This window comes from Paenibacillus sp. RU5M (assembly GCF_900221055.1).
GTDB classification, from domain to species: domain Bacteria; phylum Bacillota; class Bacilli; order Paenibacillales; family Paenibacillaceae; genus Paenibacillus; species Paenibacillus marchantiae.
Genome location: NZ_OBQM01000007.1, coordinates 173014 through 365563, shown reverse-complemented (window position 1 = coordinate 365563; position 192550 = coordinate 173014). Strand labels below are relative to the sequence as shown.

Here is a 192550-nt window from a genome sequence, read left to right as displayed (position 1 = left end):
CGCGTCAATGAATACATCACCTACTACAACACCGAACGGTACCAATGGACATTAAAAAAGATGACTCCTGATGAATACAGAAGCCATCTGATTGCTGCTTGAGAACGAAGGTTCCTTTTTAAAAGTGGCTACAAACAGGGTCACAGTTCACCTTAAGGAGAAGGAGGCTGGTTTAATTTTTCTAGCTTGCATAGAGAACAAAGAAATCATTTCTGGAAAAGGGGCACAATAAATATGAATCATCAACCTATTGCTATGCGATCCATCCTTAATCCTAATTATCTTAAAGATGTATTGGAAAGCCAATACAACTTGGGACCATGGCTTTCCTGTGTGTATTGGTTAAGGGGACTAAACGATACTTATCGTATACAAACGGATACAGATACATATATTTTGAGAATTTATCGTACAGAAATTACAGAAGACGATGTTATATATGAATTGTCGGTACTGGCTCAGTTAAAAGATATTCTACATCATTCAACACACGCTGACATCGCTGAAGCCATTTGCAAAATAAATAATATGGCATACAGTGTTCTGAGAGCACCTGAGGGCGCGAGAATGGCTGTTATTTTTCGATATATAGAAGGGGCAGAGAATATATTAAATGATGAAGAATCCTGTTATATATTTGGTAGATCTGCTGCAGTCATTCATAACGCATTAGATCAAATCGTTGTCCCAAAAGAACGTTCAAGCCTTGATATGGGGGCTTTAATATGGAAGCCACTTGAAAATATCATTCAGTATATTGGAGAGGACCATCCAGAGGTCGCGTTTCTCAAAGCTTATGCTGATGCATTAAGTCAGCGTGTGAAGTCAATCACTTCACAAGGGTTAGATTGGGGATTGTGCCATGGGGACATGCACGGCAATAACAATGCTTTTCAACGTGGCGAATCATTCGTACATTATGACTTCGAATGGGTAGCGACTGGATGGCGTGCATATGATCTTGCACAAGTACGTATTCGAAAGAGACAGGCAGAGGATAGGAAAGACGTGCTTTGGCAAAAATTATTGGAAGGCTATCGTTCAAAACGTCCGTTATCTGTTCGAGATGAAGAAGCGGTTGAGGTGTTCGTTTTGGTAAGACGTTTTTGGGTTATGTCTCTCGATGTCATGTTTATTCCAAGCGATACGGGAGCATTGGATTATGGGGAAGATTGGTTGAATGAGTTTATAGAAGAATTTAGAAATAATTTTATAGGTTCATCAATTTGTACTGACAATTTTTGATTTATAATAAATTGTAATTCATTAGTTATTATTAAAATAAATTGTTTTTGGTGCATGTTTGTTCAAACACCTGCAGTTTTGTACCGCTGGCGTTTCGTGAAGCTTACTGTTTTCGTTTCCGAGCACCCTTAGGTAAACCTGACGCTTCGCCTGACCGGTATGAGCAAAGCTGAACGGACATCATCTGGGGCGTCACTGGCAGATTGTTCCGCAAGAGGATTACAAGATTCCAGTAGCCTAGCTACAGGAAGAGAATGAACTACTTTTGTTCGACGAAGAAGGCAGAATACCAGAACGGGTACAATTCCTGCTTGATGCGTTATCCTGGGTTGTCGTGAAGTAGATCATGCATTGGACGTAGCCGTCGCACCGATTCAGCCATGCTTGGGAAAGATAATTGAATCGAGATTGATTTGGAGCAGCCTTTTGTAGAAATGAGTCCTAATACAACCAATTCACATTAGCATGCCAGAGATAAATCAACAAGAGATGGATTAGGACTCGAAAATAGCATCATACAACGCAAAGATGTACCTTTTACCGCAGGCATATTACCTCATTTTCTTAGTCAAAATAATTCGGGTCATGAACCTTCGAATTCAGTTTTGTGCGTGATTTGGACTAAGAAAATGGGAAAACTGTGGTGAATAGATCAGTACAATGAGCAGAAATAACGTTTTTCACTTCATTTATTGTGTTCACTTACATATAGAACAATTGTTCATCCATGATCTATGAAGGGAGTAATGCCTCATGTAATTGGAATTCGAACAGGTAGTCGTGAGGTTTGCTTATAGAGGGGCAACTCCAAGATAAAGTTTATTCGCCATGTGGTAGATTCTAATTAATCATTCTAATCACTCTTGGATAAGGAGATGACCCATGTTCACAAGGAAAAGATGGAGTACAAGATTATTCAAAACTTGTAAGTCTGGCATGATCATGCTGCTTGGAGCATTGCTTTTACTCATCACGTTATTCCCGAATACAGCCAGAGCAGCAACAAGTGTTTACACGATTTCGGCTTTTACCAATACGAGCGAATCCAATCTGTATATCTATGAATCCTACAATGCGACTAATTACGGTTTGCTTAAAGGGCCTGCCTATACACCCCCGGCCAATCTGATCCGTGATCCCAGCATCAAGAAGCATACGGATGGGCTGTATTATGTCGTTTATACCACGAACTGGTCAGGCAATACGATCGGCATCGCATCCAGCACAGATAAGGTGAATTGGACGTTTGTCCGCAATATTACGCTATCTCCACCCACCACGATTGCACATACCTGGGCACCGGAATGGTTCAAAGACAGCAACGGCAGTCTGAACATCATCGTGTCCATCTCCCCAGGCAACTATGAGAACTTCAAACCTTATGTCATCACAGCGACCAATGCAACGCTGTCTTCCACAACATGGTCTGCTGCCACAGAGCTTGCAGGCATTGCACCCAACTACATCGATACCTTCATCGTCAAGACAGGATCAACCTACCATGCATTCACCAAGAATGAGACCACCAAGTATATCGAATATGCTACAGCTACTTCCCTCACCGGACCTTACACATTCAAAGGGACAGGGGATTGGGCAGGCTGGGGCTCCTGGGTAGAGGGACCTGCGCTTGTCCAGCTGGATAACGGTTCTTGGCGAATCTATTTTGACGGATACTCTACACAAAAATATTATTACAGCGACTCTGCTGACGGGTTTCAGACCTGGAGTGCAAAGCAGGAGCTTGCCGGTCTGACCGGATTGGTTCGGCACATGACTGTGTTGAAAGAAACCGGGCAGCCTGGCGATATCCGCAAGCTGGAGTCCTATAATGTGCCAGGCAGCTTCATTCGCCATTATAACTATCAGGCCCGAATCGATGCCAGTGTCAGTCCCGCAGAGGACGCACAGTTTCGTATCGTTCCCGGGCTGGCGAATGCAACAGGCATTTCATTTGAGTCTATGAATTATCCAGGCTATTTCCTGCGCAATAATAATGGCAACATCACACTGGTGAAAAATGACGGCAGTGCTACGTTTCGAAATGATGCCACGTTCAAACGTGTAAATGGACTTGCTAACGCCGCTTGGACATCGTACGCCTTGTTTAGTAACCCGAACCAGTATCTGAGGCATTACAATAATGTGCTGAAATTGGAAGCTGTCGTTACCGCACTCGATAAGTCAGACGCGACCTTCCGAGAGGTTGCACAGTAATCTTCTGGATTCTTCCATTGAAACTGAACTCATTTTACTTTAGAAGGAGTGAATCGAATGAAATGGTTGAAACGGTTGGGAACCCTGCTAATGGCAGGAAGTCTTATAACAGGGAGCTTGGGTACGGAAGCATCCGCCGCGGGTTCTTATACAGCCACGGCTGATCCCTCGAAGCAATATCAGACCATCGAAGGTTGGGGAACATCCCTTGCCTGGTGGGGCAAAGTGGTCGGAGATTACTCTAACCGGGATGAGTATGTGGAAAAGATGTTTAGCCCAACAACAGGACTAGGTCTGAACGTCCTGCGTTACAACATTGGAGGCGGCGATAATCCTTCATCAAATGTGTTGGAATATCGCAAAGCCGTGCCGGGATATCAGCCTTCCCCGGGCGTGTATGACTGGAATGCAGATGCCAATCAGAGGTATATGCTCCAAGCCGCCAAATCATATGGAGTCAACGTCTTTGAAGCCTTTGCGAACTCGGCACCCTATTGGATGACCATTAGCGGAAGTGTGTCCGGGGCCGCGAATGGTGGCAATAATCTCAAGCCGGATTATTATGATGATTTTGCTGATTATCTCACAGAGGTCGTGAAGCATTTCAGAGATAACTGGGGCATCACGTTTGACACAGTTACCCCGCTTAATGAACCGATCTCCACTTGGTGGAAGCTGGGCAATAATCAGGAGGGTATGCACTTTGATCGGGCAGATCAGAACACGATTCTGAGCCAGGTGCAATCTTCACTTACAGCAAAGGGATTGTCCACGAAGCTGAGCGCACCAGAAGAATACAGTCTGGATGACACAACCACTTCCTTCAACAGTTACAGCAGTGCAGTGAAGTCTGCGATCAGTCAAATTAACACACATACCTATGGCGGAAGCAATCGTGCATCATTGCGGAATACAGCGACTTCAGCGGGAAAACATCTCTGGACCTCAGAATATGGAGACGGGGATGCCAGCGGACTAACGATGTCACGCACGATCCTTAAGGATATACGCAACATGGGGGCGAGTGCGTGGGTCTACTGGCAGGTCGTAGATAGTGCGGATGGCTGGGGATTTTTCAAAAACGTACTGAATAACACGCAAACGACCAGTTACACTGTGAATCAGAAATATTATGTCATGGGCAACTACAGCAAGTTTATTCGTCCTGGTTACAAGATCATCGGCATGAGTGATGCCAATACGCTTGCTGCCTATGATGCTACTTCAGGTAAAGTGGTGCTGGTGACTACCAATTCGGATTCGAGTGATACAGCGGTGACGTATGATTTGAGTCAGTTTACAAGTGTTGGATCGTCTGCTCAAGTACACCGGACCTCCTCTACGGAGAAGTTGCAGCAGTTGACCAACATCAACATTCAGAATAAAAAGTTTACAGCGACCGCCAAAGCGGGCTCGGTTACGACCTATGTCATATCTGGCGCGACGTATAATGGCAGCACAGGATATGAATCCGGGGCGATCTATAAGCTGATCAATCGGAACAGTGGTCTCGCTTTGGATGTGAATGGGGCTTCTACTGCCGGGGGTGCAACGATCATCCAGTGGAACGACAATGGCGCAGCAAACCAACAATGGAAGTTGGAGTCTGCGGGCAACAGTTATTATAAGATCCGTAACGTAGGCAGTGGTCTGCTGCTGGATGTGAATCAGAGCTCTACTCAAGGAGGAGCAGCCTTGATTCAGTGGCAGGATAACGGGGGCAACAATCAACAATGGTTACCGGTGGATGTCGGAGGATATCTTGTGCTCGTGAACCGCAATAGCGGCTTAACCGTTGATATCAACCAGAGCTCCACAACCGCTGGTGCCTCGACCATTCAATGGGCAGACAATGGTGGAGCCAATCAGCAATGGAGTTTGGTTAAAGTGAATTAAAAAGGAGAGTATTCATTGCGCGGACTGCTCTCGCTTTAGAATGATTCAACGTTGCTAAGGTAAGGATACTCCTTTTTTGAAGTAGGGCGCGCTATGCCACACGGCACGGCTCAAGAAAGGAGTTCATCCTGATACACCAAATCGAGTTAGCTTACGTTCAGTACTAGTTCAGCCTTCTCCGGGGCTAGTGCTCTATTGAAAACGGGAAAGGGCAAATCGTCCAATATCCTGATCCGTATGCCCTGTTTGCACCAAGTCAGACAATATTTTGCCCACTGCACTTGCAAATTTGAAGCCATGACCGGAAAATCCGCCTGCCAGCCATACATGGTTATGGGCAGGGTGACGGTCGATAATAAAATCTTCATCCGGTGTGAACTCGTATTTGCATACCGCACCACGCTTCAGCTTTCCCGCTGCCAGAGGCATCCGAAGTTCAAGCAATCTCCGCAGATCACCCTCATCCGTCTTATCAGAGCCAAATGAAGCCAGTGTACCGCCTGGTGTCCACTCCTGCCCCGTATCGTGACGTCCAATCTTCAGACCCGACCCGCCAATGCTCGGAAATCCATAATATCCGCCTTCTTTTCCAGCCAGCGTAAAACCGGGAAAGTGATCCTCGGCGAACAATGCCTCCGGTGCATCGAACCATCCCACGGTTTTGCGTACAGCTCGAATGGGAAGGTTCACGAACGGTTTCAGCGTCTGAAACCATGCTCCGGCACTGAGAATGACCTGGTTCGCATAATACGTTTCGCCAACAGATGTGATGACTCCAACAGAATCTGCACTGCACTCGATATGTTCAACACGTGTATGCGTTAAGAGAGAGGCACCCGATGCTTCGGCTGCCTGACGGAAGGCGAGCACGCAGCGTTCACTGAATAAATAACCTGCATCAGGCTCATACATTCCCTCGTAATGTTCGGGGACTTCAATGCCTGGCCAGCGTTTCATGATTTCGGCTGCGCGCAAGGTCTCATACCGAATCCCCGCATCGTCAGCATGGGTTAAACGATTATGAAAAGAATGGATGTCCGGGTCAACTATATTCAAGACGCCCGAAGGTACAACTAATTTGGTACCGGTAATATCCTCCAGTTCTTCCCACAGTTCCTGCGCCAGAAGTGCCATCGCTATATAATCAGGTCCCCCGCTATATACGTGGCGGATAAGCCGTGGTTCTCCGTGATGGCTGCCCTCCGTATGCGGAGGATCAAAGGCATCAATCAGTAATGTTTTTAATCCACTGCGCGCAAGATAATAACCTGCACTCATGCCCATCGATCCGGCTCCAACGATAATGACATCATAGGAATGTGATATAACCATCCCTCCTTCCGCTTATTTTTCAGAGACCAATCTTATACAGGATAATCTAGTCTTCAAATCTACGGCAGTCAATAGAACAGGTTATAGAGAAAGCCGATACAACAATAGAAAATTTTGATTAAGGATAAAGTTGTATGTATACCAAAATAGTGGTAGAGTTTTGAACTAAACATTCCGACCTGATTAGTCGGTATTTCAGATCTCTGTATATTCAGATGAAGAACAAGGAAGGTGAAGTCAACGTCAACGAACCCAACACAAACGTCTGGTTTTCCCAGTCAAACCTATGCCGAAATTGTACTTGAGCCCGCCTATAACCAGGCCACACAGCATCTGCTGAACCCCATGATGGCCGTAAACAAAGCACATCTAATTATGCTCCGTGAACAACACATCATTCCGGAGCAAGAAGCGTGCCACATCGCTTCGGCTGTACAGAGTCTGGATGTGGATGGGCTCCGAACGAGCGAGTATTCCTCCCACGTTGAAGATTTGTTCTACCAAGTCGAAGTTGAACTAGAGAAGCTTGGCGGACCCTCTGTCGGGAATCTGCACTTAGCCAGAAGCAGAAACGATATGGGAATCGCCATTTATCGTATGGTGCTAAGGGATAAGCTGAACTCAGCGATTTCCTCAGGGCTGTCATTACACCGAAGCCTAAGAGAATTTGCATTACGTCATATCGATACCCTCATGATTGCTCACACGCACACCCAACAAGCCCAGCCGACCACACTTGCCCATTACATCTGTGCCGTTAGCGATTCCCTTGAACGGGATCTCGATCGGTTGAAATCCGCCTATACAGGCTGCAATCGCAGCAGTCTTGGTGCGGCTGCTCTCACCACTTCTGGATTTCCGGTCTGTCGAGACCGAACCGCAGAATTGCTCGGCTTTGATGGCATTATTGAGAATGCCTATGATGCCGTCAGCGGTGCAGATTATGCAGGTGAAGCCGCCTCTGTAGCCCAACTGGCAGCTATAAATCTGGGGCGTTTCGTTCAGGATCTGCTGTTATGGTGCACACAGGAATATGGTGCATTAATTGTAGCTGCCCCTTACGTTCAGATTAGTTCCATCATGCCGCAAAAACGGAATCCGGTATCCATTGAACACGCCCGTTCACTCCTTTCAAGTGCCAAAGGGGATGCAGCAACTGCTCTTAACATGATGCATAACACACCCTTTGGTGACATTGTAGATACCGAAGATGATATGCAGCCCTATGTATGGAGAAGTCTGAATACACTTGAATCCGTATATCGCTTGCTGTCCGAAGTGATGGATACCCTTAAGGTCAATGTGTCATTGCTGCGTGAACGGGCAGAGCGTAGTTTTGCCATGGTTACCGAACTTGCAGATACGCTGGTCCGCACAGAAGGATTATCGTTTCGACAAGCTCATTCCATCGTGAGCCGGATTGTAACACAGCTGACGGAATCTGGTATTTCTATTTCGGGATTGAACTGGGAGGTTGTGAACACAGCGGTACAGGAAATTGCCGCCAAGCCGCTTGCCCTAACCTATGAGCAATTAGAGGAAGCAATATCTCCCGAGCATTTTGTACACATTCGGCATGTGCGTGGTGGACCCAATCCGGAAGAAGTGGCAAGAGCATTGAAGGCCCAAGCGCTCCGTCTCGGCAAACAGGAACAATGGAGTCTTGATACCACTAATAAACTCCGTTCTGTAGATGCAAAACTGGATTTAATTCTAAACGGCTGGCTTAACAGAATTTAAATGGAAGGAGCAAAATCAATGTTCTCCAATCCCGACTTTCGAGTTTTTGACATCCATGCCCATCTGCCTTATAAACTTTTGCTTTCCTCATATAAAAACCATGAGTTGGTGACGCGATATGGCAAGGAACGCAGTGAGCGAATGAGACTAACCTGGGACTTCCCGGCGGTGGAGGAGCAGGGAGAGGAAGCTGCGCGGCCGTTAATCGAACGGTGGGTAGAGGAATTAGACAAATACAATATTGCTGGACTTAACTTTCTGACGGCTCTGGATAATGACAACTTGGCTGAACAAATATCCATATACCCGGATCGGTTTACCGGATTCGCCTATCATCCCATTGAAAATGAAGATGCATCCATCGAGCTGCGTAGGGCGGTTGATGAGCTCGGATTGCGAGGATATAAGTTGTTTGGTCCCCTCACCCAGATTCCCTTTGACTCTCCTTCGCTCGACCCGGTGTGGGCATTTCTTGCAGAGCGCCGCCTGCCTGTCCTGATTCATTTTGGCATGCTTGGTCATGCCGGAGGCATCGTTCATCATCCCAACATCAATCCGCTTGCCATCTTTAATACGGCCCGTGCCTATCCGGATATTCCGTTCATCATCCCTCATTTTGGCGCAGGCTATTTCCAGGAGCTTCTGCATCTAAGTTGGAGCTGCCCTAATGTGTACATCGACACATCCGGTTCCAATCAGTGGGTACGCTGGATGCCATACGAGCTGAACCTGGAGACGTTATTCCGCAAAACCTACGAACTGTTGGGTCCGGAGCGAATTATCTTTGGAACGGATGCAAGCGGATTTCCGCGTGGTTATCCCTATCGTTATTTACAGGATCAGGTCCGGGTATGCCGTGAACTTCGCTTCTCTGAAGCGGACATTGAACTCATCTTTGGAAATAACGCAAGACGTCTGTTGAAGCTGCCTGTTGGCAAAGCCGTCGGTTCCAACAACGCGTAAGCCAAGGAAATAGAGAACGTTATAACACTTTTGTTGCAAAAGAGGGGAGAGTGGCTTCACTTGACGAAATCCGGTTATTTTTCATTCAGGCCAAGCAAGACTCTGCAATTTTTGATTGCAGGTTTACTCTTATTGAGCATTACAGCTTGCTCAACCAAGCCATCCGAAGAGTCTGGTTCGGCAGGTGTAACAGCTTCGGGTGATCAGACGGAGCCCATCACGATTGAGTACTGGCAGTACGAATTTCCAGCCAAGGTTGAACTGATCAATACCTTAATCCAGGAATTCGAGACGGAACATCCCAACATCAAAGTCAAACAAACCAATTTTCCGTACGACCAGTACAATCAAAAGGTTGCTACACTGGTTCCCGCTGGAAAAGGACCGGATGTCATCAATCTGTATTACGGCTGGTTGCCCAAATATGTGCAATCCGGTTATTTACAGCCGTTGCCGGAAAGCAGCTTTCCGGGCATCGCCGAGGCATTTTTCCCTTTTGTAGATACAGCCAAATTAAACGGAAGCTATTATGCTCTGCCTACAGGCGTGAGAACGCTGGGGTTGTTTTATAACAAGGACTTGTTCACCAAGGCTGGACTTGATCCCGACAAACCGCCTACGACTTGGGAAGAACTTGTCTCGGATGCCAAGGCATTAACGGAAACGGACAAAAATGGGCAGTTGGTAACAGAGGGTTTCGCGTGGGAACCGGGTTCCCAGCTTCATCACTGGTTCCGAGACGGATTGTTATATCAAGCGGGAGGCAAAGATACAAGCGAGGATCGTCGAAAAATCCTCTGGAATGATACCCCTGCAGGGCTTGAAGCATTCAAGTATTTAGTTGATTTTGCAACCGTGCATAAGGTGGGCATTAACGGCTTTTACACCGATGATGCCAATGCATTCAAAACTGGTCATGCCGCAATTAACGTCGATGGTTCATATCGATTGGGATCTATCAAAAAAGACGCTCCCGATTTGAATTTTGCTGTCGCACCGCTGCCGGGTTATAAAGGAAAATCCACACAGGCTTCATTCTGGGCGAATGCGATTCCAGCCAATGTTACCGGAGAGAAGTTGGAAGCAGCTACGGCCTTTTTACAGTTTTTGATCAGCAAGGGCGTTCAGGAACAATGGGTGGAGAAGGTCGGTGAACTTCCCGCACAGAAAGAAGTTGCTCTTCAGGATAAGTATGTGAATGACCCGCTGCTTGGCCCTTTTATCTCCCAACTGAACGATGCCAACGCCCACTTCTTCATTGATGAGACGCAGGAGCGTACGTTGTTTGTGAACGCTGTGGATGAGGTGCTGCTTAATCATGTGCCGGAAGAACAGGCCTTCAATGATCTGGTGGCCAAAACCCAGAAGCTCTATGATGACTACTGGACGAAACAGGATAAGAAAAAATAAGTTCTCATTCAAGGAGGCTGCGCAGCTATGAGGACTACCGGGGTGATCCCTTCGCGGCCGAAACGGCGTTTATGGTTCGGATCGGGAATTGGAAGACTTAATTACAGACATAAACAGCGGTTATTCATTTATGGCGGTTTGTTGATTCCGCTGATCTATTTTGTGGTCATCCGCATCTTGCCCATTCTGTATTCCTTTAACGTGAGCTTTCGCGAATGGGGCATGCTGTCACCGGACAAACCCTTTGTGGGTTTTGATAATTATGCGACATTGCTAAGTGACCCTCTATTTCTCAAGTCGCTGGTGAACACAGGAATCTACGTCGTTGTTGGAGTACCTGCACAGTTAATTGCCGGATTAATCGTGGCTCTTCTTCTCCAGCAAGTGGTGAAGCTGCGCGGATTGTTCAGGACGGCCTACTTTATCCCGTATGTTACCAGTGTAGTGGCGGTAAGTTGGGTATTCCGGTGGCTGCTGATGAAGAACGGGATTGTAAATGCTCTATTTATAGAGTTGGGTCTTGGACCGCAGTCATTCCTGTATTCGCCCTCACAGGCCATCTTTTGGATTATTGCGGTGATGGTATGGCAAAATATCGGATTTCAGATGCTCATTTTCCTGGCGGGTCTGCAAAACATCCCTAAATTGTATTATGAAGCGGCTGCGATAGACGGAGCCACGGGTTGGCAGCGTTTTGTGCATATTACGATCCCTCTGTTGAACCCGGTCATGCTTCTATCTGTCGTCATGGCAAGCATCGGGTTTCTGCAATCCTTCACTCAGGTGCTGAATATGACTGGCGGCGGACCGTTGGACTCCACCATATCTGTCGTGCTTCATATATACAATTTGGCTTTCAAGAGTTTTGATATGGGCTTGGCCTCGGCAGCGACTGTTATTCTGTTTGCCATCATATTCATGCTGACACTGATTCAGCTTAAAGTGCTTGGCAGTCGTTTTCAACAGGAGTAAAAGGAAGGAGGGTGCTTTACAAGCATGAGCAGATCTGCCGCATGGGCCGATACCCGAACAACACTCCGCTGGAAACGTTCCGGGTCACTGATCAGTTATGGTTTACTTACGCTCGGACTTGGGTTGATGGTGTTTCCGTTTCTATGGATGATATCGACGTCGTTCAAGACGTTGGATGAAATCTACTCTCTAAGCCTCATCCCTTCCAGAGTCACATGGGATAATTATGCGGCTATTTTTCAGGGAACTCCATTTCCACGCTGGATGTTGAACAGTTTATATGTAGCCGTCATTGCCACCGTGAGCGTCTGCGTATTTGATTCCATTACGGGATACATTCTGGCCAAATTTACGTTCTGGGGGAAACAGGTTATCTTTGTACTCATTCTGAGTACATTAATGGTGCCGACTGAAATGCTGATTATTCCATGGTATCTTGTATCCAGCAGTTTTAACGGCATGGATACGTACTGGGGAATTCTGTTTCCAGGTTTAATATCCGGGTTTGGCATTTTTCTAATGAAGCAATTCATGGAATCTCTTCCTTCGGAATTACTGGACGCGGCACGAATTGATGGCATGGGAGAATGGGGCATTTTCCTTCGGATCGCTGTTCCGCTGGTAAGGCCAGCGTTCGCCACCCTCTGCATTCTGACATTCCTGGGCAGTTGGAATTCATTCATCTGGCCGCTCATTATTACACAGAGTGAGGAGATGTTTACGATTCCGGTCGGGATGGCTTTCTTCTCCAGCGAGGCTAAGGACAGCAGCAACTGGGTGCAGATTATGACTGGAGCAACACTTTCGGTTCTGCCATTGATCTTTCTCTTTTTGTGCTTCCAGAAGCAGATCATTCGTGGCATTGCTACAACAGGTCTCAAATAGCATTAAAGCGACGGACATGTTTTATAGAAAAACAGAACCCTACAATACAATACAAAGCAAAACAAAACAGAGCCGGTTACCCCGTCAAGGGGGCCGGCTTTGTTCTTTCATGGAAATGGAAAAGCCATGCGTGCAATGAAGCGGTGCATTTTCCATATGGAAATGGGTGATTCGTCCATGGAAGGCCGGACCGACCTTGGATATAATCGGAGACTAAAGCCGTAGCAACCAGGAGGTATACTTCATTGAAACCAATGATGAGACAAGATGGAACAGAACCGGAGGTAACGTTGCCGGGAACTGCCTATTACCACATGCGTGCAGAACAGACCAAAAGAGAGTACGAGATCAAAGTTTGGGTGCCGGAGAGCGCCCCGCCAGCTTCCGGATATCCCGTGATCTATCTGCTGGATGCCAATGCGGTGTTAGGTACGACGGTTGAGGCCATGCGTATACAATCTTTACGCCCGGAGAAGACCGGGGTTGTGCCAGCAGTTATTGTTGGTGTGGGGTATACTGCCAGAGAACCCTTTCCACCGGACAGACACTATGATTTTATGATGCCGGTTCCCGAAGGGGAATTACCCCGGAGACCGGATGGAGCAACTTGGCCGGAGCATGGCGGCGCTGAAGCATTCACCCTGTTTATCGAGGAACAATTGAAGCTAGATATTGAACGACGCTATGCCATTGACCGGAGCAGACAATCCGTTGTGGGGCACTCGCTGGGCGGATTATTTGTTTTGCAGTTGTTACTGGAACGTCCGGGAACATACCGAAATTACATTGCAGGTAGTCCGTCTCTTCATTGGAACTCAGCCTGGATCGCCCGGCAGCAAGAGACGTTTGCTTCTCGCATGCAAGATAACAGTAAGGAAATTCACGTTTTACTTGCAGCAGGAGAACTGGAGGGGAGTCATCCCAGCGGGGTGATTGAACGTTCCCGAGCGTTTACCGAATGGTTGAACCATACCGATGCTAGGGGAGTTCGCGCTGATTTTATCTGTTTTGAAGATGAAGGTCATATCTCGGTATTGCCTGTGTTGATCAGCAGAGTACTGCGATTTGCATCCAGAGATTGATCGGGTTGAGCACCATCATGAAAGAACTAGTAGATGCGGGGGTCTCTGAAAATTTGATATACTGATGATAGTTATTGAGAATGGTTATCAAATGGAGGCCTATAAATAGATGATTTCCCCTAACTTATACCCTAATCAAGAGGTGGATTCCACGTATGCACTCGACAGATTGACTATAAAATTGCGTGACATGGAGAAAATGAAATCCACTTCAGACTGGAACATTCCCCAGCAGCATACCTCGTCTTATGTGCTTGTCATGGTCACGGGTGGTGAAGCCTTACTGACACTGGATCGGGGGTCTATCCATATCCATGCACAAGGCGTATATTCCTGTGTACCCGAATCCACTTTTGGCCTGACCTCTTTCGGAGATGAAGGAGCCGAAGTAACGATCATGCGGTTTGACCTTTATCAAGAGCTGCATGATGATCCTGACACCTTGCATGTGGTTAAAGATACCCCGATGTTCAGATCTGGCAAGGAGCTGGCAGTGTCACCCACTGTTCAGCTCTCATTTATGTGCGAAGAAATACACAACCTGTGGCATAGTGGCAGGGCCATGGGACATTTTCAGGCACATGTGCAGTTTCTCCAATTACTCGCAAGCCTTACAGAAGCATCACCTCCGCTTAAGGAAGATTCCCAGATGATGATCCAGCGTACCAAAGATTATATCGATGAGCATTCCAATGAGAATCTAACCGTGGAATATCTGGCAGGCATGGCCGGGCTGAGTCCGAAATATTATGTGGACCTGTTCAAGCGAAGATATGGAATGAGTACAACTGATTATATTTCTTCACTCCGCATTAACCGGGCAAAGCAACTGATGGCCGGTACTGAAATGCGTCTGCGGGATATTGCACATCAGGTTGGATATCAGGACGAATTTTACTTCAGTCGCAAATTTAAAAAAGCCATGGGAATATCCCCTTCGGTATATATGAACAGCCGCCGCCGTAAAATTGCGGCCTATCACATTGCGATTACAGGACATTTGCTGGCCCTGAACATGATTCCCTATGCGGCACCGCTGCACCCGAAATGGACATCGTATTATTATCGAATGTATGGCAAGGACATCCCTGTACATCTGAGTGCCTATCGGATTGACATGGAATGGCAATCCAAAATTCAGGCTCTGCAGGAGCATCAGCCCGACCTGATTATCAGTTACGACCATTTGCGACCTGAGGAGAAAGCACAGCTTGAAGGTATTGCACCGGTTCATTACCTCACGGTCTCAGATCACAACTGGCGATCACAGCTCCAGATTCTGGCTGAACATCTGGGGACACAGCAGGATGCCAAGAGTTGGCTGGAAACTTATGATCATAAGGTTGATCAGGTCAAAACGATGATGCAACAAAAGCTTGGCAACGAGAAGGTAGTTGTTGTCCGTTTGTTAAAACATCAGTTCACACGTTATTGTTCACCTTCCATGTTGGAAGTGTTATATGGAGATTTGGCGGTTAAACCAGCCCATGTCAGTGAAGAAGGGGAAATATATAACGAGCCGATTACGCTGGAACAGCTGGATGAAATGCAGACCGATTGGATATTTCTGATGGTATGTCAGGAGAGTGAGACGTTATCCTTCTGGGAGGATGTGCAGAAAACCTCCTTGTGGCAAAATATAAAATCTGTTCAGAATAACCGGTTGTTCATCATCCCGGCTGATCCCTGGCTTGAGAACTCGCCCCTCGCCAACGAACGCATCCTGGACGATCTGATGGATCGCTATCGGTGAAAAATCCATAGAGATTCAGGACAGAGTCCATGGTTCTGTCGGTCAATCTTGTTTATCATTCAATAATGATTATTATTCTCAATTAGAATAATCGAAATTGAAGGGGGATCACCAGAGATGAAAAAGAAATTGGGGTTATGTTTGGTAATGATATGTATGCTCGCTGTATTGGGAGCGTGCGCCAATAAAGAGGACGCGTCAGGGAATGCGGAGAATTCAGCTTCGACCGGAACCGAGGCGTCGACCAATGAAACGGATACAGCTGAGGCAGCTGAAGGCACACGAACCATTAAATACTTAGATCAGGAGTACACAGTCCCAACAGAAGTTAACCGTATTGTTATTACTGGTTCCATGGAAGCGATGGAGGATGCGCTGGTTCTTGATGTACATCCGGTAGGGGCTATTACTTTTGGCGGCGAATTCCCGGAGATGTATGCTTCTATCACGGATCGAGCTGAGTCCATTGGGCAGAAGATTGAGCCTAACTTTGAGACCATTCTGTCCCTGAAACCGGATATTATCCTGGGTTCCACTAAGTTTAAACCTGAAGTGGCCGAGCAGTTAAGCAAAATTGCGCCATTTATTCAGGTGTCTCATATTGCTACGGATTGGGAGTCGAACCTGAATCTACTGGCTGAGCTGACAGGCAAGCAGGAACAGGCCAAACAGGAGATTGAACAGTATAAGGCTGCTTTGACTACTGCCCAGGCTGAACTGGGGGACAAACTGGAAAACAAAAAGGTGTTGGCAGTACGTATCCGTAACGGACAAATGTATGTGTATCCTGAGTCTGTCTTTGTGAATCCGATTCTGTATGGAGACCTTGGATTCCAGGTTCCGACCGAGATTCAGGCAGCCAAAGCGCAGGAAGCACTTTCGGTGGAGAAATTTGCAGAGATGAACCCGGATTATGTTTTTGTACAATTTGAGACATCTGAGAACTCCGACACCCCGAATGCCCTGACAGATCTACAGAACAACCCGATTATCCAGAAGACAACTGCGCTGAAGGAAAATCATGCTTTTGTTAATGTCATTGATTCATTGGCTGAAGGTGGTCCGGCCTGGAGTCGTATTGAATTCCTGAAAGCAGCAGTTGAGCAGTTATCCAAATAATTAGAGCAAGGCGTGTATACTCCTATGCAAAAAAGAAGATTGAATCCGGTGGTGCTGTTCGCAGCAGCACCTCTGTTCATTGCAGTTACCATTCTTGCGTCCGTCATGTACGGAGCCAAGAGCATTGACGTTTCAACCATAACGGCAGCCATTTTCCATTTTGATACAGACAGCATCGATCACCAGATCGTCGTCTCATCCCGGCTCCCACGTGTCATTGGTGCTCTATTAATCGGGGCTTTTCTGGCGGTGTCAGGTGCACTTATGCAGGGGATGACAAGAAACTATCTTGCATCCCCTTCCATTATGGGAGTATCCGATGGATCGGTAGTGGTCATCACCTTATGTATGGTATTTATGCCGAATACGTCATCTCTTGGTCTGATATTTTACTCTTTGGCGGGATCGGCACTTGGAGCAGGACTGGTATTTTTCATAGCCTGGTTACTGCCGGGCGGTATGTCGCCTGTTCGGCTTGCCATTCTGGGAACGATTATTGGGACATTCCTCGGTGGTGTATCTCAGGCAGTAGCTACCTATTATCAGGTGTCTCAAACGATCAGTTTCTGGTATAACGCCAGATTGCATCAGATGGACCCGGGCATGATCAAGCTGATTATTCCATTTGCTGTGGTGGGACTGGCGTTAGCCATCATTCTTTCCAAGTCTATTACCATTCTGTCGATGGGCGATGATGTGGCAACAAGCCTGGGGCAGCGTACCGGGTGGGTTAAGGCTTTATCGATACTGAGTGTGGTTATCCTGACTGGAATATCTGTGGCTTTGGCGGGCAAAATCGCTTTTGTCGGTTTGTTGGTTCCGCATATTACCCGATTTCTCTTCGGGGTAGATTACCGCTGGATTATTCCGTGTTCTGCTCTGCTGGGCGGATTCTTTTTGGCCTGGTGTGACATCTTGAGTCGTTTCATTAACTCTCCGTTTGAAACACCAATTGGAGTAGTCACCGCATTATTTGGCGTTCCCTTCTTCCTTTATCTGATCAAAACCAAAGGAGGGGGAAAACATGCCTGAACCGCAGCGGGGAAGATTATGGGCCGTCATTTTCATAAGTTCAATAATCATTGCAGCAGCCGTTTATATCAGTTTGACTAATGGTGCGTTTGACATATCGGTGATGGATGTGGTCAAAACGTTATTACGGCTGGACCCTGTCCATGAGCATGATCTGGTCATTTTTGATTTCAGGCTGCCGCGTATTGTCATTGCATTACTGCTTGGCCTGGGACTCGGGATTGCCGGAGCTGTTATTCAGGGCATCGCCCGCAATCCGCTGGCTGACCCCGGCATGCTTGGGATTAACGCAGGTGCCGGAACAGCAATGGTGCTCTTTATGCTTCTGTTTCATGGGTCCATAACAGGTACAGGATGGTTGTCCATTATGGCGATGCCACTGTTTGGCCTGGTGGGTGGATTAACGGCAGTTATTCTCATCTTGTGGTTTGCACAGGAGCGTGGTCAGTTGGATCCCCAAAGGCTTATTCTGGTCGGGATTGCCATCGGTTCAGGTTTTAGTGCAATTACGCTTTATCTTTCCCTAAAGATGAACCCGTCCGATTTTGAGATGGCTACCGTCTGGCTGACAGGCAGCATTTATAATGCCAATTGGCGATACATATCGGCGATGATTCCATGGCTGGTTCTGCTGATTCCTTTGCTTTGGGCTAAATCCCGTGTGCTGGATGTCATGCAGCTGCAGGAGGCCAGCAGCATGGGACTCGGCGTGGATGTTCATCGGGAGAGAAAAATATTGTTGCTGGGCAGTGTTGGGCTCGTCAGTGCCTGTGTTGCCGTATCCGGGAGTATCGGATTTGTTGGGTTAATCGCTCCTCATATTGCACGGCGGCTGGTGGGGCTTCACCATAAACGGGTCATTCCGATATCCGGGTTGGTCGGCATGGCGATGGTTGTTGTAGGGGATTTGATTGGTAAAACGGTGTTTGCCCCGGCAGAACTGCCTGTGGGCATCGTTATCTCCATTATTGGCGTTCCTTATTTCATCTTTTTACTGCTCAAGAACCGGATGTAACAAGCCAGATTCGAAACAGGAGGGAAGGGTTCCATATCATGAGTAAATGGGTACAGGAGTCGGTTAATGGCTGGACGCTCCATCTGCTGCTTCCGCCATCTTACACAGAGGGAGATCGTCATTACCCGGTCGTTTATATTCAGGATGGAGGTGCGGTAGCCAAAGCCTGCAGCAATCTGCTGGATCATTCTTTTCGCTCCGGAAAACTGCCTGAATTGATTTTGGTCGGTATTGAACCTCACAATCGCAACGATGACTACACGCCATGGCCTGTACCAGCGCTACATGCATCCTTTTCGGCCTTTGGCGGTCAGGGAATCATATATCTGAAGGCGATCACTGAGCAGCTGAAACCTTATGTGGACTCGTCTTACCGTACTCTTGCAGATTCAGAGAATACAGGTATACTTGGCTGTTCGCTCGGTGGGCTGATCTCTCTGTTTGCGGCGATGGAATTCCCTCATATCTTTGGAAAGGTTGGGGCGTTATCAGCCTCAATGTGGTATGAAGGTTTCCTCGATTATATGAGTGACTATTCCTGGGCTGAACGCCGCGGGTTGAAGTTGTATATGTACGTTGGGAGTCTGGAAGGTGTGTACAAGGTTAATGCCCAAGCACAAATGCTGGAAAATACACGTTCTGCGTGTCGCATGATTTTGGCCCAGGGTTATCCTGCCGAGCGGCTGAATTACGTGGAGGAAGAGGGCGGGACGCATGATCTTTTATTTTTTGCCAAGCATCTGCCTGAAGCATTATCCTGGTTGTATCAGTGAGCATAGGGCTTAGGAAGCCCTCACTCTGTTTCGATATCGTTACCCCTCAGCTTGTCCTTTCGAATTCGCCCATGCTATATTGGGGAGATGTGAGGAGATGAGGATATGAAGCTGGTGTCCTGGAATGTGAATGGATTGCGGGCATGTGTTACCAAAGGATTCATGGATTATTATAACGAGAGTCAGGCCGATATTTTCTGTGTGCAGGAGACCAAGCTGCAGGCAGGACAGATCGAGATGGATCTGGGAGAAGACGTATATCAATACTGGAATTATGCTGTCAAAAAGGGATACTCCGGCACAGCCGTATTTACCCGGATCAAGCCGCTATCTGTCTGGTATGGGATCGAGGAAGATAGTGAACCGGAAGGCCGAATGATTACGCTGGAGTTTGATCATTTTTATCTCATCAACGTATATACCCCCAATGCGAAGCGGGATCTGACCAGACTTCCTTACCGTTTGGAATGGGAGGATCGGTTCAGAGGGTACGTGCTGCAATTGGAGCAGACCAAGCCGGTTATCGTATGTGGTGACCTGAATGTAGCCCATCAGGAGATCGACCTGAAGAATCCGAAGCCGAATCTGGGCAACTCGGGATTCACGCTGGAAGAGCGAGGCAAGATGACCGATCTGCTGACTGCCGGATATGTGGATAGCTTCCGCCATTTGTACCCGGATCGCACGGATGTGTACAGTTGGTGGTCGTACATGCCCAAGGTAAGAGAGCGTAATGTTGGATGGCGGATCGATTATTTTCTTGTGTCCAATCAGCTGGCTCCGAAGGTGTCAGAGGCGCATATTGATTGCCATGTCATGGGCAGTGATCATTGCCCGGTGGGTCTCACGTTGCAATTGTAGATTGCAGAGGGTTTATTTGGCTTTTTACAAAATGAATATCATCAAAACCGCAGGTTTCCGTTATCGGGAATTTGCGGTTATTTTACGTTGTCTATATGATTATCTTCCCTTTGGTACAGGTCTCAATGGTATTTTTCATCCTGCGGGTAGGGGGTGGAACTAGACTTAGGTTGGGGAAAGAACTGGACCCGGGATCGTTCCGTTTCCACCCGTACTTGGGTAAGATTGAAGAATACATATAGAAGATGATTCGGGTAAGGGGTAGAGAACGATGAAGAAGGGGTTACGGAGAGGTTTGAAGGGGCTGGGTGGCCTGATGCTGGCAACAGGACTTCTGCTGCTGGTAGGTACCGCGTACGAGGCGTATCAGTCGACACAGGACATGAAATCTTATACTGCACCAGGCAAGATGTATGAGGTGAGCGGACGTAACATGCATCTCTATACAACGGGAAGAGGAAATGCGACAGTTGTTCTCGCTTCAGGCTGGGGTACGCCCAATCCGTATGTTGATTTCAGCCCGCTATATAACAAGTTGAAATCCCAGGTGAAAATTGCGGTGTATGATCGGTTCGGTTACGGGTATAGCGATTATACGGATCGGCCACGTGATATCGATACCATTACAGAGGAAATCCATCAATTGCTGCGAGTATCCGGCCAACGTCCGCCATATATCATGGTAGGTCATTCTCTAGGATCGCTGGAGACCTTGCGATTCGCACAAATGTATCCCGATGAGGTAGCTGGCATGGTCATGATTGATGGAGGAAGTCCCGAATATTACAGCACTGTGGCTATGAAGCAATCGGATTGGTATTTCGATTCAGCCCGTCTTCTGGTGAAAACAGGAATTGTGCGGACATTGCTGCATTCGGATCGGTTAACCGAATCTTTGGTCGTTAACCCGGATCTCGTTACGGAGTCAATGAGAAAGGCAGCCACCATATCCACACTCAAGCATGCTTACAATGACAACGTGATTGGAGAGATGCGCAATTCCAAGACGAACGCAGCCCATATCTTGGAGCATAAAAAGGAATTCTCCTTCCCGCTAACCATTCTGACGGCCGGTTCAGAGAAACCGAGCGAAGGCAGCCGGGCATGGCAGGCAGATCAAGCCGATTTTGCTTCATGGTCCAGTCAAGGAACACAGGTCACTGTGGCACACGCCAAACACGATATTCATAACAGTCAGCCGGATATTGTCGCCAATGAAATTTTGGAGTTGGTGAGGCGGTCCGGTGAACTATGAAGAACATAATCCAGCCAAAATATAGCAAACAGGATGAGGAGGTAGGATGGATGAAAAAGATCAGAACCGCTTCAAGATTCCTTTCCTTACTCCTGGCAAGTTGTCTGTTGTCTCTAACGGTATTGTCCGTTTCCGTCTTGTTTGCTACTTCTTCCGTGGATGTCATACCTTTTATCCATTCGGTTGGACGTGATTAGAATAAAAGGAATATATCAGGCCTTGCTGCTCTGCATGCAAGGTATTTTTATTTCAAACTGGAAACCTGACAATTTACATGTTATGTTATATCATTATACTAGATAAAGTAGGCAACTATAGATGAAGACAGGAGAGGATTGAACATGGTCAAAGTTGGTATCGTAGGTTACGGAAATCTGGGCAAAGGTGTAGAGAAAGCTATTACTCAAAACCCGGATATGGAGCTTGTTGCTGTATTTACACGTCGTAACCCGGAGCAGATGGTTGCAGAAGGTACAGAGGTTCGTTTCGAACATATCTCTGCTGCTGAGCAATACATAGGCAAAATTGATGTGATGATTCTGTGTGGAGGTTCGGCAACCGATCTTCCGGAGCAGACACCTGCAATTGCAAAATTGTTCAATACGGTGGATAGCTTCGATACACATGCCAAAATCCCTGAATTCTATAAAGAAGTTAACGCTGCGGCAGAGCAAGGTGGCCACGTGAGCGTCATTTCCACAGGTTGGGACCCAGGCTTGTTCTCCATGAACCGACTGCTTGCTCAATCGATCCTGCCAGAAGGTAAAGAGTACACGTTCTGGGGTAAAGGAGTAAGCCAAGGTCACTCCGATGCCATCCGTCGTGTTCCTGGCGTTAAGGCTGGTGTGCAATACACTGTACCTGTTGAAGAAGTAATCAACAGCATTCGTGCTGGGGAGACCCCAGAATTGACCACACGTGAGAAGCATCTGCGTCAATGCTACGTAGTTGCAGAAGCTGGTGCAAATCAGGACGAGATTCGTGAAACGATTGTATCTATGCCTAACTATTTCTCGGATTACGATACAACGGTGACGTTTATTACTGAAGAGCAATTGAAGGCTGAGCATGAAGGCATGCCGCACGGTGGATTTGTCATTCGTAGTGGAGTTACAGGTGCAGGCCAGAAACAAATTATTGAGTTTGGTCTGAAGCTCGACAGCAATCCTGAATTTACCGCAAGTGTACTGGTGGCTTATGCAAGAGCCACACAACGTTTGAGTCTGGAAGGACACAAAGGGGCTAAGACAGTATTTGATATCCCACTCGGTCACCTGTCTCCTAAATCGGCTGAGGACCTTCGCCGCGACTTGCTGTAGTCCGTTAATTCATTACCGCAGTTGCAAGTCCTGACTTTTATATCTAAAATGTAATACAACACAAATAGCTCGTCCTTCTAAAAAGAGGGACGAGCTATTTGTTGTACAAACGAATCAGTGCATATTCATGGTTTATTCATATTCATTCATAATTCATACTTCATCTTGGGGTAGTCTTCCCTACAGCCAGTGTGAGGGAATGTTTAAATGATCCGGCAACTTGGTATCTGCACTGCCTTTTGCCGAGTTGAGCTGGGATTGCGTCAGAAAGATGCTGCCTCTCAGATCCGCTCCACCCAGATTCGCATCCCGCAAGTCAGCCCCAATTAGATCGGTCTTTCTCATATCTGCGTTTCGTAGGTCAGCCGCTATCATTAATGCACCTCTGAAGCTCGCTCCCCGAAGGTCAGCTCCTTTTAGATTGGCACCCAGAAAGTCTCTTCCGATACGCTTTTTGGTCTTCGATTTGGAAGGATCCTTACCCGAAGCTGGGACCTTTGCCCGCACCATCTCGCTTGCCTGTACAAGCAGTTCGTTCACCACCGCCCGATGTGCGGGAATATCGAGACGTAATATGGCAGATGGCTCCAGATCGGTCAGTCGTTCCGTTTCCCGATATACGTCCTTCAACGCGGCATGGATGGATGATGTTTCCGGCAGCTGTAGCATTTCATTGATATAGCTCATCATCTCATGAAGCTGCTTCATGACAGGCAAACAATCGAACATTTCAGCAGCTGATTCGGGATGATTACGCCAATCCTTGCCCGCATATGTAATTTGTGATAGTTTCTGCCCAGCCCCGAAACAATCGTAGACTGTGCAGCCCTTGAACCCTTTCTGTCGCAGCTGTGTATGGATGCCGCAGCGGTTATCGGTACGGAGATTGGAACAGGGGGTGCCGCTGGATTTATCAAAAGCAAAGTCTGAGGATTTGCCATACGGCAAGGCGACACAGCATAGACCAAAACATTGCTCACAGTCTGCGCTTAAATGCAGAGTAGCCTGATTGCTACTGAATGCTTGGTTAGTCATTTATACACTTCCTTTAATTAAAAAAAATGCTATTTTAAGGTCAGTACAACTTTACCATTACACTGGATTTCGATCAATTCCGATATGGATCACATGGCGATCCTGATACCGGATTAAACTCCATAAATGACAGGTAGGAATGTAAAATAACCGCCTCCCGTGATGGAAGGCGGTTTATTTAGTTAGTTAACAACTGTAACACAATTAGAATTAGACGATACCTTGCGCAAGCATGGCGTCTGCAACCTTCAGGAAGCCAGCGATGTTCGCTCCCGCAAGCAGGTTACCTGCACAGCCGTACTCATCCGCTGCCTGAACACAGCTAGTGTAGATGTCAGACATAATGTCATGCAGCTTGGCGTCCACTTCTTCAAATGACCAGGACAACCGCATGCTGTTCTGCGACATTTCAAGTGCGGACACGGCAACTCCGCCAGCATTAGCCGCTTTGGCTGGTCCAAACAGAACGCCTTCTTTATGGAAAACGTCAATCGCAGCCAGAGTGGAAGGCATGTTCGCTCCTTCACCAATCGCTTTAACTCCGCCTTGCACGAGCAATGCAGCAGCCTGTTCGTCGATTTCATTTTGCGTTGCACAAGGCAGCGCGATATCACAAGGGATAGACCAGATGCCTTCACAGCCTTCGGTATACACGGCATGTGGATGCTCTTTGACATATTCGCTGATCCGCAGACGATCAACCTCTTTTAATCTTTTTACGGTATCCAGATTGATTCCTTGAGCGTCATAGATATAACCACCAGAGTCACTACACGCGACAACATTAGCTCCAAGCTCTTGAGCCTTCTGAATGGCATAGATGGATACATTACCCGAACCGGAGACAACCACGGTGCTGTCCTTGAAGCTCAGTCCTTTAGATGCCAACATTTCCTTCACAAAGTACACGCATCCGAATCCGGTAGCTTCCTTACGTGCAAGACTTCCTCCGTATAGGAGCCCTTTACCTGTAAGAACGCCAGCTTCGTGTCCACCGCTGATGCGTTTGTACTGTCCGAACATATAACCGATTTCCCGTGCACCTACACCGATGTCCCCGGCAGGTACGTCCGCATCGGAACCGATATATTTGTACAGCTCAGTCATGAAGCTTTGAGTGAAACGCATGACTTCCAGATCTGATTTTCCTTTTGGATCGAAGTCGGAACCACCTTTACCACCGCCGATTGGCAGGCCAGTCAGGGCATTCTTGAAAATTTGTTCAAATCCAAGGAATTTAACGATTCCCGAGTAAACGGAAGGATGGAAACGAAGTCCACCTTTATAAGGACCAATTGCGCTGTTGAACTGAACACGGAATCCACGGTTTACTTGTACCTTGCCTTGATCATCTACCCAAGGCACGCGGAACGTAATGACACGTTCTGGCTCAACAAGCTGTTCAAGCAAGCCATTTTCCCGATATTTCGGGTGAGCTGCAATGACAGGAATAAGCGAGTCCAGGATCTCTTTGACAGCCTGATGGAATTCACTTTCCTGTGGATTTCTGGCGATAACCGATTCGTAAACGGAATGAACATACTCTGCGGCAGTTACTTGAGTTGAATCCTTAGTTATAGTCGACACTTTTTCAATGCACTCCTTTATTGTGTTAAAGTCTTGGGATGGCTATTTGTATAAATTGCATAAAAGTTTGTAGTTAAATATACAGGAAACAAAATAAAAATACGAGATGAAAACCCATAAAATGTTTTTTATGACGTTATTAAAATCTTCTATGGATCTGTCATATGATGTAAAGGTTAAGTTTGGAAGCTGAATGGACGCCCCTTTTATCGTTATACAAGGCAAAGTTAACGGAATAGCTGGATTAAAAAATTAGTTTTGGTAAGATGGTAGTAAGACCGCGGTATCCGTGGTTTTTTTATCTATATGAAGGAGGAGAACAACATGATGAAGAAAAACATGCGAATCAACATGGAGAACAGGGCTTGTATAGGAGGTGAGATTTATTATGAACCATAGGACCTCCTTTCAAAATTGCAGAGAAATGCTGGTGAACCAGCTCATTATATTCGGTGAAGAGAAAAGAACATTTCTCGACGCCTATTTTGACGTGCGTGATCCGGAACGTTCGCAGATGGAACGGCTGCTCGCAAACTATACGACGTGTGTGGAGAAGCTGCTCCTTGGTTCGGATGAAGCTCTGGAATCGGTGGTACTTATCGGTAGTTTGATCCGTTTTGAGTACGTTGACTTCCATACATCTGATTCATTCACCGTTGTTATGCCGGATGACGCGGATCCGGATGCGGGGCATATTTCATTCCTCTCCCCTGTGGGGCGGCAATTATTGCTTGGGCTCAAGGGAGAAGTGAGGTCGATTAATATACCGGCTGGCTCCATGCGAGTACGCATTACGGATATTACGTTAAACAATGAGTCCTTGAATCGGATGTCCACTGGGGGTGCAGATCATGCACTTTAAAGAGACGGATTTGCCGGGAATTGGACGCAAGTATTGGCTGCACACACGAAGCGGTGAGCATCTGGTCATTGTCATCCATAATGACGAGCGACGTGACCTGTTTCACATGGAATCAGGCGATTCACCTGAAGAACTGGGAGATATGGTGTCACTGGTCACACTGGAAGATGATGAGGCACGTGCGGTTGCGGCTATTGTCGGTGGCATGACGTACAAACCAACCTTTCAGGATGAGCGTGAAGTTATGCTGGAGGGACTGTTAATTGAGTGGCTCCGTATTGAGCCGCATTCAGAGAGCATAGGAAGATCGATCGGAGAACTGAATATTCGCCAGGCAACAGGAGCAGTTATTCTTGCTGTGGTGGAGAAGAACAGGATGAAGCAGTTTAATCCAGGTCCGGACTATACCTTTACCGCGGGAGCAACGGTTGTTGTCGCTGGTGAACGGGATCAGATCAAACTGTTAAAACAGTTGTTATCCAATGGACGGCTCTAGCCTATGGATATGCTCATATTCGAAGTGGGAATTGCCGTTGCGCTGATTACACTTACGGGGCTAATATCTGCAAGATTACGATTTTCGGTCATTCCTTTCTATATTCTGATTGGTATGGCTGTTGGACCGCATGCACCACAGATCGGCATTGTGGATTTGCGTTTTATCGAAAGCTCGGAATTTATTGAATTTATGGGCAGGCTGGGTATTCTGTTTTTGCTCTTTTATCTGGGATTGGAATTTTCAGTCTCCCGCCTGATGAAGTCAGGCAAAGCCATTCTGACCGGTGGCATGTTCTATGTTGGCCTTAACTTTGCTTCCGGTCTGCTGCTGGGATGGTTTATGGAGTTGCCACTCAAGGAAACGTTGGTTGTCTGTGGTATTATGACGAGTTCTTCCACAGCTATTGTGGCTAAAGTGCTCGTCGATCTGAAGCGCACGGCGAACCCGGAGACGGAGATTATTATGGGCATGATCATGTTTGATGATCTGTTTATCGCCATCCATATCTCGATTCTGACGGGGCTTGTACTTAGTGGGGCTACCTCATTCCTCAGCGTCTTGCTCGTATCCCTGTCTGCGCTGCTCTTTATTGTGCTATTTCTGATCATAGGCAGGAAATGCATCAAGTATATTGATAAGGCACTCAACATCAAGTCATCGGAGTTGTTTCTGCTTACGGTTATGACGCTGCTCTTTCTGGTGGCGGGTTTCTCAGAAACGCTGCATGTAGCCGAGGCGATTGGAGCTCTGATGATGGGGCTGGTTCTGGGGGAATCCAGACATGCCAGCCGAATTGAGCATCAGATTATGCCGTTCAAAGATTTCTTTGGGGCCATCTTCTTTTTCAGCTTTGGCCTGACCATTGAACCCTCGACCCTTGGCGGAGCCGTTGGCATGACCGTGATTGCCGTTATTCTGACCATTGCCAGCAACTATGGTGCGGGCATGATCGCTGGCAGACTCTCCGGGATGTCTCCACGCGCTTCTCTTAATGTGGGATTCACGCTGGTGTCCCGTGGAGAGTTCTCTATCATTATGGCGAACATCGGCAAGGCAGGAGGCCTGATGGCATCCATTCAGTCTTTTGCCGTGTTATATGTGTTGATTCTGGCAGTGCTTGGCCCAATCCTGACGAAAGAATCACCTTGGATCTACAGTCAATACGCTCGCTTGAGGAAAAGAATGAGGGGGAAAGAGACGGGATGAATTGTGCATCTGTTTGCCACGTCTTTACAGCGTAGGTTAATACACAGATGCAAACACGCTTTGAATCTATCCACTGCTAAACCGTACACGCCACACTACTTGGAGTATATTCTCTCCTTGGTGTGGCGTTTATTGTATCGGGGAATGTACCATCCCTTTATTGACAGATGTATGAAGGCTGTTATACAAAGAAGTATACTTATGGAAGTAGGCTTAATGTAAGGTCGTGCAATGCACGGCCTTTTTTGGCTATATAGGATCAGTCTCATTCAATCTGAATGAGACTGATCTATGACAAGAGGAGAATGAACAGCATGGATAATCTGCCTTCATATCATTCATCACATCATTATTGGAAACAGTATCAAGCCTTTTTCCCGGAAGAATTCAGGCTAGGGGACCATGCGAATCCTGAAGAGGAGTGGTGGGAATCGAACGGGGTTCATCTGCACATCGATCGTCTGCCCGCGCCCGATTCGCCGATCAAAATTCTGTTCATTCACGGAGCTGGAGGCAATGGCAGGTTGCTCGCGCCTTATGCTCGAATGTTGCAGCTCCGAGGCTATGAGGTAGTATCGCCAGATCTTCCACCGTATGGACTGAGCTATCCGTTGCCTGGGACACGTCTCAATTATGAACTATGGATCAAGCTGCTTGTTTCACTCGCTGATTGCGAATTTAGGAAAGACGGCAAGCCGATCGTGGCATTGGGAAGCAGCATCGGAGGTATGCTGGCTTATCACATGAGTGCACGCAGTGAGCACGTACAAGGCTTGATTGTAACGACATTTGTGGACACGAGTGATGCGGATATGCGTGACCAGCTTGCACCAAACCGTTTGGTGAGCCGATGGGGCAAACGTATGATGGATCGGTTTCCGGCTTTACTGGATCATATACGGATCTCTGTGAAGCAAGTATCGCGTATGCAGCTGATTACCAATAATTCGGAGTTAACCCGACTTATTATGAATGATCCACAGGCGGCATCGACACGTGTCCCGTTGGAACTATTAAGAACATTCCTGAATAAGAAGCCGGAGGTAGACTCGGAACAGTTTGACCAATGTCCTGTACTGCTGGTTCACCCCGAACTGGACCCGATGACACCATTACGGTTCAGCCAATCTTTTTTTGATCGATTGAAGGTGGAAAAGGAATGCGTAGTGTTGGAAGGAGCGGGCCACTTCCCTATAGAACAGCCAGGGCTAAATCAATTGGAAGAAGCCGTGTTACGATTTTTACATAAAATTGAAGCACAACATTCATGAAAGTTGGATTCGAATGTTCTCTATATGAACCGCGACCCCGCCCACTTGAATCTTTGTGATTTCATTGGAAATACCCAGCGTTAATCTGGCTTGAATCTCCGAGGGACGGTTCATAGTATACCCTTGTCTAATCGTATAGATTGTATCGTGGGGATCTGAAAGTTGGTTGTATTTATGTAAATAACAGAGTAAAGCACCGTTAGAAGTACCAGTTGCGCTCTCTTCCGGGATATCGTAAAGGGGAGCAAAGTTCCGGCATTCTGCCAGAGTACTCTCTTTATCTGGTTCGACTGCAAACACGTGATAACCTACGACATGGTTAGCTTTGCTAATTTCAGCGATAAGCTGAAAATCAGGAATGATTTTTGACAGAACATCAACATGGTTAACCGCAATCAAGATATCGCGCAATCCGGTAGATACGATCTGTACAGGTAATTCAGCGTGTAAATCATGTGTAGAAATACCCAGAGAATCTGCAATGTCTTGTCGGTCAACGATATCTCCAAACTCCGGAAGCGCCTGAGACAGATAGACTTCACCATTGTTGTGGACAACTACTTCAAGTATTCCTGCTAACGTCTCCAGCGTGTATACACCTACATCAACGATATGCTGTGCTTTCATTAAATAAAATAAGGCAATCGTTGCATGTCCGCATAGATCAACTTCATCACTAGGGGTGAAGTAACGAACTTTGAAATCAGCCTGATCCGATGGCATAACAAACGCGGTCTCTGAGAATCCAACTTGTCTGGCAATCTCCTGCATCTGGGAGTCGGACAAGTGTCCTGCTTGTAAAACAACGCCTGCGGGGTTTCCGCCTAGAGGCTTATCCGAAAATGCATGTAACGTACTTACTTCAATTTCCACATCTCTACCTCGCTTGTTCAGTTATTTAAGTTCAACAGTTCTTCATTATATCACGGTTCCTAATCGGGATTGTGAACCCAAACCTGCTGCGAATTCATGAATATAGGTCAAGTGAACGTTCGGGAAGGGTAATGAAGAAGGAGAGCATAACGATAATGCTATGGAAAGGCTGGGATCTCTAATGAAAGCAATTGTGATTGAAAAGTTCGGTGGAGCGGAACAATTGAAGGAAAAGGAAATGCCGAAGCCGGCATGTGGAGTGAACCAGGTGCTAATCCGCATTCATGCTACTTCTGTAAACCCGGTGGATTTTAAAGTCAGACAAGGCCATATGAAAGAGGCAGCAGATTCTTTCCCACTAATATTGGGCGGGGATGTGGCCGGGACAGTGACTGAAGCGGGTTCCAATGTCACTAGGTTCAGAGCGGGCGATCGCGTATTTGCCCGTCCTCGTCATTTCGGGACCTATGCAGAATATGTGGCTGTGGATGCGGACATCATTGCCCGTATTCCGGAAAATCTGAGCTTCGAGGAAGCAGCTGCCATACCGCTAGCAGCCATGACGGCCTGGCAGGCACTTGTTGACCATGGACGGCTTGCCAAAGGGCAGAAGGTCCTCATTCACGCGGGAGCAGGTGGTGTAGGAACCTTTGCTATTCAGATTGCCAAATATCTTGGCGCTGGAGTGGCTTCCACGGCGAGTGAATCGAATGAAGAGTTGCTTCGTTCGCTGGGAGTGGACCATTTTATCAATTATAAAAAAGAAGATTTCTCGGAGATTCTCTCCGGGTATGATGTCGTGCTGGACACGATGGGTGGCGATATTCAACGTGATAGCTTCAAGGTATTAAAGCCAGGTGGGCATCTGGTATCACTTGTGGAACAACCGGATGAAACGCTGGCTAAGGAAGCCGGTGTAACCGCCAACGTGTTCATGATGGAACCCAAAGGGGACCAACTCGATCAGTTGGCTGAGGTCGCTGCTGAGGGCAAGCTGAGACCCATAATTGATGAGACATACCCCTTGAGTGAACAAGGACTGCGTGAAGCGCACGAAAAAAGCGAAACCCATCATACACGCGGAAAACTGGTCATTCGAGTAGAGTAGTTGAGAATTACCATTAGTTGTTTAAGTTAGATTTTTGTTTGGCGTACACCTCCTAAAATTGACATTGGACATAACCTTATGGGAAGCCGGTGATATTTTAGGAGGTGTATTTTTTATGCGGAAAAGACCGAATAATATAATTTGAAATAATGGAATATTACGGTATATACTTGATGTAAGTGTTGAAAGGAATGAGAACGATGTAGTCTATGAAGACTTAGATCCCAAGGCCAGATCTCCGCCTTAATTCAGATATGAGTGAGGTAGGAGTAAATAAACCTTAGGAGGATCTATAATGGAAAATAATATTTGGACAGGTCATAAAGTTAGAATACGTGCAATTCTCCCAACTGATTGGGATAAGTTCCACAATAATGATTCTGATTCTGACTGTGCTAGACTTTGCGATGTAATAAATTTCCCGAGATCGGAAGATGGTACAAAAGCTTGGGCTGAACACCAGGCATCCCGTGGTCCTGATGGGGATAAAATTATGCTCGCGGTCGAGACTTTAGATGAAGTATTAGTGGGAAGTATAAGTTCGAATAACTGTGATACCCGCAATGGAACTTTTACGTACGGTGTTGCTATCTTTAGAGAATTCTGGCGAAATGGTTATGCTTCAGAAGCTATAAAGATATTGTTGCGATATTACTTTGAGGAATTACGCTATCAGAAAGTTACCGCACATGTTTATGCTTTTAATGAAGGTTCATTAGAACTTCATGAGCGTCTTGGATTTGTCCAAGAAGGGAAACTCAGAGATATGGTATTCACTAATGGACAGCATTACGATGAGTATCTCTATGGTATGACTAAAAGTGAATACTCGAAAATGAAGATATGAGAGTAGGCTACCCTAGTGGTAGCCTTTTTTCGAATAACGGTAAACGAAAAATTTAACTCTGAGGCGAGATGTAGGCGGAATGATTTCTTTAGTTGGGGCTCCGATTTGTTGATGTTCATTTTCAAATACCAATCTCAGAACATGATCCTCTAAAAGCGGTCTCTTATATAGCATAAGAGACTTCGATGAAAGTGATATTTCTGCTAAAAGAAGCAATTTATTCTTATGTAGCCTATTTACCTTTTACCATACGGAAAATCTGTTCCAGTCATTAAACCACGATATGAGCTATTTGATTATTATCAAATTCAAAAAACTTTACTGACGGAAGATGTCAGTGAAGTTTTTTTATAATAGGCTTATCGACTAGAAGGGGAGTGCATTATGCATACAAAAAAAGCATATCTTTATGTATTTGATACGATGTCAGACTGGGAGGTAGGTTATTTAATTGCTGAATTAAACTCGGGAAGGTATTTTAAGAAAGGGCTGGCGGCGATAGAGGTGGTTGCTGTTGGCGTTGATAAAAGTCCGGTGACTACCATGGGGGGATTGGAAATATTACCTCGCATTTCAGTTGATGAGTGTATGTTGGAAAGTACGGATGTATTGATTCTTCCAGGCGGAAATACTTGGATGGAATCCATTCACGAGCCAATATTAAAAAAAGCTTCGACATCTTTGGAAAAAGGTCATGTTGTTGCGGCAATATGTGGTGCAACCGTTGGACTTGCGAGGGTGGGATTGCTAGACTCCAGAAGGCATACAAGCAACGATCTGGAATATTTGAAAATGATTTGTCCTCATTACATTGGAGAAAAATACTATGAAATGGTACCGGCCGTAACGGATGGCAATTTAGTTACTGCATCGGGCATAGCTCCGTTGGAATTTGCGATGCATGTATTGAAGGTACTAGATGTATTTACACCGGAGACTTTAGATTCGTGGTTCAATCTATATCAGACTCATGAACCAAAATACTTCTTCGAGTTAATGAATTCTATCAAATAGCTGACATTTCGATATTTTCGCATGGACTGGAATAAGATATAATAGTAACAATTTATTCCATTCTATGTATGAGGTGATTCGGATGTCCAATGAGCTCATTCAAGCGATTCAATTATTAAAAGAAAAGAAGTGGGTGGATCTGACCCATACGTTTGGACCGGAATCTCCACATTTCTCAGCTTTTGATGCGGCACAATTCGATACGTTGTTTAATCACGACCAAGGTTTCTTTGCCCAAAGTTTCAGGTTTCCCGGTCAATATGGTACTCATCTCGATGCACCGATCCATTTTGTGCGTGATACCCGTTATCTCGATGAATTGGGGTTGAAGGAACTTGTGCTACCGCTGGTGGTCATTGATCAATCTGTGGCTGTAGAGAGCAATCCGGATTTCACGCTGGATGTCGATCATATTCTTGAGTTTGAAAAAGAGCATGGCGTTATTGAAGCTGGCAGCTTTGTAGCACTACGTACTGATTGGAGCAAACGCTGGCCCAGTCACGAAGCATTCGACAACAAAGATGCAGAGGGAAACAGTCATGCACCCGGATGGTCAGTCAGTGCGCTAATGTTTTTATTCGAGGAAAGAAAAATACAGGCGATTGGCCATGAGACCTTCGACACCGATTCAGCTGTAGACTATCAAAAGAACGGAGCACTTCTGGCAGAGTATTATGTACTTGCTCAGGATACATATCAGGTAGAGCTGTTAACGAATCTGGATCAGGTACCAGCCAAAGGTGCGGTGATCTTCAATATCGTACCTAAGGCCGAAAAGGCATCCGGCTTTCCAGTACGCTCGTTTGCCATTTTACCTTAAAACAAAGTTGAACATAGGTATAATGCAAAGGACTCACACACAGTTCTTTCCGAATGATTCACCAACGGCATTTGTGCAAACTGCTCATATAAATAATAAAGGAGGCGTATTCCGCCTCCTTTTTATGTGGTTACTTTTGATCCGAAGAGGGATCCTGATTGAATCGTTGTGAAATTTTCTTCTCTGTCTTCTTACGCCGAACCCAGCGCTTGAATATACTTTCTTCTTTTCTTCCCTGCAGTGTTTCCTTCATGCCTTGGATCATAAATTCGGATCTTCGTCTGTCATCCCGACTAATCTCGCGTAGTTCCTTAATAAATTTGTCGTCCATATCTGCCTCTCGCTCATTAAGTATATCTCTATTATACCGAACGTACGTTCTTTTATCAAGTTTTACCATAATCGAATTTTTTGGGACGATTTTAGTGAGAAAGAGCACAGGATTCAGCCCTTTCCATATGTGAAAATGGAATAGAACGTTCAGTATATCTGTATAACAATGTCTGGAGGGTGAGGGATGAGGACTAGTGATAATGGAATAAAGCGTGAATGTGTACCTGAAAGATCGTGGGCGCTCATTATGATGCAGAGGTTACTGGGCATTGGTGCGATGGTTGGAGGGGGAGCACTCATTATCGATCCTTCGGGAAATCTCGTCCATATGCCGGATTCATTATTGGAGGATTCCCATTTTGGCAGTTTTCTGATCCCTGGAATTATACTATTGTTGGTTCTTGGTGTTATGCCGATGATCATTGCCATTTCACTCCTTCGTCGCACTCACTGGGAAATAGGTGAGAAACTGAATCTCTCCTCGAATCAATACTGGGGATGGACGTTCTCGTTATATACAGGATTTGCTCTGATCATCTGGATTATGGTGCAGGTATACTGGATCCAGCATATATCTGTTATCCATCTGGTCTATTTTTCCTGGGGAGTGGGAATCCAGATCGTCACTCTGCTTCCTGACGTACAGCGAAGGTATCAGGCAGACTGCTCATCATAATATATTCTTTCTATAAAATAATACGGCTGTCATCCGGATCTTGGAGTGATCCGGGTGACAGCCGTTTATCTTAATTGTTACTTGGAAGCCTGGTAGGCGCTCAAGAATTCTTTTACTTTTGCCGGATCGGACTTCAATTCATTCCCGGTCTGCACGAGTGGACTTACTGTAGAGTATGCCTTAAGTTTATTGTTTTTGTAGAACTGCAAAATGTCATCCTGATTGATGGAGTAGAGCACGGATTTTCTCAGATCACTGCTCTTGGCAACTTCCCGATTGGCTGTGTTGAACAGCAGATAGGAAACCGCATTGCTCGGAATGCTCTGCAATTGCAACTTGCTGTCATTTTTGATGATGTCATACTTTGTTTCGGATACTCCGTAGTACAGGTGGATTTCACTGCTGCGAAGAGCAGACAACGCACTGTCGGCATCAGAGATGAATCGAACATTCACCTGAGAGATTTTGGGTGCATACTCAGAGCCTTTGCGGTATCCGGGATTCTGATAGAATACACCTTCGTAATCATTTTTATATGCCAAGATATATGGGCCGCTGGCATACAGGGTGTTGTTGTACGCAGCACCTTCAGTCACGGTATTCTGATCGCCATAAGGAATGTCTTTATTCACGTCAAACGAAGCTACATCATACGTATTGATGCTTTCGACCTGTTTTTTGGACACAATGCCAGCAGATTGGTGAGCCAGATAGTTCAATACTTGCGGGAAAGGTTCCGTTGTTGTGAGTTTCACAACCTGATACTTTCCGGCAGCGTTATCGGCTTTGTTTTTGTCCGTAACCAGTTCCGTAATTTTCGTGCTAAGCCCTTGTTCCAATGCGTCTTTAACCGTACCACTGCCACTAGATTGCTGAACGGATTCCAATGCGCCCAGATCGGTTACTAACTCGGCTTCCTTGATATGTTCGTGAAGGCTGTATGTCCGGTGATCTGGTACGGAATCTTTGTTTTTGGCGCGATCGAGAGAGAAGATGACGTCATCTGCACCGACACGTTCTCCCGTATCTACCGCTTTTTTATTATCAATCTTGGCAAAGTTGATATCGTCTCTGAGAATGAAGTAATACTCCGAGTTACCCTCAGCAATACTGAAATTGTGGGAGAGGGAACCCTCTGGTGTAAGTTGATCGTCATCTGTCAGGTTAACGAGACGTACATACATGTTGGTGTTCAGTTGGTTGATGGAACCGTCATTTCCTTTGATCGGGTCAAGGGAAGTCAGGACGGAAGCGGTTTGTGTCAGAATTAATGGTTCTTTTGTATTTTTGGAGCTGTCTTTGAATTCAATCGGTTCCCATGCCATGGCGCGGGATTTAGACAAGCGAACGGTGTCTACATTGAGAATGTCTTTGTTCACAGCCTGACTTTTCAGGGAAATGTACAGCGGAGCGATATAGGCTTGATCGGTTACCAAGCGGTCCTCCAATTGTTTATACGTATCCTTGTATTCGTCCGGAGTCTGGGTAGCAGCCTGGTCAATAAGTTTATCGATTTCTTCATCAGCCAGAATGCTGTAATCTCCGCCTGTTTTGAAGAGTGAACGAACTGCGTAATCCGGATTCCCGGTTACCGTTGTCCAACTGGACAGCGCAATGTCATAATTGCCAGCATCCTGCTGGGATTTGTAGCTGCCGTAATCTGGCTGCAGGTTCAGCTTAACATTGAAGCCATTCTTGGTGAGTTGGTCCCGGATAATGTTCACGTCATTTTCGGAAGAGCTCTGAGCTAGTAATTCGATGTCCACCGGTTTTTGGTTTTGCGTGTTTTCTGTTGTATCCGATGGTGAGGATTCTGACTGGGATTCGGTCTTGGTCTTCACACTGCAACCGGAGACCACAAGGACAAAAGTTAATAGTAGTGCTATCAGCATACGTTTTTTCATGAAAATACCTCCAGATAAGTTCATAATCAATGGAATTCAATTTGAGTTGAATATTGTAGCAGCGGTTAAGCCTTTTCCAGCTTCGGATCAAGCGCATCACGTAGTCCGTCACCCAGAAAGTTGAACGAGAGCACGAGCAGAATGATCGCAAGACCTGGATAGATGGCCAGATACGAATGGGTTTCCAGATACGTGCTGCCCAGCTTGAGAATGTTGCCCCACTCGGGAATATGCGGCTCCACGCCGAGCCCCAAATAACTCAGACTGCTGGTGGCAATGACCGCTCCGCCGATCGTGAGTGTAGACTTGATAATCATGGGTGCGAGCGAGTTCGGAATAATATGTTTGAAAATAATCGAGCGATTGTTGTAACCCAGTGCACGTGCAGCTTCAACAAATTCAAACGTAGATACATAGAGCACACTAGCCCTCATGGTTCGTGCATAAGTTGGGATTGAACCCAAGCTGAGTGCGAGAATAAGATTGACCGTATTGGCCCCGAACGCCGCAATGATGGCGATAGCGAGCAGAATACCCGGAATGGCATAGAGAATATCCAGCAGTCGCATGATGATATTGTCCGTGTGTCTTCCATAGAATCCCGAGAAGGCTCCGAGAATACCGCCTATCAGTACCGGAATCAGGGTTGACATGAATCCTACGATCAACGATATACGGGCACCGAATACAATCCGGGAAAATAAACATCGTCCAAAGTCATCTGTTCCTAAGGGATAGGCGAGCGATGGGGACTGAAGCAAGGCTGAGTAGTTATTTTCTACAGCCATGCTGTAATCAAAAGTAAAGAAGCTGCAAATCGATATTGAGAACAGGAAAATGATAAAAAACAAACCGGACATTGCCGTGACATTCGGAGCAAGACGCTCCCACAGATCATTCCAGAAGTTGGATTTCTGTTTACCCTGCCTGCGGATTCGTCCAATGATGGAAATACCCAGCAGCAGTGCGAACACATTCCCTGTGACCGAAGTCAGAATTAGGATCACGCTCACGCTTAGCATCCAGCGTGGGATGATCGAGGCTGAGGTATACCGGGATACGATAAACAGCACCACCAAATCAATGACAAGGACAAGTACGAGCACAGCCATGGCTGGCAAAAACGTATCCGCGACATACGGTTTAAACATATTGAGTGCCGAGACCCCAATAACGAACAGTTGGGTCAGCAGCATATACACCGCAAATGTATACTCAATGCTCTTTGTTTTCTTGATCAGATGAAAAGCAGCCGTCACGATAAAGATATTGCCTGAAATGATACCTAACAGTTGGACCCAGGCGAGTCTGCGAGTCAGCACAGAGATTGTCCCCTGCCGAATCAGGTCTCTCCGAATCCGGAGCGTCAGCACACTCTGGACCAGCGTGAAAAATAGGTAGATTCCAAGCACAGTCAGCAGAAATGGTCTGAACTCCTGAAGGCTCCAGTCATAACTGTTGAACAACAGTAACACTGACAAGAGAAGGGAAGTGACCCAGGCGAAGCTCGCCTGACTGTACTCCTGTGAAGACTTAAGCCGAAAACGCATTTCTTGTGTAAGTGAACCCGATTTTGTCATAGTGCACCTGCTTTAATATTGTTTCATCTTGGAACGAACTCTGGGATCGACAAAAGCGTACAACAAATCTACCACGACATTGATGATGGAGATCGTAATCGCTGTGTATATGACCCCGCCCATAATGCTCGGAATATCAGGGATAAACTGTTTATCCACAATGTAGCTTCCAAGTCCGCTGATATTAAATACTTTCTCCGTTACAGCCGCCCCACCAAGCATGCCTCCGAATTGAAGACCTACAACGGTTACGATTGGAATTAGCGCATTGCGCACCGCATGTTTCAGCAGAACCTGTCGTTCGCTTAATCCTTTGGCACGAGCAGTCATCACGTAATCCTCATGAATAACTTCCAGTGTGGAAGACCGAGTCATACGGGCCACCGCAGCGGTTAATCCCGTTCCCAGAACAATCGTTGGCATAATAATAGATAGCCAGTTCTGTGGATTGAAGGTAGCCGGAAGCCACTGCAGTTTGATCGAAAAATTCAGGATGAAGATGAGTCCTTGCCAGAAATTCGGAATCGATAATCCAATTAATGCAATAAACATGAATGTGTAATCAAACAGTGAATTGGGCTTGATCGCCGAGATGATGCCGATTGGCAATGCGATGACAAGGGCAAGCAGCAAGGAGATAACGGCCAGTGTTAACGTGATTGGAAACTTTCTGGCGATCGTAGCCGTGACATCTTCATTCCCTGAAAAAGACTTGCCGAGATCAAATAGCGCTATGCCCTTGATATTGTTCCAGAGCTGGACAAGATAGGGCTGATCCAGGCCATAGACATGGTTAAAAGCTGCGATCTGTTCCTGTGTCGCTGTCTCTCCGAGAATGTTGGCCGCCGGATTGAATGGGGACAGGTACAAGATGGTGAATACAAGTGTAGCTACGCCCAGAATGACGAATACCGTCATCAGAATTCTTTCGAATATGTACTTTAGATAAGGATTGCCATACAAAAACATCATGGCGTACATCAGACAGCCCGGAATAACTGATATCGCAAGGAACCAAGGTTTATCAATCATCGATTGGAATGTATCAGCCATCGTCAGTCGCTGTTTTCCCTGTTCCTGAAGCTTGCTGAACGTTCGTTCCTTTAACTCCTTCTGAACGGATTCCTCCAGCCACTCCTCGGTCTGACGCTTAAACTCTGCCTCACTAACTTGCTGCCGAAAGAAACGGTGTTTACGCCTCAACTGTTCTTCAACGTCCGTCCTAAGTTTATCCCGATAAGAAGTGGAGAGCATATCGCGTTCAACAGCTTGTTGAACCACGGCCCAGCCATCCCTTTTTCGTCTAGATTGCCAGATCAGAAGCACAACCAAATTAACGGGCAGTCCGAGAATAAATAGAACATATCGATAGGAGGGATGAAGCAGCATTTTGCCATAATTAAATCCCAGGGTGTAAACAAGCTGTGACATTTTGCTGCCTTTTGCAAGATTCAAACCATGCGAGCCTCCTTTCATCTCATTTTAAATTGCATTATTCCGATTGATATAGTATATATTATTTAGAGTCTATTTAATTGTCAAGGTATGGAAGAGTATACATATGAGCACATGTGAAAATATGGATGAGGGCTGGTGATCACATGCAACCTTTGTTGAAAGTAAATGAGTTGTCCGTTTCTTTTCATTCCGGAGAGAATGAATTTCAGGCGGTGAAAGAAGTCAGTTTTGAAGTGCGGAAAGGCGAAACGCTTGGCATTGTAGGGGAATCCGGCAGTGGGAAGAGTGTGACGGCACGTTCCATTATGCGGCTGCTTGCCTCTCCTCCTTCGCAGATGAAAAAGGGTGAGATCCTGTTTAAAGGGGTAGATCTGGTCCATAAAACGCAAAAAGAGATGGAGAGTATCCGTGGCCGTGACATCGGCATGATCTTTCAGGATCCTATGAGCTCTCTTAATCCGACCGTGAAAATCGGAAAACAGATCACCGAAAGTCTGATTAAACATCAGAAGCTTTCCAGAGGGGAAGCGAAGAAGCAGGCGATTGCCATGCTGGAGCTCGTTGGTATTACCCGGAGTGAAATACGTTTCAATCAGTACCCACATGAATTCTCTGGAGGTATGCGTCAGCGGGTGATGATCGCTATTGCTCTTGCTTGCCGTCCTGAATTGCTGATTGCGGATGAACCTACAACTGCGCTTGATGTTACTATTCAGGCCCAAATCCTTAATTTGATGAAAGATATGCAGGCACAGTTGGGCACTTCCATTATTCTGATTACCCATGATCTCGGAGTAGTGGCAGGCATGTGTGATCGGGTTGTAGTCATGAAAGACGGGCAGATTGTGGAATCCGGCACAACCACAGAGATTTTTGCGAATCCGAAACATCCATACACAGCAAGACTGTTGAATGCATTACCTCGACTGGATGAGAAGAAAAAGCCGAAACTCGTCTCGTTGGTGCCACGCGATCTGGAAGATGATCAGCCTTTACTGGAAGTGAAGTCCCTCAAACAACATTTTAATTTGGGTAAAGGCAACACTTTAAAAGCTGTGAACGATATCAGTTTCGAGATTCGCCAAGGGGAGACGCTTGGGGTCGTAGGCGAATCGGGCAGCGGGAAATCGACTACAGGCAGAGCCATTCTACGACTGCATGAACCTACAGGTGGGGATGTGCTGTTTAAGGGAGTGCCGCTCAACCGCCTCTCTGCCTCAGAGATGAAAACGATGAGGAGACATATGCAAATTATTTTCCAGGATCCGTATGCCTCGCTTAATCCGAAATTTAGAATTATGGACATTATTGGGGAAGCCTTGGATATTCACCATCTTGCCGGCAGCCCCGCTGAGCGGGAAAAACGTGTGGAGGAATTGCTGGAGATGGTGGGTCTCGATCCGGCTCATGCCCAGCGATACCCTCATGAATTTTCGGGTGGTCAACGGCAGCGGATCGGAATCGCTCGTGCGCTGGCCGTGGAACCTGAATTTATTGTATGTGACGAGCCTTTGTCTGCGTTGGATGTGTCCATTCAGGCTCAGATCGTACAGCTGCTTGAAGAATTGCAGCAGCGACTCGGTCTGACATACCTGTTCATTGCACATGATTTGTCCATGGTTAAACATATCAGTGATCGTGTAGCTGTCATGTATAATGGGAAGATTGTGGAGTTAGCAGAAAGTGAAGAACTATATTCGAACCCTCAGCATGCGTACACAAAGGCCTTGTTATCGGCTATTCCGGTTCCGGACCCGGCTGTGGAAGCGAAGAAAAAACGTCATGCTGTAAACGAAGCCCCAAGAGAGACGGTAGAAGTGGAAGATCGCTATAATCTGGAACAGTCCCGATGGGTGGAAGTAAAAGAGGGGCATTGGGTGGCCATTTCCGGATAAGGTGAAACATTCATTTTTACTCGAAAAAGAACCCCGGCAATGATCTGTAGAAGGTCATTGCCGGGGTTCTATTCATGCACAGCAGACACTGTGACAGTGAGTGTATTATTTGAACTGAACGGATTTCTTGATGTTGTCGATCTCTGCCTTTGTAGTATCATCCAAATAGGTGAAGATGAAGTTGAATGCATAACCTTCAATAATGTTGCTGTAGTAATCTTGCGTAATGGTTGATCCATTGCCCGCATCCATCGTAATTTGCATCAGATCCATCTCTTTGCCACCGATGGTTTCGGTTGTGAATTCCTTGTATTCATAAGGAAACTGGCTGTCCTCCATGAATTTCTTCGTTGCTTTCAGATAATCTTTACCGGTACGAATTCCTTGCAGCAGGCTTACTTTTTCAGCAATCGCCATGGCGGAAGGGCCAACTTGACTTCCGTCCAATGGATATTGTGAAGCCATCAACAGGTTCAGTGTTTTGGCCTGAGATAGTTCAATTTGTTTTTTCTTCGTTTCATCATCTCCAGCAATAACTTCGGAGGAAGCGTTAGTCAGCTCGTTCATGCCTGCGGCATCCTGGAACTCCCAAGCTTGGGGGAATTTCAGCGAAACACCGAAATAGTCATTGTTGTAAGAGCCTTTTTCCGTAGTTCCCAATTCAACGTCTTTGGAGTTATCTGTTTCCTTGGACTCGGAAGTGGATGCTTCGGAGCTCTCCGTGTTCTCCGTATCTTCTGTCTTGGCTGTGTCTGTATCTGTGCCGGCAGTGGTTTCTGTTGCAGTGGATTCCTTCGATTTGGCGTTGTTATCCGCTTTGTCGCCGCAGGCTGCAGCAACCAACAGAATCATAATTAACATGGCAAACAATGAAGCTTTTTTTGGATTAGACATATTACCCTCCTGAAAATGTGTGTGTGTTCTTGTTCTCTCTCTAATTCATGTGTACCTAAAATCTTAGCACAGATGTTCGTGTTGACCACCTATAGGAATCTATAGGTGTACCTTTATAGATAAGACAGACGGCTGGCAATTGAAACAGCTTCCGTGCTGGATTGTACACCTAATTTGTTAAAAATCACTTTTTTATGGTGATTTACGGTGCATTCCTTTATTTTCAATTTCAAAGCAATGGCTTTAACCGTCAGTCCGTTAGAGATCATTTTCAGAATGGTTAACTGTCGCTTGGTGAATTCAATCGATGGCTGCTCTGTTACCGACGAGGCAAGGTTAGATTGATACCGATTTTGCATATGGGCCGGGATCAGCTTGGCGATTGCAATCAGCTCACTCTGGATGTCTGCATTAATGGTGGAGACGTCCAGGTAGCCAACATGTTGAAGACCGACCGACAAAGGTGCAGCGTAGCAATGCCAGTTCTGAAAAAGTGGATTCTCATGCTGCTCAGGGGACAGCTGAACAGGCCCATGTTTATCCATTGATTCGGATATGGCATTGACGCCACAGCTTCTAGCTGTAAAGATCATACCCGGGCGGATGGGTGACTGTTTCACCACCTGTTCCAAATCAGGGCTATAATCCATGGCAAGCAGAACTCCATGCCCGTCGGTGAGCAGAAAGAGATACGTGCTGGATAGGTTTTCTTTGATATCCGAGAGACTCTGCTGGAAGGCGTTAATCAGAAAATGATTGATTTTGCGAATCCTGACCAGATTGGTTTTAGTTAAATATTGAATATGTGCCATACCGGGAGTATAATTTTCGCTCTCGGACCAGCTCTTCCGTAAGGAAGATGTTCTTGACATATGGTTACCTCCTTGTGATCAACCGATGGTTTCGATCACATGACCATCCTGATCGGTAATTTCAGTGCGGGCAATTCGAAAGAGAACGCCGGGCAGTGAAGCAATTTCAAATGTTTGCTCGACTGGGCGAAGGTTTGCAACTAACTCCGATACGGTTTGTTCATGCACAATTACCTTAATCTGGTTGCCATCCTCAGAAAATGAAGGTGTCCCCCCGGCTTCGAACGTAATGTTCACTCCTGATCCGATTAGGGACAGTGGAGCGCCTTTTGAAAAGCGGCTACGTAGTATTTTTCCGATAATCTGGGCTTGTTTTGCTCCGATCTGGAGTTCAGCGGGTACACTTTTTTGCAGTATTCTCTTGCGTGGAGATGTCCAGGCCAGTTGTTGTATGAATAAAAATGCTGTACTGGAACCTTCCTCTTCAATCCCGCGCTCAACAGCCTGTATCACTGAGGGGATATCCAAATATGAATTTCTCATGAGATCCGTAACGTATTTTGGTATGAATTCAACAAAGGCTGCTAACAATCCGCGGGTGTTCCATGTTTGCATCGTTTCGAGTTCCAGACCGGTGATTCCCACCATCTGAATGAATTTCACCGTTCCATTGGGTGTGGAGATCTCTGTCAGATCAGGATCTTCAATAAAAGAAAGTGCGGTTAGTAATGTATCTGAGCTGAGACAAATGGGGCCATTTGCATCCATGTAATCTCCCGCATGAAATACGTTTCCGCTAGTAAAAACATATCGTCCAACGTTCTGTAATAGATTCAGAGCCCAAGACGGGGGTGTGGACTCACCCTCACTCCGGGTAAGCCGAAACGTCATTTCAAATCCATAACCGCTATGCTCGATATCTTCCGATTCCTTCTCATACAGTTCTGAAAAACCATAGGTAATGAAATGCCAGTGAGGTATGGGGGCATCCACTTTGTATACGCTAATTCCATTTAGCGGATCAGGTCCACCGAGCATATAAGGAATGGCTGTACCATAGTGAAGTGGTTCCTGATCTCCATATAACTTGCTAACTGCTATATCAATGGCATCCCAACCGGATGTGTTTGCTTCTTCAGTCATTGTTGTGTTCCTCCTTGGCTATCCATTTTCCCGAAAAACATTTAAAATTAAGTCTACCTTTTTCAAAATCGGTTTCAAGCGGCTTAAGGATGAATTGCTTATCGTAGGACTTGGGGGTTACGATGTCTATTTCAGGGAGGGAATTTACATGAGTATGAAAGAGTTATATCTGGCGGAATTTAATCAAGGCAGTTGGGACTCATTTGTGCAACTCTTTGAAAAATCATATTTACATGTGGACCCCAAATGGGCTGAATGTGCAGAGCAGCGAGGGATTCCGGCAGATATTAGCAAGGTTATATTATGTGAAATGGGTGAATATGCGCTAAGATGGATAGACATGAAAGTTCCTGCATTGGGCGACGAAAGTCCTGCCAGCTACCTCGAATACGGGGATACAAATGCCCTAAGAGCAGCGATTATGCGAATGCCTCGATAACGTCCAAAGGTGGTCAGCGAGTGCATTGAGCGGAAAGTTGATTTTGCAAAACAGATATGTTACGCTTACATTACAAGAGAACAACAACCGAATACACAATAACATCTTTTGATGGATTGTAACTGTGCAGACAGGCAAAACCTAAACTGATGGTGAAATGAAGGCTCTTTTTTTGCGAGCTATTTTACCTTGAGTTTAGGTTTTTCTTGTTTTTTGGCGTGAAATACAGCCGCTGTATTCGGGAAAAACCCAAATAAAATTCGAAAAGAGGTTGTTCGTTATGACCACGGCAAAAAAAGGATTCCCCGAAAACTTCCTGTGGGGAGGCGCTACAGCTGCCAACCAATTAGAAGGTGCATTCGATAAGGACGGCAAAGGTCTCTCTACTGCGGATATGATTGCGCATGTTCCCAAAGAGAAGCGTACAGGCGGACATGCCATGGAAATCTCCTCTACACGAATTGAAGAGATTCTTTCCGGCAAAATTGAAGAACGTTTCCCTAAACGTTTTGGTATTGATTTCTATCATCACTATAAAGAAGATATCGCGTTGTTTGCTGAAATGGGCTTCAAAGTGTTCCGTTTGTCCATTCACTGGGCACGTATTTTCCCGAATGGTTACGATCAAGAGCCGAACGAAGCTGGCTTGAAATTCTATGACGATGTCTTCGACGAACTGTTGAAATACGGCATTGAACCGTTGGTAACCTTGTCTCACTATGAAACTCCGCTGGGTCTGACACAGAAATACAATGGTTGGGCAGGTCGTGAAGTGATTGGACACTATGTGAGATATGCAGAGACTGTGTTCAACCGTTATAAAAATAAAGTGAAATACTGGTTGACGTTTAACGAAATCAACGTGATGCTGTTTAGCCCGTACACAGGCGGCGGTATCCTGATTGATAAAGTGGACAACCAACTGCAAACGACATATCAAGCGCTGCATCACCAATTTGTAGCAAGTGCACTGGTAACCAAGCTTGCACATGAGATTATTCCTGGTTCCCAAGTGGGCTGTATGCTTGCTCGTATGGAAACGTACCCTGCGACCTGTAACCCGGTTGATGTTCGACTGGCGCAACATGAGAATCAGATTAACCTCTTCTTCACGGATATGCATGCTCGTGGTCAATACCCGAACTACATGGCTCGTTATTTTGAAGAAAACAACATTGTGATTCAGAAAGAAGCAGGCGATGACGAGATCTTGCTCAACAATACCGTTGATTTCATTTCCTTCAGTTACTACATGTCCGTAACCAAATCTGCATCCGCAGACAAAGAAGAAACAACAGGTAACCTGACTGGCGGCGTGAAAAACCCTTATCTGGAAGCTTCCGACTGGGGCTGGGAGATCGATCCGATCGGTCTGCGCGTAACGTTGAATAACTTCTGGGATCGCTACCAGAAACCATTGTTCATCGTAGAAAATGGCCTGGGTGCATATGACCGTGTTGAAGAAGACGGTTCAATTCATGACTCCTATCGTGTGGATTACCTGAAGAAACACATCGAACAAATGAAAGAAGCGATCAAAGATGGTGTGGATCTGATTGGATTTACCGCATGGGGCCCGATTGACCTCGTGAGCATGTCCACGTCTGAGATGTCCAAACGTTATGGTTTCATTTATGTGGATTTGGACGACGAAGGTAATGGAACACTCAAACGTTCGAAGAAAGATTCGTTTGACTGGTACAAAAACGTAATTGCCAGCAATGGTGAGCAACTATAATTTGGTCTGATTCCTTATCTTGAACCCGGATCGCTTTAAGTATTATGCTATTCGCGGATTGTTACCGCATAAAGCGGGCAAAACCCAACATAAAGCAGGCCATCGGTGATCATCTGATCTGAAGCCCTTTAGTTGGCGTGTTGTCCGCTTATTGATGTGGAACTGATCGAAACAAGTGCTTACGGGCATAGGGTCAACCGTTTTAACAAAGAATGAAGATAACGTAACCAGAGAGGAATGACAGATATGACAACACCATTTCCGAAGGATTTTCTATGGGGCGGCGCAGTCGCAGCCAATCAGCTCGAAGGAGCCTACAATACAGATGGCAAAGGCCTGTCTGTTCAGGATGTAATGCCGCATGGGATTACGACGCCAAGAACGGAAGGACCGACAGAGGATAACCTGAAATTGATCGGTATTGATTTCTACAACCGTTACAAAGAGGACGTTAAATTGTTTGCTGAAATGGGCTTCAAAGTATTCCGCACATCCATTGCCTGGTCCCGTATTTTCCCTAAAGGCGATGAATTGGAGCCAAACGAAAAAGGTCTGCAGTTCTATGATGACCTGTTTGACGAGTGCCACAAATACGGGATTGAACCCCTCGTAACGATCTCTCATTATGAGACACCGCTGCATTTGTCCAAAACGTATGATGGCTGGGTTAACCGTAAAATGATTGATTTCTACGAGCGTTATGTAACCGTGCTGTTTAACCGTTTCAAAGGCAAAGTAAAATACTGGCTGACGTTTAATGAAATTAACTCCATTCTGGAAGAACCATTCATGAGTGGCGGCATTTTCACACCAAAAGCGGAACTGTCCAAACAGGATCTGTACCAAGCAATCCACCATGAGCTGGTGGCAAGTGCGCTGGCAGTTAAACTGGGTCATGAGATTATGCCTGAAGCGAAAATTGGCTGTATGGTACTCAGTATGCCAACCTATCCATTGACACCAAATCCGGATGATGTTGTAGCTGCAATGCATGCAGAACAGCGGAATGACATCTTTGCCGATATTCATGCACGTGGCTATTATCCGAAATACATCAATCGTTACTTCAAAGCGAATAATATCAACATCAAGTTTGAAGATGGCGATGCTGAAATTCTGAAACATACGGTGGACTTCATCTCATTCAGTTACTATGTAAGTATTTGTGAGACAGGTGACCCACAGAAACGTGTTGAAGGTAAAGGAAATCTGTTTGCAGGTGTACAGAACCCTTACCTCAAAGCAAGTGAATGGGGATGGCAGATTGACCCGCAAGGCCTGCGCGTAACGCTGAATAAATACTGGGATCGTTATCAAAAACCGCTGTTTATTGTCGAAAATGGTTTGGGTGCAGTCGATGAGCTGATCACAGACGAAAATGGCAATAAAACAGTGAATGATGATTACCGGATTCAATACCTGAATGATCACTTGGTGCAAGTGGGTGAAGCGATTGAAGACGGCGTTGAAGTCATGGGTTATACCTCATGGGGCTGCATCGATCTGGTGAGTGCATCCACAGCAGAAATGAAGAAACGCTATGGCTTCATCTATGTGGACCGTAACAATGATGGATCAGGTACCCTGGATCGTTACAAGAAAAAATCATTCCATTGGTACAAAGAAGTTATTGATACAAACGGCGCAAGTCTAAAATCCGAAAACCATTAATTTCTAGTTCCAAAGACATATGTGGGCAGCATCTTCTTGTGTCATATTCAAGCACATTAACCGCTTTCACAAAAACATTGTCAGATGGATAATTATATGGTAAGATGGGCCTAAGGCTAATGAATACTGGATTGTTACTGTTCAATCAGGCAAAACCAGAAGCGGGGCATGTGTATCATGACCAGCTTTGGTTTTGCCTTTTACTACTTTGACGGTGCAAGGTGATGTGAAGAAATGAAAATTGAGAAGGTGCTGAACAACAATGTAGTTACTGTGATTGATCCAGGAGGAAACGAACTGGTCGTCATGGGACGGGGCATAGCCTTCAAAAAGCATACTGGTGAAACGATAGACGACAGTCTGGTCGAAAAAATATTCTCATTGGAAAGCAAGGAAGTATCGCAGAAACTGAAAACGCTTCTGTCTGATATTCCAGTTGAATATGTTGAATGCTCGGATGAGATTATTCGTTACGCCGAGACCGTGTTGGGTGAGAAGCTTCATGAAAGCATCTACATTTCACTTACGGATCATATTCATTTTGCCATTGACCGGCATCGTCAAGGCTTGCAGATTCGTAATGCATTATTCTGGGAGATCAAGCGCATGTACCGCAAGGAATATGCCATTGGGCTCAAGGCACTTCAGATTATTGAAGAAACATTGGGTGTCCTGCTTCCTGAAGACGAATGCGCATTCATCGCAATGCATCTAGTCAATGCCCAGATGAACGGTGAGATGAGAGAAACCATCAGCATTACGAATATCGTAAAAGATATACTCAACATTGTACGACGCAGCTTTGTCATTGAGCTGGATGAGGATTCGCTGAGTTATTATCGATTCCTGACACATTTGAAGTTCTTTGCTCAGCGCGTACTACACGGTACAGCGATTGAAGATAAGGAAGCAGATAATCCGCTTCATGACCTTGTGAGCAAACAATATCCTGAGGCACATGCTTGTGCCTGTAAGATTAACGACTATACTCGCAAGATCTATAGCCGGGTCTTATCCAAGGAAGAAATCCTATATCTGACCATTCATATTGAACGAGTTGTCAGAACTGAACAAACAATTGAATAATTGGGATTGTTACTGCAAAAAAGGCAAAACCTAAACGTTGAATAATGATAAGCTGAAACTGCTTTGTCATTATTCAGTGTTTAGGTTTTTTTTTAACCTTCATTACACATAAAAGGAGCAAAACACAATGGATAAACAACAATTGTCCAAGGATATTCTGAAGCTTGTTGGTGGCGAAGAGAACATCGATCAAGTCACACACTGTATGACAAGACTCCGGTTTAACCTGAATGACAACAAAAAAGCGGACAAAGCGACGCTGAAAAATACACCTGGCGTGATGGGCGTTATGGAGAATGGCGGACAGTTCCAGGTCATTATCGGGAACGATGTGCCCGTTGTGTATAATGCACTTGTAGGCAACATGTCCAAATCCCCGAATGCAGACGCTGGATCAACCGGTACTTCGACTGGGGTTAAGAAAAAGAGAAATCCAGTAAGTGCATTGTTCGACTTTATTTCCGGAATATTCACGCCGATTCTGCCAGCGATTACAGGTGCCGGTATGATCAAAGGGATCGTGGCAATCCTGGTAGCTGTAGGTTGGTTGTCTGATACCAGTTCAACTTATATCATTTTATCTGCTATCGGTGATGGTGCATTCTACTTCCTGCCGATCATTCTGGCGATCAGTGCTGCACGTAAGCTCGGTAGCAATATGTATATTGCTGCAGCGTTGGCAGCGGGGATTATGCATCCGACGATTACAGCCTTGCTTGCCAATGGTGACACCACATTTGTGGGCATTAAGGTTATAGCAGCAACCTATTCTTCTACGGTTATTCCAATTATTCTCGCAATCTGGATTGCTTCCTATGTAGAGAAAGCGGTTGATCGTGTTACACATGCTTCACTTAAGCTTCTGATTGTTCCAACGGTTACCCTGTTAATTATGGTTCCTCTGACCTTGATGACAGTTGGACCATTGGGTACAGTGCTCGGTAATGGTTTGTCAGGTGGTATTTCCTGGTTGTTCGACAATATGTCTATATTCGCAAGTATCTTGATTGGTGGTACGATGTCACTTCTGATCATTACGGGTATGCACTATGCACTGCTGCCGATCATTGTTGGTTCGATGACATCACTCGGTTACGATTTTATTATTCCACTGATGTTTGCAGCTAACTTGGCACAAGGTGGTGCAGCATTTGGTGTTGGTCTTAGATCGAAAAATGGTAAAACTAAATCGCTTGCTTATTCCACAGGTCTTACGGCTATTATGGGGATTACGGAACCGGCAATGTACGGGATCAATATGAAGTTCAAAAAACCATTTATTGCTGCCCTGATCGGTGGAGCTGTTGCAGGTGGATTCATGGGGATCGTCAATGTTAAAGCTTATGTACTTACAGGTCTAGTGGGTCTGCCAAGTATTGCAGCATTTATCAGTCCGGCAATTAGCACGTTACTCTACGCTCTGGCTGGTGGTTTGATTGCCATCGTAGCAGCAGCAGTACTGACGTACATCCTTGGTTTCCAAGAAGACAATGCTCCACAATCGGCTGAAGCTACGCCAGCTGCTGAGCCTACAACACCAGCAGCAACGACTTCTGCTTCCGCATTAACTGCTGTTGAAGAAACTAAAGTGCTGGATCAAGATGTATTTAGCCCAATTACTGGTGAAGTTAAATCACTAAGTGAAGTTCCAGACCCTGCATTCTCCGAAGAGATTATGGGTAAAGGTTTTGCGATTCAGCCGTCGGAAGGCCGTGTGGTTTCCCCAATTAACGGTACAGTATTCTCGTTGTCGAAGAGTGGACACGCTATCGGTTTGGTAAGTGACAATGGCGCTGAGATGCTCATTCACATCGGGATTGATACCGTGAAACTGAAAGGTCAATTCTTCTCGCCTAAAGTTCAAGCAGGAGCGAAGGTTGCCGTTGGTGATGTACTGATGGAATTCGACCGGGAAGAAATCGAAAAAGCCGGTTATACAACGATTACGCCGGTCATCATTACGAACATGCATCAATATAATTCAATTGAGTCTGCCGGACGTACAACGATTAAGGAAAAAGAATTGTTGTTCACGGCAAAAGCTTAACGAACATCGAAAAGCAGCAGTCTTTCCGGATGGAATTATTCCGGCAAGGCTGCTGCTTTTTAGTATATGGGCGATATTCTTCATGGCTGATATTTGCTGGACACTACACCGAGCGAGAAGGCAGCAGCTCCTGAACCAATTGTACAAAGTGCTGCGCGGGCTTGGAAAGATGACGATTGCGATGCCACACAAGCGCAGAATCTACGTTAGATTGCGCATCTTGAATACGATAGATATGGAACGGATGCTCATGATAAAGCTGAAGAACCGTATGGGGCACGATGGAGCTTGCAAAACCGAGTCGCACAAGTTCCAACAACATGTTAATATCCGAGCATTCGCCCGCAATCGAAGGGTTCACGTGATGCTCACGGAATTTCTGTAATATCAGTTCGAACATCCCGAGTCCTTCAGTGCTAGGAAGCAAGAGAGGGATATCGGCCAGCTTTTGAAAATAAATCCCGCGCTCATCCGCTGACTTCAGTGGTGTGGAGGAAATATAGAAGAGAGCTTCCTGCGGTAGATGCAGCACTTCATATTGCTCTGTTTTGACAGGCATCCGTACACAGGCAAGCTCAATTTTGCCTTCACCCAAGAGCTGGCAGAGCTGTGCAGATTCATTTTGCTGAATTTTATAAGTCACCTGAGGGTGTGTTGTCCGAAACTGCTGGAGCGCCTGTGGGATCAAACGATCTGAAATGGTATTAATGCCAAGCGACAGCTTGCCCCGAATGCCATACCTGAAGCTTTGCATCTCCATGACGGCTTCTTCCATATATTTGGTCATTGTGACCGCATAATCATAGAAGCTTCGACCCGCCTGTGTCAGCTCCATGCTGCGTCCTTTGCGTTCAAACAAAGCCACGCCGAGCTCGTCTTCCATCAGCTTGAGCTGCTGGCTTAAAGGAGGCTGAGCCATGTGTAATCTGCGCGCTGCCGCCGTGATCTGTCTCTCCTCGGCAATCGCGATGAAATAGCGACATTGTTTGATATCCACGTGTGTTCTCCTTATTTGCAGCGATATGATTTTCATATGGGAAACCAACAAAACATGTATTTTTATTATACTTACATCCTATGTTACCATACATAAGATTTAAACACTGCAAATCACACATGTCGATTATGATCTATCGAATATATGCCGTGAGGATGACGACGAATTGGAGGGTGAAGGTGCGATGCTGAAAACAATACATGCAGCTGCTGAAGCTGGACATACAGATGATGTGCTGCGGTTTATCGCACAAGGAACCGGAGTGAATGCCCGGGATGCGCGAGGACGGACGCCTCTGATGGCCGCGGTACATGGCAACAAGCCAGAGACGGCAAGTATGCTTATTGAAGCGGGAGCGGATGTGAACATCCAGGATCAACGACTGGAGAACATGCTGCTGTATGCCAGTGCGGAAGGTTTGCGTAAAATGGTCGAACTGGCTATAAAAGCAGGTGCTGATACCCGGATTACGAATCGGTTTGGTGGCATAGCTCTTATTCCTGCTTCAGATCGAGGTCATGTCGATATTGTGGAGATCCTTCTAAAATGCACGGATGTGGATGTGAACCATATCAACAATCTGGGCTGGACAGCTTTGCTGGAAGCGGTCATTCTGGGGGATGGCGGCACTCGCCATCAGCAGATCGTAGCATTGCTTTTGCAATATGGTGCCGATCCTTCCATTGCTGACCGGGACGGCGTTACAGCATTTGCGCATGCCCGGAGGCATCATTATAAAGAAATGGAGCGAATGTTAACCCAATCATGAACAGACATCAAGAGCAATCTTTGCAAAATAATTTAAAGGGTGCGTCATCGCTTGCATTGGCAGGTATTCAGTGGTTTTTCTTCCTGTTTACCAACACAGTGGTGGTGCCGTTATCCATCGGACACAATTTCCAGCTTTCACCGGAGGCCATTGCTGCGTCGATGCAGCATGCTTTTTTGCTTACCGGGGCTGTGTGTATATTACAGGCGTTCTTTGGCCATCGTTATGCCGTGATGGATGGTCCCTCGGGGTTATGGTGGGGGCTGACGCTAAGCTTAACGGCCTCGGCTTCATCGGCAGGAATGAGTTTGGAACGTATTGGGGGAGGACTGGCTGCGGGTTTCCTGTTAGCTGGGCTGACGATGATGATCCTTGGCGGGCTTGGAGCGGCGCATGTGCTTCAGAAGCTGTTCACACCAATGGTCAAGAGTGCGATGTTATTTCTGATGACGATTCAATTGACCATGAATTTCTTCAAAGGCATGGTTGGATACACCGAGTTTCGCACATTCAACCTGCCTGTAGCGGCGTTGTCCGTTGCTATTGCGTTTCTTGTGGCCTTAATCCAGCTTAAGGGAAAAGGCAAGCTTGGCAACTATTCCATCCTGATTGGCATCGTGACGGGGGGGATTGCCTACAGTTTTGTGTTCCCTGGACAGCATGCAGGAGCATCAGGTCAACAGGATTTAAACCTGTTTTCCTGGTTTCCATGGGGGACGCCGAAGTGGGAACCGGGAATCGTCATCACAGCTTTTTTTGTTGGGCTGGTGAATATGACGAACTCCATCACCACATTAAGCTCCGTCGAAAAAATATATGGAGTGCAAACGACCAGCCAACAATATAAACGATCGTACATGCTCACGGGATTGTTCACCATGTTATCTGCGTTTGTAGGTGTGCTGCCGTTCGGATTATTTGCTTCTTCGATTGGTTTTCTGGAGAGCACCCGCATTCTGAAACGGGCTGCGTTTGTTGTTGGAGCAGGCATGTTATGTATATTGGGACTTACACCTTCTGTGACAGCCTTTTTCGCACAAATTCCTCCCAGTGTAGGGAGTGCTGTGCTGTTTGTAGCCTATTTGCAAATGTTTGGTACAGCCCTAAGAACACTTGAAGGCACCACCTTTAATTCCAAAACCATCTATCGTGTGGCACTGCCTGTTCTTACAGGTGTTGCTGTAATGAACATCCCTGCTGAAGCGTTTCATGCTCTGCCCATGTATCTCATTCCGATCATTAGCAATGGGCTTGTCATTGGGGTTGTGGTGTCACTTTTGCTCGAAACCACAGTGGATTGGTCCAAGATGGACAATACTACGACTGCTACCAAAGCAGCCTGAAAATTTAAAATATTGAAACAGTCCGGTTCACCGGGCTGTTTTTTTTGTTAGATTCGTGCTTCCCGGGTTACTTCACCATAATTTTGCCTTGCCCCGCAAGCATTCTCATTTCTCTGGATAAACGCTCATGATTGCCTTGCTGGATCTCCAGCTGTACGCCGTAGTGCCATTGGTTATTTTCTTCTTTGCCCCAGCGCAGCGTTCCTTCCAAATACAAGGGGTCTTCAAAAAGCAGCAAGTTCATGCCGATTCGGATGTTATTGGACTCCACATGCAGATTTAACGGAAATGAAAGCTGACAACCGGATCGGCTGATATCGCATAATTCCGCTTGAATGGGTTTGGGTGGTGCTGAGGCGCCGTTAATGCTGAGTATAAAAATTTCGAACATTATCGGTTCCTTTAAAGTATAGCGAAAAGGTTCTCTTCTAAGGTTGATAGCCATGATTTCCTCCACAAAATCAAAAAAAGTCAGTTATGATTATATCGTCAATTTTGCTAAAAAAATGAAGAGATTAAGCTTGTTTGCTAACATCTTCAATTTTCTACAAGTGCAACAGGATCACGGATAGCCCCGAGGTTCCTTTAACCCATGTGTACGGCTTGATATAATGGTTGGATATGGTTCGGATTTCTCACCTGGATCAGTTGGGAAAGGAACGGGTGTTTATTTTGAATAAGGAAGGGAGAGATGAAACATGAACGGGAAATTTCAGATCTTCACGGATACGGCAGCACTGTGCCTGTATGATTTGGCGGCGCTAAAACATCGTGTTGAAGATACACCGGACTGGTGGTCTATTGCAGAGGATGAACTGACAGAGGTAAATGCAGGCAACTGTTTGTTTTTGAACCTAGGTGAAGATGGACAGTATGAGGTGACATGGAGTCTGGATGATGCGGGGAAGGAACTGAAGACTGCACCGGTATACCATCTACGTGTCCCTTCTGGTAACGTGTATCTGGGGGCTGCCGATGATGTAAGTGGGGGTGAATTGGAGCCCGATGAATCGTGCGGCGGCGTGTTGCTCCAGATAGAGCCCGGAAATTATGCGTGCATGATATTGAGGGAAAGCAATCAAATATGGATTACCATCAAACCAAGTCTGCAAAGCGAAAATAGTTTGAATGACTTGATCCGCATCTGACGTTATAAGTCCGTGATGGAAGGAGGCATATGGATATGGAAATGTATAAGGTACAGTTGGAACGCATACAGGGAAAGTTGAACAAACTCCAGACTCTGGACCCGAAGCGGAATCTGTTTGGGGCAGAGAATCATCAATATGAGATAGCTCCGGTATGGACATTGGACGAAATTAAAGCTTTTGAACAGAAATGGAAGATAGCGCTGCCTGAAGAGTATCAAGCTTTTTTGCTTGGGATTGGAAGTGGTGGTACAGGTCCTTATTATGGGCTGGAAAAGCCGGAGAACGGCATATATTTGGTGATGAATTATGATGATGAGTTGAATGCAATTTCTGAGCCGTTTCCACATGTGGAATCCTGGAATTGGGATGTGGACTGGTACGACGACAGCAAAGAAGAGGACGAGTGGGCAGCGCTTGAACATGAGTATTATGATCCGAAATGGTCGGCAGGGATGCTGCGAATCAGTGATTTTGGATGTGGCGTCTCGCTCAATCTGATCGTGAAGGGATTGTCCTACGGAGAGATCTGGACCGATGATCGAGCGAACAGTAATGGGATTTATCCGGATCATTATATGGGCAACGCGGAGCGGCTGGGTTTTCTCGACTGGTATGAATTGTGGCTGGACCGCTCGATCAATGAATTGAATGAGCAAGAGTAGTAGCCTTTAGCTAACTTTTAGATTAAAGGAGGTACCATGTGGGCTGGGAATATGGCATCAGAACAACAAATCCTGTCATTTTGCCTCGGATTGTGAAGCGACTGGCGGAGTCCTTAACCTTCTCAGACTTGTATAAGTTGGAGCATTATGAAGATGGGTTTGCGTTGCTTCAGGAGGGTTCGCCCTGGCCTGAAGCTCTACAAGTCTCGATTGAAGTGGCATCGGGAATGAATGAGATTGTAGAGGGAGAGTTATACATATATTGTCTGTTTCATGTAGGAGGTGAATTCGCAGCAAACTGGCTAAGGCAGATGGGAGCAGCTACGAATCAGGATGACGCTGAGCTGGAATGGTTTGAACTTTAAATAATGATGCGGAAATCAATACAAGAGCTTCCTCCTCAGGATTAGGTGGGGCTTTTTTGTGATGGAAAATAAATAAAAAACGGTTTGGCTTGTTCATCCGTCTTAAACCACAGAAAGAGAGAGAAGGAGGGGATTGCAGGGTGGAAACCAAAGCCGAGATGAAAAAGATGCTGTTTGTACAGAGCGAAGACGAGACGGCATTTGTCCAATCCATCATGGAGCATCAGGACACGCTGATCTCCATTGCCTACAGTTACCTGCGTAATCGTCACGATGCGCTCGAAGCGGTGCAGGAGATGACATGCCGGGCCTGGATCAAGCGTCGCTCTCTGAAAAATGAGAAGGCGTTCAAATCATGGATTATTCGTATTCTGATCTATGTGTGCATTGATGAACAAAGGCGTCGCAAACGGGCTACACCACTGCCAAGCGATGGGTTGGAGGAGGCGATATCCGAGTCTGCCATTGGAGGACGCAGCGATAACAGACTTGCAATGTGGTCCATGCTTGAGAAAATAAAACCAAAATACCGCCATGTATTACTGTTGAAATACTATAACGACATGACGTCAATTGAGATTGCCTCCATTCTTGGCAAACCGGAGGGCACCATCAAGACCTGGCAGCATAAAGGGTTGGAACTGTTACGGAAACAGATGAAGAACAGGGGGGATTGGCATGACAACTAGTCCGGAGGAACATGCACTTTTTGCAGATGCTTCCCAGGCTAAGCTGGAGAGACAACAATTGAATCCAGCGGATGCGGCCTTTGCCATTCAGCGAGGTCTGGCAAAGGCCAGAACCCGGCGAATGACAGGTCATGTGCAATTAAAGTGGATTACGGCGGTGCTCGTAACCGCTCTGGCAGCCGGTTGGCTGCTGCTGGGTCCGCTTGGCGGTTCTACACCACAACAGGCAATGTACAGCCAGCCTGCACAGAATTGGGGAGTTCTTGAACCTTTTCGGGAGTTGGCTGGAAAAGATGTAGACGGAAACACGATTACATCTGCAATTAACAATGGTTATGTACAGCTCGTGAATCGTTCTGTGAAATCAGGAATATATCAATTAACCGTCAATGCTGTGATGGCGGATGAAAACAAGATGATTGTATTGTATACAGCCCAGACGGATGCTTCCCAGGAGATATATTCGGTTCCCAAAACGAGTATGGTCAATGGCATGACGAACCAATCATTTGGCAATGGCGGTATAAGCAGTCTGTATAGCTCCAATGGAAAGTATACACTTTATGGACGTAGCACCGTTGAAATGGATGGGAATACACCGCTTCCTGGACAAGTGAAGTTCAATTTTCGCATTTCATCTGTAGTTCCTGATCTGCTGACTGACACGAATAAGGTTAAAAAAGATACCAAATACCAATTTTCGAAACCGATGGAAGTGAGCTTCGATCTGGACCCTAAATTTTCGGTGCCCAAGACCGAGAAGATCAAACTTAATCAGTTATTTACGATTGGCGGTCATGAGGTAATGTTATCTGAAGCAGAGGTATCTCCACTTGTGACACGGGTAAGATTTATCTATGAACCTAATCAAAAGATTGATTATAAAACCAAACTCTCTGTCAGTGATGTGGTCAACCCTACCGAGATTGTATCCACCACCAAGGACAGGCAGAAGACCTTGTTGTCCCGTGTGTCAGGTAACGGGACGGAAGATGGGATGATCTATTCCTTCAGTAGTAATCTGCTGGATGCCCCCCAATCTCTGGTATTAAAACTTCACGGTGAACCCGGCAAAGTTTACGATGATTTGCAGGAAGCCGAGAAACACAAGCTGGAACTGAAAATCAAATAGGATTCAGAAGAAGGGCGATACAAATTCATGGTTTTTGCAGATGACTTTGTGTCGTCTTTTCATTTTTCTTATACGGGGACTGCTGTTGCAAAAAAATAAAAATATTGGTTAAATTGCAATTTTTGTATTGTCACATCTGATGTTACACGATATAATCAACTTGTCTTGCAGGATAAAATTATAAAGGATGGTGAAATTTTGAAGAAATTTTCGATTCTTTTACTCGCTGTAACACTGTTATTATTGACAGTCTCCACGGTCTCTACGGCACCCGCTACATATGGTGCGGCCAGTTATCCCAACACAGGCACCAATGGTTTAACGGGTTTTGCCGGTAACGCCAAAAATGAGAGTGGTGTATCCAAATCAGCCACGACAGGTGGTAAGAACGGTCAGGTCATCTACATCAGCAATCTGAACGATCTGCGAACACATATGGCAGGCACAACAGCTGAAATACTGGTTATTGAACAAAATATTTCTTCCTCTACCTTGCAGAAAGTCGAATTTGGATCGAACAAAACGTTGGTAGGCTCTTTTGATAAACACACACTGACGAACATTCATTTCAGATCGACGTCCAGCTCAAGTAATGTCATTTTTCAGAATCTGACTTTTGAACACGCTTCCAATATTAATGCTAACGACGATATCCAGATGTATATTACTTCTGGCTCCAACTACTGGATTGATCACGTGACGTTCTCCGGCCACAGCTACAGCTCGAGCGGCAGTGATCTGGACAAGCTCCTGTACATTGGGGATCGCGCAGATTATATAACGATCAGCAATTCCAAATTTGCAAACCACAAATACGGAATTATTCTCGGATACCCGAATGATGGCAACAGCAGCTATAATGGTGTACCTCATGTAACGATGGCTAATAACTATTTTGAAAACCTGTATGTACGTGGTCCTGGTCTCATGAGATACGGTTATTTCCATATCAAAAACAATTACGCGAACAACTTTAACCAGGCGATTACCATTAGCGAGAAAGCACGCATTTATTCTGAAAACAATTATTTCGGTGCAGGCGCTGAAAAAGGCGGCATTCTGGATGATAAAGGAAACGGGGAATTTACGGATACAGGCAGCACACCTGCGTTAAGCAGTCCATCCTCTCCTCAAACGAGTTGGAGACCGAGCTCCAACTACAGCTATGAAGTACAGACAGCCAGTTATGCCCGTGAGTTTGTCACCAAGTATGCAGGTTCGTCTAACAACACACTTGTGTTCGGGAAATAAAAGGTAGCTGATCTTCTTAACATGTGAAAGCCCGTATCCCTGATGCGGGTTTTTACTATTTTTTTACTATGGAGAAAACCAAATGAAATTCCTGAAATATAAGTACATATTATATTCCTTCATATATTAAAAATTTATAATAAAATTCCGATATACATTAAGTGTGTTTTCATGTTTATGAAGACCTAATGTACTATAACAAAGCCCTAGGACTTTGCGATTTATTCATAAGCAAGGACCAAAGACTGATAAAAGATAGTACAGAAATGTTTCACCATCGTATTTAATTGATAAAAAGGACGGGAAATTCATGAATCGTTATGACGAAATCATCTGGAAAAGGAACAAGCTGATCTGTATCATCCTGTGGGTTATTGTTGCCATCGGTTTTGGTATGGCCTTTCTGGAACCCAAGCTGCTTGTTTCGAGTGGGGTAGCTATTTTATTCACCGGTTGGGTAACGTACGCCAATATCAAAAAGAAGTATATTCATGTGATCCCGTGGCTTTGTACACTCCTGATTACGGTTTGTGGAGTCTATGCAGGCTGGGGAAGTGTTAACATCACTTTAAGTCTGGTCATCACTTCAGTATTGTTGCTCTATCCCGACAAGAAACTGTTCACTACCGGATTTTTCGTGTTGTTTATCATCAGTATTATTCAGGTCGTTCTGGTGGAGACAAAGAGCTCCGAGGAATTTATTGGCCATATTGTTGATGTAGGATTATTTGCGCTTACGGGAGCTATTCTGATGATGGTTTCCCAGTTGAATCAAAGACTCTTTTGGGATAGCGAGGCCCGTTGGAAAGAGGTGGAACATTCCAAAATGAGAGTGGAAACAATGCTTGTAAGGGTCAAAGAATCTGTAGAGGGCCTATCTCGTTATACGGACCAACTGAAGCAAAAAGTAACCGACACCGGCTCCATTACCCATGAAGTAACGCTTGGATTCAGTGAAGTGGCCAAAGGCGTTGAATTTCAGGCTACTAGTGTAGCAGAAATTTCAGAGTCCTTGTCCTTGTCGGATCAGCATATCCGCGATGTTGCTTCCTACTCACTTCAGATGAAAGAACTGTCAGCCAGCATGGCAACGAGCACGGAAACAGGCAGTGCGCAGATGGATCAACTGAATGTTCAGATGCAGGAGCTGTATGAAACGATTAATACCACAGCCGATGATATGAGTAAGTTTAACGAGGAAAGTGAGTCCATGTCGCTAATGCTGAACAGCATCTTGGATATTGCGAACCAGACGAATCTGCTTGCGCTCAATGCAGCGATTGAAGCAGCCCGTGCAGGTGAACATGGACGTGGGTTTGCAGTCGTTTCGGAGGAAGTTCGCAAGCTGGCAGAACACTCCGGCCATTCGGCCAGTGATATTGCTGCTATTTTGTCCCGTTTGAGAGGACAGACACAGGCGTTGACGGATCGGTTTGGGCGTATTCGACTCGCTTTGGAAGCAGGAAAAGACAGTGTGCAAACGGCAGAAGAAGTTTTCCGTACGATCAACAGCAATTCTCAGCAAGTATTGAATCAGGCCGCAGATATCGAGAGTAGTTCAGTCACCATGAGGGAATCCTCTACGAAAGTGGTTAATGAGGTTTCAGAAATTTCAAGTGTGACTCAGGAATCGAGTGCTGCTACGGAAGAAATTCTTGCCAGTATGGAGGAACAGCGCAACCTGACCCAGAAGATGGTGGATAGCTTCGGAGAATTGGAGCAACTGATTGTGGACCTGAACGAGTTGGTATCGGATAAGGACGAAGTAGGTTCTGCAACGGGTACGCTGTAAAATACTTAGGCTGAAGCTAGCCTACTGCATCGGAGTCACCTGATTACACCAATTTTATATTCGAAGTTCAGTTACTGAGCCTGTCTCCAACCATGATGTGGGGGCAGGCTTTTTTTGTTTTTAGATGGCTTATCCCTCCGCCCGTTTTTAACGAAACAATTGTGGATGCTCATCCAGGCCCACTATAATGGGAGGAATAGGAATTTGTAAAAAACAATTGATGGCAGGAAGTTTGGGTAATTGGGGGAGCAGAACGTGAAGAATGCAGTAAAGGAAAAAAGGTCGGATAGCCACGACCGTACAGATCCAGAGAAGAATGAAAGACGCGATAGGTGCGTTCGTTTCTATGATCGGAATTCGCTCCAAGATATGGACTGGCCTAACACCGAGGATGGTAGAGATGCAAGAGCGTATTTGGAACCCATCATGTTACAAGGGACACGGGACTTCATTATAAATGTAAACACAACCTTACTCATTGCTCGAATTGACGATCTAGTGCTTCCGTTGACGGTAAATGATGCAGAGTATGAAAATTCTTACGTTTGTTCGCCTTATACGCATTATGTGCGGTACGCCAAGCAGGAGTTGACGATGCTTCGGAAACCGTTGCTGGAAAAAGGGCTTTCCGCGCTGCTCAGTGTGGTGGGGTGGGGAATGCGGCAATCACAAATAAACAAAGTTGTACATATCAACAACTGGCTGTTATCAACAAACCTGTATCCAGCCATGTCCGGAGAGCAGGCGGTTTGTCTGCTTGCAGCAGTAAGGGAACGTTATCCTGAGCATGCCGTCATATTTCGCTCCTTGTGCCCAGGGCTTCACTCCGATCTGACGGGAGAGCTGAAGCAAGCAGGCTGTCAACTAATTCCGAGCCGTCAAATCTATCTGTACCAGGCGAATGATCCGAATTTCGGCAATGCGAAGTCGCGCTGGCTGCTGAAGCGGGATTACGAATTGTTGACCAAGCACGGATATGAATTTGTTTCTGAAGCGAATCTGACGGCGGAAGATATTTCGCGAATCGCGGAACTGTACAAGCTGCTATACCTTGAAAAATACTCTTATGATAATCCGCAATTCAGTGAACATTTCATTGCCACAGCAAAAGCTTCGGGAGCGCTGACCTTGTATGGTCTACGGAAGGAAGGGCGTATAGATGCGATTATGGGATACTTCTGTCGGAATGGGGTGATGACAACGCCGTTGTTCGGTTACGATACGGCGCTACCCCAGTCTATCGGACTGTACCGTATGCTATCAGCTTGCCTGATTGGACAGGCCCGTGAGAACGGTCATCTGTTGCATGAGAGTGCTGGTGCTGCACAGTTCAAACGCAACCGTGGCGCTGTGTCGGATTTCGAGTACTCTGCCGTGTATGAGCGCCATCTGCCAATGAGCAGACGCTGGTGCTGGCTGCTGCTCGAACGGCTTTTGAATCGCGTAGGTGTGCCGCTAATGCGTCGGATGAAGCTGTAAACTTGCACAACAGCGCGCTGACGCCGTCCTATGTGGGGTGCGCGTGCAGGTTTGGCTCCACACACAACAGGTCAGTCATCGTGAAACGTACACTTATTTAGATTCGCCTCAAAAATAATTGTGCTTTAATCATGCATGTTCGGCCAACTGCACTTCGAAGCCATCTGGGTCGGCAATGTAAATAAACCGCAGATGCGGATTGGGCTGGACGGGGCCTCGTACAATCGGGATGCCTAATGCGGCGAGTTGCTCCATGGCTTCGTCCAGTGAACTTACCTCATAACCGATCGAAACACCGGCCTCTGGCTTGAGTGTGGTTTCGCTGCCCTCAATCAGTTCCAGCTTCGTTTCATTTTCTGGTCCGAGCATGGCGATCTGCCGTCCACGGCTTTCGAATCTGCGCTGAATCGGCAGCCCGAGCAAATCGTGGTAGAAGCGGAGCGATGCTTCCAGATCGTGTACCCGCAGTGTGATCCAATTTAGTCTAATCAACATAATGAGTTTCTCCTTTTTTTGCGCCATATTCATCAACGTTATGCTTATTATACGATAAGCTTGTGCGTGGGCCTACCATACCACGTTACCTTTGCCTATAGAAGTTGCACTTAAAAGTGAAATCGAAAAACTGCCCAAGAATATTCTTGGGCAGTTCGGCTAAGAGTGCCGTTCAATGAGCGGGCACTTTTTTTATTGAATCAGATCAATCGCATCCTGTGACACGAAGGGTCCCTCAGTATGGGCGTGAAGCATGTGTGTAGAAGAATCGCGAAACAGGATTAGCGACCCATAATATAGAATTCGTAGTGTAAAGGTGTATGCATAATGATGAAATAGAGAGCTTGATGAGAGAGGTGAGTGACCATGATTGATATTATTGCGCTTCGACGAGACCTTCACGAACATCCCGAGCTGGGATTCACCGAATTTCGTACGGCTACCAAAGTCGTGCAGATGTTAACGGAACTGGGTTACCGTGTGACTTATGGAAAAGATGCGATTGATGACACATCGCGGCGAGGTCTGCCAAACCCTGAAGTGTTGGAAGATGCATATCAGCGTGCCATTGATGAAGGGGCAGATCCAGCGATTGTGCAGCAGATGCGAGGGGGATTTACGGCGGTTGTCGCTGAGTTGCATGGAGAACAGGAAGGACCAACAACGGCGTTCCGCTTTGATATGGATGCACTTCCGATCCGTGAGAGCAAGTCGGACAAACATATACCACAAGCGGGGCAATTTCGCTCCAGTCATGAAGGCATTATGCACGCTTGCGCGCACGATGGACATACAGCCATTGGGCTTGCACTTGCAGAACGTTTGAGTAACCGAAAGTTCGCCGGGAAGATCCGTCTGCTGTTCCAGCCTGCTGAAGAAGGTGTGCGTGGTGCGTATGCCATGGTCGAAAAAGGCATGCTGGAACAGGTGGACCGTCTGTTCTGCATACATCTGGGTACAGGTGTGCCATCCGGTCATGTCAGAGGGGCGTCTGCTGGATTCCTGGCAACGACCAAGCTGGAAGCCCATTTTACAGGTGTGTCTTCTCATGCAGGAGCTACACCGGAGGAAGGACGGAATGCTTTGCTGGGAGCCTCTACAGCACTCCTTAATATTCATGCGTTGCCTCGGTTTAGCACGGCAGATACACGCATTAATGTGGGTATTCTTGAAGGCGGAACAGGGTCCAATATTATTCCCGAGCACGCACGGATGGTGATTGAAACCCGTTCAACGACAGAAGAAACGAATCGTGAGCTGGAGCGACGGGTGCGTCAGATCATCGAGTACAGCGCGGCGATGCATGAGTTAAGCTCCACGGTTGAAGTCATCGGCGGTGCAGTCCCTATTCGCTGTGATATGGAGCTTGCAGAGCTTGCTGTGCAGCAAACTGAGGGCATCGCAGGATTTACCCATGCGGAGGCTATTTCGGATGGTGCTTCACTCGGAAGTGAGGATGCCAGCTACATGATTCGGCGCGTACAGGAACAAGGTGGGAAAGCAACGTATATGATTATTGGCAGCGAGCTGCCTGCTCCGCATCACCATCCGGAATTCGATATTGATGAAGCAGTGTTGGCTCCTGCGGTAGAACTGCTGGAGAGATTGGCAAAGACGCACTAGAAAGATATAACTACAACCAAGGAGAGGCTTTCACTTACATATCAGTTAAGGAGGTGAATGCGCTTCAAGGCAAGAGCACATGCGAACGTACCGATCGCCAGTTGGCTGAGGCAACTGCATAAACTTTGCAGGCTCAGCTAAATGGCGGTGGAACCTTGGAGCAGAGTTGGATGAAACATAAACAAGATCAGGGGTTCAAACCTCAAACATTGCAGCAGACGAAATATGGAGCCATTGATGGCAAAACCTATGAACAATACGGTACGCTCGGCTGGCTAGGTGTTCCTTATGCTGCACCTCCGGTAGGTGAATTACGCTGGAAAGCACCGCGTGATCCGGATGCATGGACAGGGACTCGAACCGCCAAGGAATTTGCTGCGTGCAGCTTACAGTTATCCGGTGAAACGATAGCCGGAAGTGAAGACTCACTGTATCTCAATATTTGGCGTCCAAATACAACCAGTTCGAAGCTTCCGGTTATGGTGTTTCTGCACGGCGGCGGGAATATGACCGGATCAGGCAAGGATTTTCAGGGTGAACAACTTGCGCGTAACACGAACAGCATTATCATATCGGTGAACTATCGTTTGGGAGCTCTTGGGTTCTTTCAAAATGCTGCATTGAAAACCGGAAATCCCCTTGATGATTCGGGCAACTATGGCTTGCTTGATGCATTCCGTGCACTGCAGTGGGTACAGGATAATATCGAGGGCTTTGGCGGAGATACAGGCAATGTTACGTTGGCCGGGCAGTCGGCAGGAGCACGTAATGTTCTGGCAGCGTTAATCTCACCGCTAAGCAAAGGGCTATTTCAGAAATTAGCTGCTTTCAGTGGTGGTCTGACCACGGCTACACCGGAGGAAGGCGAGCAAAAATCCGAGGATGCATTTGTGAAATTGCTCGTGCAAGAGGGTAAAGTGACCTCTATTGAACATGCGGGAACATGGATCGGCAAGCAGTCTCAGGCACATCTGGCCAGCTATTTGCGTGAGTTGCCTGCTGACAAGCTGGTCACTGTATATGGTTCAACGGCGATTCGTATGCAGCCATTCCCACATTTGTTCCGTGAAGGTACAGTCATTCCGAAAGAGGGATTCGATGCCATCAACAGCGGTAATTATGCACAAGTTCCTGTTCTGCTGGGCAGTTTGGAAACCGAGTTTTCCAGCTTTGCTTTCGGTGATCCATACTTTGTACCCTCATTTCATGATGAAACTCTGTTTACAGATGAAACCAAGGCCGAACAGTATGCCGCAGCTCTGAAATATGGCAGTGAGGCTTATGCAGGCTTCAATGCGGAGCGGGTAGCCGAGCGCCTGACAAGTGAAGCGGGACAGCCACCTGTATACGCCTATCGTTTTGCATGGGGCACAAAGCCTGGGGTCATTTCCGAAAGGCTGCAAACATTGCTGGGCGCACCGCATGGCGCGGATATGGACTTTTACACAGGACACGCAGACGGCGTTGCCGCTCTTTTCGCTGAAGGTTATTTTAGTGAACAGAACAAACCAGGCCGTGAGGCATTGTCTTCCGCGATGGCAGCATATTTGAAGCAGTTCCTCTATACAGGCAACCCGGATCGTGGTGGATCATCGGAATTGGCCGAATGGACACCTTGGACAAAAGATGCCAAAGCACCAATTATGCGCCTCGACGCAACCGATACCACAGCCGAGATCGGCATGTCTAAGCAATATAATGAAGGCAAGGATGCCGTGATGGAGAAGATGAAAAAAGAATTGCCAGAGGAGACATACAAGTTGCTGACGGAGAAGGTATTTGCCGGACGTTTTTTCTGGGAATAGATTGGACAGAACAGATTAGAATGAAAGTACAACAAAGCGGACAGGAGAATCATTCTCCTGTCCGCCTAAGTTATAAATTTAAAAGCTTTTACATTAATAAGTTTGGCTTTAAATACCTCTGTAGATATAGCCGTTTCCAGAAACGCTATAGCCACTATGATTGTATACAAGTATTCTATATGTACCTTTAGGTACAGAAACCTTAGTTTTAGTATTGGTATCAGTGTAATTTCCGAAAACATAACCTTCTTTAATTATTTTACCATTATTCGGATCGGCAAAAATGTAAGATACAGTTGGGCTACGAACAAGTTGTAAACTATCTGCCCACTGAACTACTGTGATGTCGTAATTCCCATCTTCAGAAACTGTAATATTTTGACCAGTATTATAAAGCCCGTTCTTGTCTAAAGATTCAAATTGCCATACTGCAAGTGGTCCAGCTAATGCCGAAATTCCATCAGAAGAATGATTTGAATTAGTAGTTTGGTTGCCTTCAAGCACAACTAAGTTACTAAATAGCTCATCAGCTTCTTTATCCGTAAGGATAACTTTGTAAGGCTCTTCAGAATCAGTTACAGTAGATTCCAAAGCGAATACATTTGTACTAAAACAGAAAACTAAAACGGCAATAAGTGCAAATTTAAATGTGAATCTTGTCTTTTTCAAAAAATTCCCTCCTAAAATATATTATTGTAAAACTATTGTTCTAATATATATAAATTGGTTTAATAAGTCAAATGAGTAATATAAATAGATATTATGGTAGATTAATCAATGATGACTGATTTAAGTAATATTAAAATGAAGTGTAATAGTAAGTGCCCCTCAGATCTTAAAAAGTAGAGAGGCATTTACATATTTATTTTAGCTAAAAAACAATGACCCCTTCACTCTTCCGCGATTAGGGATTAAAAAAGGTTGAAAATTAAGTGGGGATTAGTGGGTCAGAACCAGCCCATGCACCGTCAACAATGAAGTCCGAACCAATTACAGCCTGCATTCTCACTTGAGAGGAAGGAAGCAGTTCCGCAGTTAACGGATATCAATCAGGACGGGAATGGGATTCACAGGAATACCGATATGAACCATTTCAAGTGCTCCGTTTATGGTGATTAATTCGGCACGGATTTTGGCAGAGATATACATAGACACATGAAAGTTGGGGGGTGTCCAGAAGGGAGATTTAAGGTGTGCAGAGTGTCATTTCGATTGTTTGGGTGATTCGGAATAGAAAGGCATCAGATCTCAAGACTAAGCGTTTTCTGGATTTTTTTCGTATGAAGTGTAGTGATCTCGTCATGGGGCTGGTCTAAAAGAAGAAATTGAGGTAGAATTATTGAGAATTATTCTCAATTAAACAAATCTCTTTCTGGAGTTAAGATCAAGTTATAGACGAGGTGAGAACACATGGGTTTCGATTCGTTAGCCGTTGTATACCAACATTATTTAACGCAGGAACCATTCAGTCAGCAAGATGAAAATACGTACCTGCTCTCTGCTAAAGCGGGCAGTGGCAATATAAAAAGAGTAACCACGTATAGTGGTATCGAAATTGTGTATTCTCAGATTAATTATAGTGAACCGTGCTCTACGTTCTTTGCATCGAATATTCCCATCATAGAGCTGCAATTTGCCTTGTCAGGTGCGCGTTATGTAGACATATCCGGTCAGCAATATACGCTGCCCACTGGACAGGGAGCACTCATTATGATGCGTGATTTTGAAGCCTGGTTCCATCCGCCTGCGCAGGAGAACTATACTTCTTTTGCCATCGGAATTCCGATCTCGTTGTTCAATTATGCTGGCGCACAATTGGCAACGAGCCAGTCCATTCGTTTTCAGGACATTTTGGGACATTGTGTGTTCAAACCCATCATATTTCAGCTGGATCACAGAATTCGAACGATGATTGAAAGTCTGATTGGGGAATTGAACAACCCCTATAGATCTTCCTTAATGATGGAAGCGACCGCATTGGAGATATTGAATCGGTTTATGATTCAGCTGTTTGATCTGGCTCCTATTCCTTCGGGATTTTCCAGAGAGGATATAAGGAAGCTGCATACCGCCCGGGAGATTATGGAGGCAAGCATGGTGGACCCTCCATCCCTGCTGGCGTTGTCCAAACAGGTGGGTCTGAATGATTTTAAATTGAAAAAAGGCTTTAAGGCGCTGTTCGGCACTACCGTATTTGAATATTTGCGCCAGATTCGTCTGGATAACGCCATGAAATTGCTGCGCAGCCAAGAGAACAACGTCACTGAGGCAGCGATAGCGGTTGGTTACAGTAACATCAGTGCCTTTTCCCAGCAATTCTATCGCAAATTTGGTGTCAAGCCATCGGAAATGAAAAAAATGTATTAATAATCCGTCTAACCGTTAATTGTTCCGTATGGAGGCAGTCGAGATTCTCTCAGCCTTGTATACTCCAGGTACAGTGGATACTGTACTGAAAAATAAAGGAGTGTATGAGCGTGAACAGAATCAGAGGAAGTATCTTTTTTAGCGTATTTGCAGCCATGTTGGGTCTTATGCTTATTGCTCCCATTATGCCGCCACTTATTCGTGAGCTGGGGATGAAAGAAAGTCATTCCGGGCTAATTATTTCACTTGGGTCCATCGCCATGGCTGTGATGGGTCCGGTATGGGGCAGATTCAGTGATCTGAAAGGCAGAAAACCAATCATATTGATTGGATTCATAGGCATGTCCATAAGCTGTGCGTTGTTTGCATTGGCGATGTATAGTGGATTAAATGCGTGGATCGGAGGGGGACTTTTGTTAACCCTTCTGATTGTAACGCGGAGCTTGATTGGTATGTTCATTCCGGCAGTGCTCTCCTCTTCACAGGCATATATGGGAGATGTGACGGAAGGAGAAGAGCGGGGAAGCGGGATGGCGATTATTAGTGCCGCCAATGGGCTGGGACTTGTATTTGGCCCTGCGATTGCAGGCGCTTTTACCATTATCGGCCTCCTGTGGCCGCTTTACTTTGGTATTTTTATTGCGATAGCGGCTTTTATCATTGCTTTGTTGCTCATTCCTGCTGCCAAGCCGGTCATTCAGGAGAAAGCGCCCAAGGTCAACCCGCTCCAACGCGGGTTGCGTATGTATCTTGCTGCCGGGTTGGTTACGATGATTGGCATTATGACGGTACAGGTTATTGGTGGATTTTATTTCCAGGACCAACTCGCATTATCTCCAGGGGCTACAGCCCGAATGGTCTCGTTTGGACTGATGTTCTCCGGGGCTGCGATGCTGATCATGCAGGTGATCCAGATGAAGTGGTTGAAATGGCAGCCACGGCCGATGATTTTGCTCGGGTCCCTTTTTCTGCTCGCAAGCATGGTATTGTTTCTGATCTCTAGTCAATTGGTTGTCTATTATCTCTCCTTCTTCCTGTTCGGCATGGGCTCGGGTCTGATGATGCCTGGTTTTATGGCCGGGGCTTCTCTTTCGGTCAGCAAAGAACAACAGGGCGGCGCAGCCGGATTGGTTGCAGCGATTCAAGGCATATCTGCCGTGATCACCCCTTTACTCACAACAACGCTGTATCAGTTAGATAAACATATTCCGTTCATGCTGGTAGCCCTGTTGGTTCTAGTCATGGGTGCAGTCATGTTGGGATCGAGAAAAACTCAAACCCATTCCGTTGCCGGGTAAGGTTAAAGACCTAACTGAACCACAACTTTGCGGCATAGAAATGTCGCTGCGAATCCGGCTATCGCGTCCAGTTGCACGCCAATCTGTTCACCCTCGTAAGCGAAGCTGAGCTGCAAGCAGACATTGCTTTCCTCGGCGGGAGAGATGTTCTTAAACTGGACGTCTTCAAAATTAAAGTCGAGGGGCTGTTCCAACCCGTCTGTGGAAGTATGCGTAATCGTCAGGGACAGATTTTCAAACTTATCGCCTTGATCCGCGTTTTGCAGCTTCACATTGGTTAGTTCATCGTAGTGAAAAGGTGGGAAGAACCCCAACGTATCGATCACGTTCTGGGCACCTTCTATGGAATTGAGTGGTGAGAAGATCATTTCAAACTGCCAGGCTTCCATCAATCGTGAATCATACTGGGGGCTTGTGTACAGCAGGATCGAATCAGGTCCGCATTCTATTGCCGTTCCAATAAATGCGGCCCAGCCTGCTGTTCCAATCTCACCAACCGTTATCAAAATCTGATCTTGAGCATGCAGCCTTAATTCGCAATCTGAATTGAAGTGTACTCGGAAAGCTGGTACCTTCACCTGCCATCCCGTATTCGGAGCAAAATAAAATTCCTCCCGCTCCACAGATTTTATGCTAACGTTCCATGTCCGCTCCTGATTCATGCAATCCCCTCCGTTATACATAAGCTTTGAAAACTGGCAAGACACTTCACTTGGCCTTGATCATCTCTCAGCCGCAGCCTGCATCAGCTTGTAAATCTGGCGGGTCGTGTTCACGTTCCGGACCGTCATATATTTGTAGACCTTGGAGCCTATGAGCTTGTTCATACCACTTTTGGTGACAAGTTCTTTACTGACGGAATATAAAATGGCTCCGGGAACATATAGCAATGTGCCGATTTCCGGTTTGATGGGCAGTTTGTCCAGAACTGAAACATCATTCACTTCATCCCAGAGGAACATGACATCACTTTTGGCCGCGGCATCATTCGTCCAGTCCTCCGGTAGTCCTTGAATAACAGTTCGAACTTCATCCAGATTACGTACCATCACCTTGATCTGTAAGCCAAAATCGACAGCTATGGCTTGTTCAAGAATCTGGGATAATTCCGTATTCGCATCCACGCGTTCCTGATGATCGGCAAAGATAATATTGCCTGAGTTGATATACGTCACCACGCCCAGTAATCCCGCTTGTTCAAACGTTTCTTTTAACTGCTTCATATTGATTTTGTTATTCCCGCCCACATTAATGCCCCGAAGCAAAGCAACATAGATCATGACTCAACCCTCCGTATCCTTTGATCCTTTACTTTTAACGAAATGACAAATACTCGAATAAATGTGCAGTATGCTCTTCTCCCAGTAAATCATTCAACATAGGTTCGACATGCTCCAGATATTCGGGTTTGGTTTCATAAGTTTCCTCGTCCTTCAATTCCCCATCATAGGCCCGTGCAGCTTCAATCAGGATGGCCAGTGCATTAAAAAACACTGTTAATGAATCGGCAATAAGCTGAGGTTCTTCTCCTGCAAAGGCTGCATATACAGGAGAGTTCGGTGCTGCTGTATCCACAATTATCGGATCATCGTTAAAATTCGCAATGACGACATGATTTTTTTGCCAAGAGGCTGACTCCTCATAAGGTTCGTTCATTCCGATCCAGCGGTGACCTAGTTGCTGACGATGGAGATGTTCAGGTGCAACAAAGGAGATTAGAGCTGCATCACCGATCTCGACGGCTGCATTTTTCATTTTGAGTGTGCCCTTGGCCTGTTCATCCATCATCTCGTAGTGGCTGTACAGATATTGGAGCTCTGGAGAGAGCGGGATTCGTTCGTCCACTTGCAGCTGGTGTTGTTGTTCACGAGGACGCAGATCATGATTTTTGAAAAGTCCATAAGCTTCATTATATAAATCTTGCTGCTCCACAAAACGAATTAGGACGGCATTCAGCTGTTCCAAGGTGTCTGATCCCTCCTGGTGTTAGAATTATTTTCAAACAGTTACATTCAATCATAAGCATAAGCATATATCAAAATGGGAAAAGCTTACACCCTCTGGTTATATAAATTGAACTAAAGAATATTTACACTTGCCACTCCGATGACAGAACAACCTTACGATCGCTGTTATCCCCAGATTTTTTTTGATTTCCTTTTTCAAAGGTGAAAATCCGGGGACAAAGGCGAAGCGTATGCTTTCGATGCAGCTTTCTTTCAGAAAGCTTTTAGCTCCGCTTCTTCAGGTTATTTCTGTCCTCTCCGTTCTCGTGTAAATGTTTAGTTCAATTTATATAGTTAATATTGAATGCGTTTACATTAAACTAGAAAAGTGTTATACTTTTTCTCAAATGAGGATTGTTACTGCTTTGGCAGGCAAAACCTGAATGTCGATATGCGTGGACTCTGTCCAGCTCATATTGATGTTTGGGTTTTTTTGCATTTTACGGACCATATTAAGTAGTAGACCAACATCGCAGACATTCCCAAAAACACATCGCGTGGAACACAAGAAAGGGGAGCATCACGAACATGAATACAAGAAAATGGTTAAACGTTTTGGTGGCTGGTTGCCTCAGTATGATTCTGATTGTCAGTGGGTGCGCATCCAAAACACCGCAAACGGTTACTGAAACGCCGAATAAGACGGCAGAACAGGAACAAAATGAATCTACAGAAACGGTAGATCATTCAGCAACCAAAGCTAGAACGGTCATTACAACCGATGGTGAAGTGGATGATATGAATTCGGTGATTCGTTTTCTGTTATATTCCAATGAAATGGATCTGGCAGGCATTGTGCTGACCAGTTCAGTCTATCATTATGCGGGCGACGAGGAAGCAGGAATCAAACCTTTCCGCTGGACAGGTACACAGTGGGTTTACGACATGATTGATGCCTATGGCGAAATTTATCCCAACTTGTCCAAACATGCAGAGGGATATCCGGAGCCGGAACAGCTTCGCAAGATGACCAAAATCGGTAATATCTCCGACAAAGGGGAGATGGAGAAAGAAACGGAAGGTTCCGAATTTCTCCAAACGCTTTTCCTCGACGATGATTCCAGAGATCTGATTGTGCAGACCTGGGGCGGTACAAATACAACAGCCAGAGCACTGAAATCGATTGAAGAACAGTACAAGGGTACATCTGAGTGGGAAACGATTCGCAAAAAAAGTCAGTGATAAACTGGTGCTATACATCATCCTCGATCAGGATGACAGCTATAACGACTATATTGCAAAAAATTGGCCTGACATTCGTATTCTGAACGACCAATCGAACTTCTGGCATTTTGCCTATGCGTGGAAATTCCATACAGAGGAAGTCAACAGCAAGCTGCATGGGGATTGGATGATCAAAAACATTCTGGATGGTCATGGCAAGTTGTTGGATATGTATGCATCTATGGGTGACGGCAAAATGATTGAAGGCGAGCTGGAAGAAGAGCAGCGCGGTAGTGCTGAGTATCTAAAGAAGAATCCGCAATATGACAAATACGATTTTATATCAGAGGGTGATTCTCCATCCTTTTTCTATCTAATTGACAATGGACTGCGCAGTATGGAAGACCCTTCCTACGGTGGATGGGGTGGACGCTTCGGTGTGGTAAATGAGAAGCTGTTCAGGAACAACGTTCTTGATTACGATCCGTATACCAAACGATATGAGGCTGAATACTCTTTGATGAGATGGTTTGACGATATTCAGAATGATTTTGCGGCTCGTGCCGATTGGGCCGTAGCAGATACCTTTGAAGCAGCCAACCATAATCCGTCATTAACGATTAAGGAAGGACTGGATCTGTCCGTCAGTCCGGGTGAGAAAATAACCCTTCATGCCGAAGGAAAAGACCCGGATGGAGATCAGCTCACCTACAAATGGTGGAGATATTTTGAAGCAGATACGTACAAAGATTCCAACGTCCAGGAGGAGAAAGTTCAGCCTGAGATGGCGGGTGATCTGCAACTTGGATTACATCGTGAACTGGCGAAGGGCGAGAAGTTGGATACGATGCAATTGGAGGGCAATGACACCGATGCTGTATCGTTCAACGTACCTGACGATGCCAAATCGGGCGATACCATTCATATCGTAGCCGAAGTACAGGATGATGGGGAGCATCAGTTGAAGCATTATCAACGTGTGATTCTCACTGTAAAATAGCCAAAAATAAAAAATGAGTACAAAGAGCCCTTTCGTGATGAGAGGGCCTTTTGGCATACAAAGTGGATTGTTCTTTATGTATCCAAAGTAATGAAAATTAATATTTCTTATCCATAACCCAACAATTTCCGATATAATAACCAGATAGGTCAAAGCAAAAGGATACTACCTCAGAGAGGTGATTTGGATGACGATTGACGTCCTCGTGCGTAACAATGTGAAAGTGTTGGGAAAAGGCAGCCAAACGATTATTTTTGCACATGGATTTGGGTGCGATCAGGATATGTGGCGCTATATTGTTCCGAGTTTTACGGAGCACTACCGAGTTGTTTTATTCGATTATGTAGGCTCAGGTGAATCTCAAATTAACTATTATGATTCAAACAAATACAGTGATCTTCAAGGATATGCCCAGGATGTGCTGGAGATTATGGAAGCGCTCGACTTGAGAGATGTCATATTTGTTGGACACTCGGTCAGCAGTATGATTGGCATGCTTGCTTCCATTCATGAACCTAAATATTTCAAGCAAATCGTCATGCTGGGGCCTTCCCCGCGTTATGTAAACGATCTTCCGGGTTATTATGGTGGATTTGATCGGCGTGACATTGATGAGCTGCTGGAAATGATGCAGATGAACTTTATTGGTTGGGCCAGCTATCTCGCTCCGATTGTTATGCAGAATCCGGAACGGAAAGAGCTGACGGAAGAGTTGGAAAAAAGCTTCTGTTCGAGAGATCCGCATATTGCCAGACAATTTGCGGAGGTGACGTTTTTCTCGGATTGTCGGAATGAATTGGAGCGTGCCTCGGTACCTACGCTCATTCTTCAATGCTCGGATGACAGCATCGCTCCCGTTGAAGTGGGGGATTACTTGCATGCGCATCTGAAGAACAGTAGACTTCAACAGATGACGGCGAAGGGGCATTATCCACATTTAAGTCAGCCTGAAGAGACAAGCCGCTTCATTAAAGAGTATTTGCAGAGCGTGTAAAGTAAAATGAGAGGAAAGGCAGTTAATCCATGGATATACAATTAGATATGGCACCCTGTGGATACTTCTCCATTTCTGACTCGGGCATCATAAAAACGATTAATCAAACCCTGCTGACCATGCTAGGGTATGAACGCAATGAGCTATTGGGACGGCATATTGAGTCGACTATGTCGGTGACCAACAAGCTGTTTTTTCATACGTATTTCTATCCCTATATTCAGTTATATGGACATGTGGACGAGATGTACTTTACGTTTCGCACCAGTGATCAGCAGGATGTCCCAGTTTTGCTTAACGGGATTCGCCAAACTCGCGATGGGGAAAGCGTAGTAGATTGTGTGGTTGTGGTGATGCGTAAGCGAATTGAACATGAGAAGGATATAATGAACACCAAGACGAAACTTCAGGAACTGTATCAAGCCACAAATGATGCGAACAAGGAACTTGAACGACTGCACGAAGAATATAAGGTGAAGCAGCAGGCGTTAATCAAAGTGAATGATCAGTTGGAGACGATGGCTTCGACGGATCTGCTCACCGGACTCAAGAACCGCAGGTTTTTTCAGGATAAAATGCTGGAAAGCCTGGCACTCTTCCGGGAAACTCAATGTGTTTTCTCCCTTCTAGTCGTTGATATTGATCATTTCAAGAACATCAACGATACGTATGGACATCCGATTGGAGATCTGGTGCTGGGCAATCTGGCAGGCCTGCTGCAATCGGTGTCACGGAGCACGGATGTGGTGGCGCGTTATGGCGGAGAGGAATTTGTCATTATTCTTGCGAATTGTGATCGAGAGCAAGCTGTGGCTACAGCGGAGAGATATCGTTCACAGGTAGATTCCGCCGATTGGGGCGAGTATAACATTACAGTGAGTATTGGCGCAGCTACGGTTTCGCAGGAAGATACAGATCAGTCTTTGTTTCAAAAAGCGGACAAAGCGCTCTATGCCTCCAAAACGGGTGGGCGAAATCGGGTGACCCATGCAGCCGAGCTTGTAAGAAATTAAGGGCTGGGTTAAACAGTTAAACAGGAAAACATTAAGGAGCCTGCATCATAAGGGAAGTGCCCTATGCGCAAGCTCTTTTATTTTGTTTGAAACGGGACAGCTGACTTGAATTGGTTGTTCTTCTTCCGTAATCATTATCGCGGTGCAAGGTAGCCGTATCCTTCGGCGAAAGAACCAGCTTGGAGAGTGAAGTCTTCGTTGGCCTCATCCATAAATTCGGGATTTACATACAAAGAATGTGCGTCATTTCCTGATCCCTCCATGTAGGGGGTGAAGCCGGAATACTCCGTGTTTTTCCATACCCACAGCGTATCTTCTTGTGGTGCAGAGGAGTAGTACACATTGTGATCAAACACATTCCCCGAATTACTGGTGTATTCATTGTAAATGAGCACGTCAGAGCTGCCCGATACGAGAATGTTACGTTTGAACGTATTGTTCTTCGTTCGGGCTTGCAAGAATAACTGCCCATTGCCTGCATCCAGCAGGTCGTTATCCACTAACGTATTGTACATAATCGTACTGTCCTCAGTAGAACCGCGTTCCTCATCATAGCCGCCCATGGCGATGCCGGTAAGCCTGTTATGAAAAATCAGATTATCCTGCAACGTAATGTGGCTGGTGGAACGCCCAGCATGCTCCGAAGCAATCTCGATTCCGATATCGTTACGATATACCCGATTGTGGTCGATGATATGATTTTTGCCTCCATCTACATAGATTCCCCCGGCAGAATTGCTATCATTGGGGAGGTTCGTTCCATAAGACGGATTAAGATTGGAAGAAATATTATAGACTTCGTTTCCCCGTACAATCCCGTTTCGCGCCTGATCGTAAGTGTCGTCCTCGGAAGTTCCTTCATACCCAATCAGATCAATGCCGATGTTGTCGGTATCATGGATCGTATTGTCGAGTAGGGCAAACGTATCCACATTCCCGTTGACTGCGAGTGACTCACTTGAACCTAGCACGAGATCATACAGTTCATTATCCTTGATGATAATATCCCGTAATGCTTGGGGATGCTCTGTACCATAAATCGCGATTCCATGGGCGTCCCTGCCCTGTAAATTGGGTCCTGAAGGTTTAGCATCATTGGCAATGGAATGAACGGTGTTGCCCAGGAGTTGAATGTGCTCTCCTGACCCGTGAACATATATTCCAGTAGGCACTTGTCCCCGAAGTGAGGTTGTAAAGTTGCGAATTTCGAGATTTTGAATCGTAATATAGCTGGCATTTTCGACTTCAATCAAACCCTCTATGCCGCGTACCGACAGACCTTCACCATCAATGATGGCCTTTTCCTGTGGATAGCTGGAGAATAGGGTTGGATTACCCGAGGAATTACCGCTTTGAGTAATTTTGACCTTTTGGTGATAGACACCTTCTCGCAAATAAACGGTGCTTCCCGGTGTAGCATGGTCGGCAGCGTGCTGCAACGTTTTCCAGGGAGATTGAATGGTTCCTTTGTTCGAATCGTTTCCTTGTGGTGATATGTAAAACATCTTCTGGGTATCCGGTACCTGCACAGCCTCGGGAGAAGGGACGGATGAAGCCTCATCCTTCTGACAACCGGTTGTGAACAGGATCAGGGCCAGGAGTGCAATTGTAGCTATACGATACAAGATGATTCCTCCTCATGAATTAGCTATGAAGTTTTATTATAGCAGATTTGAATGGTGAATTAGGGCGTGATATGCTCATACAAAACAAGCATGTGTGGAGGAATAGCAGCAGCTGGAAGGGAGAAATGATCATGCATAAACTATCTGCAAACGAATTAGTGGATCGGGAACATCACGCTTGGGAGGAACTCAAGGAGCTATTGGACCATGGACAAAATAAGTACACCTATGTTCCTGCACAGCGGGAGGCCGGAGAGGATGCGCTCTATCGCCTCCAAGTAAGCACCAAATCCTATTTGGGAGCCGTTGCCTATGAGACAGCGGGCATCCTGCTGGATGATGGCTGGATTACGTTACTTGGATCGGGCAGTGACCACATCTTTGGGAGTCTGACCAGTTGGAATGGTGAGGGAGACAAGCCGTGTGTACCCACATTGGAAGGCATGATGATCGTCGCCTACGATGCCGCCGGTGGGTTTTTCGGAATGGATATGGGCAAGTATGGCCGTACGGGACATGTATACTATTTTGCCCCTGACACGCTGGAATGGGAATCGACAGAACTGGCTTACTCAGGCTTCATCAACTGGTTGGCCAACGGTGATCTGGAGCAGTACTATCAGACCTTTCGTTGGAAGGGTTGGCAGAACGACATGGGACAGCTTCAGACAGGACAAGTATTTGCGTATTATCCACCGCTTTGGGCGGAGGAGGGCGGCGGCGAGAGCAGCAGCAAAGCTCCGGTAGCAGTGGAGGAAGCCTGGAAAGCAGCATTGGTTGGGAAATGATGTGCTATGACAGGGCTGTAGGGGAGGGAGGGTATGAATAACTTGAATATCAATAACATTCAGAAGCATTACAGCATTGTGTTTCCGCACGAATATCTGGAGTTCCAACGGAAGATCGACGGTCAAGCATTTGATATGATTGAAAATGGAGAGTTCATCGATTGGGAAATTCGTTTCTCTGCTCTCGATGATCAGTTCATTGCAAATAACATCAATCTGGTAGACGATGTGAATCCGGATCCGAGCCGGATTATTCCGTTTGCTTGGAGTGTCAGCAGCGGCAACAACTATTTATTGGATTACCGAAAGAATTCAGAATCTCCTGTCGTACTGGTTATGGATCATGAAGAGGCGATGGTGCGCGAAGATGCTGAGAGTGAATCAGAGACGCCAGAGGAAGCCCAGCGATTGCTGGAGGAAAATGTACGAGAGATCGCTGCCAATTTCAATGCATTCATAGCTTGTTTAAAATCCAGACCGAGTGATTCAGTAGAGTGATTCGTCGTTTGAACAACGGGATGAACAACAAAAGGCTCGCGCTATGCGCGGGCCTTTTACTCAATCGAATACATGAATGTTTTGATTGAATGATATAGAATACATCCTAGTTTGCAACCTATCCAGTCTCAGTCATCGTAACCGTAGAAGTTGATCGTGCAGCTCTGTTGTGCCAGACCACGATGACAAGCGAGGCCAGACAGACCAAGAGCAGACATCCATATACATAATGATAGGCTTCCTCTACCGGAACACCCGGAATGCCGTGCAGCATAAGCCCGCAGACAGCTACGGATACCGAACCGCCAAAAAACTGGATCAACTGCAGCAAGCCCATACCGGAACCGATTTGCGCTTTGGGCAGCACCCGAGACGCTTCGTTATTCAGTGAAGCTATGGAGGCGGAGAGTGCCGGGGAGAAGAAGAGATATCCTCCGGTGATGATCAGGGCAGACTGATTCAGTCCCAGCATAAACAGAGCAAGCACTGCGGCAAGCAAAATGTGTCCGATCATCAGAAAACGTATATTGCCATAACGATCGATCCAGCGACCTACAAAACGGGTACAGAATGCCGAGACGATGGCTCCAGGAGCAATCAGCAGACCAATAGCCAGTGACGAGCGTCCAAACAGATCAGCGAGCACTAGCGGCATCAGGAATAGATTCCCCAGATTTACGACCAGAACACAGAAGCCGATGATCAGTAGCCGAGTAAACCCGGGTGTTCGGAATACATGTGGATTCACAAAAGGAAGGCTCGCCCTGCGAATATACACGATGTGCACAACAAGTGAAATGACACCGATGGCCAGCCATAACCATGACTGCTGAGTAATGGCAACCAGAAGGGTGGTTGCATTAATCACGGTTAATGCAGCACCGATCATATCAAAAGGATTCTCCGGTTTGGCCGTTTCACGCGGGAGAAAATAGAGCAGTACGGGCAGTGCAAGCAGGACAAGCACCGTAATGGCGAAAAGTCCATTCCAGCCCCAGTACTCACTAATGAGTCCGCCGACAATGGGACCAAGCCCAAACGCCATGGCACTTCCTGATGAGATCAGTGCGATGGCAGCTCCGCGTCGTTCCACTGGGATATAACGGCTCGCGATGACAAGTCCAAGCCCGGCCATGACTCCTGCACCCGCAGATTGCAAAATACGTGTCAGCAAAAGGATGGCAAAGCTGTGCGCAAATAATCCCAGCAATGAAGATAAGCCCAGAATAAGCAATCCCACCGTCAACAATTTGCGTACCGGAATACGGTCAGACAATCGACTGTAAATCACCGTCGACAAGGCATAACCAATGGAGTAGCTTGAAATGACCCAGGACCCCAGGTCTGATGTAATCTGAAGATCATGAATAATAACGGGTAAAGAGACGTTAAACATGGTGGTATTCATCACAACGATGAATAGGCAGCAAGTCCAGAGAGGCATTACAATTTTATCTTTCACGTAACCATTCCTGTCTATGAATTCAATAAACCATTTTACGCTCAATCTATGTATATGGCAATAATGTCATACGAATTCATTGGGTGGTTAAACAAAAACGGCGTCCTGACCCAGGACGTCGTTTTTGCACATGAGCATTTTCATCTGTTTATTTTTAGGACGTAGTAGCTGGTGTGCCACGATTGCGAATCCACTTGATGACATCCATCAGAATGACCGCTGCGAGAGCAAGTCCCCCTGCGATGAAAAACTCATTCCAGCCAAAGGCTGCCGGGATGGCGAAGATGCTACGAACCCCTGGAATCAGCGTGATTCCATACAGGCAGAGACAAACCAGGATGGAGCCGAGGACATATTTGTTAGTGGTGAAGCCGACCTGGAAAATCGTCTGTGTGTTGGAGCGCGCTGCAAAAGTTTGCAGACTCCGTGCCAGAATCAGGGTCGTGAAGGCCATTGCCACACTCATTTCCTCTGAGATCCCAAGTCCAATATATTGGGACACGATAACAGCCACCCCGATCAGAACACCACGTGTAATGACAGCCTGCAATGTTCCGCCGGCAAAGATACCTTCGTTGATATCCCGCGGTTTCCGCCGCATGACATCCGGTTCAGCTTTTTCCGTACCCAGTGCAATAGCAGGCAGGGAATCATTTACCAGATTGATGAAGAGCAGCTGGAGGGCTGTGAAGGGGTTCACCCAACCGACCACTAATGCAAACAAAATGGCGATAATAGCCCCCAGGTTTCCTGCAAACAGGTACGCAATGGCTTTTTTGATATTATCGAATACCATACGCCCTACACTGACTGCATTCACGATGGAGACAAAGTTATCATCCGTCAAAATCATGGCTGCCGCATCTTTCGCGACATCCGTCCCGCTGCCCATCGCTACGCCGATGTCTGCCTGTTTCAGTGCAGGTGCGTCGTTGACACCATCTCCGGTCATGGCTGCAATCTTGCCTTTGCGCTGCCACGCACGCACGATGCGGATTTTATTTTCAGGAGATACACGTGCATACACCGAGATATGTTCGAGCTGCTGATCGAGTTCTTGATCCGACAGTTTGTCCAGCTCTGCTCCGGTAAGGGCCAGATCATCCGGGCCTGCAAGTCCGATATCAATACCGATCGCTTGGGCTGTTGTTTTGTGGTCGCCAGTGATCATGATCGTGCGAATGCCCGCCTTCTTGCATTCTTCGATGGAACCATATACCGCTTCACGCGGTGGATCAATCATGGCTGTCAGACCAACAAGTGTTAGATCATATTCGTCCTCTACCGTGACCTGATTTTTGTCATCAAACTTTTTGTAGGCGTAGGCTAGCACACGGAAGGCCCGTTTGGAGAAAGCTTCATTCTTTTCTTCAAACTGCGTGCGAATCTCAGATGTCAATGGCTGAACTTCACCGTTCATAAATACATGACTACAGCGACTGAACAGCACATCCGGTCCACCTTTGGTCAGCAAAGCCGTCTGTCCTTCAAATGTGTGCACAGTGCTCATCAATTTCCGATCCGAGTCAAAAGGAAGCTCGGCTTCACGCGGAAACTGGTCACGAATTTCATTGTAATCCTTGTTCACCCGGTTACTGAAGGCGATGAGCGCTACCTCGGTGGGATCACCAAGTTCCTTGCCTTCTTGGTTAATATTCGAATCATTGCAGAGTACTGCAATATGTAACAAACGCCGTTCCTCTGCAGACCACTGTTTGGGATCATCGGGGAATTGATCTTTTGTGCCATGGGGAATGTAATAGTCCACCACGGTCATTTTGTTTTGAGTGAGCGTTCCTGTTTTGTCAGTACAGATAATACTGGCAGAACCCAAAGCTTCCACGGCAGGAAGACGTCTGATGATGGCGTGCTGCTTGGCCATTTTGTTCGTTCCCAGAGACAATACAATCGTCACTATGGAGGAAAGGGCTTCAGGGATGGCGGCGACAGCGACGGCAACTGCGAACATTAGGGCATTCACTATGGATGGCCCGATATTTTCGGTTCCTTCAGTTAACCAGACACGTCCTGCTTCTATGGCGAAAATAAGAATCGATAAGCCCAGGATAAAGAAGCCAAGCTTCTTACTAAACGATTCCAATTTACGTTGTAGCGGGGTTTCCTTCGCTTCTGCATTTTCAATCAATTCGGCAATCTTGCCGATTTCCGTTTTCAGCGCTGTACCCGTAATGACAAGCGTACCCCGACCATACACCACCAGTGATCCACTGAATGCCATATTGCGACGGTCACCGATCGGAGCTTCTTCCGGGATGGCATCTGCATGTTTCTCCGCTGCTTCGGATTCACCTGTAAGCATTCCCTCGTTGATTCGTAAGCTGCCTGACTCCAAAATGCGGCCGTCTGCAGGGACATAATCCCCTGCATCCAGCAAGACAATATCACCGGGAACAAGTTCCCGCGCGGGAATCGTTTTTTTCTGCCCGTCACGAATGATTTTGGCTTCGGGAGCAGACATCTGCCGGAGTGCATCCAGGGAACTTTCGGCCTTTTTGGTCTGCACAACGCTGATTACCGCATTTAACAGAATGACGAGAAAAATGATTAGCGATTCGATCAGGTGTCCAAGGACAATCTGAACAGTGGCTGCGATAAGCAGCACGATAACCATAGGATCTTTAAAATTTTCAATAAACAGCTTCCAAATTGGTGTTGCAGCTTTTCCTTTTATCTCGTTATAGCCTTCCGTCTCCAGTCTCTTCGCAGCCTCAGAGGTTGTGAGCCCATTAGTGGAACTCTGAACGTCCTGAAGTGTCTCCTCTGCACTATGTCTGTAATATTGCAAATGACCAGCTCCTTGGATCATAGATTTCAGATATTAGGTTTCCTTGTGTATATAACCTTGCAGGCGTCTAAGAACCAGTGAAACTTTATCAAATTTATGAACTCCATAGGTAGAATCTCCGCGTCTGGTAAATCTCATTCGTTTGCTATGCGGTGTGTTGGATATACTTTTGCTGTTTATTTTGATTAGGTCATTGTACCTTGCGCAAAAACTATGAAATAAAAGGGGAATTAGTTTTTTTTATCCTATTGAAGTTTTTTCATGGAAATGCGTATATAGATAAGGGCATATCATAAAACTCGGGTTTACCGCAGCATAAGGAGAAGGTACATATGAATGACAAGCAAATCGAAGCACTATTGAAACTCGCAGGGGGAAAGGAAAATATTCGTCATGTGCAGCATGACATGGATACCACTACGCTGACATTGCGTGACCGTACTCGAATGGATCTATCAGTATCTGATGAATTGGATCTTGGCGCCGATATTCGTATAACAGGCGATTATTGCTCCATAGCATATGAGGACGAGTCCTCCCAACTATATAATACGCTACAGGGCATGGGAGTGGGGAAAGCAGAAGGGGACGCACTGCCTGAAACAAGGCGTACCCGTAAAAAATCATTGTTATATTTTATTTCCGATGTGTTCAGGCCTCTGATGCCCGCCATCCTGGGAGCTGCAGTGCTCAAGATTGTTCTAGCCGTCATTACGTTATTTAACGAATCCTCACTGATGGATAGTCAGACATTCCTGATATTTAAATCCATTGGAGATAGTGTGTATTATCTGTTGCCAATCCTGGTAGCCCTCAGTACAGCCTATCGGTTAAAAAGCAATATTTATGTTGCCGCAGCGATTGGCGGACTAATGTTCTACCCGCAAATGACCGCTTTATTGTCAGGTGAAGAGGATGTTCATTTTATGGGTGTACCCATTGTGTCACAAGCGGTCTTTTTTTCAGCTACAATTTGGGTGATTTTGACGATATGTGCGGCGTCCTATCTGGAAAGAGTCGTTGAGCGAATAAGCCCAAGAGTCTTTAAAGGAATTCTTGCTCCATTGTTGACGTTTCTGATTCTCGTTCCATTGGTTCTGATGGTACTTGGTCCAATTGGTACTTGGATTGATCAGTATTTACCGGATGTGGTAGATTCACTACTGAATGATGCCCCGATTGTAGCAATTATGCTGCTGGGAGCGGTTTATTCCCTAATGATGATCGCTGGATTACATTACTGGCTTTTACCTATCATAATCAATGAATTGATGGTTAATGGTTTCTCCCTCATTCTCCCTGTCATGTTAGTTGCCTTCGTTGCACAAGCAGGAGCTTCACTCGCTACTGGGCTAAGAAGCAAACAGCGGGAATTCAGGAAGCTGGCTTTCTGGGCAACAGGAACTGCTTTATTAGGTACCCCAGAGCCTGCGATGTATGCGGTCAATATGAGAAAGAGGGCCTCTTTTTATTCGGCATTGCTGGGCGGTGCTGCAGGAGGACTGTATTTCGGGCTGATGTCCGTCATAGCAGTTGCATTGGGTGGGTCCGGAAGTCTGCTGGAAATTCCGCTATTTATGGAGGAAGGGAGCCTGAATCTGTTACATGCCTGCGTTGGTTTGATTATTTCCTTCTGTGTGTCAGGTGTGCTCACCTATTGGATGATAGGAAAGGAACGGAAACACGTATAAATTAAGAAAAGCCCGTACCTGATGGTGCGGGCTTTCGTGTATTGTAGAGTTAATAATAGGACAGCCACAGAAAGGATAACAAAAATGCCCAACAACATAGAGTGGATGGCTCAATGGAAGTCAACTAAGCCACTTACAGACCAATGGATGAGTGCGGGCAAAAGGCATCACTTTTCAAGTCATGCCTTACTACTTATCCTCGACGGGAAAGCGATCTGGAATATTAATGGTCATAGGGTTCAGGTATCTTATGGGGAGTTAGTTGCAGTGCAAGAAAACACCGTGATTGAAGTGATAGAGGGTGGCAATCTGGATCTGGCCGGATGGCATGTTCAGTTCGATACATACGCGATGTTCCCAGACCGAGGTGAAGTAGTGAAATATGAATGGCATGTACCGTCAGGGGACACGTATCAAAAAGTAAAATTAACCGGTGGCACACTGGCGAGTCTTAGCCAACATTGGAGTGAAGAAGGTTCTCCTAATCCCAATGTAGTACATGTAGGAAATCAGCTTTTGGTGTATGAACTGTTACAACATGTATACCGGGAGCTGTTAGAAGAGGAGCCTACCGTGGAACAAAGCATTCTCCGCACTGTGGATTACATGCAGCAGCATTATGAACAGGTCATCACACGCAAGCAATTAGCTGAGATAGCAGGCATAAGTCCCTGGCATTATTCCCGCAAATTCAGTGAGCGGTATGGAAAGCCGCCTCTGGATTATCTGGCTCATTACCGGATCTATCGTGCTCAAGAGGAACTGTTGTTATCAACGGCAACATCTCAGGACATTGCGAAGAAGACCGGATTCGAGGATGCTCATTATTTCAGTCGTCGTTTCAAACAGTTAACGGGTGTGTCCCCGAGAAATTATGCACAAACGTTACCCCAGCGTAAAATCGTATGTCTTTCCCCGCTTTGTGCGGAAGTGCTGATTCACTTGGGGATTATTCCACATGCCGTTGTGGTAACTCCCTTGCTTTTGCCTGAACATCAACATGAACTATTTGAAACGCATCAGGTGAAGATGTTGGAAGTCTCACAATATGAGCTGGATGTGGAACTGATTCGGCAAGTTCAGCCTGAATGCATTATGGGAAATTGTTGGACAGAAGAGATCAAACAAAAGCTGCGCACAATTGCACCCATCATAACCGGTTTAAATAACGATGTGGAGGCTCTGCTCCGTCAACTGGCAGGCTTTTTTCACCGAGAAGATACAGCCCATAAACTCCATATGCAGATGAAATTGAAAGTAAACGCAGCACAGCAGCAACTGCAGCATCTTGTCCAATCTTCCTCTACCGTGATGGTACTGAGGGTAGAACCGTTTGGTTATCGATATTTGGGTGGTCATTCTAATGGGGTATCCCATTTACTGTACGAACAGCTCCGTTTAACTCTGCCACAGCCGCTGCAAGCAGGGGAGGCGTGGTTTAATCCTTGCTCACTCGACTTGTTGGCCAAAGCCAATCCCGATTACCTGTTTGTGGAGAAACGAGTTATGCAGCACTTTAGTGCTCAAGAAAATATGAAGAAGTTAGTGGAGAGCTCTCAATGGAATGACTTGAAGGCTGTAAAAAACAACAGGGTATTTCTCGTGGATACTCGCCTGTGGGTGGATGGCCGTGGAATTATTGGACAGCAAATGATTTTGAATGAAATTGTGAATAGTCTGGTCACCAATGTATGGTAGAGCACAATAATCCAACTAAATACGCACCATCTCCTATGGAAGGATCTCTTCCTATTTGCTAGTATTTGATAATAATTATCATTATCAATATTACATAAGGGGCGAGTAGATCATGTCACGAAGGTTTAAGGGTTTGGGAATGGTGCTGTTGGCACTAAGTTTGGTGCTTTCGGCCTGTTCCGGTTCTTCTGATAAAGAAGTGGAAGCTTCAGCAAAAACGGCAGAGAAAAATGAGACGAAAGTTGTTCGGGATCAGTTTGGAGAGGTGACGATTCCTATGAATCCTCAAAATATGCTTGTACTAGATTCCATCTATGCCGAGTACTTGATCGAGATGGGCGTTACACCGCAGATGGTTATATTTGTTCCGGAGATTGAGCCGGAATATCGTGCGTCTTATTTTGAGGAACACGGGGTCCAAATGATTGAAGCGGAACAATATCAATATAATTATGAACAATTGCTGACGTTGTCACCAGATATAATTGTTACCGCAGGCGTAGGTATGGAGCAAGGCGTATATGATGAACTATCCAAGATTGCTCCAACGGTGGCTCTGGATTCCAACAGTGAAATGCAGATTGCCATGCCGAAGCTGGCTGCCGTCTTTGACAAGACAGAGGAATCTGCCAAAGTGCTGGCTGAATTTGATGAGAAGGCGAAGCAGGCACAGGAGAAAATTTCTCAAGCCATCGGCGGCAAAACCGTGCTGGTTCTTCGAGTAGAGCACAATCGTTACCGTTTCATGGGTCCCAAAGGAGGAAGCAGCAGTGTCTTTTTCTATGATACTTTGGGTCTGAACAGCCCTGAAGTCATCAAAGACTCTACCGATTGGTTTAGCCAGTTTTCCCTGGAATTTTTGCCGGAAATGAACCCGGATTATATATTTCTAGAAGACAGGACGCTGAAAGGCTATGATACGAAGGAATCCATGGATAACCTGAAAGAAAGCAAAGTGTGGGCGAGCTTGAACGCCGTGAAAGACAATCATGTCTTTCCGCTGAAAACGAGTGATTTTGTAACAGGTGTGGGCCCTATTGGGTCGGCCAAGTTGTTGGATTATGTCGTTGAAAAGTTGGTGCTCTAGATGAATACTGAAGCAGAGCAGCAATTGGACATTTACGATATAACGATTGTTGGTGGCGGACCGGCAGGAATGTATGCTGCATTTTACAGCGGGATGAGAGCCATGCGTACCAAAATCATTGAAGCCAAAGAGGAATTGGGCGGATTTATGCGCACGTACCCGGAGAAACTGGTCTGGGATGTAGGTGGAGTTGATCCGATTCGTTGTGAGAAATTGATTGATTCCCTGGAAAGACAGGCAAGAACCTTCGATCCAACCATTGTATTCGGCCAGGAAATTGCTCAGATGGAACGACGCGATGATCAAGTATTTGTACTCACCTCAAAGACAGGAGAGCGTCATTACACGCGTACGATTTTGTTATGTGCAGGCAGAGGCATGACGCAGGTTCAGAAGCTGGATATTGAAGGCGCAAATCGGTATGAGCTGACGAATCTACACTATACCATTACGGATCTGTCCAGATTCAAGGATAAACGTGTGCTGATCTCGGGAGGCGGGGATTCCGCAATAGATTGGGCGAATGAAATGGAGGGATTGGCGCGGGAGGTCATTGTGGTGCACAGACGCCAGGAGTTTACGGCACATGAGCTGCCTGTTGCCCAGATGAAAGCTTTTGCCCAAGTCTTGACTCCTTACAGCATCTCGCGCTTATACGGTACAGGAGACAAAATAGGCCGCGTCGAACTTGCCCATGTAGACAATGGGGAGATCATGCCAATTGAAGTGGATGAAGTGGTTGTAAGTCATGGATACGATCGTGATTTCGGTAACCTGGTCCATTGGGGACTGGAACGTGAAGATTACGGTATCTCGGTTGATCCGCGAATGTGCACAAGTCAGCCGGGAATCTTCGGAGCAGGTGATTTTATTACCTATGGAAGTAAAGTTCGTCTGATTGCTGGTGCATTTAATGATGCCGTACTCGCAGTGAATAGTGCCAAGCTCTATCTGGAGCCGACCGCTTCCGATATGGCAGGAGTATCGTCCCATAATGCAAGGTTCTTTGAGAAAAACAAAGCCATTTCTACCCTGTAAATCAGCATGTTAGAACGTGAAGTAACAGTAAGAAGCCCGACCGGTATTGAATTTCTCGAACATGTGTCGGGCTTTTTTTATTAAAACTTCCAATCTCAACTAACCAATAAGTTACCCCTGTGGTTCCTGAAATAATTCAATATATGTCATAAGTTCCTTCACGCCTGCAAATTGTAGGGACAGTTGGCTGTTAAGCTTTTGCAGAGCCAGTTGGAAGGCATTATTAATCTGTGTATAATCCTGCGTGCCGACAGTGTTCAGAAGCTCTTTCATATGTTCAATGTAGTAGACGGATTTTCTTAAACTGCTAATGACCAATATCTTTCTTAACTCGGCTCGGGTATACATTCGATAACCGTTGTTAGGGTCTCTTTCCGAGCAAATCAAGCCTTCGGTTTCCCAATGCCTGATAGCAGAAGTGTTGACCCGGGCTGCTTCGGCAGCTTTTCCAATCGTCATCGCCTCCGTCGTTCCAACCTTTCGATCGTTAGCAAAATCCACCTGTTGCACCATCTTCCATATGTCTTCCATTCGTTGCTTCTCCAGTTGGCTGTTGTACAGCTGTTGGTTTATAAGCCAGAGGGCATCGATTGTATCACCCTGTTTTACTTTTCTCATAACCTCATATGCAACGGGAATCTCATACCCTTTCAATAATAAACGAATGGCGACAAACGCCTGAAGATGAACAGGGGTATAGTACCTGTGATTGCTGGCGGTCCGTGGAACGTCAGGAATCAGGTTCTCCTTTTCATACCGTCGCAGTGTAGTTGAACTTACATTCAGCATTGTGGCAATCTGCCCAGGTGTATATGTTCGGTTCATGTTTCTTCTCCTCATGCTTCAAGTAGAACCTTCAAGTGCTACACTAACATACAACTCGCCAAAGTCCATATTTTATCCACATTTTATAATGAAAACCGAAAGGTTGCATCCATGTTATACACTGAGGATATCAACAGTAAAGGAATGATTCAATTGCAGAAAATGATTACATTGTTAAATGGCTCGCAGCTTGAAGTGGGTCTGACGGGAGCGCAAGATCGTAGTGTCATCATGCTGCCCATAGCCAAAAAGTCCGTAACTGGACAAGAAGCTGAAACCCTAAAGTTATGGGGTGTTGATCCTGAATTGGGTGCAAAGTTTATCGACGGACTTTCCGATGAATTTCAGATCCTGCATTTTGATTATGAAGGCCACTATATGGCACATCCCCATCCGGAACATTTTACGCCCGAATATATCGCTCAGGATTTGTTACGAATTGCGGATCAGATGAATGTGAATCGATTTAGTTATTATGGATACTCCTGGCTGGCTCTCGTTGGACTGCAGTTAGCCCTGCGGACTGACCGAATGGAAAGTCTCATTATGGGAGGATTCCCGCCATACGAGGGGCCGTATGAGGAAATGAGAGTAGTGACCACAAAGACATATGAGGGAGCATTGAAGCAGTATGAAGAAACGGGAGAAATACACTCAGCAGAAACTCTAATGAAAGCTGAAGAATTGAGTCCGGATCAATTGGATTGGGACAACTTGGAGTTAAAGATCGATCCGGCTCAAACGAAACAATTTGCGACCTTGTATCAAGGTTTAATTGATTTCGATGATCAACGTATTCAAACTCAGTTGAATATCCCCAGATTGGCTTTTGCAGGAGAGAGAGATACGATTGTGTATGGTGAGAAATTTGGCAGTGTGACGGTGGATATCGCTGGACGATTGCAAAAGCATAAATCCGTTCTTGAAAACCTCGGCTGGACCGTCGAAATCATCAAGGGAGCGGATATGGATCACACCAAAGCCATGCAGCCCAGCACCGTTCTCCCTATTATCCATCCCTGGTTAAAAACTCATTTAAGCTCAGGATCGGCAAAAACAAGTTGATATTACTGTGTGATATCGTCTAAAGCTCTTTGTTTGCGCTGCTGATAATCCAGAATGGATTCGTATAACAATTGCTCATTGAAATCCGGCCACATCACATCCGTGAACCAGAGCTCGGAATAAGCGGCTTGCCATAATAGAAAATTGCTTAACCGTTTCTCCCCACTGGTTCGGATCAGCAGATCGGGGGCAGGATTGAGTCCGGTATACAAAAACTTTTCGAATTCCGCCTCGGAGATTTCCGAGGTTTCTTTGTTTTCTTCATTGTTTTCTACGATGTACGTTTTGATCGCTTGTACAATATCGTTTTTACCCCCATAATTCATCGCAAAATACACAGCCATCCCGCTGTTCGTTTGGGTTAGTTCCACCACTTTGCGCATCGCTTCCTGTGTTTCTTCTGGGAATTTTGAGATATCACCGATAAAATTAACTTTGATATTATTCCGATTCAGTTCCTGAACAGTTGTATCCTGTACAAATTCGACCACCAAACTAATGATGTAATCAACCTCTTCCTTGGGTCTTTTCCAGTTTTCCGTAGAGAAGGCGTACAGAGTGAGCGAAGCAATCCCGTTTTTGTGGCACATGCTTATCGTTTCCCGCATCGTCTGCATTCCTGCATAGTGCCCGGCACTTCGGGGCAGCCCTCTTCTTGTCGCCCATCTTCCATTTCCGTCCATCATAATAGCGATATGCTTCGGGATTAATCCGTTCCAGTCGATAGAATGGGGTGTATTCGGTTTTTCTTTATGTACACGGTACCACTTCATTGGAAATTCCTCCTGATCCTCAAGCTAGAATAAGTTAGACACGTATAATGGATTCAAATGTTCGAAATGATTTCCATAATTTATGGTTATTATATAGGATTGCACAGGGACAAGCCATGATAGGTTACTACATTAGTATCGTGCAGAACATGAGTCGACCATCGTATTCCAGGATTTTTTATATCAAAACCTTTACATTCCAGCCGTATGCGTTTATTCACTTAAATGTTGGTGTATTTTCCCTTATAATGAAATAAGAAGGATAAGGAGATGAGGACTTAATGAAAAAAGCCATTTGGATTATTGTCAGTTTTGTTGCTGTGATTGTACTGGGAACGTTCCTGATTGCAAACAATGTGGGGACAGAAGAGGCAGGTAACGCGGAAGCACCCAATATTAAGAAATTAGTAGAAGATATCAGTACAGGCAAGGAGAAACCGGAATCGGCTTCCATTAATGCCACCCAGTTAATCGTCACGGATAAAGGTAACCAAACGACAACCTACGACTTGCCTGAAAAGGAGTTTTTCCTTTCCATTGCACCCTATGTGGATCAGACTCATCCTTGTGCAATTCATAGCCTGACCGGATGTCAGGGCGAAATGAAGAATAAGAAGTTCATTGTGACGATTCATGACTCTGAAGGGAATACGCTTATGAAGGATGCTGAGATGAAGGCCGGCTCCAACGGTTTTATGGATTTTTGGTTAGCCAGAGATAAGTCATACCTCATTCGTGTGGTGCATGACGGAAAGGTTGCAGAGACACAGTTATCTACATATGAAGAAGATAATACGTGCATCACAACGATGCAGTTGAGTTAAATCGTCGTACGGTGCATTCTAACATCATTTCAAAAGACTCGATGTGATCCAGGCCCGCCTTGAATGCGGGTTCTTTCATTTTTTTTCTGTTTATGCTGTGACAGGGAAGATATTGCAAAGAAAATAATAACTCTTTTGAATTGACAAAATCGCAATCCTACGGGATAATCCATTAGTGATAATGATAATTATTATCATATTAATACATATAAATAGGGGAGAAAAGAGATATGAAAAAAGGATTAAAAGGACTTTTGATCATGCTGGCGTTTGTGCTTGTCCTGGCAGGATGCGGTAAAGCCAATACTACTACAGATGCAAGTAAGGATGCTGATTCCGGAAGTGCTCCTGCAGAAGAGACAGCAGGCCCTGTGACGGTGAAGCATAAACGCGGAGAGCTGACGCTCGACAAGCCAGCAGAGCGTGTGGTTACGTTGGAATGGACATACACCGAAGATGTGGTTGCACTGGGCGTTCAACCAGTAGGTAATGCAGATAACGCCAATTACAAAGTCTATGTATCATCCGAAGCAGGTCTGGATGACAGTGTGACGGATATTGGAACCCGGAGTGAGCCGAATCTGGAAGCTATCGCTGCATTGAAACCGGATCTCATCATTGCCAATGCAGACAATAATACTGCGGTGTACGATCAGCTTAATGCAATTGCACCAACGATTGAATACGACCCGTATGATGGCGATGGCTATAATTATGACAAAATGACAGAGATCTTTAATAACATCGCAACTGCTCTGGGCAAAGAGGACAAAGCAAAGCAAGTACTGGATGAACTGGATCAGCATTATGCAGAAGCCAAAGAAAAATTGGCTGCTGCAGGTAAAGATAATTTCCACTTTGCTCTGACACAGGCATTCACGTATCAAAATGCGGCCAGTCTGCGCATGTTTACCGATAACTCGGTCGTGATTGGCACGTTGAACAAAATTGGTTTGGTTAACGATTGGCAACCAGAAAAATTAGAAGGTTATGGTTTCTCTACAGTGGGGATTGAATCCTTATCTGATGTAAAGGATAGTAACTTCATTTATATTACACAGCCAGACGATGATGTTTTTGGCACAGCAATGAAAGATAACTCGGTGTGGAACGGACTCAACTTTGTTAAGGAAAAACGCACATATCAACTGGATAGCACGACATGGACATTTGGTGGACCCGTTTCCTCCAAAGCATTGGTTGATGGCGTTGTTGAGGCGATTACCAAATGAGTTCGGTTCAGGCAACTAGGCCAGCAATGAACTGGCGCACAATAAGCATATATGGGGGCGGTCTATCCGCTCTCATCGTGCTTTTTTTTGTAAGCCTTTGTTATGGTGAGGCAGCCATTTCATTACATACCGTTTGGGACGCACTTACTGGCAGGCAGAATACTTTAGAGCACAATATGATTTGGGATTTGCGTATGCCACGTACGGTTATTGGTATTATTGCAGGAGGGGCTCTGGCTGTAGCGGGAGCGCTGTTACAGACGATTACTCGAAATCCGCTCGCGGCGTCAGACACGTTGGGCATTAATGCAGGAGCGTACTTTATCGTGGTGCTGGGAACCATTCTTTTTCCGGGCTTACTCAGTCAGTCACCTTTTCTATTTGCAGCTCTTGGTGGTCTGGTGGCAGCATTCGCAGCTTATTTTATGGGTGGCGGACGAAGATCCAGCCCGGTACGACTTGCATTGTCCGGTATGATTGTGTCCATGGTGCTTGGTTCATTTACAAGCGCACTGCATATTTTTTTCTCCATGGAAACGCAGGGGCTGTTTCTTTGGGGTTCAGGAACACTCGTCCAGAATGACTGGAGTGGCGTAGCTTATGCTTGGCCTTGGGTGATTGGTATTACCGTTATCGCGCTAATCCTGTCTAGACAGTGGGATATGCTGGAGCTGGATGAATCAACGGCGTCCTCATTGGGACAAAAGGTTGGACTCGCTCGTGCTGGCGGTTTGATTATTGCGGTATTGCTGGCTGCGGTGATTGTCAGTGTAATCGGGCCGATTGGCTTCGTGGGACTCGTGGCACCACATTTGGTTCGATTGAGTGGAGTACGCTCCAATCGATTGCTGCTGCCTGGTGTTTTTATATGGGGAGCGGCTCTCTTGGTTGGTGCGGATGTACTCGCCAAGATGGTGCATAACTCCAGTATGGAGCTGCCGACAGGGGCTGTAATGGCAATTATTGGTGCACCGTGGCTGATCTGGCTTGTAATCACACGCATGAAGGCAGCGAACGGGTCGGGCATGTCCACTTCGATGAGTACAGGAGCACCTTCACGTCGCTTTGCATTCGGCCCGATGGCTGTATTATTTTCGGTCATCACTGTAGTGCTGATCTTGCTCAGTACCATGTTTGGCGGTATGCGAATTCCGCTGGCTGATCTATTACCAAGTCTATTCCAATCAGATGGACTATTCTCCGCGTTGATTCAACTTCGAATTCCGCGTACGCTAGTTGCTGCAGGTGCGGGTGCTGCACTGGCGATCAGTGGTGTGCTCATTCAGATGGCGGTACGTAATCCGCTGGCGGATGCCTCAATTGTTGGTGTATCCTCTGGTGCTGGGCTTGGAGCAATGATGGTCATCATTTTGTTCCCAGGTCTACCAATTTATTTGCTGCCCATAGCGGCAATCATCGGTGCAGCCATCGCCGCAGTAGTTGTTTTCTCCCTCTCTTGGAAGAAAGGGCTGAACCCGTCTGCGGTTGTGTTGCTGGGAATTGCGATGTCTGCCATTGCAGGAGCAGGAATTCAGATTCTGATTGTACGTGGTGCGGTATACGGTAGTAGTGGATACATCTGGCTAACAGGAAGTACCTATGCTCGGACCTGGGATCAGGTTAAAATTATCGGCCTGTTTTTAATTATTCTGGTTCCGGTGGCTTGGTGGTTGGCTCGCAGATTTGAATTGTTGGTATTCGACGACAATAGCGCATCAGGACTTGGACTGAGCGTGCGTCGCACACGATTACTAGCGATGACGACAGGGGTGTTACTGGCAGCAGGGGCTGTTGCCTGTGTAGGGACTGTCGGCTTTATCGGTCTTATTGCACCCCATATGGTTCGCCTGCTCACGGGACACAAATTAAGACGATCGATGTTTTTATCCGCGTTGGCGGGGGCTGTCATGCTGGTGCTGGCCGATACGATCGGGAGAACGGTCATGGCGCCAACAGAGATTCCATCAGGAATACTCATTGCGATCATTGGTACACCGTATTTCCTGTATTTGATGTATCGTTCCAACTGGCGCAAGTCAATATAATATAATGATTTTAAATTCAGGAAGCCTGCCATCGAGCAGGCTTTTTATTACCCGTTTGTCCCGTATTTCTGATTTAGAAAGATACCCCTTTTATATACCCTGGCTGAAAATAATAAAAATCCCCCTGGTCCACAGTGTAGGACTTGGGGGATAACTCTAACAAGTAACGCTGAACTCTTATCGTGGTATAACGGAGTTGTTTTTTAAAATTCCACAGTTATCTACCGATTGGATCGCTTGCTGCAACGTCTCTTTATCCTGAACCAAAGCGAATCTCACATATCCTTCACCCGAAGGTCCGAAGGCACTCCCAGGCGTTACGATTACACCCGCTTGTGTAACCAGATCCATGGCAAATTGTTCTGAGGTATCGTAGTGGTCCGGAATCCGACTCCAGATGAACATGCTGGCTTCGGGTTTGGCAATATGCCAACCGAGGTTGCTGAATCCTTCGCAAAGAATATCTCTGCGCTCCTCGTAGATATCTCTGACCCGCTCAACTTCACTCTGATCCCCTGTGATTGCAGCAATGGCTGCCTTCTGAATCGGAAGAAACATGCCGTAATCCATGTTGGATTTCAGCTTTTTAAGCACAGATACCACATCCGGGTTCCCCACACAAAAGCCGATTCGTGCCCCAGCCAATCCATAGGTTTTGGATAACGAGTTGAATTCAATGCCGACATCCATCGCCCCGGGATAAGCAAGGAAACTACCGCACGTTTTCCCATCGAACACTAGCTCGCTGTATGCATTGTCATGAAGAACGATAATGTCATATTTCTTGGCAAAATCAATTAGATCCAGATAGAACTGATCGGGTGCCATTGCTGTCGTCGGATTGTTGGGATAGGATACAAGCATGAATTTTGCTTTGCGCGCAACAGCTTCAGGAATGTCCTGAAGTTGAATAACATATCCATGTTCTTCTTTTTGGGGCATATAATACAGTTCGGCTCCTGCAAGTAGAGGTCCATCAGCAAAGACTGGATAACAAGGATCGGGTACAAGGACTAAATCTCCTTCATCAACGATCGCCAAAGAAATATGGGCGAGTCCTTCCTGTGATCCAAGCAAGGAGCAAATTTGGGTTTTCGGGTTCAGTTCAACATGGTAACGGCGCTTGTACCATTCACTGACTGCTTGCAGCAATTCGCTCTGATCATTTACAGCATATGTATAGTTTGAAGCATCTGCTGCTGCCTCGCATAAAGCCGTCATGATATGTTGGGCAGGGGGAATATTGGGTGTGCCTACACTTAAATCGAATACAGGTTCTCCATTCTCCAGTCGTTGCCTCTTGATTTCCAGCAAACGTGTGAATATCCCCTCACTGAAATGTTCCATACGTTTAGCAAACTTCATGATGATTATCCTCCATCCTGATCTCCCCTTGGGGAATAACACTTGGGGGTATTATAGCAGAGTTTTCAGGTGATAAGTAACCACGGAATGTGTATTCGACTTCTCAATGTACTCTTCTTGATTTACAATTAAAGGAAAGCTAGACATGGATAAGTATCAGAGAATTGGAGGGTGACCAGTAATGAACGAACCGTGGGCCGCTTCGATGAGTGGAGTTCCCTGGAACGAGGATAAAATGGACAAGGCTATCGTACAACTGCGGAACAGGGCTACGATTAGCTTTGTTGTCGGGCTGGACGAGATGCATGATCTGCGAACACTGGATGAACATGTGTTTGCCAAACGACCCGATTTGATTTTAAATGTGTCCAATACAGATGTGAAGGGGCGGTATTCAGAAGAGTTTCTGGAGGCACTTGCTGGTTTAAAACATGTCACCGCTTTGCAGCTGGATCTCAAGCAAACACAAGATTTGAGTATATTGAGTGCGCTGCAAAAGATGGAGTTTCTGAACATTCGCTCACCCAAAAAGCAAAACCTGGACTTCATCCGGAATTACAAATACTTGAGTTACCTCGCACTTAGCGGGAAATTTCCCGATATCTCGCCGATTGAGGACTGCATTCGGTTGAGCACCCTCGTCCTAAACTGTGACATTGATCAGCTTGATTTTGTTGTAGACTTACCATTTATCGAGTATTTGGCTCTCGATCACTGTACATTGGCTGGTTCACTCGAAGTTCTGGCTGAATCGAATATCCGTATGCTGAGATTATCGTCCGTAAAGAATCTAACCGAGATCGATGCAGTAGGAGCATTACATCATCTGGTCTTTCTGCACCTTTCGCTACCCAAAATCGAGCGGTTGTGCGACTTCTCTCATTTGAAGAATCTGCGTCAGCTTGAACTGGATTTCATGAAGTCTCTGCAAGAGATTGAGAACCTGTGGACTGCGGATCAATTGGAGGTGCTGGAACTGAAAGAGATACATAAAGGGATCAAGGCTGAGGCATTCGAACGTTTGACTGAAATGCAAAGTTTACGACAGGTGGATTTTCGTTTTATTGATCATAGTAAAGGTCGGATTGCTAGTATGAGCAAACAAATGATTGAAGCGGGAAAAGGGCATCTGCTCTATGAACATATTCCTGAAGAACAGCGAATTCCTTCGATGGCTCTTGTACACCTGTCCAAAATTCTAATGTAAACTGACAGTACACCAGCGCCTGCTTCCGAGCGGACGCTGGTGTATTTACAATCTACGGTTCTTGCCCGCTCACATCTGGTTAGCCATGGCTGGAGGAGATGAATGGCTCATCACCCGCATGACGCTTGCGGTATTCTCCGGGGGTCAGCCCGTATCGACGCTTGAACATGCGGATGAACGAATTCACATTTTGATAGCCGACCTGTGTCGCAATGTCCTGAATTCGCAGATCTACATTCACAAGCAGTTCCTTGGCCCGCTCAACCCGCAGATTGTTCAGATATTCGCTGAAGTTGATGTTAGTCTTTTCCTTGAAAATACTGGAGAGGTACCCTGATGTTAAATTCAACTTGTCGGCGACGATATTCAAATTAATATCTTCCCCATAATGATGATCCAGGTAGTCCAGCACAAAGGTGATAACCGGATCACGCGTTTCCAGCTGGCTTCGTACTGCCGCAAGTACCGGTTGAGCCAACGCCTGAAGCCATTCCCTGTATTGCTGCATGGAATGGAAACCAGCAAATGCCTCTCCCGGAGGAGAAGAGCGAAGCTCGGATTCGATATTCGTCAAATTCAGCTTCATCACCGTCTTGCTGATCTGTTCGACTGCGCCGATTGCAAATGTGCGGAAGTCTTCTGCGGCTGCATCCTTGTGTTGCAGTTGCTCCAGCTGCCGATCCAACCAAGCGAATACGGCGTCTTCATTGCCGGACTGCAGCAGGTTGTGCAGTTCCTCCCCATAAGTGACCTTCACATGGAAGGCATTTGACGAAGAAGCACGCGGCTCCACAATAACTTGTGTCTCCCCATTCAGCCTGCGCTCTTTTAACAGCATGGACAGATTGCTGTACGCATCGGTAAACGGAATTTCTCCGGAATACACCGGACTTACCGCGATGGTCAGGTAAAGGGTTTCCTCGACAGCCAGCAACTCCTTCAGTGTATCGAGCGCTTGAAGAATACCACTCTGTGGACCTGGATCGAACAGCAGCAAGAGCAGTTGGTCCTGCTCGGGCTGAATGGCCACGCTATTGGTTTTGCTGCTGGTGAACAGGCTCTGAATTAGCTTCCATAATAACAGGGTATGCTGCCCGAATTCATCCGGCTGGGATTTGAAGCCCACCTTGAACAGAATGGAGACATAAGGCTGCTCGGCATGCTGGGCATCCTCAAGCTCCGCCAGATAGGAGCTGAGCGGTATATTCTTTACTTTATGGATATAAGCGTACTGGCGTACAAGAGAGTTCTTCTGCGCAAGGTCGCTTTGAATGTAACGGTTATTCTCCAGAATAGAGCTCAGGCGGTCGCCGATCATGGCGAATTCTTTTACACTGCTCCATTTGTCTGGTCCGCTGTCCGAATTTCGGTCCAGAGCGGCAATAAGGCGCTGGAGCGGCTGGTTTAATCTTATGCTGAAAAACAGGGAGGAGATCACGCTAATCAGCACAGCAGCGCCAAGCAGGAAAGCCAGCAGCAGCTGCATGCCCCGCATTTCCGCGGCGATTACTGCGGCCTGGGTGACCCGGACATAGGTAAATCCGGTTTGCTTACCTTTTTCATAGAAGTAATACTGATCCCCAATACGTTCATGTTTGCTTCCGTCTGCAGGTAGCTGCGAATTCTGCAGTTCCCCCTCCATCGTGGTAAAAAGCAGGCGTCCCTCGTTGTCCAGAATGTAGAACGGATTATTAGCGGCATCGCCATATGTGTCCTGCATGCGTTGTGGATCCAGCATAATAATGCCGTACACATCTTCGTAGGGAATAGCTTTCATCATGACCGGCATCAGTTGACCGAGAGAGCGGGATGAGTGAACGGTATTTTCCGTAAAAGCTGCGGCAGGCATTACTTTCAGGAACTGGTTGTTCATCGTTTGAGTTTTCCAGTAATCCGGGGGATATTCTTTACTATAATAATATTTACCGAACATATCGCTGGCACTGCTAAGACCTTCCTTCTCCAGTACATAGTCTTCTTGCTTGAAATAGAGAATGAAGTTGTCGATATGCAGAAAAGGATTGGCGTACAGCGTGGAGAGGTCCGACTTCACCTCTGCGGGAATATCGTAACGGCGGTTCTCCTTAATGTGGCTCAAAATGCCCAGATTGGCTGTCCAGGTATCCGATTGGGTGAGGGCCAGAATCATGTTCTGGGTCAGTCGGAAATGATTCTCATACCCTTCAACGGTCTGCGCAAGGCCGAGTTCATTTTGTCTGACCATCTCCTGATAGACCTTGTTGCTTAAGTACAGATGGGAGAACAGATTAAATGAAGCCAAAATCAGGATGACACTGAGGAAGCTCAGCATTAGCTTGACAAACAGTCCATTCAGCGCAAATTTGCTTGTAAGCAGTCCCTTCATTATGACATTCCCCCTTGAGTACAGCCTCGGACCGAGTGGCTAATCCTATCATAGCGGCATAAAGCTGACACAAACAATATACACTTTTACTGAATTATACGCGGATATCTGGAAAAAAGGAGTAAAGGCGAAAAGTTATATAACATGTAGATAGCGCTTTCCTTTTAGTAAATGGTATAATGTGGAGATGTACATTGGATTTACAAGGGAAGTTACCTCACATTCAAGTCAATTTACAATCTTCTAAGCAAGAGAGGGTGCGCCTCACTCCAAAGTGCTATGCTTCAAAAAGGACTTCCCCTGCTTAATGACAGGCGTTGAACAATATTTTCAGTGGAGGAATTGTAATGAAACGTGCTTACTTGTTATTAATGATTGTGCTTACCCTTAGCGCATGCGAACAGATTAATACTAGTACTAATGAAGATAACACTGCCGTAGTTGTAGGTGATACGAATGGGAAGGATTCTAAAAACACAGAAATTTCGCTGAGCACAAAAGGGGATTTATCAAAAGTTCCCACAGAATTTTTAGCTCAGAACGAAAGTGATCTATCTGCTGGGGATTCTGAAATGGCTTATAAAATGTGTGCAGAAGCTCTGTCTGGATATTATAAAGCGATTTGGAACGGCTCGGACATTGATTTGGATACTTATATCGATAACGAAAACCTTAAACAATATACGCAAAAAAAAGTTTCATCTCAATATGATTTATTTCTTAAGAACAAGCTTACATATAATCAGGTGACAGGCGTTGATATTGATGCTAGACAAGTAGAGTATGTTGGAGGGGATAAGAGTTTTTATTATTTGAAATTAGATGCACGTGTTCATAAGGATATAGGTAACTTTGCTGAAACTACTGAATTTCTTGTGCAAAATTTGAATGGAAAGTTAGTTATTGTTGATTGGTATACTAGTAGTAAGGATAGTTATGATTCCACTGTACGTGGAGAAATTCAGATTATTGACAATCCCGATATCTGGAATAACAGTGAATGGGTGAGCACAATGAACTGATTGAATTTTCCCGTAGCAATTAGATTGTTGTCTTCAATGGTTTAAACGGGCACATATTTTAAATATGTCTTCAAAGGGTACTCCTCGCATTTACAAGTACTAACCGCTGTCCCATATCACGTTTTTCAGTTGCGAAATCCGCTCTACATCTCTTCATCCGGTGAAGGGCGAAGATGCGGCCTTCTTACATCTGTTTTTCAGCGACAATCCGTGCAGTCTGCGCATTTGAGTAATGAAGTTTCGTTCATAATCGCTTTCGGTGGTTGGTTTGCTTTCATATGAGTAAACGTAAGCAACCTGATCGCCGGGCATTTCCACGTATCGCCACTTCCTTCTAGATTAAGTTGCTGATCTTGCTCTTTCCCAGGTGTGTGTAATTTCTTCACTTCTATAGTTGCCGTTTCCCGGTAGTTCACCCATCGAAGCCTTCCCTTTTTTCAAAGTGGGCAAAAGAGTGCAGCCCCCGGACATTGGAGTACATAATGTCAGGGTTGGCTGTCCAGTATCCGATGGAGTGAGGCTAAAATTGTGTTTTAGGACAGTCCCTTCATTATGACATTCCCCCTTGAGTACAGCCCTGGATCGAGTGGCTAATCCTATCATAGCGGCATAAATCTGACACAAACAATATACACTTTTACTGAATTATACGCGGATATCTGGAAAAAAGGAGTAAAGGCGAAAAGTTATATAACATGTAGATAGCGCTTTCTAAAGGTTTATAGCTATAATTCGAATACGAACCCCGGAATTCCAGGGTAAGTTAGCTGACATACAAGTCGAATTAACTCATCTGAGCAAGAGGGGGCATGCCGATGGCTGATGCTAGCGTAATGCAAAGCAAACCGCAAAAAGAAGCGCACCGGCCGCCTCGGCGGAAGTCGCGTTTGATCAGAACCTGGAACAGGAACAAGGCGCTATGGCTGCTATTCCTGCCATGCCTCCTGTATTATTTGATCTTCCGCTATGCGCCGATGTTTGGTCTGGTCATCACGTTCAAGGATTACAATCTGTTTAAAGGAATTTGGGCCAGTGATTGGGTGGGATTCAAATATTACCGGATGTTTCTGGAGAATCCTGATTTTTGGCCGCTGATGAAGAATACGTTTCTGCTGGGACTGTATAAGCTGGTGTTCGGCTTTCCAGCCCCAATCTTGCTGGCCATTCTGCTGAATGAGGTGCGAAGGGCAGCATTCAAGCGTTTTGTACAGACGGTCAGCTATCTGCCGCATTTCATCTCGAATGTAATCGTGGCGAGTATGGTGATTATGTTCCTGTCCCCAACCGGAGGGCTCATTAACAATTTGCTGGCAGGTATCGGCATTGGACCGATCAATTTCATGAATGAGCCCGGGCTGTTCCGGGGCATCTACGTCCTGTCGGAAATCTGGCAACATATCGGCTGGGAGACCATTATTTATCTGGCCGCGCTAACGGCCATCGATCCGCAGTTGTATGAAGCCGCAGATATGGACGGGGCAAGCCGATTGCGCAAAATCTGGCATGTCACACTACCCGGTATATCTCCCGCGATCGTCATTACACTGATTCTAAATATCGGCAAAGTGCTAGAAATCGGATTCGAGAAAGTCTTCCTGATGCAGAATCCGGCGATCTACGATACAGCGGATATTATCAGCACGTATGTTTACAGGGTGGGCATGGTACAGGGGAATTTCAGCTATGGTGCGTCCATTGATTTGTTCATGGGTGTCATCAGTCTGATTTTCATCTATACGGCCAACTGGCTCAGCCGCCGATTAAGTGAGACCAGTCTATGGTAGAAAGAGGTGTGGCGTGAACTCACTCCGATTTTCCTGGTTTAACGTTGTGGCATCGCTGATTCTCCTGTTCGTTGTGGTAGTCACACTCTATCCGTTCCTTCATATGCTGGCGGTTTCCCTCAGCAGCAACGTAAACGTCATCCAAAACAATATTTCCTTCTGGCCCAAGGGCTTTAATCTGAGCATGTACAAATTGGTGCTGGGCGATCCGCAAATCTGGACGGCTTACAGAAATACGATCATTTATACCGTGCTAGGCACACTGATCTCGCTAGTGGTTACCTCCACTGGAGCCTACGCATTGTCCAGAAAAGACATGGCACTGCGTAATAGCTTCACGGTCTTGATTGTCATTACGATGTTCTTCAGCGGCGGGATGATTCCGACCTTTCTGGTGGTCCGTTCCCTGAATCTGGTGGACACCGTATGGGGCATGGTTCTCCCGGGGGCAGTCAGCACCTGGAACCTCATTCTGATGCGCACGTTCTTCTCAGGCATCCCCAAAGAGCTGGAGGAATCGGGTCGAATGGATGGCCTAAACGATATTGGAATCTTCATACGTATTATTGTACCGTTGTCCAAGGCATCCTTTGCCACGATTGCCCTGTTCTATGCCGTGGGTATGTGGAACAACTTTATCTTTCCGCTGCTCTATCTACGGTCTCCCGATTTGTTTCCGCTCCAGGTGCTGCTGCGTAATCTCGTGTTGGCCGGCAGCGCAAGCTCAGGCGACGTAACATCCATTGGGGGTGATAACTTGGTGGTTGAGGAATCGCTTAAGTATGCGACCATTATGGTCTCAACGCTGCCAATTCTGGTCATCTATCCGTTCGTACAGAAGTATTTCGTCAAGGGAGCCATGGTTGGTGCTGTCAAAGGTTAAAGTGAGGCAAGAAATGCACTGCCAATTCAGATTAAGGGAGAGAAGCTTATGGGCAAATGGAAATCGGTAATACTTCCCCTGCTGATTGCAGTAACGATGGTGGCAGGGTGCAGCGGCGGCAAGGGTGCCGACCCCCAAACAGATACCAAGGGGAACAATACCGGAATAACCGATAACTCCACCGGGGCGGGAAAGACGTTTACGGCCCTGCTGGACAACAATGCCACTTTTCCTTATTCCAAGAGCTGGCCCATTTGGAGCTGGTTGAAGGAAAAGACGGGCGTCACGCTGGAAGTGCAGACACCTTCCGGCAAGCTGGATGAAAGCCTGAACCTGGCGATTGCCTCCAAAACGCTACCTGATCTGATGTATATGCCCAATCGCAAGGATTCGAATAAATTTGGTCAACAGGGCGCACTAGTGGATCTGATGCAGTATATGGACAGTATGCCGAATCTGAAGGCATGGATGAAGCAATATCCCGAGGAAGCGAAGGCTGCCCTGTCCGCCGACGGTCAAATGTATATGTTCCCCAATCAGGGCTTCGGCGAGACGAATCGTATGATCTGGATGTACCGCAAGGATGTTTTTGACAAGGAAGGCATTCAGGTTCCAACAACTTATGAAGAGTTGCATGCGGCGCTGAAGACGCTGAAGGAGAAATACCCGGACAGTTACCCGCTCTCGATTCGCTACGGTCAGATCCCGGATGAGATGAATGCCAATATGACGGTGAACTACGGAACGGGTGAGGGTGCCTACTATGATTTTGACCAGAAGCAATGGCGTTATGGACCGACTGAAGACAACTACAAGGCTATGGTAGGGATGTGGAAAAGTTTTTATGATGAAGGGTTGGTCCCGCCCGATTTCTTATCATTGCAAACCAAACAGTGGCAGGATATGGTCTCGACTGGAAAATCATTTGTAACCATTGATTATATCAGCCGGATTGACTTTTTCAATAATGCCATGCAGCCGGAGAATCCGGAGTTCAATATGCAGTTTCTGGCCCCTCCGGCAGGCATTTCAGGCGGCAAACAGCTGAATCCGTATTTTCATTATATGGAAGGCGGATTGACGGTGGCCTCGACCTCCAAGAACATTGATGATGTGATGAAGTACATGGACTTTTTCTATTCCGAGGAAGGACGTACGCTCAGCAGCTGGGGTGTAGAAGGAGAGACCTTTATAAAGGAAGGCGATACGATCAAGTTCAAGCCGGAGTATAACGATGTCATTGAAATGCGCAAGCAGACAGGGCTTCAGACCAGCGGGACCTATACCTGGATTGATTTCAACGCCCACTTGTCGCTGTTCTCGGACGATCTGAAGCATGCCTATGAAGAAGCGGTCAAATATGATCCTCCCGCAATGCAGCCAAGACCCGCTTTTACAGAAGTGGAAAATGAGGTCATATCCATTACCGGTCAAGCGATCAAGAAGCACCGTGACGAGAGCTTTGCCAAATTTGTTACGGGTTCCCGGAGTCTGGCGGATTGGGAGAAGTATGTAGAGGAAATCAACAATCTTGGGGTAGATAAGTTGCTGAACACCTATAAGGAAGCGTATGACCGTGTTCAGAATGTTCAGCTGAGCGCGAAATGAGCGAATGTACGTAAGGTACGGCACGGGAATCCTAGACCATTACAGAATGGCAAAAGGAGGCTTCGCTTATGAAAAAGCAGCATCTGCGTGTGTACTCCGGATTCAAACTGGGATTGTTTCTGTTGATTTGTATGATGACCATTGGAATAGCTGTCCCTGGCAAGGCAGAAGCGGCGGGTTCAATTTCACTGGACGCGCCTGCGGGCGGATATGTATCGGATGGAGGGCTGGTGGAAATTGGGGGCAGTTATACCGACCTGTATGACATTCGACTGTTTGTGGACGGAACGGCTCAATTCGAAGTGGTATTAAATGATCCGGATGGGGATGACAGCGGCACATGGTCTTATATGCTGGATACCTCAGCCTATAACGGGACTGTGGAACTGGTGGTTCGTGGACTGGATACGTCCACCCGTTACGGGGTGTGGGGAGCGCCTGCCACCCTTACCGTTAATAACCCGGCAGGTGCTGTTCCTGTAGTAACCATCACTGGACCATCTGAGGGCGTATCTCTTAGCGGCCAGGTGGAGATCTCTGTCGAGACCAGCTCTCCACTTCCGATCATGCTGGTAGAGGTTCGGGTGAACCGCGGGCCATGGGAGGAAGCTGTTCAGCAAGGTCCTGCATATGTATACACCTGGGACACGGCGGGACTTGGCGATCGCACGGTCAGTCTGGAGGCCAGAGCGGCCAGTGCACCGGAGCGTTATGGTTATAGCCCGACGGTGTATGCTCAGGTTGGAACCGGGACGCATGAGACTGCCGTACCTCTTCCTGTACAGGAGCGCGCTATGTGGATCTGGGAACCGGAAAGCTATAAGCTGCTGCTCAACCCTGGATCGCGCCAGGTGCTGGAGTCATTCATCACCGATACGCAGACATTCGGCCAAACACCGGTCCAGACGCTTTATCTTGCAGTAGGCGGTTATGCCGGATACGATGCACTGGAAGCGCAGGAAGTCGAGTTGCGTTCTTTCGTGAGTTGGGCGCACGGCAAAAATTTGCAGGTGCATGCGTTAATTGCAGGCGGCACTACGCCGGCCTATATGGGCGCTTACGAGAAATATCACCATCATGCTGTGCAGGAAATGGAGCAGGTGATCAATTACAATCTTGCAGCTGGGGATACGGAGAAGTTTGACGGCATCAATGTGGATATTGAGCCTTATATCTCTCCCGACTTTAAAGACCCAAGTCATTTCCTGCAGAAGGAATACCTGGTTGGCCTGCAAAAGATGATTGATCGCCGGGATACCGCAGGTATTTGGCTTCCGTTCGGTCCTGCTGTGCCCAAGTGGTATGACACTTCGGATCAAGCAGCGAATATTTCATGGAATGGCTCCAGCAAATGGATTTCTGAGCATGTTCAGGATATATCAGACTATATCTCCATTATGGATTACCGGGATACGGCGGATGGCTCCGCTGGCATTATTGCCGGGGCTGCTGGAGAGCTGGCTTACGCGGATCAGATCGGCAAGCCGAATTCCGTGGTGATTGGTGTGGAAACGCTGGATATCGCCAATAGCGGAGACCCGGAGACCATTACCTTCTGGGAGGAGGGGCGTATCCACATGGAAGCCGAGCTGGATAAGGTATATGCAGCTTACGGGCAGAGCAGCGCCTTTGGCGGTATTGCCGTCCATCACTATGATTCCTACCGGGCACTTCCTTCTTATTGGGGGCCGGGCGGTGTAGTTTGGACAGCGCCGGATGATCAGGAAGCTCCTTCCGCCCTTTCAGGGGTTCCTTCCATTGAGGCGACTGATTATCAGACTGTACATCTGAATTATGGAATGGCTTCGGATAACATGGAAGTGGAACGCTATGTGATATACCGAAGTACCGTGCAGGGGTTCACGCCTGTCGCTGCGGATATCGTTGGACTCGCCCGCGCCCTGAATTACCAGGACAAGGGACTGCTGCCGGATACGACATACTACTATCGTATTGCGGCCCGTGATTTGCGTGGTAATATCGGGCCTCTCACCGATGAAGTGTCGGCGACCACTGGTAGCACCCCATTGAAGCCACTGATTGTAACGGACATGAATCTGGTTTATGGCGGATCAGGGGTATCTGTCACTCTGAAGGTCAGAGATTATGATACAGGCGCGGTACTTGCGGGGGCGAAAGTCGAGGGGAGATTTACTTATTCGGCGGGGCGTTACACCAGCGGGACAACCGGAGTGGATGGGAGCGTGACGCTTGTCTCGGAAGCGGTGGGACCGGGCAGACAGGTTGGTTTTGAACCTCGCAGAATCCGTTACAACGGCTATCACTACGCAGTAGGTCATGATTCGCCGCATACAACGCTGCTGATGTTGAATGTCAGCAACTGAACAAGTAGACGAGAAATGGCTTGAAGGAGGAGGAAGCACATGAATGTGAATGACTTGGTGGAACCGCTCAAGACTCATATCGTTGAGCATATGTCTGTGCAGGTTTATGCTGATCGGAATCAGATGGGGGCAGCGGCTGCAGCTGCGGTTGGGGCCAGATTAAGACAGCTGCTTCAGGATTCGGAGCGTCAGGTACGCATGGTGTTCGCTGCTGCTCCTTCGCAAAACGAATTGTATGAAGGTCTGGTACGGGAGCAAGGTATCGATTGGTCAAGGGTCTGTGCCTTTCATATGGATGAATATATGGGGCTGGCGGACACAGCTCCCCAGCGCTTCGGACGATATTTAACGGATCGGCTGTTCAATCGGGTGCAGCCTGGGCGGGTGGAGCTGTTGGATGGGCTACACGATGTGGAGCAGGAGTGTCAGAGATATGGGGAACTGCTGCGTGCGGCTCCTATTGAAATCGTCTGCCTCGGGATCGGAGAAAATGGGCATATCGCCTTCAATGATCCGCCTGTTGCCGATTTTAAAGACTCGAGGATCGTCAAAGCGGTAAAACTGGACGAAGCTTGTCGCCGTCAGCAGGTGAACGATGGCTGCTTTGCCCATCTGGATGATGTGCCTGCGGAGGCGTTGACCCTGACTGTGCCAACGTTGATGGCTGGAAGGGAGCTGTTCGTAATTGTACCGGGAGCATCCAAGCGGCGTGCACTTGCGGCAGCTTTACATGATCCGATCAGCACGGCATGTCCTGCCACTATCCTGCGTACACATCCCGGAATCACGATGTTCACAGACCGGGAAGCCTCCGGCCTGTGAGCGTGTCAATGATCGGGAAGCACTACAGAACAGGGCTACCCATTGAGGTGGGGATCAGAGATGGACGTATCACTGCTATTACTGAACTTGAAGTGTCGCCTCCCGTAGATTGCCTGCCCTGGCTTGCGCCCGGACTGGTGGATTTACAGGTGAACGGCGGATGGGGGCTGGATCTGAACACAGCTCCGCTATGTCCAGATACGGTAGTGCAGCTGACCCGGAAGCTACAAAGCCAAGGTGTTACAAGCTATTGCCCGACGTTGATTACGAACAGTTCCGTACGGCTGGCTGAGGCGGCTTCCGTCATTGCAAAAGCCGTTCGGCTGAACCCGGATGCAGCCGAGGGGATTGTGGGCATTCATCTGGAAGGCCCATTCCTCTCGCCGGAGGATGGCCCACGCGGCGCCCACCCAAGGCAGCATATTGTTCCGCCTGACTGGGAGGCCCTTACCCGTTGGCAGGAAGCCGCCGAAGGATTGATTCGCATCATTACCCTTTCCCCGGAGTGGCCTGGTGCAGCTTCTTTTATCGCCCGGTGCTGCGAATCCGGCATTCTTGTCTCGATTGGACATACGGCAGCAACGTCAGAGCAGATCAGGGAAGCAGTCTCCGCAGGAGCAGTGATGTCTACACATCTTGGCAACGGTGCACACCTGATGCTTCCTCGTCATCCGAACTACCTGTGGGAACAGCTGGCAGCCGATGAGCTGTATGGGTGCATGATAGCGGATGGTCACCATCTTCCACTGTCTGTGCTGGCCGTAATTCTCCGGATGAAACGAAATCGCGCCATTCTGGTCAGCGATGCCGTCTCGCTGAGTGGTATGCCGCCAGGTTCCTACCACCTGCATATCGGTGGAGATGTGGTATTGACGGCGGAAGGTCGGCTGCACCTTGCCGGCCAGCCTGAGCTGTTGGCTGGTTCGGCGATGATGCTGCCGGATCAGGTAGGATATCTTGTGGAAGCGGGGTTGTGCGGGCTTCCCGATGCCTGGGACTGTGCATCGGTGCATCCGGCCCGGCTGCTTGGGCTTGAACAAGCTGTAGGACTTGAGGTCGGCGCGCCTGCGGATATCGTTAGCTTCAACATGGAAGGTGGAAAGTTGAGTGTTTTGCAGTGCTGGAAGAATGGCCAGATCAGTCCACAGAGCCGAGAATAGGGGGAGAGCGATGCAGAGCTTGATACCGCAACCGAAGCAGATTGCAGCGACCGAGGGAGAAGCCTTGCGACTAAATGGCGAGGAAAGATTGAGTCTTTTCATGGAACAGGATGATCCCAGATTGGATATTCATTGCCGCCGGGCATTTCCGGGGATGGAATATACATGCTCCAGGATAGAAAAGGGTTATTTTTTAGTAATCGAACGTCTCTCAGGGCAGGAAACGCAGCAGGTAGTTGATGGGGACCACGGACCCCATGCAGTTCATGAAGTCACGGGAGCACAACAGAAGAGCCCGGTCATCCCTGGTCTTAGTTCGTTCACTCAACAAGACAGAACGGATCTGACTGGGCTGGACGGACGTCCACAAGGGTATAAGCTGGAGGTGTCCGCCGGAAGGGCTGAAGTCTACGCACTGGATGCGGCGGGTCTATTTTATGGATTGCAGACATTGGTACAACTGCATGGACCGGATGAGGTCTTCCCGGCGGTGTCCATCACCGACTGGCCGGATACACCTATGCGGGCAATGAACTTTGACCTGCGTCAGACGTTCTCGAAGCCGGAACTGTTGACGAAGTATTTGGCTGAATTCGCCCGTTATAAGACGAACGCAATTTTGATTGAATACGAGGATAAGTTCCCATTTCAGTCGCATCCCGAGTTCGCACATCCACAGCATGCGTTAAGTCGTTCACAGCTGGAAGAACTAAAGCGGAACGCCCACGAGCACTTTATAGAGATTATTCCGCTCCAGCAGAGCTTTGGACATCTGGAATATGTATTACGCCACGAAGGTTGGCGGCATCTTCGCGAGACAGAGCAGTCCACCGGGGAGATCTGCCCATCGCATCCGGAAACCTTTGGATTGATAACCACCTTACTTGAGGAGATGATCGAGGCTCATCCAGATTCGCGTTATATCCATCTCGGCTGTGACGAGGTCTATAGCCTATGCGAATGCGAACGCTGCAAAATTGAGTTTGGAGGCGTGCGTGAACGAGCTTTTATCGCCTTTGTGAACCGTCTGATTGCATTTACGGCAGAACGGGGGAAACAGCCGATTTTCTGGCATGACATGCTGGATAAATGCCCGCCAGAGGAACTGGCTAAGCTGGATCAGCGAAGTATCGCCATGATCTGGATCTACAACGGGCGCAATATCGAAGCGGAGGTTACTTCGCATGCCAATAAATTCAGGGCGCTCGGCATTGAAGTTATGGGAGCGCCAGCAGTCCGCAGCTTTGATTGGGCTGAGCACCAGAATTACCCGGTACTGCTGAACCGGACAGACAACTTGCTTCAGTGGGCAGAGACGGCCGACAAGCTGGATCTTGGCTGCGTGGTTGCTACCAACTGGACGGGGCCTTTCAGCCTCGGTGTTCCATATGGTATTTTCGAAACCACCTGGTACCCCATGCTGCTGCATGCAGATTTGGCCTGGAACCGCAAGGCAGATGCCGCAACCTTTATCGACCGATTTCTGGAACGGTTTCATGGCATTGATCCTGTTATCGGACATAACCTTCTCGGCAATTACAGGGTGGAGGATTATTATGATGTGATCTGGAAGCTGATGGACGAAGTGCGCGAGCACAAGGAAGAAGCGGAACTGATTGCGATCATGCATAATTTTGAGGTGGCGACAGATCGTTCGCGGGCGATCCATAAGTATGCCTACCGCTGGGAGCTGTATCCCGGAGACGATGCGGAGTGGCGCTCACTCCATAACAATTATACGAGAAACCGCCGTGGACGTGAGGGTGTCCTGCCTCGGATGAAGGCTGCGCTGGAGCGTTACCAGCCCTCTGATATGGCGGAGCATTTTGTGAAATCGAGGTTCTATCTGCATGATTATCTGGAGCGCACGCTCTATCAAGAACTGGGTCTGAACGCAATCCATCCGCAAACTGATCTGACGGCATTGAGTCTGGAAGACAAAATAGCCCTGATGTGCGTAGTAGGCACACCATCGACTGGGGCCGAGCCGGAGTTTCGCGGCAGAATGGCACAGCACCGATTTGGGGGTATCGGCATCTTCCCCCATAATATTGAGAGCGAGCAGCAGACTCATGCGCTACTTGCAGAAGTAAAGAACATAGCTAGAGAGAGTGGTAGTCCTCTGCCTTATTACGTTTCAGTAGATGAAGAGGGTGGAACCCTATCCAAGTTTAAGTCCTTTTTTCCCTACGTCCCTGGCAACAGGGCAGCCGGGTTAAGTGAAGATCCGGAAGCCGCCCGTTTGCTCGGTAAAATCATCGGCAGTGAGCTGCACTCCCTTGGTATTCCCATGAACTGGGCACCAGTGCTAGATGTGAACACGAATATAGATAATCCGGTTGTGGGTGTTCGCTCCTTCGGAGAGGACCCGCAGCTGGTGGCCCAATTCGGCCGCACCTATATTCAAGGGATGCATGAAGCAGGTGTAGCCGTGACGGCAAAGCATTTTCCCGGCCACGGGCAAGTGAGCGGAGACTCGCATATTGTCCTGCCCGAGTGTGAGCTGACGATTGAACAGTTGATGGAGGGTCCGTTGCTTCCCTTTGTTGAAGCAATTCAAGCCGGTGTGGATTCAATCATGATGGGTCATCTGGTGTTTCCTAACATTCCGGAATCGGGCGGACTTCCGGCCTCACTCAGTCCTTTTTTTGCCACGGAACTGCTGCGGAAGCAGTTGGGCTTTACGGGGGTGATCTGCACGGATGATATCGAAATGGGGGCAATTCGCAAAAATTTCAGCCCGGAAGAGGTAGGGGTTCTGGCCGTTCAGGCGGGGAACGATATGATTCTGATGTGCCATACGCCGGAGTTTCAGAGCCAGGTCATCGCGGGTATTCTGTCAGCTGTACGGGATGGGAGAATCAATGAGGAGCAAATCGACGAGTCGGTTCTTCGTATTCGGCAGCTGTATGACCAATTCCGGCAGTACCAGGCGGCTGCACAGCCGATTCCTAGAGAGCAGTGGGAAGAGGCGGCACTGAAGCTGGCTCGTATGACCGTGAAAGTTAGCCGGGACCCACAGGGCCTGGTGCCACTCAAGGATTCGCTGAAATATTTGCTTATATTGCCGCTGCAGGAGCAGCTGACCCAGGCCGATAATAGTGGTTCTGCGGAGATCAGGTTAGCCTCCCTATTGAGGGATGAAGGCTTGGCTGTGCAAACGCGCTACTGCGCAATGAAGCCGGATGCCGAGCAGATAAAGTCCCTGGTACTGCAAGCTTCTAATGCGGATGTCGTTATCCAGGGCACCCTTAATGCCCATCTATTCACAGGCCAGCTGGATCTGGCTGAGGCTTTGGCTGCGGTTAAGCCACTGCTAAATCTGGTACTGCGCAATCCCTATGATGACACCGCACTGCCACAGACAGCCGCATGCATTCTGCTGTGTTCCACCTCCGATTACTCCCTGCGGGCACTGGTGGAGTGCATGACAGCATCAAAGTGACTTTTCAATGATGAGCTGTTCAATAGGGTAATGAAACATATCCAAAAGCACAAAAACTCAAAATGTTAAAAGCACAAAAGCTTGCATGTATTTGCCAGCCTTTATTCTTACAAGCGACTTAGTCTGAAAGCCAGGATCCATGACGGAAAATTGAAAAGCCCGCTACTTTGCGGGCTTTTGTCAATTTTAAGACTTTGATGTTCTTCCCTAGACAACACGTTCACTTAGCTCCGAATTCCGTCACTCGCTTCTTGTGCAAAGACGTTATTAGGATAATGGGCCATAACCCGTTGGCTAACTAGACTACAACAACGTCGTCTTCTCAAAAAGTTTTATATATCCTCACCTATAGCAATAGTTTATAGCTGCCTTATGACAAGAGGCTTTCTCGACATCAACCATGCTGCAATCAGCAAGGCGAGAGCCACTAATATTCCGGATTCTCCAGTCCATAGCAGAACGTTCTTGCCACTGGAAGATATATCAAAGGCATCCTGAATCACGGCATTCCAACATGCATGGAGGAGAATCGCAGGCCATATGCTGCCCGTTGTTAAGCGCAAGCGGCTGATCAGATAACTGAAAGAGGTCACTGAAATCATAAACAGGATAACCGATAAGGCAGGATATGGACCGGAATAATAATTTGCAAAAAGCATTACGGGAAGGTGCCATACCCCCCAAATAATTCCGCTCGTCAGCACGGGTCTAGGTACACGGGCGTTAATAAGTCGAGTGAGCATATAGCCCCTCCAGCCGAGCTCCTCTCCTGAACTGCTGATTATACCGATTGCTGTACCCGCAAACATTTGAAAAAGTATCGTTCCTGCAAGGACAACACCAGATGGGCCTTCAATGAATGAGTCTGGTGTAACATACTGAACCAGACCCGTAATCCATGCGATTCCATAAGCCAATAAACCAATGACGACTGGAAAGAGCAAGATGAAGGGCAACGATTTCAGTGTTTGCTTCCCACCAATCCGCAAGGAAATATCCGAGATGCCTTCACGCAGCACTATACGGGCGAAAATGGAGGACAATCCGGGTGTCCACATGAGGAGCAGACCGAAAATCGGTGCTTTCATGATCAGTACATAACTAAGGATGGAGAGAGGAATGAGCATGGCAAAGAAAACGAGCAGTCCTCGCCTGGCTTTTTGGACCTTTTCCTCCTCTGAACTCGTGCTGGGCATGGTTCTGAAATTTGTTCTCATTGTGATAGCTCCTTTTATCAAAATATGTATATCGCTTTGCAGTATAGCAGTGGATATATCCTAATCAGAACAAACTCAAGCCCAGTCTTTATCCAAGACCCTAGCCCAGTAAGGGCAGGACTAAAGTTTAGCTAACGAGGTTGAAAAATAAAGTGAATGGAAGCCATCCTTAGTCCGTTTATAAAATGTACACCTCCATAGGGGCAGCACAAAAAGCACGTTTCAAACGCGCTCTTTATGTTTGATTTTCTCTGGTTGTCTTGGAGGTTCTTTAGGAATTGCGGTGGAATTTCGATTAAGCGTTCAAATCCGTAATTGCCGGAATGTTAATTTCTTTTACACAGGCTGCATTGGACAGGCTGACGATGCATTTTACGATAGAAACCATATCCTGAAGAGGGATGCGTGTACCATTATATTCGGAAAGAGCGCGGTCAATGCCTTCTTTATATGGAACTTCGGCTGCGAGTTCTCCCGGGTTGATACACGTAACCGCGATTCTGTCTTTTCTTGTATGTTCTCTCAAGGCTTCTGTAACCCCGCGAATGGCAAATTTGGAGGCCACAAAAGATACCTGAGTACTGTTCGCATTGCTCAGACCCGCAGTCGAGCCAATAAGAATGATTTTGCCTGCTGTTGATTTCCTGAGGTGGGGTAATAAGGCGTGAATACACACAATAGTGGATGTTACATTCACATGAATCAGATTACTGATGTCGGCGGGGGTGTCCTTATCGAACGTATAGTGGTCTTCGAAACCCTCTTTTTCCCAAATGCCCACATTGTAAATGAGAACATCCAAAGTCTCGTTCTGAAGCGCATCGCAGATCTGTTTGGATGCATCGAGCGCAGACAGATCTGCCTGTATCCATATGCGTTCTACCCCATCGTCTAGTTTCAAGTTATCAGGTTTTGTGCGAGACACGACCCAGACTTTATCGCCTTGCTCGGGCACCCCCCTGACAAATGCATCTCCTAATCCTTTGCTAGCACCAAATACAAGATAGTTTTTCAATTCTAGTCTCCTTCTTTTCAAAGTGTCGTTCTATGGGTACCAGCTCAAAGAGCAGGCTCTTTATTTTCCAATAATATAATGTCTTCTCCTTGTTGTTGCCTTAATGCTATATTTTCCCGCCCCCATGTGCACATCACATCCACAATCTTGTTGGCGGTAACTCCATACTCTGTGAGGCTGTATTCGACTTTGGGCGGCATCTGTTGGTAAACATGTCTTCTGACAAGGCCGTCCCTCTCAAGCTCGCGTAATTGCTGGATCAGGACCTTTTGCGAGATACCGTCTATACTGCGCTGTAATTCGCCTGTCCTTTTCACGCCAGACATTAATAAACATATGATTAGCGCTTTCCATTTGCCGCCCATAATTTCGAGGGTCGCTTCGATTCCCAAATTATATTGCTTCATGACATATCACCTCGTTCATGTTACATCGTGTTGATGTGGTATAACTATCCATTTTCTCATAATAGGGCTGATGAAGTCCATACACACTTTGAAGTAACCATCTTACTTTCGGGTGTGTATTTTCTTTTTTTTAGGCTTATATGATAATGGCCATATTCGAAAAAGAAGTCTGAAACTGAACCGAGAAAGGAATGTAAATATGAGAACACTCGTCATTCTGGCGCATCCCAATATAGAGGTTTCAAGAGTAAATCAACGCTGGAAAGAGGAGCTGCTGCAACACTCGAGCGAGATTACAATCCATGAGATTTATAAAGCATATCCTGATTGGAACATCGATGTGTCCAGAGAACAGAAGTTACTGGAAGCATATGATCATATTATTTTGCAGTTTCCGTTATATTGGTACAGCTATCCGCCTTTGCTAAAAAAGTGGCTAGATGATGTTTTTACTTATGGATGGGCGTATGGATCAACAGGTAACAAACTGCATGTGAAAAAGATGGGCTTGGCCATATCCATTGGCGATAAGAAGGAAAATTACACGAGGGATGGTTCAGTATCTTTTACCGTAGATGAGGTGGTTACGCCTTTCAAAGCCAGCATAAATCATGTTGGCGCCGTAGCTTTACCGTATTTTGCAGTCTTCGGTGCCTCATTCCAAGCAACCGATGAAGAAATTAACCAAAGTGCACAAGATTATATCCGATATGTCTATGAGTATCAGAATGAGGTTGGGAATCTATCAATTTAAACAGCAAATGACCTGGATTTTCTTTGCTGATATTTGGGGAAAAGTAGATTTTTAGCCCCTTCTAGATGCTGAGCATATTTACGGCTTTTATATCTACTTGGATTACCACTGCCATATTATAAATAGGTATGTCCAAAAGCCCGCTTGGTACGCGGGCTTTGGTCAAAGCTATTCTTCTCCAGTAGCCATGAGATTGTGATCCATCGCTCTAGTTTCCGGTATACAGCCTTGCAGAGTTTATATCCAGTTTGAAGTGATTGAATAATATCTGAAAATATCTGGACTGATATTTTAACTTGCTAAAATTACGTTGATGTCCTTAATAGTTTGATTTGTTGCTTCATTCGTACTTAATCCGTATTTCGTATAAAATTTTATTCCTTCTATGATTGACGAATTTAAGAATGAATACGACCCGTTATAAAGAAGTTCTAAAGATGCTTGATAAGGTGTAGCGTCGAGAATGACATGTGAATTAAACGTTATGTTAAGATGTGCTCCTTCATTTATTAAATAGGTTCTAACTGCTCCCTTGGTAAAGGCGCCGTTAGCCGTATTTAATAGAGAAAAGGGTGGCATCAAAGGGACTGATTGGTTAGATTCAAAAGTTTGTAACAAATCCATCTCTATCTGACTCTCTATACTTGAAGCATCTGCACCAATAAATTTGTAAAACTTGCTACCATAATTTTTAGTGATCTTTAACATATTTGAATCACTTTTAGATTCTTTTAAAAGGTATGCATAAGTCTCGAGAATAGGGAAATCTCCAAACGATTTTTTAAAAGTTGGATTAAAACTATAGGCTACGTTATATAGGTAATCCTCAAAGGATAAATTTCCAGTAAGATCAAACCTAATCTTATTATAAGCAGTGATTTCATCAAGCCCGAGAGAAGTATAGAGTTGCTTACCAGTCGTAACTACATTCTGTTCGAACTGTCTGTCCAATTCAGCTTCTTTAAGATTCAATGTATAAGTTTTTAACATGTTAAGCTGTTTTTCATTTAGATTGTAGTCAGAAAGACTATAAAGCAAGTAGTTTTCTTTCAGAGAGATATTTACATCACTGTTAAAGGTGAATCTTGGATACTTCGTATGTGGAATCAGTGAAGAAATCCCAAGATAACTGAAGTTATCATTGATATAATGGTTAGGATGCGTTCTGTAGTGAGGTCTGACATAAGTACCGTCTTTTCGATAATATCCGTTTACGTAAACTAAATTTTCTGTATCCGTAGTTCCTGCATAATTCTGTCCTTTGTACAAATTGATTGTGTTTGATAAGCCATAATAATTCTTAGTTTCAGTTTTTTCAGTGTATGTAGGTGTGTAAGAATTGTAACTTGAATTGCTATCTACTGTTCCGCATCCCCTGTAGTATCCACTCACCCTTGTTCCATTCTTCTTTGTATAACCACTTACATATGTGCATTTGGCTTCTGCATAATCTGGGAATAACGAAATAATCGGTATTGAGAGCAGTACTACAGAAAACATAACTAGTAGAATTTTTCTTAACCATTTGTTTATAGACAAATATTATCTCCCCTTAGGACTTTAGTCTGTTTCCAACTTCCTTATAGTACCATTTTATTGGGGGATATGAACTATTTTTTGTGTATTCTGTAGATTACTAAAGAATCATCAAAGGATTCTGGTGAAGTTAGTTTTAAATAGGAAACCTGATTATGAGAACTGAAAAGAAAGGCAGTAGCTATAAGAAGATACACCAGATTCTCCTCATAACTAATTTATTCACTCCAGTTGCCCTCACATGTTATATCGCCTGAGTATCATAAGGCCTATGTTACAATAGGGTGAAAAAGGAGGAGTCATTATTGAATAAACAAAAAATCGTGATTATTGGCGCAGGGATTGTCGGGGCATCCATGGCCTATCATCTGGCCAAACGAAATCAAGATGTAACCGTTATTGAACGACATCCTGCAGCGGCGCGTGAAGTCACGGAAAAATCGTTTGCCTGGATACATACTACTCATAGGGTGGCTCCCGATTACTGGCATTTGTACGATGCATCTTTGGAAGAATATCATACGCTTCAGCAAGAGTTACCCGAACTGAAAATTCATTGGCATGGAGCGCTAACTTGGGACACTCCACCCCTAAGGGAGCAACCCCACTTTCAAAAATTAAACCGGGAGCAGCTTGAGGCATTGGAGCCGAATCTGCTGGAATATCCGGACGAAGCGATGTATGTCAGCGAAGAAGGTGCGGTAGACCCCATAGAGATAACGGAGCTGTTGTTGAACAAAGCGAGGGAGTACGGAGCAAAGGTTCAGTTCGATACCAACGTTACACAGCTTCAGCAAGAAGGTTCCCGCTTGGTCGGCGTGCATACGTCCAACGGTTTTCTGGAGTCGGATGTCGTAGTATTGGCCGCAGGTGCAGGCGTTCCCGAACTTTGCAACCCGTTAGGTTGTCCTGTGCCGGTTACGTCGTCGCCTTCCATTCTGATTCGGATGAAATCGAGGAATAAATTGATACATACATTAATCTCAAATGCTCAATTTGAAGCGCGTCAACTGACAGAATATACGCTGCTGGCTGCGGAAGATTATATCGACGAGTCGGAGGAAAACGGACCAGAGGCGGTTGGTAAGCGAGCGTTCGACACGTTGCGTCGCAGTCTGAAAGATGGGAATCAACTGGAACTGGAAAGCATAAAGGTCGGGTTGAGACCAATGCCTGAAGACGGCTATCCGATTGTGGGTTTCCAAGATCACGTAAAGGGACTTTATCTAACCGTGATGCATTCTGCAATTACGCTGGCGCCACTGATTGCACGTCTGGCTGCAAGTGAAATCATCGATCGGGAATCAAGAAGTGAATTAGACCCTTGTCGACTCTCCCGATTTTAGGACTATACGAAAAATAAAAGAGTACATCGCCACATGACAGATGTACTCTATATTACATACTATATATTTGCTTAATTCTGCTATTCCTCCTCCGTCGCCACAGGATCCCCCTCATAACTAATCCGTTCGCTCCAGCTCTCGGAATACAACTCCATGTTCGTAAACCCTGCCATTTAACCTCTTTGTAGTTGATTGAAAAGCACTTCATTCGGAAAGGAGATATCATTCTATGAACTATTATTTTCTGGAATCTCAATATCCACGTAGAGGTTTTATTAGTGGCGGAACGACCTTCACTCCCGAATTAGATATGAATTATTTGGCCATAGAGAATCCGCTGCCAGAGGGGACAACGGCAGATGTTGAGTTACTGTCTACGGTGCGCAACCTGAATGTAGATTATTTTGAGACGATCACAGGAACGAGACACGTATCAGATCGTTTTAAAACGCTGTTGGAGGAAACTAAAACAAATACACAGTTTATTCCGACAACGGTGTGTTACCACGACGGTCGTTCGGTTGAAAAAACCTATTGGCTTGCACATCAGCTTGATCGTTTGGATGTTTTCGATTATGAACGTTCGGAATTTGGACGCAAAGCGGTCATTGCTGCATCTGTACAACAGCCTCCACGTAAGATCGTCAAAGTTGTATCTCGAATCTGCCTTCATGAAGAGCGAATTGGCGAGCATGAATTTTTTATGCTGGATTATATAAATATCTTCAAACCCATTGTTTCAAAAGATTTTTACGAAGTATGCCGAAAACATAAACTGAATCTGAACGGTACAGAAGTCGGAAATGTAAGCATCTAAAATTCTACATGGATATAATGACAGCACAAAGAAGCCCACGTTGTCCTGCTTTGGCATCAATCGGTTCTTCCAGACCCGCGTAGCGGCGGGCATCGCGGGAGTCAAAATTGACACTTCAATATATCTATAAATTTTGTCCCATATAATCAGCTTGAAAATATACCCTAGTTAATGAGTGTGATATTATGATGAGATTTCTATATCCACGGATGAATCTTTTTGTACCTGATTATGATCGAGATAATCACTCATCACGAATGATGCAAAGATTTTGCAATCCATAATGGATACTTCATGATAGAATAAGACGAAATATAGAATCATGGAATGATTCAGTAGTTTTAAAAATCAGATGGGGGAATTGAAGACTTGGTGCAGGCAGACAGAATGACCCTAAAGGAATGGCTCGATGAGACCCCAGTACTCGTTCAGACGTTTTTACATATGGCTATATCTATTACGGAACAGGTTCATGCGGCACATAAGCGAGGCTCTGACCTGGGGAATTTGAATCCCGCTCATATACGGATTGATATGGAAACCCGCTCAGCTGTGGTTCAAGAAAATCATGAGACGGATTATGTCTATATCTCACCAGAGCAAACGGGGAGACTGCACCGTTTGCCGGATGAGCGAAGTGATTTATATGTGTTGGGCATGATCTATTATGAAATGCTTACAGGGAAAGTACCGTTTCAGGCCGAGAGTGCTGAAGATTACATATATGCCCATCTAGCTATTGTTCCCACAGCGCTGAGAGAGCTGCGTCCGGAGCTTTCAGAATCGCTGGAAGCGATCATTATGAAGCTGTTGTCAAAGTCGACAGAGGCGAGGTATCAGAGCACGTATGGTCTGTTGGTGGATCTGAAAACATGTCTTTCTTTACTAATGAAAGATGGTCATATCTCATCTTTTGACATTTCGCGTGCAGATGAAGCAAGCCGTTTTCGGCTGCCCAGAACACTTTTTGGTCGTGAGAGGGAAGAAGAGAAGCTTCGCGAGGCACATGATCAGGTTCGTTCTGGAGAATCGGTGTTGATGTTGGTTAGCGGTCAAGCGGGAAATGGGAAAACGGCACTTATTCGACAATTTCAAATGCAACATATACAAGAATGTGGTCTGTTCATGGAGGCGAAATGTGAACCGAAGAATCACGATGTTCCCTTCTCACCCATGCTTCAGGTTCTTCAAAAGTTGATTAAGCACACGTTGGGTGAAACACCTGAGCGACTGAATATGGTGAAGACCAGATTAGCAAAAGTACTAGGGCAGGGCGCAGGTGTTCTTGCAGCACTGCTTCCGGAAGTACAAACCCTACTTGGCGAGACTCCTGCTGTGGAATCCCTCCCACCTGCTGAGGCAACGATTCGACTCCACCGTCTGCTTCCTATATTTATAAAAGCATTTATAGACAGAGAACATTCACTTGTTCTATTTCTGGATGATCTCCAATGGGCCGATTCAGCTACTTTGGAAGTCCTTCGTACCATTGTACATGATAAGGTATTGCAGGGTTTATTCATCATAGGGACTTTCCGTGAGGAAGCCATGCCAGAAGGAATAAGTAGCGTAGATCCCGAAGCTGCAGCAACCGTATGGATTGAAAACGTTCTTGCCTTGAAAGGAAGTTATACTCCGATTTCGTTCCAGCATATTGCATTATCCCCCCTGTCTTATAATGAAGTTAGACGATTTGTATCACAGATCTTGAATGAAAACACGGTTAGGATTCGCTTGCTTGCGGAGTCGTTATATCATCGAACGGGTGGGAACACTTTATTTTTACACCGTCTACTAGATAGCCTGTATAGGGAAAGAAAGATCTATTTCGATGAGGAATCATCCATGTGGACTTGGGAAGAAGCTATAGTATCACAGATACCTTCAGACCCGGGTGTTCTTCATTTAATTGGTGAACGTATACGGAAGCTACCGACAGACCAGATGGAGTTGCTTGTTATTGCAGCGGCTATTGGTCATCGCTTTCCTCCTTCAACGCTCGCTCTGGTAAGTGGCCGTTCCGTTACCTATACACGACAGTGTTTACAATTTTTCGAGGAAGAGGGTTTATTGTACCGAGAGTATGATGCCCATGAAACGGAAGAGAGTTATTATAGGTTTCTACATGACAGGGTACAGCAGGCTGCTTATATGTCTGTTCCAAAATCAGCGAAAGCAGCCCTGCATCTGAAGATTGGACGCGTGCTGCGTACTAATTCATCGGCCCAACAGGAAGATGCTATTTTCGATATGGTGTACCATTTAAATCTAGGTATGGACGATATGGTGGAGGAGTTAGAGAGAAACGAATTGGCTGAATACAATCTTCAGGCAGGTCTGAAATCGAAAGCTGCGACTGCATATGCAGCCGCCCTGCACTATTTCGAAGTGGGATTACGACTTGTGAAGGATGACGAGAAGAGAACAGATTCACTGGTCTATCGTTTGCTGCTGGAGATGCCAGAATGTGAATATATGTGCGGTCGCCAGGCTGCTGCGGAAGAATTGCTCAACCGGTTAATGCACTGTACAACAGACTTGGTTGAACGCTCGCAGATCTATCTGATACGGATTGGTATGTATAGTTATCTTAAGAAAAATGATATGGCCGTACAGATCGGGCGGCAAGCGCTGGATGAATTCGGTTGGAAACTACCGCTCAAACCTCATAAAGCAGTAATAGTCAAAGAAGTGATGCTGACGCAAATAGCGTTGCATAACAACCGTAAAAATCTCGCTCACTTACCCATAAATCGTAACCCACATTATAAAGCGTTATCTGATCTTATCATGGCGATATCAACGTCCGTCTTTACTATAAGTCTGGAGTTAACTGCCATGTTATTCTCAAGATTTATTCGGTATGGTCTGAGGCATGGGAACAACGAAGCTTTTGCGTTTATACTGGCTGGATATGGCTTGGTCATTCTTAGAAATAAAATCTCTCTGTCTCGTACCGGACTTCATTATATTGACACAGCTATCCTTTTATCTGCCTCATTCGATAGTATGGACTTGCAGTGTCGGCTGAACTACATCGGAGGGCTTGCGAGGCTTCAACAGAATCCGAATGAAGGCTTTAAGCATTTAGAGAAATCGATGCACTATGGGATGGAATCTGCCAATCTGACTTATGTAAGTATTTCGATGTTGACGAGTGTGACAACGCATATCGGTGATTTGTATGCATTGACTGCACGTATTTCGATGTATGAAGAAATTTCTCAGATGCTTGTAGATGAGGAAACTCACAGCATATTCCGGATCGCAAGGTGGTATATCGCGAAATTACAGGGGGAGGTTGAAGAAAGCGATAAAGTCGTTTTGCCTTTAAAGAATAGCCGTTCAGAGGAGACACTGAATAATGACGTGTATTATCTCTGTACCTGCCAGATTGAAATTGCTTATCTGGAAGGACGGTATCATGACGCGATTGACTGGGTAGAGGAAGGGCGGTTCAACACGTTTAGGCAGACACGGATGCAAGTTCGCAAGCAGCACATCTATCACTCGTTAACTCTTGCTGCTATGTATGATGATTCGCTGGAAGAGGAGCGTGAACATATCCGTTCCAAGCTTACTAAACTGTTGCATTCAATGAAGAATTGGACAGGGTATTATGGGAATCAATCTTCAGCTTATCTACTCGTCACTGCCGAACTCAAGCGGATTAATGGGCATCGGGCAGCTGCGACGAAAGGCTATGATGAAGCGATTCGTACTGCGCGATTAGAGAGTCATTCTTTAATGGAGGGTATCTCGTTAGAACGGGCTGCGATTTTCTATAGAGAAGCGGGCAGTTCAATTGGAGCAAATACCCTCATGGCAGATGCTTGTGCTGCTTATTCAAGCTGGGGGGCTATTGCCAAGGTCAGAGAACTGAAAGAGACGTACCGCGAGTTGGGTTCAGTATCAAGTGTACCGGTAACACCGTACAGGATGATGGTGAAAGAGGTTGGCGTTACATTGAAGATGGAAAGGACACCCATTATCGCAAGCGAGAGGACGCTATTGCAGCAAATCTCCGAATGATCCAGTACAGAGATCAACGAAACGGTACTCTGTCGTTTCCTCGAAACCGTAATTAGACATTCAGGCGCGGTGAAAGGGTATATACTGAACAGCAATGAAGGACGCTTTTCCATTACGGATCAGGCAGGTGGATCGCTGCATGCTCAAGAAGCAATTGTCTACGCGGAGTCTATTGCTCGATATGTGATCAAAACGGGCGAAGCGGTTATGCTTGCAGATGCTTCGCGCAGCTTCTATGCAGCGGATTCTTATATTCGTCGGGTTGAGTCAAAATCGGCTCTATGTATGCCCATTCTTGTTCCAGGTAAACCATTGCTATCGGTTCTTTATTTGGAAAATAACTTCATTTCCGGTGTGTTTACCAAGGAGGTAATGGACATGCTGGATCTGATGATCACTCGGATGGTATACCTCAAATCACTGGAGGAATCCCATATACTTACAATCGCTTCCAGTGATGTAGATCCTCCTCTTGCAGCCATATTGACGGAGGATCGGACGGAGTTGCTTGAGCAACTTACGAAACGAGAAAAAGAGATTTTGCACGTTCTGATGGATGGTTTTTCTAACAAGGAAATTGCTAATCATCTGGGATTAACTGAAGGAACCGTTAAAAGTTATGTTTATCGTATATATGGAAAATTAGGAGTGAACCGTCGTGCTCATGCGATTGCACGAGCAAGAGAACTTATTTAAGAAGATGTACCGTATGGAATAGATCGATGTAGAAGCCAATACTAACGTCATAAGGGGCGTTAATATTGGCTTTTTCGACTTTTTTTTTGCATCATACTAACTTTAGTGAGTATTCCTTTTCAAACCCTAATATTATGATAGGCCTTTACAAAGTGCTATGACAAATATCATGAAATGGGAGTGAAAGAAATTCTATGGTACAGAGGGCAGGAACAGGTAGAGCAAGGAGCAAGACTGGTTTAATTGGAATGCTGTGTTTGGTCATGATGATTTCATTATTTGGACCTATGGTGAATCCTTCGCAGGTATTTGCGGCGACAGGCTTTAGTGGCGGAACGGGAACGGCAGGTGATTCCTATATCATTACAACACCTGAGCAGTTAAATAGCATTCGCAGTTATGGTAGGAGCTACTTTAAGCTCGGGGATAATATTGATTTAACGGACTACCTTTCTCCAACGGGTGCAGGATATAATGGTGGTCAATATTGGACACCTATTTCTTATTTTTCAGGCACTTTGGATGGTGATGGTTACACGATCAAGGGACTGAAAATAAAAAATAACAATAATTTTATCGGTCTCTTTGGAGACTTGGCTTCGGGTTCTTCTATAAAAAATATTGGATTAGAAAATGTGGAGATCATTGGTAGCGGGATGTTTGTAGGCGGTATAGCAGGTGCCCAAAGGAGTCAGTCAACAATATCAAACAGTTATGTGACTGGTGAAGTTAAAGGAGCTAACTATGTAGGGGGCCTGATCGGGTATCAAGATACAGGTGTGGTTGTAAACAGCTATTCTACAGCTAAAGTTCATGCTTCATCTCAACAAGCAGGTGGTTTAATAGGGCTTGAATATCAAAGTTCGACCAAAAATAGTTATGCTGCAGGTAGCATTACTGGCAGCAACACTACCGGTGGGTTGGTGGGCGGTACTTATCCAGCTCCTAACGCTAGCGTACACGTGGATACCTATTATGATCGAGAAGTTTCAGGGCAATGGGATAATTCAGGGAAGGGTGTACCTAAGACAACTGCGGAGATGAAAACGATTTCCACATTTTCGACTTGGGATTTTGACAATGAGTGGTTTATCAAAGAGGGGCATTATCCTCAACTGCAAGCGTTCCTGGCTGACACGCCTAGAGCAGATATTGAAGGTGGGCTTGTTGCGTGGAAATCACAGATCGCGCTTAGCAGCGGGACGACGAATGCATCTATCTATTATACAACGAACGGCGATGAACCGACGCTGAACAGTACACTATACGTCTCTCCGATCGTGGTGCCGGAAGATATGACCATTAAGGCGATTGCCGTTAAAGGAACGACATATAATGAAGTGATGACCGAGAGCTATACAGTTATAGGGAAAGCAGCAGCACCCACAACGGGAAGTTTGTTGCCAGGGACAGACGTCGACACTACGCAATTGAATGGTGTTACGGATGTAATGGAGTACAAAGTGAATAACGGGAATTACAATGCAGTTACAGCGGATGATAGTTCAGTTGATAACATTAGTGTACATGCAGGAGATACAATCTCTGTCCGTATAGCGGCAGAACCAAGTGTTCCAGCATCCGAAGCTCAAGTATTGACGGTAGTTATCGCAGATATTCATACCAGAAGCACAGAGTCCGCGTTAACCTCAACCATTGGAACGGTGAGCACAGGTGGCACATTGAATGAAACGATTACGAACATTCCATACGGAACAACTTTAGCCACGTTTAAGGCAGCAATCACACCGACAGCTGATGCAACGTTTGAAGTCTATGAGGCGAATGGAATAGACTTAGCTACCACATTAGAGACGGGGAACAAAGTCATTGTTACAGCACAGGATACAACTACGAAGACTACGTACACCGTAACGATGCAAGCAGGTGCTCCAGCGGTACATTTGTCACCTGGGACAAACGGTGGCACAACGCTTTTGGATGGTGTTACTGATGCGATGGAATACAAAGTGAATAGCGAGAATTACGTTACCATTGCAACAGGCGATACCTCAGTGGATAACATTAGCGTACAAGCAGGAGATACAATCACTGTACGTACAGCAGCTACACTGGATACACTGCCATCCGTGGAACAAGTGTTGACTGTTGATTTAACAGACATCAAGCCCAAAAGCACAGAGTCCACGTTAACTTCGACCATTGGATTGGTGAGCACAGGTGGCACACCGAATGAAACGATCACGAATATTGCTTACGGAACAACTTTAGCCACGTTTAAGGCAGCAATCACACTCGCAGCTGGTGCAACATTTGAAGTCTATGAGGCGGACGGAATCAATCCAGCGGTCACCTTAGCGACAGGAGATAAGGTCATTGTTACAGCACAGGATACAACCACGAAGACCACGTACACTGTAACGATGCAAGAAGATCCACCAGCTTCAGTATATTTATCACCAGGAACCAACGTGGATACAACGCGTTTGAATGGTGTTACGGATGCGATGGAGTACAACGTAAATTACGAGAGTTATGTTGCCATTGCAACGGATGATACTTCAGTAGATAACATTAGTGTACAAGCAGGGGATGAGATCATTGTACGTACAGCGGCCACACTGAATACACCGGCATCTGCTGAGCAAGTATTGACGGTTGATCCAGCGGACATAAAGGTCAAGAGCAGAGTTTCCACGTTAACCTCAACCATTGGAACGGTGAGCACAGGTGGCACATTGAATGAAACGATTACGAACATTCCATACGGAACAACGTTAGCTGCGTTGAAGGTAGCGATTACACCAGCAGCCGATGCGACATTTGAAGTATATGAGGCGGACGGAATAACTCCAGCGGTTACATTAGCAACGGGGAACAAGGTTATTGTTACGGCACAGGATACAACCACGAAGACTATTTATGTCGTGAGAGTGGAATCAGCAACAACACCAACAACACCAACGACACCAACGACACCAACAACACCAACAACACCAACAACACCAACAACACCAACAACACCAACAACACCAACAACACCAACAACACCAGCACCAACGGTACCAACGCCGACACCTACTGAACCAACGCCAGTAACAACAGAACCAGCGCCAACACTTGTCGTAAGTAAACTTATTTACAGTGACAAAGTGGATAAAAAAGTAGTAGCTGAAATTAAACTAAAGGCTGAATTAGCAAGTCCAACATCCTTTAGCGATGTGAAAATGACTTCTTGGAGTTATGCTGACATTGATTACGCTACACGAGCTGGAATCATAAAAGGGTATAAAGACGGTTCATTCCGAGGTGAGAGCAAAGTAACACGTGGGGAATTTGCTCAAATGCTCGTAAAAGTACTGGGACTCACAGCTACAGGCGATGAAGTGGTTACAGATGCAACGGGTCATTTTGCTGAAAATGCGATTCGAGCCCTGCTAGAAAAAGGAATCATGACTGGATATGCAGATGGAAGTTTCGGACCTAATCGTAACATTACACGAGCAGAAATCGCAGCACTACTAGCTAGAGTACTTGAAGTAACCCTGCTAGATACCAACTCAAAATTTGAAGATATCGAGGGTAACTGGGCAAAAGATCAAATTAACGCATTAGGTAATGCCGGAATTATTAATGGCAAGAAGGCACAGGAATTCACGCCGAATGCCAATGCTACCCGAGCAGAATCAGTCGCGATGATCGTGCGACTTCTTAAGCTGGTAACTACGGAATAAACAGTAAAGAAATATGATCGTCTTTTAGCAAAAACAATTTAAAAGAATTTAATAAGAACGCAGCCCGTTTAATAAGGCTGCGTTCTTTTAATGTACGGCTGGCAGGGTCACCATTTCTACAGTGATAGCTTGACCCAGCTCTGGTCGCTATCGATGGCTTCCTTTTGAATAATCGGTGATGCTTTTAAACCAAACTTGCCATAAATAATGTCTCTACCCCTACCCAAGCTGCCGTAGGCATAAAATTCTTTGGCACTTCCCGAATCAAAGATCGAAACAGTGCGATCAACCACCGCTTGTCCTTTTTGTCACTTTCCTATACGTTATACCTCTCCAGTCGCCACCGGATTCCCTTCATAACTAATCCAGTCACTCCAGCTTCCGGAATACAACTTCACATTCGAATATCCCGCTTCTTCGAGCGCAATCACATTCGGGCATGCGGAGACACCGGAACCGCAATACACGATAATTGCACCATCCTTGTCCAGCTTGCTGAAACGCTCCTCTAACACCCCAGTATCTGTCCAACGTCCATCCCAATCCAACACATCTTTCCAGAAATAATTCACCGCACCCGGAATATGTCCGGCCTTGGCATCAATGGGTTCCTCTAGACCCGCATAGCGGCGAGCATCACGGGAGTCGATTAGTACAGCTGAGCCATCAGCAGAGGCTTGTTGTACATCATCTACACTTGCCAACAGTCCTGGCTGCACATTCACCTTAAACGAAGCCGGGATCTGAACCGGCACATCCGTAGTCACTGGAAACTTGGCATTCTGCCAGGCAGAGAAGCCTTCGTCCATGATATACACCTGTTCATGTCCCAGATAACGAAGTAACCACCACAGCCGCGATGCGTTCATGCCGCCTTGGTCATCGTAGGCAATAATGCGTGCATTCGAGCCGATGCCAGCTTTGGAGAGACGACTTGCCAGTTCAGTCGGATCTGGAAGCGGGTGACGCCCTCCGTGCGTAGATACAGGAGCGGACAGATCCTTTTCCAAATCGAGATAAACGGCACCTGGAATATGTCCAGCCTCGTAAGCTTGTCTTCCGGCATCCGGTTGACCGAGCAGGAATCGGCAATCAGCAATGACGACATCTGGTTCATACATTCTGGCGAGCAGCCAGCGCATGGATACAATATTTTTCATGAAAACACACCGCCTTATATGTAGTGGGATGGATTCAACCGGAATCTGCGTGATGCAGGTCCCAGTTGTTTATTTAAAAATATCTGAATACAAATGCAAGTTACACCGCTGTAGGTTCGATTGGTCCTTTTCCAGATACAGGAGCATCTGAGGGGATGGGCTGTGGTTTGGTTTTGCCATATCGAATGAAGATCCATACCCCGAAAATAATGACAACCCCGGCAGACAACTGAAGCCCGTTGAGGGATTCACCGAGTAGCATCCAGGCCAGTAGAGAGGAAAATACAGGTTCCCCCAGTACCCCCATCGATACCGTCGTAGCATTCATATATTGAAGCAGCCAGTTGAAGAGATAATGTCCAAAGATCGTTGGCACGATTGCGAGCAACAGGAAAATTCCCCACTCAGAAGCTGCATAACCACCAAACGGGTGACCATTAACCAGATTATATACCGCAAGCGTACAGGCAGCTACGAAAAATACCCAGAAGTTATAGGAGAATGCACTCAGTCCGGCACGTAAAAACTGTCCTAGCAGCATGTGTACCGCCACAGCGATCGTTCCGAGTAAAGAAAGAATATCCCCTCGCAGCGCTGTGCCTGCCAACTGGAAATCTCCAGCTCCAATAGCGATCGATCCAAGCAGGGCAACGCCCATACCGATGATCATCATACGGTTGATTTTGGCTTTGAACAGCCAGACGGAACCCGCAAGAATTAATATAGGCTCCAAAGCGAGAATGACCGTTGAACTAGCTACACTCGTGAGCCTAAGCGATCCCATCCAGAGCAGGAAGTGCAGCGCCAGCATCACGCCGGATGCGAGAAGTAAAGCCCACTGTCTGAAGTTTAAACGCATCATCTCATGCCGGTATTTCCAGACAAAAGGCAGCATTAGCAGATTGGTGAGGAACAATCGGTACATCGCAATGACGGCGACGTCCGCTGTGGACCAACGTACAAAGATGGAAGAAAACGAAATGGCAATAATGCCGACAAAGAATAGCAGATAGATCGACCTGCCGGCACGGTTCAAGCTAGTCATGGATGTAGCTCCTTCTTGAAGTCAAATGGCGTAAATCAATTTATTATACAGGAGAATGCATCCGCAGGAAAAGTATAAGAGAAGAAATAGATAAGTAGATTGTAACCGGCCTTGTAACTATTCTGTCATTCTCCAGGACCATTTTTCTATTAATCTTCTATATAGAGACATGAAACGATATAATGTACCAATAATCGGGAAAAAATGAAAGTAAGGAAGTGGCCTGGAAGTGAGAGTTCAACAACAGAGAGCGGGAGAGAGTGGCGGCATTCCGCATAGAACAAGCCGAACCAAGACGCATGGAAGAAGAAAAATCCGGTATGGGAGACTGAGTGCTGCGCTGGCGCTTCTGGCACTGCTCATTATCGGTTTAACATATGCATTCATTGGCATGACGCACTGGATCAAGGATTATGTAGCACCTCCGCCAGTAGCTGCGATTGAACAGCCAACCAAGCTTGGCATGATTGACATGACACCGGAGTCCAAAGAGGAGCCTGCGCGGTTCCAGGGTCAGGTGCGCAAGCTGGCATACATAACGTTTGATGATGGACCAAGTGTATATACCGATCAACTGCTGGATATTTTGAAACAGCATGAGGCAAAGGCAACCTTTTTCATGATTGGACGTCAGTTGAATCAACACAAGGAAGCAGTGGAGCGGCTTGTCAAAGAGGGCAGTTATCCTGGGCTTCACAGCATGACACATAACTATAACAAATTGTATAAGAGCGGAAGCTCCTCTAACTTTGTGAAGGAGTTCAAAAAGGAGCAGAAGATGGTCCAGGATCTGATCGGTTTTACGCCGCATCTGATTCGTGCTCCGTATGGCAGTAGCCCACAGATCGGAGAAGACTTCAGGGGCGACATTGCTGCGGCCGGATTCAAACTGTGGGATTGGACCACCGACTCCCTCGACTGGAATCTTCCAGGTCAGCCGGACAAAATCGTGGAGCGGGTTAGCAGCAGTGTGCATCGGGATAAGGAAGTGATTCTGATGCATGAGCGCGAGCAAACGGTACAGGCACTGCCACGCATTTTGAAGCTGCTTGAAGATCGGGGTTATGAGTTTGAGGTCTACGATCCGAATGCTCATTGGGTATCCAATTTTAGCGCAGACACCCGCCTGTAAGAATAACAACATAGCAGTTGCAAGAGAGGAGGCACCCCGAGGTGCTTAGAAGAAAAAAGATAGCTCTGGCCGGGGTCAGCATATTGCTGGCTCTGCTTGTCAGTGCTTGCGGAAAGCCGCAGGAACCTGCGGCAAATCAAGTTAATCAACTGATTCTTACCGATCAGGAGATGAACCAGAGCCTGAAGGAACTTGTTCATCATGAACGGGAAGACATGGAATTATACGGATCGATACTGAGTAAAGGAAAGAACAAAAACAGTAATCTGGAGGCCTTGCTCGATCAGGCAGACGGACATATTGCCGAGCGAAGAACCCTGCTGGAACAAGCTGAAGCGGTGATGAGCCGGACTAAAGAACAGATGGAAGAGCTGCGAACTTCGTTGGATCAGTTATCCTTTGAAAAGGAAGAGAACCTGGCTCAAGCCCACACGGTATTGGATCAGTATGAGCAAAGAGCTGCGTCATTTGAAGCGTTTGTTGCCTCCTACAGGCAGAGCCTTGATGCGGACGAGCAGTTATATGGATTGATGAGAGGCAGTGTGGAGCCAAATCTGGTCAAAATCAAACGTGCGATTCGGGAACGGAACAGCCAATATGCCAAAGTTGCCGAGTTAAGACAGCAGTTTAACAAGCAGACAAAAGCTTTTAACGGAGCCAACGCGAGACTTGTGCAAATGGAGCAAGCTGGCTGACTATTCATGGTGTCAAAGGAGCATTGAACACTTTCGATGATTGAGCGACGGGTCAGCCGTGTAAGTAATACTAAGCTGTCAAGTTAACATGTCAGGCAACATGGACAAACATCATTGCGTATAAGCTAACGGAGGTGTTCATATGCGAAATACTATGAATATTAGTGCATCATTACTTGTTTTGGTTATGGGATTCTCGCTTGTGGCTTGCGGCAATAGTAGCCCTACTGCTCAGCCACCCGCGAATAATACAGAAGAACAGACACCGGCACCAGGGAAGCAGCCTGAGGAAAGTGCTGTGATTGAAGCGGAAGGCATCTTGACCGGATGGGCAGATCCGCACACGGTTGAAATTCGTGTGAAAGAGGAACCGATGTCTTTCCAGGTGGGTGAAGATCTGCAGAAATCTTTGGATGATATTGACGATGAAGATTCCGTTCAATTCAAATATGTAGAGAAAGCCATCGAAGGCGATACAACGATCAAACAGTTGGTGCTTACGGAAATCGCCAAGGTCGAGTCCGATGACGATAACGGTACGAATGCAGGTGGTAATGTTAGATCTGATCGTGCCAAAACATCTGAGCTGGAAGTGGCTGTGGAAGGCATGACCGAAAAGCGCCCGGTTACACTGGCTCAAGGCAAAGGATACTCATTATATGTGTTTGAACCGATGGTTTACGATGCGGATGATCATGAATTGACCATGAAGATTGATCCGGATTACGAGGTCGAGATTGAAAAACTGCCTTCGGATTATAACCTGAAGGAACTGAAAGTGGATGCGAAGAAAGAGCTGTCAGAAACCGGAGCGGTCAAGCAATTAAGTGAGGAAAAGCTTAGCAACGGCCCGATGAAAGAGGCAAAATTGTTCATGATGTCTCAAAACAATAAGAAAACAGAGTATTTCATCGTAAAAGAGCTGGATGGCAATGGCTTCGCTTTCCATATCCATGCACCGGTTGGCGAACCTTCAGAGGGCTTCCTGCCTATGGTTTATGCCTCCATCAATTCCATCATGAACGAGTAAGCGTGCTTCGATATTAAATAGGTATGTCGTGAATTTGAAAAAGCCGGAAGGAACGATGCGATAAGCATAGGTTCCTCCCGGCTTTTTGTTCGTATGTCTATTCAGTTTGCGGGATCAAACTCTTTGACCTATTGTTAATCAGGTTAAAATGGTTGATTCCTGTCGCCCTTTGAGCTCTTCATAACGGGCAACGGCATGCTGATGGACGGGATGTTCGTCGGGAATTCCCATGCGCTCACGAATGAAGGCAGAGGCGCCATCTTCGCGAATCAGGTGTTGGAGCTTTATGGCTTCCTCGTCATGTTCATGATTGAACAGCATCGCGGCTGCCATAGCGGAAGTTAAATGAGGAATTTCAATTCCGAATTCGCTGGCCTGCATCGCTGGGCGAACAAGCCGGTCGTAAGGCGATAACTTGCGAAGGGGTGAACGTCCGACCCGTGTTACCTGATCCGTTAGGTTCGGATTGGCAAAACGTTCAAGAATGGTATCGATATATTTGCTGTGTTTCTGTGGATTAAAACCGTGCTTGGCGATGAGCATGGCTCCGGTTTCTTCCATCACTTTGCGTACCTTGGCACGAAGAGGTGCATGACTCATAGCTTGCCGGATCGTCTTGAATCCTTCAAGATATCCAAAGTATGCGGCAACGCAGTGACCGGTATTTACCGTAAACATTTTGCGCTCAATATAAGGTTCAAGAGAGTCCACGTAGTGCACACCTTCAATTTCCTTAAATCCTTCCAGCAGTGCAGGGCGATGAACGACCCATTCATAGAAAGGCTCAACGGTAACTTGTAGCGGGTCTTTATGATCCTGAGCGGGGACGATGCGGTCAACCGCTGCATTGGGGAATGAGACATAACGTTCTGCTTTTTCACGGGTTGCTTCATCCAGAAACGGATAAACCCGTTTTTTCAGCCGAGTGCTGCCTCCGATGGCATTTTCACAAGCGATAATATGAAGTGGTGCAGAATTATTATTTTTCATACGCAGATAGATGCCTTTGGCGATGGGTTCAGCGATATCTTCCAGCGCCGATACACCGACGGCTGTTGTGATCAGATCTGCTGAAGCAATCACTTCAGCAACGCGATCCTGTTCACCGACATTAATGGCGGTTACGTTATTTACAATCGTTGTATCCTGATCCGCATTTGCGAGGGTAATGGGATACTCCTGCCTCTTTTGAAGCATGGCGATTTTCTTCGGGTTACGTGCGACAAAGCAGACTTCATAATCGGAAGCGGACAACATATGACCGATAAATCCGCGGCCAATATTGCCCGCACCAAAATGTACAGCTTTCATGTGTGAACTCCCCCTTTAAAGTTTGAAATGCGAAATTCGTTCAGTCTTTAGACCGTAGTGACGAGTGGTTTCGAAATCAAATCGTTAAATTCGAGGTCGGTCAGGCATGACAGCCGTTGGTGAGGCATATCGAAATCAAGTGTCCCGGTAATGGTATTCGAGATGACTACGCAGTGAATACCAGCCGCAGCAGCTGCACGCGCGCCGTTAGGTGAATCCTCAATCGCTACGGCTTCGTCTGCAGTTACTCCAAGGGCTTCAAGTGCTTGATTGTACAATGCAGGATCAGGCTTCACATGGGCAACATCATCTGCGGTGCGAATGACTTCAAAGTAATCTTTCAGCTTGAGATGTTCCAGATGCTGTTCAACCCACTCTCGTTTGGAGCTTGAAGCGACAGCCAGTTTCAATCCAGCTTTGCGTGCAGCTTCAAGGTAGTTTTGGATACCGGGTCTTACCTGTTCCTTGTTCATTAAGGCTGCATGATGCAGCTGAACGGATTCCCTGAACGCTTCCCGATCGATCGGAAGATTCAAATCTGTGATGAGGTACTCATAAGGATTAAATGTTTTCAGACTGGTACCGATGCATTGCGAGTACATCTCCAGGGTTAAGTCTACGCCGTGTTCCTTGTAGGCATCACGAAAAGCAACATACCATGCTGTCTCCGTATCAATAATCGTTCCATCGAAATCAAAAACCAGTGCCTTAATCATAAATTTGTTCCTCCTGTTTCAGAATTAGTTTTGGGATAAAGCTAAATGAATTTCTGCCAATACACACCGTAATCTTTTTAACTTGCGGTACATTAGTTGACGCGAAAGCTGAGTTATAAATCTTAATTTGGGAAAAAACAGGTGTATAAGCTAATAAAACCGTAACATAGGACAAACAAAAGGGTCAAGCGAGTTATGATTGTTCACATGGAAGATTTGCACATGGATGATGTGTTTTCAGAAAATGATAAAAGTGGAAAAGCGTTATACTCTTTGCGTGTAAGCGGTGTAATGGAAAACCTGTATTTTCAGTGTGAACATATTAAAATTCTTTACGCCATATCAAGCCATGTGGGAGAATGGAAGAAGTTATTTGAGAGTTGAATCGCGGAGGGGGGAGCGACGATGCTGCTTAAGGATCGTTTCCAAGGTTGTTTGATTGGGCTTGCCGCGGGAGATGCACTGGGAACCACAGTGGAATTCAGCAGTCCCGGCACATTTGAGCCTGTTACCGATATTGTGGGCGGTGGGGTATTCGATCTGGCGCCTGGACAGTGGACGGATGATACGTCGATGGCCCTGTGTCTGGCAGAAAGCTTGGTGAGAAAAGAGAACTTTGATCCCGGGGACCAGATGCGCAGATATACGAATTGGTATCAGGTGGGTTATATGAGCAGTACGGGAACCTGCTTTGATATTGGCAGGGCTACTCGCAGTGCCCTTGAAAGGTTTGCAGCAACCGGTGAAGCGTATAGTGGTTCAACCAACCCGATGACTGCTGGGAATGGATCAATTATGCGGCTCGCACCTGTAGCCATGGCATATGCCAACCAGCCGGATCAAGCAGTGAGGTATGCTGGGTTGAGTTCCAGAACGACACATGCCGCCCTTGAAAGTGTGGAAGCATGTGAAGTACTGGCGGCAATATTGGTTGCAGGACTGCGCGGAGCGGACAAGGATGTCATGTTACGGCCTGATACCTGCCGTCAGTGGAGGGAAGAGAAATCTTTTTCGCCAGCGATTGAAGAAATTGTCCAAGGATCATACCGGGATAAAGTACCGCCTGATATTCAGGGAAGCGGCTATGTTGTTCGTTCACTTGAAGCAGCGTTATGGGCATTCCATCGATCATCGACCTTCGAAGAGGGTGCGCTGCTCGCAGTGAATTTGGGTGATGATGCGGACACCACGGGAGCGGTATATGGGCAAATCGCCGGAGCGTATTATGGATTAAGCGGCATTCCGGCACACTGGCGAGAGAAGCTGGCCATGCAGGATACGCTGGGCGAATTGTCAGAGGCATTGTGGTCAAAGGCGGAAGCTAGATAGAAGAGACAGGAGAAGAGAACATCATATGCGTAAGACAGATTCATCTCAAACGGAATCGCAAGTTACGAAATCTGCTAAACGAGGGGCGTTTCCTTTATCCCTTTTATGTCTGACGGTAGGGGCTTTTGCCATTGGCATGACAGAGTTTATTATTATGGGCCTTCTGCCCAATGTAGCGACGGATTTAAATGTGAGTATCCCCCAAGCAGGACAGTTAATTACGGGCTACGCGCTTGGTGTGGCGGTGGGTGCGCCTATACTAACCGTGTTCACGCACAAGATTCCCCAGAAAAAACTGCTCGTACTGCTGATGTGTATTTTTATCATCGGTAATGCATTGTCTGTTATTGCACCAACTTACGGGTTGCTCATCTCAGCACGTATTCTAACGGCATTTGCCCACGGTACGTTTCTGGGTGTAGGCTCGCTGATGGCAACACGATTGGTTGCACCGGAGAGAAGGGCAGGGGCAGTATCCGTAGTCCTGGCTGGATTAACGATTGCCAACATTATCGGTGTGCCGTTTGGTACCTTCATTGGGCAGCAGCTAGGATGGCGGTCATCGTTTGGAGCTATTACCATTCTGGGCATCATCTCATTGATCGGTATCATTCGTTTCATTCCGGTGATTCAGCAGGGACCGCCAGCAAACCTTGGCCAGCAATTCCGGAATCTGGTTCGCCCCCAAGTGTTATTAATATTGCTGATTGGTGCGCTGGGCTGTGGAAGTCTGTTCGCTGTGTTCACCTATATAACACCAATGCTTGTTGATATTAGTGGTTTTGCTGAGCAGAGCGTGACCTGGATTCTGGTACTGTTCGGTGTCGGCGTTACTTTGGGTAATATACTTGGTGGACGTCTGGCAGACTGGAAGCTGATGCCTTCCCTGATGGTTAACTTTGGTATACTGGCAGTTCTGTTGGCGGCCTTAACCTTGACGCTGGACAATCCGTATCTCGCGGTAATCACCATCTTCTGCTGGGGCATTGCGGCTTTTGGTATTATGCCAGGCCTACAAATTCGAATTATGAATATGACTCGCGAAGCACCGCTGCTGGCGACAACGTCGAGTCACTCAGCCTTTAATCTGGGCAACGCAGGTGGTGCCTATTTGGGCGGGTTTGCAATTACGCATACGGGGCTCATCTCGGTACCGTTGTATGCAGCAGTTATTGCAGCACTTGGACTTGTGGGATTATTCGTTAGCGTGACAATGGAACGCAAAACGAGGTTACCGGAAATCGCCGATGCTGTAGAGCCGGCACCAGTGAATTAAATATAGACAGGTAGATGCAGCCTTCACTCCGCATTAACGTGTGGGATGGAGGCTTTTCTATGGAAGGATTACAGTTCCAACTAGAAAAAGACAAACCAGCCAAGTTACAGTATTATTGGTATATCATAATAATTAGAAGGAAGGATTTCAATTTGAACAAAACATTTGCTATGTTAATAAGCTTCTTATTAGTGTTTCTATTTATAATCCCAATAAGTGATGCGAATGCAGCCGGGTCGAGCACAGTAACGACAAAAATTTACTCGTATAAAGGGCAAAAGTATGTTCAAATTATTGGCGGCGAACAAAAGGTAATTGATAAAATAAATAAAACACTCAAAATCCATGCCGTAAATGCCGCTATACAGAATACATATCTAAAAAAACAGCAAGATTACTTTTACTGGAATACCACTGCACAGACTAAATACAATCAAAACAACCTACTATCTATTGTATATACAGATTATAATTTCAGAGGCGGCGCGCACGGGTATGAAGAAGTAACGACTTATAATTATGATCTAACAACAGGAAAGCGCCTCTACTTGAACCAGGTGGTTCAAACCAATAAACAAGCTGTTAATCTAGCTGAGGGTATTGAATCAGACCTAAAGAGTAATGAGAATGTTTTCCCGGAAAGTTTTTATAACTTTCCCTTGTCGAATACATCTAGCTTTTACTACCAAAACACAGGAATTGTCATGGTATTTAACCCATACGAAGTTGGGCCTTATGCAGCCGGATTTATAGAAGTAAAAGTTCCTTTCTCTAAAATTCAGTCTGAACTGAGCAGACCATTTTTTGATTTAAATAAAAACTCCATTCAAGAGTTGAAGAGTGGGAGAATACCGGGGTTTGAAAATATAAGTTTTGGACAAACGAAAACAGAAGTATCAAAAGCGCTGAAAAGTTCAGATCGTGAACCCTATTATGAACCGGAAATGGGAGGACTTTTCTGGATATTTGAAGGGGTAGAGTATGCTTCCTTTAATTTTGGGGAGGGAGACACAGACCGTCTTAACCATATTTATTTGAGTTGGAAAACTCTCCCTATGAAAACCTTCAGTGACATTGAGAAGATATTGGGAAAAGGTCAAAAGGGTGTGAACCCTGATATTCAAGAAGAATATTTACTCTCCTATCGTTTTGGGGATACCCGGGTCCATTTCGTATCCAATTCAACCGAGGGAATCATTCATGGCATAACAATCTCACATTACTAGAAAAAGATGCTGATTTTGTACTCTCCAAGTGTCGGGGCGGAAACATTGTACCATAGAAAGTCGCTAATCTAGCGGCTTTTTTACTTTCGTTGTAGGAGTTGCTATATATTATTTCCTGTTTCCACTCGGACTTGAAAGGATCGTTAATTGTGAGAAAAATAATTAATTATATTCTGATCTTGCTGATCATTTGGGTAGCGCTACTGTATCCTATTCGTTTTGCATGGTTTGAAGGTGTAAATCAGATTCCTGAAGATCTTCATGGTATTTATTTACTGTTCTTGTTCTTTGGATATCTTATTTGTTCATCTGGTATGGGGCTTATGCTTTACAAGATGTGTTTTAAACGAAAAGAATAGTAATTACAGTAGGTTAAATCATTCATTTTTCCAAGGAGAAGGTGACAACTTGTACTACTACAAAGGTGCGTTCAGAGAAACGGACAATTTTATTTATTTCAAAAGCGATGTTCAATTAGCCGAGAATGATGTCGTGATATTTGGTGAGAAGAAGTATTTTATCGATAGTGTCGAGAAAGAATTCCTCATCCTTCAAAAGGTGGGCTCCATCGTTTTAGTGAGTGTATGAAATCTTCGCGGAAACATTTCCTTTTTCAAGTGTACGTGCACTTCTGGGCACACGCCTACATACAATAAATCGACCCTGTTCCCACATGTGCTCAGGCCAGATCGTTGTAAAACTGCAGGAGGTGTCATCTGTGCCCGGATTGTTTACCGCAATTGCCCTGTTCATTAAAGAGTTAACGTTACTCGTCTCGTATGTCAAAAATAATGCATTTCCCCAGCCACTGGCTGAGGATGATGAAGCCAAACATTTACGCCTTATGGCTGAAGGCAACGCACATTCACGTAATTTGCTTATCGAACACAATCTGCGCCTCGTCGCGCATATAGTCAAGAAATTTGACAATACTGGCGAAGACCAGGAAGACCTGATTTCGATTGGAACGATTGGTTTGATTAAGGCGATCGAAAGTTTTCAACAAGGCAAAGGGACCAAACTCGCTACGTTTGCTGCCCGTTGTATCGAAAACGAAATACTCATGCATTTGCGTTCCTTGAAGAAAACACGCAAAGACGTTTCCCTTCATGATCCAATCGGAACGGACAAAGAGGGCAATGAGATCACCCTTATAGATATCCTCGGAACAGAAGCCGACGACGTTGTAGATAAGGTGCAACTCAAGATTGAAAAAAGCAAGATTTACCGCAATCTCGACATCTTGGATGATCGGGAGAAGGAAGTTGTTATTGGCCGATTCGGCCTGGAGGCAGGCGGGGAAGAACGCACCCAACGCGAGATTGCCAAGGAACTTGGCATTTCACGTTCCTATGTATCACGGATTGAGAAGAGGGCGCTTATGAAGCTGTATCACGAGTTTTATAAACACAAATAATCGTTGACCAGATCAGAGGGCGCCTTTTACAAAAGGTGGCCTCTTTACTGCGCGAAAAATATCTAAAAGAAGGATATTTTAAAAAGTCTCTCTATGGGGTGTTTTTGTTGTATACCAAGAAAAGAGAATGGAACTGAGATATTTCAATGAGTAAAAATTCAGATCGAGAAGTGAGACAAACTTACCGCCAACCCATATGTGAACTCCGTATCTACGAAAGGAATCACATATAAAGACGAGTTCAAACAACTCTTTATTGCATCGAATCAGCAAGGAAAGTTACCCAGAGATATTTTTGAGACTTGTGGATTCGACTTTTAGATTATAGGGAATGACTTGCATCAAAGCCGCTAAAACACAGTGGAGAGCCAGTTACAGAGAACAATGCGCACAGTACACATTGCAAGAGGCAAGCCGGCCCATAGTACAAGCCAATGATGAAGAAGACCCACGAACATCGGACCCTGCCTAACTTTTACAACGTCACTTCAAACAGGGCGTGCCCCAGCAAAGTGCTGCTAAGCACTATTACCTACTTACTCTCTGGCAAAGGGAATCGAGCTATTCTGTCTACGATCAAGGAAGCTCCATTAATGAATTTCTGGCTTAACATGTGTCGGAACGAATCACCATGGATCTCGTGAAAAATACCTTGCTTCACTTACAGAAGAATCGAGGATTGAAGAAGACTAAGAATGTCTTCATTCTGATCAAGGTTCCGGCTACAATAATCCGCATTTTAATAATAAAGTTAAATTTATGTTATTGATTTAATGAATTACAAATAAAGAGTGGTTTATGGGATTATTCTCCTCAGGAATCGTTCTTTGGTCATTTCAAGAATGAATTTTCACTAAAGAACTACACGACATTAATTGAGGTGAAACGAGGAATCAAAGTATATACAACTATAACCACTACAGATACCAATGGAACTTCCCCTGTAAAGTACAGAGATGACCTTCTTCAAGCTAGGTAGGTCTTTTTTTAGAAATGTCTTTTACATAGGGAACAACTTATGAATAAGACAGTCGATCTACACCTTAAAAAGGGTTGGAATATAATTTTGTAGAAAAACGAGGCAAAATTTATGGATCAGGAAAGGACAGAGCTCGAACGTCCCGAAGATCCAGAAGTGAAGCTCAAATGCCTTGAAGCGGAAAATGAAATGCTAAAAAAGCTCTTACAGATGTAAAGGAAAGAATCTACGCTGTATCTAGTAGCCATCATAATCAGCATTGAAGCCTAAGATAATCGTATGAATGCTAACATTATCATATGGATCTCATATAACTCAGGTGTTAGAATATGGAATATATTGATTATTATTATTATTATGAAATGTGAATCTTAATCAAATAAATGGAAATACCCATAAAAGGAGTGATATTTGTGAATAAGAAAGTGCTTCCTATACAATATCCAATTGTTTCGAATTACCCGCAACATGCCTATTACTTTTCAATCATATCAGCTAATGAGAATTGCCTTCCATGGATTTATAGCAATTATTTAAATATGTGTTTAATGCAATCTGGGAAAGATTGCTTTTTAGATTATTATGCACAATCCCCTGAACATCATTTTCATCCGTGTTTTACAGATACTCAAAGAATATTGAGGTCAACAATATTGAAATTTATTCCAGATATAGTTGAGTTCTTAAAAGAACAAGTTCAACAAGATAATTACATATGGCTTCATGTAAATGAATATTACATTCCAGGCTCGCCAGCTTATCAAAGGTTCACATTTCCACATGCAATATTTATATATGGATTTGATGATAACGAGAGACGTTTTAATATTTCTGGTTTTTTAGAAAATAGAAAATATAAATCTACCTATGTTTCATATTCAGATATAGAGAAGTCATTTTATGATTTTGGGAAAACTCATATAGATAGTGACGTTACTCAACATGTTAACTATATGCACTTGCTGAAATTACATCCAAAACATCATCAAGGATTACCATATCAATTTGATATGAAATTTGTTGCGGAACAAATCAAAGAATATTATGAATCAAAAAATCTATCCTTAAATTATCAATCCTTTTATAGTCATAAATCATATTCAGAGTGGACTTACGGAATAGACATTTTACCAAAATTAATAGAATATTATTCTTTACATTTGGAGGACAGTACTCAATTAGATGTTAGACCACTTTATACGCTTTACGATTATAAAAAACTCATGGTATCAAGAATAAAATATATAGAGGAAAACAAACTTTATGATCTTAACCCTGTGTTCTCAGAAGGTTTTAAGAATATTGAGAATAAAAGTCAAAATATACTTAATTTATATATGAAATATGCATTAACGCAAGATAAGAAATGTTCTCAAAAATTGATGATTCTCTTTAATGAATTGTATCTTAATGAGCAAGTACTTCTAGAACAATTGCTTAACGATTTCTCTAAGAACTCTCTATTGTAAAAATATTTCACCTTAATCAAGTTAATAAAATTATCAAAAGCGTCTTTTTATAAATGGCGGATTGACAAACCGTGGGGCAGTTCCTCTGTAAATGATTCGTATGTTATCCTCATAGCAGTCATGTATATGTTCAAAAAGAAAAATATGTAGGAAGGAAAACTCTATCAGCTTTGCTTTGAAACATGAGGGGATTTGTCGGTGAATGTTGTTCTATCTTCAGGAAGATACACGGATTTGAAGACTGTGGCTGATCGAATTGTTAAATATTAATTTTATCATCAAGCATACATTGCCCAGGTGGATATGTTTACAGCGTACGGATGTTTTTATAACACATGCGGAATGAACAATACTAGTAAGGCACTTTATTACTTTTCCGTTGGTGATGATTCCATTAACGTTGGATCATCCTCTTGTAGCCAATCGGGTACAGTAGTTGGGAGCGGGTTATCACTTTAAATAAGTATAGCCTCGATGCAGCTGATTGGAGGAGGCATTAGGAGAAGTATTAAGCAATCCCAGCTTTATAAAAAACAACAGGCTTGCCTCATCGGTGAATCTTTATGGCAGGCTGGTAGTTATAAGCGGGCCGCCGAAATGATAATGAATCATTTTGCTAAGGTTTAATCTCCATATTCCATTAATTGAATACACTTCTTTTGGAATCCAGTGGTGGCCACTCGGTCATAAGTGACTCATCGTACGCACAGCGTAAAAGCAAATGAGCAGTGAGAATGTCTTCTCCTACTCATTTGCTTTTATTTCATTACATTACAATATCACAAGCCAAAGCCCTGCAAATTACTTGATCGGATTTGCCTTTATTTCCTGTTCCATCTTCTCAATGCCGTCCAGAATTTGATATCCATAACCCAAAAACTGACTGAAATCTGTTACGTAAATTTGTTTTTTTTTGATGGCATTCATGCTTTGCAGTGCAGGGTTGGCATACAGATTCTGAATCAGCTTGTCGATATCCGGAGAACCGGCATAGGCGGATAAGAGCAGGTAGTCCGGGTTTGCAGTGATTAGCTGTTCCACACTGACTTCACCTTGCACGACATCAAACGTATTTTTCAGTTTCAACAGGCTCAGTGCATCCAACTGATACGTATCATTTTGCATGCTGCTCACAGTAATCGTGTCTTCCGTAGAAGGGACGATATAGGCAAAACTATGCTCAGATTGATCCGCTACACTTGACTTGATGGCTTCAACACGAGCTTTCAGGCTTTCTGTGAATTTTGCGGCGTTGTCCTGTACATCGAAGATTTGGCCCAACTGTGCAATATCCTTATAGAGGCTGTCCAATGTCCCTTGATGATTCGTCGTTTGCAGGAAGGTGCGGATGTTCATGTCATTCAAGCCATCCACTGTACCTACACCCCAGTCTGCGTCTGCGAAGAGATCTCCACGTCCCAGTACCAGATCCGGACTTGCGCCTGCAATGAGCTCTTTGCCCACATAATCTTTGGACAAGACAGGAATTTTCGCAAAATCATCCGCGACATCAGGAGTAACCATGCCATACAATGCGGCGACTCCAACTATTTTATCGGTCAGCCCAAGCTTGATCAGCATCTCTGCTGCAGATTGGGTATTGGCCACGACACGCTCGGGGGCTTTCTCGAATGTTTGTGATTTCGGTTTCCACTCGCCACCTTCACCTGAGATGCTAAAATTCTCAATCGTGAGAGGATAGGATGTTTTGCTTGTATTTTCTACTTGTGTTGCTGTTTCGATGAATTTCTTCCCTCCGCAGCGGGGGTGGTAGTGGTGGAAGAGGATGAATTGGAACATGCTGCAAGCAAGAGCAACAGGAGACTTAAAGAAGCAAACCAAATGGTTCTGAATTTGAATTTCACTAGCGACGAGCCCTTTTTCTTTATGTTTTTAAATTGACAAAGATAATCATTCTCAATTATAATCCGAGAAAATGCTTTGTAAACAGTTAAATTTTTATTATTCAAATTCAAGTGGAATTGATGGGGGAAGAGATGGCACAGACGGCTCAAATTCAGAAGCAGCGTATGGGAAAAAGGGAGTCCCTGATTCACAGCAAATCCGGTTTTGCAGGATTGATTGCCGCTTTAATCATCGTAATGGTTGTTTCGGTTGGGATTGCTGTATCCATTGGACAGGTGAGCATTCCTCTTGCCGAGTCTTATCGTATTCTGTTGTACAAATTAACCGGATTTCAATTCGGCTCTACGCCGATTGAGGCGGGGTCCTTTACGGATATCATCTGGCAGATTCGCTTTCCGCGTGTACTGATGGCCATGTTTATCGGTGCCGGGTTAGCTTTATGTGGTGCAGTTATGCAGGCTGCCGTGCAGAATCCTCTTGCGGACCCGTATATACTGGGGATCTCCTCAGGAGCTTCACTCGGGGCTACGTTTGCCATTCTGATCGGATTCGGCGCGATTGGCTGGCTTGGTCAGACCGGGGTGGCCTTCTGGGCATTTGCCGGAGCGATGGGTGCATCCTTGCTGGTCCTGGCTCTCGCAGGTATTCGGGGGAAAATGACATCAGTCAAGCTGGTGCTTGCCGGGATGGTCATTAATGCACTGTGCAGTGCCTTTTCGAACTTTATCATTTATTTTGCCAACAATGCCGAAGGCATCAAGACAGTAACATTCTGGACTATGGGCAGTCTTGCCTCATCAGGATGGAACAAGCTTCCGCTGATTAGCATCGTTGTGCTCGTAGCCATTATGTTCTTTCTGTTGCAATCCCGGGTCCTTAATACGATGCTGCTGGGTGACGAAGCCGCGGTTACGCTAGGGATTAATCTCAGTGTATATCGCAGGTTGTATATGTTATTAACGGCTCTCGTCACTGGCGTAATGGTGGCAAGCTGCGGCATGATCGGTTTTGTTGGATTGATTATTCCGCATATTGTGAGAGGGCTGGTTGGATCTGACCATCGTAAAGTCATGCCAGTATCCGTACTATTCGGTGCCATCTTCCTGATCTGGACGGATGTTATTGCACGATCACTGATTTCCAGCGTTGAATTGCCGATCGGGATCATTACAGCGATGATTGGTGCGCCGATGTTTATGTATATGTTAGTCAAAAAAGGCTACGGTTTTGGAGGAAAATAAACATGAAACTGAATGTAGAAAATGTATCCATATCGGTGCTGAACATGGATATTATCCGGGACATTTCTTTACAGGTAAATGGCAAGCAATTCGTAGGCCTGATTGGCCCGAACGGTTGTGGCAAATCAACGCTGCTCAAGAGCATCTATAAAGTGATCAAACCACAGCAAGGCAAAGTATTTCTCGATGATACGGACATTTTGAAATCCAGTCCCAAGGTCGTGTCCCGGCATATGGGCGTTGTGGGTCAGTTTAACGAATTGAGCTTTGATTTTACTGTGCGTGAAATGGTCATGATGGGTCGCACTCCTCACAAGAGGCTGCTGGAGACGGATAATGAACGGGATTATGATATCGTGGAACAGGCGCTGGAAAAGGTACATCTGACCGGACATGCGGACCGCAATTACGTGTCCCTGTCCGGCGGGGAGAAGCAGCGTGTGGTCCTCGCCCGAGTGCTGGCGCAGCAGCCCGAATTTCTGATATTGGACGAGCCTACCAATCATCTGGATATCAAATATCAGCTTCAGATCCTCAACATTGTGCGGAGTCTGGATATCGGCATATTGGCTGCGCTTCATGATCTCGAACTCGCTGCAGCGTATTGTGATTACCTCTATGTTGTGAAGCAGGGACAGATTGTGGTTCATGGCAAACCCGCCGATATCTTGACCCGTGAAATGATTGGTGAAGTATTCGACGTGGAATGTGAAATCTATGAAAATCCGGTTACCGGTGGCTTGGGTATTGCCTATTTGAGTACACGGTGAGACAAGGACTGTCTTAACAGAAACTCACACATGTTCTCTCATTATCTCTTCCACTATAACTCCGGTTGCACAGGCAATTATGGACTAAGTAGCAAAAGAAGAACTGTCTTTAAGCGGAATATATGCTTAAATGACAGTTCTTTTTGTTCTAGAGTCTCAAGTGTCACATGTCACGTGTATTCAGATGTCGTGCATCACCTTTTTGGAGATGTGGCTATTCCCTCTAAACCGATGCTCCCATCGCTTTATATGTTCCTAACAGGGCAATCCGGGTTAGTTGAAGAGCCATATGATGAGGTGAATTTACCTTATTGTCAGTAAGCCATTTGTGAATAATTCCAATGGTGGAGAAGCTGATGTGATCCAGCAAAATATCGAGAGGCACTTCTTTTTGCTCCATACCTAATTGGGATATCCGATCCAAAAACATCTCTCTAATCACTTCATTCAACCGACTGTTGAAATTCCCGGCAGGATTAATGAGTACCATCACCCGATAGAATTCATCATGCTCCAATATATGCTCGAACAATACTGCAAAAATGGGATCTGGCTCATTAAATGAAGGTAGGTTCCCAAGATGGTTATTCTGTTCCGCTAGTAACTGCTCAAGCAGTTGAAACTTCTCATTCACCATGCTATCCAATAAATCATCCTTGTCTAGAAAGTGGGCGTAAAAGGTAGAGCGATTGATATTCGCTTGTTCGACGATGTCCACGACACTAATTTCGGTAAAGCATTTCTGTGGCAGAATTTTCAGGAAAGCTTCGGAAATCATCACACGGGTCCGTAAAATTCTTCGATCCACTCCACGGGATTCATTCACTTCTCATCACCTCGAAAACAACGGATTGATCAACTTTGTTGAGCCTTCAAATGGTTTGGGAATGTAGATTAATAAGACATTTCGCAACATATCGGTCAAATGCGTTGCTTAACCGTCAGATTCTGCCTAATTGATCGTTGATATCCAACGGATAATAGCTATCATAATAAATAAAACATACCAAATCAATCGGAAAAATAAAATATAAAGATAGAAATGAGGACATACCTATGGAACTGTTTTGGTTTATTCCCACTCACGGGGATGGCAGGTATCTTGGAACAAAAGAAGGAGCCCGGGCGGTCAGTTATCACTACTGCAAGCAGGTGGCACAAGCCGCGGATGAACTTGGATATGCCGGTGTTTTGTTACCTACTGGAAAGTCGTGTGAAGATGCGTGGATTGTGGCTTCATCGCTGATTTCTTCCACGGAAAGGCTTAAGTTTCTTGTCGCTGCGCGTCCAGGTCTGATGATGCCAACCACAGCTGCACGTATGGCCGCAACCCTGGATCGTTTCTCCAAAGGAAGGCTGCTGATCAATGTGGTGGCTGGTGGAGATCCAATTGAGCTTGAAGGAGAAGGGCTGTTCCTGGACCACGATGAGCGCTATTCGTTAGCCGATGAATTTCTGACCATCTGGCGCAAGGAATTGAAGGGAGAGGCGGTTGACTATGATGGCAAATATCTGAAGGTTAAGGGTGGCTCCGTCCTGTATCCGACCATCCAAAAGCCACATCCCCCACTCTATTTTGGAGGTTCTTCAGAAGCCGCAATGCAAGTGGCAGCGGACCATGTCGATGTGTATTTAACGTGGGGTGAGCCTCCAAGTCAGGTGGAAGCCAAAATTCATCAAATGCGGGAGCTGGCTGCAAAAAAAGGAAGAAGCATTCGTTTTGGCATACGTATGCATGTTATTGTGCGTCCGACAGCAGACGAAGCATGGAAGGCCGCAAATGAGCTGATCTCCCACCTGGATGAGGAGACGATAGCCGCTGCCCAGAAGATCTATGCTCGCATGGATTCCGTAGGACAGCAGAGAATGGCCAAGCTGCATAATGGTGATCGTTCCAACCTAGAGATTAGCCCCAATCTGTGGGCGGGCATCGGCTTGGTTAGAGGTGGTGCCGGAACCGCACTTGTCGGTGATCCCGATCAGGTCGCAGCCAGAATCAGAGAGTATGAAGAACTGGGGATCGAGACCTTCATTTTATCCGGTTATCCGCATCTGGAAGAATGTTATCGTACCGCGGAGCTGTTATTTCCAAAGCTTCAGTACTCGCAACATGGAGAAAGCGGCGATCATTCCTTTATTGGACCATTTGGAGAAATCATTGCCAATAATAACATTCCGGACCACATGGTCAAAACGGAAGTTACCTCCAAATCCTAATTTCATAACGGATTTCGGATTAAGGCAACTAAAAGACACCTGAAGGCATTCGGGTGTCTTTTTACATGTGCTAGAAAGGGCCACCTGTGGCCAGCCATCTCTATATTTTATTCAAATTATTTACTGTATTTTGGAGTCAATCGGACGCGAGTGTCCATCCTGAATGACCTCCTGGAACAGTTCCTTGGATTCCGTGGGCCACGTACCTTGCTTCAGGAGTGCTTCCAAATCACCTATGGTTACTGGACGTGCGTGCCGTTTGAGCACGTAACCGAGTTGCCCGTTTGGTTCCATCGTAGCCGTTTCCAGATCGGCAATGCTTGTAATCCCTTTTTCCCGCAACTGCATCTCCAATTGGTCCACGGAAAAGCGCATGCGTTTCAAATTCGGCAGATTCAACTTCCCATCTTCCACAACAACCTTCGATTTTCCGCTCATCAGTTTTTCAAACCAATTAAACTTCAATTGCAATTGTTCAACAATTAGAAGTGTGAGGATAAATACCGCCGCTGACCCGATCGCTTTACCTAACTCATGATTCGCAATTGGCTGCACGATCGTTGTTCCGATTGAGATAATAATGACCGTTGTGGCTACACTCATTTGCGATATGGATTTACGTCCAGCAATCCGCAGCAGAATCATGCCAATCAGTACAAGCAAGATGGATTTCCATATCCAGTCCATTGGTTGTATTCCTTTCTGTAGCAAATCATGTGTCGTATTTCTTAGCCTGTTCCTGATCTGGTTGAAATATACAATTGCTTAGGACAAGAGATGTGGATAAGGAAAATAGTCCCGGCATGATAAGGACCATTATACTACATCCTAAAATAAGGAAATGACCGATATTATTATGGAGAGCTTTCTTCTAACAAAATGAGGAGTGATACAACGTACAATGTATACAAACATGTTTCAAAAGCATCTTTCCCAAGGAGATATGGAAGGCGTTGTTAAACAAATAGCATATATTGGTGAAAAAAAGGATATAACTCAATTCGCTTTCTTGATTGAACTCCTGAAATCTACGGACAACGCCATACTACGTAACACAATTGCTATCGCTTTATCTGACATTGGAGATGATCGAGCAGTCGAACCGTTAATTGAAGTCATCACAGACTCCAAGACATCAGGAAGCAGAGGCACATTGCTATACGCTCTTGAAAACCTGAATTACATAGTACATATTGAGAACATTATTCCATTTATCGGTGATTCCAGTCTGGAAGTGAGCGCGCAGTCATTCATGTTGCTGGAGCAAATGATGGATAAGTTATCGGATTTACAAAACCTTAGGTGTCAAACAATTATTGAAATGCAAATCTCACATAACCAAAGCAAGCTTCTGGAAGTAGCATTAGACATGTTGAAGAAATGGAGGTATCAAGTGCAGGAATAAGATAAACACGCTTCTTTCAATCTCACCTCCCTATCGTTTACAATAAGGAATTGAATGCAGCAAACGAAGGAGCGGGTCATATTGGCAAAGCAGAAATACTATGTCGTCTGGGCAGGAAAGCAGCCTGGCGTATACAGCACATGGGCGGAATGCAAAGCACAAACGGATCATTTTACCGGAGCAAAATATAAATCGTATGAATCGAAAGCTGCCGCCGAAGAGGCATATCGTGCAGGATGGAAAGGAAACTGGGGTACGGGTGCCAGTGGTTCAGGCGCTTCTTCGAAGACGAAGTCTGGCAGTAGCGGAAGAAGTGCGGGCATGGAGACCTCCGCAGAAATTGACTATGACAGCATCTCGGTTGATGTTGGTACGCGTGGGAATCCAGGGCCGGTGGAATATAAAGGCGTAGATACCCGCACGGGTGAGATTATTTTCTCCGTTGGGCCAATCTCCAAAGGTACAAACAACCTTGGGGAATTTCTGGCCATCGTACATGCCTTGGCGTATCTCAAAAAAGAGGGCAGTAGTAAGACGGTTTATACGGACTCCGTCAATGCGATGAAATGGTTGAAGCAAAAAGCGGTGTCCACCACACTCGCAAGGGATGCTTCCACCGAAGAGATCTGGCTGATGATTGACCGTGCAGAGCAGTGGCTGCGTACGAATACGTACAGCAATAAAGTGCTAAAATGGCAGACCAAGCAGTGGGGCGAAATCAAGGCAGATTACGGCCGAAAATAGCCCTATTTCTCTACAATTTCTATATTATTAATTTTCTATGAGAAACGATGTTTACAATTTCCAGTTTCCATTCTATAATCAGTTCATTATGATAAGTTACACATATGAAGGAGCCTGTCATCAGCGGGCTCTTTTATATTTATGGACCTTAAAATCCATAAAATCTTGAAAGAGTATACTTTGCAGGAGGCAGACATGAGTTCCATTTATAGAAGTGAAGAAGGCAAGAGCAGCATACTTGAGGAATACGAAGCGTATGTTGAGCAATTGGGCGAAGGTTTTACACGAGAGTACGTCGAGACACGTTTTGGACAAACGCATGTTTTATTAACAGGTCCAGAAGACGGTAAGCCGCTATTTATTCTCCAGGGCGGAAATTGTGTGAATCCGATGACGTTGTCATGGTTCTCTTCTCTTTTCAAAGATTACCGGATTATCGCGCCGGATACGATCGGTCATCCAGGCTACAGTGAAGAAACACGAATTTCAGCAAGGTTTGATAGTTTGGCTTTGTGGATTTCTGATTTGCTGGATCACTACAAGATCGAAAAAAGTGCGTTTATCGGTCCTTCCTTTGGAGGCGGAATTGTCCTAAGATTGGCAACTTACATTCCGGACCGAATTGCATGTTCTGTTCTGGTAGCACCCGCTGGACTGGCCGTGGGATCCAAAATTAAGATGGCTCAGGATATCGTGTTGCCACTTGTAACGTACAAAATGACTTCTTCTCCAACTTCTTTGCAAAAGATCGCGGATATCATGTCATGCAGTTGTATGAAAGAAATAGATAAAAATATAATCGGGAAAATCTTCAAATACGTCAGTCTGGAGCAGGATATGCCCAAGCTTACGGAGCAGGACGAATTGGTGAATTATACATCGCCAACACTGCTGCTGGTGGGGGAAAAGGATGTCTTTTTCCCGGCAGATAAGGTCATTGAAAGAGCTCAGAAGATTATTCCGAATGTCAAAGCAATCAAATACGACACAGGTCATTTCCCGTCTCAAGACGTGTTGAAGCAGATGAACCAAGAAATTCAGCAATTTTTACAGAAGAATTATTAAATATAGAAATTTTTTAATATTTCCGCATGATTGTGATTCAAATTGCATCATTTGGTTTATATATATGGTTGGCGATGAAACGCCTGTCTGGTTGGACCGAATGATGCAACATGCGGCAAGTCTTCCGATCGACAAGGTTGAAAAGAGGGTCTGTTATGAAAAAGGACAATTGCAAAATGGCATTGCAACGCAATGTAATTTTAAATGATACATATCAGGTAAGACATCTCATGGCTAGCAGTGAGCTGGCTATTGTATATGCAGGAAGAGATCGGAATACAGGTGCAAAAGTAGCAATCAAGGAGTTTTTCCCCCAGAGGCTTGCAGCACGTCATGCTGACAAACGGGGAGTGTTCTGTTCTTCACGAGGTTTCAGTGGTCAGTATCAGGAACTTCTTGCTGCATTTCTGGTAGAAGGAGAGCTGTTATCCACGTTGAATCATCCTCATATTGTGTCGTATGTGGATCATTTCGAAGAAAATGACACGGGGTATCTTGTTATGGAATATTGTACAGGGGTAACCTTAACCGAATATCTGATTGAGCGAAATCATGCACTGGACGCGGCATTTATTACCGAGACATTGCTCCCGCTGGTAGATACACTGGACTATATTCATAAGCAGGGAATTCTTCATCGTGATGTGAAGCCATCCAATATTATGGTGATGGAAGACGGTACGCCCAAACTACTGGACTTCGGTTCAGCAGCTCGTTGGCCTGTACAATCCGGGGAAAAACAGGCGATCTTTACATCGGCCGGGTATTCGCCGCTTGAGTTCTACTCGGAGAAATCCAGTCAGGGACCGATGTCAGACATATATAGCCTGGCAGCGTTGCTTCATTATTGGACATGCGGGCAGCCTCCTATGGATGTGAAACAGCGATTGTTCCGCGATGAATTGCCATCTGTGCGTTCTCATAATGAGTATGTGAACCGGTGGCTCGCACGCGTTATTCACTGGGGATTATCGGTTCGTTCCGAGCAACGTTGTGCGTCCCTCGCTTGGGTTAAGAGATCACTTCAAGTACAGGCCTGGATGTGGAAAATACGCAAACCTGGCACGGTAGAATGGGTTTTGGCTGAAAATGAACATACCCAAGTCTACGAAGCAGAGCCGAAGAAACAGCATGAGACGGCTTGATTGCAGCCTTGTCTTATACATATAGTCGTAACAAACAAGCCAGTTTGGTCCTTTCACGGATCGAACTGGCTTGTTTTTGTGTTTTTTTAGCCTAAAAGAAAAATTATTTCTTTTTTTAATTTATTTCTGGAAGAATACTTCATTCTAACTCCAGGGTCTGCATATACTCCATTGGAAAGATGGAGTAATTAGCCAGGAAATCTGACGTAAGCGCCGGCTCCCGTCTTATACCAAACTGAGGGGGAATGTTGTGTGACCACCAACAGAAAGGGCTTCACAGTATCTTTGCTGCTAGTCGTTATGATGTCTATGCTGCTTGCCGCCTGCGGAGGAAATGACAATACGGCTGGTACGCCGAGTCCGGGAAGCACTGGGGAGACGGGTACGGAAGCTGGAAAGCCGGTGACGCTAGAGTTTTGGACGATTGCTTTACAGCCAACGTTCAACGATTACTTCAATGAATTGATTGCCAAGTATGAGAGCAGTCATCCTGGCGTGAAAGTCGAGTGGAAGGACTATCCATATGATGCCATTTCACAGCGTTTATTGACCAGCACGGCCAGTGGCAAAAGCCCTGATGTTGTGAACCTCAATACTGAATTCGCCAGTCAATTGGGAAGTAAGGGAGCGCTGCTGAATCTGAATGAATACCTAACAGATGAGGAAGCGAAGAGTTACTTTGAAGGCATTTATAATTCTACTGTTTTGGATGGCAAAGCTTACGCGCTTCCTTGGTACACAGGTACCGAAGTGCTGTTCATGAATACCAAGCTGGTGAAGGAGGCAGGCCTTGATCCGGCAAATCCGCCGCAGACCCGAGAGGAACTCGTGGAGTGGGCCCGTCAGGTCCATGAAAAGACAGGAGTGGCCGGTTATGCGCAGCAGCTTATTTCCAAGCTGTTTCCAATCGACGGCATCCCGATTCTAAATGAGGACAAAACGGCTGCCGCTTTCAATACGCCGGAAGCAGAGGCGATGATCGCTCAAATGCGTGATCTGATGGCCGAAGGCGTGGTGCTGAAGGAGGATGCGGAATTCAGCAAGCAGATCCAGTATTTTTCCGGGGAGCAGGTCGCTTTTCAATTGTCGGGTCCAACCTTTATTAACTTTATCAAGAAATCTGCACCGGATGTTTACAAGAATACGATTGCAGTAACGCTCCCAACGGGCAAAGCGAACCTGCGGCTCTCCAATTCCATGGATCTCGTCGTGCCACAGAAATCCAAAAACCCTGAGCAAGCGGTGGAATTTGCCGCCTTTATTACCAATGCAGAGAACCAGACTGCCTTCTCCAAGGTAGCCAACACGCTGCCGTCGAGCAAAGCCTCCATTGAAGATCCGTTCTTTACGCAATCCGACGGATCGCTGGAAGCCGAAGCCAAGGTAGCCTCCTCTCAAAGTCTAGATAAAGCAACTGATTACATGGTCGGCGTACCGAATGCAGGAGATATCAACTCCGCATTGGCACGGGGCTTGCAGGAAATTTTGATGAACGGAGCAGATATTAAAGAAACCTTGAACGCAGTGGAGAAGGAAGTTAACCAAATTCTTAACCAAGATTCCTGAACTTAAGCGGTACAGTCTGATGAGGGGGGAGTACTCCCCCTCAATCCTAGAAGAGAGGGAGGCGTAGCCGTGTACAAGGCGATTCGATCCGAATCTTTTGCTGCATGGGCGTTTATGGCACCGGGATTGTTGTTTCTGGCGGTTTTCACCTTTTGGCCGATTATTTACGGGATACCCCTCTCATTAACCGATTATTCTGTCATTACAGAGACACATTTCGTTGGTTTGGATAACTTTACCCGGGCCTTTCAAGATCATAATTTCCTGATTTCGCTGTGGAATTCGTTGGTGTATGTGCTGGTTGTACCGGTGATTCAAATCATTTCGATCCTCATGGCCATTCTGGTTAACAGCCGAATTCCAGGTGTCAAAATGTTCAGGGCAGCCTACTACATACCGGTTGTAACTTCCATGGTCGCAGTGGCGCTGATCTGGAGCTGGCTGTTGGGCAATAACGGCGTAGTCAATTACCTGCTGCTGAAGGTTGGCATTCTCAGTGAGCAAGTCTCCTGGCTTTCCACGAGCAGTACTGCGCTGTATGTGCTGATGTTCATCACCATGTGGAAGGGTCTCGGCTATTACATGATGCTCTATCTGGCTGGGCTTCAAAGTATTCCGGCAGATCTGTATGAAGCCGCCAGAGTGGATGGAGCTGGACCGCTGAGACTGATTATTCATGTGACGCTTCCGCTGCTGCGGCCGCATATTCTTTTTTGCACCGTAATTTCGGTGATGGGTGCCGTTCGTGTGTTTGATGAGGTCTATATTCTCACCAAGGGCGGGCCGGGAACGTCCACGCTGACTTCCAGCGTATATATTTTTCAAAAAGGGCTGGAGCAATTCAATTTCGGGTATGCCTCGGCGCTTGGGCTGATCGTCAGTGTGATGGTAGCAGCGCTCAGTGTGTTGGTGTTCCGGCTGAACCGGAGAGGCGGGGTGAATACCTATTGATTCGGCATACGCTTTCGTCTAAAAAAATGAAAAAAGCCCTTCGTCATTTGATCATTTATGTACTGTTGATTTTGCTCGCCCTGTTTATGATGGGTCCTTTTCTGTGGCTGCTCAGCGTATCGCTGATGCCTGGTCGTAATGTGTTTGCAAATCCACCAGCAATTCTCCCTACCTTCATCGCTTTCGATAACTACGTGCAGGTGTGGGAGTTCATGGATTTTCCACGCTACATCATAAATACGGTGGTGATTACGCTCCTTGGGGTAGTGTTTAACATCTTCTTGTCCTGCCTAACGGCGTATCCACTCGCGACCTTTCGGTTCAGGGGACGTAATCTGGTGTTCACGCTGCTAATCTCGACCATGATTATCCCTTCCGCAACGGCAATGATTGTGCATTATTTAACGATTCAGGCCTTTCACTTGGGCAATACGTTTCTTGGTGTTGTGCTTCCGGCCGCGGTGTCGGTATTTAACATTTTTCTGATGCGACAAACGTTTCTGGGCATACCGACGGATATTCGGGATTCTGGCAAAATGGATGGAGCCTCCGAGTTCCGTATCTTCGTGCAGCTTGTCATGCCATTGGTGAAACCAGGGGTTGCCGTCATTGGCTTGCTTGAAGTCATGGCATTCTGGAACAATTTCCTGTGGCCGATTGTGGTGCTGGATGATCCGCAGAAATATCCACTGGCTGCGGCCCTGACGTATTTGAACGGTCAGTTCTCGTATAACTTCGGCTGGATTGCCGCCGGCACCATGATCTCGGTACTGCCGATTATCATCGTGTTCCTTTTCACCCAAAAATACTATATGGAAGGCATCGCCGGAGCGATTAAAGGATAAAAACACAGAAAGGGTGATCGCATTCATGCCGAAGCAGTATAAGCTAACCTTTGTTCCGTTAGATGAACGGCCTTGCAATTATGAGTTTCCTTATTTGTTGGCACAGGGAACGGAATTCAAAGTTGAGCGTCCCCCACTTGAAATCATGGGCCTAAAAAAACGTCCGGGCGATGTGGAACAGTTATGGACCTGGTTTGAGGAGAGCTGTGCAAGGGCAGATGGAGCAATCGTTGCCTTGGATACGTTGCTCTACGGCGGGATTATTCCTTCCCGGCTACATCAGTTGGAGCCGGATGAACTGACGGCCCGTCTGGAGCTCCTTCGGGGGATCAAGCAGCGGTACCCGCAGCTAACCCTGTATGCGTTTCAACTGATTATGCGCTGCCCGCAATATTCCCTGTCCGATGAGGAGCCGGATTATTATGCCGACTGGGGAAGAGAGATTTTTCGCAAAGGTTTCATCAGCCATCGGATGGAGCTGGGGATTGCGACGGATGAGGAGATCCGCGAGCTGGCCGATATCGATAACCGTCTACCAATGGAAGTGCTGGAAGATTACCTGGGACGCAGGGCCGTAAATATTGAAGCTAACAAGCAAGTGCTGGCTCTGGTGCAGGAAGGAATTATCGACTTCATGATTGTGCCGCAGGATGATTCGGCGCCTTATGGACATACAGCCAAGGATCAGGAGAAAGTGCGATCCCGGATTACCGCCCTTGATCTGGAACTTAAAGTCTACATGTATCCTGGTGCGGACGAAGTTGGTTGCGTACTGCTCTCCAGAATGATGAACAAGGCTCGCGGCCGGATGCCGCTGGTGTACCCACGATTATCATCTGTTCAGGGGGCGTTTGTTACCCCGCTCTTCGAGGATCGATTTTTCTATGAGACGCTCAAATATCAGATTTTGGCTGCAGGTGGGTTGATTGCATCCAGTGCGACTGAAGCAGATCTGGTGCTGTTGATTAGCACACCCGGAGAGACGATGGCGGAAGCGGTGTCGCAGCAGCATTCTTTTTACAGCTACGATGTATACCGAAACCTGATGGAACTGGTGGAATATGGACACTTTCTGCTCAGGAGCAAGAACAAGCCGGTGGCTGTAGCGGATGTGGGATATGCCAATGGTGGGGATCAGAAGCTGGTCAAGATGCTGCGGCAAAAAGACATGTTATTTGATCTGGCTGGATATGCCGCCTGGAATACCAGCTCCAACTCGCTGGGAACCGTCATTTCGCAGGCCATGATCTACCTGCTCTATGGTCGTACACAATCGCATCTTGATTTCCTCGCTCTCCGCTATGCTGAGGATGTCTGCTATTGTTCAGTCGTTCGGGGAGAACTTAGCAATGGCCCGGTGCAGGAGATGGGCTATGGCAAGTACTTGCTGGATGGGTCACGTGGCCTTGTTGCCGCCCGAGTAGAGGAAAGGTTGCGTCAAGAGCTTGCTGTGCGGATCGATACTGCAGCAGGGAGTATCCAGATTACCGATTGTTATATGCCATGGAACCGGATGTTCGAAGTGGGCCTGTCTGTACGATTCGTACCATCCAACCCGGGTAAGGAAAGCAGAATATTAGAGAGAGGGTGAGAACCCTGACAAAGGTAGTGTTGGAGAAACTGCATTTGGGACTGATTGTTTCCTGCCAGGCGCTGGCTGACGAACCGCTGCATGGCGCAGAGATGATGGCTCGTATGGCGGCGGCTGCGGAGGAAGGAGGGGCCGCGGGTATTCGGGCGAATGGTGCAGCAGATGTACGTGCGATCAAGCAGACCGTATCTTTGCCGGTTATTGGCATCGTAAAGCGCAACTACCCGGATTCTGCTGTATATATCACCCCAACCCTCAGAGAAATTGACGAGTTGCTGGAGGCCGGAGCGGATATCATTGCATTTGATGCGACCCGCCAGAGCAGGCCGGAAAATCATACATTGGAGCAAATCACCGCCTATCTGAACGCAAATGGGGTGGTTTCCATGGCAGACATCTCCATTCTGGAGGAAGCTTTATACGCTGAGTCACTTGGAGTCAGCTGTGTTTCGACTACCCTATCGGGTTATACACCGTATTCCCGGCAGCAGGAAGGGCCAAATTTGGAGCTGCTAGGGATGTGCGCACAGCGGTTGAAGATTCCGGTCATTGCCGAAGGGCGGATTAGTATACCCTCTCAGGTAGAAGAGGCGCTTGATCTGGGGGCATACGCTGTTGTGGTGGGCTCCGCAATAACTCGGCCACAGCTAATTACCCGACAGTTCGCAGCAGTGACCAAAAAAGCGAGGATGAAGAGTAATGGAGATGAATGACCGAATTAATACGTATTATCCTTCCATGACCAAGTCGGAGCAGAAGGTGGCCAGGTGCGTACGGGACAATCCGGATAATATCATCTATTTGTCTGTGACTGAGCTGGCTGATTTTGCTGGTACCGGAGAGACCACGGTGATGAGATTCTGCCGTAAAATCGGGTTTAAAGGCTATCAGGATTTCAAGCTGATGCTGGCCCAAGGGCTGCCGAAACGGCAGAACCAGCCAGACGGCGAGCAGGGAGAGGACGATTACGCCGACCATTTATATACCGCGATGGTGGGTGTGCTGCAATCCAGCTTGGGTATGCTGGATCGTAGCCAGTTGGAGCAGGCAGTAAAGTGTCTGGACAGCGCACGACATGTGCAATTCTTCGGCGTGGGCTCGTCAGGCATTACGGCTATGGATGCCAAGAACCGTTTTCTGCGCATCGGCCGACGTACGGAAGCAAATTCCGACAGCCATATTCAGTCCATGATGGCGGTAACGATGGGAGAAGGTGACGTGGCTTTTGGCATCAGCGTGTCCGGCAGTACGCTGGATACCAACGATATGCTGATGAAGGCCAAACAAAACGGGGCTAAGGTGATTGCCATGACGAACTATGCCAAATCCCCCATTGCTTCTATTGCGGATATCTTGCTCTTGACCGCGGGGAAGGAGTCTCCCCTTGAAGGCGGTTCTGTAGGAGCTAAAATCTCTCAGCTGTTTATTATCGACTTGCTCTGCCAGGGGCTGGAGCGCGAGCATGGCGAAGAGACCAAAAAGATGAAGGAATTAACGGCCAGGGCAGTTATCGACCGTATTTATTGAAGGGCTTGTGTGAATAGGAGGAAAGCAGATGCCACAGGTCATTGGCGTGGATGTAGGTGGCACAGGCATTAAAGGGCTTGTAGTCAATGAAGCCGGAGTCGTTCTGGTGGAGGCTACATGTGCAACCGAGGCCCGGTTGGGCCGGAAGGCCATACTTGGCCAGCTGCGCGGGTTAGTATGTGAACTGTTGTCTAGCTGTGAAGAAGTGAAGGCACTGGGTATTGCCTCGGCAGGAAGGGTGAATGTGGAAACGGGTGAAGTTATCCACGCAACGAATAATTTACCTGGCTGGCAGGGAATGCCACTGACACAGTGGGCAACTGCGGAATTTGGCCTGCCTTCAACTGCCGATAACGACGCCAATGCTGCACTGCTCGGCGAGGCGTGGCTTGGTACCGGCCGCGGTAAGCAGAACCTGGTTATGCTGACACTCGGAACTGGGGTCGGTGGGGCCAATATGGCATTTGGCAGGATGTTACGGGGAGTAGACTGGCGCGGTGGGGACTGGGGGCACTGTGTGCTGGTGCCTGACGGTCGGCCTTGTAATTGTGGCAAACGCGGCTGCGTGGAGCAATACATTTCCGGTAGTGCACTGATGCGGCTGGCGCGGGAACAGAAGGGCAACACGTATACTCACGGCCGAGAGATTATGACCGCTGCAAGACAGGGAGAAGCAATAGCGTTGTACATTCTAGAGCGTTACATATCTGATTTAGCCTCTGTTATTGCGAATATATCTGCCTCGATAGATCCGGAATTGATTATTCTTGGTGGCGGTGTGACCCATGATCAGGCTATATGGTGGCCGATGCTTACCGCTAAGTTATCCAGTGTCGGGTTGGCAGACCGGGTTGCAGTGGCTGAACTCGGTAACTGGGCAGGCTGTATCGGGGCGGCGCAGCTGGCCTTGGAACGCCTACGTAAGGACGGCGTTGGCTGGTCTGAAGGCAGTGACAGGGAGGAGACAAAGCATGGGGATTGAACAGGAGAAACACAGTGATATCGTCATTATTGGCGGTGGTCTTGGCGGGACTGCAGCTGCGCTGGCTGCAGCCAAGGCAGGGCAACGGGTACTTTTGACGGAAGAGACGGACTGGCTTGGCGGTCAATTGACCTCACAGGCAGTACCGCCAGATGAGCACCGCTGGATTGAACAATCTGGCAGTACAGCATCGTATCGTGAGTTCCGCAGCCGAGTCAGAGATTACTACAGACGGAACTACCCGCTTACGGATGTCGCCAAGAGCGATCCTGTTCTTAACCCCGGCAATGGCTGGGTGAGCCGCTTGGCGCATGAGCCGAAGGTCGCGCTTGCTGTTTTGCATGAGATGCTTGCGCCTTACGTGAACACCGGTCGGATCGAGGTGCTCTATCATACCGTGCCAGTTCAGGTAGACACAGAAGGTGACCGGGTGACTGGCGTGACTGTGTGTGAAGAGCGAAATGGGGGATTAATTAAGCTCCAGGGTGCCTATTATCTGGATGCTACAGAATGCGGTGATCTGCTTCCCCTTGCGGGAGTAGAGTATGTAAGTGGAGCGGAATCTCGGCGGGATACGGGTGAGCCACATGCCCTGGATGAAGCGAACCCGCTAGACATGCAGTCGATTACCCATGTGGCGGCAGTGGATTATGTGCCGGGAGGAGACTTCACGATCCCTCGTCCGAGGGATTATGATTACTGGCGTCAGTATGTTCCCTCGTTCTCACTGTATCCGATCCTGAGCTGGTACGCTTCGGATGCCAATGATACCTCCAAGCTGAAAGAGTTCACGATGTTCCCTAATGATCAGGGCATAACCTCCCTGTGGGATTATCGGCGGATCGTTGACCCGGCTATATGGACAGAGTCACTGAATGATGGTGAAGTCACGCTGCTCAACTGGGCACTGAACGATTATTACGCCGGGCCGATCATTGGCGTATCGCCGGAGGAACGCGAGCGGCATCTGGAAGCGGCGAGGCAACTAACTCTTTCCTTAGTTTACTGGCTTCAGACAGCAGCTCCCCGCCTGGACGGCGGAAAGGGTTATCCGGGCGTAAGGCTGCGTGGAGATGTGCTCGGTACGGAAGACGGTCTCGCGAAAGCACCGTATATTCGGGAATCACGGCGAATCCGAGGCGTATATACCATTACCGAGCAGGATGTGAGCAAGGAGTTGCGCGGAGCAGAGGGAGCCAAACGTTACGAGGATAGTGTGGGTGTCGGCAGTTATCATCTGGATCTCCATCCGACAACCGTGAGCCAGCGGACTTTTTATATACCGAACCATCCCTATGAGATTCCGCTGGGTGCACTCATCCCGGTACGAGTCAAGAACTTGCTCCCAGCTTGCAAAAATATCTCCATGACCCAGATTGCGAACGGTTGTTACCGTCTGCATCCCACCGAATGGAATATTGGCGAGGCTGCTGGCACCCTTGCCGCTTATGCCATTGCACAGCAAGTTGAACCAGCACAGGTGAGGGCTTCGACGGAGCATCTTCATGCCTATCAGGCACAGCTGGTTCGGCAGGGTGTTCAGCTTCATTGGACAGATGCGGAGCTGGCAGGGGAGTGTTAGATAGACTTTTAAGAGAACTATATGAAACCAATTTATGCAAGGCGTTATTCGGGCATCTGCTTCGGATAACGCCTATACTATTTCTTATGTTATAGGCATAAATCGAATATTTTATTTTGCTTGTTCTTCCTGAAGCGGAGGTAATTAATCATTTCATTTGAACTCGCGACCCTATCTCCGATACAATGTTCTCATAAAGTTTGAGAGAATGGATCAAATACGGAGCAGAAATGGAGAAATACAATATGACTGAATTTATCAATGCTGACGATATTAATGACGTAATTTTGGCTGCGGCGGCTTCAGAGTTGGAGCAGATGGTGGACAAAATATGTGAACTGATCGGTACGCCTTTGGAACAGACAACAGAGCTGGAGCGTCAGGTGATTGCTGCTTTTGGGTTTGGCGCTGTATATGGCATAACCCATCGGGATCAGCTGGCGGAGCCACAGGCTCATGCACTGAGCATCCGTATGCTGATTAAACCTTTTAACTATAGTGAGCAGCAGGCTGTAGATTTTGCCGATGATCTGATCCGGGTGGCTTCCGATCGGGAAGTTCATCCGGTGATGAACACGATTATTCATCGTGGCATCGATGGACACCGCCAGTTTAATCAGGAAGATGATGAGGGACTCGCCCGCAACATTCAGGAGATTTTGGCGGCAGTACAACCGGAGAGAACCTGAAGAAGCAGAGCGTTCACCCTTTCATGTAGTGGTACAGACAGTATTTGTCTAATGAATTGTTAACTTAATTGGGAGATGATCGCAATGGATCTGATGAAATTAAACAAGGAACTTTCCTACGCCTTGCGTCACGCCCCATGGGAGTATGAGCTGGAGCTGGACGAAGAGGGATGGGTGGAGATTCCGCAATTGCTGGTGGCTTTACATGAGAGTCCACAGTGGAAGGACGTCACGGAAGCGGATCTGGAGCAGATGATTCAAGCCTCGGAGAAAAAGAGACATGAGATCAATTCTGGCCGCATCCGCGCATTATATGGTCATTCGACTCCGCAAAAGATATCCAAAACACCTGCCGATCCACCGGAGATACTCTATCATGGCACGCCAATGCGGTCGGTTGCTTCCATTATGGAACAAGGTTTGCAGCCTCGGCAAAGGCAGTATGTTCATCTGTCCGCAGATATGGATACCGCCAAACAGGTGGGACGAAGACGTGATGACCAGGCGGTAATACTGAAAATTAACGCGGCTCAAGCGTTCAAGGACGGAATTCTTTTCTATCATGGAAACGAAAATATTTGGCTGGCCGATCACATTCCGGCACGATATATCGAGCAATAATCGATGTAACGGTGATGGGGATTATCGATATCTATATTGAATTTATATCACAATTGAACTAGTTTAGTATAAATAGTACGTTCAACTGCTATATCTTTTTATAGATCGCTGTTACACAAAAAGGGACACATCCAACATTCGTTGGTGTGTCCCTTTTTGATTTCCATTCTCTTCTCTTCTCTTCTATTTAAAATTACTTGCCCAAAATCGCTTTAACACCCTTACTCAATGGTTGAGCCGGACGGCCAAGCAATTTTTCCAATGTATCACTCTCTACAGCCAGTGCACCTTCACGGATAGCACTTTGCATATCAACGAGCATGGAGACTACAAAGTCAGGCAGGCCTGCACCTTTCATTATGTCAGCGTAAGCAGCATCGTCTACGTTTTGCACATTGATGTCCTGTCCAAGCACTTCCCCAACAATAGCGGCGAGCTCAGCTTGAGTAAGAAGTTTACCAGACAACTCATATACTGAATTCTCATGTCCCTCACCTGTCAGTACTGCAGCAGCAGCATGCGCATAATCACTGCGAGTAGCCCAGCCCACTTGGCTGGCGTTAGTTGCATGCACCCAAGGTGCGCCCTGTGAAGCTGCTTGAACGCTGCCTGCTTCATTTTCGAGGTACCAGTTGTTGCGCAGGAAGGAATAAGGAATGCCAGATTCACGGATAGCCTGTTCTGTGGCACGATGTACTTCAGCCAGTGAAAGGGTGTTTTTCTCCGCATTCACAACGCTGGTATAAGCGATGAATCCAACGCCTGCCTTTTTGGCGGCGTCTACAGCAGATTGATGTTGGCGAATACGCGTTTCATTGTCCCCGTCTGTGGAGATCAGCAGCAGCCGATCTACGCCTGCAAATGCTTTTTCCAGCGTTTCCGGTTGATCGAAATCACCTTGACGAACGTCCACACCTTGAGCGCGCAATGCTTCCGCTTTCTCCGGGTTGCGTACACTTACAGCCAAATCCCCAGCAGATACCGTTTTTAACAAAGCCTCTACGACCAGTGAACCCAAATGACCTGTTGCGCCAGTAACTAAAATTTTCATTGTATTTTCCTCCTATAAGGTATGTTTTGTGTCGACACAAAAGTGGAATGTCAACGACATGAATAGATGTAATCGTATGTGTTATAACAGGTGTGATTACAACGAAAGGTTTAAAAAAAGCTCGTAATGAGCTTTTTTTATTCAGAGACGTGAACCTGATCCATCATCTGTTGTATCGTTACACGTTTCAAACGCTGTTCCATAGCTAGCTGAGCCTCAATAAGTTCGGCGCGCAAGGTTTGTTCGATCATGCTGCCAACCGGACAATTTGGGTTTGGATGTTTGTGGAAGTTAAACAACTCGCCATCCTCCACAACCTCAAGCGCACGATAGATATCCAAAAGGGTAATATCGGCGGGGTCCTTCAACAAAGAAGCACCGCCGACACCGGGTCTGACCTCAATTAGGCCGGCCTGTTTCAGCTTGGACATAATGCGCCGAATAATGACGGGATTGGTATTCACGCTTTTGGCGATAAAATCTCCCGTACACTCATTGGGCACAACAGCGACCAGGGACAGCGTATGAACCGCAATGGAAAAGCGACTGCTGATTTGTTTCATGCATGATCACCACCATTGTAACTATAATAGTTACAAATAAACGTGATGTCAATGATGAATTTCAAAGTAGCCGTGTATTGAATTATCATTTTGGATACATCTCAACCCTTAACCGCCCCTGAAGTCAGACCACCCACAATATATTTTTGCCCAATCAGGAACACAATCAATACAGGCAGGGACGTAAGCACGATATCCGCACTGACCAGATTCCACTGAGCACTGAACTGTCCGAAGAAGTTATAGACAGCGAGCGTCATTGGCCACATCTCGACGGTATTGAGCATGTAGAGTGGGGCGGTAAACTCATTCCAGACACTCAGGAAATTAAGAACAAATACCGTAACCAGTACAGAGGTTAACAAAGGCACAATAATTCGGAGAAACAGCTTGATCCCGTTGCATCCGTCCATGATCGCTGCTTCATCCAGTTCTTTTGGAATATTGGATACAAACGCATATGTGATGAATAGCGAGATCGGAATGCCCATCGCGGTATAGAGCAGAATCATGCCCACATGCGAATTAATCATGCCCAGCGACTTCATGACCTCCATTAATGGAATGTAGTTCAATGGCAGCGTAATGCCCAGAATAAGAAAGAAATATAGGAACTTGCTTAACTTCGAATAATTTCGTGATAACGTGAAGGCAGAGAACGCCACAACAAACACCAGCAGTAGGGAAGAAGCCGTTGAATGCAGCAAACTGTTGAAAAAGGAACCACCCAAGTGTCCCTGCTCATAGACGATTTTATAATTTTCAAAGATGAACTTTTCGGGCAGGGTCAGTTTGAGCACTTTGGCTTCGGCATCGGACTTGAATGAATTCAGCACAATGACGACAAAAGGAATCAGGACCACCAGGCTAAGAAGCCTAGCGAGTACATTTAATCCGATGGAAACCAGCCGTTTTTTCACTCGCATCTAGTATTCCACCTTTCGGTTCATCAAGCGGATGATAAAGAAGGAGATGATCGCCATAATGACAAAGAGAATCGTGGATAATGCACTGCCGAGCCCCCAATAGCCTTTAGCAAAAGAGGAATACACCGCTGTGTTAATCACATCTGTAGCGTTGCCTGGTCCACCATTGGTCAGTACATATACCGCATCAAATACCCGCAGCCCATACGTAATATTGAGTACCGTGGCGATGGTAATTGTCGGCATCAGCATTGGGATCGTGATTCGAAACAGCTTCTGCCAGAAGCCGGCACCGTCAATCGATGCCGCTTCATAATAATCCCGAGGAATGGCGAGTAGTCCAGCAATGAACAGCACCATAATGTACCCCATGCCTTTCCACGTATCCACCGCCATAATAGATGGCATTGCCCAGGTCAGGGAGCCCAGCCAGTTCTGGGCCAGAACGTCCAGCCCCAGCGAACGCAGTGTCACGTTAACGAAGCCGTTGTTGGGATCGAGCAGGCTTTTGAAGACCAGGCCAACAATCAGAAACGAAAGTACTTGAGGTGAAAATATGATCATGCGATGCAGATTCGCAGCCTTCACACCGCTGACCAGTAATAGAGCTAGGAATAGGCCCAGGACCGTCTTGGCGATCGAAGTAATCAGAGTGAAAAGGACTGTATTCTTAATAAAAAGTAAATACGTTGGATCACCCGCCAGAATGGTTCGGAAATGCTCCAGACCAATAAAGTTTTTCTCCGAACTGTAGCTGTTCCAATCGGTGAAGGAATAATAGATGCCCAGCAGGGCGGGAGCGACGATGAACAGCAGATACAGCACAATCGCTCCAGATGAGAAATACCAAGGATATATCTTATTTACATTCATAAACTGTTACACCTGTCCTTCCTGCCAAAATGCATGAGTGCATGGTGCCTCACCTCGCTGCATTATAATGGTGGTTAGCCACATGCCTCATGTGTTTACCCAGAATACGCGCTGTTATTGCCACGCCTCATCCTTCAGCACTTTGGCTTGCTCAGCCCGGCGTTTATCAATATTTTGCAGAATCTGATCAGGGGTCATGGCTCCGGCGAACATGCCGGAGAGATCCTTGCCGATATCCATCCATTGCGGATCAATGTACTTCACAGCGGCCTGCATGACCGTACCTTTCTCATGATTTTTCTCATAATCGATATAGTCCTGTGTCAGCTTCGGTTTAATTTCAGGCCAGCAGATGGTCAGATTGCCTTCACCACCATCGAATACACGCTGCAGATGATCATGCTCCGTAATCCACCGGAAAAACTTCAGTACCTCTTCCGGGTGCTTGCTGTTTTTGTTGCCAAACATCGCAGCCGAACCGCCCGGATTCACACCAATCGTCTGATTATCGCCCCATGGCATCACGAAAAATCCCATATTGTCCTTCATGTCTGGATACGCCTCAGACACTTCCTTTTCGGTGCCCGGAACTCGAAGCAGCATCGCTGCCTTCTCCTGACCAAAGGATTCAATGCCAGCCTCGACCGTGTTGGACAGAAAATCCTTGCCGAAGTAACCCAGATCCGCAAATTCCTTTAACTGTTCAATGACCGTCTTGAGCTGCGTCAAATCCGCGACCTTCATCTCATTGTTGTTCAGCTTCTCGTACGTTCCCGGCGCAGCTTGCTCATAGTTTGGACCGGTTTCGAACAGAGGCAGCACCTGATACCATCCGCTGGCAGGAGCCTGATAGAACGGAATGATGTCCTTATCCTTGATTTTCTGGCTGATCGCCTTGAACTCGGCGTAGGACGTTGGCGGCTGGATGCCGAGCTCTTCAAAGATGCGTTTGTTATAGTACACATACCATATTTTTGATGGTGCAAAAGAAACCCCGTACACCTTCTCTTTATAGCTAACCGTTGGTAAAATCTCTTCGGACATGCGTCCTGTAAATTCCTCATTGGTCAGATCAATTGCATTTTCCTCAGGTCTTACGTTGGCAGGCATGCTAAGTGGATCCACATCGACATTAAAAATATCAGGAGCTTCGCCGGAGGCGAGCTTCACCTTAATCAGGTCACGCCACTGGGCATCAGGGACCACCTGAAAGTCAATTTTCACACCCGTTTCCTGCTCATATTCTTTAGCCATCGTTTGCATGATACCCGTACGTGGAATGCCGCTCTGACTTGTTCCGAACGTTAGTGTTACCTTCCCTGAACCTTCGGAACTTTCACCGGAGTTGCACCCGGCAAGAAGCAGGCTGGACAGCAACAGCGCACCTACGAGGGATAATAGAAATCGTTTTCTCATCAATGAACCTCCCATGGAATAAAGAATAATAGATCTTGCCGAAACGCTTCATGTAAGCGTATTCTTATGTGAATAACTTTACGCGGAACGAAGAATGCGCTCAATAGACAAAAGCGTTCTGTTGGGTGGACATTTTCGAGTAAGTTGCAAGACATCATCCGATAACGAGGTGTGAGATGGTTAAATACCGATTCAGAACGCTTCAGCAAAGTCTGTTTGCCTACTACTCTGCAGTCTTTATTGTATTTTCATTGATTGTGGCCAGTCTCTTGTATGTTTTTCTTGCCAATGACATTCGTAGTCGAAGTGCCTAACAGCAGAAACAGTTGGGGAATTCGATGGTAGGCAATCTGGATCAGGAAATCGTCAAAATGAATAATTTCTCCATGAACATCGTATATTCCAATCTGGTCAAGGAGCACTTCAGTCACTATTTATCTCCAGCGGAGGACAATGAACAGACGCTGACAAGTGACCCGGCGTTTTACAAGGATACAACAACGCTGATTGATGTCATTCTGGCGATCATTAGCAGCTCCAACACAGCGAAACAAGCTAATATCTATGATGTGAACGGTAAAATGCTGGGGGCCGGTGCGTTCAATGGACAGCTGTCCGTAGATCTGACCCAAAGACCATGGTACGAGGAAACGTGGGCGCGCAATGGCTGGCGTGTCATAAGTTTACTGGATGGTGGGGCATTACCCATGCCAACAGGGCAGGGGGAGTCAGGCAAACCATATCTTTCCCTTACCCGGGTGTATAAGGATGGAAATTATGTCTCGCAAGGAGTAGTGGAAATTTTGCAGGATGCAGGAACCGTGTTCCAGCATTTAAACGATGTGCAAGCGGGGAACGAAAATCTGAGCGTCTATGTATTGAATGAACGTCATGAGCTTTTATATCCTTTTTTGTCCAATGAACATCCGTTAACAGCAACCCATTCCGACGTTGTTAACTTGATTCGAAACGATCAATATCCACCAGGAACGATGCAAGAAGTCGTAGATCCCAATGGAAATTCGAAGCAAATGATGACCTACACGACCTCGCTGGAGACCGGATGGACGGTTATTGTGATGCAATCCAAACAATCCCTGTTTGCGAATTTGAATCGCATGGCTCTTCTGTTCATGGGGGCAACTTTAGCTACCTTGATGCTTATTCTGCTCCTCTCATACCTGATCTCCAAACGTGTTACCTTACCGCTCCATCGTTTGCAGCGCATTATTCAGAAAACTGGCGTCCACGATCTGACCACGGGTCAGGACTCTGGCCAGTTGTTCAAGTTGGACTATCCGGGTTCCATTCGTGAAATGGATGAGTTGAATGATACCTTTATCCAATTGAATCAACAGCTTGTGCAGTCTTTTCAGGACATGCTGGCGATCAAATCTCAGGAAACGGATGCCAGATTGCTGGCGTTGCAGTCCCAGATGAACCCTCACTTTCTGTATAACAACATTACGAACATCAGCATCATGGCGGAAGAGGGCATGAATGAACAGATCGTTGCGTTCTGTGGTCACATTGCATCCATGCTGCGTTACATCTCGACTCCGAACAAAAGCGGTGTTCCATTGGAAAAAGAAATCGACTACTGTGAGCGGTATTTGGAGTGTATGAAAATTCGGTTCGAAGATGATCTGCTTTATGAATTCCATGTTCCGGACTTGATGAAAAATCTTCAGGTCCCCATGCTGCTAATTCAGCCTTTGCTGGAAAATGTCATGAAATATGGACTGCGTGATACACCACCATGGAAGTTGCATATCATTGGAGAGCTGGACACTTTGCAGGAAACCTGGCTAATGACAGTGGAAGACAACGGACCTGGCATGGAACCCGAGGCGCTTACGCTCATCCAGCAGTACATACAACAATCACAGGAATGGGAGCGTATGCCTGAACTTGAGATCAACGGGATGGGATTGAAAAACATCTGGATCAGACTCAAATTATGGTATGGCTCCGCGGCACATATGCATATTACGAATAAACCTTCTGGCGGCGTCAGCATTACGATTGGCGGTTCCATTCGAAAGGAGCACAGTTAAAACTCATGGTGATGACATATAGAACTATTATTGTGGAGGATGAGGCGTTAATTCGCCGTAACGTATCCCGGAAATTCAGCGAGCTGGGCACACGGTTTGAGGTTATAGGTGAGGCTAGGAATGGACAGGAAGCATTGGAACTGATTGAACATACGGTGCCTGATCTGGTCGTTACCGATATTCAGATGCCCGTCATGAATGGGCTGGAACTGGCGAAACATCTTTATTTTGCCTATCCGCATGTCAAGATCGTGATCCTGAGCGGCCATCATGAGTTTGAGTTTGCACGTCAGGCGATCAGTTACAAAGTGGAGGATTATCTACTTAAACCCCTCGCAGAAAAACAGCTTCGATCGCTGCTGGATGCGATGGAATTAAAGCTTGGCAGTGCAGAGGATTCGCTGGCACATGTCAGTGCAATGCTGGATGAGCAGGTGAGGCCGGAGGACATCGCAGAGGCAGTCAAATTGTATCTGAAACAGAACTATATGCATGAAATTACGTTGCAGGACATGGCAGGGCAGATGCATTTTAGTGTAGATTACCTGGGGAAGTGTTTCAAAAAGGTGACGGGTGAAACCCCGCTCAAATACATGACAGGGCTTCGAATCAACGAAGCAAAACGCTTGCTCGCGGCCTTTGAAGATATGGATATCAAGACAGTAGGTAAAGCGGTGGGATATAGTGATTCCCATTATTTTAGCCGTATCTTTAAAAACAAGACAGGACTGTATCCCAGCGAGTATCGCCAAAGGTTACAATAACGAAAAAAAAGCCCTGTCCATGGCTCTTGAAGAACCACGATGACTGGAGCTGATTATTGTAACAAAGCATCTTCCGTGATTTGGCGGATATCAAATGGGGAGCGGTTACCTTCCTCAATGATGTCGGGGAGAATATGTTCGAGGAAATAGTGTACACAGTGGAGGTCAATATTTTTGATTTTGATCAGGGCATATCGGTACATCACGATAAATTCCTTTTCTGTATTGCCACGCTGCAGTTCAGCAAACGCTTCGTATACCTGATCCATTTTGTCTGCCACTTCCAGAATAAGTCCTTCGACAGAATTGTCTTTGCCTTCACGCAGCTGTCTGCGGAAAATCGGCTGGAACTCTTCAGGAATATTTTCGTTAATAAAATGCTCAACCATGCCTTCTTCTACTTGCTGCAGCATCGAACGAAGCTCCAGTGAATAATGTTTAACTGGCGTTTTGATATCACCGATGAAGATTTCGCCATAATCATGACTGCTGGTGATCTCGTAAAGCTTCTTCCAATCGATGGCGACCCCATGCTGTTCCTCAATATCGGCGAGTGTTTTGGCATATTGCACGACTTTCCAGGAGTGGGCGGATACGCTGTGCTCCTCAAACTTGAATTTTCCCGGCGTACGAATAATGCGTTCGAGATCGTTGAGTGATCTAAAGTACGTATGAATTCCCATATAAGTAATCATCCTTTGTTGGTTGGGTATGAACCGACTATACACCAGTGATGTTAACACAGGATTAACGCCGTATGAGGTAAATGTAAAATCAGTTCAACTGTTAGTCTGCCCATAGATCCGATGGTAATTACATGGTGTAGAGTGAGTAAATTAAGAAATGCGAACTATTGTTCTTATATTGTTTTCGTTGTAAAATCTGGAGTGGACGGTTTATGTTCCCTATTTCTTCGAAAGGAAGTTTTTGCACCATGATGGGAAGATCCCACCTGATTATCGGGACCACTGTATCCCTCTCTGTTCTGCAATTGGCAGGTATGTCTGTGACTGCACCGGCGGTTACCGTGGCTCTGATTGGTTCGCTGCTGCCAGACATTGATGAGCCCAATTCGCTATTGGTATCCAAGGCATTGCCGAACAGCCTCATCCGGCTATTACAGACAATCCTGCTGCCTGTCGCCGTATTTGTGTACTTCTATGTACAGGCAAAGCCATGGAATCTGCTGCTCGCCATTCTGATTGGGATGGTATCTTTCTTACCGTCCCGTTCACTGCGCAAAGTGCTGATGTTTGCGATCGGACTGGGACTTGTATTTTATGGGCATGCCTTCGCACCATGGAATCTGATCGCGGGCAGTCTGTTAATGCTGTGTACCACGTTAACCCACAGAGGATTGACACACACATTATATGGAACCGCCGTATGGACTGGGTTGCTCTACAGTACAACTCATCTGCAGGGGCCAGAGATTTGGGTAGCCGGAGGTACAGCCTATGTCATGCACCTATTGGCAGATTCGTTGACGAATCGCGGCATTCGTCCACTGCCACCACTCAAGTGGCGTATAAGAATCAATCTTATGAGTACGGGCACGAAACATGGTGCCGTTGTGGAAAATGTGTGCATTGTGCTGGCTCTTATTTTGGCCTGGATTGCATTCTCCCCTTTATTTCTGTAAACCAAATCATGCCAGCTTCTGCTTATGCAGAGGCTGGCATTTTGCAATTCATCACTACATCTTAATTTCCCCTTCATCTTTAGGACGGATTTCGTGTTCTAAACATCAAAAAAGATGCCCTGAAAATCAGGGCATCTTCTATAGAAAAAGTTACGCGTTTCCGATAATCGTGTTCAGTGTTGTCTGATCCAGACCCTTCACCAGTTTCACGAGCAACTCTTTTGCCGCATCATAGTCATCCGTATGAATGATGGAAGAAGAAGTATGAATGTAACGGGCGCAGATGCCAATTACCGTTGAAGGCACACCGATACCGCTCAAATGAACCGCTCCGGCATCCGTACCGCCAGGAGAGATGAAATATTGCATTTTGATCTGATTTGTTGATGCTGTGTCCTGAACATATTCAACAATACCGCGATGGGTGAACATGCCCGGGTCGAAGATACGTAGTAAAGCGCCTTGTCCAATATGTCCGAATGATTGTTTGTCTCCTGTCATATCATTCGCGGCACTGCAGTCCAGTGCAAAGAAAATATCCGGTTCAATCAGATTGGCAGCCGTGCGTGCACCACGAAGTCCCAATTCTTCTTGGACTGTTGCACCGCAATAAAGGGTGTTTGGCAATTTTTCTTTATGCAATGCTTCAACTAGCTCAAGTGCAAGTCCTACGCCGTAACGGTTATCCCATGCTTTTGCCATAATTTTCTTCGGATTAGCCATCGGAGTGAACTCACAGATCGGCACGATCTGCATGCCCGGGTGAATGCCCCAAGACTCTGCTTCTGCACGGTTATCCGCACCAATATCCAAGTACATATGGTTAAGATCAACCGGTTTATTACGCTGGGATTCATCGAGTAGATGAGTAGGTGTTGAACCAACAACCCCTGTAATCCGGCGATCCGGAGTGATGAGTTCCAGACGTTGAGACAGCACAGCCTGACTCCACCATCCACCGAGTGGGCGGAATTTGATCATGCCTGTTTCCGTAATGCCTGTGGTCATGAAGCCAACTTCGTCGAAGTGACCTGCAACCATGACTTTGGGTCCGGACTCCTCTCCCCGCAATACGCCAAAAAGGCTGCCCAAGCGATCCTGGACAAATTCATCCGTATAAGGAGACATTTGTTCTTTCATCCATCCGCGAAGCTCGCGTTCAAACCCGGAAACGGAAGGGAATTCCGTTAACGTGCGAAACATTTCCAACGTTTTTTGATTCATGTGTCGACAACTCCTCTGCTTGTATGTAAATCAGGTCTCAGCAGAACGGCTGCCGGACTGTTGTCCTTCGGAAGAGAAGAACGTTTTATTTAACCACTGGTCACACTACAGTATGAACCTTGCGCAAGTAATTGTCCATGGTTATGTCACGTATCTCAGGCATGAATGGTTGCTCGTTTAATGTTTCATCGGGCCATTAAATCCGCACCAAGCACAGTCGCCAAGCAGCTGCATTGAATATGCATATAGTAAGGAACCGTTTTGCTTAACCAGTATTCCATAAGGTATTTAATGACCCACTAATTTCACTTGCCTCACAACAGGAAGGAGCTGGGACAATAGATGACGCCACCCGATGAAGGCAATGAAACCATCCTTTGTATCGTCCTTTTTATTTTGCTCGTGATCATTCTGCTTTATTTATAAATTTCACAGACCTCTGATCCGGCGCTGAGCGACTCATCTCATTCGGCAGCTTCATCGTGCTGGAAACATATGCTGTCTTTCGCCGGATACATAACTTTCCCAACCTTAACAAACAATGAATACAGGATTACACACAGTACATGCAGTCACATCTGTTGACTTATTTTCATTTCAAGGGAGGTTCTGTATCTTGCCAGCTCAAACTAAGCGTAGTAGTAAAAAATCATCATCATCCCTGTCCATCAGTGAACAGGAATATAAAAAAGTCGCCAAAAAACATGAGCCTGCCCGTCCAATCTGGACGAACTGTATTAAGGCATTCTTCGTCGGCGGATTCATCTGCGTCATTGGACAGGCTATCCAGGAAGCGTTTATGGCCGGGTTTGACATGACTTCGAAAGAAGCTGCCAGTCCAACCGTTGCGGTCATGATCCTCATTTCAGTCATCCTGACTTGCCTCGGTGTCTACGATAAAATGGCACAATGGGCGGGTGCTGGAACGGCTGTCCCTGTCACCGGGTTTGCCAACTCCATGTGTTCGGCAGCACTGGAGCATCGCGCCGAGGGACTGGTGCTTGGGGTTGGTGCCAACATGTTCAAGCTGGCAGGTTCAGTTATCGTGTTTGGTGTCGTTGCTGCCTTTATCGTGGGGATTGTATACGCCATCCTCGGCTTCGGAGGTGGACATCTATGAAACGCTTGGGCCAACAAACCTGGCAATTTGAGAACCGTCCACGGATTATCGGCAGATCGGCAGTCGTAGGACCGGATGAAGGCAAAGGGCCTCTAACATCAGATTTTGATTATGTGTATGACAATTTGGAAATTGGGGAGAAAACCTGGGAAAAGGCAGAGCGCAAGCTTCTTGAACAGGCTTCCCAAATGGCATTAATCAATGCGAATATCACAAAAGAAGAGCTTCAGTTCTTTGTTGGTGGAGATCTGATGAATCAAATTATAAGTAGTTCCTTTTCTGCCCGCAAGTTGGGTGTACCCTATCTGGGGGTATTTGGTGCCTGTTCAACGTCGATGGAAACGTTGGCTCTCGCCTCACTCATTGTGGACTCGGGTGCAGGGGATTATGTACTCGCGGGTACGGTGAGTCACAACTGTACGGTGGAAAAGCAATTTCGTTATCCAACGGAATATGGTTCACAGAAGCCGCCATATGCGCAGTATACGGTCACCGGTTCTGGCTGTGGTGTGGTTTCTCGTACCGGCGAAGGTCCTGTAGTTACCAAAGCGACTATTGGACGAATTATGGATATGGGCATCAAAGATCCGTTTAACATGGGATCCGCGATGGCGCCTGCGGCAGCGGATACTATCGTTTCCCATTTTCGGGATACAGGGCTGGAACCCGGTTATTATGATCTCATTGTGACAGGCGATCTGGCATCCGTGGGTCTTCCCATTACCAAAGAATTGCTGCAAAAAGAGGGTATTCCCATGGAACAGACGGTTTTCAATGACTGCGGACTGATGATTTATGATCGGGAGAAGCAGCCTTACGTTGTCGCTGGAGGCAGTGGCTGTGGATGTTCTGCAACGGTGACTTACGGTCACATTTTGAACCGGATGCAAAAGGGTGAACTCAATAAGGTATTAGTGGTCGCTACCGGTGCATTGTTGTCTCCACTTTCATATCAGCAGGGCGAGAGCATTCCTTGTATTGCGCATGCCGTAGCCATAGAAAAGGAGGGATAAAGGATGCAGTTTTTATGGGCATTTATTGTTGGCGGGTTGATATGTGTCGTGGGACAACTTCTGATGGATGGTGTCAAACTGACTCCTGCACATACGATGAGTACACTTGTTGTGGCTGGTGCGGTTGCGGATGCGTTTGGGCTGTATGATCCACTCGTCAAATTTGCAGGGGCAGGAGCTTCCATCCCCATTACCAGTTTTGGTAACTCCCTCGTGCACGGGGCATTGACGGAACTGGAGAAAGAGGGATGGATTGGTGTCATTACGGGGATATTCGATTTGACCGCGGCGGGTATTTCCTCAGCGATTATCTTTTCTTTTCTCGCGGCATTGGTGGTTCGGCCGAAAGGGTAACAGAGCATGGCAGAGCTAGCCGTTATATATGGAATCAGCAGAGGCTTCGGATAACTTCTATCCGGGCCTCTTTTTGTCGTAATCATGCGATAACTGCGGTGAATCTGACGGCTGGAAACAAATTATGAGTTCCTTCGAGTGTACTCGCGCCCTTGGATCATGTACAATAAAAGGAAATCTGTATGCTTTTTTAGGAGGTTAGACCACATGCCTGTGCGCAAAGAGTCGATCCAAATCATATCAGCAGTTCGTTCTAATCTGGAATCATGCATAATGGGGAAATCCTTTGAAATTCAACTTTTGCTCACAGCTTTGCTTGCAGGCGGACACGTTCTGATTGAAGACGTACCAGGAACAGGCAAGACGCAGTTGGTTAAAGCGTTATCGAAATCCATGCGCGGAGAGTACCGTCGCATTCAATGTAATCCTGATATTTTACCAAGTGACATCACGGGGGTATCCGTGTTCCATCCACGTGACGAGCGCTTTTACTTCCGTCCGGGTCCGGTCATGACCAACATTTTGCTGGCAGACGAGATTAACCGAGCAACTACCAAAACGCAGTCCGCTTTGCTGGAAGTCATGGAAGAGCGCAGTGTGACGGTAGATGGCGATACGTATGATCTGCCTCATCCATTTATGCTCTGTGCAACCCAGAATCCAATCGATTTTGAAGGAACGTACACATTGCCGGAAGCGCAATTGGACCGGTTTATGTTGAAAATAAGTCTGGGTTATCCCGACAAGGATATCGAGAAAACGTTGCTGAAGCAGCATCAGTCGGGTCAGCCTGTTGATCGGCTTGAATCCGTAACCCATATGGATCAGATATCAGCCATTCAACAGGAAATTAAGGAAGTATTCATCGGTGATCCGGTCATGGATTATCTGCTTGATGTGGTTCGCAAAACTCGCTCCCACCCATCCGTATTGCTGGGCGCCAGCCCGCGGGCAGCCATTTCATTTATGATGGCCGTGAAGGCTTTTGCCTTTTTGCAGGAACGTGACTACGTGCTTCCGGATGACGTGAAAACGATGGCACCTTATGTCATCTCCCATCGGATCGTGCTGCGTCCCGAATCGAGACTGGACAGCATGAGCTCCGAGGCTGTATTAAAATCCGTACTTCAACAGGTTCGAGTGCCCGTCTCCATGGGGCAATAATTGATGAAGCCGCTTTTGAGTACAGTCAGAAGGGGAATACGCCACCCCCGCGTATGGAGCATCGCGGCGGTGTGGATGTGCTGTTTGGCTTATGTTTTGTTCCAGGGCGGGAAGACCTCCCTGATGCTGCTGTCGATGGTGACTCTGATTTGTATTTACCTTGCGATTGCTGGTTTTAGCGGTGTACGTCGTACTCATGGCGTGCGCAAGCTCTCTTCTGGTCAGGATCATGAAGAGCTGCTGCATGCCGGTGACCAGGTACAGGTGCAGTTAAGTCTGAACATCCCGGGATTTCTGCCACTTCCTTATGTGGTTGTGCGCGAAATGCTGCATCGGCATAACGGCGAATCCTGGTCTTTCAAAGAAAGCCTCATTCCGAGCATGCGAGGGTATGGTGAATTGTCTTTTCAAACCCCGCCGCTGGAGCGGGGAAAGTATGTCTTTTCCGAAACGGAATGTGCCAGCGAGGACATCTTTGGTCTGATCGAGCATCGGGGAACGTTTAAAGCCAAAGGGGAATTCCGGGTGTTGCCGCGCACGGTATTTATCCCGTACTGGCAGCTATATGATCGCAAATCACGGTTATCCGGTCCACAGACGGCCTTGACCCGCTCGCGCAGGGAAACGACCCAGATTAACGGCGTGCGTGACTACGTTTATGGCGACCGACTTTCCCGCATTCACTGGAATGCAACGGCAAAGACGGGAACGTGGAAGTCCAAGGAATTTGAACATGAGTCGGTGCCGAAAACGATTCTGGTGCTGGATGCGCTGTCAGGCAGCTATGAACATGGTGAGGCCTTTGAACTGGCTGTGTCCACGGCTGCCTCGCTGCTGGAGTATGGAACAAGAGAACGAATGGGTATGGGGCTGCTGACACTGTCGGAGAAGACATCATTTTTTGCTCCCAGTGAAAGTCCGATGGAGCGGCAGAAGATGATTCATCATCTGGTAGATATCCAATATAACGGCCAAGAGAATCGGCTGCTGCCCGGTGTTGAGAAGATGTCACGTCAGTTTCCTCAAGGCGCGTATTTTGTAGTGATTTCTCCCCAGAAGGATGAAAAAGTTCTCGAACTGCTCCGATGGGCCGACACACGAGGGATGACCCCTTGTCATATTCTGATTGAACCCACTGATTCCCGCCGGAGTTCCGAGTGGAATGCGATGCTGCGTGGAAGAGGTACAAGATCCTTTACCGTTTCCCATTTGCAGGAGCTTCCAACGGTTATGGGGGGAGGTAGTGTATGAGTACTAAAGGCAAAGAGCTGACAGTGGGGAGAAGATCCTGGTATCATGCGGCTTCGTTGCTCTGGATTTTCCTGATTGGCATGCAGTGGATATCATTTACACAGGAATCCTGGTATACCGAGACCACTTCATTGGTACTGTGGACGCTCGCAGCGGTCAGTATTCTGGAAGTGATTCTGCCTTTCAAAATAATGATTCGAACCATAATCAAGGCGGTTGTCCTTGTATATATTTTGCATAAGACATTAATCGATTACACCGTTTATATTCCTTACGGCACGTTAATGGAGCGTACAGAGCAATTTGTGCTGCACCTGGCACCTTACATCTGGTTCTCCCTGTGCGCGTGGGTGATGCTTGAAGCTGCCCTGCGCCTGGTGACTACAACGCGCCGAATTCTCGTTTTTCTGGGCATTAACATTATCTCGATGGGAATTCTCGACTCCTTTACCCAGTTTCCACTCTGGATTGAAATCGCCTGGGTTATGTTTGCAGGAATGGGATGGCTGGTATGTCAGCACTTCCGTAATTTCCAACTGCAATATCCACAAGGGTGGAAGCGAATTATCCGACATCCCTACAAAATTCTGGCCAACATTGCCATCATATTCTCTTTGATTATCGTAGCCAGTGTGAATATGCCGGAAGTTCCTCCTACCTTGACGGATCCTTATACCGCGTGGCGTAACTACACCGGAAGTTCGGGGAGTCAGACAGGCAACGGCACACTGGACATTCCGACAGCTACCGAGTCAGGGTACAGCAGGGAAGACAACCAGCTTGGCGGAGGGTTTAACTTCGACTATACACCTGTCATGTCTGTCACTACCAATGAGCGCAGTTACTGGCGTGGTGAGACGCGGGCAGAGTATACGGGAACAGGCTGGGATGATCGCGGACGAGGTGCGACAGAGGATGTTGAGGCGGGACAAGCACTGGAGAATGATGAACCCGGAAATGTAACCACCAAGCAAGTCACTCAGAAAGTGACGATGTTGAATGATAACGTGTATCCGATCCTCTTTGGAGCCTATTCCATCTCGAAAGTCACATCTGTCAATGGTGAGGCAAATTCAGACCGGATGTTATGGAATCCAGAGCAGGCAGAACTTCATGTCGTAACAGACCGTCAGCAACCGCAATATCCGAAGACGTATACGATTGTATCGGAAGCGCCAGTTATTGTGGAAGATGAACTTCGTACCAAATCTTTTGATGATCTGTATACGAGCAATCCGGCAGATGATATGTACCTGCAGCTGCCATCCAGATTCCCAGATCGGGTGACGGACCTGGCCACTGAAATTACAGCATCGGCAAATACGCCGTATGAAAAAGTGTCATTACTGCAAAACTATTTACAACAAAATTTTGATTACACAAACAATCCGGATTTATCCCGAAAAGTAAGTAGTGACTTTGTTGAAGGATTTTTATTTGACATTCGTGAAGGGTATTGTGATTATTTCTCGACTGCACTGGTTATGATGGCGCGCTCCGAAGGGATTCCCGCTCGTTGGGTGAAAGGGTACGCACCTGGACAGCTGTCGCTGAATTCAGACATGCAGGCCCCGCGCCAACCTGGAGCTGAGATCGAGACAACGTACACTGTAACGAATGCAGACGCGCATTCTTGGGCTGAAGTTTATTTTGGCGAGTATGGATGGATTCCGGTTGAAGCGACGCCGGGCTTTGACATGCCGTTGCTCACGGAACAACCGGATGTACAGCCGGTAGATGAGCCTGAAGAACAACCTGAAGAGGAACCGATAAAAGAGGAAGAGCAGACCCCTGCGCCTGAACAGGCTTCATCCAGTATCCCGACTTTTGTAATCTGGGCTGCGGGAGCCATCATCGTATTGTGGGTGGCTTATATGTTCTGGCGAAATCGCCTCTCGCTTCGATTCTTCGTGCTTCGTCTCCGGACAGGTGGACCGCTAACCCCTGAACAAAAGGTAGTGGCAGAGACCGAACGCTGGATACGTTATGCGAAGCGCAAAGGATTGACCCGAAGCGGGGACGAGACACTTCGTGAATCGGTAACCCGCTGGAGCCAGCTGAAACCAGCTGCAGCAGCGACATTGCATGAACTTCTAGCGAAGTTTGAACAGACTCGTTATAGTCCAGCTTCTGTAACTGCAGACGATTGGAAGGCCGTCTATCAGACTGCTTCGAGGCTGCGTAAGGAACTTAAAGCGGAACGGGCGTAATGTCGCCCGTCCCGTTTTTCCTTTTTTCCTATACCGTGAGGCGCTGTATGCATTTTCAGGAAAGACGGATTTGTGATATAGTGTGTCGTATGAAACTGAGGTGACTTCTTTGTTTGAAATGTTAATGCCCAAGCTGCGTGTAGACACGGTTTTTGACATTAATCTGGAAGAGCTATACGCTCAAGGCTACCGTGGAATTATAACTGATCTGGACAATACACTCGTTGGGGCGAAAGCTCCTGATGCCACGCCCGAACTGATTGAGTGGTTCGCACGTGTCAAAGAGGCTGGTTTCCAGCTCATGATTGTGTCCAATAACAATTTGAATCGTGTATCCCTGTTTGCGACGCCACTGGATATCCAGTTTGTGCATAGTGCACGCAAACCATCGAATGTTCCGTTTCGTAGAGCAATGAAGATGATGGAGTTAACTCCTGAAAAAACGATTGTGGTAGGCGATCAGATGCTTACAGATGTCTATGGAGGGAATCGACTGGGACTCTATACGGTTCTGGTATTGCCGATCTCCATTGGAGATGAAGGCTTCATGACCCGCTTCAATCGGCGCGTGGAACGGATTGCTCTAACGAGTTTGCGCAAGAAAGGCTTATGGCTTGAGGAGGAAAAGAAGAAATGACAGAACCGCATAACGGCAATATTGCCGTAAGGTGCAGCGGATGCGGAGTGCATCTGCAAACGGAAAACCCGGAATTACCAGGATTCATCCCCGAAAAAGCGTTGGATCGTGAACCCGTCATTTGCCAGCGTTGTTTCCGTATTAAAAATTACAATGAGTCATCATCCGTTACAGTGGATCAGGACGAGTTCTTGGCCCTACTGAGCAAAATCGGGGATAAGGATGCACTTGTCATCCATATCGTTGATCTGTTTGACTTTGATGGCAGTATCATCTCTGGTTTGCAGCGTTTTGTAGGCAACAATCCGGTATTGCTTGCCGTGAACAAAACGGACTTACTTCCTAAAGTAACCAACTGGAACAAGGTTCGCAACTGGGTGCAAAAACAGGCCAAAGAACAAGGTTTGCGCACCGTGGATGTCGTTCTGTGCAGTGCGAAGCAAAATCAGGGCTTCGACCGACTGCTTGAGCTTGTCGGGACGTATCGCGGAGATCGTGACGTATATGTGGTTGGTGGTACTAATGTGGGCAAATCCACACTGATTAACCGTCTGATTCGTGATTACAGTGATCTCGAGCAGGAACTCACGACATCCCGTTATCCGGGGACGACGCTCGATATGGTTAATATTCCACTGGACGATGGAAAAGCTATTATTGATACACCGGGAATTGTATACCCTTGGCGTTTCAGTGAGATTGTGTCCCGTAAAGATCTGGCTGCCATTATGCCAGAAAAACCGCTTAAACCGGCTGTTTATCAGTTGAATTCTGGTCAGACGCTGTTCTTCGGCGGCATGGCTCGTTTTGACTTTGTAGAGGGAGATCGTCAGTCCTTCACTTGTTTTATCAGCACTGCTCTTGATATTCACCGGACGAAGCTGGAACGTGCAGACGACTTGTATCGTGACCATCTGGGTGAGTTGCTGTCTCCACCAACGCGTGAAGATGCAGCGGATATGCCTGAATGGACCAGACATGAATTCCGTATCAAACGTGGCAGCCAGTCGGATGTATTCATTTCCGGACTGGGCTGGATTAAGGTTAACGGTGAGAATGGGGCGCTTGTAGCTGTTCATGCTCCAAAAGGTATTCGTGTACTGATCCGCCCATCCTTGATCTAATGTAATTACAGCAGCATTTTCACCAGATCGGAGGCGGAAGTATGTCGGAACAGAAAAAAACAAATCCTTCACTCCCTGTCCTGCTTGGCGTTATGGGTGATCCCATTGCACATTCCAAATCGCCTGCTATGCATAATGCGGCTCTGCAGGCTGCAGGAGTGAATGGAATGTATATGCCGCTGCATGTTCGTCCCGAGCAGCTGGAATCCGCCATTCGAGGCATTGTGGCGCTGGGGTACCGCGGTGTGAATGTAACCATTCCGCACAAAGAACAGGTGATGCAGTATCTTGATGTCATTGATGAAAGTGCACGCCTGATTGGCGCGGTTAACACCATTGTCAATGAAGAAGGCAAGCTGACAGGGTATAATACGGATGGCATCGGTTATGTGCGTTCCTTGAAGGAAGAAGCTGTTCCGGAACTCGTAGGCAAACGTATCGCTGTACTGGGGGCTGGCGGAGCAGCGAGAGGTGTGATATACGCCCTTGCTTTGGAAAAGCCTGAACAGATTAGTATTCTTAACCGTACTGCCGACAGAGCCGTAGCCCTTGCTTCCGATCTGCGGGCTCATGGACTGGGCGACATCACGGGTAGTGGAATGGAAGAGGCTGCTGCGGTACTGGCTTCGGCAGATATCGTGATTAACACGACAGCCGCAGGCATGCATCCGCATGTAGATGACGTGCCTGTTGACCCTGCACTCATTCGAGCAGGTGCAGCAGTAAGCGACCTTATCTACAATCCGCTGGAAACACGCCTGCTTCGCGAGTCAAGGCAGCGTGGATGTACTGTGCATGGTGGTCTTGGTATGTTTATATACCAAGGTGCGGTAGCATTCGAGCACTGGCTCGGCATCCCGGCTCCCGTGGAGACGATGCGACGCGCAGTGTTAGACAGTTTTTAATATTGTAAAAATATAATTGAACGGTCAGGCCCCGACAGTCATTGTGCTGTTGCTGAGGCTTGCTCACCATAAGGAGTATGGAGTATTCATGTTAAACGGTAAACAAAAGCGCTTTTTGCGTTCACAGGCACATCATCTGACCCCTGTATTTCAAATTGGCAAAGGGGGAACAAATGAGCATCTGTTCCGTCATATCGAAGATGCAATCGAGAAGCGTGAATTGATGAAAGTGCAAGTGCTGAACAACAATGACGAGGACAGAAAAGAGATGGCCGAAGAAGTTGCCCGTGAAACGGGTAGTGAGCTTGTACAAGTCATCGGTAACACAATCATCCTGTACAAAGAATCGCGCGATAACAAACAAATCGAACTACCTAGATAAGGGAGTGTGACGCGGGTGAAGATCGGTATCATGGGTGGTACGTTTGATCCGATCCACATGGGACACCTCCTGGCAGCTGAAGCGGCAAGGGATTCGCATGCACTGGATGAGATCTGGTTCATGCCTTCCCATGTTCCACCTCACAAACGCGGCGCCGGAGCTTCGGGACAGCAACGTCTCGATATGACGGAAGCGGCTGTGAAAGGTGTGCAGCAATATGAGGTGCTGGGTATCGAGATGGAACTTGGCGGAGTGTCTTATACCATTGATACGATGAAGGAACTGTGGCGTCGCCATCCTGAACATGAATTTTATTTCATTATCGGGGCGGATATGGTGAACTATCTTCCCAAATGGGAGCAGATTGAAGAACTTGCAGAACGCCTAACCTTTATCGGGGTTGGTCGACCAGGCTTCCAGTTACATCTGGATGATCTACCAGACGAGTTACAGGATCGGGTCCTGCTGGCCGAGATGCCCTTGGTCGATATTTCATCGACAGCCGTACGCAGACGTCTTGCCAAAGGTCATTCGGTACGTTTCATGATTCCTGATGAGGTGCACCAATACATTGTAAGGAGCGGTTTATATGGAACTAAGCCGTGACGAACTGATCCGCGCAGTTTCCGGTCAAATGCCAGAGAAGCGTTGGAAGCATACGCTGGGTGTCATGGAGTCGGCAGTGTTATTGGCTGAAAAATATGGTGCTGATCCTGTAAAAGCGGATTTGGCAGCAATCTTGCATGATGTGGCCAAGTATTGGCCCGTATCCGAGATGGAAGCGGTCATCCGTGAAAATGGATTGAACGAAGAACTTTTGCAGCATGACAAGCAGCTCTGGCATTCCGAAGTGGGTGCTTTTGTTGCCAAACGTGACTACGGCATTGATGATGAAGAAATTATTAATGCTATTCGCTGGCATACCTCAGGTCGAGTGGGCATGAGCCTGCTGGATAAAGTGGTATGTCTTGCGGATTATATTGAACCGGGAAGAGACTTCCCGGGAGTAAATCATATTCGCGAACAGGCTGAGCTCAGTCTGGAAGAAGGTCTAATTGCCGGTTTTGACTCAACGATCAGCTTGTTGATCTCGCAGCGCCGTGTCATTTACCCTTTGACCATGTTGTCGCGGAATGACTTGATTGCACATTTATAGATTAGATTATGGAGGTTGGTTCATGACAGTATCATCGAAAGAACTTATGAATATGGCGGTTGCGGCCGCTGACGATAAAAAAGCATCCAACATTGTAGCACTGGATCTGATTGGTATCTCGCTGGTAGCGGACTATTTTGTTATCTGTCACGGGAATTCCGATACTCAGGTACAGGCGATTGCAACAGAGATTCGTAAACAGGCGCATGCTGCCGGCGTGAACATCAAAGGCATCGAAGGTATGGATTCGGCACGTTGGGTATTGATGGATATGGGTGATGTGGTTGTTCATATCTTCCACCGTGACGAGCGTGAGTATTACAACATTGAACGACTGTGGTCTGATGCCAAAGTGGTGGAAACGGTATGAGTTTGATCGCAGGAACAGTCGTCAACTTGCCGGTTTCACGTGAAGTGTCTCCATTTGGCTACTTTTTGACGACAGGATCGGAAGATGTACTGCTTCACTATACGGAGCTCACACGGGACGTGAAAATTGGAGAAACGCTGGAGGTCTTTGTGTTCTTTGATACGGAAGATCGCCTGGCGGCAACCATGAAAAAACCATATCTCACTCTTGGCGAAATGGCACGTCTGGTTGTGGCTGATATTCACCCACGCCTCGGCTGTTTCCTCGAGATGGGGCTTGGGCGGCAATTGCTGCTCCCGATTCGTGAGCTGTCTGAATTGGAAGAGCTGCGTCCCCAGGTGGGCGATGAAGTCTTTGTTATTATGGAACATGACAAGCAGGGACGTTTGCGTGCGAAATTGGCCGGAGAACGTGAGCTTGCACCATTGTCTTTCCATGCGCCAACCTCATGGGTTAATCAATGGGTTGAAGCTACGGTGTACAAGACACTTCAGATGGGTACGTTTGTACTTGTTGAAGGTGGAGTGCTGGGATTTGGCGCTATTGGCATGATTCATTCCTCGGAACGAAACCGTATGCTGCGTCTGGGTGAAAAGGTAAACTGCCGGGTAACTATGGTCCGTGAAGATGGACGTGTCAATCTGGCGATGTCTCCTCTCAAAGAGGTTGGTCGTAATGAAGATGCAGACAAACTGCTTGCTTTCATGAAAGATCGCCCTACGGGCGGCATGCCGTATTCGGATGCAACCCCGCCGGACATCATCAAGCAGCGTTTTGGTATCAGTAAATCCGCTTTCAAGCGGGCCTTGGGCAAACTGATGAAGGATGGTCTGGTAACTCAAAAGGAAAACTGGACTTATCTGACAGAGTCTGTACCTCAGGATCAGAACGAGGACAAGTAGACAAACGGGTAGAATGGATCAAGCATACGCTTGAATCCACAAGTAAAGGCAGGGCAAGGCTGGGTGAACTCCGGACGCCCCTGCTTTTTCTTTTGTTCAAAAGAGATTCGAAAATGAAATTGAAAGTGCGGTGCCTGACATGTCTTACCGGAAATTTGCCTATGTGTACGATGAATTAATGGAGGATATGCCTTATCCGGACTGGATAAGGTTTGCGAGAACGGCTTGGGAACGGCATGGTATGCCGAAAAGTGTGGCTGAACTGGGCTGTGGAACCGGCTCAATTACGATCCCACTGGTGAACTCCGGCTTTGAAGTTACAGGTATTGACCTGTCAGCGGACATGCTGTCTGTTGCACGCAGTAAAATGGAGGCCACGCCTCAAGGCCACCGCTTATATCGGGAAGGCAGTGTCCGCTGGGTGCAGCAGGATATGCGGGACTGGAGAGTGCCGGAGCCTGTGGACTCGGTGATATCGTTCTGTGATTGCGTGAATTATCTGCTTGAAAAAGAGGATATCGTTCGTACCTTTCAGCGTACTTACGAGATGCTAAAGCCGGAGGGCACATTCCTGTTCGATGTACATCATCCGAATACCCTTATTCGATACGAAGAGGAGCAACCATTTGTGTTGGACGAACGCTCCGTATCGTATATTTGGACCTGTGATATGGATCATGATCGGTGTGAGATTGAGCATCATCTGAGTATCTTTTCGCGTGTGGCTGAGAGCGGCAAGGATATGTACCAACGGTTTGAAGAGGTTCATGTTCAGCGTGCGTATGATCCGGACTGGATGAAGCTGGAGCTCACGAAGGCTGGCTTCAGAGATGTACGTGTATATGCTGATTTTGAGTGGAAAGAGGCGGGAGAAGGCGCACAGCGTCTATTCTATGTAGCCGTGAAATAGGATTAAGATAAAGAACTGTCCTTATGATGTATAAGGGCAGTTCTTTGTTTATAAGAATGTTTTTTTATATGTAATAAAAGTTATTGCCAGTGGGGTTAAAGGAAGCCATAATAGTTGGATGGAAAACGTTTTCTAATTAGTAGAATCCTGAAAATTAAATTCTGGGTGGGATGCAGAATGGAAAGTACATACAAAACAAGGCTTACTTCCGAACAATTAGACAGAATTGTGCAGCAGCACTTTAACACAGGTGTCCAAGAATACAAAGAGATGATTGACGGGTGGGCAAACCACGCTTACTTTATTACCAAGAAAGACGGACAGAAGGTTGTACTCAAAATAGCTCCTTCTAATGGCATTAAGCTGATGCGCTGCGAACAGCATGTCATGGTTGCTGAGGTTGAAGCACTACGACTCGCGGCAGAACTTCAGGATGTACCCGTTCCTCGGGTATTGGCCTATGATCCATCGCTCACCCTGGTTCCGGCAGAGTATTTTATTATGGAGTACATGCCAGGAACGCCATATAACAAAGTCAAAGATCAGTACAGTGCAGAAGAGCAGGAATTCATAGAGCAGCAGCTGGGTGCGTACAATCGTCGGATCAATGAAATTAAAGGAGAGAAGTTTGGTTACTTTTCCTCAAAGAAATCGCATTATACGACGTGGAAAGAAGCTTTCCTGTGCCTAATGGATGATATGCTTGCAGATAGCAAGGCAGCGGGTTTGGAATTTTCGATTCGTTATGAGGAACTGGAGCGTTTGATTCAAGAAAAATCGGATGTGCTGGATGATGTCAAAGAGCCTGTGCTTGTACATTGGGATTTGTGGGATGGGAATGTATTTGTAGAAGCGGGGAAAATCACGGCTATTATCGATTTTGAACGTTCCCTTTGGGCAGATCCTCTCATGGAGCACTATTTCAGTCATTTTAATAATACACTGGGATTCCTCAAAGGATATGGAAGAGCAGTTACAACAGATAGTGAACGAAAAAGAAGAAGTTTATATGATCTGTACTTTGATCTGGCGCTGAGAATCGAGTGTCCGTATCGTCAATACGAGAACAAGGAACACATTCAGTGGTCGATTGATAATCTAGAAGAAGGAATCAAGCGATTCCAGTCGTCTTAATGTGTATACTGATGCATAGCATTGCTTATACTCAACAGACAGTGTAATATTGACTTTAATGCTGCTTTTTTATATAATGTTTCCGATCATATCGTATACATATTTCGATGATAAGGATCAGTAGTGAATCCTGTACATGACAGAGAGCCGGCGCTTGGTGCAAGTCGGTTGACAGTATTTCACGAACTCGCCTTGGAGAAATGCGGTGATTACACCATCTTGCAAATGACCGAAGTTACATTCGGGCTCAGGAATGGAAATCCGCATCGGTTAACCGCCGTTACAGGTCCAAAGGGAGTGGATGACGAAGCACGTTCGTCCGCTAACTAGGGTGGTACCACGGGAATTCAACCTCTCGTCCCTAGCGCTGCAAACGCTACGGGATGCTGAGGTTTTTTTGTTGCAATAAAAGCGAATAACCAAGAGGAGGAACAATAGATGAGTGAGAATCAACAGCCTAAACACGGCTATAAGCCACAAGACATGGAGAAAAGTTGGCAGCAATACTGGGATGACAATAAAACGTTTAAAACGGGTGAAGACCCGGCTAAACCGAAGTTTTATGCCCTGGATATGTTTCCGTATCCATCCGGCTCAGGTCTGCATGTAGGTCACCCGGAAGGATATACGGCAACGGATATCGTATCCCGTTACAAACGTATGCGCGGTTTCAATGTATTGCATCCAATGGGTTGGGACGCTTTCGGCCTGCCTGCTGAGCAGCATGCATTGGATACTGGTGAGCATCCACGGGATATTACATTCCGCAATATTGACAATTTCCGTCGCCAGATCAAATCACTGGGTTTCTCATATGACTGGGATCGGGAGATCAGCACAACAGACCCTGACTATTACAAATGGACGCAATGGATCTTCATCCAGTTGTACAATAAAGGCCTGGCTTATGTAGATGAAGTGCCTGTGAACTGGTGCGAAGCTTTGGGAACGGTACTGGCGAACGAAGAAGTTATCGACGGTAAGAGTGAGCGTGGTGGACATCCGGTCGTTCGTAAACCGATGCGCCAGTGGGTATTGAGAATTACAGAATATGCAGAGCGTTTGCTGGAAGACCTGGAAGAGCTGGACTGGTCGGAAAGTATTAAGGATATGCAGCGCAACTGGATCGGCAAATCGACCGGGGCGGAAGTTACTTTTGCCATTGAGGGTCATGAAGAAGTTATTAAAGTGTTTACGACACGTGCAGATACTTTGTTTGGTGCAAGTTATGCTGTATTGGCACCTGAGCATGAGCTGGTGGAAGTCATTACAACAGCTGAACAGCGTGAAGCAATCAAGGCATATCAGGAACAGGCTGCTCGCAAGAGTGATCTGGAACGTACTGATTTGGCTAAAGACAAAACGGGTGTGTTCACAGGAACTTATGCAATCAATCCGGTAAACGGAGCGAAGGTGCCAATCTGGATCGCCGATTATGTTCTGGCTGGATACGGCACAGGGGCGATCATGGCCGTTCCGGGACATGACGCTCGTGACTGGGAGTTTGCGAAACAGTTTGGTCTGGACATCATCGAGGTTGTACAGGGTGGCGACGTGACACAAGAAGCGTATTCCGGAGACGGACCGCATGTGAACTCCGATTTCCTGAACGGATTGAACAACGAAGAAGCGATTGCTAAGATGATTGCCTGGTTGGAAGAGAACGGTAAGGGACAAGGCAAGGTAACCTATCGTCTGCGCGATTGGCTGTTCAGCCGTCAGCGTTACTGGGGTGAACCAATCCCGATTCTGCATCTGGAAGACGGAACG

Annotated in this window: 167 protein-coding genes, 2 pseudogenes and 1 other annotated feature (1 of these 170 cut by a window edge); of the genes and pseudogenes, 125 read left to right on the top strand and 44 right to left on the bottom strand. The window is 46.4% G+C overall.

Translation table 11 applies throughout. The features are described 5' to 3' along the window. Positions 1-15 precede the first annotated feature (15 nt). From CRO25_RS21295 to CRO25_RS21280, 4 genes are all read left to right on the top strand, one after another. Positions 16-102 (top strand): IS3 family transposase, encoded by an 87-nt coding sequence (locus tag CRO25_RS21295; protein WP_372829096.1) that lies wholly within the window; start codon positions 16-18, stop codon positions 100-102. Between the two features lie 132 nt (positions 103-234). Beyond that, positions 235-1245 carry a phosphotransferase gene (locus tag CRO25_RS21290; RefSeq protein ID WP_079696341.1) on the top strand — a complete coding sequence of 337 codons (1011 nt, stop codon included), beginning with the start codon at positions 235-237 and terminating at the stop codon, positions 1243-1245. A gap of 882 nt (positions 1246-2127) precedes the next feature. Next, positions 2128-3462 carry a glycoside hydrolase family 43 protein gene (locus CRO25_RS21285; RefSeq protein ID WP_079696340.1) on the top strand — a complete coding sequence of 445 codons (1335 nt, stop codon included), beginning with the start codon at positions 2128-2130 and terminating at the stop codon, positions 3460-3462. A 57-nt stretch (positions 3463-3519) separates the two neighbouring features. Beyond that, positions 3520-5358: an RICIN domain-containing protein gene (locus CRO25_RS21280; protein ID WP_079696339.1), complete on the top strand. Its 1839-nt coding sequence runs from the start codon at positions 3520-3522 to the stop codon at positions 5356-5358. A 192-nt stretch (positions 5359-5550) separates the two neighbouring features. Here the strand turns inward: CRO25_RS21280 and solA are convergent, their stop codons facing one another. Beyond that, complete coding sequence (solA, locus tag CRO25_RS21275) at positions 5551-6690, bottom strand: N-methyl-L-tryptophan oxidase (protein ID WP_079696338.1); 1140 nt, start codon at positions 6688-6690, stop codon at positions 5551-5553. 231 nt (positions 6691-6921) lie between these two features. Between solA and argH the strand changes: the two genes are divergently transcribed. From argH to CRO25_RS21205, 15 genes are all read left to right on the top strand, one after another. Beyond that, positions 6922-8430 carry an argininosuccinate lyase gene (gene argH, locus CRO25_RS21270; protein WP_256863718.1) on the top strand — a complete coding sequence of 503 codons (1509 nt, stop codon included), beginning with the start codon at positions 6922-6924 and terminating at the stop codon, positions 8428-8430. An 18-nt stretch (positions 8431-8448) separates the two neighbouring features. Further along, complete coding sequence (locus tag CRO25_RS21265) at positions 8449-9393, top strand: amidohydrolase family protein (protein ID WP_079696337.1); 945 nt, start codon at positions 8449-8451, stop codon at positions 9391-9393. A 60-nt stretch (positions 9394-9453) separates the two neighbouring features. Beyond that, on the top strand, positions 9454-10803 hold the full coding sequence (locus CRO25_RS21260) for an extracellular solute-binding protein (RefSeq protein ID WP_079696336.1): 1350 nt from the start codon (positions 9454-9456) through the stop codon (positions 10801-10803). 27 nt (positions 10804-10830) lie between these two features. Then, on the top strand, positions 10831-11775 hold the full coding sequence (locus tag CRO25_RS21255) for a carbohydrate ABC transporter permease (protein ID WP_079696335.1): 945 nt from the start codon (positions 10831-10833) through the stop codon (positions 11773-11775). A gap of 24 nt (positions 11776-11799) precedes the next feature. Beyond that, positions 11800-12660, top strand: a complete 861-nt coding sequence (locus tag CRO25_RS21250) for a carbohydrate ABC transporter permease (RefSeq protein ID WP_079696334.1) — start codon at positions 11800-11802, stop codon at positions 12658-12660. A gap of 254 nt (positions 12661-12914) precedes the next feature. Continuing rightward, a complete protein-coding gene (locus CRO25_RS21245) occupies positions 12915-13742 on the top strand; it encodes an alpha/beta hydrolase (RefSeq protein WP_097115811.1) in 828 nt (275 codons plus the stop codon). 109 nt (positions 13743-13851) lie between these two features. Further along, complete coding sequence (locus CRO25_RS21240; protein ID WP_079696333.1) at positions 13852-15495, top strand: AraC family transcriptional regulator; 1644 nt, start codon at positions 13852-13854, stop codon at positions 15493-15495. 117 nt (positions 15496-15612) lie between these two features. Further along, complete coding sequence (locus CRO25_RS21235; protein WP_079696332.1) at positions 15613-16614, top strand: ABC transporter substrate-binding protein; 1002 nt, start codon at positions 15613-15615, stop codon at positions 16612-16614. 24 nt (positions 16615-16638) lie between these two features. Beyond that, on the top strand, positions 16639-17646 hold the full coding sequence (locus CRO25_RS21230; protein WP_079696331.1) for an iron ABC transporter permease: 1008 nt from the start codon (positions 16639-16641) through the stop codon (positions 17644-17646). After that, positions 17639-18661: an iron ABC transporter permease gene (locus tag CRO25_RS21225; RefSeq protein ID WP_079696330.1), complete on the top strand. Its 1023-nt coding sequence runs from the start codon at positions 17639-17641 to the stop codon at positions 18659-18661. Before CRO25_RS21230 ends, CRO25_RS21225 begins: the two co-directional genes overlap by 8 nt. Positions 18662-18699: 38 nt before the next feature. Beyond that, positions 18700-19434: an alpha/beta hydrolase gene (locus CRO25_RS21220; RefSeq protein WP_079696329.1), complete on the top strand. Its 735-nt coding sequence runs from the start codon at positions 18700-18702 to the stop codon at positions 19432-19434. 105 nt (positions 19435-19539) lie between these two features. Next, positions 19540-20295 (top strand): exodeoxyribonuclease III, encoded by a 756-nt coding sequence (locus CRO25_RS21215; RefSeq protein WP_079696328.1) that lies wholly within the window; start codon positions 19540-19542, stop codon positions 20293-20295. Between the two features lie 271 nt (positions 20296-20566). Then, positions 20567-21550 (top strand): alpha/beta hydrolase, encoded by a 984-nt coding sequence (locus CRO25_RS21210; protein WP_079696327.1) that lies wholly within the window; start codon positions 20567-20569, stop codon positions 21548-21550. 50 nt (positions 21551-21600) lie between these two features. Continuing rightward, complete coding sequence (locus CRO25_RS33495; RefSeq protein WP_176854632.1) at positions 21601-21747, top strand: hypothetical protein; 147 nt, start codon at positions 21601-21603, stop codon at positions 21745-21747. Positions 21748-21891: 144 nt separating this feature from the next. Beyond that, positions 21892-22869 carry a diaminopimelate dehydrogenase gene (locus tag CRO25_RS21205; protein WP_372829085.1) on the top strand — a complete coding sequence of 326 codons (978 nt, stop codon included), beginning with the start codon at positions 21892-21894 and terminating at the stop codon, positions 22867-22869. Between the two features lie 180 nt (positions 22870-23049). Here CRO25_RS21205 and CRO25_RS21200 read toward each other — a convergent pair whose 3' ends face one another. After that, positions 23050-23904 carry a pentapeptide repeat-containing protein gene (locus CRO25_RS21200; RefSeq protein ID WP_079696325.1) on the bottom strand — a complete coding sequence of 285 codons (855 nt, stop codon included), beginning with the start codon at positions 23902-23904 and terminating at the stop codon, positions 23050-23052. Positions 23905-24114: 210 nt separating this feature from the next. Next, a complete protein-coding gene (gdhA, locus tag CRO25_RS21195) occupies positions 24115-25491 on the bottom strand; it encodes an NADP-specific glutamate dehydrogenase (protein ID WP_072734620.1) in 1377 nt (458 codons plus the stop codon). A 388-nt stretch (positions 25492-25879) separates the two neighbouring features. Between gdhA and CRO25_RS21190 the strand changes: the two genes are divergently transcribed. The 4 genes from CRO25_RS21190 (at position 25880) to CRO25_RS21175 (ending at position 29329) form a co-directional block, all read left to right on the top strand. Next, positions 25880-26353 carry a GreA/GreB family elongation factor gene (locus tag CRO25_RS21190; RefSeq protein WP_079696324.1) on the top strand — a complete coding sequence of 158 codons (474 nt, stop codon included), beginning with the start codon at positions 25880-25882 and terminating at the stop codon, positions 26351-26353. Next, positions 26343-26849 carry a cation:proton antiporter regulatory subunit gene (locus CRO25_RS21185; RefSeq protein ID WP_079696323.1) on the top strand — a complete coding sequence of 169 codons (507 nt, stop codon included), beginning with the start codon at positions 26343-26345 and terminating at the stop codon, positions 26847-26849. The genes CRO25_RS21190 and CRO25_RS21185 overlap by 11 nt, the downstream gene beginning before the upstream one ends. Before the next feature lie 3 nt (positions 26850-26852). Continuing rightward, on the top strand, positions 26853-28058 hold the full coding sequence (locus CRO25_RS21180) for a cation:proton antiporter (protein ID WP_079696322.1): 1206 nt from the start codon (positions 26853-26855) through the stop codon (positions 28056-28058). A gap of 314 nt (positions 28059-28372) precedes the next feature. Beyond that, positions 28373-29329 carry an alpha/beta hydrolase gene (locus CRO25_RS21175; protein ID WP_079696321.1) on the top strand — a complete coding sequence of 319 codons (957 nt, stop codon included), beginning with the start codon at positions 28373-28375 and terminating at the stop codon, positions 29327-29329. Here CRO25_RS21175 and CRO25_RS21170 read toward each other — a convergent pair. After that, a complete protein-coding gene (locus CRO25_RS21170) occupies positions 29324-30202 on the bottom strand; it encodes a PhzF family phenazine biosynthesis protein (protein WP_079696320.1) in 879 nt (292 codons plus the stop codon). The genes CRO25_RS21175 and CRO25_RS21170 overlap by 6 nt on opposite strands. A gap of 160 nt (positions 30203-30362) precedes the next feature. On the opposite strand from CRO25_RS21170, the gene CRO25_RS21165 reads away from it, so the two are divergent. From CRO25_RS21165 to CRO25_RS21150, 4 genes are all read left to right on the top strand, one after another. Next, entirely contained in the window at positions 30363-31310 is a 948-nt protein-coding gene (locus tag CRO25_RS21165) for an NADP-dependent oxidoreductase (protein WP_306454209.1), read from the top strand. A gap of 295 nt (positions 31311-31605) precedes the next feature. Continuing rightward, positions 31606-32157 carry a GNAT family N-acetyltransferase gene (locus CRO25_RS21160; protein ID WP_079696319.1) on the top strand — a complete coding sequence of 184 codons (552 nt, stop codon included), beginning with the start codon at positions 31606-31608 and terminating at the stop codon, positions 32155-32157. A 384-nt stretch (positions 32158-32541) separates the two neighbouring features. Next, positions 32542-33171: a type 1 glutamine amidotransferase family protein gene (locus CRO25_RS21155; protein ID WP_079696318.1), complete on the top strand. Its 630-nt coding sequence runs from the start codon at positions 32542-32544 to the stop codon at positions 33169-33171. 82 nt (positions 33172-33253) lie between these two features. Further along, positions 33254-33991 carry a cyclase family protein gene (locus tag CRO25_RS21150; RefSeq protein ID WP_079696317.1) on the top strand — a complete coding sequence of 246 codons (738 nt, stop codon included), beginning with the start codon at positions 33254-33256 and terminating at the stop codon, positions 33989-33991. Between the two features lie 130 nt (positions 33992-34121). Here CRO25_RS21150 and CRO25_RS21145 read toward each other — a convergent pair whose 3' ends face one another. Next, complete coding sequence (locus CRO25_RS21145) at positions 34122-34322, bottom strand: hypothetical protein (protein WP_063565515.1); 201 nt, start codon at positions 34320-34322, stop codon at positions 34122-34124. A 186-nt stretch (positions 34323-34508) separates the two neighbouring features. Here CRO25_RS21145 and CRO25_RS21140 point away from each other — a divergent pair, with 186 nt between their 5' ends. Beyond that, complete coding sequence (locus CRO25_RS21140; protein WP_079696316.1) at positions 34509-35000, top strand: hypothetical protein; 492 nt, start codon at positions 34509-34511, stop codon at positions 34998-35000. A 77-nt stretch (positions 35001-35077) separates the two neighbouring features. Here the strand turns inward: CRO25_RS21140 and CRO25_RS21135 are convergent, their stop codons facing one another. The 3 genes from CRO25_RS21135 to CRO25_RS21125 all read right to left on the bottom strand — a co-directional run bounded on the left by CRO25_RS21135 (position 35078) and on the right by CRO25_RS21125 (position 39915). Beyond that, positions 35078-36904, bottom strand: coding sequence for an ABC transporter substrate-binding protein (locus CRO25_RS21135; protein WP_079696315.1), 1827 nt, complete (start codon positions 36902-36904; stop codon positions 35078-35080). A gap of 65 nt (positions 36905-36969) precedes the next feature. Beyond that, entirely contained in the window at positions 36970-38484 is a 1515-nt protein-coding gene (locus tag CRO25_RS21130; RefSeq protein ID WP_079696314.1) for an ABC transporter permease, read from the bottom strand. A gap of 12 nt (positions 38485-38496) precedes the next feature. Next, positions 38497-39915 carry an ABC transporter permease gene (locus CRO25_RS21125; RefSeq protein WP_072734795.1) on the bottom strand — a complete coding sequence of 473 codons (1419 nt, stop codon included), beginning with the start codon at positions 39913-39915 and terminating at the stop codon, positions 38497-38499. A gap of 170 nt (positions 39916-40085) precedes the next feature. On the opposite strand from CRO25_RS21125, the gene CRO25_RS34175 reads away from it, so the two are divergent. Next, the gene (locus tag CRO25_RS34175) at positions 40086-41837 is read left to right on the top strand and encodes an ABC transporter ATP-binding protein (RefSeq protein ID WP_072734614.1); all 1752 of its coding nucleotides are present in this window, start codon (positions 40086-40088) and stop codon (positions 41835-41837) included. Positions 41838-41942: 105 nt separating this feature from the next. On the opposite strand, the gene CRO25_RS21115 is transcribed toward CRO25_RS34175, so the two are convergent. The 3 genes from CRO25_RS21115 to CRO25_RS21105 all read right to left on the bottom strand — a co-directional run bounded on the left by CRO25_RS21115 (position 41943) and on the right by CRO25_RS21105 (position 44686). Next, positions 41943-42731 (bottom strand): hypothetical protein, encoded by a 789-nt coding sequence (locus CRO25_RS21115; RefSeq protein WP_079696313.1) that lies wholly within the window; start codon positions 42729-42731, stop codon positions 41943-41945. Positions 42732-42844: 113 nt separating this feature from the next. Further along, a complete protein-coding gene (locus CRO25_RS21110) occupies positions 42845-43603 on the bottom strand; it encodes a LuxR C-terminal-related transcriptional regulator (RefSeq protein ID WP_079696312.1) in 759 nt (252 codons plus the stop codon). Positions 43604-43621: 18 nt separating this feature from the next. Beyond that, positions 43622-44686, bottom strand: a complete 1065-nt coding sequence (locus CRO25_RS21105) for a suppressor of fused domain protein (RefSeq protein WP_079696311.1) — start codon at positions 44684-44686, stop codon at positions 43622-43624. 148 nt (positions 44687-44834) lie between these two features. Between CRO25_RS21105 and CRO25_RS21100 the strand changes: the two genes are divergently transcribed. The 5 genes from CRO25_RS21100 (at position 44835) to CRO25_RS21080 (ending at position 51667) form a co-directional block, all read left to right on the top strand. Beyond that, entirely contained in the window at positions 44835-45125 is a 291-nt protein-coding gene (locus tag CRO25_RS21100; protein WP_079696310.1) for a hypothetical protein, read from the top strand. 280 nt (positions 45126-45405) lie between these two features. Beyond that, positions 45406-46863 (top strand): glycoside hydrolase family 1 protein, encoded by a 1458-nt coding sequence (locus CRO25_RS21095; RefSeq protein ID WP_062325655.1) that lies wholly within the window; start codon positions 45406-45408, stop codon positions 46861-46863. Positions 46864-47109: 246 nt separating this feature from the next. After that, a complete protein-coding gene (locus CRO25_RS21090; RefSeq protein ID WP_063565380.1) occupies positions 47110-48534 on the top strand; it encodes a glycoside hydrolase family 1 protein in 1425 nt (474 codons plus the stop codon). Positions 48535-48768: 234 nt separating this feature from the next. Continuing rightward, positions 48769-49620, top strand: a complete 852-nt coding sequence (gene licT, locus CRO25_RS21085; RefSeq protein WP_053781440.1) for a BglG family transcription antiterminator LicT — start codon at positions 48769-48771, stop codon at positions 49618-49620. A 127-nt stretch (positions 49621-49747) separates the two neighbouring features. Then, positions 49748-51667, top strand: a complete 1920-nt coding sequence (locus CRO25_RS21080; protein WP_079696309.1) for a beta-glucoside-specific PTS transporter subunit IIABC — start codon at positions 49748-49750, stop codon at positions 51665-51667. Between the two features lie 103 nt (positions 51668-51770). On the opposite strand, the gene CRO25_RS21075 is transcribed toward CRO25_RS21080, so the two are convergent. Further along, complete coding sequence (locus tag CRO25_RS21075) at positions 51771-52664, bottom strand: LysR family transcriptional regulator (protein WP_063565383.1); 894 nt, start codon at positions 52662-52664, stop codon at positions 51771-51773. Between the two features lie 184 nt (positions 52665-52848). Here CRO25_RS21075 and CRO25_RS21070 point away from each other — a divergent pair, with 184 nt between their 5' ends. Further along, entirely contained in the window at positions 52849-53433 is a 585-nt protein-coding gene (locus CRO25_RS21070) for an ankyrin repeat domain-containing protein (RefSeq protein WP_079696355.1), read from the top strand. Continuing rightward, positions 53430-54776 carry a uracil/xanthine transporter gene (locus CRO25_RS21065; protein ID WP_079696308.1) on the top strand — a complete coding sequence of 449 codons (1347 nt, stop codon included), beginning with the start codon at positions 53430-53432 and terminating at the stop codon, positions 54774-54776. The genes CRO25_RS21070 and CRO25_RS21065 overlap by 4 nt, the downstream gene beginning before the upstream one ends. 67 nt (positions 54777-54843) lie before the next feature. Here CRO25_RS21065 and CRO25_RS21060 read toward each other — a convergent pair whose 3' ends face one another. Then, on the bottom strand, positions 54844-55221 hold the full coding sequence (locus tag CRO25_RS21060) for a PilZ domain-containing protein (RefSeq protein WP_063565385.1): 378 nt from the start codon (positions 55219-55221) through the stop codon (positions 54844-54846). Positions 55222-55474: 253 nt separating this feature from the next. On the opposite strand from CRO25_RS21060, the gene CRO25_RS21055 reads away from it, so the two are divergent. The 8 genes from CRO25_RS21055 (at position 55475) to CRO25_RS21020 (ending at position 63297) form a co-directional block, all read left to right on the top strand. Beyond that, positions 55475-55924 carry a DUF6386 family protein gene (locus CRO25_RS21055; RefSeq protein ID WP_079696307.1) on the top strand — a complete coding sequence of 150 codons (450 nt, stop codon included), beginning with the start codon at positions 55475-55477 and terminating at the stop codon, positions 55922-55924. 35 nt (positions 55925-55959) lie between these two features. Beyond that, on the top strand, positions 55960-56589 hold the full coding sequence (locus CRO25_RS21050) for an SMI1/KNR4 family protein (RefSeq protein WP_179132224.1): 630 nt from the start codon (positions 55960-55962) through the stop codon (positions 56587-56589). A gap of 38 nt (positions 56590-56627) precedes the next feature. Further along, positions 56628-56954, top strand: a complete 327-nt coding sequence (locus CRO25_RS21045) for a hypothetical protein (protein ID WP_072734606.1) — start codon at positions 56628-56630, stop codon at positions 56952-56954. Between the two features lie 140 nt (positions 56955-57094). Continuing rightward, positions 57095-57643, top strand: coding sequence for an RNA polymerase sigma factor (locus CRO25_RS21040; protein ID WP_240321406.1), 549 nt, complete (start codon positions 57095-57097; stop codon positions 57641-57643). After that, positions 57633-58775 carry a DUF4179 domain-containing protein gene (locus CRO25_RS21035; protein WP_079696306.1) on the top strand — a complete coding sequence of 381 codons (1143 nt, stop codon included), beginning with the start codon at positions 57633-57635 and terminating at the stop codon, positions 58773-58775. Before CRO25_RS21040 ends, CRO25_RS21035 begins: the two co-directional genes overlap by 11 nt. A 198-nt stretch (positions 58776-58973) precedes the next feature. Next, positions 58974-60026: a pectate lyase gene (locus CRO25_RS21030; protein WP_079696305.1), complete on the top strand. Its 1053-nt coding sequence runs from the start codon at positions 58974-58976 to the stop codon at positions 60024-60026. Positions 60027-60336: 310 nt separating this feature from the next. Further along, on the top strand, positions 60337-61818 hold the full coding sequence (locus CRO25_RS21025) for a methyl-accepting chemotaxis protein (RefSeq protein WP_079696304.1): 1482 nt from the start codon (positions 60337-60339) through the stop codon (positions 61816-61818). Positions 61819-62073: 255 nt separating this feature from the next. After that, on the top strand, positions 62074-63297 hold the full coding sequence (locus CRO25_RS21020) for a GNAT family N-acetyltransferase (protein ID WP_079696353.1): 1224 nt from the start codon (positions 62074-62076) through the stop codon (positions 63295-63297). 129 nt (positions 63298-63426) lie between these two features. On the opposite strand, the gene CRO25_RS21015 is transcribed toward CRO25_RS21020, so the two are convergent. After that, a complete protein-coding gene (locus CRO25_RS21015; RefSeq protein ID WP_064636118.1) occupies positions 63427-63792 on the bottom strand; it encodes a VOC family protein in 366 nt (121 codons plus the stop codon). 366 nt (positions 63793-64158) lie between these two features. Here CRO25_RS21015 and CRO25_RS21010 point away from each other — a divergent pair, with 366 nt between their 5' ends. Beyond that, a complete protein-coding gene (locus CRO25_RS21010) occupies positions 64159-65415 on the top strand; it encodes an amidohydrolase (RefSeq protein WP_079696303.1) in 1257 nt (418 codons plus the stop codon). A gap of 170 nt (positions 65416-65585) precedes the next feature. Then, positions 65586-67220, top strand: a complete 1635-nt coding sequence (locus CRO25_RS21005; protein WP_079696302.1) for a carboxylesterase/lipase family protein — start codon at positions 65586-65588, stop codon at positions 67218-67220. A gap of 108 nt (positions 67221-67328) precedes the next feature. Here the strand turns inward: CRO25_RS21005 and CRO25_RS21000 are convergent, their stop codons facing one another. Further along, entirely contained in the window at positions 67329-67889 is a 561-nt protein-coding gene (locus tag CRO25_RS21000) for a hypothetical protein (protein WP_079696301.1), read from the bottom strand. A gap of 741 nt (positions 67890-68630) precedes the next feature. Here CRO25_RS21000 and CRO25_RS20995 point away from each other — a divergent pair. Together CRO25_RS20995 and CRO25_RS20990 are read left to right on the top strand one after the other, a co-directional pair. Next, positions 68631-69587 carry an AraC family transcriptional regulator gene (locus tag CRO25_RS20995; protein WP_079696300.1) on the top strand — a complete coding sequence of 319 codons (957 nt, stop codon included), beginning with the start codon at positions 68631-68633 and terminating at the stop codon, positions 69585-69587. Between the two features lie 110 nt (positions 69588-69697). After that, entirely contained in the window at positions 69698-70885 is a 1188-nt protein-coding gene (locus CRO25_RS20990) for an MFS transporter (protein WP_079696299.1), read from the top strand. Positions 70886-70887: 2 nt separating this feature from the next. Here CRO25_RS20990 and CRO25_RS20985 read toward each other — a convergent pair whose 3' ends face one another. From CRO25_RS20985 to CRO25_RS20975, 3 genes are read right to left on the bottom strand one after another with little or no spacing between them, the layout of a single operon-like run. Beyond that, the gene (locus CRO25_RS20985; protein ID WP_079696298.1) at positions 70888-71547 is read right to left on the bottom strand and encodes an Imm50 family immunity protein; all 660 of its coding nucleotides are present in this window, start codon (positions 71545-71547) and stop codon (positions 70888-70890) included. Between the two features lie 60 nt (positions 71548-71607). Then, complete coding sequence (locus CRO25_RS20980; RefSeq protein WP_079696297.1) at positions 71608-72165, bottom strand: DUF1697 domain-containing protein; 558 nt, start codon at positions 72163-72165, stop codon at positions 71608-71610. Between the two features lie 34 nt (positions 72166-72199). Continuing rightward, positions 72200-72850 (bottom strand): hypothetical protein, encoded by a 651-nt coding sequence (locus tag CRO25_RS20975; protein WP_079696296.1) that lies wholly within the window; start codon positions 72848-72850, stop codon positions 72200-72202. A gap of 728 nt (positions 72851-73578) precedes the next feature. Here CRO25_RS20975 and CRO25_RS34170 point away from each other — a divergent pair. From CRO25_RS34170 to CRO25_RS20960, 3 genes and pseudogenes are all read left to right on the top strand, one after another. Further along, a pseudogene (locus CRO25_RS34170) lies at positions 73579-75055 on the top strand (nucleoside hydrolase-like domain-containing protein); the annotation flags it as partial. 187 nt (positions 75056-75242) lie between these two features. Further along, positions 75243-76049, top strand: coding sequence for an alpha/beta fold hydrolase (locus CRO25_RS20965; protein ID WP_072734598.1), 807 nt, complete (start codon positions 75243-75245; stop codon positions 76047-76049). A gap of 29 nt (positions 76050-76078) precedes the next feature. Further along, positions 76079-77062: a sensor domain-containing diguanylate cyclase gene (locus CRO25_RS20960; RefSeq protein WP_079696295.1), complete on the top strand. Its 984-nt coding sequence runs from the start codon at positions 76079-76081 to the stop codon at positions 77060-77062. A 134-nt stretch (positions 77063-77196) separates the two neighbouring features. On the opposite strand, the gene CRO25_RS20955 is transcribed toward CRO25_RS20960, so the two are convergent. After that, on the bottom strand, positions 77197-78687 hold the full coding sequence (locus tag CRO25_RS20955; protein WP_079696294.1) for a right-handed parallel beta-helix repeat-containing protein: 1491 nt from the start codon (positions 78685-78687) through the stop codon (positions 77197-77199). A gap of 131 nt (positions 78688-78818) precedes the next feature. Between CRO25_RS20955 and CRO25_RS20950 the strand changes: the two genes are divergently transcribed. Both CRO25_RS20950 and CRO25_RS20945 read left to right on the top strand, forming a co-directional pair. Next, a complete protein-coding gene (locus CRO25_RS20950) occupies positions 78819-79475 on the top strand; it encodes a DUF2625 family protein (RefSeq protein ID WP_079696293.1) in 657 nt (218 codons plus the stop codon). Positions 79476-79508: 33 nt separating this feature from the next. Further along, positions 79509-79973: an SMI1/KNR4 family protein gene (locus tag CRO25_RS20945; protein ID WP_079696292.1), complete on the top strand. Its 465-nt coding sequence runs from the start codon at positions 79509-79511 to the stop codon at positions 79971-79973. Between the two features lie 118 nt (positions 79974-80091). Here CRO25_RS20945 and CRO25_RS20940 read toward each other — a convergent pair whose 3' ends face one another. After that, positions 80092-81417 carry an MFS transporter gene (locus CRO25_RS20940; RefSeq protein ID WP_257018703.1) on the bottom strand — a complete coding sequence of 442 codons (1326 nt, stop codon included), beginning with the start codon at positions 81415-81417 and terminating at the stop codon, positions 80092-80094. A gap of 172 nt (positions 81418-81589) precedes the next feature. Further along, positions 81590-84241 carry a cation-translocating P-type ATPase gene (locus CRO25_RS20935; RefSeq protein WP_079696290.1) on the bottom strand — a complete coding sequence of 884 codons (2652 nt, stop codon included), beginning with the start codon at positions 84239-84241 and terminating at the stop codon, positions 81590-81592. Positions 84242-84573: 332 nt separating this feature from the next. Here CRO25_RS20935 and CRO25_RS20930 point away from each other — a divergent pair, with 332 nt between their 5' ends. From CRO25_RS20930 to CRO25_RS20915, 4 genes are all read left to right on the top strand, one after another. Continuing rightward, positions 84574-85932: a PTS transporter subunit EIIC gene (locus tag CRO25_RS20930; protein ID WP_079696289.1), complete on the top strand. Its 1359-nt coding sequence runs from the start codon at positions 84574-84576 to the stop codon at positions 85930-85932. Between the two features lie 84 nt (positions 85933-86016). Next, a complete protein-coding gene (locus tag CRO25_RS20925) occupies positions 86017-87630 on the top strand; it encodes a helix-turn-helix domain-containing protein (RefSeq protein WP_256863715.1) in 1614 nt (537 codons plus the stop codon). Between the two features lie 112 nt (positions 87631-87742). Beyond that, positions 87743-88717 carry an ABC transporter substrate-binding protein gene (locus tag CRO25_RS20920; protein ID WP_079696288.1) on the top strand — a complete coding sequence of 325 codons (975 nt, stop codon included), beginning with the start codon at positions 87743-87745 and terminating at the stop codon, positions 88715-88717. Continuing rightward, positions 88718-89755, top strand: a complete 1038-nt coding sequence (locus CRO25_RS20915; RefSeq protein ID WP_063565413.1) for an NAD(P)/FAD-dependent oxidoreductase — start codon at positions 88718-88720, stop codon at positions 89753-89755. 111 nt (positions 89756-89866) lie between these two features. Here CRO25_RS20915 and CRO25_RS20910 read toward each other — a convergent pair whose 3' ends face one another. Further along, on the bottom strand, positions 89867-90580 hold the full coding sequence (locus CRO25_RS20910) for a MerR family transcriptional regulator (protein WP_079696287.1): 714 nt from the start codon (positions 90578-90580) through the stop codon (positions 89867-89869). A 111-nt stretch (positions 90581-90691) separates the two neighbouring features. On the opposite strand from CRO25_RS20910, the gene CRO25_RS20905 reads away from it, so the two are divergent. Then, positions 90692-91645 (top strand): alpha/beta fold hydrolase, encoded by a 954-nt coding sequence (locus CRO25_RS20905; protein WP_256863714.1) that lies wholly within the window; start codon positions 90692-90694, stop codon positions 91643-91645. Between the two features lie 2 nt (positions 91646-91647). Here CRO25_RS20905 and CRO25_RS20900 read toward each other — a convergent pair whose 3' ends face one another. Beyond that, the gene (locus tag CRO25_RS20900; RefSeq protein WP_079696286.1) at positions 91648-92418 is read right to left on the bottom strand and encodes an isoprenyl transferase; all 771 of its coding nucleotides are present in this window, start codon (positions 92416-92418) and stop codon (positions 91648-91650) included. A gap of 281 nt (positions 92419-92699) precedes the next feature. Here CRO25_RS20900 and CRO25_RS20895 point away from each other — a divergent pair, with 281 nt between their 5' ends. The 3 genes from CRO25_RS20895 to CRO25_RS20885 all read left to right on the top strand — a co-directional run bounded on the left by CRO25_RS20895 (position 92700) and on the right by CRO25_RS20885 (position 96519). After that, entirely contained in the window at positions 92700-93242 is a 543-nt protein-coding gene (locus tag CRO25_RS20895; protein WP_079696285.1) for a CueP family metal-binding protein, read from the top strand. A 230-nt stretch (positions 93243-93472) separates the two neighbouring features. Continuing rightward, a complete protein-coding gene (locus tag CRO25_RS20890) occupies positions 93473-94474 on the top strand; it encodes an ABC transporter substrate-binding protein (protein ID WP_079696284.1) in 1002 nt (333 codons plus the stop codon). Beyond that, positions 94471-96519 (top strand): iron ABC transporter permease, encoded by a 2049-nt coding sequence (locus tag CRO25_RS20885; RefSeq protein WP_079696283.1) that lies wholly within the window; start codon positions 94471-94473, stop codon positions 96517-96519. The genes CRO25_RS20890 and CRO25_RS20885 overlap by 4 nt, the downstream gene beginning before the upstream one ends. Before the next feature lie 177 nt (positions 96520-96696). Here the strand turns inward: CRO25_RS20885 and CRO25_RS20880 are convergent, their stop codons facing one another. Then, positions 96697-97884, bottom strand: coding sequence for an aminotransferase class I/II-fold pyridoxal phosphate-dependent enzyme (locus tag CRO25_RS20880; protein WP_079696282.1), 1188 nt, complete (start codon positions 97882-97884; stop codon positions 96697-96699). Between the two features lie 181 nt (positions 97885-98065). Here CRO25_RS20880 and CRO25_RS20875 point away from each other — a divergent pair, with 181 nt between their 5' ends. After that, entirely contained in the window at positions 98066-99091 is a 1026-nt protein-coding gene (locus CRO25_RS20875; RefSeq protein WP_079696281.1) for a hypothetical protein, read from the top strand. Between the two features lie 79 nt (positions 99092-99170). Here the strand turns inward: CRO25_RS20875 and CRO25_RS20870 are convergent, their stop codons facing one another. Continuing rightward, positions 99171-101456: a helix-turn-helix domain-containing protein gene (locus tag CRO25_RS20870; RefSeq protein ID WP_079696280.1), complete on the bottom strand. Its 2286-nt coding sequence runs from the start codon at positions 101454-101456 to the stop codon at positions 99171-99173. 347 nt (positions 101457-101803) lie between these two features. Between CRO25_RS20870 and CRO25_RS20865 the strand changes: the two genes are divergently transcribed. The 8 genes from CRO25_RS20865 to nagZ all read left to right on the top strand — a co-directional run bounded on the left by CRO25_RS20865 (position 101804) and on the right by nagZ (position 114525). Then, positions 101804-102478, top strand: a complete 675-nt coding sequence (locus tag CRO25_RS20865; RefSeq protein ID WP_079696279.1) for a hypothetical protein — start codon at positions 101804-101806, stop codon at positions 102476-102478. Positions 102479-103293: 815 nt separating this feature from the next. After that, the gene (locus CRO25_RS20855) at positions 103294-104262 is read left to right on the top strand and encodes a sugar ABC transporter permease (protein ID WP_079696277.1); all 969 of its coding nucleotides are present in this window, start codon (positions 103294-103296) and stop codon (positions 104260-104262) included. Between the two features lie 13 nt (positions 104263-104275). Further along, positions 104276-105145, top strand: coding sequence for a carbohydrate ABC transporter permease (locus tag CRO25_RS20850; protein WP_072734581.1), 870 nt, complete (start codon positions 104276-104278; stop codon positions 105143-105145). 48 nt (positions 105146-105193) lie between these two features. Beyond that, positions 105194-106753, top strand: a complete 1560-nt coding sequence (locus CRO25_RS20845; protein ID WP_079696276.1) for an extracellular solute-binding protein — start codon at positions 105194-105196, stop codon at positions 106751-106753. A gap of 68 nt (positions 106754-106821) precedes the next feature. Next, a complete protein-coding gene (locus CRO25_RS20840) occupies positions 106822-109098 on the top strand; it encodes an Ig-like domain-containing protein (RefSeq protein ID WP_079696275.1) in 2277 nt (758 codons plus the stop codon). Positions 109099-109137: 39 nt separating this feature from the next. After that, the gene (locus CRO25_RS20835) at positions 109138-109920 is read left to right on the top strand and encodes a glucosamine-6-phosphate deaminase (RefSeq protein ID WP_079696274.1); all 783 of its coding nucleotides are present in this window, start codon (positions 109138-109140) and stop codon (positions 109918-109920) included. Beyond that, positions 109917-111080, top strand: a complete 1164-nt coding sequence (locus tag CRO25_RS20830; protein ID WP_257018698.1) for an N-acetylglucosamine-6-phosphate deacetylase — start codon at positions 109917-109919, stop codon at positions 111078-111080. Before CRO25_RS20835 ends, CRO25_RS20830 begins: the two co-directional genes overlap by 4 nt. A 10-nt stretch (positions 111081-111090) precedes the next feature. Then, positions 111091-114525, top strand: coding sequence for a beta-N-acetylhexosaminidase (nagZ, locus tag CRO25_RS33965; protein ID WP_079696272.1), 3435 nt, complete (start codon positions 111091-111093; stop codon positions 114523-114525). A gap of 359 nt (positions 114526-114884) precedes the next feature. Here nagZ and CRO25_RS20820 read toward each other — a convergent pair whose 3' ends face one another. The 3 genes from CRO25_RS20820 to CRO25_RS20810 form a co-directional block, all read right to left on the bottom strand. Continuing rightward, positions 114885-115742 (bottom strand): type II CAAX endopeptidase family protein, encoded by an 858-nt coding sequence (locus tag CRO25_RS20820; protein WP_079696271.1) that lies wholly within the window; start codon positions 115740-115742, stop codon positions 114885-114887. A gap of 295 nt (positions 115743-116037) precedes the next feature. Beyond that, positions 116038-116757, bottom strand: coding sequence for an SDR family oxidoreductase (locus tag CRO25_RS20815; RefSeq protein WP_079696270.1), 720 nt, complete (start codon positions 116755-116757; stop codon positions 116038-116040). A 44-nt stretch (positions 116758-116801) separates the two neighbouring features. Then, a complete protein-coding gene (locus tag CRO25_RS20810) occupies positions 116802-117164 on the bottom strand; it encodes a helix-turn-helix domain-containing protein (RefSeq protein ID WP_079696269.1) in 363 nt (120 codons plus the stop codon). 199 nt (positions 117165-117363) lie between these two features. On the opposite strand from CRO25_RS20810, the gene CRO25_RS20805 reads away from it, so the two are divergent. Further along, positions 117364-117918 (top strand): NAD(P)H-dependent oxidoreductase, encoded by a 555-nt coding sequence (locus CRO25_RS20805; RefSeq protein WP_079696268.1) that lies wholly within the window; start codon positions 117364-117366, stop codon positions 117916-117918. 291 nt (positions 117919-118209) lie between these two features. Here the strand turns inward: CRO25_RS20805 and CRO25_RS20800 are convergent, their stop codons facing one another. Next, positions 118210-119457 (bottom strand): hypothetical protein, encoded by a 1248-nt coding sequence (locus CRO25_RS20800; RefSeq protein WP_079696267.1) that lies wholly within the window; start codon positions 119455-119457, stop codon positions 118210-118212. 281 nt (positions 119458-119738) lie between these two features. Here CRO25_RS20800 and CRO25_RS20795 point away from each other — a divergent pair, with 281 nt between their 5' ends. The 5 genes from CRO25_RS20795 to CRO25_RS32950 all read left to right on the top strand — a co-directional run bounded on the left by CRO25_RS20795 (position 119739) and on the right by CRO25_RS32950 (position 130040). Then, complete coding sequence (locus tag CRO25_RS20795) at positions 119739-120800, top strand: FAD-binding oxidoreductase (RefSeq protein ID WP_256863712.1); 1062 nt, start codon at positions 119739-119741, stop codon at positions 120798-120800. A gap of 229 nt (positions 120801-121029) precedes the next feature. Further along, on the top strand, positions 121030-121617 hold the full coding sequence (locus CRO25_RS20790) for an imm11 family protein (RefSeq protein ID WP_079696265.1): 588 nt from the start codon (positions 121030-121032) through the stop codon (positions 121615-121617). Positions 121618-122004: 387 nt separating this feature from the next. Next, on the top strand, positions 122005-125649 hold the full coding sequence (locus CRO25_RS20785) for an AAA family ATPase (RefSeq protein ID WP_143813194.1): 3645 nt from the start codon (positions 122005-122007) through the stop codon (positions 125647-125649). Positions 125650-125661: 12 nt separating this feature from the next. Beyond that, a complete protein-coding gene (locus CRO25_RS20780; protein WP_256863719.1) occupies positions 125662-126345 on the top strand; it encodes a LuxR C-terminal-related transcriptional regulator in 684 nt (227 codons plus the stop codon). Between the two features lie 263 nt (positions 126346-126608). After that, the gene (locus tag CRO25_RS32950) at positions 126609-130040 is read left to right on the top strand and encodes an S-layer homology domain-containing protein (protein WP_179132223.1); all 3432 of its coding nucleotides are present in this window, start codon (positions 126609-126611) and stop codon (positions 130038-130040) included. 116 nt (positions 130041-130156) lie between these two features. On the opposite strand, the gene CRO25_RS33485 is transcribed toward CRO25_RS32950, so the two are convergent. The 3 genes from CRO25_RS33485 to CRO25_RS20750 all read right to left on the bottom strand — a co-directional run bounded on the left by CRO25_RS33485 (position 130157) and on the right by CRO25_RS20750 (position 132245). After that, positions 130157-130333, bottom strand: a complete 177-nt coding sequence (locus CRO25_RS33485) for a hypothetical protein (RefSeq protein ID WP_161490592.1) — start codon at positions 130331-130333, stop codon at positions 130157-130159. Positions 130334-130363: 30 nt separating this feature from the next. Beyond that, entirely contained in the window at positions 130364-131200 is an 837-nt protein-coding gene (locus CRO25_RS20755; RefSeq protein WP_079696261.1) for a sulfurtransferase, read from the bottom strand. Between the two features lie 100 nt (positions 131201-131300). Continuing rightward, a complete protein-coding gene (locus CRO25_RS20750; RefSeq protein ID WP_079696260.1) occupies positions 131301-132245 on the bottom strand; it encodes a DMT family transporter in 945 nt (314 codons plus the stop codon). Positions 132246-132474: 229 nt separating this feature from the next. Here CRO25_RS20750 and CRO25_RS20745 point away from each other — a divergent pair, with 229 nt between their 5' ends. From CRO25_RS20745 to CRO25_RS20735, 3 genes are all read left to right on the top strand, one after another. Beyond that, positions 132475-133377: a polysaccharide deacetylase family protein gene (locus tag CRO25_RS20745; protein ID WP_256863711.1), complete on the top strand. Its 903-nt coding sequence runs from the start codon at positions 132475-132477 to the stop codon at positions 133375-133377. A gap of 41 nt (positions 133378-133418) precedes the next feature. After that, the gene (locus tag CRO25_RS20740; RefSeq protein WP_179132222.1) at positions 133419-134072 is read left to right on the top strand and encodes a YkyA family protein; all 654 of its coding nucleotides are present in this window, start codon (positions 133419-133421) and stop codon (positions 134070-134072) included. Positions 134073-134214: 142 nt separating this feature from the next. Further along, positions 134215-135102 carry a hypothetical protein gene (locus tag CRO25_RS20735; protein WP_079696258.1) on the top strand — a complete coding sequence of 296 codons (888 nt, stop codon included), beginning with the start codon at positions 134215-134217 and terminating at the stop codon, positions 135100-135102. Between the two features lie 138 nt (positions 135103-135240). Here CRO25_RS20735 and CRO25_RS20730 read toward each other — a convergent pair whose 3' ends face one another. Beyond that, a complete protein-coding gene (locus tag CRO25_RS20730; RefSeq protein WP_079696257.1) occupies positions 135241-136413 on the bottom strand; it encodes a mannitol-1-phosphate 5-dehydrogenase in 1173 nt (390 codons plus the stop codon). A 47-nt stretch (positions 136414-136460) separates the two neighbouring features. Further along, a complete protein-coding gene (locus CRO25_RS20725) occupies positions 136461-137129 on the bottom strand; it encodes an HAD family phosphatase (RefSeq protein WP_079696256.1) in 669 nt (222 codons plus the stop codon). Between the two features lie 207 nt (positions 137130-137336). On the opposite strand from CRO25_RS20725, the gene CRO25_RS33480 reads away from it, so the two are divergent. The 9 genes and pseudogenes from CRO25_RS33480 to CRO25_RS33475 all read left to right on the top strand — a co-directional run bounded on the left by CRO25_RS33480 (position 137337) and on the right by CRO25_RS33475 (position 145452). Then, positions 137337-137513 carry a hypothetical protein gene (locus CRO25_RS33480; protein WP_179132221.1) on the top strand — a complete coding sequence of 59 codons (177 nt, stop codon included), beginning with the start codon at positions 137337-137339 and terminating at the stop codon, positions 137511-137513. Positions 137514-137534: 21 nt separating this feature from the next. Further along, complete coding sequence (locus CRO25_RS20715; RefSeq protein ID WP_079696254.1) at positions 137535-138458, top strand: ADP-ribosylglycohydrolase family protein; 924 nt, start codon at positions 137535-137537, stop codon at positions 138456-138458. A gap of 25 nt (positions 138459-138483) precedes the next feature. Next, positions 138484-139734 carry an MFS transporter gene (locus tag CRO25_RS20710; RefSeq protein ID WP_079696253.1) on the top strand — a complete coding sequence of 417 codons (1251 nt, stop codon included), beginning with the start codon at positions 138484-138486 and terminating at the stop codon, positions 139732-139734. A gap of 59 nt (positions 139735-139793) precedes the next feature. Continuing rightward, entirely contained in the window at positions 139794-140960 is a 1167-nt protein-coding gene (locus CRO25_RS20705) for a DUF3298 and DUF4163 domain-containing protein (RefSeq protein WP_179132220.1), read from the top strand. Between the two features lie 408 nt (positions 140961-141368). Then, the gene (locus CRO25_RS20695) at positions 141369-141548 is read left to right on the top strand and encodes a hypothetical protein (protein WP_079696250.1); all 180 of its coding nucleotides are present in this window, start codon (positions 141369-141371) and stop codon (positions 141546-141548) included. A 130-nt stretch (positions 141549-141678) separates the two neighbouring features. Then, a complete protein-coding gene (gene sigK / locus CRO25_RS20690) occupies positions 141679-142377 on the top strand; it encodes an RNA polymerase sporulation sigma factor SigK (RefSeq protein ID WP_076288009.1) in 699 nt (232 codons plus the stop codon). Between the two features lie 189 nt (positions 142378-142566). Further along, positions 142567-142698 (top strand): annotated as a pseudogene (locus CRO25_RS34300) (hypothetical protein); the annotation flags it as partial. Positions 142699-143769: 1071 nt separating this feature from the next. Beyond that, positions 143770-144825 (top strand): hypothetical protein, encoded by a 1056-nt coding sequence (locus tag CRO25_RS20685; protein WP_079696249.1) that lies wholly within the window; start codon positions 143770-143772, stop codon positions 144823-144825. Between the two features lie 474 nt (positions 144826-145299). Continuing rightward, the gene (locus CRO25_RS33475) at positions 145300-145452 is read left to right on the top strand and encodes a hypothetical protein (protein WP_179800943.1); all 153 of its coding nucleotides are present in this window, start codon (positions 145300-145302) and stop codon (positions 145450-145452) included. A gap of 174 nt (positions 145453-145626) precedes the next feature. Here the strand turns inward: CRO25_RS33475 and CRO25_RS20680 are convergent, their stop codons facing one another. Further along, positions 145627-146625 (bottom strand): ABC transporter substrate-binding protein, encoded by a 999-nt coding sequence (locus CRO25_RS20680; RefSeq protein ID WP_256863710.1) that lies wholly within the window; start codon positions 146623-146625, stop codon positions 145627-145629. A 230-nt stretch (positions 146626-146855) separates the two neighbouring features. Between CRO25_RS20680 and CRO25_RS20675 the strand changes: the two genes are divergently transcribed. Together CRO25_RS20675 and CRO25_RS20670 are read left to right on the top strand one after the other, a co-directional pair. After that, positions 146856-147932 carry an iron ABC transporter permease gene (locus CRO25_RS20675; RefSeq protein ID WP_218670787.1) on the top strand — a complete coding sequence of 359 codons (1077 nt, stop codon included), beginning with the start codon at positions 146856-146858 and terminating at the stop codon, positions 147930-147932. 2 nt (positions 147933-147934) lie between these two features. After that, the gene (locus CRO25_RS20670; RefSeq protein WP_079696247.1) at positions 147935-148702 is read left to right on the top strand and encodes an ABC transporter ATP-binding protein; all 768 of its coding nucleotides are present in this window, start codon (positions 147935-147937) and stop codon (positions 148700-148702) included. Positions 148703-148925: 223 nt separating this feature from the next. Here the strand turns inward: CRO25_RS20670 and CRO25_RS20665 are convergent, their stop codons facing one another. Next, positions 148926-149528, bottom strand: coding sequence for a TetR/AcrR family transcriptional regulator (locus CRO25_RS20665; protein ID WP_097115803.1), 603 nt, complete (start codon positions 149526-149528; stop codon positions 148926-148928). A gap of 230 nt (positions 149529-149758) precedes the next feature. On the opposite strand from CRO25_RS20665, the gene ssuD reads away from it, so the two are divergent. Further along, positions 149759-150919: an FMNH2-dependent alkanesulfonate monooxygenase gene (gene ssuD / locus CRO25_RS20660; RefSeq protein ID WP_079696246.1), complete on the top strand. Its 1161-nt coding sequence runs from the start codon at positions 149759-149761 to the stop codon at positions 150917-150919. Between the two features lie 120 nt (positions 150920-151039). On the opposite strand, the gene CRO25_RS20655 is transcribed toward ssuD, so the two are convergent. Next, on the bottom strand, positions 151040-151606 hold the full coding sequence (locus CRO25_RS20655) for a DUF421 domain-containing protein (protein ID WP_079696245.1): 567 nt from the start codon (positions 151604-151606) through the stop codon (positions 151040-151042). 226 nt (positions 151607-151832) lie between these two features. Between CRO25_RS20655 and CRO25_RS20650 the strand changes: the two genes are divergently transcribed. The 14 genes from CRO25_RS20650 (at position 151833) to CRO25_RS20585 (ending at position 165632) form a co-directional block, all read left to right on the top strand. After that, positions 151833-152324, top strand: coding sequence for a HEAT repeat domain-containing protein (locus CRO25_RS20650; RefSeq protein ID WP_143806566.1), 492 nt, complete (start codon positions 151833-151835; stop codon positions 152322-152324). 81 nt (positions 152325-152405) lie between these two features. Beyond that, on the top strand, positions 152406-153068 hold the full coding sequence (rnhA, locus tag CRO25_RS20645; protein WP_063567948.1) for a ribonuclease H: 663 nt from the start codon (positions 152406-152408) through the stop codon (positions 153066-153068). 195 nt (positions 153069-153263) lie between these two features. After that, positions 153264-154133, top strand: coding sequence for an alpha/beta fold hydrolase (locus CRO25_RS20640; RefSeq protein WP_079696243.1), 870 nt, complete (start codon positions 153264-153266; stop codon positions 154131-154133). Positions 154134-154288: 155 nt separating this feature from the next. Continuing rightward, positions 154289-155278, top strand: coding sequence for a serine/threonine-protein kinase (locus CRO25_RS20635; RefSeq protein WP_079696242.1), 990 nt, complete (start codon positions 154289-154291; stop codon positions 155276-155278). Between the two features lie 252 nt (positions 155279-155530). Beyond that, positions 155531-156844 carry an ABC transporter substrate-binding protein gene (locus CRO25_RS20630; RefSeq protein WP_231952430.1) on the top strand — a complete coding sequence of 438 codons (1314 nt, stop codon included), beginning with the start codon at positions 155531-155533 and terminating at the stop codon, positions 156842-156844. Between the two features lie 69 nt (positions 156845-156913). Beyond that, on the top strand, positions 156914-157795 hold the full coding sequence (locus CRO25_RS20625) for a carbohydrate ABC transporter permease (RefSeq protein WP_063567945.1): 882 nt from the start codon (positions 156914-156916) through the stop codon (positions 157793-157795). 26 nt (positions 157796-157821) lie between these two features. Then, positions 157822-158640, top strand: a complete 819-nt coding sequence (locus CRO25_RS20620) for a carbohydrate ABC transporter permease (protein ID WP_063567955.1) — start codon at positions 157822-157824, stop codon at positions 158638-158640. A gap of 25 nt (positions 158641-158665) precedes the next feature. Then, positions 158666-160231 carry a DUF4127 family protein gene (locus tag CRO25_RS20615; protein WP_079696241.1) on the top strand — a complete coding sequence of 522 codons (1566 nt, stop codon included), beginning with the start codon at positions 158666-158668 and terminating at the stop codon, positions 160229-160231. Positions 160232-160248: 17 nt separating this feature from the next. Next, positions 160249-160944 carry an N-acetylmannosamine-6-phosphate 2-epimerase gene (locus tag CRO25_RS20610; protein WP_072734783.1) on the top strand — a complete coding sequence of 232 codons (696 nt, stop codon included), beginning with the start codon at positions 160249-160251 and terminating at the stop codon, positions 160942-160944. Beyond that, entirely contained in the window at positions 160931-161758 is an 828-nt protein-coding gene (locus CRO25_RS20605; RefSeq protein ID WP_079696240.1) for a MurR/RpiR family transcriptional regulator, read from the top strand. The genes CRO25_RS20610 and CRO25_RS20605 overlap by 14 nt, the downstream gene beginning before the upstream one ends. Before the next feature lie 28 nt (positions 161759-161786). Then, positions 161787-162740, top strand: a complete 954-nt coding sequence (locus tag CRO25_RS20600) for an ROK family protein (protein WP_079696239.1) — start codon at positions 161787-161789, stop codon at positions 162738-162740. Next, the gene (locus CRO25_RS20595) at positions 162730-164322 is read left to right on the top strand and encodes an FAD-dependent oxidoreductase (RefSeq protein WP_079696238.1); all 1593 of its coding nucleotides are present in this window, start codon (positions 162730-162732) and stop codon (positions 164320-164322) included. Before CRO25_RS20600 ends, CRO25_RS20595 begins: the two co-directional genes overlap by 11 nt. A 245-nt stretch (positions 164323-164567) precedes the next feature. Next, positions 164568-165011 carry an Imm48 family immunity protein gene (imm48, locus tag CRO25_RS20590; RefSeq protein ID WP_079696237.1) on the top strand — a complete coding sequence of 148 codons (444 nt, stop codon included), beginning with the start codon at positions 164568-164570 and terminating at the stop codon, positions 165009-165011. An 84-nt stretch (positions 165012-165095) separates the two neighbouring features. Beyond that, positions 165096-165632, top strand: a complete 537-nt coding sequence (locus tag CRO25_RS20585; protein WP_079696236.1) for an RNA 2'-phosphotransferase — start codon at positions 165096-165098, stop codon at positions 165630-165632. A 193-nt stretch (positions 165633-165825) separates the two neighbouring features. Here the strand turns inward: CRO25_RS20585 and CRO25_RS20580 are convergent, their stop codons facing one another. From CRO25_RS20580 to CRO25_RS20560, 5 genes are all read right to left on the bottom strand, one after another. Then, positions 165826-166683, bottom strand: coding sequence for an SDR family oxidoreductase (locus CRO25_RS20580; RefSeq protein WP_079696235.1), 858 nt, complete (start codon positions 166681-166683; stop codon positions 165826-165828). 137 nt (positions 166684-166820) lie between these two features. Continuing rightward, the gene (locus CRO25_RS20575) at positions 166821-167246 is read right to left on the bottom strand and encodes an Rrf2 family transcriptional regulator (protein WP_063567255.1); all 426 of its coding nucleotides are present in this window, start codon (positions 167244-167246) and stop codon (positions 166821-166823) included. Positions 167247-167347: 101 nt separating this feature from the next. Then, positions 167348-168172, bottom strand: coding sequence for a carbohydrate ABC transporter permease (locus CRO25_RS20570; protein ID WP_079696234.1), 825 nt, complete (start codon positions 168170-168172; stop codon positions 167348-167350). Next, the gene (locus tag CRO25_RS20565; protein WP_072734531.1) at positions 168173-169045 is read right to left on the bottom strand and encodes a carbohydrate ABC transporter permease; all 873 of its coding nucleotides are present in this window, start codon (positions 169043-169045) and stop codon (positions 168173-168175) included. A gap of 114 nt (positions 169046-169159) precedes the next feature. Continuing rightward, on the bottom strand, positions 169160-170461 hold the full coding sequence (locus CRO25_RS20560; protein ID WP_079696233.1) for an ABC transporter substrate-binding protein: 1302 nt from the start codon (positions 170459-170461) through the stop codon (positions 169160-169162). A gap of 326 nt (positions 170462-170787) precedes the next feature. On the opposite strand from CRO25_RS20560, the gene CRO25_RS20555 reads away from it, so the two are divergent. Both CRO25_RS20555 and CRO25_RS20550 read left to right on the top strand, forming a co-directional pair. After that, the gene (locus tag CRO25_RS20555; RefSeq protein WP_256863709.1) at positions 170788-172518 is read left to right on the top strand and encodes a sensor histidine kinase; all 1731 of its coding nucleotides are present in this window, start codon (positions 170788-170790) and stop codon (positions 172516-172518) included. An 11-nt stretch (positions 172519-172529) separates the two neighbouring features. Further along, positions 172530-173282 carry a response regulator gene (locus tag CRO25_RS20550; protein ID WP_256863708.1) on the top strand — a complete coding sequence of 251 codons (753 nt, stop codon included), beginning with the start codon at positions 172530-172532 and terminating at the stop codon, positions 173280-173282. Positions 173283-173335: 53 nt separating this feature from the next. Here CRO25_RS20550 and CRO25_RS20545 read toward each other — a convergent pair whose 3' ends face one another. Then, on the bottom strand, positions 173336-173965 hold the full coding sequence (locus tag CRO25_RS20545) for a YfbR-like 5'-deoxynucleotidase (protein ID WP_063567261.1): 630 nt from the start codon (positions 173963-173965) through the stop codon (positions 173336-173338). A 251-nt stretch (positions 173966-174216) separates the two neighbouring features. Here CRO25_RS20545 and CRO25_RS20540 point away from each other — a divergent pair, with 251 nt between their 5' ends. Continuing rightward, a complete protein-coding gene (locus CRO25_RS20540; protein ID WP_072734527.1) occupies positions 174217-174924 on the top strand; it encodes a metal-dependent hydrolase in 708 nt (235 codons plus the stop codon). A 150-nt stretch (positions 174925-175074) separates the two neighbouring features. On the opposite strand, the gene CRO25_RS20535 is transcribed toward CRO25_RS20540, so the two are convergent. After that, positions 175075-176148: a M42 family metallopeptidase gene (locus CRO25_RS20535; protein ID WP_063567263.1), complete on the bottom strand. Its 1074-nt coding sequence runs from the start codon at positions 176146-176148 to the stop codon at positions 175075-175077. A gap of 616 nt (positions 176149-176764) precedes the next feature. On the opposite strand from CRO25_RS20535, the gene spoVAC reads away from it, so the two are divergent. The 17 genes from spoVAC to leuS form a co-directional block, all read left to right on the top strand. Next, a complete protein-coding gene (gene spoVAC, locus CRO25_RS20530; RefSeq protein ID WP_179132218.1) occupies positions 176765-177268 on the top strand; it encodes a stage V sporulation protein AC in 504 nt (167 codons plus the stop codon). Beyond that, positions 177265-178281: a stage V sporulation protein AD gene (gene spoVAD / locus CRO25_RS20525; protein ID WP_063567265.1), complete on the top strand. Its 1017-nt coding sequence runs from the start codon at positions 177265-177267 to the stop codon at positions 178279-178281. The genes spoVAC and spoVAD overlap by 4 nt, the downstream gene beginning before the upstream one ends. 3 nt (positions 178282-178284) lie before the next feature. Then, complete coding sequence (spoVAE, locus tag CRO25_RS20520; RefSeq protein WP_053781314.1) at positions 178285-178635, top strand: stage V sporulation protein AE; 351 nt, start codon at positions 178285-178287, stop codon at positions 178633-178635. A 207-nt stretch (positions 178636-178842) separates the two neighbouring features. Beyond that, on the top strand, positions 178843-179799 hold the full coding sequence (locus CRO25_RS20515; RefSeq protein ID WP_063567266.1) for a MoxR family ATPase: 957 nt from the start codon (positions 178843-178845) through the stop codon (positions 179797-179799). Positions 179800-179802: 3 nt separating this feature from the next. Beyond that, entirely contained in the window at positions 179803-181050 is a 1248-nt protein-coding gene (locus tag CRO25_RS20510) for a DUF58 domain-containing protein (RefSeq protein ID WP_090809897.1), read from the top strand. Further along, positions 181047-183260, top strand: a complete 2214-nt coding sequence (locus CRO25_RS20505; protein WP_079696229.1) for a transglutaminaseTgpA domain-containing protein — start codon at positions 181047-181049, stop codon at positions 183258-183260. Before CRO25_RS20510 ends, CRO25_RS20505 begins: the two co-directional genes overlap by 4 nt. Before the next feature lie 109 nt (positions 183261-183369). Further along, positions 183370-183897, top strand: a complete 528-nt coding sequence (locus CRO25_RS20500) for a YqeG family HAD IIIA-type phosphatase (RefSeq protein ID WP_064636329.1) — start codon at positions 183370-183372, stop codon at positions 183895-183897. Further along, the gene (yqeH, locus tag CRO25_RS20495) at positions 183894-185021 is read left to right on the top strand and encodes a ribosome biogenesis GTPase YqeH (protein ID WP_024628522.1); all 1128 of its coding nucleotides are present in this window, start codon (positions 183894-183896) and stop codon (positions 185019-185021) included. Before CRO25_RS20500 ends, yqeH begins: the two co-directional genes overlap by 4 nt. Positions 185022-185062: 41 nt before the next feature. Further along, positions 185063-185926 carry a shikimate dehydrogenase gene (aroE, locus tag CRO25_RS20490; protein WP_079696228.1) on the top strand — a complete coding sequence of 288 codons (864 nt, stop codon included), beginning with the start codon at positions 185063-185065 and terminating at the stop codon, positions 185924-185926. An 88-nt stretch (positions 185927-186014) separates the two neighbouring features. Next, positions 186015-186308 (top strand): ribosome assembly RNA-binding protein YhbY, encoded by a 294-nt coding sequence (gene yhbY / locus CRO25_RS20485; protein WP_063567269.1) that lies wholly within the window; start codon positions 186015-186017, stop codon positions 186306-186308. A 15-nt stretch (positions 186309-186323) separates the two neighbouring features. Then, on the top strand, positions 186324-186914 hold the full coding sequence (locus CRO25_RS20480; RefSeq protein WP_074095918.1) for a nicotinate-nucleotide adenylyltransferase: 591 nt from the start codon (positions 186324-186326) through the stop codon (positions 186912-186914). Beyond that, entirely contained in the window at positions 186898-187464 is a 567-nt protein-coding gene (gene yqeK, locus CRO25_RS20475) for a bis(5'-nucleosyl)-tetraphosphatase (symmetrical) YqeK (RefSeq protein ID WP_079696227.1), read from the top strand. The genes CRO25_RS20480 and yqeK overlap by 17 nt, the downstream gene beginning before the upstream one ends. 22 nt (positions 187465-187486) lie before the next feature. After that, a complete protein-coding gene (gene rsfS / locus CRO25_RS20470; protein WP_072734522.1) occupies positions 187487-187834 on the top strand; it encodes a ribosome silencing factor in 348 nt (115 codons plus the stop codon). Then, positions 187831-188736, top strand: coding sequence for a S1 RNA-binding domain-containing protein (locus tag CRO25_RS20465; protein WP_079696226.1), 906 nt, complete (start codon positions 187831-187833; stop codon positions 188734-188736). Before rsfS ends, CRO25_RS20465 begins: the two co-directional genes overlap by 4 nt. A gap of 139 nt (positions 188737-188875) precedes the next feature. After that, positions 188876-189646 carry a class I SAM-dependent methyltransferase gene (locus CRO25_RS20460; protein ID WP_079696225.1) on the top strand — a complete coding sequence of 257 codons (771 nt, stop codon included), beginning with the start codon at positions 188876-188878 and terminating at the stop codon, positions 189644-189646. 177 nt (positions 189647-189823) lie between these two features. Beyond that, the gene (locus tag CRO25_RS20455; RefSeq protein ID WP_079696224.1) at positions 189824-190780 is read left to right on the top strand and encodes a phosphotransferase family protein; all 957 of its coding nucleotides are present in this window, start codon (positions 189824-189826) and stop codon (positions 190778-190780) included. 98 nt (positions 190781-190878) lie between these two features. Then, positions 190879-191146, top strand: a binding site (T-box leader). A 72-nt stretch (positions 191147-191218) separates the two neighbouring features. Then, on the top strand, positions 191219-192550 hold the 5' portion of the coding sequence (gene leuS / locus CRO25_RS20450) for a leucine--tRNA ligase (RefSeq protein WP_079696223.1). Its footprint extends 1113 nt past the window's final position; only the first 1332 of its 2445 coding nucleotides appear in the window; its start codon is at positions 191219-191221; its stop codon lies off the right edge, out of view.

What these genes read in the sequence shown, in the direction of transcription:
- CRO25_RS21290 (WP_079696341.1), top strand. Translation starts at nt 235, where the DNA reads ATGAATCATCAACCTATTGCTATGCGATCCATCCTTAATCCTAATTAT.
- CRO25_RS21285 (WP_079696340.1), top strand. Translation starts at nt 2,128, where the DNA reads ATGTTCACAAGGAAAAGATGGAGTACAAGATTATTCAAAACTTGTAAG.
- CRO25_RS21280 (WP_079696339.1), top strand. Translation starts at nt 3,520, where the DNA reads ATGAAATGGTTGAAACGGTTGGGAACCCTGCTAATGGCAGGAAGTCTT.
- solA (WP_079696338.1), bottom strand. Translation starts at nt 6,690, where the DNA reads ATGGTTATATCACATTCCTATGATGTCATTATCGTTGGAGCCGGATCG.
- CRO25_RS21265 (WP_079696337.1), top strand. Translation starts at nt 8,449, where the DNA reads ATGTTCTCCAATCCCGACTTTCGAGTTTTTGACATCCATGCCCATCTG.
- CRO25_RS21255 (WP_079696335.1), top strand. Translation starts at nt 10,831, where the DNA reads ATGAGGACTACCGGGGTGATCCCTTCGCGGCCGAAACGGCGTTTATGG.
- CRO25_RS21250 (WP_079696334.1), top strand. Translation starts at nt 11,800, where the DNA reads ATGAGCAGATCTGCCGCATGGGCCGATACCCGAACAACACTCCGCTGG.
- CRO25_RS21245 (WP_097115811.1), top strand. Translation starts at nt 12,915, where the DNA reads ATGATGAGACAAGATGGAACAGAACCGGAGGTAACGTTGCCGGGAACT.
- CRO25_RS21240 (WP_079696333.1), top strand. Translation starts at nt 13,852, where the DNA reads ATGATTTCCCCTAACTTATACCCTAATCAAGAGGTGGATTCCACGTAT.
- CRO25_RS21235 (WP_079696332.1), top strand. Translation starts at nt 15,613, where the DNA reads ATGAAAAAGAAATTGGGGTTATGTTTGGTAATGATATGTATGCTCGCT.
- CRO25_RS21230 (WP_079696331.1), top strand. Translation starts at nt 16,639, where the DNA reads ATGCAAAAAAGAAGATTGAATCCGGTGGTGCTGTTCGCAGCAGCACCT.
- CRO25_RS21225 (WP_079696330.1), top strand. Translation starts at nt 17,639, where the DNA reads ATGCCTGAACCGCAGCGGGGAAGATTATGGGCCGTCATTTTCATAAGT.
- CRO25_RS21220 (WP_079696329.1), top strand. Translation starts at nt 18,700, where the DNA reads ATGAGTAAATGGGTACAGGAGTCGGTTAATGGCTGGACGCTCCATCTG.
- CRO25_RS21215 (WP_079696328.1), top strand. Translation starts at nt 19,540, where the DNA reads ATGAAGCTGGTGTCCTGGAATGTGAATGGATTGCGGGCATGTGTTACC.
- CRO25_RS21210 (WP_079696327.1), top strand. Translation starts at nt 20,567, where the DNA reads ATGAAGAAGGGGTTACGGAGAGGTTTGAAGGGGCTGGGTGGCCTGATG.
- CRO25_RS33495 (WP_176854632.1), top strand. Translation starts at nt 21,601, where the DNA reads ATGAAAAAGATCAGAACCGCTTCAAGATTCCTTTCCTTACTCCTGGCA.
- CRO25_RS21205 (WP_372829085.1), top strand. Translation starts at nt 21,892, where the DNA reads ATGGTCAAAGTTGGTATCGTAGGTTACGGAAATCTGGGCAAAGGTGTA.
- CRO25_RS21200 (WP_079696325.1), bottom strand. Translation starts at nt 23,904, where the DNA reads ATGACTAACCAAGCATTCAGTAGCAATCAGGCTACTCTGCATTTAAGC.
- CRO25_RS21190 (WP_079696324.1), top strand. Translation starts at nt 25,880, where the DNA reads ATGAACCATAGGACCTCCTTTCAAAATTGCAGAGAAATGCTGGTGAAC.
- CRO25_RS21185 (WP_079696323.1), top strand. Translation starts at nt 26,343, where the DNA reads ATGCACTTTAAAGAGACGGATTTGCCGGGAATTGGACGCAAGTATTGG.
- CRO25_RS21180 (WP_079696322.1), top strand. Translation starts at nt 26,853, where the DNA reads ATGGATATGCTCATATTCGAAGTGGGAATTGCCGTTGCGCTGATTACA.
- CRO25_RS21175 (WP_079696321.1), top strand. Translation starts at nt 28,373, where the DNA reads ATGGATAATCTGCCTTCATATCATTCATCACATCATTATTGGAAACAG.
- CRO25_RS21165 (WP_306454209.1), top strand. Translation starts at nt 30,363, where the DNA reads ATGGAAAGGCTGGGATCTCTAATGAAAGCAATTGTGATTGAAAAGTTC.
- CRO25_RS21160 (WP_079696319.1), top strand. Translation starts at nt 31,606, where the DNA reads ATGGAAAATAATATTTGGACAGGTCATAAAGTTAGAATACGTGCAATT.
- CRO25_RS21155 (WP_079696318.1), top strand. Translation starts at nt 32,542, where the DNA reads ATGCATACAAAAAAAGCATATCTTTATGTATTTGATACGATGTCAGAC.
- CRO25_RS21150 (WP_079696317.1), top strand. Translation starts at nt 33,254, where the DNA reads ATGTCCAATGAGCTCATTCAAGCGATTCAATTATTAAAAGAAAAGAAG.
- CRO25_RS21145 (WP_063565515.1), bottom strand. Translation starts at nt 34,322, where the DNA reads ATGGACGACAAATTTATTAAGGAACTACGCGAGATTAGTCGGGATGAC.
- CRO25_RS21140 (WP_079696316.1), top strand. Translation starts at nt 34,509, where the DNA reads ATGAGGACTAGTGATAATGGAATAAAGCGTGAATGTGTACCTGAAAGA.
- CRO25_RS21135 (WP_079696315.1), bottom strand. Translation starts at nt 36,904, where the DNA reads ATGAAAAAACGTATGCTGATAGCACTACTATTAACTTTTGTCCTTGTG.
- CRO25_RS21130 (WP_079696314.1), bottom strand. Translation starts at nt 38,484, where the DNA reads ATGACAAAATCGGGTTCACTTACACAAGAAATGCGTTTTCGGCTTAAG.
- CRO25_RS21125 (WP_072734795.1), bottom strand. Translation starts at nt 39,915, where the DNA reads ATGTCACAGCTTGTTTACACCCTGGGATTTAATTATGGCAAAATGCTG.
- CRO25_RS34175 (WP_072734614.1), top strand. Translation starts at nt 40,086, where the DNA reads ATGCAACCTTTGTTGAAAGTAAATGAGTTGTCCGTTTCTTTTCATTCC.
- CRO25_RS21115 (WP_079696313.1), bottom strand. Translation starts at nt 42,731, where the DNA reads ATGTCTAATCCAAAAAAAGCTTCATTGTTTGCCATGTTAATTATGATT.
- CRO25_RS21110 (WP_079696312.1), bottom strand. Translation starts at nt 43,603, where the DNA reads ATGTCAAGAACATCTTCCTTACGGAAGAGCTGGTCCGAGAGCGAAAAT.
- CRO25_RS21105 (WP_079696311.1), bottom strand. Translation starts at nt 44,686, where the DNA reads ATGACTGAAGAAGCAAACACATCCGGTTGGGATGCCATTGATATAGCA.
- CRO25_RS21100 (WP_079696310.1), top strand. Translation starts at nt 44,835, where the DNA reads ATGAGTATGAAAGAGTTATATCTGGCGGAATTTAATCAAGGCAGTTGG.
- CRO25_RS21095 (WP_062325655.1), top strand. Translation starts at nt 45,406, where the DNA reads ATGACCACGGCAAAAAAAGGATTCCCCGAAAACTTCCTGTGGGGAGGC.
- CRO25_RS21090 (WP_063565380.1), top strand. Translation starts at nt 47,110, where the DNA reads ATGACAACACCATTTCCGAAGGATTTTCTATGGGGCGGCGCAGTCGCA.
- licT (WP_053781440.1), top strand. Translation starts at nt 48,769, where the DNA reads ATGAAAATTGAGAAGGTGCTGAACAACAATGTAGTTACTGTGATTGAT.
- CRO25_RS21080 (WP_079696309.1), top strand. Translation starts at nt 49,748, where the DNA reads ATGGATAAACAACAATTGTCCAAGGATATTCTGAAGCTTGTTGGTGGC.
- CRO25_RS21070 (WP_079696355.1), top strand. Translation starts at nt 52,849, where the DNA reads ATGCTGAAAACAATACATGCAGCTGCTGAAGCTGGACATACAGATGAT.
- CRO25_RS21065 (WP_079696308.1), top strand. Translation starts at nt 53,430, where the DNA reads ATGAACAGACATCAAGAGCAATCTTTGCAAAATAATTTAAAGGGTGCG.
- CRO25_RS21060 (WP_063565385.1), bottom strand. Translation starts at nt 55,221, where the DNA reads ATGGCTATCAACCTTAGAAGAGAACCTTTTCGCTATACTTTAAAGGAA.
- CRO25_RS21055 (WP_079696307.1), top strand. Translation starts at nt 55,475, where the DNA reads ATGAACGGGAAATTTCAGATCTTCACGGATACGGCAGCACTGTGCCTG.
- CRO25_RS21050 (WP_179132224.1), top strand. Translation starts at nt 55,960, where the DNA reads ATGGAAATGTATAAGGTACAGTTGGAACGCATACAGGGAAAGTTGAAC.
- CRO25_RS21035 (WP_079696306.1), top strand. Translation starts at nt 57,633, where the DNA reads ATGACAACTAGTCCGGAGGAACATGCACTTTTTGCAGATGCTTCCCAG.
- CRO25_RS21025 (WP_079696304.1), top strand. Translation starts at nt 60,337, where the DNA reads ATGAATCGTTATGACGAAATCATCTGGAAAAGGAACAAGCTGATCTGT.
- CRO25_RS21015 (WP_064636118.1), bottom strand. Translation starts at nt 63,792, where the DNA reads ATGTTGATTAGACTAAATTGGATCACACTGCGGGTACACGATCTGGAA.
- CRO25_RS21010 (WP_079696303.1), top strand. Translation starts at nt 64,159, where the DNA reads ATGATTGATATTATTGCGCTTCGACGAGACCTTCACGAACATCCCGAG.
- CRO25_RS21005 (WP_079696302.1), top strand. Translation starts at nt 65,586, where the DNA reads ATGAAACATAAACAAGATCAGGGGTTCAAACCTCAAACATTGCAGCAG.
- CRO25_RS20995 (WP_079696300.1), top strand. Translation starts at nt 68,631, where the DNA reads ATGGGTTTCGATTCGTTAGCCGTTGTATACCAACATTATTTAACGCAG.
- CRO25_RS20985 (WP_079696298.1), bottom strand. Translation starts at nt 71,547, where the DNA reads ATGAATCAGGAGCGGACATGGAACGTTAGCATAAAATCTGTGGAGCGG.
- CRO25_RS20980 (WP_079696297.1), bottom strand. Translation starts at nt 72,165, where the DNA reads ATGATCTATGTTGCTTTGCTTCGGGGCATTAATGTGGGCGGGAATAAC.
- CRO25_RS20965 (WP_072734598.1), top strand. Translation starts at nt 75,243, where the DNA reads ATGACGATTGACGTCCTCGTGCGTAACAATGTGAAAGTGTTGGGAAAA.
- CRO25_RS20960 (WP_079696295.1), top strand. Translation starts at nt 76,079, where the DNA reads ATGGATATACAATTAGATATGGCACCCTGTGGATACTTCTCCATTTCT.
- CRO25_RS20950 (WP_079696293.1), top strand. Translation starts at nt 78,819, where the DNA reads ATGCATAAACTATCTGCAAACGAATTAGTGGATCGGGAACATCACGCT.
- CRO25_RS20945 (WP_079696292.1), top strand. Translation starts at nt 79,509, where the DNA reads ATGAATAACTTGAATATCAATAACATTCAGAAGCATTACAGCATTGTG.
- CRO25_RS20940 (WP_257018703.1), bottom strand. Translation starts at nt 81,417, where the DNA reads ATGCCTCTCTGGACTTGCTGCCTATTCATCGTTGTGATGAATACCACC.
- CRO25_RS20930 (WP_079696289.1), top strand. Translation starts at nt 84,574, where the DNA reads ATGAATGACAAGCAAATCGAAGCACTATTGAAACTCGCAGGGGGAAAG.
- CRO25_RS20925 (WP_256863715.1), top strand. Translation starts at nt 86,017, where the DNA reads ATGCCCAACAACATAGAGTGGATGGCTCAATGGAAGTCAACTAAGCCA.
- CRO25_RS20920 (WP_079696288.1), top strand. Translation starts at nt 87,743, where the DNA reads ATGTCACGAAGGTTTAAGGGTTTGGGAATGGTGCTGTTGGCACTAAGT.
- CRO25_RS20915 (WP_063565413.1), top strand. Translation starts at nt 88,718, where the DNA reads ATGAATACTGAAGCAGAGCAGCAATTGGACATTTACGATATAACGATT.
- CRO25_RS20910 (WP_079696287.1), bottom strand. Translation starts at nt 90,580, where the DNA reads ATGAACCGAACATATACACCTGGGCAGATTGCCACAATGCTGAATGTA.
- CRO25_RS20905 (WP_256863714.1), top strand. Translation starts at nt 90,692, where the DNA reads ATGTTATACACTGAGGATATCAACAGTAAAGGAATGATTCAATTGCAG.
- CRO25_RS20900 (WP_079696286.1), bottom strand. Translation starts at nt 92,418, where the DNA reads ATGAAGTGGTACCGTGTACATAAAGAAAAACCGAATACACCCCATTCT.
- CRO25_RS20895 (WP_079696285.1), top strand. Translation starts at nt 92,700, where the DNA reads ATGAAAAAAGCCATTTGGATTATTGTCAGTTTTGTTGCTGTGATTGTA.
- CRO25_RS20890 (WP_079696284.1), top strand. Translation starts at nt 93,473, where the DNA reads ATGAAAAAAGGATTAAAAGGACTTTTGATCATGCTGGCGTTTGTGCTT.
- CRO25_RS20885 (WP_079696283.1), top strand. Translation starts at nt 94,471, where the DNA reads ATGAGTTCGGTTCAGGCAACTAGGCCAGCAATGAACTGGCGCACAATA.
- CRO25_RS20880 (WP_079696282.1), bottom strand. Translation starts at nt 97,884, where the DNA reads ATGAAGTTTGCTAAACGTATGGAACATTTCAGTGAGGGGATATTCACA.
- CRO25_RS20875 (WP_079696281.1), top strand. Translation starts at nt 98,066, where the DNA reads ATGAACGAACCGTGGGCCGCTTCGATGAGTGGAGTTCCCTGGAACGAG.
- CRO25_RS20870 (WP_079696280.1), bottom strand. Translation starts at nt 101,456, where the DNA reads ATGAAGGGACTGCTTACAAGCAAATTTGCGCTGAATGGACTGTTTGTC.
- CRO25_RS20865 (WP_079696279.1), top strand. Translation starts at nt 101,804, where the DNA reads ATGAAACGTGCTTACTTGTTATTAATGATTGTGCTTACCCTTAGCGCA.
- CRO25_RS20855 (WP_079696277.1), top strand. Translation starts at nt 103,294, where the DNA reads ATGGCTGATGCTAGCGTAATGCAAAGCAAACCGCAAAAAGAAGCGCAC.
- CRO25_RS20845 (WP_079696276.1), top strand. Translation starts at nt 105,194, where the DNA reads ATGGGCAAATGGAAATCGGTAATACTTCCCCTGCTGATTGCAGTAACG.
- CRO25_RS20840 (WP_079696275.1), top strand. Translation starts at nt 106,822, where the DNA reads ATGAAAAAGCAGCATCTGCGTGTGTACTCCGGATTCAAACTGGGATTG.
- CRO25_RS20835 (WP_079696274.1), top strand. Translation starts at nt 109,138, where the DNA reads ATGAATGTGAATGACTTGGTGGAACCGCTCAAGACTCATATCGTTGAG.
- nagZ (WP_079696272.1), top strand. Translation starts at nt 111,091, where the DNA reads ATGCAGAGCTTGATACCGCAACCGAAGCAGATTGCAGCGACCGAGGGA.
- CRO25_RS20820 (WP_079696271.1), bottom strand. Translation starts at nt 115,742, where the DNA reads ATGAGAACAAATTTCAGAACCATGCCCAGCACGAGTTCAGAGGAGGAA.
- CRO25_RS20810 (WP_079696269.1), bottom strand. Translation starts at nt 117,164, where the DNA reads ATGAAGCAATATAATTTGGGAATCGAAGCGACCCTCGAAATTATGGGC.
- CRO25_RS20805 (WP_079696268.1), top strand. Translation starts at nt 117,364, where the DNA reads ATGAGAACACTCGTCATTCTGGCGCATCCCAATATAGAGGTTTCAAGA.
- CRO25_RS20790 (WP_079696265.1), top strand. Translation starts at nt 121,030, where the DNA reads ATGAACTATTATTTTCTGGAATCTCAATATCCACGTAGAGGTTTTATT.
- CRO25_RS20785 (WP_143813194.1), top strand. Translation starts at nt 122,005, where the DNA reads ATGACCCTAAAGGAATGGCTCGATGAGACCCCAGTACTCGTTCAGACG.
- CRO25_RS32950 (WP_179132223.1), top strand. Translation starts at nt 126,609, where the DNA reads ATGATGATTTCATTATTTGGACCTATGGTGAATCCTTCGCAGGTATTT.
- CRO25_RS20755 (WP_079696261.1), bottom strand. Translation starts at nt 131,200, where the DNA reads ATGAAAAATATTGTATCCATGCGCTGGCTGCTCGCCAGAATGTATGAA.
- CRO25_RS20750 (WP_079696260.1), bottom strand. Translation starts at nt 132,245, where the DNA reads ATGACTAGCTTGAACCGTGCCGGCAGGTCGATCTATCTGCTATTCTTT.
- CRO25_RS20735 (WP_079696258.1), top strand. Translation starts at nt 134,215, where the DNA reads ATGCGAAATACTATGAATATTAGTGCATCATTACTTGTTTTGGTTATG.
- CRO25_RS20730 (WP_079696257.1), bottom strand. Translation starts at nt 136,413, where the DNA reads ATGAAAGCTGTACATTTTGGTGCGGGCAATATTGGCCGCGGATTTATC.
- CRO25_RS20725 (WP_079696256.1), bottom strand. Translation starts at nt 137,129, where the DNA reads ATGATTAAGGCACTGGTTTTTGATTTCGATGGAACGATTATTGATACG.
- CRO25_RS33480 (WP_179132221.1), top strand. Translation starts at nt 137,337, where the DNA reads ATGGAAGATTTGCACATGGATGATGTGTTTTCAGAAAATGATAAAAGT.
- CRO25_RS20715 (WP_079696254.1), top strand. Translation starts at nt 137,535, where the DNA reads ATGCTGCTTAAGGATCGTTTCCAAGGTTGTTTGATTGGGCTTGCCGCG.
- CRO25_RS20710 (WP_079696253.1), top strand. Translation starts at nt 138,484, where the DNA reads ATGCGTAAGACAGATTCATCTCAAACGGAATCGCAAGTTACGAAATCT.
- CRO25_RS20705 (WP_179132220.1), top strand. Translation starts at nt 139,794, where the DNA reads ATGGAAGGATTACAGTTCCAACTAGAAAAAGACAAACCAGCCAAGTTA.
- CRO25_RS33475 (WP_179800943.1), top strand. Translation starts at nt 145,300, where the DNA reads ATGCAGCTGATTGGAGGAGGCATTAGGAGAAGTATTAAGCAATCCCAG.
- CRO25_RS20680 (WP_256863710.1), bottom strand. Translation starts at nt 146,625, where the DNA reads ATGTTCCAATTCATCCTCTTCCACCACTACCACCCCCGCTGCGGAGGG.
- CRO25_RS20675 (WP_218670787.1), top strand. Translation starts at nt 146,856, where the DNA reads ATGGGAAAAAGGGAGTCCCTGATTCACAGCAAATCCGGTTTTGCAGGA.
- CRO25_RS20670 (WP_079696247.1), top strand. Translation starts at nt 147,935, where the DNA reads ATGAAACTGAATGTAGAAAATGTATCCATATCGGTGCTGAACATGGAT.
- ssuD (WP_079696246.1), top strand. Translation starts at nt 149,759, where the DNA reads ATGGAACTGTTTTGGTTTATTCCCACTCACGGGGATGGCAGGTATCTT.
- CRO25_RS20655 (WP_079696245.1), bottom strand. Translation starts at nt 151,606, where the DNA reads ATGGACTGGATATGGAAATCCATCTTGCTTGTACTGATTGGCATGATT.
- CRO25_RS20650 (WP_143806566.1), top strand. Translation starts at nt 151,833, where the DNA reads ATGTTTCAAAAGCATCTTTCCCAAGGAGATATGGAAGGCGTTGTTAAA.
- CRO25_RS20640 (WP_079696243.1), top strand. Translation starts at nt 153,264, where the DNA reads ATGAGTTCCATTTATAGAAGTGAAGAAGGCAAGAGCAGCATACTTGAG.
- CRO25_RS20635 (WP_079696242.1), top strand. Translation starts at nt 154,289, where the DNA reads ATGAAAAAGGACAATTGCAAAATGGCATTGCAACGCAATGTAATTTTA.
- CRO25_RS20620 (WP_063567955.1), top strand. Translation starts at nt 157,822, where the DNA reads ATGAAAAAAGCCCTTCGTCATTTGATCATTTATGTACTGTTGATTTTG.
- CRO25_RS20615 (WP_079696241.1), top strand. Translation starts at nt 158,666, where the DNA reads ATGCCGAAGCAGTATAAGCTAACCTTTGTTCCGTTAGATGAACGGCCT.
- CRO25_RS20605 (WP_079696240.1), top strand. Translation starts at nt 160,931, where the DNA reads ATGGAGATGAATGACCGAATTAATACGTATTATCCTTCCATGACCAAG.
- CRO25_RS20600 (WP_079696239.1), top strand. Translation starts at nt 161,787, where the DNA reads ATGCCACAGGTCATTGGCGTGGATGTAGGTGGCACAGGCATTAAAGGG.
- CRO25_RS20595 (WP_079696238.1), top strand. Translation starts at nt 162,730, where the DNA reads ATGGGGATTGAACAGGAGAAACACAGTGATATCGTCATTATTGGCGGT.
- imm48 (WP_079696237.1), top strand. Translation starts at nt 164,568, where the DNA reads ATGACTGAATTTATCAATGCTGACGATATTAATGACGTAATTTTGGCT.
- CRO25_RS20585 (WP_079696236.1), top strand. Translation starts at nt 165,096, where the DNA reads ATGGATCTGATGAAATTAAACAAGGAACTTTCCTACGCCTTGCGTCAC.
- CRO25_RS20580 (WP_079696235.1), bottom strand. Translation starts at nt 166,683, where the DNA reads ATGAAAATTTTAGTTACTGGCGCAACAGGTCATTTGGGTTCACTGGTC.
- CRO25_RS20575 (WP_063567255.1), bottom strand. Translation starts at nt 167,246, where the DNA reads ATGAAACAAATCAGCAGTCGCTTTTCCATTGCGGTTCATACGCTGTCC.
- CRO25_RS20570 (WP_079696234.1), bottom strand. Translation starts at nt 168,172, where the DNA reads ATGCGAGTGAAAAAACGGCTGGTTTCCATCGGATTAAATGTACTCGCT.
- CRO25_RS20565 (WP_072734531.1), bottom strand. Translation starts at nt 169,045, where the DNA reads ATGAATGTAAATAAGATATATCCTTGGTATTTCTCATCTGGAGCGATT.
- CRO25_RS20560 (WP_079696233.1), bottom strand. Translation starts at nt 170,461, where the DNA reads ATGAGAAAACGATTTCTATTATCCCTCGTAGGTGCGCTGTTGCTGTCC.
- CRO25_RS20550 (WP_256863708.1), top strand. Translation starts at nt 172,530, where the DNA reads ATGACATATAGAACTATTATTGTGGAGGATGAGGCGTTAATTCGCCGT.
- CRO25_RS20545 (WP_063567261.1), bottom strand. Translation starts at nt 173,965, where the DNA reads ATGGGAATTCATACGTACTTTAGATCACTCAACGATCTCGAACGCATT.
- CRO25_RS20540 (WP_072734527.1), top strand. Translation starts at nt 174,217, where the DNA reads ATGATGGGAAGATCCCACCTGATTATCGGGACCACTGTATCCCTCTCT.
- CRO25_RS20535 (WP_063567263.1), bottom strand. Translation starts at nt 176,148, where the DNA reads ATGAATCAAAAAACGTTGGAAATGTTTCGCACGTTAACGGAATTCCCT.
- spoVAD (WP_063567265.1), top strand. Translation starts at nt 177,265, where the DNA reads ATGAAACGCTTGGGCCAACAAACCTGGCAATTTGAGAACCGTCCACGG.
- spoVAE (WP_053781314.1), top strand. Translation starts at nt 178,285, where the DNA reads ATGCAGTTTTTATGGGCATTTATTGTTGGCGGGTTGATATGTGTCGTG.
- CRO25_RS20515 (WP_063567266.1), top strand. Translation starts at nt 178,843, where the DNA reads ATGCCTGTGCGCAAAGAGTCGATCCAAATCATATCAGCAGTTCGTTCT.
- CRO25_RS20510 (WP_090809897.1), top strand. Translation starts at nt 179,803, where the DNA reads ATGAAGCCGCTTTTGAGTACAGTCAGAAGGGGAATACGCCACCCCCGC.
- CRO25_RS20505 (WP_079696229.1), top strand. Translation starts at nt 181,047, where the DNA reads ATGAGTACTAAAGGCAAAGAGCTGACAGTGGGGAGAAGATCCTGGTAT.
- yqeH (WP_024628522.1), top strand. Translation starts at nt 183,894, where the DNA reads ATGACAGAACCGCATAACGGCAATATTGCCGTAAGGTGCAGCGGATGC.
- aroE (WP_079696228.1), top strand. Translation starts at nt 185,063, where the DNA reads ATGTCGGAACAGAAAAAAACAAATCCTTCACTCCCTGTCCTGCTTGGC.
- yhbY (WP_063567269.1), top strand. Translation starts at nt 186,015, where the DNA reads ATGTTAAACGGTAAACAAAAGCGCTTTTTGCGTTCACAGGCACATCAT.
- yqeK (WP_079696227.1), top strand. Translation starts at nt 186,898, where the DNA reads ATGGAACTAAGCCGTGACGAACTGATCCGCGCAGTTTCCGGTCAAATG.
- rsfS (WP_072734522.1), top strand. Translation starts at nt 187,487, where the DNA reads ATGACAGTATCATCGAAAGAACTTATGAATATGGCGGTTGCGGCCGCT.
- CRO25_RS20465 (WP_079696226.1), top strand. Translation starts at nt 187,831, where the DNA reads ATGAGTTTGATCGCAGGAACAGTCGTCAACTTGCCGGTTTCACGTGAA.
- CRO25_RS20460 (WP_079696225.1), top strand. Translation starts at nt 188,876, where the DNA reads ATGTCTTACCGGAAATTTGCCTATGTGTACGATGAATTAATGGAGGAT.
- CRO25_RS20455 (WP_079696224.1), top strand. Translation starts at nt 189,824, where the DNA reads ATGGAAAGTACATACAAAACAAGGCTTACTTCCGAACAATTAGACAGA.